Source organism: Grimontia celer (genome assembly GCF_900055185.1).
Classification (GTDB): Bacteria; Pseudomonadota; Gammaproteobacteria; order Enterobacterales; family Vibrionaceae; genus Enterovibrio; species Enterovibrio celer.
In genome coordinates, this window is record NZ_FIZX01000001.1 from 1 (window position 1) to 230,686 (window position 230,686).

The following is a 230,686-nucleotide window of genomic DNA, read 5'->3' on the forward strand; positions in this document are numbered from 1 at the left end:
GACCGGTATCTTCCAGGATCGTGTTGTTGACACTGCCGTCAACCGTCACGGCTTCATACGTGTTCACGACGGTCCCGGCAATGTCACCCAAAGACACGGTGACGCTTTCCGTGCCTTCGGCGTAATAGTCATCGACCGCGGAGACCTCGAAGGCCTGACCCAGCGCGACCGTTTGGTGGGTGATACCCTGGGTGGTGACGTCGGTGTTGTTGCTGCCGGTACTGTCGTCACTCTCGGTGACCGAGACAGTGACCTGGCCTTTATCCTGATCTTTGAGGGTGACGGTGCCGTCGTCGTGGAAGGTGGCAAGGACTGTGCCCTGGGCATCGACAGGCAGCGCCATGTACTGGATGGTGTCGCTGTCAGGATCCCCTTCGGTCAGGGTCCCGTCAGTGGCCGGCATGACCTGACCGTCGCTGTTTATCATAAACAGCTTGATGGTCACGACATCCGCCTCGGCCTCATCATAAATCAGGGCATGGTCAGCAGCGTCGCCGGCCAGTGGCTTACCGTCGACCATCTGGGCTTCGGTGACGCTCTCAAAGCCGGTCTGCTGGATACCGGTGACCCCGACCACGACACTTTCATGGCGCTCACTGAGGTTGTCGTCTTTCACCGGGACGGTGATCACGTCGGACTGGCTGTTGCCGGCGTCAATGGTGAGGGTGTCAGGGAACGCAAACCCGTCATCAAAGTCAGCAGCAGTGGCATTACCGAGCAGCTTGAGGTCAACCGTGACACTGCCGTTGTCAGGCACGGTCACCGGGTCGCCGTGCTGGTCGACCAGCTTGATGGTGAAATGGATGCTGGCCCCGTCAGACTCTTCCACATCGTCAGACGCTTCCACGATGACATAGACGGTGTCGTCAGCGCCCGCAGGACCGGTATCTTCCAGGATCGTGTTGTTGACACTGCCGTCAACCGTCACGGCTTCATACGTGTTCACGACGGTCCCGGCAATGTCACCCAAAGACACGGTGACGCTTTCCGTGCCTTCGGCGTAATAATCATCGACCGCGGAGACCTCGAAGGCCTGACCCAGTGCGACCGTTTGGTGGGTGATACCCTGGGTGGTGACGTCGGTGTTGTTGCTGCCGGTACTGTCGTCACTCTCGGTGACCGAGACAGTGACCTGGCCTTTATCCTGATCTTTGAGGGTGACGGTGCCGTCGTCGTGGAAGGTGGCAAGGACTGTGCCCTGGGCATCGACAGGCAGCGCCATGTACTGGATGGTGTCGCTGTCAGGATCCCCTTCGGTCAGGGTCCCGTCAGTGGCCGGCATGACCTGACCGTCGCTGTTTATCATAAACAGCTTGATGGTCACGACATCCGCCTCGGCCTCATCATAAATCAGGGCATGGTCAGCAGCGTCGCCGGCCAGTGGCTTACCGTCGACCATCTGGGCTTCGGTGACGCTCTCAAAGCCGGTCTGCTGGATACCGGTGACCCCGACCACGACACTTTCATGGCGCTCACTGAGGTTGTCGTCTTTCACCGGGACGGTGATCACGTCGGACTGGCTGTTGCCGGCGTCAATGGTGAGGGTGTCAGGGAACGCAAACCCGTCATCAAAGTCAGCAGCAGTGGCATTACCGAGCAGCTTGAGGTCAACCGTGACACTGCCGTTGTCAGGCACGGTCACCGGGTCGCCGTGCTGGTCGACCAGCTTGATGGTGAAATGGATGCTGGCCCCGTCAGACTCTTCCACATCGTCAGACGCTTCCACGATGACATAGACGGTATTTATATCTCCGTCAGTCACGGTGTTGTTCACTGTACCTTGAGCCGTCACGGCCTCAAAGTTACCACCGGTATTGCTCGTAATGGTGACTTCCTCCAAGGCCTGAGTGCCTTGAGCGTATTCATCGTCCGGGCGAACATCAACGGTCACAGAGCCGGTGGTACTGCCGACTGCAATGGTCACGGTGTGCCCGTTAGACAGGGTGACGGAGAGCGGCTGGTCTTTGATCTCAGCATCTGCGGTTACGGTATAGGTAATGGAACTGCCTTCCGCAATGGCCTGCTCATCAGTGTTCGATGTCAGAGTCAGGGTGCTGACATCGCTGTCATCGGTGACAGTGACGCTCGTAGTTGCCTGGGTGTTCAGGCTTTCATAGTTCCCGCCTTCCGTTTTTGTGACAGAGAGGGTTTCGGTTGTGCTTCCCTGAGCGTAGACGTCATCACCACGTTGTGGGGTGTAATCGACGGTGGCCGAGGTTTCACCAGCTGGAATGATGACCACCTGCCCGTTGCTGAGGGTCGCGGTCAGATCCGTGCCTTGCGGGGCATTGTCGACACTGACGGTCAATTGCAGGGTGTCGCCTTCGTTTACAGTGTCGTTGCTTAGTGTCAGGGACAGGGTGCTGACATCGCTGTCATCGGTGACAGCGACGCTCGCAGTAGCCTGGGTGTTCAGGCTTTCATAGTTCCCGCCTTCGGTTTTTGTGACAGAGAGGGTTTCGGTAATGCTGCCCTGAACATAAAGATCATCACCACGTTGTGGGGTGTAATCGACGGTGACCGAGGTTTCACCAGCTGGAATGGTGACCACCTGCCCATTGCTCAGGGTCACGGTCAGCTCCGTGCCTTGCGGGGCATTGTCGACACTGACGGTCAAGTCAAGGGTACCGCCTTCGTTTACAGTATCGTTGCTTAGCGTCAGGGACAGGGTGCTGACATCGCTGTCGTCGTTTATTGTGACAGTCAAGTCTGCGGTGGCTTGGGTATCCAGGCTTTCATAGCTTCCACCTTCGGTCTTGGTGACCGCGAGGGTTTCGGTGGTGCTGCCCTGAACATAAAGGTCATCACTACGTTGCGGAGTGTAATCGACTGTGATTGAGGTCTGGTCTTTCGGGATGGTGACTAATTGGCCGTTGCTGAGGGTCACGGTCAGATCAGTGCCTAGCGGAGCATTGTCGACGGTTAGGGTCAGCTGAAGGGTGCCACCTTCATTGACGGTGTCGCTGCTTAGCGTCAGGGATAGGGTGCTGGCATCACTATTATCAACAACCGTATTCGTTACTGTGCCCTCAGGCGTCGAGCTATCAAAGCTGTTGTCTGAAATTTCCTCGATAGTAACGGTCAGCTCATCATTATCTTGTTTGTAGAGGTCATCTTCACGAACATTAACAACAACTGAGCCAGATGTTTCTCCAGTAGAGACGAGGATGGACGCCCCGTTGCTGAGAGTGACAGTAATATCTTCCTGGGTAGCTTGATCGACAGTAACGGTATAGGTGATCTGGCCGCCCTCGATGACATTTTCACCATCAGTAGAAGATGAAAGAGTAAAAGTCGCATCTATAGCTGGTGTAACTGGTGTTGTTGGTTCTGTGGTGTCTGGGCTGCCATCACCCTCAAATGCGGTTGAGTCATCGCTATCTTCTCGAACTTCACTAGCAGTAAGGACGCTTCTTTCTGCTGCTGCCGTGTCAAAACCTGCTTGAGCAATGGTTTCGTCACCTGCACGGCCAATAGATTGGAAACTCCATGAGCCTGCACCGGAAGCTGCGTTACCACCTGCAGCCGTTGCTTCCAGAACTTCAGTCGGGTCAACACCCTCTTCAATCAATGCCTGAATAGCAGCGATTTCATCGTCCAAAGGAGAGTCTAAAAAATCTTGTGCAGGTGAGTCTTGTTCACCAACTGGGAGCATTGAGCCGTCTTCGAGCGATAGAAGGGCATTTGCACCCTCAGGTAAAAAGATTTCAGTGCCAGCGTTTAGGTCTAAAACTTCTGCAATAGGGACGTCTTTCCCATTCACTTTGACGAATGCGTTGCCGTTTACTGAAATTACTTTTGCAGCCTGCTTGGTGATAATCGAATCCATGAATCTCTTCCTGCGAAAGGCTAATTTTGATTTGCAGTGTCAATAAAGACACATAAGTAACATTTATATTACTACGCAAAAAAATTAGTTATAAGACTTGACGTTAAAGTAGTTCGCCAAAAAAGTGACGCAAATTGTAAAAATCTTATATTTATCGACGCTAAGTATCTGAATGAAGATCAAAGCTTTATTGCAAATGGATGCGACTGAATTCAAAAAGTGACGTTGTGTTCTGATTTAAGCGTCATTAATTAGACACTTCAGGAACAGTAAATAGCGATTTATTTTTCGAAGCGAATTTTCTTTCTATCATTCCTAGCAAAGGATTTTTCGGGCTAGCGTTGAGTCTCAACCCGAGATCGTACAAAATACCCGCCGATTTGAATTCATCTACACTGCGTGCGGCTCAGTTTTTGCCAGCGCGCTGTTTAACGCGGAAAAGCTTAAGCATGTCAAACTCTCCACTTCAGCAAGAAGTCGGCAAGCGTCGTACGTTTGCGATTATCTCGCACCCGGATGCCGGTAAAACCACCATCACCGAAAAGGTGCTGTTATTCGGACGTGCGATCCAGACTGCCGGTACGGTAAAAGGCCGCGGCTCTAACCAGCACGCGAAGTCTGACTGGATGGAGATGGAAAAAGAACGTGGTATCTCGGTCACCACTTCCGTCATGCAGTTCCCGTTCAATGATTGTCTGGTTAACCTGCTTGATACCCCGGGACACGAAGACTTCTCAGAAGATACTTACCGCACCCTGACAGCGGTTGATTCATGCCTGATGGTTATTGATGCGGCGAAAGGTGTTGAGGATCGTACCCGTAAGTTGATGGAAGTTACCCGTCTGCGCGACACACCAATCGTCACTTTCATGAACAAACTTGACCGCGACATCCGTGACCCAATGGAGTTGATGGATGAAGTAGAAAGTGAGCTGAACATCGCGTGTGCGCCAGTATCCTGGCCAATTGGTTGTGGTAAAGAGTTCAAAGGCGTTTACCACATTCACCGTGATGAAACGATTCTGTACCAAACAGGTCAAGGGCATACCATCCAGGACTCACGCATTATTAAAGGTCTGGATAATCCAGAGCTGGATGAAGCTGTGGGTGAAAGCTTGGCAGAGCAACTGCGTGAAGAGCTTGAGCTGGTATTGGGCGCTTCGCATGAGTTCGATCAAGAACTGTTCCTGAGCGGCGAACTGACACCTGTGTTCTTCGGTACCGCACTGGGTAACTTTGGTGTTGACCACATGCTGGATGGTTTGACTGAGTGGGCACCTGCACCATTGCCACGTCAAACCCATGAACGTGCGGTTGAAGCGGGTGAAGAAAAGTTCTCTGGCTTCGTGTTCAAAATCCAGGCGAATATGGACCCTAAACACCGAGACCGTATCGCATTCATGCGTATCGTCTCTGGCAAGTACAGCCAGGGCATGAAGATGAAGCATGTGCGTACCGGTAAAATGGTTTCAATCTCTGATGCGGTAACCTTTATGGCGGGTGATCGTGCCCGCGCAGCAGAAGCCTTTGCCGGTGACATCATTGGTCTTCATAACCACGGTACTATCCAGATTGGTGATACTTTCACGCAAGGTGAAGATCTCAAGTTCTCGGGTATTCCAAACTTTGCACCTGAGCTGTTCCGTCGTATCCGTCTGCGTGATCCACTGAAGCAAAAGCAATTGCTGAAAGGTCTGGTACAGCTGTCTGAAGAGGGTGCGGTACAGGTGTTCCGCCCAATGACATCCAATGACCTGATTGTTGGTGCGGTGGGTGTACTTCAGTTCGATGTGGTTGTTGCACGCTTGAAGTCTGAATACAACGTGGAAGCGATTTACGAGCCTGTTAACGTTGCGACAGCGCGCTGGGTGGAATGTGGCGATGCGAAGAAACTGGATGATTTCCAGCGCAAGAACCAAACCAACCTGGCATTGGATGGCGGTGACAACCTCACTTACATTGCGCCAACCATGGTCAATTTGAGCCTGACGCAAGAACGTCATCCTGATGTGAGCTTCCGTGCAACACGTGAGCACTAATCACAAGACGTAAAAGAAAGCCGCCCCGCAAGGCGGCTTTTTTGTATCCTCTATATATAGAAGTAGCCCACTGAGCCTTTGCTGCAATGATTGATACCCACTGCCATTTTGATTTCCCTCCGTTTGCTGACCACCCTGAAGATTGGGTGAGGCGCTCAGTAGCCGCTGGAGTAAACAGTCTTGTGGTACCCGCTGTAGCGACAGAAAACTGGGGTCAGGTAGCAGTATTGGCTGAAACATTTCCCGAAATCTCGTATGCAGTGGGATTACATCCTGTTTGGATGACATCGCATCAAGATGATGACATTCAGAAGCTGGATGCGTTTTTGGCTGACGCGCCGAAAGGATTGGTTGCCGTTGGTGAGTGTGGGCTGGATTTTGCGATAGAAAATGCCGACCCAGAGCGACAAAAATGGCTGTTGACGGAACAACTCCAGTTAGCTGAGAAATATCAGCTTCCTGTGATCCTTCACAGTCGTAAAGCGCACAACGAATTACTGCAAATTCTGAACGGTTTTCCGGCAGTGAAAGGGGTTTTGCATGCTTTTAGTGGCAGCGAGCAGGTTGGGCGTGAGTACATAAAGCGCGGTTTTCTTCTCGGGATTGGCGGCACCATCACTTACGAACGTGCTAACAAGACGCGAAATGCGCTGAAAAAGTTGCCACTTTCTTCTTTGGTTTTGGAGACAGATGCGCCCGATATGCCTGTTTTTGGCTTTCAAGGTGAGCCCAATTTGCCGGAGAGATTACCACTGATTGCCCACGCTTTAGCCACCCTAAAAGAGGTCGATGTCGGGGAAATTATTCACGCTACCACACAAAACTCGACAGCATGCTTTGCGTTGAACGTCTAAAAGGCATCGTTTGCCCAAACGTTTGCGTCGTGCATAGCTCACAAAAATAGACCTCCATCACCTTTTTGAGTGAATTGCACCGAATTTTTCACTTCAAGTGTGACTTATGCATTCCTTTGGTCCCCAACCAATGCGTATAATCGCCGCCGGAATAACACTCCCAATTTGTCGAGACGCCAAGACTTTTTTAGGAACCCTTTTATGAGCCTGATTATGAGCATTGTAGGGATGGTTGTACTGCTGGGTATTGCAGTACTGCTATCTGACAACCGCAAAGCCATCAACCTACGTACTGTAGGTGGTGCATTTGCGATCCAGTTTATTCTGGGTGGTTTCATCCTGTTTGTCCCAGCGGGCCAAGCAATCCTGAACGGCATGTCTAATGCTGTACAGAACGTGATCAACTACGGTAAAGACGGTATCGGCTTCCTGTTCGGTAGCCTGGTTAACTTCTCTGTAGATGGTATCGGCTTTATCTTTGCGTTCCAGGTTCTGCCGACTGTTGTATTCTTCTCTGCGCTTATCAGCGTGCTTTACTACCTGGGTATCATGCAGTTTGTTATCCGCATTCTGGGTGGTGCGCTGCGCAAAGTACTGGGTACTTCTCACGCGGAATCAATGTCTGCGACTGCGAACATCTTCGTAGGTCAAACTGAAGCACCTCTGGTTGTACGTCCATACGTGCCAAAAATGACCCAGTCTGAACTGTTCGCAGTTATGTGTGGTGGTCTGGCATCTGTAGCGGGTGGTGTACTGGCTGGTTATGCAGCAATGGGTGTACCTCTGGAATACCTGATCGCAGCATCGTTCATGGCGGCACCTGGTGGTCTGTTGTTCGCGAAAATCATCAAGCCAGAAACTGAAGAGCCAATTGAGCAACTGGGTCAAGACGGCGACGAAGAAGAAGACAAGCCTGCAAACGTTATCGACGCAGCAGCGGGCGGTGCTTCGTCTGGTATGCAACTGGCGCTGAACATCGGTGCGATGCTGCTGGCATTCATCGGTCTGATTGCGCTGATCAACGGTATGCTGACTGGTATCGGCGGCTGGTTCGGTATTGAAGGTCTGACGCTGGAGTGGATTCTGGGTAAAGTCTTCGCACCACTGGCATTCCTGATTGGTGTTCCGTGGGCAGAAGCTGATATCGCTGGTTCATTCATCGGTCAGAAGATTGTTGTTAACGAATTCGTTGCATACCTGAACTTCACCCCAATCATTGGTGACCTGTCTGAGAAGACTGCAGCAATCATCTCGTTTGCTCTGTGTGGCTTCGCTAACTTGTCATCTATCGCAATCCTGCTGGGTGGTCTGGGTAGCATCGCGCCAACCCGTCGTCACGATATTGCACGCTTCGGTGTGAAAGCAGTATGTGCGGGTACTCTGTCTAACCTGATGAGTGCAACAATCGCTGGTTTCTTCCTGACTCTGGCTGCGCTGTAATCAGCAAGTAAAAGAGATTCGAAAACCGCCTCCCTGTGAGGCGGTTTTTTTATGCCTGTAGTTTGGCAAGCCCATTCGTCAGGAATAAGACACAGTGATGTGTTTTCGCCACTTATAGTGATGCCAGTGCCCTGAAAACTTCATCCGGTTTTGCACGCTTGGCAACAAAGTGTTTTTCAACAGAAACGGGTAACATCTAGTGCAACCAAGGGAAGATTGGTAAAATTGGTGAACGCTGTCAAAGTTTCAGAAGTGGTCTTTCACTAATTTCACTACTGTTTCACAGACAGCGGAAGGTGAAACATCAAACCTGCCCCAAAGTGTAAAAATTTGTAGCGCAATGGGACGGTTGGACACCCGGCAGAATGCCAAAGGGTGTGCGGCAACAAGGAATGTTGATTGGCGTTGAACATGCAGCGCGCCAAACTTCAAGGAGCCAAGTCCGCTCATCAGATTATGTCGAGCAGAACCTCGCATAGTTTGTTACTTGGTTTTGAATATTTACGACTGGAGAAAGTCATGAGCGATCTAAAAGCAGCAGCTCTTCGTGCCCTAAAACTGATGGATTTGACCACCCTGAACGACGACGACACAGATGCGAAAGTTATCGAACTGTGTAAGAGCGCGAAAACCTCAGTAGGTAACACTGCTGCTATCTGCATCTACCCACGTTTTATCCCTGTGGCGAAAAAACAACTTCGCGAGCAAGGCACACCTGAAATCAAAATCGCAACCGTGACTAACTTCCCACACGGTAACGACGACATCGAAATCGCAGTGGCTGAAACTAAAGCAGCTGTGGCTTACGGTGCTGATGAAGTTGACGTTGTTTTCCCATACCGCACACTAATCGCAGGTGATGAGAAAACCGGTTTTGAGCTGGTTAAACAATGTAAAGCTGCATGTGGTGACGTCACACTGAAAGTGATCATCGAAACGGGTGAGCTGAAAGAAGCAGCACTCATCAAGCGTGCATCTGAAATCTCTATCGAAGCGGGCGCAGACTTTATCAAGACTTCTACCGGTAAAGTGCCAGTAAACGCGACACCAGAATCAGCAGAAATCATGCTGACTGTGATCAAAGAGATGGGCGTCGCAGAAAAGGTTGGTTTCAAGCCTGCTGGCGGTGTACGCACTGCTGAAGATGCAGCGGAATACCTGGCGATGGCTGACCGTATACTGGGCGGCGAGTGGGCTGACAACACGCACTACCGTTTTGGTGCATCAAGCCTGCTGGCTAACCTGCTTCACACGCTGGGTGAAGGCGAAAAAGCGGCAGAAGGCGGCTACTAAGCACTTCTGTTGGGGGGCTGGCAATTTCGGCTCCCCCTGTTTTTGACACCCAGTACGTGAGGTCGATTATGTACCTTCCCCAAGAAATCATTCGGAAGAAGCGTGACAACATTGCGCTGACTTCTGAAGAAATTAATTTCTTTATCCAGGGCATTGCAAAAGAGACTGTTTCTGAAGGACAGATCGCAGCATTTGCCATGGCAGTGTACTTCAATGACATGACCATGGACGAGCGTGTCGCACTGACTTGCGCCATGCGTGACTCGGGCATGGTGATTGACTGGTCACACATGAATTTTGATGGCCCTATCGTCGATAAACACAGTACCGGCGGTGTGGGCGATGTGACCTCCCTGATGCTTGGCCCGATGGTGGCGGCATGTGGTGGTTACGTACCTATGATTTCAGGCCGTGGTCTGGGTCATACCGGTGGTACGCTGGACAAACTGGAAGCGATTCCGGGTTATAACATCACGCCGAACAACGATGTTTTCGGTAAGGTGACCAAAGAAGCAGGTGTGGCGATTATCGGCCAAACCGGTGATTTGGCACCGGCGGATAAGCGTGTATACGCAACCCGCGATGTGACAGCGACCGTCGACAATATTTCTCTGATCACTGCGTCTATCCTGTCGAAGAAACTGGCGGCAGGCCTAGAGTCTCTGGTGATGGATGTAAAAGTAGGCTCTGGCGCCTTTATGCCGACCTATGAGAAATCAGAAGAACTGGCGAAATCGATTGTGGCAGTTGCCAATGGTGCGGGTACCCGCACCAGCTCACTGCTCACCGACATGAATCAGGTATTGGCTTCAAGTGCAGGTAACGCACTGGAAGTGAAAGAAGCGGTTCAGTTTTTGACGGGCGAATACCGTAACCCTCGCCTGTATGCCGTTACTATGGCACTTTGTGCAGAAATGCTGACCATCAGTGGTCTGGCGAAAGACAAAGACGATGCCATGAACAAACTGCAAACCGTGCTGGATAACGGCAAGGCTGCAGAATGCTTCGGCAAAATGGTGGCGGGTTTGGGTGGTCCGCTCGATTTCGTTGAGAACTATAGTAAGTATCTGGCAGCGGCAAACGTAGTGAAACCTGTGTTTGCAAGCCGCGCTGGTTTTGTATCAGCGATGGACACCCGTGCGATTGGCATGGCAGTCGTCGGCCTCGGCGGTGGACGCTGTGTTGCCAGTGATACGATTGATTATTCAGTGGGCTTTAGCGATGTTATCCGTCTGGGTATGCAAGCTGACAGCGCCACGCCACTGGCGGTAGTAAATGCCAAGGATGAAGCTGCATGGCAACAAGCAGCTGCAGCACTTCAGGCGGCTATGCGCGTCGAAGACGAAGCGCCAGAAGCGACCCCTGAAGTTTACCGCCAGATTGGCCCACAAGACGTCTAAGGAGGCGATCATGAAACGCGCGATTATTTTGGTACTGGATTCCTTCGGGATCGGTGCAACCGAAGATGCTCACAAGTTTGGTGATGTGGGCGCGAATACACTGGGCTCTATCGCGAAAGCGTGTGCGGCAGGTAACGCGAACAATGATGACCGCCAAGGTCCACTGACGCTGCCAAATCTTAATGCATTGGGTTTGGGTAAAGCGTGTGAAGAGTCATCAGGCTATTTCCCTGAAGGTCTGGATGAAAACGTGGAAATCATCGGTGCTTATGGCCATGCGGCTGAGCTGTCTTCCGGTAAAGACACTCCTTCGGGCCACTGGGAAATTGCCGGTGTACCTGTACTGTTTGACTGGGGCTACTTCACTGATAAAGAAAACAGCTTCCCGAAAGAGCTGACTGACCGCATCCTTGAACGCGCAGGCTTGCCGGATTATCTGGGCAACTGTCATGCATCAGGCACGCAGATCCTTGACGATTTGGGTGAAGAGCACATGAAGACTGGCCTGCCAATCTTCTATACCTCTGCGGACTCGGTATTCCAAATCGCGTGTCATGAAGAAACCTTCGGTCTTGATCGTCTGTTGGAGCTTTGTCAGATCGCCCGCGAAGAGTTGGAAGACTACAACATTGGCCGGGTTATCGCGCGTCCGTTCATCGGCCCGGGTAAAGGCCAGTTTGAGCGTACCGGTAACCGCCGTGACTTGTCTGTTGAGCCGCCTTCAGCGACCGTGCTGCAAAAGCTGGTTGATGAGAAAGGTGGTGATGTTATGTCTATCGGTAAGATTGCAGATATCTACGCGCACGTTGGCATCACCAAGAAAGTGAAAGCGACCGGTTTGGAAGCCCTGTTCAACGCAACCAAAGACGCGATGAACCAAGAAGGTGACAACAGCATCATCTTCACCAACTTCGTGGATTTTGACTCTCACTATGGGCATCGTCGTAACGTGGCGGGCTATGCTGCTGCACTGGAGTATTTCGACAAGCGTTTGCCTGAGATCATCGAGATGCTCAAAGAAGACGATATCCTGATCCTGACCGCAGACCACGGCTGTGACCCAACTTGGGAAGGCACGGATCATACCCGCGAGCACATTCCTGTTCTGGTTTACGGTAAACATGTACCAGCAGGTTCGCTCGGTCGTCGTGAGACCTTCGCAGACATCGGCCAGACTCTGGCGAAGTACTTCGGTACTTCAGACATGGAATACGGAAAGTCTTTCCTGTAATTCCACACTAAATTCCGGTCGCAGCGCAGGCTATCAGCGAGTGCTGCGACCCGATTAGCATCGGTTGACGCCGAAATTTGATCAAAAGGAAATAGAAAATGGCAACTCCACATATCAATGCCGAAATGGGTGATTTTGCAGATGTAGTTCTGATGCCGGGCGACCCGCTGCGTGCTAAATACATTGCAGAAACCTTCCTGGAAGACGTTAAGCAAGTTTGTGATGTTCGCAACATGTTCGGTTTCACCGGTACTTACAAAGGCCGCAAGATCTCTGTTATGGGCCACGGTATGGGTATCCCATCATGCTCAATCTACGCGACTGAGCTGATCAAAGACTTCGGCGTGAAGAAAATCATTCGCGTAGGTAGCTGTGGTGCAGTTCGTGAAGACGTAAAACTGCGTGAAGTTATCATCGGTGTTGGCGCGTCTACTGATGCGAAAATCAACCGTACCCGTTTCAACGGCCACGATTTCGCAGCGATTGCAGACTTCGAGATGACCCGTAACGCGGTTGATGCAGCGAAAGCAAAAGGCATCAACGTACGTGTAGGTAACATCTTCTCTGCTGACTTGTTCTACTCTCCAGAACCAGATTTCTTCGACACCATGGCGAAGTACGGCATCCTGGGTGTGGAAATGGAAGCAGCGGGTATCTACGGTGTAGCAGCAGAATTCGGCGCGAAAGCACTGACTATCTGTACTGTGTCTGACCACATCAAGACCGGCGAGCAAACCACTTCTGACGAGCGTCAAACCACGTTCAACGAAATGATTGAAATCGCACTGGAATCTGTATTGCTGGGCGACGCGGAAGAAGCGTAAGTTCTGCTGACAGATGACGATGAAAAAGGATGGCTTAGGCCATCCTTTTTGTGTTCTGGGGAAAATTGCCGCTAGGACCTAAGCTGCTCTTCGCTCTGCTAGTCGTTGCTTTTCAAAAGGAACGTTGAACGCCACAAATCCTTACGGTTGGCAAAGGTGAAAATCAGTAGGGCACCAGTAGCAATGGCTACCAAAATCATGGCGCGTACCAGATTGATACTTTGTTCCAGACGGTTTGAAGCGGCTTTAATCACTTGCCCATGTTCGAGCGTAATACGCACAAAGCCTGATATATGGCCATCTTCGGCGATTGGCTCTACAAGTTGTTGCCTGCCAATACTGGCGACAGAAAGTGGCGTATTGAGGCCAGTCAGCTGTTCTAACGGCATTGCTCCTAGTGAGCTTGCTACCAAATTCCCTTTTACATCATAAACAGCTGCATCAAGGATCAGCGGTTCATTCTGTAGGTTAGTGACTAACTGCTGAACGGCTTCCATATCATCATTCGCGAGCGCTTTATTCACTGAAGCCGCAGCCTGCCGGAGAATAACGCGGGACAGAGACTCTGTTTGGTCGTAGAGCATTTTGTAATTGCGATTGTTCAGTTGGTTACTGTACATAAACAGCATCATTACTGTTGAAAAACAAGCAACTACAACAATAAACTGCCAAAGCCTTTTTAGGCGTTTTTTATTGATTTGAAGCATAAGCTGTCCAAGCTAAGGCGGTGTCCAACGTGTTACCGCAACAAATGGAGTGGTGAGAGCACTCACTGATTCAGTTTGCTGTTCTGACTGGAAAAAAGCAAGTTAGTGACAAGTACGCCCCCTGCTGTGATCTGCCGCACTCTTTGATATAGTAGGGACAACTGACTAAAAGGAATTTATGCAATGGATGCATTTTCAGCCTATCCGATCAAGAAACACGTTAAGCTGCTCAACCGTTTTCCTTCTATCCGAGAGTTTCGTCCTTCCGACAGCCGTCAGGCAGGATGGATTCTGTATGGCTTACATATAAGCCCAGGCTCTCTGGATGACCTTTCTTTTCTGCTTGGTGAGCCAGTATTTCCCCTGACAGGCTGGACTGTTGGACCATATGAAGTGCTGCTGATGCGCGGCGAGCTGACTCCAGAAGTGGTGCAGCTTTGCGATGCATTGGCATTGGATTGTGCTTCGCTTGAGAACATTCCTAATCTTTACGAACCGGGACTGGCGCTGTTCGACATGGACTCAACAGCGATTCAAATCGAGTGTATTGATGAAATCGCCAAATTGGCAGGTGTCGGCGAGCAAGTGGCAGAAGTGACGGAGCGTGCCATGCGCGGCGAACTCGATTTTGAAGAGAGTTTGCGCCAACGTGTCGCCACGCTGAAAGGCACGGACGTTTCTGTGCTTGAGCAAGTACGTGACAACATTCCTTACATGGCGGGTATGAAGCCACTGACGGCTTCTTTACAAGCACGTGGCTGGAAAGTCGCGATTGCATCCGGTGGTTTTACCTGGTTTTCGGACAAGCTTAAAGAAGACCTGTCGCTGGCCTATGCTGAGTCAAACCAACTGGTGATTGAGAACGGAAAACTGACGGGTGAAGTGGCAGGCTCAGTGGTGGATGCGCAGCGTAAAGCTGACATTCTCCGAGATCTGGCTGATCGCTATGAGCTTATGCCAGGCAATACAGTGGCAGTCGGAGATGGTGCCAATGATTTGGTCATGATGTCTGCCGCAGGTCTTGGTATTGCTTACCATGCTAAGCCAAAAGTGCAGCAGGCCGCTCAGGTGGCGATTCGTCATGCCGATTTGGGAGGCGTACTCTGTGTGTTGTCAGCCTCTTTGCTGCCTCAGCGCCTGAGCTGGTAAATTAAGCAAACCAAACCAAACAAGAAAAGGATGTCGAATGACATCCTTTTGCTTTTTGGTTGTTTCTTCAGGCTCAGCCGCCGATTTCCAGACGCCTTAGTACCTCATCTGTAATATCACTCATCTCACCGTAAGCACAAAGGTCGGTGAATTCCGTTTCCAACTGTCTGGCGCGTTGGGTCGATAGAGATAACAGAGATTCGAGCGTTTCTGGAGGCAGCCATTGAATGCCATCATCAAGCGGTTGCAGCCAGTTTCTGACAGCAAAGAACTTACCGCGTTTTCTAGCCTGCGAGATAAACATCTTGCGTTCTTCCGGTGAGTTGAAGCTTTCCAGTGGGCGAGATGTAATGTCGATAATGGCTCCGTCAGTGACTGTCGCTGAAATATAAAACTCATGGCGAACTTGGGCTTCGCGGTTGCGAATACGTGTGACAGGACTGGCGTATTTTGACAGATGTTCACCAATCACAGAGCGCAGCGACATCATGCCGGAACCCGCATTTTTCTGAAGCAGACGGCTAAGCTCATTACCCGGGAAATTTGCGCCAATCGCGGTTACCTGAAGCGTTTCACCACGGCGAACAATGAAGTAGGGGGTTGCGGACAGACGGGTTAACAACATCTGATGCATGGCGTGTAAAAGCGGCGCATCAGGAAGCTTTTCGCTGTCGAGCAAAAGCTTGTGTTGATTGTGTTCTATCAGGCGTTGCAGGTAGTGGCTGCGATGCTTGCTATATCTGTCTTTTAACAGAGCCAGCTTAATGTTAGTCCTGTCTTCACTGATTTGAACCACCTTATAAGGCACGTTGCCGAGTGGCGCTTTGGGGTCGACGCGCTTGAGATCAGTGAAAGTTACCGAGACTTCCTGCTGCTTACTGCCGCTAAACGGTTTATCCAGCACCACATTCAGCCCCTGCGTAGAGAAATCGATAGTCTGTCCCTGTAGCTCGCCGCTTAGGTGATGCACCAGTGTTGTTTTCGTTCGGTGTTGATAACGCGGCTCTTTGCGCTGCGGTGCCAATACAGATGGCACAGCTTCCACAGGAAAAATAGGGTCTCGTGGATGGGCAAACTGGTTGAGATTTTTGACCGGATGTTTTGGCTTAATTGGAATACGGAAATCTCCACTTACGTGCGAAAGTGTGAGGTCCTGAATCGTCGCAATATGGGTCAGCTCGTCAATCTGCTGGATGTAAGCTGGGGAGACTTCTTGCAACCGTCGCGCATCTTCCTCGCTGATCTTCGCCATAGTGACACGAAGTACGCGCCAGGAAGGACGCGAGCTGCCCACATGCCAAAACAAGTGGCGAAGCTCTGCATCAAGCTCAGTTGGGCACGCGGAGAAGAAGTAGGTTTTCTCGCCATGCTGATGACTGAAGCAATAAACCAGAGTTTCGCTATTGGTTAAGCCTTCCAGTGCCAGATATTGCAAACGCTTGGCTGAAAACAGCTTGTCGATCACCGGCTGGTTTCGCTCATCATGCCAGTAATCCCAGAGTTCGCGGTTTTGCGCTGTGAGCAGGCTGTATCTGAGTTTGTTGCCACAAAAAAACAGGGGCAACGAGGGTGTTTGCTCAAGAAAGACCTGCTCATAAGCGCGGGAGCGGGTAGAGAGGAATTTGTCTTCGTTTTCGGTTTTCGCAGCCAAGCTATCCGTTTGGGATTTTATCTCGATAGCTTCCTTGATGGCGTCGGTACTGCTCATCAAACGAAGGCGCAAACGCTGGAAATTGTCGCCATTGAGGTTAAGCTCAACGCCCACCACACGATAGTTCAGACCAGTGAAAAGCTCGGCAAGCTGGCATTCGTCGCCAAGCTGCGGAAAGTAAATCACCAGCGTCGAACCTGTTTCATAGCGAAACGAAGAGGGCAGTTTGACCTGCATACCGGAATTGGAAATGTCGATGGTCGACCCATTAACTTCTGTGCCATCAGGCAGGAAAGCTTGGATGCGGGTTGAAAGCTGGATACGGTTTTCGCTTCTCGACAGATAATGACCAAAACGAATGGGCACAGCGTCGACAGTATCCAATGATTCCATCGAACGCACATCGCCCTGGCGCTGCAAAACACGGTAACTGTTCGGTGTGTTGTGGAGCTCTTCCCAAAGCCCAACGGTCATCCTTCCCTGATAGATCTCGACTCGGCGGTGGTACAGATTAATGGCGACATCGTCCATCCAGTGATTTACATCATGCAGGAAATAGCGGCGGCATTCGCCCACCACTTTTCCGCGAAGGTCGACCGGTTTGCTGCAGGGAGACATGAGGCGTCGCACCTCCATCTTGGCGATAAGCCGTTCGGAAGCGTTGTCATTCGGAGTGAGTTCTGCAAGAACTGCGTCGAAAGCGTCCTGCTCGTAGAGGGGGAGTAGCTGATCGAACAGCGCCTTGTCGTAGTCCTTCATCTCGATAAAGTCTGATAGAATCCTGAAATTATTAATACACAAGGTATATCGGCAAATCGTGCCGTTATTTTACCTTTTTTCCCTTCTTGGGCGTGAACTTATGCGCAGACTTGCATGCAATACATGTAAGAATTGGTAACAGGAGCAATCATGGCAAAAACAAAACGTGCTTACGTGTGTAATGACTGCGGAGCGGACTATCCGCGTTGGCAGGGACAATGCACCGCTTGTGGGGCTTGGAACACGATCACTGAAGTACGTTTGGCCGCATCACCGACTGTGGCGCGCACAGAAAAGTATGCCGGTTATGCGGGCGCAACCGAAGCCAAAGTTCAGACCCTCTCTGCTATCGATCTTCAGGAAGTGCCACGTTTTACCAGTGGCTTTAAAGAACTCGACCGAGTGTTGGGTGGCGGTATCGTACCTGGGGCAGCGATTTTGATTGGTGGTAACCCAGGCGCCGGTAAAAGTACGCTTTTGCTGCAAACTATGTGTTGGCTGGCAAGCCAGATGCCAACGCTATATGTCACTGGTGAGGAATCGCTCCAGCAGGTGGCTATGCGCGCTGAGCGCTTGGGCCTGCCGAAAGACAATCTCAAGATGCTGTCTGAAACTAACGTAGAAACCATTTGCTCTATTGCCCGCACTGAGCAGCCGAAGATCATGGTTATCGACTCGATTCAGGTCATGCATTGCGCCGATATCGCTTCTGCGCCGGGCAGTGTGGCGCAGGTGCGTGAATCCGCCGCAGCCCTGACCCGTTATGCTAAACAGCACAATGTAGCTATCTTCATGGTCGGTCACGTGACTAAAGACGGCACGCTCGCTGGCCCGAAAGTACTGGAGCACTGTATTGACTGTTCTGTCTTGCTTGATGGCTCGAGTGACAGCCGTTTCCGTACCCTTCGCAGTCATAAAAACCGGTTTGGTGCGGTGAATGAATTGGGCGTTTTCGCTATGACAGGGCAAGGGCTTCGCGAGGTCAGTAACCCATCTGCAATTTTCCTTTCGCGCGGTGAAGAAGCCACCTCTGGCAGCTCAGTGATGGTGCTGTGGGAAGGTACGCGTCCACTGCTTGTAGAGCTTCAGGCGCTGGTGGATTATAGCCAGCTGGCTAATCCGCGTCGTGTGGCTGTGGGTCTTGAGCAAAATCGATTGGCATTGTTGCTGGCTGTTTTGCACAAACACGGTGGCCTGCAAATGTCGGATCAGGATGTATTCGTCAACGTAGTCGGAGGCGTGAAAGTCACTGAAACCAGTGCTGACCTAGCCTTGCTGCTGGCACTGATATCCAGTTTCCGTGACCGTCCATTACCACGTGATTTGGTGGTCTTTGGTGAAGTGGGCCTTGCCGGGGAAATTCGCCCTGTTCCCAGTGGTCAGGAGCGTTTGTCAGAAGCATTTAAGCACGGCTTTAAGCGTGCTGTTGTGCCTATGGCCAATGCACCTAAAAAGGATATTCCGGGTATGAAGGTGTATGGGGTGAACAAGCTATCTGAAGTGCTGACTGTGTTGGATGAGATGGATTAACCGCTCTACTTTTGACGCTCCAACTGAAAAAGGCGCCGATTTGAATTGGCGCCTTTTTTGTATCTTCTTATCTACTCGGTAGCAGCGAGAGTGACGACAGAATCATCCAAGCTTTTCGCAGTGACGGTGCCAGATTGTGCCACCGCATCTGAAGCTAACTGAACTTGTGTAGAAACCATGCTTTCGACAATCTTCACCAAGCTTGCCCAATTCACTTTATCCTCTTGCTCGAAAAGGGATTCGAAGTTGTCCGGTGTCCAGGCGATAAAGCGTTTTGGGTTCAGGGCTCGGCCGAGGAATCGTACTTCATAGTGAAGATGCGGACCTGTCGATAATCCTGTGTTGCCAGACCAGCCAATCAAGTCCCCTTTTTTTACAAATTGACGGGTTTCAACGTTGAATTTATCCAGGTGCGCATACAAGGTCATAAAGCCAAAGGCATGGTCAATCTTCAGCATGTTGCCATAGCCTTTTTTACGGCTTGGGCGTTTGTATTCCACGACACCATCAGCAGGCGCGTAAACCGGTGTGCCGATATCAGCAGTTAAATCCAAGCCAAGGTGAAACTTCTTATTTCCGGTTACTGGATGGGTACGTGAGCCATAGCCAGATGAGCGACGATAACTTTCAATAGGTTTACCGCTCGGGATCAATTGCAGCATAGTAGCGCGGACAGCAGAGTTAATGGCAGCAACGTCCAAACGTTCTGCCAAAGGCAAAGATTCATCGCCCTCTTTTTCCAGACCTAACACTTCCTCTACTGTTGAAACACGCTGTGTCAGATAGCTAAGTTGACTGTCTTTCTCTTCGATGATCTGTGCGTATTCTTCTTCTTTGTTATTTATCAACTGCTCGAGTTGTTGGCGCTTTTGTTTCAGGTCTTCAAGCTGACCGACAAGTTCAGAGCTTTGCTCTGTCATGTTTTTGAGCGTCACTTCTGCCGTCGTAGAGCGATGGTTTAGATAATAAATCGTCGCGATGCTGGCAAAGATGCCAATAATCAAGGTTGCTAGCAGTGAGAGCAGCACTTTCTTGAGCGAAGGGGAGAGCACAAAGTGTCGGGAGCCATTCGCATGGGAGACGGCGATTCGGATGTTGTGAGGCATGTTACTACTACTTCATGTATATGCGCTTAATGTGACCACCGCGATTATACGGTATCTTTCAGATCTGTCAGTTGTGCAATTTCACGGTGAAGCAGATCGTCATTGCCCACATTGAGTTCAACCAAGCGTTTCAGGTGACTCGCACTGTCAATATCAATATGATCGATTTGAAAACGCAGGTATTCATCGCTTTCCTGAATAAGCTTCAGATCCATGTCCAGCTCGATGTCTGAATCGTGCAGACGAAAACTCAAATCGTAGTCGTCAGCGTTGCCGGATTCCCAGCCGGCAGGCGTGGCAAGCAGTGCACCTTTCAATGAAAGGTCCAATACTTTGGTTTCCCAGCTCTTATCGTTTTGCCTGATAGTGGCGGGCGTACGATACACCACGCGGGAAAATTTACGACGTTCTGCCATTTAAAAGCCCTCAATTCCTTTTACACCAAGTGTAGGAGAGTCGACGTTATATCTCTACTTCGACGTTTCGTCTCCGTGATGTTCTGCGCGTCTTAATAATGAATCAGTTGATAGTCGAAGCTAACTGGCAGGCAATCAAAATAAAAAAGGGCCACATGATGTGACCCTTTATTCGACATGCGGTGATTATTTAGTCACGCGCTTGTACTTGATGCGGTGTGGTTGCGCAGCTGCTGCGCCCAGCGTTTGCTTCAGCCACTCGCTGTATTCAGCGTAGTTACCTTCGAAGAAGTTCACCTGACCTTCGTCACGGTAGTCCAGAATGTGGGTCGCGATACGGTCAAGGAACCAACGGTCGTGCGAGATAACCATGGCACAGCCAGGGAACTCAAGCAGCGCTTCTTCCAGTGCACGCAGGGTTTCTACGTCCAAGTCGTTGGTTGGTTCATCGAGAAGCAGTACGTTACCGCCAGCCTTCAGCAGTTTTGCCAAGTGAACACGGTTACGCTCACCACCAGACAGGTCGCCGATACGTTTTTGCTGATCGCTGCCTTTGAAGTTAAAGCGCGAACAGTAAGCACGTGCAGGGATCTCAAAGTTATTGATGCGGATGATTTCTGCACCTTCAGAGATTTCCTGATAAACCGTGTTGTTGTCGTCCATGCTGTCACGGAACTGATCAACAGAGGCCAGCTGCACGGTTTCACCCATTTCGACAGAACCGCTGTCTGGCTGCTCGGTGCCGCTCAGCATCTTGAACAGGGTAGATTTACCCGCACCATTGGCACCGATGATGCCCACAATCGCACCTTTAGGCACGCTGAAAGACAGATCGTCGATAAGAACACGGTCACCGAATGACTTGGTCAGGTTATTCACCTCGATAACCTTATCACCCAGGCGTGGACCCGGTGGGATGAACAGTTCGTTCGTTTCGTTACGACGCTGGTAGTCAGTGGTGTTCAGCTCTTCAAAGCGCGCCATACGTGCTTTAGATTTTGCCTGACGACCTTTAGGATTCTGGCGAACCCACTCAAGTTCTTTCTCGATGGTTTTCTGGCGAGCTTTTTCAGATGACGCTTCTTGTTGCAGACGCGCGTCTTTTTGCTCCAGCCATGAGGTGTAGTTACCTTCCCATGGAATACCTTCACCACGGTCAAGTTCCAGAATCCAACCCGCTGCGTTATCTAAGAAGTAACGGTCGTGCGTGATCGCCACAACGGTGCCGTTGTAATCAACCAGGAAGCGTTCCAGCCAGCCCACAGATTCTGCATCCAGGTGGTTCGTTGGTTCGTCGAGCAGCAGCATATCCGGGCGCTCAAGCAACAGACGACAGATAGCAACACGGCGGCGCTCACCACCAGAAAGGTGCTTAATTTTCGCATCCCATTCTGGCAGACGCAGTGCATCCGCAGCACGCTCAAGGGCGTTATCAAGATTGTGACCGTCTTTTGCCTGGATCAATGCTTCCAGTTCGCCTTGCTCTTTTGCCAGCGCATCGAAGTCTGCATCTGGTTCCGCATAAGCGGCGTAAACAGCATCAAGACGAGACAGAGCATCAACCACGTCAGAAACCGCTTCTTCCACAGTTTCACGAACCGTTTTGTCTTCATCCAGTTTTGGTTCCTGAGGCAGGTAACCCACTTTGATGCCAGGTTGTGCACGTGCTTCACCTTCGATATCGGTATCGATACCCGCCATGATGCGTAGAAGGGTGGATTTACCTGCGCCGTTTAGACCCAATACGCCGATTTTGGCACCCGGGAAAAAGCACAGAGAGATATCTTTCAGGATCTGACGCTTCGGTGGCACGATTTTGCCAACGCGCGACATGGTATAAACGTACTCAGCCATTCTGCTCGCGTTCTCTTGTCACTAAATGGAAATGATTAGCCAGATATTCTACCTGCTTCGTTGAAGTATTGTAACAGGCCCTAAGTCTCAAACCGCTTCAAGGTCTGACTTTGAACTGGTCAGAGTATAGTTTTTGGGAACCATTTGCTGTTGTGAAAAACAAAAGAAAGAGAGGCATGCTTCCGTCTCACGTGCCCGATGTCTCGTTTGTCGCTTTCAGTAACAGTTTCTTTGCAGCGGGAGATGGGGGAGTTTGATATATAGAAGATGGTGCAACGGACCTGATTTTCCATCTAATTCGAAGGATTAGGTATAAGCTTAAATCTAAGCGCGCCAGGGAGAAGCATCTGAATGCTACTAAGTGAAAAATCAATAATTACAAAAGCGTATAACAAGTCAGTGGATAGATCTTACCTCGTAGCACCAATTGGTATGGTGCTGCTTATTGGCAGCATTGCGCCTGCTCAAGCGCTTTCGGTTGATGAACAGCGCACTCGCTACGAAAAAGCCATCGCCGCCATTGAGCGCAACGACATGGCGACGTTTTCTCGTCTGAAATCCAATGTGAAGGATTACCCACTTTATCCGTATCTGGACTATCGCGATTTTATGCGTGATATCAATGGTGCCAGTACCAAAGAAGTGAATACATTTTTGAAAAAGCATGCTGATTTGCCGTTTACCGGCACCGTGCGGGCGCGCCACCTCAATGTATTGGCTTCTCAGGGGAAATGGTCTCAATTACTGGCGTTTCAGGACACTGTCCCCCGTGGTGAGAGTTACCAATGTAATTATTACTATGCGCACAGCAAAGCCGGTGACAAAGCGCTGGCTCTGTCAGGGGCGAAATCCTTATATCTGTCAGGTTCGTCTGTCGACAGGGCGTGTGACAAGCTGTTCGATTTCCTCAAAGACAACGGCAAGCTGACGGACAATCTGGTGCTCGAGCGCATGTTGCTGGCATTTGATAACCGCAACAAATCTTTGATGACTTACCTTGAGAAGCAATTAACGTCCTCTTACGGCAAGCGTGAAGCCAAGGAGGTTCTGGCGCTTTATAACAAGCCTCAAGGCGTGGCGGATTTCTCAAAGAAAAGCAAAGTCACCGCCTTCAACCGACACCTGACCCGTATAGCCTTTGAACGCCTTGCGCGCAGCAATTCTAAAGAGGCAGTTAAACAATTCAAACGCACGGTTGAAGGTCAGCATTACGACAAGCATGAACGCCAGGAGATAGCGGATTACCTTGCCGGACGCCTGATGTCTACAGAAGATACATCCCTTGCAGCATGGCGCGACAAGCAGCTTAAGCAAACAGTGAATCAATCGTTACTGGAACGTCGCGTGCGTATGAGTCTGGTGGAAGCGGATTGGAAAGACGTTGGCCGTTGGATTGATGTGATGTCTGAAAAAGAGCGCGACTCGCTGAAGTGGAAATACTGGCGGGCACGCGTGCTGAAAGAAGCAGGTAAGACAGCGGAAGCCAACGCGATTTTTGAATCCATGATTGGTGAGCGTAACTTCTACAGTGTTGCGGCGGCAGACGAATTGGGTAAGCAGATTGATATTCCTTACCAAACCACGCCGCTTAATCCCGGAGCATTAGCACCTTTCAACAAAGCCTTGAAGCGTGTCGATGAGCTGCTGGCGCTGGATAAAATCACCGCCGCGAAACGCGAATGGCAATACATCCTCCGCAATGCAGACAGGGAGCAGAAAGCCAACCTGGCTGCGTTTGCGTCCGACCAAAAATGGTATCACCTGTCTGTGCAGGCAACGATCGCCGGAAAGCTGTGGGGACATCTGGAATACCGTTTCCCAGTGGCGCATCGCTGGTGGTTTGAGTTCTTCAGTAAAGAGCGTGAACTCCCACTGACGACTTTGCTCGCTTTGTCGCGTCAGGAGAGTGCCTTCTACACCCGCGCAGTATCTCCGGTTGGCGCACGTGGTTTGATGCAGCTAATGCCTGCCACCGCCAAAGAAACCTCAAAGAAACTGGGTTTTCGTTATCTGGGTAAAAGCACGTTGAACGATCCGGGAATCAATATCCGGTTGGGCAGTGGCTATCTTCGTATGTTGCTGGATCAGTTTGATGAAAACCGCATTCTTGCGTTTGCCGGATACAACGCAGGTCCCCACCGCGCCACCCGCTGGCTGGCGAAGTCTGATGGGAACCTAGATGCGATAGCGTTTATTGAAGCTATTCCGTTCCGTGAGACCCGTGGTTACGTGCAGAACGTACTGATGTATGACATTTACTATCGTAAGTTACTTGGTCAGCCGCTACAGTTCCTGACAGAAAGTGAGTCTAATCGTCGCTATTGAGTCAACAGACCCTAAGAAACAGAGAGACTTGGAGTATAATGACGGCGTTATTAGTACCGATTTCTACGAGGTGACCATGAAAGCGACGCCGGAATATTCTGACTGGCAAGATGTGCTGGATTTGATCCACAGAGCAAGTGACAACGGGGACGAAGCTAAACTATTGAAGATGTTGCTGACGCCCGATGAGCGCAGCGCGCTGATTGCCCGTGTCAATATTCTCAACGAGTTGTTGAAAGGTGAGGTGAGCCAGCGACAACTCAGTCAGATGCTTGGCGTCGGTATCGCGACTATCACCCGTGGCTCCAATGAGTTAAAGCAGCTGGATGAAGCACAAAAGCAGTGGTTGCTGGAGCTTTTGGACAAGTAAAGATCAGGAAAATAAGGTCCTAGGATCTAGGACCTAGTCTCTCTTCAGAGCTCTTCCGTCGGAAACAAACCCGGATTCATAAACGGGATCAGCGCTAAGATCAGCGCCTGATGGTAGACCGAGCTTCTTGTCAGCAGATGCCCCGTGAGCATGCCGATCGCCCCACCTTTCTGCTTCACGTTCTGTTCATTGAACATTTCATCCATCACATCTCCCAGCTCTTTGCCTTCTTCCAGCATGTTGAGTGCAGTTGGTGGCAAAGGGACAGAAGCCGAACGTGATTCACCAACGCGGTCGGCAGATTCCACCACCATCCAGGCAAAGGTATAAGGGGCGTCCAGTCCCGCTTCGACGCCCACGTAGAAATTGCCATCAACCACCTTTTTGGCGTTGTGGACACGGTTTCTGGCACCTGCCAGCGTTTCTTTACTGGTCATTGGCTGATCTGCGACACCACTGGAGACAGACACTCCTTCAAACGTCATGTCATTGTTAGGAAATACTTCTTTGAAGGCCGCTTCCACAGCAGCAATTTTGGCAGGGTTAAGCGAAGTGACAATCACTTTGGTCATGGGCATCCAGTCCTGAATCAGAGAGAGTTATTTTGTTGTTTTTTCTCAGGGGCACGTTTGAACAAGCGAAATGGCAAGGCAAGAAGGCCTGTTAGCCACACGACGTGTCTTTCTTCCCGCTGGCTTTTTATGCCAATAGTCATGCCGTAATGGCCTTCCTCGGGTTGCGCGCGGTAAGTGTTGAACAGCCTGTCCCAGATAGCAAGATTAAAACCGAAGTTCGAATCGCTTTCGTAGCGGTGAACAGAGTGGTGCACACGGTGCATGTCCGGTGTCACTACGAATTTGCGCAGCCAGCGGTCAATCGGCAATGGAATGGCAACGTTACTGTGATTAAACAGCGCCATGCCGCTGAGGATGACTTCAAACAAAATGACGGCCACCACAGGCACGCCCAGAAGCGCGATAGCCGCGAATTTGATTAGCATGGAAAGAAGAATTTCAACCGGATGGAAACGGGCACCAGAGGTAACGTCTAAATCTCTATCTGCGTGGTGAACCGCATGCAAACGCCAGAGAATAGGAACAGTGTGAAAGAGTTTGTGCTGAAACCAGATGATGCCATCAAGCATCACAATGGTGAGGAGCACTGAAAGCCAAAGTGGTGAATCAAACACATTGAACAAACCGATCCCTTGACGGGAGCACCAAGCTGCGAAACCGGCAGCAGCGAGAGGAAAAATAGCGCGGAGCACCGCGGTATTGAGCATCATCAGGGCGATATTGTTCAGCCAGCGTTTCGCTTTGCTGACCGTCAGGATTCTTTTAGGGAATAGCCATTCTGCAGCTGCCATCACCCCAAAAATAGAGAAGAAAGTCAGCAGACGGAAAACACCTTCCTGTGATTCAATAAAGCTCAGCACTGCATCTCCTGAATGAGTCGTCCTTTCGATCAGCTTAACACATCCCCAAACAGCACCGGGTCTTAGACTTACTTAGACTTAGATACGTGACCAGAAAGAAAAACGGGCACTTTCAACAGTGCCCGTTTGTGCGTTTGTGGTGATGCGCTACCAAACGCGTTTGATGGTGACTTTCGCACCTGGGTTGAGGAAGCGGTGGCGATAATTCAATGCCGAGTCTTCCAATCCGTCATCAGCGGATAGTACGCCAGGGTGAATGCGAAGGCGGTCTACATCATCACGCGCAGCATTAAAGCCTTCCCCTCCGGCTGCTGGGCCGGGAATCGTGCCTTGGGTTTCAGAGTTAGCTTCTGTGCCAGCATCCCATACTGGTAATGTGATGGTGATGCTTTGACCTGGGCGCAGTTTACGAAGATCGATATCTGACTCGGCGACGATCGCATCGTTGGTATTGACCAGCATAGATGCCACAGAAAGGTAACGTGTCTTCTTGCGGTTCAGCTGCACAGTGAAGCTTTCTGATGCGCCCGGAGGAAGCGGCGATACACCAGAGAGGGCATCTTCCACATGACGAAGTTCTTCATAAGCAAGAACATCGCTGTTGTCACCACCTTCCGCCAGTTTTTCCAGCGCGACAGAAACCGGTTGGCCAACTTCAAACAGCGTGTTGGTTTTGCTGTGGGTTAGCAGCGCGACCGGAGACATAGGTTGCGCATCCGTCAGGTTTTCTACGGTGACCGTGTATTCCTTTTGCAGGGGACACCCAGCCAGTGCCAGCGCTGCTGCGCCAATGAGAGCAAAGCGATACATACTACGCCCTCCTTAATAAACGGTGACGGTGATGATGGCAACTGGGTTGAGCCAACGGTGTTTGGTGCTGTCGAAGTCGCTTAGACCGCCAGTGGCATCAGTGTCACCGAGGTTACCCGGGTGAATGTGAACGGTTTCGTTGGCGACTTCAATATCGACACCTGTGCCACCTTCACCAAAGGTGATAAACGGTGGGGTTGGAACGCTGCCTGCCAGCTCATCATTCGCTTCTGTGCCCGCGTCATAACCATTGGCTCTGATGACATAGGTGCCTTTTTTCTTTGGAATTTTCCAGCTGTCTACACCGATAAACGCATCGTTAGAAGGTAGCAACATCGCAGCGATAGAAAGGACATCGCCATGATTTGCATAAAGCGTGGTGGAAGTTGATGCGCCTGGGTCCAGAATGCCTTCTGCCGGGTTGGCCTGTACATCAGCGCCCACGCCTTCAGCCAGTGCAACCAGACCAGAAATATCGCCACCTTCTGCCATGGCTTCGACATCAGCAGATGCTGCTTCGCCAGTGCGGAACAGATACGCATCCGGGCTGTGAGCAGCAACGATCAGTGGGGTGAAATAAATACCATCGGTGGCATTGGTGATTTTGACATCGACGTTGGCGGCCTGCGCGGTGAATGCTGCGCCCATTGCCATGCTGAGAAGTAAGGTTTTCATTTTTCGCTCCCTGTGCGTTGAATTCTTCCAAGCATGGCGCGAAAAAGTGGCGAAGCCTTCGCGGATTTCTCTCAAAACTCTCACAAAGGCCTAATGAAATACTATCCGAGTGTTACGCGGTGTTTTTCTCCTGAGGGTCATCACTGTTCCCCAGTTCAACATGGGTTACCACACGGTTTCTTCCCCGCTCTTTTGCCAGATAGAGTGCAGAGTCGGCCACTTCGATAAGACCCTCAATAGAATCAAACTCAGGAAATGTCGCGATGCCCGCACTCAAGGTGGCAGTGAATGTTTCGGGGCCGTTTGAAAACGGCGTTTTGGCGAACGTACTGCGGAATTCATCAATCAACCTGAGCGCGATATCTGCAGGCGTGTCAGGCAGGATCAGTGCGAATTCTTCACCGCCATAGCGGGCGCTGGTATCGGTCTTGCGGAAACGGTAATTCAGCAAGCGCGCAACACCTTTGATGACTTTGTCACCGACAGGGTGACCGTACTTGTCATTAATGGATTTGAAATGGTCGATATCGATCATCACAAAACTGACGGGAGACTTATGACGTCTGGCGCGCGAAAGTTCACGTTCCAGTGCCATTTTCAGGTTGGAGTGATTGAGTAATCCGGTCAGGCTGTCTCTGTCCATCATAGCGCTTAGCGCGCGAAAACGGCGGGCACGAATGGATACAGCCTGTGTCAGGTGCAAGTCGTTAATCGGTTTAGTCAGAAAATCATCCGCGCCGACCTGAAGCGCTTTCATTTGAAGCTTAAGATCGGTTTCACCGGAAAGGTACACGATAGGCACATTGGTGTGCGCTGCATGTTGGCGTATCACGCTGGCTGCTTCAACACCTGAGCAATTGGGCATGTAGAGATCCATTAACACCAGATCGGGATGAAATTCGCCCAACTCATCGAGCAGATGATCCGGACTGTCTACTATGCAAGTTTTCATACCTGCGCCTTGCAGCACTATGGAGTAGTGCTCGGCAAGGGTTCGGTCATCTTCGACGATCAATACCCGGTATTGAGCGTTATTGGTCTCCCAGAGGGAGTCGAGTAAACCGAGGATATCGTCATACTCAACAGGTTTGTGGAAGAAGGTAAACGCACCAGCTTTAGCGGCACGTAGGCGACTTTCCCAGCATTCTGTTGCACTCAGCACGACCAAAGGAATCCCGCTGTTTTTACGCCAGACTTTGGTGATGTCATCGAGGAGTTTAAAGTCATCAAGGTCAACAATCAGTACCGAAGGTGCCTCTTGATCGAGAGCGACTTTAAGTTCGGTAGCCGTTTCGAACATTGCTACTTCGTAATCGATATACTGAAGTTGTTCGACCATTTCGGTGGCATCTTCTGGCTTTTCTGCAACCACGTAAACCAGTTGCTTCGTTCGGTCTTGCTCGTGAAGCAAGGTCACTTCACCGTATGTTAAATCATCAGGGCGTTTGGGTTCGATTTTGGCGATATCGTCAATGCCTGAAATCAGGCGTTCTATATCTTCATCGCCGATGGGCAGCGTTTTGTTCTCAATGTGCGGTTTCAGTAATACTTCAATGTCACGGCCGCATTCTCCAAGATCGACAAAGCCCAGCGTAGTGGCGGTGCCGGCAAGTTTATGCGCTTCCATTACCAATTCTTCCAGCTCGCAAAAATCAGAGGTTTTCTGCGTTTGGATTTTATTCCACAGCGTTTTAATACGCTTCGTGCGTTTAGAGACGCTGCTGGCGAACTTGGTTTGTTGCTCCTGAAACTTTTTGACTTGAGAAGGTCTCATACACTGCGCCTTTCCATTATTTTTTTGATTTCGTCTGCCAGTAGCATTGGGTCAAACGGTTTACTGATAACGCCTATAGCACCACACTCGTGATAGGACTTTATTTCCGAAGGTTGTACCTTGGCAGTCATAAAAATGGCTGGCGTCCTTTCCAAATGTGGCATTTCCCTGAGATGTCTGAGCGTCGTAGGGCCATCCATATCGGGCATCATGACATCTAACAACAGAAGATCTGGGCTTGATAACGCGGCTTTTTCCAACGCGACATCGCCGCATTCGCATGTCAGAAGGACAAAGTCGTCACCTTCCAATGCGAGTTCCGCAACATCGCGAATATCCTCATCATCTTCAACGTAAAGCACAGTAATTGGCTTATCCATTACATCGCCTCTCTGGGAAATGTTTTCTTAAGTATAAGACGCAGTTCAGATTTAAGACTGCCGATATTCAAGGTGTGAATGTCATGGCTGGCAATCACCACTTCAGATTGAGGAATATCCTGAGATCCTCGAGTGAGAAATACTGTTGGAATATTTCGGCGGCTAAGCTGATCCATCAGCTTGTCGAGCGGCTCAGAAAGGGGATATTCAACCATGACCAGCTCAAAGGGTTGCTGGCCTAAAGCTAGGTTTGCTCTCGATACCGTATCTGCTCCGGAAATCTCGCAAGAGGGGTAAAACTGGTTTCGAAGGTCTCTCAGTAAGCTGTTTTTTGCTCCGACATATAAAATTTGGAATGCAGCCAGTGGTAAAGCGTTTTGTTGGTCTTTTGACTGCAATGAAGTTGTATCAAAGGGTAAGGTGAAGAAAAATGTTGAGCCTTCATTTGGCGTCGAGAAGAAGTTTATTTCGCCCTGGTGTGCATCAATGATGGATTTGGAAATGGCCAGCCCAAGGCCTGTGCCGCCAACGCGTCGGGTATCAGAGCTATCTGCTTGAGAAAACCGCTGGAATATCTTTTCATGGAACTCGCTGGGAATGCCAGATCCCGTATCTGTGATTTCAACTTTGTACGTGTCTTTTTGAACGCTCAAAAATACTTCAACGGTATCGCCGACGTTGGAATACTTAATGGCATTGGAAAGTAAATTTGCCATGACTTGCTGCAATCGTGTCGAGTCTGCATTGATATAGGCGCTTTCTGTGTCGGTTTGGAATGATATCCCTACCTTGTGCTGGCGAGCATAATCCAAATTGTCTTCAACTGATCGTGTGATGATGCTGTAAAGGTTGTTGCGATGAAAGCTGTACATCATTTGATCGGATTCGAGCTTTTCAATGTCTAAAATGTCATTGATTAGCAGGGTGAGTCGCTCACAATTCCTGAGCGCCAGTGACAACATCTTCTGTGTTTTGGCGGGTAATTCATCTGAGAACTTACCCAGAATTAAACCAAGCGCACCCCGTATAGAGGTAAGAGGGGTACGAAGCTCATGGCTAACGGTAGCAACGAATTCACTTTTCATGGCATCGGCTTTTTTCCGGGAAGTAATGTCACGAATAATCCCTGTAAACATTCGCCTTCCAGACACTCGCATTTCACTGACTGATAGCTCTGCGGAAAAAGTGGTGCCGTTCTTGCGCTTAGCGACCACTTCGCGACCAACACCGATGATTTTTGCCTGCTTTCCTGATAAGTAATTGCTCAAGTAGGTATCGTGCTCTCTCGAAAAGTTTTCCGGCATTAACATGTTGATTTTCTTTCCGATGACATCATTCGCTCTGTAGCCAAACAGCCCTTCTGCGGCCGGGTTAAAGGTGGCGACATAGCCCTTCGAATCAATGGTAATAATGGCGTCCATCACAGTGTCGACTATTGCCAATAACTGACTTTGTCCCGACTGACGCTCTTCCTGTAGATTGAGCTCGTTAATTCGATTGATTTCCAGGGTAGCCTGATTGAATGATTCCGCGAGCGTGGTGAGTTCTTCGTCAGATGCTGACGTTTTTACAGGGTATTTACCGGCTTTCACTTCGTTGGCAAGTTCAACAATGGGTGTGGCCATTTTTTGTCCAAGATGGCGGGTAATGAGCACAAGAGGAAGCATGGCGACCAAGGCGAGAATAATGAAGTTGGTTAGCCAGGGAGTGATCACGCCAAGCATGGAAATATAGGGTTCATTGAGTGTAATGGATATGTCGAAGTTGCTGATGAGCATGTTTGGAGAGGGCTTTCTGGACACTTTGATACCTGGTGCATCGATGTTGCCTTCGGTAAATCCCCATTTTTGGTGCACATTGAGATGGTAACTGTGACCTAAGTTCTCCAGAGCCGCTTTGGTGAGGTTATCCAGATTAATCTTGGCGATGATGCCACCCTGAACTGCATAGTAATAACTAATAGGTTCAATGATGTAAAAACTGCCATTGATAAATGTCACATAGCCACGGCCAGAGGCTAAGGTGTCTGTCACCAAGTTTGGGCTGTACCATCTGACGTCTTCTTCTCTTTCATCGAGTGCGTTTCCTGCATAATCAAACAACAGCGCATCTTCAATGGCGGTATAGAGTGTCAAATCCTCCAATGCGTGGTGGAAATAGTATTGCCCGCTACCGATATTTATCAGACTGTTAATGGAGAGTTGACTTTGCGCGGTTCGTGAAACTGCCCGCTGTTGTGTTTTGAGTTCAAGGTCGAGCAGGCTTAACGTATTAAAGGCTTCTGCATGAAGTTTGTTTTGTAACTGGCGTTCCACACGGAGCATCTCCATGACGAGTGTGGCGCCGACAAGCACGAACAAGAAGGAAACCAGCAGAAGCAGTAGTCGCCTGGAAAAACGATTGGCAATACTGGTTTTCGTGGCCATCAGTGGTCATGCTCCAGAGGGTAAAGGTTCCCATCCTTATAAAATGCGAAAAGGTAATCTTTTGCAGTCAGTGCATCTTGTTTTCCATGACTGAAAGGAGAGCGGTATGGTTTCATCAGTCCATCGTAACGCTCCAGCTTGGTCAGCTCTTTTTGAATTGCTGACATGTCGGCAGTGCCCGCTTTCTCTGCTGCAATTGCCAACATATGCATTAGGTCGTAGGCATGCGCCGTGCCGGATGGAGCTTGAATATCAGACTCATGTTTGGTGCCATAGCGTTGATGATAGCGTTGAGCCAAGGTTCTGGCAGCAGGTGTACTGTTTTCTATGAAGGTGAAAGTTTGAAGTACACGTAGGTCAACAGCTTTCAGTGCTTCTTCAGAGCGCTTGGCGAACTCCGAACCGGTAATGCCCCAATGAGAAAAAACAACAGGTGACGTAGGGTGTGTGGCTAAGTGAGTGACGAATTTTTCACCCTCTACTGCGTTACCCACAAAAATGACCGCTTCAGCGCCCTTCTCTATGAGGTTACTGACTTTGTTATCCATGTTTTTCTCGCCCCAATCAAACCATTCAATGTGAGTGGGGACGAGTGACCGTTGCTCCATCTGTTTCGTTAAGCCTTCGAAGTTACTTCTTCCCCAGCCGTTATTTACGAGCAGTAACCCAATGTTGTCAGAAACATCCAGAGCGCCTTCAAGCAGAAACTGGGCGGCATATTCATCTCTGACTGATACCCGAAAGACAAAATTTGGGTCTTTACCGTTATTGACTATGGGAGTGGCTGCAGCCCAAGGAGCGAGCATCAAGATCTTGCGTTCATGCAGTAAATCAAGCTCTGCCAATACCACTGGACTGCTAATACCGCTAAATACGGCAAGCAGGTTTGGCAGCGTTGAAAAAACTTCAATGTTATCCAACCCTCTGGAAGGCACCATGGAGTTGTTTCGGACGATCAATTTGACCTCTTTGCCTAAGATGCCACCTTTTTGATTGATTTCATCCAGAGCCAGTTCGATACCGCGGCGAATGGATAGCCCCGAAATAGCAGCGCTTCCGATCATGTCAGCGTCCAATCCTACAATGAGTTTATCTGGGTGGGGCTGCTTCCAGTTTTCTTTTCCTTGAAGCACTTGCTCGATATAGGACGTGCCGATATGCATTCTATTTTTCTCTAGAACACCTGAAGAGGTTTGCTTCATCCAAGCGAGCAAAGGACCAGAGGGTCTATGTGTTATGCCTTCTTCATTCAAATTCGCCAGTGCAATGTTGTCTTTCCGCAGCGCAATTTCATATTGGAAGGAAGTGGCTACGTTGGCGGCGCTTTCAATCAGGTCAAGATGGGTAGGTGATAGCTTCTTTTTGGTGTGTTCAGACATGATCAATAATTGGGTTTGGTGACCATGCCGGGTGAGATAAAGGCTTTGCCCAGTGATTCGCCTTGCAGAAAGTTGGCTGAGTGTGATCTCCTCACCATCTAAATCTCCATTTGAGAAAGCCAATGTGACCATCTCATCCGATACGGGAATGGCGAGGCTATCCCAAGCTGAGAATTGCTCACGAATCGTGGTGCTTTCTGTGACGCGAAAACGGCGCTTTTTAAATTGTGAGGCATTCTCTAATGGGAATGTAGTGACAAGGTGCTTGAATCCGCCATCCCAAAACGCCAATCCGACAATATCATTCTTGTAAAGGTTATTGAGTAACTGTCGACCTGCGGGGCTTTTGTAAACCTGTCTAATTTGGTCATGTTCGGTGAAGAAAAAAGGCAAATCAAACAACTCAAGAGCAGGGGAGAGATACGACATTTTTGAGCTGGTGATCACCGCAAAATCTACTTCACCTTTTTGAACAGAGGCAACAAGCTCCCTTTCACTGATATGTGGGGCTTTATTAGATGTTGAAACTGTTATCTGACCTTTCGTTCTCTCCTTAATCAGGGAGGCAAAGTAAAGCGCCGCTTCAGAGCTAGCACTGCCTTCATGGCCAGAGACAGCGAGGTTTAAGGCCAGAGTTGGAGTTTCCCCCAATTTTTCACTTTCAGAGACCTCACGGTTGTCACAGCCTGTTATCAACATCAACAACGTTGCCAGTGTGAAGATGTATCTCATTGTTTTCCCCGCCTGAATAAGACTTTTATGCTTCTTCAAAGATTAGGAATGAGACAGGTGATTTTCCAGTGGGAATATGATGAACGTAGTGCGGTAAACCAGCCCTCAGGAAGGGCTGGTGGGGAAGTAAGTGCCAGGGCCTGTTGACCTTTGGTGGTTAAACTTTGTTCTAGCTATAAGCGTTTTAGGCGCGGCGAGGTGTGTGCCGCCTAGTCATTCTAAGCAAATACACCTCAACAAAGCATAAAACGCTTAGAGTACGGGACGCGCAGTCGAACCCTTCGGGCAGCGTTTGTGGGGAATTTCTGCTGCGTTATCGGCTTCTCATGTAGGCGAGCTACACATCGAAGCCTCTGCCTTGCATAAAACCCCCACAAACTGCTGCAAAAATCACCACCAAAGGTCAACAGGCCCTAACGTTGGGTAACTTGATGAATATTAAACAAATCACTGTTAATTGTGGCGATGGTGTACTCGAATGGCGTGCCATCATCAAAAGAGACCACTTCGCGAAGCTCGATCATGGCCTGTCCTTCATCGACATTGAGAAGCTCTGCCAGCTCTGAGTCCCGCAGATTAAAGGCGGAAATATCCTGCTCACGGGTTTGTACTTTCTTGCCTGTCATCTGCTCCATGTAACCGTATTTCGAGTGTTCAATCTGGTTGAACTCAAAGCCATCGCAAACCGCGACCGGGATATGGGTTTGCTCAAAAGACACTGGCATGCTGCCAAAGCTCATCAAACGCTCGATGTAGTAAACCTTTTCGTTGGGTTTGATACGAAGGGCGTGGGCGATTTGTACATTCGGCACTTCGATAATCGCGCTGGAAATAACGCGTCTTACCGCGCTTTGGCCTGCTTTCTGCGCCTGCTCATCAAAAGGGGAAAGCGCATGGAAATTGCCACTTGGTGTGGCTTGTCCTGAGCCTACATAAAGACCGGAACCTTTAACACGGTAAACCATGCCTTGCTCGACCAGATAGCGGGTGGCTTCTCGCACGGTCACACGCGTAATACCCAGATGTTTGGCGATACCCGCTTCGGTATCCAGTTTGTCGCCGGGAGAGAGATTGGCGCTTTCGATTTTGCGCTCAATGAAGTCGATGACTTCCTGTTGCTTCCCTGTCACTTTAAACGTCATAGCGTCTCTTTTTTCGTTATTTATTAGCCGACTGACTGCAATGTTATTGAGTGTTTCTAGGGTCAACAGACCCTAGTTTGCAGATCTAAAAACGGCGGATCCCTGATCCGCCGTTTAGTTTATGTTATCGCTAGGTGAATACAAACTGTCACCTGCATTTCGCTATATCCGAGCGATCACGCACTCAGCAAAGTAGTGCAGAAATCCGCAATGCGTTCGGCGCTGATGCCATATGCATCTTTCAGAAAATCGAGTGAGCCCACCTGACCGTATTGCTCCTGCACGCCAAGCTTGTGGAAACTTTGCAGTGCAACGCCGCCAGAGAGCAGTTCAGAAGCCACTGCATCACCCAGACCACCAATCACATTGTGATTTTCAACCGTCACCACACGGCCAGTCTTACGTGCCTCTGCAATCAAAAGCTCGGTATCCAGCGGTTTGATCGTGTGCATGTCGATAACCGCAACGGTTTTACCTGTGTTAGCTTCGATTTGCTCCGCCGCTTCCAATGCATCATGCACACAGATACCCGCCGCAATGATGGTGAGATCTGCGCCTTCTTTAAGAAGATTACCCTTACCGATTTCAATATCGTCTTCCGAGCCATAAATCGCCGGTAAGTCTTTGCGGGTGGAGCGTATGTAGTTCACACCTTTGTGCTCATAGGCATAACGCATCGCTGCGCGAAGCACCGATTCATCTGACACATCAATCACAGTCGCATTCGGCACCAAGCGCATCAAGCCTGTGTCTTCAAACGGCATGTGGGTACCACCGTTGGTGACAGCGGTTACGCCTGCATCACTGCCGAAGATATTGATATGTTGGCCTGCGTAGCCGCCTGCAAGGAAAATCTGATCGTAGCAACGACGGGTAGCGAAGCAGCCAAACGAGTGAACAAAAGGCACTTTGCCTACTGCCGACAAACCTGACGCCACACCAATCATATTGGCTTCGGCAATACCGCAGTTCAGGAAGTTGTTTGGAAATGTTTGCGCGAATTTCTTGGTGCTGACACTGCCCATCAGGTCCGCTTCCAGCACCATCACATTGTCATGTTGCTCAGCCAGTTCCATCAGCATTTCTGCATGGATAACGCGAAGTTCTTTGCTCATTTCAGCTCCTCGATTTTTTGTTCCAGCATGGCAATGTCAGCTTCAATGGCTGCGCGCAGGTTATCGTCTAAACGCAAATGGTGGTTGGCTTCAATCGCTTCCACGGTTGGCATGCCTTGGCCTTTTTCGGTATCGAGAATGATGGCGGTTGGGCGCCCAGTTTCAGCCTGTGCGGTTTCAATCGCGGCGCAGATGGCTTCGACACTCTTGCCGTCAACATTAATGGCGTTGAAACCGAAGGAAGCGAACTTCTCGCGAAGATCGAAAGACGCCTGAATCTCGTCGATGTAGCCATCGAGCTGGCGTTTGTTGTTATCGACAAACACCACCAGATTCGACAGCTTGTGGTGTGCGGCAAATTGCGCCGCTTCCCAGCACTGACCCTCCTGAAGCTCGCCGTCTCCAACAATGGTATAAACCATTGAAGTGGTGCCCGCTGCCATGCCTGCAGCACACGAGATGCCCTGACCCAGAGATCCGGTTGTCATATCCACGCCCGGCGTTTTGTTCATGTCCGCATGGCTTGGCAGGTTAGTACCGTTACCGTTGATGGTTTTCAGCCACTCGATATCGAAGAAACCGCGAAGGGCCAGGGTAGCGTAAAGCGCTGGACCCGCGTGGCCCTTAGACAGCACAAACAAATCACGGTCTTGCATTTTCGGGTTGGCCGGGTCGTGCTTCAGGTAGCGACCGTACAGGCAAGCCAGTGTTTCAGTGACAGACAGGCAACCGCCAAAGTGTCCGTAACCCATGTTCAGTAGAGCCTTTGCCATTTCTTTTTTGATGGACAGATTGAAGGCCTCAATCTGACGCAGATCGAGTAAAGATTGCATAGTTACCTCGGGAGAAAGAGAAGGGCAGGCTGGTGGTCAGCCCGCGCCAAAATTAGATGTTTTCTGCTGTCTCGGCGGTTTTCTTGCCGATGAAGTTGGTGCTCAGAACCAATGCAGCAACGGCTGCGACACCCAGAATGACCGCATCTTTGCCCAGCATCGCCAGATAGCCCAGGAAGATACCTGTGATAGCGAAGTCAGAGTCAGAGAAGGTGGTGTTGGCAAAGCCCAGGTCGCCCAGTACAGGAAGCAGCCACAGGGTTAGGAAGGTAATGACCACACCGTTGATGAATGCGCCCACAGCCGCGCCGCGACGGCCACCGGTTGCGTTACCGAACACACCCGCCGTTGCGCCGGTGAAGAAGTGAGGGACCACGCCCGGAAGGATAAGCGTCAGCTCCATCACACCCAGCACGCCCATGCTCACCAGACCGCCAAGGAAACTACACAGGAAGCCAATCAGTACTGCATTTTGTGCGTAAGGGAACACGATTGGGCAATCCAGCGCCGGTTTCGCGTTTGGTACCAGTTTTTGGGAGATACCGGTAAATGCCGGCACGATCTCAGCGAGCACAAGACGTACACCCTGAAGGATAACGAACACACCCGCTGCGAAGCCGATAGCCGTCAGAATCGCGTAAACAATTGGGTTTTGACCGTTACTCAGGTTTTCGGTGACGAACTCACTGCCTGCTGCCATCACGAGGATCAGATAGATGATACCCATGGTCAGCGAGATAGAGATGGATGAGTCGCGAAGGAACACAAGGTTCTTCGGCAGATTCATCTCTTCGGTGCTCTTTGAGCCTTTGCCGACAAGCTTACCGACAAGGCCAGAAGCCACGTAACCCACGGTGGAGAAGTGACCGAATGCCACATCATCACTGCCTGTGATCTTACGCATGAACGGCTGCGCCATAGCTGGGAAGAGCACCATGATAAGGCCCAGAGACACCGAGCCCAGGAACACCAAAGACGCGCCGCTGAAGCCTGCCACGCTCAGGATGATCGCAATCATACATGCCATGTACAGGGTGTGGTGGCCCGTCAGGAAGATGTATTTGAACTTACTGAAACGGGCAAAGAAGATGTTCGCCACCATACCGAACGCCATGATCATGGACGTTGCTGCGCCGAAGTCCGCCATCGCTGTGGCGTAAATCGCTTCGTTGTTCGGGATGACGCCGCGAAGGTTGAAGCCTTCTTCCATCAGCACACCCATTGGGGTAACAGCACTCACCAGAATGCCGGCACCGCCGCCGATCACGATGAAACCAAGGACTGTTTTGATCGAGCCTTTGATCACGTCAGAGCTCGATTTTTTCTGGATAGCAAGACCAATCAGGGCCACGATACCGATAAGGATCGCGGGTGTACTTAGAATGTCAGTGATGAAGTCGAGCATAGCGAAACCCTCAATTAACGGTTCATGTAAGCGACGAGCTGTTCTTTCATTGCGTTCTTGTCGGTGATGTTAGGGATAGAAATCACGTCACCGGCATGAATGCTGTCTGCCAAATCGCGGGTGCAGATGAACACATCTGCCATGTCTGGCGTCACTGAACCCAAATCGGTGTGGTTCACTTCTGCCTCAACGCCCAACTCACGCATAACTTCCTTCACTTTCATTTCGATCATGAAAGAAGAACCCAGACCTGTGCTACAAACGGCCATGATACGCATAGTGTTACCCTCAATATTTTTGAATAATTTCAATGATGTCTTGTACATTCTTCGCTTCGGTGACGGCTAAAACGTCTTCATCGGAGCAGAAGAACTCAGAGATTTTTGTGATGAGCTCGATGTGCTGATCGCTGTCTTTTGCAGCCAACAGAAGCAGCAGTTTCACCGGGTCGTTTTCTTCACTGTGGAACTCGACGCCATTGCGGACGACGAGCAGGGAAAGTGCGTTATTGTTCACGCCCTGTTCCGGGCGGGCATGTGGCATGGCAATCATAGGAGCCAGCACATAATAAGGGCCAAGCGACTCAGTGGTGTCGATAATGGCGGACTGGTAATCAGGCTCAATATCGCCGGATTTCACCAAAGGCGCACACACCTGATGAATGGCTTCTTTCCAGTCAGAAACGGAATCTACCACCGCAATTCGGTGCTCGGAGAGTAAGGTTGAAAGCATACATACCACCATGCTTATACAGCTAATAAGTTGTCTATACAGGTGGCAATGTAGCGGTTTAAAAACGGCTTTTTCGTGATGGAAGTCTAACCTGCTAGCGGATGCTTTCGCGAAGTTCCCACATTGTTTTCATGGTCACAATGGCGACTTATTTCGTATCACATTCGGATTAAAGTGAGATCTTCTGACGAGTATTGGGAATGACTTGGTGATATGTGCGCGAGTGCTTATGTGAGGAGTGGGTTATTTTTACACCAACATCTGTATAGAAGTTTGCCAAAGCGTTAACGCCGCGATCTGGGCTAGTATGTTAATTGTGTGGTTAATCAATAAGCGGCAACCTATCGCTAATAAAAATGAAACCACCTTTGTAGTCAGCCAGAATTAAGGGGCGGTTTATGCTTTACCAATTCAACGCAACCTATATGGATGCCATCAAGCCTTTGAATAGTTGGGTCAAATTTATCAGGGACGTGAATGCCGCGCCCTGGAACCCAATGAAAACTTCTCCGGTGACCCGAACGCTTGATGCCTCCATGGAGCTGGTGGAGCGTCTGACAGATTGCTATGACGAACCCGCATGGGGGCTTGATACCACCGTTATCAAAGGCGAGAAGCTCGCGATTCAATACAATGTGATTGCCAATAAGCCCTTCTGTAATCTGCTGCATTTCCGTCGCAGCAAAGCGCAACCTAATCAGCCAAAAGTGCTGTTTGTCGCACCGCTTTCCGGCCACTTTGCAACGCTATTGCGCGGCACCATTGATGCCTTCCTGCCTGATCATGATGTGTATGTAACAGACTGGCGCAACGCCCGCGATGTGCCGCTCACAGAAGGGGAATTTCACTTCGATGATTATGTCGATTATCTGGTCGAGTTCTTAGAGCTTCTGGGGCCGGACACCCATGCCATTGCGGTATGCCAGCCAAGTGTACCCTTGATGGTAGCGACAGCGCTGATGTCTGCGGAGAAGAACCCAGCCGCGCCTGCAACCGTGACTTTGATGGGTGGCCCTATCGATACCCGCATCAATCCCACCGAAGTGAATGATTACGCCAGCGGAAAGGATTTGGAGTGGTTTGAGTCTAACGTGATTTGTACTGTGCCCGAGCAATACGAAGGTGCGGGACAAGTGGTGTATCCGGGGTTCGTTCAGCTTTCGGGTTTTATGTCGATGAACCTCGATACCCACGTGCAAAAGCACTTTAAGTTTTTCGGCGATCTGGTCAAAGGTGACGGTGATAACGCGGAAGCGCACCGCAAGTTCTACAACGAATACTTGGCCGTGATGGACTTACCCGCCCACTACTACCTCGACACCATCCGCAAGGTGTTTTTGGAACATGATCTGCCAAACGGCACCATGACTTATCGCGGCAAACCCATCAATCTTGCTGCCATTAAAAAGACAGCACTCCTGACTATTGAAGGGGAACTGGATGACATTACCGGCCGCGGCCAGACTGCTGCTGCGCTCGACATCTGCCCCAATATCCCTAAATCCAAGAAAATGCATTACGAACAAAAAGGCGTGGGCCATTACGGTATTTTCAATGGCCGCCGTTACCGCGAGGCGATTGCGCCGAAGATCAAAGGGTTTATCAAGAAATACAATCCGAAGATGGTAAAGGCGGCATAGCCTATTCTTACGCGCCAGTGGAGAAAACACTTTTGCCACTGGTGTGATTCTGTTCCTTCCTGATCGTCGTTATAAAGAAACGAAACGATTTGAGAAGGAACAGCGGATGTTACGAAATCTACTTCCCGTCATTGTGATGCTGGCAGGGATTGTCGGCGTTTCCACGGCTAATGCCCATGGCCCATCAAGGCTCAAAGTCTCTGAGTCTGTCACCATCAATGCCCCGGCTGACAAAGTGTGGAAAACCGTGGGGGCATTCGACAGCCTTTCCTGGTTGCCACCTGTCACCAAAGTAGAAATGGAATCAGGAAACCCGACCGAGAAAGGGGCGGTGCGCGTGGTGTATGTGGGCGATCAAAGCGTGACGGAAGAGATCAAACGCTACAACCCTGACGCTATGATGCTCAAGTACAAGATCATCAAAGAAAACACAGCACTGCTGCCTGTCACCAATTACCAGTCCACCATCAAAGTGAAAGCAGAAGGTGACAAAAGTATCGTGACGTGGAAGGCGGGATTCTACCGCGGTTATCCTAACAACGATCCGCCTGAAAACCTCAACGACGCAACAGCGACTTCAGCCATCACTGGCCTCTATAAAGCGGGGTTAGACAACCTGAAAGCTGAGATGGAAAAGTAAGGTTTACCCCATTTAACCCCGTCCTTGGTTCTTCCATTTAAAGGGAACGATACAATCGGTCTTGGCTCACCCTTTTCAGGGGAGAGGTGAGGAGGGGTTAACTTTCGTTAAAGATGATCTTCAGCTCAATTCCTGCGAACCACCGCCGCTGACCGTGAGCACCTGACCACTCACCCAAGCTGCCGCGGGTGAGCACAGAAACAGTGCGGCGAGCGCGATATCATCGGTTTTCCCAAGCCTTCCGAGGGGCGTGTGTTTCAGCATAGCTTTTTCAATATCTGGGGTGAGCACTTTTTCCAGCGCCGCAGTGCGGATTGCCCCCGGTGCGATAGCATTCACGCGAATGCCCTTGGTACCCAAATCAAAAGCGGTGTTGCGGGTGAGGTGATTGATGGCGGCTTTCGACGAGCCATAAGACGCCATCATCCAGTTTTTGTTTTCGCCTGCCATCGAACTGATATTAAGCACCGCGCCTCCGCCGGCTTTTTCCATTTCCGGTGCGCAAAGCTGCATCAGCCTGAAAGGGGCAAACACATTGAGTTGATACGCCCACTCAAAGTCTGCCATGGGCATGTCGAAGGGTTTGGGGCCGCCACCACCTGCATTGTTAGCAAGGATAGTCACCTTGCCAAACGTCGTGACAGCACGTTCAACTAAAGCAACTCTGTCTTCTTCTTTGGTGACGTTGCAGGCTGCAGCAATAGCATGTCTGCCCGTCGCATTGATATTGCAGGCGACTTCGTTAGCGGCATCCAAATCGAGATCGCTGACGACCACCTCTGCGCCTGCATCAGCAAACACTTCGGCTATCCGGCGACCAATCCCGGCGGCTGCGCCAGTGACAATGGCAACCTGACCATCAAGGCTGAACTGTTGAATGACTGACATAACAAACCCTCACCGCAAGAAGATGCATTGAGCCTAGATGCGAGAAACACAAGAGAACGCGTTATTCTTGATACAAAGCGGGAAGGAGAATTTTTTGGGGAGAAGAAAGCAAAGAAGGAGCCTTGTGGCTCCCTCAGTTAGTCAGGTGTGTTATCCCGCGTAGCGGAAGTAATCCAGACCCTCGACATTGCAGCTGATCTCTTTGGAGATGATTTGCGCCAGAAGATGACCAGAGCCGCATGCCATGGTCCAGCCCAGCGTGCCGTGACCGGTATTGGTGAACAGGTTGTCGAACGGTGTCTTGCCAATCAGCGGCGTGCCGTCTGGCGTCATCGGGCGGAAACCTGTCCAGAACTCGGCTTTGTCGAAATCGCCACTGTGAGGGAACAGATCTTTTACCACCATGGAAATCGTCGCTTTGCGCTTTTCCGGAATCGAAGGATCAAAGCCTGCCAACTCAGCGGTACCTGCGACACGGATACGATCGTCAAAGCGGGTAAGGGCGACTTTGTAGGTTTCGTCCATCACGGTTGATGTCGGTGCCTGTGTTTCGTCAGTGATTGGCACGGTGAGCGAGTAACCTTTCACCGGGTACACAGGAATGCTCAGACCCAGGCCTGCCATAAACTTGGTCGAATAGCTGCCCATCGCGACTACATAAGCGTCTGCTTCCAGCTCGCCTTTGTCCGTCACCACGCTGACAATGCGGGTGCCTTCGCGTTTTACACTGTTCACTTCGGTGTCGAACATAAACTCCACGCCGTGTGTTTTGGCAAGCTCAGTCATTTGTTGGCAGAACAGGTAGCAATCACCCGTTTCGTCATCCGGCAGGTAGAGACCGCCTGTCAGCTTGTGGCTCACAGACGCTAATCCCGGCTCTTGCTTGATGCAATCTTCGACTGTCATGCGCTGATAACGGGTGCCGCTTTGCTCCAGAAGGGCGATATCTTTTTCTACCGCATCAAGCTGCTTCTGATTACGGAAGATTTGCAGTGTGCCTTTCTGACGGCCCTGATATTCGATGTTGTGCTTGTCACGAAGCGCGAGCAGACACTCACGGCTGTGGTTAGCAATGCCCAGCATGCGGGATTTGTTCACCTGATAACGGTCTAGCTGGCAGTTCGACAGCATTTGCGTCGCCCACTTGACCAACTGAGGGTCCAGCGTCGGCTTAACCTTCAGCGGTGCGTGTTCTTCCATCAGCCAGCGAATGGCTTTTTGCGGAATACCGGGTGCCGCCCAAGGGGAAGAGTAGCCATAGGAAATTTGCCCAGCATTGGCGAAACTGGTTTCTTCGCCCGCTTTAGATTGGCGATCAACAACAGTGACTTTGTAGCCTGCCTGCTGTAAATACCAGGCGCTCATCAAACCAACAACGCCACTTCCCAATACCAATGCTTTCATGATTATTCTCCCCAATCAGATAGGGCGAGTTTGCGTTGTTTACATACCCCTAACAATCGATTTAAATTAATCACTGTGTGTAGAATTTCTAAAAGCAAAGATGCAGACACTCAAAAGCCAACATCTCGGTGCCCTTTATACTTTTTCGGAAGTTGGTAGGCACAGCACATTAACCAGTGCCGCTAAAGCCATGCACCTGACTACTGGGGCCGTGAGCCAACAGTTGCTGCAACTGGAGCAGCAACTAGGCTTTACTCTGCTTGAACGTCACTCCCGTGGTATTCGTCTGACCGAAAAGGGTAAACAGCTTCACCAAAATGTGAGTTTCCATTTAGCAGAAATTGATGCAGAAATCGCCAGCTTGCAGCGTAACACAGGAAAGAAGCAGGAAATCCGCCTCAAGCTCACGCCCTCTTTTGCGTTCAAATGGCTGGTGCCAAAACTCGAAAGCTTTCACGACGTTGACCCGGACATCCAGGTGCAAATTTTCGCTGAAGGCGCACTGGTGAACGCGGACACGCGGGACTTTGACCTTGCCATCGACTATCGCCCACACACCTTCAAACATCCGAATGCCGAACTTCTGCTGGACGAATACCTGCTGCCGGTGATGAACCCAAGGTATCTGGAGCGTCATCAATGGCTGCAAAACGACGCAGGTAAAGCCGAACATTGGCTGGGAGTTACCTTGCTGCACGATGCCATGCCATGGGAAAAAGCTGAGAAAGATTTGGAGTGGAGAAACTGGGCCAAAGCAATGCAGCTTTCTGTACCCACTGACCGTGGCCATTTCTTCAACCGGACTGATATGGCCATGTCCGCTGCCGAAGCAGGCGTAGGCATCGCCATGGCACGGATGGCGCTTATTGACAATGAGCTAGAAACCGGAAGGTTGGTATCACCGTTTTCGCCTATCAAAGCTAACGCCGGGTATTACCTGATCAGCAATGTGCAGGACGAAAGTACAGAGAGCTTTGTGAAATGGTTGAAGGGGATGATTGGGTAGCCCGTTGTTATTCAAGATGACAGCACCAATAGCCCCTTTATTTGAAACTCAATTCACGAAATGCCTAAGTGGTATGCTGGGTAATACAGTGCTTACTGAGTTCTGTATATTGAACTTGTAGCTCTGACAGAAAGGTTTCCGAACAGTTTATTTGATCCACGGGTTCGCCGATAACAACATCGCAGTTGAAAGGCACGAACATTGCGGTGCCTTTGGGCAAAGACATCCCAAGACCTTTCATGACAACGGGAATGACAGGGCAGTCGTCATGATCTTTTGCCAAGTGGTAGATCCCTTTCTTTAACTCACTCATCACTTCGGGCTCACCTCTGCTCCCCTCCGGAAATATCAATAAAATATCTCCATTATCTAGCGCGCGGTGGCATTCATTAAAAAGGGCGTTCCGCTCAGCAGCATTTCCTGTTCTATTGATAGGGATGATGCCGATAACATTTAATGAGAGCCAGGCAGAAAAGCGGTTTGATAGAAAATAGTCAGCGGCAGCAACAGGGCGAACCTTGTAGACCAAACTGATGGGAAACAAAGCGAGCAGTACGAGCGTATCAAGATGACTGTTATGGTTGGCGGCGATAAGGACAGGTCCTTTCTCCGGTAAGTTGTTGCGATTGATGACATTCAAGCCAAGCGCCACAAAAACCAGCGGTTTTACCACCAGCAACACAAACAGTACTTTCAGTGCTTTCGAGAGCATAATCAGTAATACAGATAATATAAGTAATGGAAAAACAGTGGGGCGGTGAACATAAGGCTATCCACCCTATCGAGAATACCGCCATGACCCGGAATCAGTTGGCTGGTGTCTTTGATCTGTAAATCACGCTTAACCGAAGAAATAACCAAATCACCGATAAAGCCGCTGAGTGAAATAATCAATCCAGCCACAACCCCCTGCAATGGTGTGAGTGGTGTCAGATAAGGGGCAATGAAATACGATAGGGTGACGATAGTGACCCCCCCACCAATAAATCCTTCCCACGTTTTGTTTGGGCTGACTTTTGGAACGATTTTACGCTTTCCAAAGCACTTTCCGCTGACGTATTGGCAAACATCATTGAGCTGGGTGAAGATCAGAAGGAATAGCAACATTCCAAGTGAACCTGCGTCAGGGTTTTTGGAAGGGAGCACTAAGAGGTATGCCATGTGGCTCAGACAGAAAACGGTGAGCATCAAAGACCAATGAATTACACCTGCAGAGCGGATAAAACCCTTCGTATCTCCAATCAGAACTGCAACCATGGGTAGGTAAAGAAACATGTATACAGGGATGAAAATGATGTACATGCCATACCACTCGCTTCCCAGCCAGTAGTAATTTAACGGGATAGAAAGGTACGCCCAAAACACAATTCGTCGGTCGGCAAGCCGAATGGGCACTATAGAGAGAAACTCTTTCAACGCCATAAAGCTCAGAAAAGCAAAGAACACCAATGTGTAGTGGAGTGGAAGAAACAGAGCAACAAAGACCAGTCCCACCATCCACCACCACGAGCGGATCCTCAGTTTCAATTCCAGAAAGTCAGCATTCGGGTTAGCGCGTGACTTCCACAGGTAAACGAGTGTGCCTAAGACCAACGCCAGCAATACCGCAAACATTGCATGGAGAGAATGCGGGAGTATTTCAGTCATGGTTTTCTCCCTTACTTCCCGCATTTTCCTTTGTCTTGTAAATGGTTAACAGTCTTCTCCAAAAGGTGATGACACTGCCTAACAAAATGATGATAAGCGTGATATCGATGGCATTCACCGGCGCGTCGAGAAAACTATCAGTGAGGTTCTGAAGGAAAAGGACAATTAAGCCCGCTGTTAACAGTGCCATTCTGTGTTGTTTTGCCATGGGGCCACCAAAATCAGGCTTACATCCCATGCTAGTGCCCAACACGCGCACATAAGCGGTTAAGACGGCGACGAGTGCACATGCCCATGCTAGATACATTCCCCACTCAAGATAGGTAGCAAAGCCTGCGGCAATGAGAAAAAGAGGGTCAGTTATCCTGTCGGGTACATCGTTGAAAAGTTCGCCAGCGGGTGTTTTCTTGCCTCCTTCAATGGCAACCATGCCATCAAAAAGATTACAAAGCAGCCTGCACTGAATACAAAGCGCGGTGACTAAAATCAGTGCATCTCCTCCCCAGTATTCGTTGGCGAACATGGCGGAAAACCCCAGTAAGCCGAAGACAACGCTCATGACAGAAATTTGGTTTGGAGTGATGTTTTTATGATTGAGCCAAGCTGCGATTTTTTGCATCACCCGGACGTGACGCACAGCCAACTCTCGCCGATTGGCTTCTTCTGTTTTGAAATCCATTTCAAACCTCTAAGAGTGAAGATCTTGGGAGTATGTATTTTTGTTTCGTTTACCCCTCAGAATTATGCCTGATTTAGATCTTACTCACTGGGGACTTGGTCGCCTTTTCCTTCAAACAATACAACAGCATAACGGCCGAGTTCGTCAAAGTAGCGCCAGCGATTTTGTGGGTCTTCGGCGACTTTGCAGCGCTCTCCGGGGGTATCAGTTAGGCAAGCCGCACTATAAGTGATATAGAGATTTTCATTTTCAGCAAAGATATCAAATGTGCTGGTTTTGACATAACCGTTCATGGCGTTGCGATAGGCTTGAATACTTTCTTCCATAGTATCCAGTGCAGAAAGGTTGCCAGTGAGTTTGTAGTTATCGAATTGCCATTGGGAATATTCAGCGTCTGGATTCAGCTTCTTCCGCCAAATTACGGAGTATGTAGCAGGTAATACAATCTGGTCGTTGACTTCGTGGTTTGCTAAATCGATATCCTGAAGAGTGGCTTCGCTGACAACTGTTTCGCCTACGTTGACGGCTCTTATTATGCGGCTGTCATAAGGGGATTTTGGGAAAGGTTTAAGTGAAGTCTCTCCATTACCAGAGAAGAGCACAACGACATCAGTAATATCTTTCGGGCTTCTCACTATCCATCCGTTTGGATCGCTCCCCTCTTTTTTGGAGCAGTCATCAGAAGAGTTGAAGCAGTTGAAAGTATACAAAATTTTTAGATGAGCATTGTCTACTACAACTTGTACAGATGCCCCTGAATGCTCAAAGTTTTTATAAGCGTTCTTGAGCGTTTTTATTTTACTAAGAGCCAGCTTGCTGTCTATTACACTATCAATTCGATAATAGATTGGGGAGTCTGTTGTTGATTCAGGGTCCTTGCTCCAGTAACCCTTGACGTGAGTTGGTATGCCTAGACCTGAAATGGTTGCGTAAGCGCCAGGATAGCTACTTACAGAACCATAAGAAAAATCTGAAAACCCACCAGATGTATCAGAAACAACCATTTGTTTAATGCCGTAGGGGCCGTCTGTGCTTCCTGCATTTCCAAACTTAGCTCTAGGGACGCTGTCGTCCGTGCAACCTGCAAAAGGGATTAATGCCAAAAGCATTGTCAGACTGATTAAGATTCTACTCATTATCAAAAATCTCCCTGTACATATTCCCTTTCGAATCTCGGTTAACGTCGTTTGCAAGCGCAGCTCTGATATTTGAGAAACCGGGGTTTATTAGAGGGTCATGAGGCCTGTGTATCCAAAGAAGCTTATTTGGCGCTATTTCACTTTCCCAGTGGCTTGCATTGACTTGCCCTGGCTCTATTGCCAATAGTTTTGCGTTAAGTGAGGAGAATTCGGGATGTTTATTGAAGTCTTGAGGCATTTCATAGTTGCTCATTTGCCATTGGATGCCAGCAATTGCACCTTGTTGCCTCATTCTTTCCTGTGCCAAGCCTTGAAGTCCATTATTGATTGGTTGAAGCCTGTAGTAATACAGGGTATTTCCAACATTTTTAACACGGCCATATTGCGTTGGATTTTTGAAGTTTTTTTGCACTTCTTTATCCCAAAATTTTTCTTCACGCCTGGCTAGCATATACATATCTCTAGGTTGCAACCCGATATGCTTGGTTGTTTTTAACAATTCTCTGTTGTAAGTATCATTAATAGGGAAATCTAGGTGCTCTGGTAGCCCTTTTTTCCCATATTGGGACATAGAAGGGTAACCACCACCAACATCTGCATGAGCTCCCGGATATACCTCTTCGAAGAAGTTTTCGGCCAATCCACCATCAATCTTCAATGAGGTTAATGGGAAGTTCTCTCTGTATTCATGGTGAGCTGTTATGTGATAAACAGTTTCAGCACTAGAAGGTGAAAGGACTAAATTAAAACCATCTTCATCATTGTCTCCAGGGATACCGAAGGAACCAACTGTATCGAATAGGCCAACAAAACGAACGCTGACACTTCTCGATTTGTCGATATAGTAGTGGCACCGTCTACCTGCTCTTGTGTGCTCGCTACTCAAAAGGTGAGGGACAACATCGACACTAAATTGATCCTGCTTTTGACGACGATGAGGATGATGACGTGGTCCGTGACTGGGCTTTGGGGGAGGTACAGGAGAGTTGTAATCAGGGAATCCGACATTTGCTGCATTGACGAAATGACGAGCCAACGCAGCTCCACGACTAAACCCGAAAACATCAAATTCTATGTGATTGATATTTTCATAGTGCCCAGTTTCTTCGAGAGACTTTGTGATACTCCTTAATGCTCCAATGAGAGATGTCCACTTATCAAAAGCATCTGAGTCACCAAAGAAATCCCAAGAGCCGGTGGCCATGCCTGTAAGCTCCATATCTTCGTCATTGTCTATCGCTTTGATCGCTTCTTCAAGGGAATCAAAGTCTAGGGTACCTACCCCTGAAACATAGATTTTGACGATTTCACCTTCCTTTTCAGGATAAGCTTCAAACAGTCTTGCTACATTGGTGCGGGAAGCATTGCCTCTTCCTTCCTTGTACTTATCGTTCTCTAGATTATTCCCCGTCCCATCAAAGAACACCCCGATGGTGAGTTTATTATTCGGCAACTTTTTGATGTTAACCACCGGCAACCCACTCTCTAACAATCGTTCATTGTTGATGGCTTTGAGTGTTGAACCGTTTAACAGACGTTCTTTGTGGTCGTAGACAACGTCAACAGGCGCATTGTAGGTTTTCGGTTTGTAAGGCTTTTTGGAGGCCGTCGTGGCTTTCTTGGCATCAAGCAGGCTCGGGACGTCTATCATCACGCCATGCTCGCTCAGCCATTGGTCATTCACATTACCCAATTGCTCAATCGTGATTGGGCTGTCGAGATAGATAAGATGCTGGTCAATAACGACTTTGCTGTCGATTTTCCAGTAAAGCAAAATCGCGCCCTGGTATTTATTCAGCCCTTGCTCATTGTTCAGGCTAAATGACGTTGAACGTGTAGCCTGAAATGCCCAGCGTCCTTCACCGAGAATTTTGTATTCCTGAACCAGTTTCTTTTCGTGGAAATGATAGAAGTAACCTTCAGTCGGAAAGCCTAAACGGTCGCCAAGTTGAAGGGCAGGAATCACCGGAATAAACGCTTCCCGAACGGCGTCAGTGCCTTTGGGTTTGAGCTTTACAGGAGGCTGGTTACTCACGCCTTTTTCTGCGCTAGCAACTTTAGCGATAAGCTTGCGCGGCGTGTCATCTGTGGCTTTGGCAGAGAAAATAGTGCCCGTATCCGAGAGTTTGGTTTCCCAGCTGACAACGCTTGCTTCCTTCGGTGTTTTACCAAGTGCAAATTGACACCCCACCTCGCTGGCAAGTACCTCTTCGGAACAGGCTACTTCAAACAGATACTCGTAATCCTGAGCAGGCTTTTCCTGTTTTTCTTCCACTTTAGGTTCAGGGGTGTAAGGCGCTTCGGCAGGGGCTTGAGATTCTGAGCCGGAGCGAGAGGTAAAGCCTTTGGCTTTGGTCCGGGAAGTCAGCGCAGATTTGGCTTCAGGGGAAAAGCTGGATTCGGCATCAGGGTTGACCTGCCAAACCTTATCACCCATCGAGTTGGTTGTAGATTTTAGAGCTGGCGTGACAGGCGCATCACTCAGTAACACGTACTCGCCGGATGCGAGCTGGGATTGGAACTTTTGTATGGTGACACCTTGGGGCAACACGGTTTCCAATGCCCGTTCACCCAGTGTCGAAAATCCACCTTCGACTTTGCCGAACTCGTACGATGCAAGTTCGGTCATTTTTACAACCCTGTACGCCACTGACTCTTCCCTGATTTGCTTTTGTTTTTGGTTAAATACCGAACAAACGAGAGCAGCACAACGAAGCAAAAGCAAAACCGAAAGGCAGATCAAACAGGGGCAATTTCTTGCTCAATTTCTTGGCAGGAAGCAGCTTTGAGAGGGACTAATTCAACCCATACTCAGACACGAATTGGCTCTTAAGATACATATCCGTCGATTGCTTCAGCCAGTTTGGATTTTGCTTGAACCAGCTATCGAAAAGTGGCATCACCTGCTGCTCTGTCATGCCTGCATTAACGCCTGACGAATAGAGTAATCGAAGCAAGGTAATATCCAGCGTTGTCATCACATTGTTTTTAGAGCCATCGTTAAAGATGGAAGGGAAGACCTTGTCAGAGTCATTCGGCAATCCCATCGCCTGCGTCAGTTCCTCGACCACACAAGCGAACAGCTTGCCGCGTTCGCGGGCGAGGTCGACTGGGATAACAATCAGTGCTTCTTTGATTTCTGCCTGAGATGAAGAAGAGAAATGCGCCATGCAGATAGCACCGCGGAACGGAAAGTCTTCCTGTGTTGGCCACAGTTCGCGGGTCTCGTTCTGCCAGCGGCTCTCACGGGTAAACACCATGCGGAGATTGGCTTTTTCCGGCGAATTCACCACTTTGATGTCATGCCCCGTTGCCCGCACCAAATCTTCAATCTGGGTGTTTGCCAGCGCGCTATGAAGCTCTTTGTCACCGACGCGATGGTCAATATAGATACGTATCGGTTTTTGCCACTTGCGAACAGGATGCTGGTGATTGTCATACTCATTGCTGAGAGCGATGATTTTAAATGCCCTTTTGACATACTCAGGGTCATTCCATTTCGCCAGAGCAGGGGCAGACAGCAGTGACAGCATCAGCCCCCAGATAAGAATTCGCATTTGGCTCTCCGTTGCCCAGTCAGAAACGTCGGCGCAATCACGACGACTCAAGATTAATAATGACAATCAGTGGGTAAGGTTTCCAGTTGGAAGGAGAGATGTCCAGATTCCATCGTCCAAAACATTTTTGTGTGGGGGGATAGGCGAAGTGTTTTTTTATCCCCAAGTGGGTATAAAAGAAGGTTTATCCCCGATAAGGGATAACGAAGATAAACCTTTGTATTTCCAATTTAAGAAGGCGTAAAACCGGGCCCTTTGAAGACTCTCACGGGATTGCCTCTTTCCAGCTCCCAGTGCTGTTGCCTTCGGGATTTGGATTGCGCAGAGAGCGATGCCTGTTTCTCTTCTTCGAGCTTTTTGTAGAGCAGAGCAACCGCCAGACGCTTATTGGCGTGTTGGCTGCGCTCAGACTCCACCCTGACCGAAAGACCGGATTCGACATGCGTCGCTCTGATGGCAGAGCTTGTGGTGTTCACATGCTGCCCTCCGGCGCCGGAAGCTCGGCATGCCTGAAAGCGAAAATGATGCTGAACATCGCTTTCATCCACATCGTAGATCTCGCCACCAAAGAACCAGTTTTTCCGCTTATGCCTTGGCCGGAAAGGGCTAGGGCACACCCAGAGCATCGGCCCTTGCCAGTCTGTCGCCAGCTGTTTTGCTGCTTTGGGTTCATTGGCATCCAGACGCACCAATACTGACTTAAAACAGCCAGGTTTACCCGCAGAGACCGCCTCGACCACTTCCAGCGAAACCGCCTTACCAGCGCACTGTTTTTCCAGTGCGCTGAGTGCGAGCCCGACTGCTTGGCAGCATTCCAACGGCCCTTGTCCGGCAGAGAGTTGCAACAAGATCATGATGCGCATCCTCCCTGCGTTTTAAAGGTCAAGACCGGACGCGTTTTGGCGATCACATCGATCAAATCGGCATTCACCAAATCGTTGATCACCGACTCGCCCTTCTTGTAGGCCTGTGGCGCTTCATCATAAAGCAGCTCTTTGTTCCCACAGATCACCCGGCTGCCCAACGCCGTTTTCAACAGATCTTTCGGCTTAAAGGTGCTGTCTAAGCGGCCTTTACAGGTGCCGCGTTGCCATTTTCTTCCCGCACCATGGGCGAGGGAGTAAAGGCTTTGAGCTGCCATCCCGTTGTGTCGCGGTTTCACCAGATAGCTAAAATCACTTCTGGAACCCGGGATCATCACCAAGCCTTTATCGCTGGGCGTTGCCCCTTTACGGTGAAGCCACCCCAGGCAGCTGTTAATCTCAACCTGTGTCACCAGGTTGTGGTTCACATCTAACAGACACTGCCCGTCAGATCTGACCGCAGCCAAAAAGCGCTGCGCAATCAAATACCGATTGAGTTCGGCCCAACGGACGGCGTCATTGTGCTCAGAGATATATTGCGCCAGCGCATTACTGACTTCTGTGAGACCAGCATGCCCATGTTCTGACACATGCTTGGTTAGAATGGCTTGTCCAAGCCCGCGTGAGCCAGAATGCACCAGCAATTGAAGCTGCTGGGTATTCAAGCCGGAAGCGTTGAATACTTCGGCATCATAAACCTCGTCGATGCGTTGAAACTCAGCAAAATGATTGCCGCCGCCAATGGTGCCAAGCGCCATGTCGAAACCCTCGGACTCGACACCCCGCGCCTTTTTAAGCTGCAAAATGTCATCTGCCCAGTCTTCACCAAGCGGCCCTTCGACCTTATCCAGCCTTTTGGCGAGTTTATCCAGGTTCAGCTTCGCCACACGAAGAGAGGTTTGCCACAGCGACATACCACAGCCGATATCGTTACCCACCAACGCCGGATAAACACGGCCGACAGAGAAAAATGACGCCCCGACAGGGTAGCCCCGGCCGGGATGCAAATCAGGCATGCCGACGACCTGCTTCATGCCTTCAAGTTGTGATGTTTTTAAAAGTTGTTGTGTTGCCAGCCCCTCAATCCAGCTCTCGTTCGAGGCGATCAGGCTGACAGAATCAGAAAGTGTTTGGACGAAATTGCCCATAGAGCCAATTCCTTATTCAGAATTGAAAAAGATAAATCGAATTGGCAGGTCGCTTCGCGTCAACGCGAGCGAAGGGGATAAAGCGGAGGGCTTTAAAGCAACGTCGGGTTGATTAGCAAACAGCGCGTGCAAAGGATGGGGATGTATAAGTCATGATGATTCTCCTTTGCTGATGTTGTTGAGTGGTCGCATAATAATCAAATGCCTTATTGATAGCAAGTGAGTGCGCTCGCGGGTTTTGCTTTGGTGTTAAAGTGGGTTGCCACAACTCCTGAGTTGTTCGCAATATGACATACAACATTAAAGTTGTTAATTGGTCTGTGTACAACTAATATGTTGTTTATTGCAGCTGGTACAACGATAGCGTTGTTTGAGGTGTGTAGTGAAGAGTGTTGATGAAATTGCAGCGGTGCTCATTGAGCAACGTAAAAAGCTGGGTATCGAGCAAAAAGATATGTACATGCGAATCGGCATGAAGCAGCAACAGTACCAACGTATTGAAGCAGGTAATGACGTAAAACTTTCGACCTTACTCAGAGTGTTGGAAGGGTTGGATTTGGAACTCTCGATAGTGCCTAAAGGAAGGAAAGCGGCACCGTCCTCAGTCGAAGCGGTAGCAGATAGCCAAAGCGCACTTGGCAAAGGCAAAAATGAGCTAGCTGATGACTCAGATGACCTGGATTTTTGGTTTAGTTCAGGGGATGGAGCATGAGCAGGCAAATCGAAAAAGTTGAAGGTTTAAACATCCAACTACACGGTATCGATGTCGCTGTGATTGCGCATTATGCCGGTGGGAAAAATATACTGACCTTCGATCCCGAATTTGTCTCGATGCCAGCGGATAAACGGCCTGTTTTTACCTTGAGGCAACTGCGCGATCCTGATTATTTAAGTAAGCCCCAGATTCGGACCGACAAAATCCCCCCTGTATTGTCCAACCTGTTGCCAGAAGGAGCATTGAGAGAACTGACAGCTAAAGCGCTCCAATGCCACGTAAACAACGAATTCTCAATCCTTGCTTATTTAGGTGCTAACTTGCCAGGCGCAATCATCGCTAAGCCGATAAAAGCAGGTGATTTACCTGCCTGGGCGCTAGAGCAGCGATTATCGACAGAGCCGCAGCAAATCAATGTGAAACATGCAGATACCAAGTTTTCATTGGCAGGCGTTCAGATGAAGTTTTCCTCATCACACCTGGATGGCCGATACCATATCGACCAAGAGATTTCTGACGATATGTGGATCATAAAAACCCCTTCTACTGTCCACAAAGGTGTGCCTGTCAATGAATATACCTGCATGAGGTTAGCTGAAGCAGCGGGGGCAGATATTCCGGAAATTCGGCTAATCAAGCTGAATGAGCTTGAAGGGCTGCCCAGTATTAAACTACCGGATGAGCAATATGCCTATGGCATTAAGCGGTTCGACCGCAATGAGAAGGGGCGAATACATACGGAAGATTTTGCTCAAGTGTTTGGCCTTTATCCTTCGGATAAATATCAACGGGTTAACTATGAGCAACTAGGCCGCGTGCTCTATCAATCCAGCTCTGAACGATTGAAAGACATTCAGCAGATGGCAAGAAGGCTGCTGATTAACATCTTGCTGGGAAACGGTGATGCACACCTTAAAAACTGGACGTTGATTTATAGCGATGCTTACTCCCCGCGCTTATCGCCCCTTTATGACGTGGTATTCACCTCTCCGTATATTGAAAATGACAGCCTTGCGCTGAACATGGTAGGGACCAAGCAATGGTCTGAAATCACCATGAAGCATTTTGAACTGTGGGCTGAGAAAGCTGGAGTGCCATGGGTTGCGATTAAGCCACACCTGATTGATGTGATGAACTTAGCCCGGAAAAACTGGCCTGAAATGCTTCAAGAACTCCCCATGGACACTGAGCATAAAGACGCTTTGAAGAAGCATTGGAAACGATTGGATATCGACTTTAAGCTCGAATAAGCAAAGCTACCGAATCATCCATCAGGTATTTTCTCTGCCCAACGTTCACACTAAAGAAAGAAACTTCGAGGTGGTGTTTTAAGCCATGCAACTGCAGGTGGCAGGTGTTAAGAGCCGGTTGTTGGTGGGGGAGTGGTGAGGAACAGCGCAAAACTATTCCTCGATGATTGAATACTATTTGAGTGATGCCGTATAGCTTGTTGGCTTGAGATCGAACAACTCATCAATAGCGCCTTTGCGCTTATAATAATCTGCTGTATTCTCGGTGCGGTTAAGATTGTACAAACGGTAAAGCCAATATTTTTCAGGTGCATCCCGAGAGATACTCACTTCATTATCCGAAATGAAAAACTGAGTGTTCTGCCTTCCCTCTGTGGTTTTCACTTCGATGAATTTCTCTGTACCGTCAGGTTCGAAAGACAGAATGTCATATCCTGCATTGGGATTGATTAAAGCCATATGCTGAATGCGCTCGGCAAGTTCGGGCTTTCCGCTTGATACCAAGTGTTTTCGTTCCATCTCTAAAACGATTCGTTCACCAATATCTCCAAGCTCACGGTTTCTTTTATCTCTTTCAGCCCAGTCAACTTGGGCAGCTTTTCGCTTCCTGCCACTTTCTGAGTAAGGCGTGGAGAGGTTGCCATCAATCGGCACTTCCTTAATGACGGTTTTATCGGGGTTTAATGAAGCAAACGTTGGCGTATTGGAGTGAGTTTCGAACGCTATCCGTCTTTGAATCCTGCTTGGGATAGGCCAGCTCTCAAACTGCCAGTTTATATTGACTGGCTCGCTCGTCGTTGCGTCCCAATTATCGAAAAGAAGATGACCTAGGTATGTGTAGTCATCCTCTTTGTTTGCTCTCAGGAACAAGTGGATAGTGTTTGTTTTATCATCGTGAGCGATTAACTGTTTGATGACAGAGGATTCGGATGTGTGCTGGTTCTGCGACCACCAAATTAGCTTGCCATCATCTGTAATAAAATCTTCGTAAGTGTTTGACTGACTTGGCTCTAAGGTGACAAAGAAAACAAAATCGCCTTCTTTAGATGCATTGGAGACGATACCCGAAAGCCCCCATGAGCCCGCACCTTTTGTAAATTTCGCTTCAGGTGCAAATACTTTACAAACCTCCTCGCGATTATATTGCCCATAAAGTTCTAAAGTGACATTTTCAGTGTCTCTTTCTTTGGCAATCACTTCATAACCAAGCTTTCTGAGCACTTTGAAACAAGGGCTTTTCTCACCACCCGTGAAGTGCTTTGAGGAAACTTCGATATTAAGCAACTCAGACATGGCAAGGCCAAAAATCGCCTTTGGTGGGTAGGGTCTGCTGTGGACTATTAGGTCGTAATCCTTTGATGGAGCATAACTTTCGATGTCGCCTTGTTTATCGTTAAAGAGACGACAGGCACTTTCTATGTGATTGGTGTTGAGAGGTTTGGCAAGTGTGTTGAGCTTCTTGATTCTTCCGGCTTTATCAAATTCAATGCTGTTCATTCACTCGTCACTTCTGAGCTATTGATAGGTCGCTCAGAATAACGGTGGTTTAGGCAACGATTATTGGCTTTAGTTAATTTTCTGGACAAGGTTAACGAAAGGTATACGGTAACTAGAAATCGTTGTTGTTCTTGGTTGAGAGGGTTGTGAGCTTATGCGGTTAGGCTACCTCTACTATTTGCTTTTCTTAAATTAGTTTTGATGTGATGTTAAGGCAGTAAAGAATAGCTGAGGTAAATCGATAAGTATTGTTGGTTAAATCTCAGTAACTTACTTACAGCTTAAGTTAAATGTCTATTTTATTTAGTATTGTAAGTGCTTATTTATGTCATTCCTTTCAGTCAGTGCTGTTACACAGTGCATTGCCCAAATATTTAGCTTTTAAGTCGATATCAATGTGGTAGAATAACACCTAATAAAATGTGTTAGGTTGGTTGGTAATTAGTGTGATGTTGGCGTGTGGGTTATTGAAAGTGGCTTCTGCTTGACGAACCGTAAGGTGGACATTCAGTAAAGTATGAATAAAACCGATTTAGGTAAATATTACGCATGATAAACGATGCTTTAAAACGAAGTGCGTTGGTTAAAAGTGCTCAATTAGATGAGCTGCCTCAGGCAACCAGGGATCGCATTGCTCATATTGACTTCACCTTGTTGTTCAAAGGAGAAGCGGTGCGAGCTGACTTGGTAGATCGTTTTAGTATCGCCGCGGCACAGGCTACTAAAGACTTTACGCTTTATCGAGAACTTGCGCCTAGCAATATTGAGTATGATCAGAAGCTAAAACTGCATAAGCGTGGTGAACAGTTTAAACCCTTATTCGATTACGATGTGGTAAGAACACTGGCCACCATCAGCCAAGGATATGGTGATGGTTTTAACGGAAAAGTAAAACCACCTTTGGCTTGTGAAGCGCCGTATCACTTAAACAAGCCTAGTTTATCGCTAGTCTCTAAAGTCACTGAAGCTATACACAAAGACAAAGCACTGCGTATTACCTATGTGTCGCTTTCCAGTGGCAAAACTACGCGTGAAATTGTGCCGCACACGCTGGTGGACAACGGTTTGCGTTGGCATATTCGCGGTTATGATCGCAAGCGTGGTGAATTCAGAGATTTCGTACTGACGCGTATCGTGTCAGCAAATGTTATCGAGAGCGCTGTCTTGAATGAGGTTGAGCTCGAAACCCAAGATCGACAATGGAATCGGTTTGTTGAGCTGGAATTAGTACCACATCCACGCATTCAGCACAGTGAAGCGATTGAGTTAGATTATGGCATGGTTAACGGAGTCATGAAGGTTGAGGTGAGAGCTGCTGTTGCTGGCTACTTGCTTAGACGCTGGAATGTGGATTGTTCATTAGATCATTCTCAAGTAGGCCGTGAGTATCAACTTTACCTGCGGAATGCACAGGCCTTGTATGGTGTCGCTAATTTAAGTATTGCGCCAGGCTATGAGAGACACGAAGTTAAGAGTGATATGGGGCGCTGATGCTTAAACTCGAGGACGTTAAAAAAGATGCACAAGTTCGCGGCATTCTTGCTGAGGAAATTGTTCGCATTGTGCAGGTAGAGCCTGTCGGTGATGCTGCGATTACGGTTTACTATAAAGACAGCCAAGGCAAACTGGGTGAGCAAATGCTGTTTCGCTCGGATGAACCACGTCTTGAGCTTGCTACAGTAGGTCGACCTTGGGCATTTGATGCGCCAGGTGCCGAATTTAAACTCGGCCTAGAAGCCTACCGCATTAGCCAAGCTGCGCTGTTCGATCCTATGATGGCTGTGCACACCTCAAACGTTGAGCCGCTACCCCACCAAATTTCAGCTGTTTACGAATCAATGCTACCAAAACAGCCTCTTCGATTCGTACTGGCAGACGATCCTGGTGCCGGTAAAACAATTATGGCTGGGCTGTTGATCCGTGAACTCATTATGCGCGGAGATGCTAAGCGCATATTGATCGTTTCTCCTGGTTCCCTCACAGAGCAGTGGCAAGATGAACTACTCGAAAAGTTTGGTGTTACGTTCGATATTTTCAGCCGAGAAAAGCAAGAACAATGTGCCTCCGGTAACTACTTTGATGAATCAGATCAACTCATTTGCCGTCTGGATCAGCTATCGCGAAACGAAGATTTCCAAGAAAAACTAAAGAACACAGAGTGGGATCTCATTATCGTGGATGAGGCTCACAAATTATCTGCCAGCTACTTCGGCACAAAAATCAATAAAACCAAGCGTTTTCAACTGGGTGAGCTGCTGGGGTCGATCACTCGACACTTCTTGTTGATGACAGCGACGCCACATAACGGTAAAGAAGAAGACTTTCAGATCTGGCTGTCATTGTTAGATGGCGACCGCTTCTATGGCAAGTTTCGTGAAGGTGCACATAAAGTCGACGTCTCTGACATGATGCGACGTATGGTGAAAGAAGAGCTACTCAAGTTCGATGGTACACCACTGTTCCCTGAGCGACGCGCCTATACAGCTAACTATGAGCTTTCCCCGATGGAAGCATCGCTTTACGAACAAGTTACCACTTATGTTCGCGAAGAGATGAACCGTGCTGACAAGCTTGATAGCAAAAAGAAGAACAATGTTGGCTTCGCGTTGACCATGCTACAGCGCAGACTCGCGTCTAGTCCTGAAGCTATCTATCAATCTCTGAAGCGCCGCCGTAAGCGCCTAGAAGCTCGTCTCGAAGAAACCAAACTGATGGCGCGTGGCCAAACTGTTAGGAAAGATGGCGTTGCAGAAACGTTTGGTGAATACAGCGTCAAAAAAAGAATCGATATTCCTGATAACTTTGATGAACTTGATGAGGATCTGAGTGCAGAAGAGTACGAGATTCTAGCGGAACAAGTTGTTGATCAAGCCACCGCTGCAGAGACAATTCCTGAACTTGAGGCAGAAATTCTGATTTTGAAAGACCTCGAATACCAGGCTCTCTCTGTGGTTCAGTCAGGCAATGATAAAAAGTGGGAAGAGCTTTCCTACCTGTTGCAAGATAAGCCAGAGATGTTCACGGCTAGTGGCACCCGTAGAAAACTGCTTATTTTTACCGAACATAAAGACACCCTTAATTACTTGGTGAAACGCATCGGCGATATGTTGGGCAACGAAAATGCAGTTCGCACTATTTACGGTGGTACCAACCGTGACGAACGACGCAAAGTACAGGAAGAGTTCCGCAATGACCCTGAAGTGATCGTGCTCATTGCAACCGATGCGGCTGGTGAAGGTGTAAACCTTCAGAATGCCAATCTCATGGTCAACTATGACTTACCATGGAATCCAAATCGATTAGAACAGCGTTTTGGTCGCATACACCGCATTGGTCAAACAGAAGTCTGCCACCTTTGGAACATCGTTGCGGCAGAGACGCGTGAAGGCGAAGTATTTAAAAAGCTTTTCGACAAGATTGAAATCGAGAAAGAAGCATTGGGAGGCAAAGTCTTCGATGTGCTCGGCGAGGCCTTTGATAATGTTTCTCTGAAGGACCTATTGGTAGATGCTATTCGCTATGGCGAATCTCCCGAGGTCAAAGCTAAAATGAATGAAGTGATCGATGGAGCATTAGATGCAGAACACTTGAAAGAGATTCTTCGTCGCAATGCTTTGGTCGAGCAGCATATGGGGCTAGAAGAGCTTTATGCCGTAAAAGAAGAGATGGAAAAGGCAGAGGCTAGAAAGCTTCAGCCATACTTTATCCGCGCCTTTTTTACAGAAGCATTTCAAACGCTCGGTGGCGAATTACGTAGTCGTGAGGCTGGGCGCTATGAAGTGCGCCATGTTCCCGCGGCTATTAGAGAACGTGACCGAGTGATAGGTGAAACACGAACGCCTGTTTTACGAAAATACGAGCGTATTTGCTTTGAAAAACAGAATGTTCGTCAACAAGGTAAGCCAATGGCGGATCTTATTCACCCATCGCATCCATTAATGCACGCATCAACAGACTTAGTGCTTGAAGCGCACCGTGCAAAGCTTAAGCAAGGTGCAGTATTGGTTGATCCGAATGACGATAGCATTGAGCCCAAAGTACTTTTCATGGTTGACCACACTGTTCGAGAGGGGGGAAGTTCCTCTGATGTTGCGTCACGCCGATTACAATTCGTTGAAATAGATGAGAAAAGTAATGCGATCAATGCGGGCTGGGCACCTCATTTGGATCTACAACCGATAGATGCTTATGACTTAAAGTTGGTCAGCGATGTCCTAAATTCCCCGTGGCTGAACAACAACCTGGAAGCTCTCGCGTTAAACCATGCATCACAGGCGCTGGTGCCAGAGCATTATGCCGAAGTGAAAGATCGTCGCGAACGCCAAGCGAATAAAACGCTTGCTGCGGTTAACGATAGATTGGTCAAAGAAATTAACTATTGGTCTGACCGCTATATCAAACTTCAAGATGATGTGAATGCAGGTAAACAACCGAGAATGCAGCCGGAAATGGCGCGTCGGCGAGTTGATGAGCTTACAGCTAGGTTACAACAGCGCAAAACTGAGTTGGAAGCGCTCAAAAACGTCGTTTCTAGCACGCCAGTTGTGATGGGAGGAGCATTAGTCATTCCTCAAGGGTTGCTCGCATACCGTAAAGGTGAAACCCAATTCAGTGTTGATGCTGAAGCCCGCTCTCGAGTGGAACGCATCGCCATGAATGCTGTTATGGATGTGGAACGAAGCTTTGGGTTTGAAGTAAAAGATGTTGGCGCGGAGAAATGTGGTTGGGATGTGACCTCTCGTCCTCCTATTAATGCAGACGGATCTATATGCACTGATCGCCACATTGAAGTGAAAGGCCGAGCAAAAGGCCAAAGTACCATTACTGTTAGCCGGAATGAAATCATCTATGGCTTAAACCAAGCTGACAAATTTATTCTCGCCATAGTCATTGTCGATGGAGATGATTTCGAAGGGCCGTTTTACATCAAGACGCCGTTTACCGTCGAACCAGACTTTGGTGTTGCAAGTATTAATTATGATCTCAGTGACCTGCTGTCGAAGGCAGTATCACCGGAGCAGACACTATGAAAATAGATAAAATAACGCTTGAGAACTTCCGTTGTTATACAAGCTTGGAAATAAGCTTTCACCCAGAAATGACAGTACTGGTTGCCAACAACGGGCAAGGTAAAACGTCCATTCTCGATGCAGTGCGTGTCGCTCTTTGGCCTTTTGTCAGTCAATTTGACTTGGCGAATACCCCATTTAAAGATCCTGCTAACACCATCACTATTGATGATGTAAGGATCATCAAAGCAGACAATGCTAAAAGAGCAGCTGGCTTTGGTGTTTTAGATGAAATGGTGCGCAAGTTCCCGGCATCTGTCACTGCTACTGGAGATTACGGTTCAGGTCCGACTCAATGGCAAAGGTACCGTGACAGTGAAGCTGCAAAATCACAGACAAAAGATGATAAAAATTGTCGTGATCTAAAAGCATTTGCAAAAGACCTGCAGAAACAAGTGCGAGATCTGACATTAACGCCAGTTACATTGCCTGTGTTTGGTTATTACGGAACAGGTCGACTTTGGAAAGAGAAGCGATTAACTGAATCCAAGCGTGGTAATAATGCAAATGATGAGAACATTCGAACGTTCGCACTACGTGATTGCCTAGACCCAGCTTCCAGTTACCGCCAGTTTGAAGATTGGTTTACTGATGCTTATAAAAAAGTGTTGGAGCACCAAATTGCGCAGTTACAACAAGGGGCAACATTTATTGATGTTGATCCAAAACTAAAAACTCCAGTGAAAGTTGTACAAGACGCAGTGAATGAGGTGTTGAAGCCAGTAGGCTGGAAGAACTTACAGTTTAGTCAGCGTGATGATGAATCATTAGTTTTACGGCACGACGATTACGGCGTAATGAAAGCCGATAGGTTAAGTGATGGCATTAAAAACATGCTTGCCATGATTGCTGATATTGCCTATCGCGCTGTCTTACTGAACGGGCATTTAGGGGAAGAAGCAGCGAGAAAATCACCAGGAATTGTAATGATTGATGAGGTGGACATGCATCTTCACCCACAATGGCAACAAACAGTGATTGGTTCGTTACGCACCGCTTTTCCTAAAATTCAGTTTATTGTCACTACCCATAGTCCGCAGGTATTGTCCACCGTTTCGGCAGAATCAATCCGCGTTTTAAAACATGAAACTGATTCTAATTCAGGGGAGCTAGTGTCAGCTGCTGAACAAAAAGGTATGCAGACTATTGGTATCCCGAGCAGTGACATCCTCATTGATTACCAAGAAGTGAACCCAATTCCACCTGTACAGGAGGCACAATGGGTTGCTGAATACACTGCACTCATTGAGCAAGGCCAACACGAAACTAATACCGGCAAAACACTGCGACAAAAACTCATAGAGATATATGGAGACTCTCATCGTGTTTTATTGGATGCAGATAAGCTCATTCGCTTCCAATCCTTCAAGCAAAAAAGCAAGAAGGATTAATTGATGCATAAATTGAATCGAGGAAATACAGAAGCGCCTCAGTGTCTAAGTGACTATGATCACAATACTCAGACTTGGGATGATTTCGGTGGTGAATGCAAAAAGCGACTGCGAGCTGCACTTGCACAAATGCAAGGTATACCCGGCGTAACCACGGAAGATGCATCTGAATATGGGGTGCGTTGTGCCTATTGTGAGGATGCTATTCACCACGCTGGACACATTGAACATTTTCGCCGCAAAAATAGAAATCATTTTCCAGAGCTAACCTTTGAATGGAATAACTTGTTTTTGGCTTGTGGCTCTAATGACCACTGCGGTCATTATAAAGACCGCAGAGGAGCTGATGCCTATAACCCAGATAACCTAATTAAGCCCGATGTAGAAGACCCTGAAGATTATCTTTATTTTCATTCCTCTGGTGAGGTCAGGCCGCGTGTGGGTATAGATGCAAACAAGGAACTTAAAGCCAACGAAACCATTCGAGTGTTTGGTCTAAAGGATCAAACGCTTACAAGTAGTCGAGCCCGTGCATTAAAAACTTATAAAGAAAAGATGCTTGATGAATTAGATGAAATAGCCAATTGGGAACCTGAGTTAATAGCTGAGTATATCCAACAAGAAATTGAAAACACCCAATGGCAAGCGTTTTCTACAACGATTAAACACTTCTTAGCAGGTGCCTGCTAATGAAAATTTCATCATTTCTCTTAAACTTGGCCAACAAATTAGGCTCGCCATAGTCATTGACGATGGAGATGAATTCGAAGGGCCGTTTTACATCAAGACGCCGTTTACCTTCGAACCAGACTTTGGTGTTGCAAGTATTAATTATGATCTCAATGACCTGCTGACTAAAGCAGTGGCACCTGAGAAAACAGTATAAGAAGTCACTATGACAAAAGTTATCAGTCCTAAAAAACTAATCGAAGTGGCTTTGCCACTCGATGATATCAACGCGGCTGCAGCGCGCGAGAAATCTATCCGTCACGGCCATCCAAGCACCTTGCACTTGTGGTGGGCGCGTCGTCCTTTGGCTGCTGCGCGAGCCGTCATTTTTGCACAAATGGTCAATGATCCATCAGAAACGGTTCAAGGCGACAAGCGCCTGCGTGAAACAAAGCTGAAAATTCAGAAAGAGCGCGAAAACCTTTTTGACATTATTCGTGAACTGGTTAAGTGGGAAAATACCAATAACGAAGAGGTGTTAAATCGAGCTCGCGAAGCTATCAAAGAGAGCTGGCGTTTTACCTGTGAGTTAAACAAGAAACATCCTCAAGCTGATGAGCTATTTAACCCTGAAAAACTGCCGGGATTTCATGATCCATTTGCTGGTGGTGGAGCTATTCCACTTGAAGCGCAACGCCTTGGTTTAGAGAGTTATGCAAGTGATTTAAACCCTGTTGCAGTCATGATCAACAAAGCCATGATTGAAATTCCACCAAAGTTTATTGGCCAAATTCCTGTTGGGCCAATTCCATCAGACGAAAAGCAGGCGAAGCTTTTAAATGATTGGTCTAGAGCTAAAGGCCTCGCTGAGGACGTGCGACGTTATGGTATTTGGATCCGTAACAAAGCTGTTAATGCTGTTGGTCATCTCTATCCGCCAATAAAAATTACCGATGAAATGGCGAAAGACAGATCAGATCTACAAAGTTATATCGGGAAGGAGCTTAATGTTATTGCTTCACTTTGGGTTCGCACTGTAGCTAGCCCTAACCCAGCATTTAGTAATGTAGCCATTCCTTTAGTTCGCTCATTTGTTTTGTCTAAGAAGAGAGATAAAGAGGTATGGGTAAAGCCAATTATTGAAGAGGGCACATATCAGTTTCAGGTGAATATGGGTAAAATACCCAAAACTGAAATCCAGGGGACTGTTGAGCGAAGCGGCGCGAAATGTATCATGTCCAACTCTACTGTCCCTCTTTCTTATATTAGAAGTGAGGGAAAGTCAGGAAAACTTGGACAAAAATTAATGTGCATTGTCGTAGAAGGGAAAAATGAGCGACTTTATCTTCCTCCAAATGATCAATTTGAAGCATTAGCACTAAACTGTGAGCCCGAAGTAATACCAGATACGCCCCTACCAGATAAAGCTTTAGGATTTCGTGTTCAAGAGTACGGAATGAAGAAGCATCGTGACTTGTTCACGAAAAGGCAATTGACCGTAATATCGTGTATTTCTGACTTAATTAAATCAGCTAGAGAGAATGTGCTGCAAGATATAAAGTCCTCAGGTGAGTTTTGCTCTGACCCAGAGATGTACGCAGATGCTATTACAATGTATCTAACATTTGCTTTGGATAAGGTGATCGATAGAAGCTCAACCATAGCAAGATGGGACCCAACTCCAACTCAAAGCGGAGTAATCAATACATTCAGCCGACATGCGTTGCCTATGACGTGGGATTTTGCGGAGTCAAACCCTATAGGAGATGCGTCAGGAAACTTTGTAAGCGGTTGTCAATTAGTCGCAAAAGTAATTGAAAGGCTTCCCGCAAGTTTAGAGAGCTTTTCAATTCAAGCTGATGCTGCAACACAAGATATTTCTTCTGGTAAAGTAATTTCGACGGATCCGCCTTACTATGACAACATTGGTTATGCTGACCTATCAGATTTTTTCTATGTTTGGATGCGAAGAACATTAAGAGATTATTTTCCAGATTTGTTTTCAACAATGGCTGTGCCTAAAGGAGAAGAGTTAATTGCGACTCCATTTAGACATGACTCAAAGAAAGCTGCGGATTTATTCTTCCTCGAGGGGATGACTCATGCTATCCGCAACATGGCTGACAAAGGAAATGCTGCTTTTCCTGTCACAATATATTATGCGTTTAAGCAATCAGAAACGAAGGAAGGCAGTACAGCTAGTACAGGGTGGGAAACATTTTTAGAGGCTGTTATAAGAGCTGGTTTTTCTATCGATGGAACTTGGCCAATGCGTACTGAGCTTGCTAACCGAATGATTGGTTCAGGAGCGAATGCATTAGCCTCCTCCGTCGTGTTAGTTTGCAAGAAACGAGAAATTGGAGCAGAGTCGGTTTCGCGCCGCCAGTTCCAAAGAGAACTGAGAGAAGAGATGCCAGACGCTCTCGAGGCAATGATTGGCGGGACTACCGGTTCATCACCAATAGCACCTGTGGATTTGGCTCAGGCAGCCATCGGGCCAGGTATGGCGATTTTCTCGAAATATGAAGCGGTACTTAACCAAGACGGTAGCAAAATGAGTGTGCATGATGCGCTGATTTTGATAAACCGCGCCATTACTGATTACCTGAATCCGGACAGCGGCAACTTTGATAACGATACTTTGTTCTGTGACAGTTGGTTTAGTCAATATGGCTGGGGACAAGGACAGTTTGGTGAGGCAGACACGTTAGCTCGAGCTAAAGGCACATCGGTAGACGGTGTTCGCGATGCGGGGGTTGTTGAATCAGGCGGTGGTAAAGTTCGCTTGTTGAAATGGAGCGAATATCCAACCGATTGGGACCCTAAGGGCGATAGTCGTATCCCGGTGTGGGAAGCCTGTCACCAGATGATTCGTGTGCTTAACCAGAAAGGTGAAGCGGAAGCAGGTGCCTTGCTGGCGAGAATGCCTGATCTTGGCGAACAGGTTCGACAGTTGGCTTACCACTTATACACATTATGTGAACGTAAAAAATGGGCAGAAGAAGCTCGTGCATACAACGAATTAATTGGTTCATGGCACGCGATTGTGACGGCTTCAAATGAAGTTGGGCATCGTGGTGAGCAGCATGGCCTAGATTTTGACTTTTGAGTGGATGATAAAAGATGAGCTTAAAACCGTGGCGTGAAATTGCGCGCCCTCACAAAGATGTGCTTGAAGGGACCTTCAAGCAATCTGAGTTTGCAGCGGATATTTCGCAAGTGGCATCAGGTAATGCAACGGCTGAGTACCAAGACGCAGAAAAATTCTTCTCCCGGACATTTATTACCGAGGGTATGCGTCTATTGTTGATTTCTGTTGCACAGCGCTTAGCAGGTCAAGGTGGCGACCCAGTTATTCAGCTTCAAACCGCGTTTGGTGGGGGTAAAACCCACACTATGCTGTCAGTTTTCCATTTAGCCTCGAGAAAAGTGAGCACTGATAAACTGACAGGTGTTCCTCCGCTTCTGGATGAAGCGGGCATTCACGATTTGCCGAGTGCAAAAGTTGCGGTTATTGATGGTATCAAACTTTCTCCAAGCCAACCTCAGCAGCACGGAAGTGTGTCAGCGAATACGTTGTGGGGCGAGCTTGCTTGGCAACTTCTAGGCGAAGAAGGCTACGCGATGGTTGCTCAGAGCGATGCTGACGGTACATCGCCAGGCAAAGAAGTAGTGCGCCAGTTGGTGGAAAAAGCAGCGCCTTGTGTCATTTTGATTGACGAGTTGGTTGCTTTTGTTCGTCAGCTGGAGATAGGGAAGCAATTTAACGCAGGTACATTTGATAGCAACATTTCATTTATCCAGGCATTAACTGAAGCGATGAAATCCGTGCCAAATGCAATACTGTTGGCCTCACTGCCTGAATCGGAACTTGAAGTAGGCGGCACAATGGGTCAACGCGCATTGGAGTCGTTGGAAAAATACTTTGCCCGAGTTGAATCTGTTTGGAAGCCAGTGGCGAGTAATGAAGCTTTCGAGATTGTTCGTCGTCGTTTGTTTGAGTTTGCAGGTGAACGAGCAGAAGTTGAAGGCATTAGTCGTCAGTTTTCCGATTTTTATCGCGCCAACAGCGATAAGTTCCCGCTAGAGACACAGTCAAATGTCTACTTTGACAGGCTCTGTCAGTCTTATCCGGTTCATCCAGAAGTGTTTGATCGCCTGTATGAAGATTGGTCAACCCTGGATAAGTTCCAGCGTACTCGTGGTGTTCTGCAATACATGGCGATTGTGATTCACCGCCTGTGGAACTCAGATAACAAAGACGCGTTGATTATGCCTGGCTCAATTGCATTGGACGACAGTAATGTACGTAATAAGAGTATTCACTACTTACCGCAAGGCTGGGAACCCGTTCTTGAAAAAGAAGTGGATGGTCCTCGCTCAGAACCTGTCAGTATTGATGGTCATGATACACGTTTCGGCAGTGTGCAAGCTGCACGCAGAGCTATGCGAACAATCTTTTTGGGCAGTGCACCATCAAATGCCGAGCAAGGCGTAAAAGGTGTTAACCAAGAGCACATACTACTGGGCTGTGTGCAACCGGGACAAACGATTGGTGTGTTTGAAGATGTACTCAAACGCCTAAGAGATCGCCTGCATTATTTGTATTCAGAGCAAGATCGCTACTACCTCGATACGCGACCAAATCTACGCCGCGAAATGGAGAGCCGTAAACATCATATTCAAGATAGAGACGAGCTGCTGCCACTGTTGAAAGACAGGGTCAACCGTGTGTTTGGGCGGAATCACTGTTTTGGCGGGATTCACGTATTTACACCGTCAGGAGATGTGCCTGATGACTACGCTTCGGGGCCGCGCCTAGTTGTACTTCCGCCGAGTGCTGCTCATAGCCGAGGAGAGTCTAACCAGGCATATGAAGCAGCGGAAGAAATTCTCCGCAATCGAGGTGAGCAGCCTCGTCAGAAGCAAAACCGCCTGATTTTCTTTGCTGCTGATTACGATGTGGTAAGCCGATTGAAAGAAGCTGGACGAATCTATCTTGCTTGGAGAAGTATTGTTACAGATGTCAACGATGGCAAGCTGGACCTGACTGTTTCACTGTCTAAGCAAGCTAAGCGAAATATGGATGCGGCTGAGCAAAGCTTAAACCAGGTTATCCGTGAAGCGTATAAGTGGATACTTTGCCCAGTTGAAGAGTTTGTCAAAGGCAAACCTCAATTGGAGTGGGAATCAGTTGCGGTGTCGCCTGCCTCACAGAACCTAGTTGCCGAGATTGAGAACAAGCTAAAAGAAGAAGAATGGCTAATTTCTGAATGGAGCCCAATTCATCTGCGCAATACGCTTCAGAGATGGTACCTAAAAGAGGGTGTAACTGAGGTTGGTGCGTTAAAGGTTTTGCAAGACAGTTGCCGCTATCTTTACTTGCCGCGCCTTGTTAATGACCAAGTGTTCAAGAACGCGATTATTGCCGGTTTAACGAGTGAAGATTACTTTGGTTTTGCTTCAGGTAAAGATGGAGACCGTTACTTAGGATTTACGTTTGGTAACGGCTCAATGCTGATGCTTGATGATTCGTCACTCTTAATCGAACGTGAAGCTGCGATTGATTACCGTGAGCGAACCAAACCCGCTCCCCAGCCGGAGGTACTTGATCCAACGGGCGACGGAGTAACGGATACTGGTAATGGCGGAACAGGTCCAACCGGTGGTGGAACTACGAATCCGGCTCCTGAAATTCCAACGTCTTCAATCGGTCAAAACGTTCAATCTGTAGCTAAAAAACAGTTTTATGGGGCCATCGAGCTTGATCCATTAAGAGCAAAAATGGACTTCGCCACCATTGTTGATGAGGTGATACAACAGTTCACTGCCAAAGTAGGCGTGGAAGTGACGATTTCTATCGATATTCAAGCTCACGCGCAGGATGGATTCGATGAGGCGCTTCAACGTACTATCAAAGAAAACTGTAGCGTATTGCGTTTCAACAGCTCAGAGTTTGAAGAATAGAATTTCCAAAATGAGCTCCCTCACTTCCAATGTGAGGGAATTTCTATTTCAAAACTCTTTGCAACATACTGAAGCATCGTGATGATCTCACGGTGCTTTTTTTCATCATACGGCTGCTCACTTTGCTTTTGCTCTACGATGGTTTTGAGCGTATCCAAATCGAACATACCTAACTTGTAGAAATTTCCCCAGCTTGGAGTACCGAAAAGGTTATAGATAACCTCGGTGCTGTCGCGTTCACTGGCTAGTCGCTTTGGCTCATCGATTCTTGCGAGTGCCGATTCGCCTTCATCTTTGGTGTCGTAGGTGTTGAGAAGTTTCATTTGATGGCCTGGGGATTTTTGTTGTCTTTGAAGGCCTTAGTCTAAGCTGTCGAAACGGACAATAAAAGTAAACTCAGACATATCACCGCACTCGAAGTGTTAATCTGTACAGTTGCCTATTTTAATTGGCTTTTTAGGGAGGCGGTGCGCAAGGTAGCTTGGATATATCGGGTTATGCGTTTGGAATTACCAGTAACTAGCATTGAATATGCCATACCCAAAAGCACAAAAAAGCGCCAACCCTTTCGAGTTGGCGCTTTCCCAAACGTTTGGTGGAGCTGGCGGGAGTTGAACTTGACTTCAAGTAATTGAAATTAAAAGACTAAAATTTAGTGTTGTGTTTGGTTGTTACATTTGGTGTTACGTTTGTGAGTGATGATATTGCGATGACGAGGGGTGATGCTTAATTTTCGATGGAAATCACGCCACCACTAAGTGCGATGATATTAATACCCCGTGTGCTTTGTGGTTGTGAGTTTGGCCAGTAGCTAGCTTTTCTTGCGGTATAGAGATCTCGAAACTGAAACGATTTCACTAGCCATATCAGAAATCGATTGGCAAAGCACACTGAGCTCGGAGTCTTCAGCACTCAGAAAGCTTTCAGTGCTTTGTTTATCTCTCTGTTTAGCTAGAGTGACTGTCTTGTTTTCGAATGCGATCAAGCTTTCTTGGACATTTTTAATGTACTCATAGAGCTCGTCTTCGAAGTACATTCGCACAAGTGAAATGAGCTTGAACCTAGTTTTACTCCCGATTGCTACTTGCTTGAAGTTGGCCACGTCGTCAATACACCTGCCGTGAACAAACTCCTGAAACTCAAGCAGCATATCGAGAATTTCCAACAACCTAGCTCTACGCTCTTCCTCATGCTCTTTCAGCTCTGAAAAGCGATATTTTATAGTCTCTTCGAGAGAAACGATCCTAGTTTTCAGAGCCAACGAGTCCCTTTCTCTTGTTAGGGCTACGTCTAATTTTGCATCCTCCTCAACAGTGACTTTGTCTTTGCTAAGAGCTAAAACTTTCTCTTGGCTGGCGATTTGAGCATCAAATTTTCCTTCCTCTACGCTCTTTGACTTAAGCTTATCTGCTGCTGCTGATTTTTCTCTGTCTTTGTACACTTGGTCTGTAATGGCACGAGTCTTTACTCTCTGGTGGATGTAAATTAGAAAAGCGCCTGAGAAAAAAGCAAAGACTGTGTCCCAATGTTCGAACGATGTACTAATGTCCAATTTTTAACCTATATGCCTAGATGGGAGAGGGGGGCATATTTTGTGGATTAATATTCTTTACTGCAACGTTATACCTTTTACTTCTGTTATAAATTCACGCTAATGTGCCAAAATTCATGCTAAAAAACTTTTTTTGGGTTGAGGTTTGGCTTTGTTTTTTGAATATTGTCCGCTTGTACTATCAATTGGGGGCAGTCAGAGCGGTTAATTTAGATGTGTCTGACTTCTTCTGCGTAGCATCATATTAAGAGCGCTTTTCGGAAGTAAACTGTCCTAGCTGCCGAATAGTTGAGCTGTCAGCATTCCTAGATCTTGCTTATAAGACACAAAGCGATAGAATAAGTGCTGTATATATGAACAGTATTTATTTTCATGAACGTTATTCCCATTTTTGCCAGCGCAGGTATTACAGGGTTTGAGTCCCCAGCCAGCGACTACCGTCAACTCCCTTTAAGTTTGGATGAGCTTTTAGTCGAGCACCCCAGCGCGACGTTTATCGGGCGGGCGTCAGGGGACTCCATGCAAGGCGTTGGAATTTTCGATGGTGATATCCTTATCGTGGACCGTCATGTGAATGCGTTCAACGGGGACGTCATTGTTGCCAACTTCAATGGCGAGTTTGTATGCAAGCTGCTCGATGTGACGCGTCGGCTTCTTTTATCTGCGAACGACAATTACTCCTCAGCAAGAATCGATCAACACGACACCTTCTCTATCGAGGGGGTTGTTGTCCGCTCTATCCGTTGTCATCGTCAGAGCCCGTTGCTGTGTTCGCGCTAGTTGATGCCAACTCCTTTTATTGCAGTGCTGAGCAGGTATTCAGACCAGATTGGCGAGGTAAGCCTGTTATTGTTCTTTCGAACAATGATGGCTGTGTGGTTGCTGCAAACAGGCAGGCAAAGGAGGCTGGGGTAGAGAAGTTCAAACCCTATTTTCAGGTTCGTCAGCAATGCGAAAGAAGTGGTGTAATTGTCTGCTCATCAAACTACGAGCTTTATGGCGATCTTTCCGACAAGATGATGCAAGTGATTGGGCGCTTTGCTCCTGAGCAACACATCTATTCTATCGACGAGTCCTTCCTGTCTTTTCACCACTGCTCTTCTATTCCGGACTTACGTGCACACGCTCAAATGCTTCGTCGTGCTGTTTGGAAGGAATGCAGGCTACCAGTTTGCGTGGGTATGGGGTCAACGTTGACGCTTGCTAAAGCGGCTAATCACGCAGCCAAAAAATTATCGGGCTATAACGGCGTCTGTGTGCTGGACAATGAGCAAGAGCGTTTGGATGTGTTATCGCACATGGATGTGAGCGACATATGGGGAATAGGGCGACGCATAACCGAGCGGTTAAAACGTCTGGGCATTGAAACCGCATTGCAGTTGTCTCGGCAAAAGCCCGCACTGATGCGGAAAGAGTTCAGTGTGGAGATGGAACGTACAATTCGAGAGTTGAATGGCGAGGTGTGCAAAGGGTGGGATGCAGCAAGGGCTGATAAGCAACAAATCTATTCAACGCGTTCTATGGGAGAACGCATTCTAGATGAGAAGTCGCTGAGTCAGGCGCTGTGCAAGCATGCTGGTATTGCTGCCGCCAAGCTCAGAAAGCAGGGTTCTGTCTGCTCAACGCTGATGGTGTTCGCTGGCAATTCCCCCTACGACGACAACCCAAGAAGTTTCAAACAAATCCATCGATTTGCCTTTCCGAGTGACGATACATCGGTCATCACTAGTGCCGTTTCAGCATTGGTGCCGCTACTGTTCCAAGAGGGCGTACGATATTACAAAGTCGGGGTGGGTCTGATTGAACTGACAAATAGCAAATACATCCAACCAGACTTGTTCAGCAGCGAACCAGGAAACCCGAACTTGATGAAAGCGTTCGACTGCCTAAACAAGCGCTATGGTGAGGGGGCTTTGTTCATGGCTGCTCAAGGTGTTTCGCCAAAGTGGGGGATGCGGCGGGATTTTCTCTCACCGCAGTACACCACTAGATGGGAGGACTTGCCGAAAATCAGCTGCTGAACTGTACACCAAAGTGAGCCTGCCTATGGCAATTTGGGCATAAGGCAATCGCATTGTCGACGGTATCTTCGCCACCGTCGGCTAATCTTACTTGATGGTGGACTTCGAGGTATGGAGCTCCGTTTGACTTTTTGATAAATGGAGCGGGTTTTAAGCACTTCTCACAGGTGCCTTTTGCACGAGATAAAACCTCCACTACAACATCCGGATTTCTTTCATAAACAACGGTTTTAACCACCCTGGACCTAGGAGTTCTTGCTGCCTTCGCTAATCGCTTTCGCCTTGTTTCGGCGCTATCTGCACTTGAGCTTTGAACATCACGCTCCAAGGTTGAGGTGATATCATCAAGGAACTCTAACTCTGATTTAGTAGAGGTAACTTTCTGGAGGCGGAACCACTTTGCAGAACCTTCATGGTAGTGCGTGATGTACTCAAACACGCCGTGATAGGTGAAGTGACCCGTCTTGGATGTTCGAACGAATGCATGTATGGGAATACCTGCTGCACCTGATTTAATTATTGCAGCATTATCAGAGTACGTTTCCTTGTAAACGCCTCCGATACTCTTCATGTAGTACTTGAGCAGATCATTCTCTATTAGCCATTCGTTTTTGTATTCGTCGCCCTCGAGAGTTGCTCTTATCGCTATCGACTTGAGTAGTTCACCTTCTTTCTGACGAAGTATCCCGCCGGTACGAGCGTCATATACCCCTACAACCGAGAGAATATCGAATGCCGAATATGTCTCTCCTTCGATAAACTCTTCAAACTCTGTTCTATCAGAAAGCTGGTCGTGAAAAAGCCTTTCAAACTCTGGAAGAGCTTGCTCATAAGAAGTAAAGCCAGCGTGCTCGGCTGCCTTTACGGTTTTGTCTGCATTTTTCGTGACGCTAATAAGATACTTGTATAGGTCGCCCACCTTTTTGAAATTCTTAACCCAAGGGAGTTGGCTGGCAGCCTTTCTTTTGAACTCCTGGGGGATGGTGCGTGGGTCAGCTTTTGGCTCTAAGACTGTGTCGATGATAAATTGTCGCGCTTTTTCTATACTCATGATTTCCAATTTTGTGCAATTAATAGTTAGGAATAGCCTTCTCACCATCAGGGGAGGCACACCAATCAAGCTTTATTTTACCGTTGTATGCTCGTGCCAGGTTGTGCTCCAAAAGAATATCCGCAAGAGACCTTCCATCCATGTGAACGTCGGCTATTAATCTAAAATATTTGCCACGCTCTATGTTGTGAAGCCGAATGACTTTGGCTGAGTAAAGTCTATTCTCGGTCATTTCTTTGGCTAACTTTGCGTGTGATTTCTCTTCGCTACACTTTCCGCGAATCTCTGGGGTGTCGATCCCGCGTACCCTGACTGGAATGTTCTTTCCCACACTATTGTGCCAACCTTCTATATCAATTCGGAAGGTGTCACCATCGTAAACCGAAACAACCCTGTCAACGACAACAGAGTCGGGATCACTCGCTTGGACTGTTGAAGACAAGCCAACTGGGAATAAGCAGAGAGCCAGCAAGGCATGTTTGGTCACTGATTTTTACCCACTTTTATCCGAACTTCAGTCGTTAGCGAATCGAGCCGCATTTTAAGGAAATACGAGCAATCTGGTGGCGGGTGGATTTTGCTGGTTAACTTTGTTGTTTTTTTGCGCCTTAGATAAGTAAAGCAGAAGGTGGTCATGGCTGTTAATAATGACTCTAAGGTTGGTGGCATTTCACATACTCCGATTTTTTGATTTTATTGGTACGCAACTGTTTTAATTGAGTGTGGAAGAGGTGACCACCAGTCTCGGGGTGAGATTATATCTCAATCTAAAAGTGATTTATTTTTTCGCATTAAGAACAGTCAGTAACTATGCTTGTATTCTAAGCTAGTCGCAAATTTACTCGATGTTTGTAATTTCATTTCAACTTTTCTAACGTCTTATCGAGTTTCTGTAAAATATGGTTGACTACTCAAGGGTTTTTGTAACTTATTCTTGATTGCGCATTTTCATAGACGATGACCTCGGAAAAATGATTACATTTTTGTCTTGATATATGTGATATCGGAAATGGTGGAATTTAACATGAGTCCAATGGGTGAGATATGAGGATTAAAAATATTAAAAGTGAAGACTTACCTTTAGTCTCATACTTTAATGTGTTTGTATTGCTGCTTTCTTTGCTTGTTACATTTCTGTCTCCATTCATAGATGTAAAGGATGAGGGAATAAAAGCATACCTGCCATTTGTGATTCCCTTTCTGCTAATAGCAATTGTTTTTACATTATATTTGATTGTTAAGTTTTTCTTGAATTCAAATAAATCATTTTATGATCTAAAGAAAAACATTGAAGGACTTATAGGGACCTCTGCGCGCATGGAAACTTTACAATTTGCATATAAGGAAATGGCGCAGCGAGTGAGAGAAGGAAAAGATATACGAGTAGTGATTAGTGTGCCTTATGACAAGGGAAGTGGGAGCTCAATTACAACATCTGCTTTAGAATGTCCAGACCGAGGTGAGTACTTTAAGGCTCTGGTGGAAGCCGGGAAAGATGCAGATAAAAGTTTTACGCGTATTATTCAGCTGCATGAGAAATCCTATGATAACTGGGTGGATGTAATTGCATCCAATGATCAGTTGTATGAGGAGTTTAATGAGATTTTCTGTAAAGGTGCTTTATTGGATGAGAATGGCGTGCCGCCTGATTATCCCCCAAGGAATAGGTTAAGAACATTAACATACTGCATTACAAAGAATAGACTTAATGTCAATTTCCTTTTTGTGGATAATCGATATTTCTTTATGAATATAGCCACAAATTATGAACCAAATGGGGTTTCTGATATTGTTGCTCCATATATGATATGCATGGAAATAACTGATCCAGAGCAGTCATCAGTGATATCGAGTTTGGAAAGGGAAATATTAATGTCCCCAAGAGAAAAGTTTAAAATGGAAAGCAATGCCGATGGAGCCTCACTATACTCAAATGGGTTTAAAGATTGTTCGGTTCGGCATACGCTGCTTCTGGGGTCATACAAGCCAATTATAGATGAAGCTAGAGAAAAACGATTGAAATCCATAAATAAAAAAACGAAATGAAGTTTGCTATCGAAGCTGATTGATTGAAATCTAAGATTGATTTTGAAAATCGCTTAGTTTTAGGCGGCATTATTAGAAGCAGATTGGCTCATGGAATACTTCAGGTTTTTCTTGAGTAGTTGAAATTGAAAAAATGGATAAATTTCCGGTAGACATATATTGACCCTGGGGAGGGGGGGTGAGCGCGGTCCCGCCCCCCCCTATACACCCTTTTAATGTTTAGGTGGCATCTGTTTTAGTTCTCCATCTAAGCAGCGAGTAAATTTACTGGGTTTGAGCAAGGTGTCCATCTGCGCCTTGTTGAGTTGTTCGAAGGCATCCTGAATCGCAAGCATACGAACTTGATGAGACTGCTCTGAGCGTTCAAGGTAGGTAAAGGTCTTTGTTAGGGACGTCCGTTCTGTGTCAGCAATCTCTAACCGATATTTGGGATTTGTGCCTCTTTGGTGTGAATTGCTGATATCTTGGGAGGAAACGGAACTGGTAGTTAAAACGGCTAGTACAAAAATAATCGAATGTACAGGGGCAGAGCGACGCTCCTGAGTTAAAAGAGCCGAACGTTGCATTGCGTATCTCCATAAACGGAAAAAACCTCGCAGTCGCGAGGTCAGGAATTATGGGTTATGACTCTAGGGTTGTTGGTGCGCCAATAGCCACATTAGCTATTGTACCGCACCATATTGCGGCACTTGTTTTTAGGATGGTCGTTTATGTCCCTTATCACGCAAAAAGTCTGTGTTTTGAAGGTTTCAGGACGATTTTGAGGTTGCCTGATTTATGCATTGTTTATGCACTCTATATGCAGCTAGAAATGGTAGTAATCTTATGATTTTAATGGTTTCACTGATTTTTAGTAACGAGTGCCTTTCGCGTAGTGCGGCTTACATTCATTATGTTAAATAAGGCGTTTTTTTAACAAATTTACTTCTTTGACGGCAGAGCAGGGCTTTCCGTGCCATTATTGCCAACTTCGTTCAACAAGAATGCCAGCGGGTGTTGTGAGTCGCCAGCAATTTGAATCTGCTGCTTCGGGTTCCAGTCGTGACGGTTGCGACACTTGAGCCAGAATTCCATCGCTCGAACATCTCCAGGTAACTCCTCCTCAACATTGAGGACTTCTCCCTTCGAAGTGACACGTTGCTTCCTGAGTGTTATTCCGGTGGCTCGTTGAAACAGGCAATAGGCAACCTCTGCATCAGCCTTCATCTTGCCGCTGCGTTTCGCCTGCTCGAAGTCAGGGTATAGCTTTCCCCAGTGATGGATGGTGTCGCGGTGCACCTCGAAAAAGTCAGCGAGGTCTTGGTCTCGTGCGCCCATTAGGCAGAGCTTGTGTGCCTGGGTTGCGTACTCGGGTTTGTACTTGTTGTTGTTCAGGTTTCCGTGAGGGGCGGGCATGTAGGGCTCCTTATATTTGAATGTTCTAATGTGTTGTATCGATATTAGTTGAAGAGATGCAGGTTAAGTGTCGGAGTTAACTTGAATCTATGCATAAAGCCTAGTTCAACTGCACCGTCTATTGTCCCAAATATGAAAACAAAAAAATCCCAACTATAGCTACTATTGACGATAGTGTTGCGGGAGGGTTCATGTGCAGAAAAAGCTATTTTACATTTGTTTTTTTGTTGGTGATTTTTCCATGTCATTCTTATTCTGAGAATTTCTCCGTCCAGTTTGTTGACAAAGATAATAACTCTTTGTATGAGGCTTATCTGGATATAGATGAGTCTAAGGGTGAGATTTACCTGCAAGCTTATAAAAGGGATAATTACTTAAATGAAGATTCCTCCTGGGATACTGTTGGAGTAGTTTATGATAAATATAGTCAGGATATTAATGAGTATTCATTTCTAATTAATGATGGCTTTGAGGTCAATGTGGTTCTGAGTAAACGATATATATTGCTTTCTGAATTTACCTATGCAAACTTTGAGATGAATGTTTCTGGCGAGCATTTTAGTGGTGAAGGTGAAAGCAATGTTATAAGAAATAGCCTGAATAGGAATTGTTATTCTTATTCTACTCCAGCCGGTTATGAGTCTGGCATCTTTGTTTCATTTCCGAAAGAAAAAGCCTTGGCCGTTTGGGGTTTGGCAAGGAAATATGGATGGTATGCTTATGATTACTATGGGCGAAGTGATTCGGTAACTAATGAATTTATATTGTCTGATGGGATATGCGTAGATGAAAAATGCATTGTTGGTCTTAGTGTTGGCTCGGGTTTAGAAATATTCGCCATGGCGAAGTTAAATGGCTTTGATAAGAGAGTATGCGCCAAAATGTGGGGGGCGGTGGCTGGCGGTTCACCATTTTTAATAGCGGGGGTTCCTCTGGGTACCTTTGTTGTTTATGATGATATTGATAAGGAAAAAACAAAACAAAACCTTAGAACTAAGTTAATAACTAAGCTTTTTGATCATAGGGTGACATTATCCGAATTAATTTCCCTAGGAAGAGGTTACTCTTTCATACTTACCGCCATAGGGCCCGCTAGTAGTTTGGGGTTTGAGCTTCGAGCCGGTTATTGGTATTCGGTAAATCTTCACTTAGAGTTGGATTTAAATGATTATGCTGAAGCAGGGGGAGGGTTTCTTGAAACCATCCAGATATCAGCACTCGATGTGATTGAAATTAGGGCGCCGGAGAACCTTGAAAAACTCCCGGATAGCTTGATTAGAAACGGTAAAAATCTTCAATATATGGATGCGGAATTCGGAAGGGTGTCGCAGGATGGCAAGTTGATGGATAGGTGGACATACCGCTTAGCAGAAAAAGTATCAGAGATTACCAAGGGTACTTTAATTGGCGATTATCCTTTTTACTAAAGGTGAAAGTGAAGTGTATGAAAAAATCCATCGTTAGAGATCTAGCTGCTACAATCCTCATTTTTGGTCATATTCTGGCTATTTCACTTGTCTTCTTTGTTCTTCATGATTATTTTTCCGAGGCGTCTGAAAAAATGGAGATAGCATTAATTCTTGCGCCTTTGACTGGGTTCTTTGCGACTGCAGCGCTAAAGAGTATTTTTAATAATCAAAATGGCGAATATGAGAAAAAAACTGTTAGCTTAACGTTCTCTTTGGTAGTAATTTTCATTCCTCTGGTTTTCATAGCTATGATAGTAGCTTGTATTCTCTTATATCCGTTTCAGATCGCCAGCGACCCACAAAGCCTTAAAATAACAATATCAGCTATCGAGGTCGCACTTGGTGGGTTGCTAGGACTCATATCCGAAGAGCTTTTTGAGGTTCCACCAAGGTCAGAAATTTCTGGCTAGTGGCCAATTGGAATCTATCAGGACGCAAAGCAAAAGCTCTTCGCTTACGCGGTGCTGTTGCTTCACGTTGTCGGTGGTGGATTTGGTGGAGAAAGTGGTGTTTTTATGGGTAAGGTTCCACATATAGAACACAGTGTCCGGCTGAACCAGTATCTTCCAATGAAGAAATTTAGTCAGAATTACTCCACTTTTCCCACCAAGCTTTGTTAGGCCGCTTTCATTTCCAAAACTACAGCCATAGTAGCTGCGAGCCTGCTAAATACACGATACCCGTTATAGAGTGAGCCTGTGTGGCCCAGGGCCTCCATGTGCTGAATGAACGTCGCTTTTTTGTAAGCTCTCACTCCACACCGGATGCACCAGTCTCGATACAGTGCGTATCCTTCGGAAACTCGCAGAGGCTTCTTCATGCTGCCGTTACTGCGAAGCTCAATATAGTTTTCACAATGATCATTCAGCCAACCCTGAACACTATTACCTTCTCCTTTCCACTGAGTAAGGCAGTTGAAATGAGCAGGTGACATATAGAGCCCGTTTGCCAGATAGTCCTCTACTCCATCAATCGACCAGCGAAGGATGGCAGGCAGTTCTTCCGCCACAATGCGCTCTAGCAGCCCAGGGTCACGCTCGCTATCGGGTTTAGTGTTGTTGAAGTGAACAACATACCAGCGGCGATAGAAGCCTTCTGTGTGGTCGGTGGTTTTTGGATAGTGGTTTCCGTTAAACCAGTTAGTGGCGCATGGAGTGTATGTAAATACTTTTCCATGTGGCTCTCGCGCCCCGACCTTATCCCCACCAACAATGGATTTAAATTGGGCACTCGGCACTGGGTTGTCCTTTTCCATCTCAGGGACAAAGTTAAAACGTTTTCCCGCCAGTGCTGCACGCTGATATTCGTTGTCGAAGACATAAGGTGACACAGACGCTATTGCATCATCGGGCAGCATACTGGACAGCACTTTTAAGGCCACTGACTTACCCGAGCCAGCAGCACCGTATAAGAATACTGCACGTTGTTGCTCTGACATCATCCCGAACATGGATAGGCCAAACGCCATGCGCAGCTGACGGATTTGTTCCTCCGGATAGCATCCTGCAAAAGCCTCCCGAAGCATGGTTAGAAATAGCTTTGGTTCTGCTCCGTTATCAGCAGGAGTGAACTCCAGGCGATGTCGTGCACGATGGAGTGGGTTTGCCTCTTCAAGCACTACGCTGCCATCTTGGATGCTTAGGAAACCTTCAGGAGTGTTCACGCCGAAGGGCGCGTTTTCAAAGAAGTCTTGTTCTTTCTGAAGCTCATAGGCAAACCCCGCAATAGAGTGGTAATCCGTCGCACGCTTGCAGAGTTTCTGGCCATTGAACTTGCGGAAGATGTCTGCACTCAGCTTTGATAGCGTCTTTTCTTCCCAGACACCAGAGTTCGCCTGATAAGTCCACAATGAACCGTAGGCACCAACCATCTCGGTCTTTCCTGCATCTTTCACTAGATCATTTGCCATGTCGCCGTGGCTTTTGTCGATGGGCTTTTCAAGGGCCGCCAACTCTCCCATACGGTCTTTCATGTCTTTCAAAGGCACACTAGTCAGCTCTTTAAGCTGGTTCATCATGCCTGACTTGAAGAGGGCATTTGCTTGGCTGATATTAGTCAGTGCCTTATCGAATGCTTGAGTGTTTTTGGGATCTGTTTTTAGGCACTCAATCGCTTCCTCAAAGGTTTCAATGGGCTTGCTTGGTTCAACAAGGTTGGCTAAAAGTGCTGTTGCTACTGCTTCGTTCCCATGAATGCAGGCGTAGTCGTTCCAGTCGGTGCCTTCATCCACAGACTTAAAGCTTGGCATCGAGTAGGGAAGTGCCTCGGCCTCAAACAGCTTTTGCGCTACATCTTTCCCTTTGTTGCCCTTGCCTTGCGCTTCTTTAGTCGCATCGTTGTCAGCGGCAACAATTACGTTTGACGCTTCGTATTTGCTTTTAACGATAGGTGCGACAACCAAAAGGTTATTGGCGTTAAAGGCGCAGACTACTGTTGCGCCTGTTGTATCGTGGATGGAGGCAGCTGTGGCAAAACCTTCGGCCACGTAAACCGTTTCAGGCGTTCCCCAAAAAGTGAACATACCACCCTTAGTGTTCCCCTTGCCCATAAAAAACTTGCTGCCGTCCTCAGTGATCGCCTGAAGGGAGGTAGGCTTGCCGTCCTTGTCGTATACAGGAACCAGCAGAACGTTTTCTAGATTTCCTTGCAGCAATGGGTTGTCGAAATACTCAGAGCGAGGAATTAAACGCTTCCAATATGCTCCTTTGACTGAAATACCGCCCTTCTTCTTGGCGTAGGGATGACAGCTCTTGGCTGGTTCAGCGGACTCGACAATCAGTGACACGTAATTGACTCGGGATTGCTCTACGGCAGCGGTGGCTTTCTTGGCTTTCCCAAGTAGTAGCTTCACTACGAGCTTAGATTCGAGTGATGCTGTAGAACGTTCAACCGACGACCATGTCTGCTTAATGTCACTACGCCAACAACCAAAGACGCCAGCCATGATGCCATTGATGTGAGAGTGGAGGACATAAAAGCCTGCTTTGTCTGCAGGCTTACCATTGCTGCTGAATCGGTGGAACTTTCCGTCAGCCAGAAGTTCCTGTGGTGCGACCAAGCCAGCTTGCTCCATTGCTTGCGCGAATTTTTGGGTAGTCATATTAGTCCTTAGCCAGCCCCTAGGACTGGCCAGTAAATATTGATTTCAGATAAGGAATTAGAGCTTGTGACGCAACTTTTTGAGGATCGCCTTTTGTTCAGAAGGCGACATTTCCTCTAGGTTGCTCCAAGTGCGGTTGAATCGTCGTTCGATACGCTTAAATTCCTTCTCCAAAAAGAGCAGGGATTTGGCTGCCGATTTCGACCAGTTGTAGCTGTGGATGTGGATTGGATCTGAATACCACACAGAACCGCCGTTCCTGTTCTCTGTTCCTTTGCGGCAGGTAACACCTAGTCCTTCGCTTTCAACCCAACGAATAAGAGGGTCAACCTCAATAACCTGACCATGCAGCTGGCAAGCTGACTTGAGTTGGTCGATTTTCAAAGTGATGTCTTGTTTACTGACTGCATCACCAGCTCGCAAGGAGGAAAGAAGCCATGATCTTAGGTGTGAAATAACATGTGCCAGCTGTTCTTCTACCGTATGCTCAACCTTCTTAGTAGGGGTCATTATTTGGCCTCCTTGAAGGAAAGTTTGCGTTGAGCAGTGATCTGTGAAACCAGCTCCTTTATATCGCTTTCTGAGTACCCAGCGATGCGAGCAGAAATTACGGCATCCAGCTCTGATTCTAGCCAAGCTACAGAGCCAGGCCCCATCTTGATACTGGCTGGCAAAATGCCCATCTGGATATGCTTGTAAAGCGTAGCCTTAGATACGCCGAGCACTGATGCTGCTTGGGCCGAGCGGAGAAGAGAAGATTGTGGTGATGATAGAAACATCTTAATTTTCCTTTTTCTAAAAGATGTTTCTATTTCAATCTTTTATTGTAAATTACGCTCCGGCATTAACTGAGTGAGTTTTTGTCGTTGACTCTTGTGGATATGTGTGAGCCTGGATATGTTCGCTGAGCAGAGAGACAAACCTGTCGACTACGGTGCCTTCATCCGAAATTGCTGCCTGCAGTAGCTCTATTTCGCTAGGTGTTAGCTTGCGTTTTCGCTGCCAGGATGCACTGTTAAGAAGCTGGAGTTGAACGCGTAATTCACCGATCTTACCTTTTACTAGCCAATGTGTTTCGTTGGATATTTCTGACGAACTTCTTAAAAGCTCTGACACTCCTTTTGGGTAAAGCCTAGCATTTCGATAGAGATAGTCTTCGGCATCGCGTTTATCTAGGTGAGAAAAACCGAGAATCGAAATGCTTAACTCAATAGGCAAGCAGAGCACATGATGAGTTAAAAATGCTAGCTGCTGTTTTGCAACATCGGTTTTTCGCCCTGTTTTTTTGGGGGGGGAAGCTATCAAAGCGTCAAGGCATATAGATGGGTTACGTGTCGTGATATACGCTATGGCCCGGCCAATATCCTCCGCTAGAGCGCAGGCTTCACCGCTTACTGACATGCCTAGAGAAATTATCTCTACGTGTTGCAAAGGTATATCATCTACGCAAATCGTATACTTCGGACCTTGTGAATTTTGTTGCTTTATTAACGTCACTCGTTGGGAAGTGCTGTTAAAAGGAGATACTGCGTTGGATATGGTCACTCCAAAACTCCATCATTTGCTTTCGTTGGTTGATATAGTCTGTTCTGTTGTAAGCCCTTCGAACTTCATTCTTATCAAGGTGTGCTAAAGCAGCTTCGATAAGGTCAGGGCTGAATTCAGCTTCGTTGAGCGTTGTGCTTGCAAGAGACCTTAAGCCATGAGCAACTAACTGCCCCTGAAAGCCCATGCGTTTCAGCGCCATGTTTGCTGACTGAGGATTTGCATGTTCTGATTTACCGCGGTCCGCAGGAAAAATGTGATGCAAATGGGCGCTAATTTGTTTCATGTCACTAAGAATGCTCATCGCTTGGTGTGTAAGCGGCACCTTGTGTTCTACCCCTTTTTTCATTCGACTCCCAGGAATGACCCAAAGCCTATTTTCCCAGTCGATTTCATCCCAGCGAGCCCCGGCAGCTTCAGATGGTCGAACCATGGTATGCAATTGCCACATTATGAGCTGTCTTGTGACATGGCGTATGTTGGCCCTAAAAATGCGTTTTAGTAGCTCGGGAAGCATTTGAGGAGGAATGCTGGGTTGATGTTTCCTCTTGGGAGATGCAAAAGCTGCCTTGACTCCGCTCAACGTGTTGAACTCAATAAGTCCAATGTTGACAGCGTAGGTCATAACCTCATTTAATCTTTGGCAAAGTCGTCGAACTGTTTCAAGGCTACCCTTTGCTGCGAGAGGAGCGAGCGTTTCGATAACCATTTTGGGTTTGATTTCCACTAATTCGGTTGCCCCGAGTGCAGGAAAAATATGCAGCTCGAGTGAGCGGGTGATATCAGTAAAGTACCCTTCAGTTATCGATGCCTTTTTAACTTCTAGCCACTGAAGAGAGACAGATTTTAGCGTATGAATATGCTCTTCACTTTGAGTGTTTTGGCTTAGCCTAAATTGCTTTGGGTCCTTCCCTTGGGCAATGAGTGTTAAGCTTTCATTCCGTCTCTGTCTGGCAAAGGATAGAGATACCGTTGGATATTGACCAAGCCCAATATTGGTGCGTTTTCCGGTGATGGGGGATTTGTAATTCAATAACCAAATTTTTGAGCCATTTGGTCTGACCCTAAGCTGCAGCCCTCGCCCATCAGCGAGGTTATATTCACGCACCTTTATTTTGGCGCTCCTAATTTCAGTATCGCTCAAAGGCTTTGTTTTGTTTCCCATAATTACTCCTAAAACAAAGAGCTGTGTTTGTAACACTGGCGGTAACCGGTGGGGGAGTGGTGTTACTTTGAGTGTTACAATTATGCATGGAACAACTGAGGCTAGATAAGACTAATTAATATCAGTCTATAATGCTTGCTAGAGAGAAGAGTATGAAAATCAATTGCTTATGGTTTTTATGGGTGTAAAAAAAGACGCCTTGAGACGTCTTTTTTCTGATATTTGGTGGAGCTGGCGGGAGTTGAACCCGCGTCCAAAATCAGTCTAACTAATGGCGCTACATGCTTAGTCTATCTTTAATCTCGTCAGTGTGCTGCGAATAGACACGCTACAAAAAGACATACCGAAATTCTATTTCGCGGTTCAGCTCTTCGGTCAAAGCTTCCCTCGCTATCCTGATTGGGTTTGACTGCCCTGATTCCCCGTCCTACAGGCGGAGGCTAGGGAGGGCAGGCTCTGAGCAGGTTATTAAGCTGCTAGTGCGTAGTTTTCGTCGTTTGCGACTATTTTTTTGCGGCTTTTTACGAGGCCAACCGCCCCTCGGCATGCTCCACGAGCCTTCTTGATCCTGTCGAATCCTGAATCAGCCCCGGAATGTGGACGCAGATACTAGCATAACATGCTGCTGCGTCAACGATTATCTGGTTGAGTGCTTCATGATTCGCGCTTTGTCGCGCTGCCAATCGCGATCTTTGGAAGCATCACGTTTGTCATGAAGTTTTTTACCTTTCGCCAGACCAATCTTAAGTTTAGCCCACGACTGTTTCCAGTACATGGAAAGCGCGATAACTGTGTAACCTTCGCGGTTCACTTTGCCAATCAGGTTGTCGAGTTCACGACGTTTGAGCAGCAGTTTTCGCACACGTGTTGGGTCTGCCACTACGTGTGTAGAAGCAACGTTCAGCGGAGTGATGGTCGCGCCAGACATGAAAGCTTCACCATTGCGGAAGAACACGTAGCTCTCGCTGATGTTGGCTTTGCCTGCACGGAGTGATTTCACTTCCCAGCCTTGTAGCTCTAGCCCTACCTCAATATCGTCTTCGATGAAGTATTCGTGGCGAGCCTGGCGGTTCTGAGCAATCGTGTTGCTGCCCGCCTTATTCTTTGCGTTTTTCTTTACCATAATGGCGGCATTATACGTAGTGGTTATGGTGGGCGAAACAAGTTTTTATCGGATTTTCAGGCGCCCGGCCCCATAAACCGTCGATGGCGGTGTTTCCGGGTGTCCCTGTTCGTTGCCGTTTAGGCGGTTTGGAGGCACGTTGAAGGAATTTGGGGAAAAATACGGTCTGGTGATATGATGCCGGAATCGACCTGAGAGGAGACGCTATGCCGCGTATTACCCGTTCTGCGTTGGTGCCGTATAGTGCAGAGCAGATGTTTGAACTTGTTAATGATGTTGAAGCTTACCCTTCGTTTTTGCCGGGGTGTGCCGGTTCGCGCGTGCTGGAAGCCAATGACAGTGCGATGACTGCGTCGGTGGATGTGTCGAAAGCCGGTATCCGCAAAACCTTTACCACGCGCAATCTGCTGGTAAACGGTCAGCAAATCAAAATGGAACTGGTTGATGGCCCATTCCGAAAATTGGTGGGTGGCTGGCATTTTACGTCTTTGGATGCGGATGCGTGCAAAATCGAGCTGAATCTGGATTTTGAGTTCACCAACGGTTTGGTGGAAATGGCGTTCGGAAAAGTCTTTAACGAGTTGGCGATGAACATGGTGAAGGCTTTCACCGACAGGGCGAGAGACATTTATGAGTGACGGTAAGTTGCTGCATATTGAAGTGATGTATGCGCTGCCGGATGAGCAGCGTGTGTTTAAGGCGATTGTGACGCCAGATACGCCGGTGGAAGAAATCATCAGCCACTCGGGTATTTTGGATGCCTACCCTGAAATCGACCTGAAGAAGAACAAAGTCGGTGTGTTCAGTCGTCTGGTGAAACTGGATGCGACGGTGCATGACGGTGACCGCATTGAAATTTATCGCCCGTTGGTGGCTGACCCGAAAGAAATCCGCCGTCGCCGCGCAGAGCGCATGAAAGCGGAAGGGAAATCTGACCCGGTGACAGGCGGGAAGGTGAACCCGCTGCGTAAGGGCGAATGACTGGGCGGTCAGGCGTTCTCGTCAGCCGATAACGCATAAAGTAAAAGAAAAGCGGTGACCAGTGTCACCGCTTTTTTTATCGCTGTTTAATTCAGGCGGTCCCACGCATCTTGCCAGAAAGGCGACTTGCCGGGTGCGTAACTTGGGTTGGCGCACCAGCCCGAATTTGGCCATGGCTTGCATTGGTAAAGCTTGCCGTCCTGACCTTTTACAATGTCACCTTCCTGATAGGCCGCGCCCGGTTTGTAGCTTGGGTATTCCCCCGGTGGTGGCGGTGTCACTTCTGGATCCGGATCTGGCGTTGGCTCTGGCTCTGGGTTGGTGCTGCCACAGCTCTCGTCATCGGTTTGTTTCCAAACGCCCCATTCGCCAGTGTTGCCCGGCTCTTCGCCTTTCGTCCACCAGGCGGCGAGCCATACAATGCCGTGGTGCGAGACTTTATCGCCGCCCACATACACGCGGTTTTTCTCCCAGCTGGCAATACATGTGGCGCTGGCTTCAACCGTGATGGTGCGGGTGGCTGTCGCTGTCTGGCCTTCGCTGTCGGTGATGGTGTAAGTCAGCAGGTAATCGCCCGGTGTTTGGGTATCAACATCACCGGAAACGCGGATGTTAGCGGTGATGTCGCCATCTTCTTTATCAAACGCGCTCACGCCGAGCAGTACATCAAAGCTATCGCCCTGTTGCAGGGTCACGTTTGTCACACCTGACAGGGTCGGCGCTTCACCAAGCTCTGTGGTGACGATGCCTGCTTTGAGTTCCACCGTTGGCGCGGCAATCGCGATATCAGCAAGCAGTTTATCGTTGCAGTAAAGCTCTGCGCGGTATGGGTTGAGCGCGGTTTCCACATTCACATGGAAACGGTTCATCAAGCCTTCTTTAAAGCGTCGGTTGTGCAGGTTGAAGCGTTGGGTGCCGCCTTGCTGGGTGAGCACGTCCAACTGGCACGACGATGCGGTGAAGTTGTCGGCATACACAGCGCCATACGCACCATGCAGGGCAGGGTAAATATAGCTTGGCAGCGTGTTGCTTGGGTCGTAGTAACCCACCAGTGTGGTCACGGCTACGCCCTGTTTTTCAGGAATGCGCGGCACAGTTTTGTCTATGATGTCTTTTTCGACTTCCACCCACTGACCCGCTTCAAAGCGGTAGGCATATTTAGTGCCGTTAATCAGAAGCTGGGAGCCACCGTTAAAGTGTATGTGGGAGTTGTAGCCTGCTGATGAGCGGAACACCACCACTTTGCCTTCAAAGCTTTCGTCTGTCGGCAGGTAGAAATCACGCGCCCAGTAGCCGTTACCAGTGTTGATGCGAACGGCGTCCGCGTTCTCGAACAGTTCGTGGAACTTGCGGCTTTCTGCGCCAAACTCGTTCAGGGTGTTGTTGTCGCTGATGGTGACAATGTTAAAGGCGAGATCGTCCTTCACGCTGTTGTCCCATGGCTGCATGCTCTGGCTTTCTGCATTCCATTTGCTGAATCCGGTTGGAGAGGCTGGGTCAAAACTCGCTTTGCCTTCCATGAAATGCTGGAACACGTTCAGCTCGTAAGGGGTGTGCAGTGTGTATTCATTCCCATAGGGATGCATTGGCCAGCCACCGGCCATGGTGCCCCAGCCGAAGCTGTGTCCGTTGAAAGGTTCTGCGCATTCACCTTCGTAGCAGGATGAGCCATTGGTTCGCGCTTTGCTGAGGTTCGGCAGGAAGCGGTTTTCAAACAGATCCCAGCCCCAGGTGGAGTTGGTCTTGGTGGAGCTGTTATGCACCGAGCCTTTGAATCCGCCCAGATAGTGAGCTTCAGCATGGGTGCCTGCGCCGAACTCATGGCCGACTTCGTGGCTGAATTCATTACCTGTTGAGCTGACCACTGACGCCACACCGGCATAAGAGCCGAGCAAGCCGTGATTGATAATGCCATCGCTGTAGTTGCCCCGTGAGTTGTTCACCGTCACTTGGGCTGCGTGGTAAGGCGCGCTGATGTTCCATTGGGAACCGTTCATTACGTCATAGCTGTTCACGCCATAGTTGGCGCTGTTGATGCCAGCGGAAATCAGTTCGCGGGCAATGCGGTAGTGGGAATCACTGCCGTAAGCGTCTGCTTTGCTTGGGTCAACATCGACCAGAAGACGGCCATCCGGCAGCATGATCTCTTCTAGATGGATGGGCGCATAGGGGTTGACGATAAGCTTGCTGATCTGCACAGACTGGAAGTAGTCGCGGTGCAGCTTTTCATCGGTCATAAAACGGAATTCACCGCGTGGTGGCGTTAGAAGACCCACATCAACAGTATTAAGAATCAGCGTGGTGTTAGCACCGACTTTAATGCCTTCGACAGTGCCTTCCTGAAGGCCATTGCTGAGTGTCAGGCTGAAGCCCGGCTCAATCACTTCTGCGGGCAAAACCGCTGTGTAGGCGTTGTCGCTGTAGGCGAGCTTGCCGTAATCGGCATCAGACTGGGCAAACCACTTACCGCCAACATTGTTGTAGGTAAAGCGGTTACCGGAAGAAAGCGTGTCTGAGCCGTGGGTGTAGTGAATGCGTGAGTTGTATCCGGCCTGTGAGGAGAAGGTGACGATCTTGCCGTCGAGCTCCGCACCTTCCGGCAGCATAAAGTCGTAGGCAAAGTTGCCGTTGCTGGTGGCGATTTCAAGGGTGTCATGCTCGGTCAGCAGCGCTTTGAAAGCGTCTTTGCCGGACTCATAAGCGATGACATCAATAGCCTGTTGCGACGAGATGCGGTGCGCGTAGGTTTCCGGCACCACAATATCGAGGTCGATATCAATCTGGCCCGCAGGCTTTGGCTGCGCGGAAGGTGGCAGCAGGGTGGTGCGGTGCACTTCATCGCCCTGGCTGTTTTTTACCACCACAGCGATCTCGTTGTTCTGAAGCGCATCAGTGGCGTGAGGCTCTACGATCACCAGTGCTTTACGCAATGCGACCAGATGTGGCTGGCGATCACCTTCAATGCCGTGGGTGGTGGGCATGATCACGCTCTGAGCCATGCTGACGCTGGCAGCCAGCGAACCTTGGGTATCTGAAGGCAAGGATTTCTGGTTGAAATAAACGGTTTGAGAGCTTGGTGTGCTGGCGAAGGCTGTTGAGCAGCTTGCCCCTGCGAGCAATGCCGGGATCAGGCAGGCTAACTGTTTCTTGTTCATCGTATTTGTTCTTTTTGATGGTTGTGATTTGGGGCGGAATATATAGAGGGAAATACCGGGTGAGTGAGCGAGAAAATCTGATATTTGAAGCAGTCCCTCAATTCAGAATCGTGAACTGGCAGTAAATGCACAGTGGTGACGTTTTTATGACGTAATTACAGTGGTTTACGAAGTTTTGACGCTGTCTGGAAAGGTCGTCTTTGAGGTGTATTTTCAAGACAAAAAAGCGCAGCTTTTATCGGCTGCGCTTTTGGGGTGTGGTGATCGGCTTATCGCTCTTCGGTGACATCCGGTACGAAGCTTTGGCTTTCGAGCGGCACACGCACATAGCCTTCTTTGTTGATCTCCGGCAGATCGATGGTGTCATAGCTGATCGCCTCATACGGAATGCTGGAAAGCAGATGGGAAATGCAGTTCAGGCGTGCACGCTTTTTGTTGTCGGCTTCCACTACCCACCACGGGGATTCTTTGGTGTCTGTGTAGGCGAACATCTTGTCTTTCGCTTCACTGTATTCTTTCCAGCGGCTTCGGGATTCCAAATCCATCGGGCTGAACTTCCAGCGCTTCATCGGGGTGTTGATGCGTTCACTGAAGCGCTTTTCCTGCACTTCATCGGAAACCGAGAACCAGTATTTCAGCAGGATAATGCCGGAACGTTGCAGCATACGCTCGAACTCGGGGCAGGTACGCATGAACTCGTCGTATTGCTCGTCGCTACAAAAGCCCATCACGCGTTCAACGCCTGCGCGGTTATACCAGCTTCGGTCAAACAGGACGATTTCGCCTGCAGCGGGAAGATGAGAGACGTAGCGTTGGAAATACCATTGGGTGCGCTCACGCTCGGTGGGTTTATCCAGCGCGACAATACGGCAGACGCGGGGGTTGAGCTTTTCGGTAATGCGCTTTATCACGCCGCCTTTACCTGCGGCATCGCGCCCTTCGAAGACGACGACCACTTTCAGGCCTTTGAGTTTGACCCATTCCTGAAGTTTGACGAGTTCCGTCTGTAGCTCAGCGAGTTTGTTCTCGTAGGCTTCGTTGCTGAGTTTCGCTTTCTTCTTTTTCGTTGGCTTGTCTTGTTCTTCGCTCGCCATGTGCCACGTCCTTTTCCTCGGGTTGTGCTGCCACCCTAAAAAAGAAAGGAGGATGATTTCAATCCCCCTTTCGGAAAAGTGCGAGCTTAGCGAGTTAGCGCTGCGAGTGTGTCTTTGATTGTCTCAGGGTTGGTGACTGTGATGGCAAAATCGTCACCGTTGCCCATGGTGGCGTTTTCGTTTTTAAAGGCCATGTGAGACTGACGGGTGGTTTTGCCGGAAAGGTGAATTTCGGTAACGCCTGTGGCATCGATGATGCGCTTGGCATTGTCAGGTGAAACGCCTGCGCCCGGCATGATTGATAGGCGGCCTTGGGTAAAGGCAGCCATGTCTTTCAGCATCTCAATGCCGTCTTCGGCGCGCTTGGCAAGGCCAGAGGTGAGGATGCGCTCTACCTTGTGCGCCATCAGAAATTCCAATGCATCAAACGGGGCAGAGCAGTGGTCAATCGCACGGTGGAAAGTAATGCCTATACCCGAAGCAGCTTTGATCATGTCACCGACGATGGTTTCATCGATTTTTCCGTCAGCCTGCAGCGCGCCAATCACCACGCCGTTAAGACCTGCCTGTTTCGCGGTGTGAATGTCTTCGAGCATGATTTCCACATCATCACCTGAATAAAGGAAGTCGCCTTCACGGGGACGGATAATGCCGTAAACCGGAATACCTGCGACACGCGCCGCGGCTTTCATGTAACCCGCGCTGGCAGTCAGGCCACCTGTCGCGAGTGAACTGCAAAGTTCAATACGCTTTGCACCTGCGCGCTCGGCAATAGGAAGGGATTCAATACTATCAATGCACACTTCAACCAAAACAGACATACAACACTCCTTGGAATTTGAGCTCTCATCATCAAGGAGTTGCATTCGGAATAGAAGATGGGGGCGTGTAAAAGTTTGGTAAAAGTTGGGGAAGAGCAGGAAGAGCAGGAAGAGCAGGAAGAGCAGGTCCTAGGTCCTAGGAAGAGCAAGAGCGAGAAAGAGCAGAGATGAGATTTTAGATAAGAGAAAAAGCAGGAAAGCGAAGATATAGATTAGAGCAATGCGAGAAAATGCGCTGAAAGTTGGGCGTGTCTGGAAATCAATTTAATGACCGAGAGTCTGCTTTTCCTAGGACCTCGTTCCTAGGATCTAGGACCTAAATAGTCCCTTTGGAGCTCAAAAGTGTGGGCTTTTACAAGAGGGGATAAATCCCAGATTTTCCGGGGATCAGATACAAAAAGGGCCCGGTGGTCCGGGCCTCATTCTATTTTTATAGCTGACTTTGGCTTTACGCTTACGCGTTAGGGGGAAACTGCGCGAGCAGTTAGCCAAATATTACAGGTCGTCAGAGTGCTCAGACAGGAACGCTGCAACACCTTTAGGAGATGCGTCCATACCTGCTTTGCCTTCTTCCCACTGTGCTGGACAAACTTCACCGTTCTTCTGGTGGAAGTTCAGTGCGTCAACCATGCGCAGCATCTCGTCGATGTTACGGCCCAGTGGCAGGTCGTTAACAACTTGGTGACGTACCAGACCGTCTTCGTCGATCAGGAAAGAACCACGGAAAGCAACGCCTGCTTCTGGGTGCTCTACGTCGTATGCTTTACAGATTTCGTGCTTAACGTCTGCAACCAGTGGGTATTTAACCTGGCCGATACCGCCGTCTTCAACAGCAGTGTTACGCCATGCGTTGTGAGAGAACTGAGAGTCGATAGAAACGCCGATTACTTCAACGCCTTTCTCTTGGAAGTCAGCGTGACGCTTGTCGAAAGCGATCAGCTCAGAAGGACATACGAAAGTGAAGTCCAGTGGGTAGAAGAACAGAACCGCTTTCTTACCTTTGGTGAATTCTTTCAGGTTGAAGTTTTCTACGATTTCACCATTGCCCAGTACTGCTGCTGCAGTGAAGTCTGGGGCTTGACGGCCTACTAGTACCATTTCTCAGCTCCTAAAATGTCTAATTTTCAGGCATGAATGCCTTGATTCATCTATGAACGGGACAAACTATAATGGAACTGCTAGATTGAAAAAAGTGAATTAAATAGATTAACGTAATCGGAAAAATCGATGACTAAATTCCCTTCTCTCAAACAACTCCATTACTTGGTCACACTGTATGAGACGCGCCATTTCGGTGAGGCGGCCAAACAGTGTTTCGTCAGTCAGTCTACACTAAGTTCCGGCATTCAAAACCTTGAAGACCTGATTGGATCTCAGCTTATTGAGCGCGATAACAAAACACTGGTATTTTCGGCTATCGGTGAAGATGTTGTGTCTCGAAGTCGGGAAATCTTGGCACGTAGTCAAGATTTAATGGAGCTGACCCAAGTCAGTGAAAGCCCGATGCAGGGCAAGCTACGTGTAGGCTGCATTCCCACTATCGCTCCTTTCCTTCTCTGTGACTTGGTGCAGGCAGTGAACCAGCGCTTTCCCGAGCTTGATTTACTGCTGCGCGAAGACACCACTGCAAATCTGCTCATGGCGCTGAAAAGCGGTGAGATGGATGTGCTGATTCTGGCGCTACCTGTCGAAATCGGTGGCATGCAAAGCCGTATCGTGGGGAAAGACTCGTTTAAGATGGTGCTAAACAGTGCTCAGGCGCAAGGGATCCCTGTTCCTATCCACTATTCTGATCTGCCGGATGAGTCGGTATTTCTGCTGGAGCGTGAACATTGCCTGACAGACCACGCAGTCTCAGCCTGTCAGCTCACAAGCACAGAGAAAATTAACCCTTTTACCGCGACCAGTCTTCACACCTTGGTGCAAATGGTCGCGAATGGGTTGGGCACGACTTTCATTCCCCAAATGGCCATCAATCATGGGCTCATCGAAAATCTCGATTTGGTGGTGATGGAACCACCGGGGCGGGAGGCTTACCGCGAAATTGGGCTGGTGTGGCGCCCTACTTCGAGCCGCAAACCCACCTTTGAAGCGCTTGCTGATCTGGTTGAAACTCTCCTTTAAGTACCGTTCTGGTACTCAAATCCGGGGAAGTGACATCGTTAACATAAGTGCCATAGTGCATAAAACGATGAAATTTCCTCTGGTTTTTCAAGATTCTTTAGCTCTCATTAGGTTTTGAAATAACTTTGGTGAATTGTGCTGATATTTTGACTCCATGCGGAACTATGCTCCATTTACACTTTAGTAACTCCCCTGCATTTCTGAAATTAAATTCTGTCGGTATCCCTACATATTTCTCGTCAATTATTAAGCACTTAAGTTGAATGTCTGTTAGTGATTGTAAAAAGAACTTATTGTTAACCTTTTGTTATAAAAAGATTTTCTGCAAAAAATAATATTGGCTGCTACGTTTAAAACAGGTGAATTCAATATTCAACAGGTTGACTCTAAAAGTAATTTAATTTCGTAAGTGCTTACAAAAATGGCACTAAGGGATGAGAAAGTCACAAACGGAAGAACAATCTGAGAATCGTTTTAATTCAGTGTTTTGAGTTAAAACTCTATATTTTATAAGTTATTGATTTATATATATTTATATGATTTAAGACTTAAGTCTAACCCCTTTGGCAGTGTTGACGGGCAAAAATAAATACGCCAGTTTAGAAGGGTGTTTCGGCGATAAGAAAGCAATCGAAGCAGTAAGGGATTAATTGATATTGTTGTGATTTAGTTACAAATGGAAATGGAGGGCGTTTTATGGAATCACAAGCACAACAAGCTTTAAAGGAATTGTCGTTTGTTCCGCCGATCACTGAGATGGAATCTGATGTACTAACTGATGAAGCGCTCTCTTTCATCCTAAAACTTGCCACCCGCTTTGCGCACCGTGTACCAGAACTACTGGAAGCCCGAGAAGCACGTCAGGCGCAATTTGATGCGGGTGCCACTCCTGACTTTCTGCCTGACACGGCGGAAATCCGAAATGGTGATTGGCGCATTCGCGGTATTCCTGAAGATCTGCAAGACCGCCGCTTGGAAATCACCGGCCCGCCAGAGCGAAAAATGGTGATTAATGCCCTGAATGCCAACGTAAAAGTGTTCATGGCGGACTTTGAAGATTCATTCTCGCCAGTTTGGGGGCCTGTGCTGCAAGGTCAGCGTAACTTGACTGACGCGATTAACCGCACCATTTCTTACAACAACCCGGCGACAGGCAAACACTATGCCCTCGGCGATGACCCATCAGTGCTGATTTGCCGTGTTCGTGGCCTTCATCTGAAAGAAAAGCACGTGCTACTCAACGGCACGCCAATTCCAGGTGCGCTGCTGGATTTCGGTTTGTATTTCTTCCGTAATCACAAAACCTTGCTGGAAAATGGCTCTGGCCCATATTTCTACCTGCCAAAACTGCAGGCGCATCAAGAAGCTGCATGGTGGAACGACGTGTTCTGCTTTGCGGAAGATGAGTTCAATCTGACCCGCGGCACCATCAAAGCAACCGTGCTTATCGAAACGCTGCCAGCTGTGTTCGAGATGGATGAAATTCTGCACGCGCTGAAAGACCACATTGTGGCACTGAATTGTGGCCGTTGGGACTACATCTTCAGCTATATCAAAACATTCCGTCACCACCCAGACCGCGTATTGCCGGATCGCCAGGTGGTGACGATGGAAAAACCTTTCCTGAACGCGTATTCGCGTCTTCTGGTGAAAACCTGTCACCACCGCGGTGCGATGGCAATGGGTGGCATGGCGGCGTTCATCCCGTCAAAAGACCCAGAGAAGAACGCCTGGGTTCTGGACAAAATCAATGCGGACAAATCGCTGGAAGCCAATAACGGTCATGACGGTACCTGGGTTGCTCACCCTGGTCTGGCAGACACGGCGAAAGCGGTATTCGATGCAGCGCTCGGCGAGCGTAAAAACCAACTCGATGTCATGCGTGAGCAAGACGCACCTATCACAGCCAAAGAGCTCACAGAGCCGTGTGAAGGTGACCGCACCGAGGAAGGCATGCGACACAACATTCGCGTGGCGGTGCAATACATCGAAGCTTGGATTTCGGGGAATGGATGTGTGCCTATCTATGGCCTGATGGAAGATGCGGCGACGGCGGAAATCTCCCGCGCTTCAATCTGGCAATGGATTAAACATGAAAAATCGCTCAGTAACGGTAAGACCGTAACCGCCGATTTCTTCCGCGCCTGTTTGGCCGAAGAGATGGAGGTGCTGAAGCAGGAACTAGGGGAAACCGTATTCAACGGCGGGAAATACCAGCAGGCGGCCAGTTTGATGGAGCAGCTGACCACCAGTGATGAGCTGGCAGATTTCCTGACGTTATCCGGATACGAATTGCTGGACTAACCACTGATTTTACAAACTTGAACATTGAGAGAGGGAAGCACAATGACTCTGACAAGACAGCAGCAAATTGAAGCATTGGAAAAAGACTGGGCTGAAAATCCGCGTTGGAAGAACGTGAAACGTACTTACACAGCGGAAGAAGTGGTTGCCCTGCGTGGTTCATTCGTACCGGAGCAGACCATTGCCCAGCGCGGTGCTGACAAGCTTTGGGAACTGGTTAACGGTAGCGCGAAGAAAGGCTACGTGAACTGTCTTGGCGCGCTGACCGGTGGTCAGGCTGTCCAGCAAGCAAAAGCAGGTATCGAAGCGATTTATCTGTCAGGTTGGCAGGTAGCTGCGGATAACAACACTGCATCTTCTATGTACCCTGACCAGTCACTTTACCCGGTAGATTCTGTACCTGCAGTGGTTAAGCGCATTAACAACTCTTTCCGTCGTGCAGACCAAATCCAGTGGTCTAAAGGTGGCACGCCGGAAGAAGGTACCGATTACTTCCTGCCAATCGTTGCTGATGCAGAAGCAGGCTTCGGTGGTGTTCTGAATGCTTACGAGCTGATGCGTTCGATGATTGAAGCGGGTGCCGCGGGTGTTCACTTTGAAGACCAGCTGGCATCGGTGAAGAAATGTGGTCACATGGGTGGTAAGGTGCTGGTTCCTACCCAAGAAGCCGTTCAAAAACTGGTTGCAGCACGTCTTGCTGCCGACGTTGCAGGCACCACCACCCTTGTGATTGCGCGTACTGATGCGAACGCAGCAGACCTGCTGACATCTGATTGTGACCCTTACGATAAAGACTTCATCGAAGGCGAGCGTACTTCTGAAGGTTTCTACAAGGTTCGTGCGGGTATCGATCAGGCGATTTCACGTGGTCTGGCTTACGCACCATATGCTGACCTTATCTGGTGTGAAACCGCTACACCGGATCTGGAAGAAGCACGTCAGTTCGCTGAAGCTATTCACGCACAGTACCCAGATCAACTGCTGGCTTACAACTGTTCTCCATCGTTCAACTGGGAGAAAAATCTGGACGCGCCAACCATCGCGAAGTTCCAACAGGCACTGTCAGACATGGGCTACAAGTACCAGTTCATCACTCTCGCGGGTATCCACAACATGTGGTACAACATGTTCGATCTGGCGCACGCTTATGCGCAAGGTGAAGGCATGCGTCACTACGTGGAGAAAGTACAGCGTCCTGAGTTTGAAGCAGCTGAGCGTGGTTACACCTTCGTTGCTCACCAACAGGAAGTGGGGACCGGTTACTTCGATAAGATGACAAACACTATTCAGGGCGGTAACTCTTCTGTGACAGCTCTGACAGGTTCTACCGAAGAAGATCAGTTCTAAAGCGTTACCCTAATCGGGCTGATAATCCAGCCATACCTATCGGCCCGATTACTTTTTATAACATGCAAAGTCCTTAGCTGTTCATGGGCCGGAGAGCCCAGGGGTTAACTACCCCAAATCCACGCTTTGAGCGACCTTCGGGTCGCTTTTTTTGTGCCTGTGATTTGAGGCTATTGAGAGTTAAGGCTGGTGATTAAAATCGCGAGCAGCGCTGAGCACATCTCTATATATAGAGGGAAAGGCATCCAGTAATATTTGTCGGTGAGCGACTAAGGTTTCTGCTGTCTCAGCCAGTGGTCCCATCCGCGGACTTCGGGATGACATGCGTCTAAGCGCAAAGGGCAGGGTGTTGATATCTGCATAAGAGGGGATCCAACCTTCCCGCCACATTTTATCTGAGAGGAACAAGTACCTTTCCGGAAGAGGGTTAGGCTCTTGCTGCGTGCTTGCCCGACACATTTCTTCAGCATTCCCGAGAAACTCGTTGAAACCGACATCATTGAAACGATCCCAATGATGGATGAGTGCATGATCCCAGAACATATCCAGGGCGATGGCACTGAAGCGGTAGAGACGCTTGGGAAATAGCGAACGGCAGGGCTTGATAGCCTCATGACTGTCGATGAAGCGATCCACATAACGGTGAAGATAGATGGCTTTAGTGGTTTCTGGCAGAAACTTTCCGTCGGGCTTTCCGCGAACAAAATCTGCCATCAGGTTTCCCATCAACTGGCTGTTGCTATGTTTGGCAATGTGTAAATGCGCCAGATAATTCACGCGCCCTCTGGATCTTTCCTTGAATCGGAGCACTTAGCCTATCTCAAGTGGCACGTGTTTGTCGCTATCAGACCACTTCTTCCTCTTCTTCCATTGGCTCCGTTTCTTCTTGGATCTCCAAAAGGTTAATGGCAATGGCAACGAAATCACTGTCGGTGATAATACCGACCAGCTTATCGTCTTCAACGACAGGCAAGCAGCCAATCTTACGCTTCTGCAAATATAGTGCAGCCTCCTTGAGCCCGGCACACGGTGACACCGTATATAAAGAACGCTTGAGGAAGCGCGACAAAGGCGCTTGCATTGGGTCGTTATCGCCAACTGCTTTTTCCAGACTGGATGTTTGAGCAGCGAGTACGTCACGCTGCGTGACCAGACCTTCTAGTTTTCCTAAAGCACTGACGATAGGAATGTGGCGAATACAACGGGAATCCATCAGGCACTTTGCGTCAGATATCTTATCCTTAGAAGAGAGTGTGATGGGGTCGGAACTCATCATGTCATTTACGGTAAACATTCTGCCTCCAGAAACACATAATAAAAGTAAGGCTATATCCCGAATGTAGCTAAAAAGGCAGAGACTTTAGGTGACGACATTCAAACTTCCATTCGGAAGATTTGAATGACACCAAGGTTGTTTCTAGCAGTAGCAACGCACCGGGGCGCAGTGGCGCCGAACAACACCTTTTTGTTTATAGGGGCGATGATAATGCGCATGAAACTCCTAATACTGTCCTTACTTTTTTCGTCATTTTTGGGGCAGGCCGCAGAGCCGTCTCCCAATGTTGTTGGTGGGACAGATGCTTCCATTAGCGACGCACCTTGGCAGGCTTTCCTCAGAATTGGTAACGCCTTTTGTGGTGGGGTAGTGATATCCAGCCGATGGATTTTGACCGCGGCACATTGCCTTGATACTGCCGATGACGATGACCCTTTTTCTCTGGCTTCAGCCAACACCGTCTCGGTTTATACGGGAACAGCGGAAATTAACGGGGCAAACTTTTCCAGCTTTCAATCTTCTGTCGAGGCAATTTATGCCAACAGCAGTTACAACAAAGACACGCTGCAAAACGATATTGCCTTGGTACAACTTTCCTCGGATGTTCATCCTAATGCTTCAACCGTGGTGTTGCCCAATGACACAGTACAGGCTGCCGTCGATGCGACAGGAAACCTCAACAACAATGATATGCGGCTAACTGGCTGGGGTTACACCGATACGGGGCGAAGCCAATCGACGACAACATTGCAAAAAGCCACGCTCTCAGCGGTAAGTGATGCAAGTTGTGCATCTGCTTGGGGTTCAACGCTGACAAACGTTTCTGACTATCAGTCCAAATATTTCTGCGCCCAGGCGAGTGGTGTTGGTGCTTGTAACGGAGACTCGGGCGGCCCATTGATTTGGTATGATCCTTCGCGCGCTGGTGATGCTGATGGCGGTGCGACTTTGATTGGTGTGGTGAGTTTTGGTGTGGCTTCGCAGTGCGCGTCGCCAACTATTCCTGATGTTTATACTCAGGTGGCCAGTTACACAGGCTGGATTTCCAACTGCCAGAGTGGGAGTTGTGCGAGCCGGTCTTCCGTAGTTGTAGAAAGCAGTGGGGGAGGTGGCAGTGGTAGCTTCGGTTTTTACGCAGTAGCAATTATTTTGCTTTCTGGATGGCGCATGACTCTCAGAGGTGCATAGAGTATGTGTTTGGTTGCACTTTTTGAGGTTTGGTATTGAGACTGTGATGTAAAATTGAGATTTGGCAGGTGTGACAAGCCACACAAGCTTGTGTTTCGGTGTCTATCCGATACCTTCGTTGAATGATAAGGAAGTTATTCGCGAGGAAAGTAATGAGAAGTTGGCAACTTACCGCTCTGGCTATAACAATGGGCTTTAGTAGTTTAGCCAGTGCTAGCACTGCTGTTACTCCTGAGCCGAGGATTATCGGCGGTGGCTATGAACCCATAGGTAATGTGCCTTGGCAAGTTTTCATTCAATCGAATTCTGGCTTGGGAGATTACGTCTGCGGTGGTGTGGTCATTTCAGAACAGTATGTTCTCACTGCTGCGCATTGTATGGACAAGGATCTTGTTGATGGTGATGGAAATGTTGTTCCTTATTTACCTAGCGAAGTGACTGTTTATTCCGGTGTTGAGGATTTGAGCAATCTCGCCGGAAATGAGATCTCAGTAAGCGAAATAACGATTCATCCAAACTATAACGACTTTTCTTTAGTGTTCGATATTGCAGTAATACGCTTGGCCGGCAATTTGCCGAGTAGCGCTCAACCTGTTGTTATCCTCCCACCTTCAGACGAAACTCAGCTAGAGAGCGAATTCTCGTTAGCTACACCAAATAATCTATTCGTTGGTGGATGGGGCCGATTTTCTAATAGTTCTAACAGTATTAGTCGATACTACAAAAGTACGGTGCTCACAGGAGAGCCAGACAGTCAATGCTCCATCATCAATCTAACAGACAGCTCAGATTATCTTTGTGCTACTTCTAACGAGGTAACAGGCTCTTGTAATGGAGATTCTGGAGGTGGCTTGATTTGGCGTGATCCCTCACATGCTTCTGATAGTGATATGGGATATCGTGTTGTTGGTGTGGTGAGTTGGGGAAGTAACACATGTGGTATTCCTGGCGATGAAGATGTGTTTGCCCAAGTCACATCTTATTATTCTTGGATTGATACACAGGTGGGTGGATATACGCCACCAAACTCCACTTTTACTGTCGATATATTTGATACGAGTGATAGCTATGATCCGACACCGACATCCCCTGCTCCCTCTGGAGGTGGCGGCTCTTTCGCTTGGCTATCACTGCTCTCATTAGGGCTTCTGACTTTCCGTCGCCGACTGTCATAACTCTTCACAATTTGCCTGCTGGAATTGCAGCGTGCAAGCCCCATCCTGCTTGATATTGCAGCACAGCGGCCTATACTAGCGGGCTGCTGTAGAATGGGGCTTTTTCGATGCAAGTATCCGATTTTCATTTTGACCTTCCAGACTCGCTGATCGCGCGTTATCCGCAGGCTGATCGTACTGCAAGCCGTTTGCTGCAACTGAACGGCAATACCGGTGAGCTGAGTCATAAGCAATTCACTGACATCCTTGATCTTGTCGAGCCAGGTGACTTGATGGTGTTCAATAACACCCGGGTAATCCCTGCGCGTGTCTATGGCCGCAAAGCGTCCGGTGGCAAGATTGAAGTGCTTGTGGAGCGTATGCTGGATGAGAAGTCGATCCTTGCACATGTTCGTGCTTCTAAACCGCCTAAGCCGGGTACACAATTGTTCCTGGGTGAAAATGACGAGTTTGAAGCGGAAATGGTTGCCCGTCATGATGCGCTTTTTGAAATCCACTTCAGCGGCGAGCAAGCTGTTCTTGATATCTTAAATCAGGTTGGCCACATGCCGTTGCCACCTTACATCGATCGCCCTGATGAAGAGTCGGATAAAGAGCGTTACCAAACGGTTTACAACGAAAAACCGGGTGCAGTCGCTGCACCAACAGCAGGTCTGCACTTTGATGAAAACATCCTTGCAGCGCTGAAAGAGAAAGGCGTAGAAACGGCATTTGTGACTCTTCACGTTGGCGCGGGTACTTTCCAACCCGTGCGTGTCGATGACATCAATGATCACGTGATGCATTCCGAATATGCTGAAGTGCCGCAAGAAGTGGTAGATGCAGTTCTGGCAACCAAAGCGCGCGGAAACCGCGTGATTGCAGTAGGCACAACGTCAGTCCGTTCACTGGAAAGTGCGGCTCAGCATTCAAAGAATGAAAGCACTGAGCTGAAACCTTTCTTCAACGATACCCAGATTTTCATCTATCCGGGTTACGAATGGCAGCTGGTGGACGCATTGGTGACTAACTTCCACCTGCCGGAATCGACGCTGATCATGCTGGTGTCTTCTTTTGCAGGTTATGAGCATGTGATGAATGCCTATCAAGAAGCCGTGAACAATGAATATCGTTTCTTCAGTTACGGAGATGCGATGTTTGTCACCCGCCAGACTGAGGTATAATCAGACGCTGGCTTTTACACCGCATCGCCTTTGGGGATGAGGTGACTCCAAATTCAACTGGCTGTCAGCAGATTTGCGACAGCCAGTTTTGTCTCTGTGCGACAGGCACATTAGCGCCAGACTGTTTCTCTGGCATTTCGGAGGTATCGTGAAATACGAACTGATTAAGAAAGAAGGCCGTGCGCGTCGTGGTCGTCTGGTTTTTGAACGTGGCACTGTTGAAACCCCGGCATTTATGCCAGTGGGTACTTACGGCACCGTAAAAGGGATGACACCGGAAGAAGTGGCTGACACCGGCGCACAAATCCTTCTGGGTAACACTTTCCACCTATGGCTGCGTCCTGGTCAGGAAATTATGCGTGCCCACGGTGACCTGCATGATTTTATGAATTGGCAGGGTCCTATCCTGACCGATTCAGGCGGTTTCCAGGTATTCAGCCTGGGTGCAATGCGCAAAATCACCGAAGAAGGCGTGCATTTCCGCAACCCTGTCAACGGTGACAAGATTTTCATGGACGCAGAAAAGTCGATGGAAATCCAATACGACCTGGGTTCTGACATCGTGATGATCTTCGACGAATGTACGCCATACCCGGCGACACACGAAGAAGCGAAGAAATCGATGGAAATGAGCCTGCGTTGGGCACAGCGTAGCCGCAACCACTTCGACAAAATGGGCAACAAAAATGCACTGTTTGGCATCGTTCAAGGGTCTGTCTATGAAGACCTGCGTGATGTGTCAGTCGAAGGCCTGACCAATATTGGTTTTGATGGTTACGCGGTCGGTGGCCTGGCTGTGGGTGAACCAAAAGAAGACATGCATCGCGTTCTGGAACATACCTGTCCAAAACTGCCTGAAGATAAGCCACGTTACCTGATGGGCGTAGGTAAACCGGAAGATTTGGTGGAAGGTGTTCGCCGTGGTATTGACATGTTCGACTGTGTAATGCCAACGCGTAACGCGCGTAATGGCCACCTATTTGTGACTGGTGGTGTGATCAAGATCCGTAATGCGAAGCATAAAAGTGACACAACTGCACTGGATCCAGAGTGCGACTGTTACACTTGCCGCAACTACAGCAAGGCATATCTGCATCATCTTGATCGCTGTAACGAAATTCTGGGCGCACGTCTCAACACCATCCACAACCTGCGTTACTACCAGCGCCTGATGGAGAGTTTGCGTAACGCTATTGACGAAGGTAGATTAGAGACCTTTGTTAAGGAATTCTACGAACGCCGTGGCCGTGAAGTGCCACCGCTGAAAGAAGACTAAGAATTCTCGCCTCGCCAAAAGAGTGCTTTTGGGGAGGCGAAAATCTAGAAAATGTTCATATTGATACGAGGACGTTACTGAATGTTTATTTCTCAAGCTCATGCAGCAGCAGAAGGCGCACCACAAGGCGGCGGTATGCAGCTATTTATCATGCTTGGCCTGTTTGCCGTTATTTTCTATTTCATGATTTACCGTCCACAGGCGAAACGTGTGAAAGAGCACAAGAACCTGATGGCATCAATGGGCAAGGGCGATGAAGTTCTGACCGGTGGCGGCCTGGTGGGTAAAATCACCAAAATTTCAGATGACAACGACTTCATCGTTATCGCACTGAGCGACAACAACGAAGTGACCATCAAAAAGGATTTTGTGACTGCAGTTCTGCCAAAAGGCACTATTCAGTCGCTGTAAACCCATAGCCATAAAGGATCCTAGCAGTGCTAAACCGTTATCCTTTGTGGAAGTACATTATGGTGGTGTTGGTCATTTTTGTCGGCGCCCTTTATGCACTTCCCAATATCTACGGTGAAGATCCAGCGGTTCAAATCACCGGGGCGCGTGGCGCCTCGGTTGATCTCTCCACACTGGACACCGTCAAATCTTCCCTCGAAAAAGATAAAATCTCTTATAAATCCATTGCGCTAGAAAACGGCACTGTACTGGTTCGTTTCTCCGACACTGATAATCAGATTGAAGCTCGTGACGTCTTAAACGGCGAACTCAAAGATGATGGTCTGATTGTTGCGCTTAACCTTGCTCCTGCAACGCCTGATTGGCTGGAAGCAATTGGTGCTAACCCAATGAAACTGGGTCTGGACCTCCGTGGTGGTGTGCATTTCCTGATGGAAGTGGACATGGATGCGGCAATGGAAAAACTCCTCACCCAGCAGGAAGACACCTTCCGTACTGAACTTCGTGAAGCCAAAATCCGCTATCGTGGTATCCGCGTCGGCGGTGATGAAAATATTGAAGTCATGCTGCGTAACGAAGCGGACATGGATGCTGCAGAAAGTGAACTCGCAAGACTGCACCCAGATATGGTGTTCAGCACCGATAGTGCCCGTTTTGCCGTTTCTGCGAAATTCACTGAGGAACGTCTTCAGGAAATTCGTAACTACGCCGTTGAGCAGAACATTACAATCCTGCGTAACCGTGTGAATGAACTGGGTGTTGCAGAACCATTGGTACAACGCCAGGGCGCAAGCCGTATCGTAGTTGAGTTACCGGGTGTTCAAGACACTGCACGTGCAAAAGAAATCCTGGGTGCAACAGCAACCCTGGAATTCCGTGAAGTTGATGACAGCGCCGATCCGGTTGCTGCGGCTGCTGGCCGTGTTCCACCGGGCAGTGAAATCAAATACACCCGCGACGGTCGTCCGGTTGTGCTGAAAAAACGTGTGATTCTGGGCGGCTCAAGCATCACTGATGCGAGCTCGAGCTTCGACGAATACAGTCGTCCGCAGGTGAACATCTCACTGGATAGCGACGGCGGCAGCAAAATGGCAGCGTTCAGTAAGAACAATGTCGGCAAGCTGATGGCGACGGTATTTGCGGAATATAAAGACAGCGGTAAGCGTGATGAAAACGGCAAGATTATCCTTTCCAAACATGAGGAAGTGATCAACCAGGCAACGATTCAGACTGCGCTGGGCCGTAACTTCCGTATCACGGGTATCGACTCTCAAGCTGAAGCACATAACCTCGCACTGCTGCTGCGCGCAGGTGCTCTGATTGCACCAATCTCTATCGTTGAAGAGCGCACCATTGGTCCATCAATGGGTCAACAGAACATTGATATGGGTATCAAAGCTTGTATCTGGGGTCTGCTGGCGGTCATGTTGTTTACGCTTGTTTACTACCGTCGTTTCGGTCTTTTTGCGAACTGCGCGCTGGCGGCGAACATCATCCTGATTATCGGTGTGATGTCGATGATTCCAGGGGCAACCATGACCCTGCCGGGTATCGCAGGTATCGTTCTGACAGTAGGTATGGCGGTTGATGCCAACGTCCTTATCTTTGAGCGTATCCGTGAGGAACTCAATGAAGGGCGTAATCCTCAGCAAGCGATCCATCAGGGTTATGCGAACGCATTCAGCACCATTGCCGATGCGAACATCACCACACTGATCACTGCAATCATTCTGTTTGCTGTGGGCACAGGCGCGGTGAAAGGCTTCGCTGTGACACTGTCGATCGGTATTCTGACGTCTATGTTTACTGCAATTATCGGTACCCGTTGCCTGGTTAACCTGGTGTACGGCGGTAAGCGCATTAACAAGCTGTCGATTTAAGGAGGCATTAAGATGTTTCAACTATTAAGGCCTGACTTTAGCATCGACTTTATGCGTTGGTCGAAGCCGGCATTTTTCTTGTCGGTTGTCATGATTGCCGCTTCTATTTTCAGCCTGTCTACCAAATGGCTGAACTGGGGCTTGGACTTCACCGGTGGTACGCTGATTGAAGTGGGTTTTGAGCAACCAGCAAACCTGCCACTGATTCGTGAATCACTGGAAGCAAAAGGCTTTGGTGATGCGATCGTTCAGAACTTTGGTACTGCACGTGACGTGATGGTTCGTCTTCGTCCACGCGAAGATGCGCAGGGTGAATTACTGGGTAACCAGATTCTGGATGCCATTAAAGAAGGTACGGGTCAGGCAGTAGAAATGCGCCGTATCGAGTTCGTTGGCCCGAACGTGGGTGACGAACTGACAGAAGCAGGTGGTCTGGCGATACTGGTATCGCTGATCTGTATTCTGCTTTATGTCTCTTTGCGATTCGAGTGGCGCCTGGCGGCGGGTGCAGTTGTTTCTCTCGCACACGACGTGATTATCACGCTGGGTATCTTCTCGTTCCTTCAGATCGAAGTTGACCTGACCATCGTCGCAGCATTGTTGACCGTTGTCGGTTACTCACTCAACGATACCATCGTTGTTTATGACCGTATCCGTGAAAACTTCCGCAAGATGCGTAAGGGCGATGCCGATGAAATAGTGAACGCGTCTGTGTCGCAGACACTAAGCCGTACTTTGATTACGTCTGGTACAACGTTGTTCGTAGTGATTGCGCTCTTCCTTCAAGGCGGTGCCATGATCCACGGCTTTGCGACTGCATTGCTGATTGGTATTACTATCGGTACCTACTCGTCTATCTACGTGGCTTCTGCACTGGCGCTCAAGTTGGGTATTACCCGCGAGCATCTGCTTCCACCGCCACCGGTGGAAAAAGAAGGCGAAGAATTCGACAGTATGCCTTAACAAAAAACGGAGCCGATTGGCTCCGTTTTTGTTTGAGGCCCTAGGGCCTAGGAAAAGCAGGTCCTAGGAAAAGCAGGTCCTAGGAAGAGCAATAGCACTAGGTATATGGATCTAACGGCTTAAACGACCTAGCCAGTCCCCAGCGCTCCTAGCCCATAAACAAAAACGGCGTCCCGAGGGACGCCGTTTTATTGATTCCAAAGAACCTTATTTTTTCATCGCTTCATTCGCGTTGTCGCGAATTTTCGCCAAAATACCTTTCAGTACTTTAGGATTCGCAGTCACGATGTTGCCAGACTGAACGTAGTCAGTACCGCCAGCGAAGTCAGTACAAATGGCACCTGCTTCACGGGCAATCAGTTCACCTGCAGCGATATCCCAAGGTTTCAGGCCCAGCTCGAAGAAACCATCTACGCGACCAGCAGCTACATAACACAGGTCAAGAGCAGCAGAACCAGTGCGGCGGAAGTCAGCACAGTCTACAAACAGTGCGCTAACAACTTTGATGAAGCCTTCTGAGTGTTGCTTGGCTTTGAACGGGAAGCCAGTTGCCAGAACGGTGCCGTTCAAATCTTTCGCAACGCCTACACGGATGCGCTTGCTGTTCAGCTGCGCACCTGCGCCACGCTGAGCAGAGAAAAGTTCGTTACGGATTGGATCGTAAACACACGCAACTTCGGTACGGCCTTTAATGCGCAGGGCAATAGACACAGAGAAGTGCGGAAAGTTTTTAACGAAGTTTGTGGTGCCATCCAGTGGGTCGATGATCCATTGGTAATCAGTGTCTTTACCTGCAACCACACCGGCTTCTTCAGTCACGATGTTGTGTTCAGGGTAAGACTTCTTGATTACGTCGATAATGATTTGCTCAGCTGCTTTGTCGATATTAGTAACAAAGTCGTTAGAACCTTTCTGAGTGGTTTCAACGTTATCAGAGTTCTCAGCAGATTTAGCGATAAAGTCGCCAGCCTTTCGCGCTGCGCGAATGGCAATATTTAGCATAGGATGCATACGAATTTCCCAACGGATGTTAAAGAACAGAAAGCGGCGGCGAGTATATCAGAGCTGAACCAAAAGGGAAGCGGTTATTTTTTGGTCATTCGTCTTTTCTGGCAGGTTGTAAAAAGGGTAAAACAAAAGCTGTTGTGTTAGAATCCGGCGGCTTTTCTTCCTCAAAGTAATTCAGTGATAGCTAAATGTTAGAAAATATTCGAATTGTGCTGGTGGGTACCACGCATTCAGGCAACATCGGTTCCGCGGCTCGTGCAATGAAAGTGATGGGCCTGAAAAATATGGTGCTTGTCGCTCCTGAATGTAAAGTCGATGGGCAGGCGATAGCGCTTGCTGCTGGCGCCAGTGATATTGCTAACAATGCGCGTATCGTTGATACCGTAGAAGAGGCGGTTGCCGATTGTGGTCTGGTGATTGGCACCAGCGCCCGCAACCGTTCACTCGAATGGCCAATGCTGGACTCTAGAGAGTGTGGCGTGAAAGCCATTGAAGAAGCAGCGCAACATCCAGTGGCATTTGTTTTCGGTCGTGAACGCACTGGCCTGACAAATGACGAGCTTCAAGCCTGTCATTTCCATGTGGCTATTCCGGCAAACCCGGAATACAGCTCGCTGAACCTTGCTATGGCAGTACAAACCCTTTGCTATGAAGCGCGTATGGCTTGGCTTGATAGTCAAGCGTATAAAGGGGAAGTGAAAGAACAACCTTACCCTTTGGCTGAGGATCTGGAGCGTTTTTACGATCACCTTGAACAAGTTCTCGATACCACTGGATTTATCAATAAATCTCATCCGGGCATGGTCATGACAAAGCTGCGTCGATTGTTTAACCGTGCAAGGCCGGAAAGCCAAGAACTGAATATCCTTCGTGGTGTGCTTTCTTCGGTTGAAAAACACCACAAAGAGAAGCAAAAATAACCTCTATTAAAGAGGGGTTAAAAGCCTGACTAATTTACTAGGTTAAATACTTGACCACTTTAGTCGGGTATGTCAGACTCAGTGCAATACTCGCTCACAGGTAGGATGTTATGAGACTGACTTCGAAAGGCAGATATGCCGTAACTGCGATGCTCGATGTCGCGCTGCACTCCGAGATGGGGCCTGTGCCTCTAGCTGATATTTCAGAGCGTCAAGGGATCTCTCTGTCATATCTGGAGCAACTTTTCTCTCGCCTTCGTAAAGCAGGTCTGGTGTCCAGTGTACGTGGCCCAGGTGGCGGTTACCGACTAGGCGTGAGCGCAAATGAAATTGCAGTCGGTATGGTGATTGCCGCTGTTGATGAATCGGTAGATGCGACCAAGTGTCAGGGTAAAGGCGATTGCCAAGGTGGAACACGCTGCCTGACTCACACGCTTTGGCGTGATCTTAGCTCCCGTATCAGCAGCTTTTTGAATGACATTACGCTCGGCGAGCTCATGCAAGACAACGAAGTCAAGCAGATCGCGGATCGTCAGGATTCTTCACTTGAGTCCTCAACAATTGTTAGACATGGTTTAAACTCCAGTGGCAGTGAAAAGCCAGCCACCACTTTGGGTGTGAATTTTCGCTCGTAATTAGTAGTGCCGGAGTACTTGGAGACACAAATGAAATTGCCAATCTATTTTGATTATTCAGCGACATGCCCAGTGGATCCGCGTGTTGCTGAGAAAATGATGCAGTACCTGACCCTTGATGGTTGTTTCGGTAACCCTGCATCCCGTTCTCACCGTTTCGGCTGGCAAGCGGAAGAAGCAGTAGATACTGCCCGTGAAAACATCGCTAACTACCTGAACGCGGACCCACGCGAGATCGTGTTCACTTCTGGTGCGACTGAATCTGACAACCTGGCAATTAAAGGTGTGGCGCATTTCTACGGTAAGAAAGGCAAGCACATTATTACCTGCAAAACTGAGCACAAAGCTGTACTGGATCCATGCCGTCAGCTAGAGCGTGAAGGTTTTGAGGTAACTTACCTTGAGCCAGAATCAAACGGCATTATTGACCTGAACAAGCTGGCTGACGCCATCCGCGAAGACACCATCCTTGTTTCTATCATGCACGTGAACAATGAAATTGGCGTGGTTCAGGATATTGCAGCAATCGGCGAACTATGTCGCGAACGCAAAGTGGTATTCCACGTTGATGCGGCGCAATCTGTCGGCAAACTGCCGCTGGACACGCAGGAAATCAAAGTTGACCTGATTTCAATGAGCGCGCACAAAGCGTACGGCCCAAAAGGTATCGGTGCTTTGTACGTTCGTCGTAAGCCACGTATTCGCCTCGAAGCTCAAATGCACGGTGGCGGTCATGAGCGCGGTTTCCGCTCTGGCACATTGCCAACTCACCAGATCGTGGGTATGGGTGAAGCTTTCCGCATCGCGAAAGAAGAACTTGAGAAGGACACAGCGCATTCTCTGGCATTGCGTAACCGATTCTATGAAGGCGTTAAAGATCTGGAAGCGGTTTATGTTAACGGTGACCTCGAGCAGCGTGTTGCAGCAAACCTGAACGTTAGCTTTGCTTTCGTTGAAGGTGAATCGCTACTGATGGCGCTGAAAGATCTGGCGGTTTCTTCTGGCTCTGCATGTACATCTGCAAGCCTGGAACCTTCGTATGTACTTCGTGCACTCGGTCTTGATGACGAACTGGCACACAGCTCTATTCGCTTCTCGTTCGGCCGCTTCACTACTGAAGAAGAAGTAGACTACGCGGTTGAGCAAGTGCGCAAAGCGGTCACCAAGCTGCGCGAAATGTCACCACTGTGGGACATGTACAAAGAAGGTATTGATTTAAGCACTGTTGAGTGGGCACACCACTAAGCGGTCTCAGGGTTTTGAGGATAAGATCATGGCTTACAGCGAAAAAGTAATCGATCATTATGAGAATCCACGTAACGTGGGCGCTTTTGACAAAAACGATCCAAACGTAGGTAGCGGCATGGTTGGCGCACCAGCGTGTGGTGACGTGATGAAACTGCAAATCAAGGTAAATGAGCAAGGCATCATTGAAGATGCGAAGTTCAAAACCTACGGCTGTGGTTCAGCGATTGCATCAAGCTCACTGGTTACTGAGTGGGTAAAAGGCAAATCTCTGGACGAAGCTGCTGCAATCAAAAATGCTGAAATTGCAGAAGAGCTTGAGCTTCCTCCTGTGAAGGTTCACTGCTCAATTCTCGCGGAAGATGCTATCAAAGCAGCAGTAAGCGACTATAAGAAAAAACACGAAGCTTAATACGATTTAAAGGGTTGTTGTACATATGGCCATTACTATGACTGACGCGGCGGCTTTACGCGTTCGCACCTTCTTGGAAAACCGCGGAAAAGGCATCGGCCTTCGCTTGGGTGTTCGCACGTCAGGCTGTTCTGGAATGGCTTATGTACTCGAATTCGTTGACGAACTTAATGAAGAAGATCAAGTATTCGACTTTGAGCAATATGGCGTCAAAGTGATCGTTGACAGTAAAAGTCTCTTGTATTTAGATGGCACCGAGCTTGATTTCACTAAGGAAGGCCTCAACGAGGGCTTCCAGTTTAATAACCCTAACGTAAGCAGCGAGTGTGGTTGCGGCGAAAGCTTTAACGTTTAACTCGTGAGATGATATGAATCATTTCGAACTATTTGGGCTATCATCGCAGTTCGATCTGGATGGTGGCTCTCTTTCTTCGCAGTTTCGCGAACTCCAACGACGTTTCCATCCGGATAAATTTGCCACTGCATCCGAGCAGGATCGTCTGCTTGCCGTGCAGAAAGCTGCGCAAATCAACGATGCTTATCAAACGCTAATCGACCCGGTGCGCCGTGCGGAATACCTTCTCTCTCTCAATGGCGTAGAACTGCGCGATGAGCAGCAGACCATGCAAGATCCTGAGTTCTTGATGCAGCAAATGGAACTGCGCGAAGAGCTGGAAGAGATTGCAGACAGCGATGAGCCGGATGTATTGTTGTTTGACTTTGAACAAGGCGTTGAGAAACTCCACAAAGCTTTGCTGGCCGAATTGAAAGAACAACTAAATGGCGGGCAATGGCAGGATGCAGCAACAAGCGTCCGTAAGCTGAAGTTCTTGGTCAAACTCAAGCAAGAAATCGAACGAATCGAAGATCGGCTGCTGGGTTAATACAGCGCGCTGATCAGGCTACAGGAACCAACATGGCACTGTTACAAATTGCAGAACCTGGTCAGAGTGCTGCACCGCATGAACACAAACTTGCGGTGGGTATTGACCTGGGGACTACCAACACCCTCGTGGCTTCTGTTCGCAGTGGCACCGCGAGCACACTCAATGATTTAGACGGCCGAGCGCTGATCCCTTCAGTGGTTCACTACGGTGATGATGTGACGGTGGGATACGCAGCGAAAGCGATGTCAGAAACCGACAGCGCAAACACGGTATCTTCCGTCAAACGTATGATGGGCCGCTCATTGGCGGACGTTCAAGCCCGTTACCCAAACCTTCCTTATGAACTGTCAGCATCTGACAATGGCCTTCCATTGATCAACACCCGTGCTGGCAAGAAAAACCCCATTGAAGTCTCTGCGGATATCCTCCGTGCCGTGAATGCGCGTGCAGAAGCAGCGCTGGGTGGAGAGCTGGAAGGTGTTGTTATCACAGTTCCTGCTTACTTTGACGATGCGCAGCGCGCAGGAACTAAAGATGCCGCTAAATTTGCCGGCCTGAAGGTACTTCGTCTTCTGAACGAACCAACCGCAGCAGCGATTGCTTACGGCTTGGACTCTGGTCAGGAAGGTGTTATCGCTGTTTACGATCTTGGCGGCGGTACGTTTGATATCTCTATTCTCCGCCTTTCAAAAGGCGTGTTTGAAGTGCTGGCTACAGGCGGTGATTCAGCGCTGGGCGGTGATGACTTTGATCACCTTGTCGCAGACTGGATCTCCGAGCAGGCAGGGTTTGGTGCGCTTTCCGGTGATGACCGCGCTCGTTTGATGAATGCCGCAAACGGCGCAAAAGTTGCTTTGAGCACAAGTGATGTCGCAGATATCGATGTGCTGGGCTGGAAAGGCACATTGAGCCGCGAACAGTTCGACGATCTTATTGGCGCTCTAGTAAAGAAAACCCTGTTGTCTTGTCGCCGCGCGCTGAAAGATGCTGGCGTTTCTGCTGAAGAAGTGTTGGAAGCGGTGATGGTGGGTGGTTCTACCCGCGTACCTCTGGTTCGCGAAAAAGTTGGGGAATTCTTCGGCCGTACGCCACTGACCGATATTGACCCAGATAAAGTGGTTGCCATTGGTGCAGCCACTCAGGCAGACATTCTGGTGGGTAATAAGCCTGACGGTGAAATGCTGCTGCTGGACGTGATCCCACTGTCTCTGGGTATTGAAACCATGGGCGGTCTGGTAGAGAAAATCATTCCTCGCAATACCACTATCCCTGTGGCGCGTGCGCAAGAATTCACCACATTCAAAGATGGCCAGACGGGCATGAAAGTGCACGTGGTTCAGGGCGAGCGCGAAATGGTGGATGACTGTCGTTCGCTGGCGGATTTCACCCTGAAAGGCATTCCCCCAATGGCTGCAGGTGCGGCGCACATTCGCGTGACCTATCAGGTTGACGCCGATGGCCTGCTATCCGTGACAGCGATGGAAAAGAGCACAGAGGTGCAGGCGTCAATTCAGGTGAAGCCGTCTTACGGCCTGAGCGATACCGAAATTGCCGATATGATCAAATCATCTTTCACCCATGCGCAGGACGACAAAGATGCCCGTTACCTGGCGGAGCAACGCGTTGAAGCAGACCGCGTGATCGAAGGCCTGCTGGTTGCGATGCAAGCAGACGGCGAAGCGTTGCTGTCTGAAGAAGAGCAGCAAGCGCTCGTGAAAGCGATTGAAGCGCTGATTGCACTGCGTAACGGTGATGATGCCGCTGCCATTGAGCAAGGCATCAAAGATACAGATAAAGCGAGCCAGGAGTTTGCGTCACGTCGTATGGACAAATCCATCCGTGAAGCACTGGCTGGCCATTCCATTGACGAGGTTTAAACATGCCAAAGATTGTTGTTCTGCCACACCAGGATCTCTGCCCAGAAGGCGCGGTGTTGGAAGCAAAGACCGGTGACACCGTGCTGGACGTTGCACTGCGTAACGGTATTGCGATTGAACATGCCTGTGAAAAGTCGTGCGCTTGTACGACCTGCCACGTTGTGATCCGTGAAGGATTTGACTCTCTGGATGAAAGCGATGAGCTGGAAGACGACATGCTGGATAAAGCGTGGGGTCTGGAGCCTGAATCACGCTTGGGCTGTCAGGCAAAAGTGGCTGATGAAGATCTGGTGGTAGAAATTCCACGTTATACCCTGAACCACGCGGCAGAAAATCACTAATCTGATAAGGGAGCAAAGACTATGAGCCTGACATGGACTGATTCGCGTGATATCGCGATTGAGCTGGTAGAACAATTCCCTGATACCGATCCAAAAACGGTGCGTTTTACAGATCTGCATCGTTGGGTGACGGAGCTTGAAGACTTCTCGGACGACCCAAATCGCTCCAATGAGAAGATCCTAGAGGCAATCATCCTGTGCTGGATGGAAGAAATGGATTAAAGACCTTGTTTTACGCCAGTAAAGCAGGCAGATTGAGACTAATCGAGCGGGCATGAGGCCCGCTTTGTTTTATCTGATAAAACGTCATAAATATGGCGTATTCTAAAAGAAAAAATCAGCCCGAATTTTACGCTCCGCAACGATGCGCGGGGTGAAAGGAAAAAGGAGTTCAGCATGACTGACAAAATGCGTATCACGCTATCACACGAAGCCGCCACCGAGGCATGGGGTGCGAACGCACTGGTTTCTTTCAATCAGGAGGGTGCAGTTGTTCACGCCTCAGGTGAAGACAAACTCACGCCCGTTCAGCAAGCCGCTCGTAAGCTGGATATGCAGGGTATCCGCAAAGTATCTCTGGCTGGTGACAGCTGGGATTTGGAAACTGCATGGGCATTCTACCAAGGCCTGCGTGGACCTAAGCCAGGTTTTGCTTTTGATGCAGAGTTGGAAGATGCTGATCAGAAAGTGCTGAATGACCGCATGGTGGCCACAGATTGGGTTCGCCAGATCATTAATGAAACTGCCGAAGAGGTGGGCCCTCAACAACTGGCCGTACGAGCCGGTGAGTTCATAAAATCCCAAGCGCCAAACCCAGAGCATGTGAGCTACAAAATTGTTTCTGGTGCAGACTTACTTGAACAAGGCTGGGTGGGGACTCACACCGTAGGCCGTGGTTCAGCGCGAAAACCTGCAATGCTGCAGCTCGATTACAATCCCACCGGTGACAAAGACGCAGAAGTGTTCGCCTGTATTATCGGTAAAGGTATTACCTTCGACTCAGGTGGTTACAGCATCAAACAGTCGGCATTCATGGATTCAATGAAGGCAGACATGGGCGGTGCAGCAATGGCCACTGGAGGCTTGGGTCTGGCGGTTGCGCAGGGATTGAATAAGCGTGTGAAGCTGATTCTTTGCTGTGCAGAGAACATGATTTCCAGCAACGCCTACAAACTGGGCGACATTATCACGTACAAAAACGGTGTGACCGTTGAAGTGCTGAACTCAGACGCAGAAGGCCGATTGGTGATGGCAGATGGCCTGCTTTATGCGAATAAGTTCAGTCCCGCTTTGACCATTGATTGCGCGACTTTGACCGGTGCTGCCAAAGCTGCGTTAGGTAATGACTACCATGCGCTGTTTAGTTTTGACCAGGCGCTTTCTCAACGCTGTTTGTCAGCAGCAGAAGCGGAAAACGAAGGCATGTGGCAATTGCCACTGGCTGAATTCCACCGCCAGATGCTGCCTTCCAACTTTGCAGATTTAGCAAACGTGGGTGGCGGTCAATACTCACCGGGTGCAAGCACGGCAGCGGCATTCCTGTCTTACTTCGTCGACAATTACAAGGAAGGTTGGGTCCACCTGGATTGCTCTGGCACTTACCGTAAAACACCAAGTGACAAGTGGTCTGTAGGCGCGACAGGTATGGGCGTAAAAACCCTTGCGCGCATTCTGATGAACGAATCTGCCGAATAAAGACTACAAAATATAAGTGTTTTAACAACACAGTTAACGCTTCCGCAATGTCAGGGTAGGGTCTGGCATTGCGCTCTGGTAGGCTACTTTTGTAAATACAAACAGATAACAGAGCTTAAACCTGATATCTGAAGAAATATAAAAGGAAGATAGAATGACTATTGAGCGCACTTTTTCAATCGTTAAGCCCGACGCAGTAAAACGCAATCTGATTGGCGCGATCTATCAGCGTATTGAAGCGGCTGGTCTGCAAATTGTCGCAGCAAAAATGCTTCACCTGACTAAGGAGCAGGCACAAGGATTTTATGCCGAGCATGAAGGCAAGCCATTTTACGATGGCTTGGTCGAGTTCATGACTTCTGGCCCAGTGACTGTTCAGGTTCTGGAAGGCGAAAATGCAATCACGCGATATCGTGAACTGATGGGTAAAACAAACCCGGAAGAAGCGGCGTGTGGCACGTTGCGTGCGGACTTTGCTGAGAGCATGCGTTTTAACTCAGTACATGGTTCTGACAGCCCGGCTTCAGCAGAGCGAGAAATTGCTTACTTTTTCGCCGGTGATGAGATTTGCCCCCGTACTCTGTAATCGGTTCATAGATAAGACAAAAGGAGAGCTAAGGCTCTCCTTTTTCGTTTCTGGCACGTTTTCACACTAGAATAAGCTTATAAGTAACAGGTGGAATCCCGATCACAAAGGCTGTACAATTTCGCGCCTTGATTTAAGGCTATACCTGTTTTTATTTGTTCACGAGGCAATCTGATGACAACAGAAAAAATCAATCTGCTGGATTTCGATCGACAGGCGCTACGTGCGTTTTTCGCCGAAGAATTAGGCGAAAAGGCATTCCGTGCCGATCAGATCATGAAGTGGATGTACCATTTCGGTGTTGATGATTTTGATCAGATGAACAACATCAACAAAAAGCTTCGTGAAAAACTCAACGCGCGTTGTGAAATCCGTGCGCCAGAAGTCAGCACGGCTCAATATTCTTCTGATGGCACCATCAAGTGGGCCATGCGTGTTGGCAATCAGGACGTTGAAACTGTTTATATCCCGGAAGACGATCGCGCGACCTTGTGTGTGTCTTCTCAGGTTGGCTGTGCGCTCGACTGTAAATTCTGCTCTACCGCCCAGCAAGGCTTCAACCGTAACCTGAAAGTGTCTGAGATTATCGGACAGGTTTGGCGTGCGGCAAAAGAAATTGGCGTGGAAAAAGAAACTGGCCGCCGCCCAATTACCAATGTGGTGATGATGGGGATGGGTGAACCACTTCTGAACATGAAGAACCTTATCCCTGCGCTTAATCTGATGCTGGATGACTTGGCTTACGGTCTGTCAAAACGCCGTGTAACCGTATCTACCTCAGGTGTGGTTTCTGGTCTGGATCAGATGGCGGGTAAGATTGATGTTGCCCTGGCAATCTCTCTTCATGCGCCGACAGATGAGCTTCGTAGCCAGATCATGCCGATCAACGATCGTTATGATATTGAAACGTTTTTGGCTTCTGTACGTCGCTATATCGCTACTTCAAATGCGAACCGTGGACGTGTCACCGTAGAATATATTCTTCTTGATCACGTTAACGATGATATGGAGCATGCGCGTCAACTCGCAGAGCTGTTAAAAGATACGCCTGCGAAGATAAACCTGATTCCTTTTAACCCTTATCCTGGGTCACCATATAAGAAACCGAGTAACTCTCGCATCGACCGTTTCCAGAAAACGCTGATGCAATACGACTACACGGTTATCGTTCGTAAAACCCGTGGTGATGATATTGATGCGGCTTGTGGTCAGCTCGTCGGCGATGTTATCGACCGTACCAAACGCACGCAAAGCAGACTGAACGTTGAGGAGCAAATCCCAGTTAAATCAGTCTGATTTGTCAGACTGATTAGGATGGGATAATGGCAAGGACGCTTAGCGCTCTGTTATTGATGGGATTATTAGCTGGTTGTGTCACAGTAACGGAGAAGCAAAATTCTGCGAAGTTTGATAGCATTGACGCAGCTGAGTCCAGAATTTCGCTTGGTCTTGCCTATTTGAAGGCCGGACAATGGGAGCGAGCGAGACAAAACCTTGAAACTGCGGTGCAATTTGCGCCCACTTACTATCGCTCTCTTATTACTTTCGCCTACTATCTTCAGGAAGTTGGCGAATATGACCAAGCGGAACAGCAATACAAAACAGCGTTACGTCATTCACCAGAAAATGGTGACGTTCAGAACAATTATGGCGTCTTTTTATGTCGACAGGAACGTTACGACGAAGCGCAGCGGGCGTTTGCGAAGGCGATTGATCAGCCATATTATTACAAGTTATCCGGCAGTTATGAAAATGCCGCACTCTGCGCAATGAAAGAAGGCGAGAGGGATAACGCGAAAGTATGGTTCGCCAAAGCCATTGACCATGAGCCGAACAGGCCTTTATCTTCTGTAAAACTCGCCCGTATGGAAGTGGAAGACGACGAGCTGAATGAAGCGAGGATACGTCTTTTCCATTTTCACAAACGCTATGGCTATAAGCCGGCAACGCTGTTAATAATGACTGACCTGGAAAACAAAGCTGGAAGGGCAAAGGAAGCGGAACGTTACGCAAACCTGTTGGCCAACAAGTTTCCCGAATCAAAAGAATATAGACAGTACATAACGAATGAATACTGAACAAAACGAAGAACAGCTGTTTGAGGTTGAGTCGACACATCCGGGAACGGTATTGCGACAGGCCCGAGAGGCGATGGGGCTGTCCGATCAGGATGTGGCTGACCGCCTGAGACTTCGTGTTTCCGTCATTCAAGATTTAGAAGAAAATTGCTGTAATGAAGAACAGATAACCACGTTTACACGTGGTTATATTCGTTCTTACGCCAAGCTGGTCGGCGTAAATGCTGACGAACTCCTGCACACGTTTAAACCCGCACCTGAAGCGGAAGACAATGTGCAGAAGATGCAAAGCTTCTCTCGGAAAACCCGCCGTGACAAACATGACAGCCGTGTAATGGGTCTGACCTGGGTAATTCTGGCCGTTGCGGTCGGATTGACCGCGTTTTGGTGGTGGCAAAACCAACAAAACGATCCATTACTCTCGTTACCCGAAGGTAGCAGCCTGCTCGCTTCGATTACAGAAGAAACGCCAGCAGCCAATAACCTCGGCGAAGGTAGCGAAAGTCTGCAAGTTCAGGACGTGACAGAAAGTATCGCGCCAGTACTGGCTGATTTAGAAGAAACAAATAGCCCGGCAGAAGAAGCTGCTGTGACCGAGACTTCACCAGAAGTCACTGAAAATCAAGATGTCGAGCAACAGACGGCATCACAGGAATCACAGGAAGTGGCTGAGACTGCTCCGGCGGTTGAAGTGCCTGAGCAGGTTGAGGAAACAGTATCGACGCCTGTTGTTACCACACCTACGTTATCCATGTCATTCAGTGGCGACTGCTGGGTAGATATTCGCGATGCCAGTGGCAAACGCCTGCTGACGGGGATAAAATCTGCGGGTGAAACCGTTGAACTATCCGGTGAAGCACCGTTCAAGTTGGTGCTAGGTGCGCCAGCTGCTGTGAGTCTTGCCTACAATGGCGAGAATGTTGATCTGAGTGGCTACCCATCAGGACGGGTAGCGCGTTTGAGCCTTCCGAAGTAATCCAGAGTACACCTAATGCATACCGAATCTCCTATTAAACGTCGTCCGTCTACGCGTATTTATGTGGGCGATGTGCCAATTGGCGATGGCGCTCCGATCGCAGTTCAATCAATGACGAACACCCGCACAACCGACGTCGAAGCGACGGTTGCGCAGATCAAAGCACTGGAAAAAGTTGGTGCAGACATTGTGCGTGTTTCTGTGCCGACCATGGACGCCGCTGAAGCGTTCAAACTTATCAAGCAACAGAGCTCTATCCCATTGGTTGCTGATATTCACTTTGACTACCGCATTGCCCTCAAGGTGGCTGAATACGGCGTTGATTGCCTTCGTATCAACCCAGGCAACATTGGTAACGAACAACGTATCCGCTCGGTGGTTGACGCCGCGCGTGACAAGAACATTCCGATCCGCATTGGCGTAAACGGAGGTTCGCTGGAGCGTGATCTTCAGGAAAAATATGGCGAGCCAACCCCGGAAGCGCTAGTGGAATCGGCGATGCGCCATGTTGATATTCTGGATCGCCTGAACTTCGACCAGTTCAAAGTAAGCGTAAAAGCGTCAGACGTTTTTCTGGCCGTTGAATCTTACCGCCAACTGGCAAAACGCATTGATCAACCTCTGCACCTTGGCATCACCGAGGCAGGTGGAGCACGTGCTGGTTCTGTGAAATCGGCAGTCGGACTTGGCATGCTGCTAAGCGAAGGCATTGGTGATACCCTGCGTATCTCACTGGCGGCAGATCCCGTAGAAGAGATCAAAGTCGGTTTCGATATTTTGAAATCGCTGCGTATCCGTTCGCGTGGCGTGAATTTTATTGCCTGTCCTACCTGTTCCCGTCAGGAGTTTGATGTGATTGGCACCGTAAACGCGTTGGAACAACGGCTGGAAGATGTTGTTGTGCCGATGGATGTTTCAGTCATTGGCTGCGTGGTGAACGGGCCAGGTGAAGCTGAAGTCTCACACATTGGTGTGGCCGGCGGTAACAAGCGCAGCGCGTATTACGATGATGGCAAACGCCAGAAAGAACGTTTTGAGAACGACAACCTGATCGATCAGCTGGAAGCGAAGATCCGGGCGAAAGCGGCAATGTTGGATGAGAACAACCGCATTGACGTGAACACACAAGAGTAAGCGCATCGCGCTCACTTAGCGAGAACAAACAGATCGGTTACGAGAGTTAACGTGGCAAAAACTATTCAAGCAATCAGAGGCATGAACGACTGCCTCCCAACACAGTCTCCACTTTGGCAAAAAGTAGAAGGCACTGTTAAAGACGTTATCAGCGCATACGGTTACAGCGAAGTGCGCATGCCGATCGTGGAAATGACTCATCTTTTCAGCCGCGCTATCGGTGAAGTGACCGATGTGGTTGAGAAAGAAATGTACACTTTTGAGGATCGCAACGGCGACAGCCTGACCCTGCGTCCTGAAGGCACGGCAGGCTGTGTCCGTGCTGGTATCGAAAACGGTCTGCTGTACAACCAGGAACAACGCCTGTGGTACGTTGGCCCGATGTTCCGTCACGAGCGCCCACAGAAAGGCCGTTACCGTCAGTTCCACCAGTTTGGTGTGGAAGTGTTTGGCCTGAATGGTCCTGACGTTGACGCTGAGCTGATCATGATGACTGCGCGCCTGTGGCGCAAGCTGGGTATTCACGAGCATGTTCGTCTGGAACTGAACTCTATCGGATCGCTGGAAGCACGTGCTAACTATCGTGAAGCACTGGTTGCGTTCTTGATGCAGCATGAAGCAATTCTGGATGAAGATTGCAAACGCCGCATGCATACCAATCCTCTGCGTGTTCTGGATACAAAAAATGCAGATATCCAAGCGGTACTGACTGATGCTCCGAAGCTTTCGGAGTATCTGGATGAAGAATCAAAACAACATTTTGCAGGTCTTTGTGAACTGTTGGACGCGGCAGGTATCCAATACACCGTAAACGAAAAACTGGTTCGCGGTCTGGATTATTACAACCGCACCGTATTTGAGTGGATTACCGAAAGCCTGGGCTCTCAAGGTACTGTTTGTGGCGGTGGCCGCTACGATGGTCTGGTCGAGCAACTGGGCGGTAAAGCAACCCCGGCAGTGGGCTTTGCGATGGGTGTTGAGCGTTTGGTGCTTCTGATGGAGACACTGGAGCTTGATGACACCCGTCCTGCGGTTGACGTGTACATGGTCACCGCGGGTGAAGGCACGCTGGTAGCGGGCATGCAACTGGCTGAGAAACTGCGTGAACAGGTTCCAGGCCTACGTGTGATGACCCACTTCGGCGGCGGTAACTTTAAGAAGCAATTCAAACGTGCAGACAAAGTCGGCGCGTCTGTTGCTCTGGTACTTGGCGAAGATGAAGTCGCTAATAACCAAGTGACTTTCAAAGATCTTAAAGGCGGCGAGCAGCTGACCATTTCTCAGGATGAAGTAGCCGACAAACTGGCTCAAAGAGTTTAAGAGAGGACAAAACGTGGACGTCTACACCACAGAAGAACAACAAGTCGAAGCGATTAAAAAGTGGTGGCGGGATAACGGCAAAGCCGTTGTCCTCGGCGCAGTAATCGGTTTGGGCGGCCTATACGGATGGCGTTATTACCAAGCGGAAATGGAAACCAGCCGTGAGCAGTCATCAGAAGCGTATACACAAGTTGTGAGCGCGCTGGTTGCAGGTGATGCGCAGGCGGAAGAGAAAGCAACGGCTTTCATCGGCGATAACGAAGGTTCTTATGCGACCTTGCTTGAGCTGCAACTGGCGAAATCTTTTGTTGATGCAGGAGACTTGAACAAAGCAGCAGAGCAATTGCGTAAAGTGCAGTCCTCGAAAGACGAAACACTGAAAACACTGGCGACAGTTCGCTTGGCACGTGTTGAAGCAGAGCTTGGTAACGTTGACGCAGCGCTGTCACAACTTAACAGCGTGACTGCAGAAAGCTGGAAAGCACAGGTTGAAGAGCTTCGCGGCGATATCGAGCTGCGTAAAGGTGATACTGCCGCAGCGCGTTCTGCTTATGCTGCTTCTATTGCAGCTGCGACCAACCCAGTTGTTCAGATGAAACTGGACAACCTGTCTCAATAAGGTCTGAGTATGATGCGTATGGGATGGAAACGTGTTGGTGCAGTAGCCTTACTGGGAACATTGCTGATTGGCTGTGCGGGTGAGGAAGATTCCATCCAGATGGCACCTGTGCCAGTGGTTGAGAGCGAATTCACTCCCACTCAGGTTTGGAAATCGAGTGTTGGAGACGGTGTTGGAAACTATTTCAGCAATCTGACTCCTGTGCAGGCCTACGGCAAAGTGTTTGCGGCTGACCGCGAAGGCGTGGTCAAAGCGATGGACACTGAAACCGGCACCACGATTTGGAGTGTTGATCTTGGTGAAGATGCACCGGCACTGATTTCAGGTGGTTTGACGGCATCTTACAGCAAGGTGTATCTGGGTACAGAAACCGGTGTGTTGATTGCGCTGGATGAAGAAACCGGCGAAACCGTTTGGCAGGCTAACGCAGGCGGCGAGATCCTTTCCAAGCCACTGGCTGACGAAAGTCTGGTGATCGTGAATACCAGTCGTGGTGAACTGGCTGCATTTGATGCCGAATCCGGTGAAGAGCGCTGGCGTACTTCCAGTGATGTACCAAACCTGACGTTACGTGGTGATAGCTCGCCGGTATCAACATCTGGCGGTGTGTTCTGGGGGATGGCAAACGGCCGTCTGGGCGCTGCATTCGTTGAGAACGGCAATATTATCTGGCAACAGCCGATTGCGAGCCCGAAAGGGGCGACAGAAATCGACCGTTTGGTGGATGTCGATGCGACGCCTGTGATTGACGGCGCACTGCTTTACGCCGTGGGTTATAATGGCCAACTGGTTGCGATTGACCTGCGTTCAGGTCGCCCAGCGTGGAAACGCACGTACAGTTCATCGACTGACTTTTTGGTAGTGGGCAGTTACCTGTTCCTTATCACCGACCAAGATCACGTTGTGGCAGTTGATGCGCGCAGTGGTACAGAGCTTTGGCAGAATCGCGATTTGGAATACCGTCAGTTGACGGCACCGGTTGCTATCTCCGGCTATGTTGTCGTTGGCGATGCAGAGGGCTATCTGCATTGGATGGATCCGAACTCAGGTGAGTTCGTGGCGCAACAACAGCTAGACGACAGCGGATTTGCGGTGAGCCCATTGAATGTTGATGAAGGCTATATCGTCATTACCCGTGACGGCACAATAAGTAAAAAGCAAATACTGTAAATACAGTTGCTTATCAATTATTCGGCTCCTGATCTTGACCGGTCAGGAGCCGCTGTTATTAATGAATTTGAGATTTTAAGAGGTCAGTATGATTCCTGTAGTAGCCCTGGTGGGGCGTCCTAATGTGGGGAAGTCGACACTCTTTAACCGGCTAACAAGGACGCGCGATGCGCTCGTTGCCGATTTTCCGGGTTTGACCAGGGATCGTAAGTACGGAAAAGCTATGCTGGGTGAGCATGAGTTCATCGTGGTGGACACCGGTGGTATCGACGGTACCGAAGAAGGTGTAGAAACCAAGATGGCTGAGCAATCACTGGCAGCGATTGAAGAAGCCGATGTTGTGCTGTTTATGGTTGATGGCCGTGCGGGTCTGACCGTTGCTGATGAAGCGATTGCACATCACCTGCGTAGCCGTGAAAAGAAAACCTTCCTTGTCGTCAACAAAGTTGATGGCATTGATGCAGACGCAGCAAGTGCGGAGTTTTGGCAGTTGGGCATGCCAGACATGTACCAGATTGCAGCCGCACATGGTCGTGGCGTACTCGGTTTGATCGACCGCGCACTGAAGCCGTTCGCAGAAGAGCTGGCGAGCGAAGAAGGTGAAGACCAAGAAGGTTTGGTCGATCTGACTGGAGAACAAGATGTCGAAGACGAAGATAAAGATCTGACCGAAGAAGATGCAGAATCTGCTTTGGAGCGTCTGCGTAACCTACCAATCAAATTCGGTATCATCGGTCGTCCAAATGTCGGTAAATCGACCCTGACTAACCGTATCCTTGGCGAAGACCGCGTCGTGGTTTACGACATGCCGGGTACAACGCGTGACTCCATCTATATTCCAATGGAACGTGATGGCCGTGAGTACGTGATTATTGATACCGCAGGTGTTCGTCGCCGTAAGCGTGTTAACGAGAAAGTTGAGAAGTTCTCTGTTATCCAGACACTGAAGGCGATAGAAGACTCGAATGTTGTGCTGCTGGTGATTGATGCGCGTGAGAACATTTCGGATCAGGATTTGAGCCTGTTGGGTTTCGCATTGAACGCAGGTCGTTCGATCGTCATTGCTGTAAACAAGTGGGACGGTCTGGACAGCGACGTGAAAGAGCGCGTGAAGTCAGAGCTTGACCGTCGTCTTGGCTTTGTTGATTTCGCTCGTATTCACTTTATCTCTGCATTGCATGGTACAGGTGTGGGTCACCTGTTTGAGTCGATTCAGGAAGCGTATGAGTCTGCGACCAAGCGAGTCAGCACCGCGATGCTGACCCGCATTATGGGCATGGCTCAGGATGATCACCAGCCACCGATGATCCGTGGCCGTCGCGTGAAGCTGAAATATGCACACGCAGGTGGTTACAATCCACCGATTTTCGTGATTCACGGAAACCTGGTGAAAGAGCTGCCTGATTCCTACAAGCGTTACCTGATGAACTACTACCGTAAGTCTCTGGAAATCATGGGTACACCTATCCGTATTCAGTTCCAGAACAGCGAGAACCCGTTCGAAGGTAAGAAAGAGAAGCTAACCATTTCTCAGGCGCGTCAACGTAAGCGTCTGATGGACATGGTGAAAACTCGCGGCAAGAAGTAACTTTCTGCCACTGAATACCAAGAGCCGACCTGCAGGTCGGCTTTTTTACGCCCGTAATAAACGGATTTTACCCGGATACATGAAGGTTGAATGACAGCCCATGTAATTTAGACAAAAGTGTCATCTTTCCGTGTTTCCTGCCTGTAATTTGAACTCTAGGCCTTAATAAGGGCTATCAACTGGGGCTGATTGAGCGCCAAATCAGTCTGATCTGACCGTCGAAGGGCAGAATTTTGATGATCTTTGTCACAAAAATTAAGCAATCAGGCGTGAAATATCGTTCTAGGAAGGAAGGCGAATTATTACGCGGCTACTATGGCAGCTATAATTTATAAAATATCGAAAAAAATGGTTTATAAATCATGTTTCGATATTTTATCCTTTCATAAATCCATATGCAGAACATGTAACTTATGCTTTCGGGGGTTGTATTGATAAATATTTTTTTAAGGGGTGATCGCTGATCGGATCCCATAATCGCTGCGATCTGACGATCTTTATAGGATCCAGCACTAGGCTGCTCGTTTTGCCAGCATCTAAGGGTTAGAATAACGGCAAAAGGATCATTGTGCATCCTTTGACCAAAAAACTGCGAAGTGAAAAGCGAAGGAAACCTTAATGGGAAATCATTGCCCTGATTGCGAACGTGATTTGGTGTGGGACAACGGCACTTACCGTTGTGAAACCTGTGAGAAAAGTTTTGTAAAACAGGCTTTTTGTGCCACTTGCGACGCGCTATTGGAAAAGCTTCAGGCTTGTGGGGCGACAAGCTATTTCTGCAATAGCTGCAACGAGCTGAAATCGAAGTCGAGCGCGAGAATCTATTTTGAAGAACAAAAAACGGTGTCCTGAGACACCGTTTCACCTTTCTAGTTAAAGATCCTTTCTAGTTCACCGTAGATTGGATCTCTCCATCTCCAAACGTTGACCTGATCTGATCGCCAGACTTAAGCGACGATGCTGAACGAATCACTTCGCCTTTATCGTTTCGGGTGATCGAATAACCGCGTGCGAGTGTTGCCAGCGGGCTCACTGCATCCAGTGTTTCCATCTGCAGTGCCAGTGCATGCTGTTGTTGTCGAAGTTGACGGCGCATGGCCTCAATAAGACGCTGCTCCACATAACCCAGTCGTGCTTTTTGTCCAGGAACCTGGTTCGCGGGTGAGTAACGCTCTAGCTTTTGTGCAGCTCTATCAAGGCGCTGAGCTTCCGTTTGAAGTGTATAGCGCATGGATTGGTGAAGACGCCTTTCAAGCTCATCAAACTGCTGAGATTGTTGCTGAAGCTGTGCTTTAGGATGTTGCATCGCCAATCGGTGTTGCAAGCGTGTGAGCCACTCTTGAGAGCGGCTTAAATGACGGCTGAAAGCGTGTGTGAGGCGATCAGTACGCTGCAAGAGTTGCTGATCACGTACTGAGGTATCACGGCTGATAAGCTCGGCGGCCGCTGATGGGGTAGGGGCGCGGACATCAGCGACGAAATCCGCGATGGTGACATCAACTTCATGACCAACTGCGCTGACGATCGGGATGGTGCTGGCGGCAATGGTACGGGCAACAATTTCTTCGTTGAAGCACCACAAGTCTTCCAACGAACCACCGCCACGACCGACGATCAAGACATCACATTCATTGCGGCTGTTGGCACGTCCAATGGCCTGTGCGATTTGTATGGCAGCATCTTTGCCCTGCACTTGGGTGGGATAAATCACCACAGGCAAGCTAGGATCGCGGCGTTTCAATACATGCAAAATATCATGCAGCGCCGCGCCGGTACTGGAAGTGATCACGCCAACCCGCTTGGGTTGTTCTGGGAGTGGCTTTTTAAGGCTGGCAGCAAACAGACCTTCTGCGGAAAGCTGCATTTTCAGTTTTTCAAATTGCTGTTGAAGCAGGCCGTCACCTTCGGGCTGCATGCTTTCGACAATGATTTGGTAATCACCGCGGGGCTCGTACAAAGAAAGCCTTGCACGCACTAGCACCTGATTTCCGTTGGCAGGCTTAAAAGTCACCCGTCGGTTATTGCCTTTGAACATGGCGCATTTCACCTGAGCTTGACGATCTTTCAGGGTGAAATACCAGTGACCAGACGTCGCCATAGTGAGGTTTGAAATCTCGCCAACCAGCCAAACAATGCCCATTTCGTTTTCGAGCAACAAACGTACTTCAGCGTTTAATCTGGAGACGGTATAGATATTGTTGTTGGTGAGATTCATAGCGGAATGCGTCTTTGTTTTCAGCAAGATGAAGCCATGTTAAAGAGGCGAAATCTGAAAGCCAAACGTTTTCGTAAAAATCTGTAGCCAAACGTTTGCGCCGTCAGTATAATGCGGCGGCAATATTTTGAACTCCCTCATATTATTTTGGCGTGAGATATTGCAATGTTACGAATAGCTAAAGAAGCCCTTACTTTTGACGATGTACTGCTGGTTCCAGCACACTCCACAGTTCTTCCGAACACTGCCGACTTGCGCACTCAACTGACGAAAAAAATCTCTCTGAACATCCCACTGATCTCAGCGGCGATGGACACAGTGACCGAAGCGCGCCTCGCAATTGCGCTTGCTCAGGAAGGTGGCATCGGTTTTATCCACAAAAACATGTCTATTGAGCAACAAGCGGAACAAGTTCGCTTGGTGAAGATCTTTGAAGCCGGTGTGGTTTCAAATCCTGTCACTGTGACGCCTGAGCAAACCATTGCTGATGTGAAAGCACTGACCGACACACATGGCTTTGCCGGTTTCCCAGTTGTCACTGAAGCCAATGAGCTGGTGGGTATCATCACTGGTCGCGATGTTCGTTTCGTGACTGACCTGAGCCTGAAAGTGTCAGAAGCAATGACACCGAAAGAGCGTCTGGCAACAGTGAAAGAGGGTGCAAGCCCTGAAGAAGTTCAAAAGCTGATGCAAAAGCACCGCGTAGAAAAAATTCTGGTGGTTAATGACGATCACCACATCGCGGGCATGATCACTGCAAAAGATTTCCAAAAAGCTGAGCGCAAGCCAAACGCATGTAAAGACGAGCAAGGCCGTCTGCGTGTTGGTGCTGCGGTTGGCGCAGGTGCAGGTAACGAAGAACGTGTTGCTGCACTGGTTGAGGCAGGCGTTGACGTTCTGCTTATCGATTCTTCTCATGGTCACTCTGAAGGCGTACTTCAACGCATCCGTGAAACTCGTGAAAAATTCCCTGAATTGCAAATCATTGGCGGTAACGTTGCGACTGGCGCAGGTGCAAAAGCCCTGATTGAAGCGGGTGTTGATGCAGTGAAAGTGGGCATCGGCCCAGGCTCAATCTGTACAACCCGTATTGTTACCGGTGTGGGTGTTCCGCAAATCACTGCGATTTCAGATGCAGTAGAAGTGGCAGAGCAATACGGCGTGCCATGTATCGCTGATGGCGGTATCCGTTTCTCTGGTGACCTGTGTAAAGCATTGGTTGCAGGCGCATCTTGTGTGATGGTTGGCTCCATGCTGGCAGGTACGGAAGAATCTCCAGGTGAAGTTGAACTGTACCAAGGCCGCGCTTACAAATCTTACCGTGGTATGGGCTCGCTGGGTGCGATGTCTAAAGGTTCTTCTGACCGTTACTTCCAGAGCGATAATGCAGCGGACAAGCTGGTACCTGAAGGTATCGAAGGTCGCGTGGCATACAAAGGCCGCCTGAAAGAAATCATCCACCAGCAAATGGGTGGCCTTCGTTCGTGCATGGGTCTGACTGGTTCTGCGACGGTTGAAGCTCTGCGTACAAAAGCAGAATTTGTTCGCATCACTGGCGCTGGTATGACGGAATCGCATGCACACGATGTGACCATCACTAAAGAAGCACCAAACTACCGTACTGGCCAGTAATACACGCCCGTAAGTTAAAGCCGAAATTTATAGCATGGGGACAGAAGTCCCCTGTATCGATGACTTTTTGAGACAAGCTGAAATGACCCAAAATATTCATGACCAACGTATTCTGATCCTCGACTTTGGTTCTCAGTACACCCAGTTGATCGCGCGTCGTATCCGTGAAATCGGTGTTTACTGTGAGCTGTGGGGCTGGGATGTTGAAGAGCAGGATATCCGTGACTTCAACCCGAACGGCATCATTCTTTCCGGTGGCCCGGAGAGCGTGACAGAAGACGGTTCACCACGTGCGCCTGAATATGTGTTTAACGCGGGCGTTCCAGTACTGGGCGTGTGCTACGGCATGCAAACCATGTCTGAGCAGCTTGGCGGTAAAGTTGCAGGATCTAACGAGCGTGAGTTCGGTTATGCGAAAGTCACTCTGGACAACCCAGGTAGCCTATTTGAAGGTATCGAAGATGCCATCAACGAAGCGGGCAAAGGCGTTCTGGATGTATGGATGAGCCACGGCGACAAAGTGGTAGAAATTCCATCTGACTTTGTGAAAGTCGCATCGACTGACACTTGTCCGTTCGCAGCAATGGCAAACGAAGAGAAGCGTTTCTACGGCGTTCAGTTCCACCCTGAAGTGACACACACCCGTCAGGGTCACCGCATGCTTGAGCGCTTCGTGATGGATATCTGTGGCTGTGAAAAGCTATGGACACCAGCCTCGATCATCGAAGATGCGATTGCACGTATCAAAGAACAAGTGGGTGATGACGAAGTGATCCTTGGCCTGTCAGGTGGTGTGGACTCTTCTGTTGTTGCTATGCTTATCCACCGCGCGATCGGTGACAAGCTGACCTGTGTATTCGTAGATAACGGTCTGCTGCGCCTGAACGAAGCTGAGCAGGTTATGGAAATGTTCGGTGACCACTTCGGCCTGAACATCGTTCACGTTGATGCGGAAGACCGCTTCCTATCAGCGCTGGAAGGTATTGCTGATCCAGAAGCAAAACGTAAGAAGATTGGTCACGTGTTCGTAGACGTATTCGATGAAGAATCGAAGAAACTGAAGAATGCGAAATGGCTGGCGCAAGGCACTATCTACCCAGATGTGATCGAGTCTGCTGCTTCTAAGACCGGTAAAGCGCACGTTATCAAATCTCACCACAACGTAGGTGGTCTGCCGGATGACATGGAAATGGGTCTGGTTGAGCCGCTAAAAGAGCTGTTCAAAGACGAAGTGCGCAAGATTGGTCTGGAGCTGGGTCTGCCATACAACATGCTTTACCGCCACCCGTTCCCAGGTCCAGGTCTGGGTGTACGCGTATTGGGCGAAGTGAAAAAAGAATACTGTGACCTGCTGCGCCGTGCGGATGCTATCTTCATCGAAGAGCTGCACAAAGCAGATCTTTACAACAAGGTTTCTCAAGCATTTACTGTGTTCCTGCCAGTACGCTCTGTCGGCGTAATGGGTGACGGCCGTAAATACGATTGGGTTGTTTCTCTGCGTGCAGTAGAAACCATCGACTTTATGACCGCACACTGGGCACACCTGCCATACGATTTCTTGGGTCGCGTTTCAAACCGCATCATCAACGAAGTCGACGGCATCAGCCGCGTAGTTTACGACGTATCTGGTAAGCCACCTGCAACCATTGAGTGGGAATAATCCCCCTTCAAATCCAGTCATTCAAAAGGCACGCATTGCGTGCCTTTTTCTTTCTCTCTCACCAGCGATACGTCATTCATCTTCTGGGTGGCTGATACTCACCATTTCACGCCAAAAGTAGCCATTTTATTGTGGTTGTTGTTCATTTGGATTGTCTTTGTTTGCTTTGTGTTTACCGCTTGTGTGTAAATTGAATTTATGTGCTTAAACCGTAATTTTAATTGAGATTAGTCACTACCAATTTGGTTTGTTACGTGTATTTTGTGCTGTTGAATAATTATGACGTCGTTGCGAATTCATCAAAGAATCCGCTCCTTACGATGCAAACACACACTGCAAAAACTCGGAGCTTTAAATGAGTAATCATGCCATGAGCAATACTCCAGACGCGCCAAGCGGCGGTATGGAAAAGTTCCTGAACTGGATTGAAAGGGCAGGTAACAAAATTCCTGATCCTGCGCTTCTGTTCTTTTATGGACTTTTGATTGTATGGGGTCTGTCCGCCGTTCTTTCTCAGGTTGATTTCGGCCTGATCCACCCTGTTACCGGCCAGGCTGTAGAAATTAATAACCTTCTGACTGGCGAAGCGCTTGCAAGCTTCCTGGCGAACATGGTGACTACTTTCACCAGCTTTGCACCTATGGGTATTGTGCTGGTGGCAATGCTGGGTGTGGGCGTCGCGGATGCATCTGGCTTTATCACTACTGGCCTGAAAAAAATGCTGAACGTGACACCTAAGAAGCTGCTGACGCCAGCGCTGATTCTGGTAGCGATTGTGTCGCACACCGCAGCTGATGCGGGCTACGTTCTGGTTATTCCTTTGGGCGGTATTATCTTCCATGCTGCGGGCCGTCACCCTCTAGTGGGTATAGCTGCGGCGTTTGCCGGTGTGTCGGGCGGTTTTTCAGCCAACTTCATTCCAGCGGGTATTGACCCACTGTTGGCGGGCTTTACCCAATCTGCTGCTCAGGTTCTGGATAAAGACTACGTGGTGAACCCACTGGCGAACCTCTATTTCACTGGCCTCTCTTCATTCCTGATTGTGGCTATCGGCTGGTATGTGACTGAGAAAATCATCGAGCCGCGCCTGAACAAATTGCCAATTGATGAAGACGCAGAAAAAGCACCGGATCTGGGCAGTTTCACTGCTATTGAGAGCAAAGCGTTCAACCGTGCAGGTTTTGCAATGCTGGCGGGTATCGTTCTGCTGGTGGTTGCGCTTATCCCTGAAACGTCAGCACTGCGTTCACCTGAAGGTGAACTGACTGCGTTCTCTGCGCCGCTGATGAAGTCTATTGTACCGCTTATCTTTATCCTGTTTGTGATTCCAGGTGTGGTTTATGGACGCGTGGCAGGTACCTTCAAAACGCAAGGCGATATCATTAAAGCAATGAGCGATACCATGGCGACCATGGGCGCATATTTGGTGATGTCATTCTTCTGTGCGCAGTTCCTGGCGGCATTCAGCCAGTCGAACATCGGTACCTTGCTGGCATTGGAAGGCGCGGCATTCCTGAAAGCGCTGAACATGCCGGGCCAGTTGACCATCATAGGTATGATTCTGTTGACCGCGTGTGTGAACCTGCTGATCGGTTCAGCTTCGGCGAAATGGGCGCTGATTGGTCCAATCCTTGTCCCAATGCTGATGGCGCTGGGTATTTCTCCTGAGCTATCTCAAGCGGCTTACCGCGTGGGTGACTCCGTATCTAACATCATTTCTCCACTGATGGTGTTCTTCCCACTGGTGGTGGTTTACTGCCAACGTTATGTGAAGAGCACAGGTATCGGCACATTGGCATCAATGATGATGCCTTACTCCATTGCGATGCTGATCGGTTGGTCTATCTTCCTTCTGGCTTACTGGGCACTGGGCATCCCACTGGGTATCCAAGCGCCTTACACCTACCAGATGTAACAGCGATCTGTTGTTATCCAAGCCCTGCCATCGTGCAGGGCTTTTTCTTGTGTTTGAATTCTTCTCCAATAATGCGTGCTACATTAATGCAACATTGTCAAAACATACATCTATACATTAATGGGTTTTTGAGATTTTGTATAAAAGATGTATCTTCTGAGATGTTTGCGTTATCTCACACTATTACCTGCAGTGCTGTTTTCAGTTTGTCATAAGTCCTGATTCTTCATGTTGATTTGGCATTATCACCTTTTTTATCTCATTTGTTGGAGTTTTACTCCAAAAGTGGCATCTGCTAAGTTCTTGCGGCAAAAGTAACGGATATACCTGATTTCATCGCATGCTCGTTTCGGCGAATGGTCAATCAAGGTTAGAACTCATCGAAAAGGTGGTATGACATGAGTCAAGCTTCACAAGGAGCGCCGCAACAGAATGGCGCGATTGCGTTTATTGAACGCGTAGGTAAAAAAATCCCCGATCCTGTGATCATTTTTATGTTCCTTTTCGTGGCTGCATTGGCCATTACAGGCTTAATCGGCGGAATGGAATTCCAAACCACAGGGGCAGATGGTAATCCTGTCAGTCACACTGTGAAGAGCATGCTGGCAACAGAAAACGTTCGCTGGATGTTTGACAATGCGATCCTTGAAAACTGGCTGTCGTTCGGCCATGGCGTACTCGGTGTCATTCTTGTGGTGATGCTGGGTGTAGGCATTGCTGAAAACTCGGGCCTTCTGGGTGCAGTGATTAAGCGTGTTGGCCTTCGCCTGAATGAGAAGTGGCTGCCGATGCTGCTGGTATTCCTGGGTATCATGAGCTCCATCGCGACGGATGCGGGTTACCTGGTGCTGATCCCTCTGGCGGGCATGTTGTATGCAGGTGTGGGTAAAAACCCACTCATCGGTATGGCTGCTGCGTTTGCAGGTGTCTCCGCGGGCTTCAGTGCAAACCTGATTCCTGCAACCCCGGTTGACGTCATTATTGGTCTGAATGCACGTGTGTTTGCAGAATCTCAAGGCGTGCCTTTTGAGACCGCAGCAGGTGAAGTACTAAACCCTGCGACCATGCACTATTTCTTCATCTTTGTTTCCACCTTCATGCTGGCAATTCTGGGTGCTTGGGTCACCAAACGCTTTGTCGCACCTCATTTGGAAAAGATGGAGTACACGCTACCGGAAGACTTGGATCAGAGCGATTTCTCTGTCAGCGAAAGTGAGCAAAAGGGTATACGTGCTGCAGGTCTCGGCCTGATAGCTTCTCTGGCTGCGATTGTCGCGCTGGCAATGGGTCCACTCGCGCCATACACCAATGAGGCTGGCCGCACAGTCACTCCTTACATGAACAACGTGATCCTGCTGATTGCGATGGTGTTTGCGGTAACGGGTATCTGTTTTGGCTACAGCACGGGTAAATTCAAGTCCCTGCAAGACGTAGTGAATGCCATGGTGAAGCAGATGAACACCTTTGGTTATGTTCTGGTTCTGACTTTCTTCAGCCATAACTTCCTGGCGGTACTGAGCTACTCAGGCTTGGGTGTTTACATCACTTACCTAGGTGCGACCACCCTGTCTTCACTGGGTCTGGAAAACTTCCCAATCCTGCTTATCATCGGCTTCATTCTTACTACTGCACTGATCAACCTGTTCGTCGGTGGTTTGACGTCGAAGTGGATGCTGCTGGGGCCAATTTTTGTTCCTATGCTGTATCAGGTTAACCCGAATATGACGCCTGATCTGGTGGCGGCTGCATACCGCGTAGCAGACTCGTCGACTAACATCATCACGCCAATGATGACCTATGCAGGTGTTATTCTGGCCTTCATGCGTAAGTACAAATCTGATCTGACGTTTGGTGATGTGATTGCGATGATGGTGCCATACTCAGCAGCGTTCCTGAGCGTATGGACGACTTTGCTAATTGTGTTCTTCAGCTTCAACATTCCACTGGGCTTCTAATCAGGCGCAGCAAGAGTAGAAAAACCCGGCTTCGGCCGGGTTTTTTGTTGTTTGAAGCGTTACTTCAAATGTTCTCCATGGAAGCGGAGGTGATCTTCAATGAAGCTCGAAATGAAGTAGTAGCTATGGTCATAGCCTTCCTGCATACGAAGCTCCAGCGGATAACCAACTTCTTCTGCAGCTTGAAGCAGGTTACCGGGTTTCAGTTGCTCATGCAGGAACTGGTCGCCATCACCTTGATCAATCAGCATCGGTAAGTGCTTCTCGGCTTTTTTGATTAACGCGCAGCTGTCGTATTCCAGCCAAGTTTGGCGGTCTTCACCTAAATAGTTGGTAAAAGCCTTTTCGCCCCAAGGCACAGCAGCGGGATTCACAATTGGGCTGAATGCAGAAACAGAACGGTAATCATCACTGTTTTTCAGTGCGATTGTCAGGGCACCATGTCCCCCCATGCTGTGACCGGAAATTGCCTTCACATCACTGACCGGGAAATGCGCTTCGATAACAGCAGGAAGCTCTTTTACCACGTAATCGTACATGTGATAGAAACGGTTCCAAGGTGCCTCAGTCGCATTCAGGTAAAAGCCAGCACCGATACCAAAATCGTACGCACCTTCAGGATCATCAGGAATGTTGTCGCCACGTGGGCTGGTGTCAGGGGCAACGATAGCAATACCCAGCTCAGCAGCGACACGGTGTGCGCCGGCTTTCTGCATAAAGTTTTCATCACTACAGGTCAGTCCTGACAACCAGTAGAGCACTGGCACTCGATTGGATTCTGATGCTTGAGGAGGCAGGAAAATAGCGAAACGCATGTTGCAGTGAACAGTACGTGAGGTATGAGTGTACTGCTTATGCCAACCGCCAAAACTGCGGTTACTGCTGATGTTTTCAAGACTCATGTTGGACTCCAAAGCAGGCGGTTTTTTCGCCGCCTGCGTGGGGTTTGTTATTGTGTCGTTTACTTGTCGTAATGGATAACAGAGCGGATGCTCTTGCCTTCGTGCATCAGATCAAATGCTTCATTGATACCATCAAGGCCCATGGTGTGGGTGATGAAGTCGTCCAAGGCAAATTCACCCGCCATGTAACGCTCGACGATTTCAGGCAGTTCTGAACGGCCTTTTACACCACCGAATGCTGAACCACGCCATACGCGACCGGTAACCAGTTGGAATGGGCGGGTAGAGATTTCCTGGCCAGCACCGGCAACACCGATGATCACAGACTCGCCCCAGCCTTTGTGGCAACACTCAAGTGCTGAACGCATGACATTGACGTTACCGATACACTCGAACGAGTAATCCACACCACCGTCGGTCAGTTCAACAATGACATCCTGAATCGGTTTGTCGTACTTGCTTGGGTTGATGCAGTCAGTCGCACCTAGCTTTTTAGCCAGTTCGAACTTGCTCTCATTGATGTCGATACCAATGATGCGGCTCGCCCCCGCCATTGCAGCGCCGATGATGGCAGAAAGACCGATACCACCCAGACCAAACACAGCGACAGTGTCGCCTTTTTGGACCTTAGCGGTGTTGAGCACTGCGCCCATTCCGGTCGTCACACCACAGCCAAGAAGGCAGACTTCTTCGAGAGGTGCGTCTTTATTCACTTTGGCCAGAGAAATCTCAGGCAATACTGTGTACTCAGAGAAAGTTGAGCAGCCCATGTAGTGATAGATTGGCTGACCATCTTTGTAAAAGCGGGTGGTGCCGTCTGGCATCAGGCCCTTGCCTTGGGTTTCACGAATTTTCTGACACAGGTTGGTTTTGCCTGACTTACAGAACTTACATTCACCACATTCTGGGGTGTAAAGGGGAATAACATGATCACCCACTTGAACGCTGGTGACACCTTCACCCACTTGTTCAACAATGCCGCCGCCTTCGTGGCCCAGAATTGCAGGGAAGATACCTTCTGGATCATCACCTGACAGGGTAAATGCATCTGTGTGGCAAACGCCGGTTGCGATAATACGCACCAGTACTTCGCCCGCTTTTGGCAGCATGACATCCACTTCTTCTATGCTGAGTGGTTTGCCTGCTTCCCAGGCAATCGCTGCGCGTGATTTGATAAATTGTTCTGCCATTGCAAGCATCCTCATTGGTAAAGGGCTAGTCCCTTATCGTCTAACCCTAGGCGATATAAGTTGAAGGAGCGAGTTCACTTTTGTGACACGCTGAATTTGAGTAATAGTCTATTTGTTTCTAAACGTGTGATAATCCACTTGGATTGCAATTAACTTTTACTGGTGAGAAATAATGTCGGACTGGCAAGGGGTTTCAGAATTTCTGGCAGTGGTTGAAACAGCCAGCTTTACCAAAGCATCAAAGCGGTTGGGGGCATCAACGGCGCATGTGAGCCGTCAGGTGGCATTGCTTGAGGAACGACTCAATACCCGCCTTCTGTTCCGCACCACGCGAAAGGTTTCTACGACAGAAGAGGGTGATATTTACTATCTGCATTGCCGGTTACTGGCAGACGGCCTGAAAGAGGCAGAGAGTGCTGTGACTCAGTTGCACGAGACGCCGAATGGACACATCAAACTGACAGCGCCAGTGACCTATGGGGAAAAAGTGGTGATGCCGTTGATCCTCGATTTCATGCAAGCCTACCCCGAAATTCAAATAGAGGTAGACCTGACCAATGCGACGCTAGACCTTGTCGATTCATCTTGTGATGTGGCGTTAAGGTTAGGGCGCTTGGTGGACTCCTCCATGGTGTGTAAGCGCTTGGCTACACGTCGTCTTATTGTTTGTGGTTCACCGGATTATCTTTCCAAATTTGGCACCCCTCATACACTCTCTGAATTGGCCCAACACAATTGTCTTCGTGGTCAGCATGACTACTGGCGTTTCCGTGAGGAAGGTAAAGAGCGCTCTGTCCGTGTTCGTGGCAACCTTCGCTGCAACAGTGGTATTGCCTTGCTGGATGCTGCGATCCGCGGCAATGGGTTAATTCAGCTTCCGGATTATTACTTGCAGGAGGCGTTGGAAAGCGGTGAGGTCGTCAAGGTGCTGAATGCTTACGAGGATTTGGAAGAGGGAATTTGGGCACTTTTCCCGCACCGTCGTTTGCAGCCCCTTCGCGTTAAATTGTTGGTGGATTTTCTGGCGGCAAAGCTGGCAAATCAGGCTAAGGATTAGGTGGCTTGGAGTGATATACTCCGCCGCAAAGCAAGATTGAAGTAAAGGCACACAGTGGCAGAGAGTGAATTAGATCAGCAGTTTATGCGCCGGGCGATGGAGCTGGCAGGCAAAGCAGAATCCGAAGGTGAAGTTCCCGTCGGTGCAGTTGTCGTGCATGATGGTGTCGTCATTGGAGAAGGCTGGAACCGCTTGATCGGCCAGCATGATGCGACGGCACATGCGGAGATGATGGCACTGCGCCAGGCAGGTAAAGTATTGCAAAACTACCGCCTGTTAGATGCGGTGCTTTATGTCACTTTGGAGCCTTGTCCAATGTGTGCGTCCGCCATGGTGCACAGTAGGATTTGTAGGGTAGTATTTGGCGCGCCGGATTATAAGACCGGTGCTGCAGGAAGTGTCATGAATTTGCTGAGTTATGAAGGTGTTAACCATCATGTCCAGTATCAGGGAGGCGTGTTGGAAGAGGAATGTCGTGAGCAGCTGCAGGCATTTTTCCGCCGTCGTCGCTCAGAAAAGAAAGCGGAAAAAGAAGCGCGTAAAGCAGCGCAAAACCCTTCTGAAGAGAATTAGAAGCTCTCGTCCATCATAGCGAATTCGCGGATAGCGAAAGTGCGTTGGCGCCATAGCACCTTTTTCAGTGCCACATTACGTTGACGCTTGCGACGGTTCGACGCCGCACTGGAGTTACGGGCAAAGTTAGCCTGTACCTTTCGTTTTTTTGCAAACATCGTTAATCCTTTTGAAAAAATAAGCGCAGCCCGGCTGCGCTTATTAGTATTTATAGTCGCCCTTTATGAACGCAGGATGACAGATTCAAACTAGTTTTTCTCGCTGTCTTCTTCCTGAGTTTCTGGTGCTTTGTCTTTGTTCTCAGCGTCATCGGCCACAGGTGTTGCTTCTACTGTATCAATCACTTCACTGACACCTTCACCAGGCACGTCTTCCACTTTGATGGTTTGCAAGCCTTCAAGATTATCAGCAGCATCGCTGGCAATCGCCTGTTCCTGATCCTGCTCATAGCCGACGATACTCTGATAGTAACGACGGATGTTTTCTACGTAGCTTAGTGCTTCATAACCACGGGCATAACCATAACGGGTTTGCTTGTAGTACTGACGCTTAGCAAGCAGTGGCAAACGCTGTTTCACATCAGCCCAAGAGTCAGGGTTTCCACCTTGCGCCTTGGTTAGGCGGCGTGCGTCCATCATGTGACCGAAGCCAATGTTGTAGGAGGCCAGCGCGAACCAGATTTTCTCATGCTCGTTAACACTGTCTGGCACGCGGTGTAGCATTTTACGCAAGTATTCAGCACCACCACGGATGCTTTGCTCAGGATCCAGTCGGTTCTTCACGCCAACTGATTTTGCTGTTGGTAGTGTCAGCATCATCATGCCGCGCACACCAGTCGGTGAAACGGCGCGCGGATTCCAATGAGACTCTTGATAAGAAAGGGCAGCCAGTAAACGCCAGTCAAACTCATCGGCGTATTTTTTAAACAATGGCTCCCATTCAGGCAGTTTGGATTCTATTGCACGCAGGAAGGCGCGGGTATCGACAAAGTCGAAGCTGCCGACATGACCAAAGTATTTCTCTTCGAGTGCTGCTAATTCACCACTTTGGGTCTTCTTGCCGAAGAACTCAATCATCAGGGCGTAAACGCTGTCATCCTGTGTTTTCTTCATAAACCAGGCAACAGGCTCGTCTTAGGTCAGCTCCAATGCAACTGTGATGGTTGGATGAGTGCGCTGCACCAGTGCAATATCCACCGAGTCTGCGATAGTGAAATCCAGCTTGCCGTCAGCCACTTGCTTGAGAAGCTCATCGTCGTCAGTGTCTTTGACGCTCTCCCAGATAAGTTCCGGGTATTCGCGTTGAATTGCCTGAAGGGTAAGGGCATGACTGGAGCCTTCAACCACGGCAACGCGCGCGCCATCTTTATTAAGTTCTGTCAGATTACGTGGACGCCAGTGACCGTTCTTGTATACCAACTGCTGACTGACATAGTAATAAGCAGGTCCAGGACGAAAATGCTCTAGACGGTCTTTGGTGATGGTTAAGCCCGCCGCAATGATGTCGACATCGCCGCGCTCAACAGCAGGAAATAGACCAGACAGCGTATACGCTGGCTGCATCTCAAGTTTAACGCCTAAGCTTTGTGCAAATTGAGCAGCGAGTTCATAGTCGAGACCGGTTGGGCCGTCGGGACCGATGTAATAAGAAAGCTGGTTATTCAGGGTACCAACGCGCAATACGCCGCGATCGCGAATTTTTTCCAGCTCTGTTCTGTCATCATACTTCCACTCGCAGCCTGCGAGGAACAGCATCAGAAAAAAGCCAGTGAGTAGTTGATAGGTTCGTTTTACAGCGTTCGAGTTCAAAAAGTTATGCCTACCTCTAAAGTTTGACGACTGTTATATCAAAGCTGGCCGTATGCTGAAAGTTAAGCCGCAACCGTTACTTGGGCAATCCTCAGAATAGTGACAATAAACGTCAGTCAAAAAAAGTTGCGCAAACGGTTGCGTCAAGTGTTACGTCGCTCACTTTTTTCCCCTATAATACCGCCCCGAAGCCTTTAGAAGTGGTATCGACATGGCTTTCCCATCTCATTTGCGCAATGTAAATCATGGGGTTAGGTCAATATTACTTTAATTCACCGCTAACCGAGAGACGTACGCACATGGAAATTTTGCGTGGTTCCCCCGCTCTGTCCGAATTTCGAGTCCAAAAACTGCTGGAAAGCTGCAAAGCAAACGACTTGCCTGTGACCAGCCTCTATGCTGAGTATATTCACTTTGCTGATCTCAGCGCGCCTTTAAGCGAGGACGAGAAGCAAAAACTGGATCGCCTGCTCACTTATGGTCCAACGATCGCAGAGCATGCACCTACTGGAACCCTCTTCCTTGTTACACCACGCCCCGGCACCATTTCCCCTTGGTCTTCTAAAGCTACCGACATTGCCCGCAACTGTGGCTTAGCCCAAATCAAACGCCTTGAGCGTGGCACTGCCTACTATGTTGAACTGTCCGGCGAGCTATCTGAAGCACAGCAAAAAGTACTGGCTGATCTGCTCCACGATCGCATGATGGAAGTGGTATTTGGCCAATTCGATGAAGCTTCTGCATTGTTCCAAGCGGCAACGCCTGCACCAATGACGGCAGTCGATGTTTTGGGTGGCGGACGCGAAGCACTGGAAAAAGCCAACGTTGAGTTGGGTCTGGCGCTGGCGGAAGACGAAATTGATTACTTGGTGGAAAGCTTCACCAAACTGGGTCGTAACCCGAACGACATTGAGCTTATGATGTTTGCACAGGCAAACTCTGAGCATTGTCGTCACAAGATTTTCAATGCGGACTGGACCATTGATGGTGTTGAACAGCCAAAGAGCCTGTTCAAGATGATCAAGAATACGTTTGAACATAACAGTGAATACGTGTTGTCAGCGTACAAAGACAACGCAGCTGTGATGACAGGTTCTAATGTGGGTCGATTCTTCCCGAATCCAGAGTCACGCCAATATGATTACCATCAGGAAGAAGCACATATCCTGATGAAAGTGGAAACCCACAACCACCCAACGGCAATTTCTCCATGGCCTGGCGCATCAACCGGCTCTGGCGGCGAAATCCGTGATGAAGGCGCAACCGGTATCGGCGGTAAGCCAAAAGCGGGTTTGGTTGGTTTTACAGTATCTAACCTGCGTATCCCGGGCTTTGAGCAGCCTTGGGAAACGGATTTCGGCAAACCAAACCGCATCGTGAACGCGCTGGATATTATGTTGGAAGGTCCTCTGGGTGGCGCCGCATTTAACAACGAATTTGGCCGTCCGAACCTGCTGGGCTACTTCCGTACTTACGAGGAAAAGGTGACCTCGCACAACGGTGAAGAAGTGCGTGGTTACCATAAGCCAATCATGATTGCGGGCGGTATGGGCAACATCCGTGACCAGCACGTACAGAAAAAAGAAATCCCAGTTGGCGCGAAGCTGATTGTTCTTGGCGGCCCGGCGATGAACATCGGTCTGGGTGGCGGTGCTGCGTCTTCAATGGCATCTGGCCAGTCGACCGAAGATCTGGATTTCGCTTCTGTTCAACGTGAGAACCCAGAAATGGAACGCCGCTGTCAGGAAGTGATTGACCGCTGTTGGCAGCTTGGCGAGCAAAACCCAATTGCGTTTATTCACGATGTGGGCGCGGGCGGTATTTCGAATGCCCTACCTGAGCTGGTGGATGACGGCGAGCGCGGTGGTAAGTTCCAGTTGCGTGACGTACCGAATGACGAACCAGGCATGAGCCCATTGGCAATCTGGTGTAACGAATCTCAAGAGCGCTATGTAATGGCGGTTGCGCCAGAAAACATGGACGTGTTTGATGCGATTTGTAAACGCGAACGTGCGCCTTACGCGGTGGTAGGTGAAGCGACTGAAGAGCGTCACCTGACGCTGGAAGACAGCCACTTCGATAACACACCTATCGATATGCCAATGGATATTCTGCTTGGCAAGCCACCGAAAATGCACCGTGACGTGACCTCTCTGAAAGTGGAAGGTCAGACAATTGCCCGTGACGGCATCAATATTGAAGAAGCCACCCAGCGTGTGCTGCGTCTGCCTTCAGTTGCTGAGAAAACCTTCCTTATCACCATTGGTGACCGCACAGTAACTGGCCTGGTTGCACGTGACCAAATGGTCGGCCCTTGGCAGGTGCCGGTTGCGAACTGTGCAGTGACTGCAGCAAGTTATGACACTTACCATGGCGAAGCTATGTCGATGGGTGAGCGTACGCCAGTTGCACTGCTGGACTTTGCTGCGTCTGCACGTCTGGCAGTCGCTGAATCTCTGACCAATATTGCCTGTTCTGACATCGGCGACCTGAAGCGCATTAAGCTGTCTGCAAACTGGATGGCTGCCGCAGGTCACCCAGGTGAAGATGCTGGCCTTTATGAAGCAGTAAAAGCGGTGGGTGAAGAGTTGTGTCCAGCGCTGGATCTGACCATTCCTGTGGGTAAAGACTCAATGTCTATGAAGACCCGCTGGGACGAGAATGGCGAGCAGAAAGAAAACACCTCGCCACTGTCTCTTATCATTACCGCATTCGGCCGTGTCGAAGACGTACGCAAGACAGTCACGCCTCAGCTTCGCACTGACAAAGGCGACAGCGCACTGGTTCTGGTCGACCTTGGCCAAGGTCAAAACCGCATGGGTGCAACCGCGCTTGCGCAGGTTTACAAGCAGTTGGGTGACAAGCCTGCTGATGTTGACAGCCCAGAGCTGCTGAAAGGCTTCTTCAATGCAATGCAAACACTGGTACGCGACGAAAAACTGCTGGCTTACCATGACCGTGGTGACGGCGGCCTTTATGTGACACTGGCGGAAATGGCTTTTGCTGGTCACGTGGGTGTGGAAGTGGATATCAACACCCTATCTGCTGAAGGCGAGTGCAGCGACGAGCTGGCAGCGCTGTTCAACGAAGAACTGGGCGCTGTGGTTCAGGTTCGCACCGAAGATCTGGATTCTGTGCTTTCGACGCTTTCTGCACACGGTCTGGAAACATGTAGCCATGTGATTGGTACCCTGACAGAAGACGATGCTGTCCGTATCTGGAATGGTGACGCACTGGTGCTGGATCAGAACCGCACAGAGCTTCGTACCATTTGGGCGGAAACCACTTATCAAATGCAGGCAATGCGTGATAATCCACGCGGTGCCCAGCAAGAGTTTGATGCGAAGAAAGACGTTAACGACCCTGGTTTGTCAGCGAACCTGACCTTCAATGTTCAGGAAGATGTGGCGGCACCGTTTATCGCAACGGGCGCACGTCCTCAAATGGCAATTTTGCGTGAGCAGGGCGTGAACTCCCATGTTGAAATGGCTGCAGCATTTGACCGCGCTGGCTTTGATGCCAAAGACGTTCACATGAGTGACGTGCTGGCAGGCAACATTTCACTGGAAGAGTTCAACGGCCTGGTAGCTTGTGGCGGCTTCTCTTACGGTGACGTTTTGGGCGCGGGTGAAGGTTGGGCGAAATCTATTCTGTTCAATGATCAGGCGCGTGACCAGTTCGAGCGTTTCTTCCACCGAGGCGATTCGTTCGCGCTGGGCGTGTGTAACGGCTGTCAGATGCTGTCTAACCTGCACGATTTGATCCCAGGTGCAGACTTGTGGCCGCGTTTCGTTCGCAACGAATCTGAGCGTTTTGAAGCGCGCTTCAGTCTAGTTCAGGTTCAGGAGAACCCATCTCTGTTCCTGAGTGGTATGGCGGGCTCTCACATGCCTATCGCGGTTTCTCATGGTGAAGGCCGGGTGGAAGTGCGAGATGCAGAGCATCTGGCTGCGATTGAGCAATCAGGCACAGTCGCACTGCGTTACCTGGATAACTTTGGCAAGGTGACTCAGGATTACCCAGCGAACCCGAATGGTTCACCTAACGGTATTACCGGCCTGACTACACGTGACGGTCGTGTAACCATCATGATGCCGCACCCAGAGCGCGTATTCCGCACAGTTGCTAACTCTTGGCACCCAGACAACTGGGGTGAGGATAGCCCTTGGATGCGCATGTTCCGCAACGCGCGCGTTAAACTGGGTTAATCAAACATCGTGTTTGAAACAGCAAACTTGTGACACGAGCCGCTACCTTCGGGTAGCGGCTTTTTTATCCGATTGCATCCGGTATTGGCTAGAGGGTAAAGTGTTTCGGCAATTTTATGGAGAGAAATGCAATGGACAGTGCGATCAGCTTTACGCTCATTCCTTCCGGACAGGTTCCAGAATCCCTGCAGCGCCGTTTTCCCTCATTGGCAAAACTGAATGATCCTGAATCCACTCAAGAGATCCCTATGCTGGTGGCAGAAAAGGATGGTGACCCTGTTGCTGTCGCCGTGCTTCAACACGAAAAGCGCCATAACGGCATCATGGTAGAAGACGCCACGCTGACTCTGCTTGAAGTGGACCAGGCTAGCCGCCTTCAGGGCATTGGCAAAAATCTATTGAATGCGTTGGAAGCTTATGCCGCCACCGTCACTTGCGAGCTGAAAGTGGACTGCGGCGCGGTGATCGGACGTAAACCTATGCAGGCGCTGCTGACCAATTCCGGCTACGAGCCACCGTTTGCCTGTGGCGAAACTAAAACCACGACATGGAAAAAGTCTCTGGTTTAATCCGGGATTTTGTTAAGGAAAGCTGCGCCAACAGGATGGTGTAAGGTTACAATTAAGGTATTGAGCTGTTTGCTTAATCCAGAATTTAAGGGAATGCGAGATGAAAAAAATTGAAGCGATTATCAAGCCGTTCAAGCTTGACGACGTGCGTGAAGCACTGGCAGAAGTAGGCATCACGGGCATGACTGTATCTGAAGTCAAAGGCTTTGGACGCCAGAAAGGCCACACAGAACTTTACCGCGGCGCGGAGTACATGGTGGACTTTCTGCCAAAAGTAAAACTGGAAATTGTGGTTGCGGATGATGCCGCAGACCAGTGCGTTGAAACCATTGTGCAAACCGCGCAAACCGGCAAGATCGGTGATGGCAAAATATTCGTCACTGACGTTCAGCGTGTTGTACGTATCCGTACCGGTGAAGAAGACGAAGAAGCGATCTAATCGCCACTCATACAAGTTCAAAAGCCTCCCAATTGGGAGGCTTTTTCGCTTTCATTACGCGGTTAGCGGTAACTTAATAGCAAACCACATAGCGGTCTGGCCTGTGGTTCATGGTCAGCACCAAGTTCAAAACAAATGCACCGACGACCGAGCAGGCAAGTAGCCATGGCGAAACGAAGAAGAACGAGGCCAGCAGGATGGCAAAATCAATCGCCATCTGTACGTTGCCTGCGCGGATACCGAACTTGTCCTGACAGTAAAGTGCCAGCACATTGAAGCCACCGAGGCTCGCGTTATGGCGGAAGATCATCAGCATGCCCACACCCATCAACAAGCCACCGATTAATCCGCAGTAAAGCGGCTGTAGCCAGCCAATGGTAAACACGTGAGAAATGTGGTCGACGATGAAAGAAACCATTCCACCGGCAAAGACGCTTCGAAGAGCAAACTGAGTACCAAAACGTCGCCATCCCATCAGGTAGAAAGGTACGTTCATCAGAAAATAAAGGGTGCCGAAAGAGAGGTCTGTAAACTGGGTGATCAAAAGTGCCAGACCTGTCGTACCGCCAGTAAGCAAACCTGCCTGCTGAAGGAAATACACTCCCTGCGCCACAATGAACGCACCGGACAGGACCGCAATCATATCTTCAAACTGTGAATGTTTGGGCTGATAACTCAACGCAATAACTCCTAAAAATGTGTCGTTTTTAAAGGGATTCACGACGCAAGAATGTACTCACACAAAGCTGGGATGTTTGATTCTCTTTGGAAACTTTCCCAGTGTCGCCTTTCACAGTAAATGGATGAAAAGCAGGGCATCTTAATGAGATTGCATAAGGGAGGAAAGAGGCAGGGTAAACACGCGCAAGCTCTTGTGTCAGCAATGGCTTACGGGGTGTAAAGATCTGTGGTTTACAGACTGTGACATTGGTCAATGTGAATTCAATTCATGATTGGAATGAGAAAAGACCATGTTCACTCAGGCAAAAAAAATGTGATTCCTACTACCTGTTGCGCAACAAATTTTGTAGAATCGCAGCCAATAGGAAAGCAATGACGAAAACGTTTGCGTCCGCATGGATACTGGCGTTTTTAATTTGGTGTAAATCAACCCAAACCAAGTTGACCCGATGATTTGCCCAAGCGAGTTATCCGGTCAACTTGGTACCCAGGGAACTATCTGAGTCAGGAGATACAGATGCTAAAGCGTGACATGAACATCGCTGATTACGATGCGGAGCTGTTTGCCGCGATCCAGGAAGAAACTGCACGTCAGGAAGAGCACATCGAGCTCATCGCGTCAGAAAACTACACCAGCCCTCGCGTTATGGAAGCGCAAGGTTCCCAACTGACTAACAAATATGCTGAAGGCTACCCAGGCAAGCGTTACTACGGTGGTTGTGAGTACGTAGACAAAGCAGAAGCGCTGGCAATCGACCGTGCATGTGAGCTGTTCGGTGCAGAGTACGCGAATGTTCAGCCACACTCAGGTTCTCAAGCAAACAGCGCAGTTTACATGGCGCTGCTGAACCCAGGCGATACGGTTCTGGGCATGAGCCTGGCTCATGGTGGTCACCTGACTCACGGTTCTCCAGTTAACTTCTCTGGTAAGCACTACAACGTTATCCCTTACGGTATCGACGAAGCTGGCCAAATCAACTACGACGAGATGGAAGCACTGGCGCTTGAGCACAAGCCTAAGATGATCATCGGTGGTTTCTCTGCTTACTCTCAAATCGTTGATTGGGCGCGCATGCGTGAAATCGCGGACAAAGCAGGTGCTTACCTGTTCGTTGATATGGCGCACGTAGCGGGCCTGATTGCAGCGGGTGTATACCCAACGCCAATCCCACACGCACACATCGTTACCACTACCACTCACAAAACGCTGGCGGGTCCTCGTGGCGGTCTGATTCTGTCTAACGCAGGCGAAGACATGTACAAGAAGCTGAACTCAGCAGTATTCCCTGGTGGTCAGGGTGGCCCTCTGATGCACGTTATCGCTGCAAAAGCTGTTGCATTCAAAGAAGCGATGGAACCAGAGTTCAAAGCATACCAGCAGCGCGTAGTAGATAACGCAAAAGCGATGGTTGCACAGTTCCAAGAGCGTGGCTACAAAGTGGTATCTAACGGTACTGAAAACCACCTGTTCCTGGTTGACCTGATCGACAAGAACATCACAGGTAAAGAAGCTGACGCAGCACTGGGTGCAGCGAACATCACTGTGAACAAGAACAGTGTTCCTAACGATCCACGCAGCCCATTCGTGACTTCTGGTATCCGTGTTGGTTCTCCAGCAATCACCCGTCGTGGTTTCACGCAAGATGACGCGAAAGAATTGGCTAACTGGATGTGTGATGTTCTGGATAACATCGAAAGCCAGGAAGTGATTGAAGCGACGAAAGCGAAAGTACTGGAAATCTGTAAACGTCTGCCAGTTTACGCATAAGACGTTATCTGATTGAAAAAAGCACCTTCGGGTGCTTTTTTTGTGCCTGTTTTCACCACTTTCACGCTTTCTCAGGTCTGCAAATCGGTTACACTGTTCACCAATTGTTTAAGGAGGCGAGATGCACTGTCCATTTTGTGGTGCGAATGACACCAAGGTCATTGATTCACGACTGGTCGCAGACGGCCATCAGGTGCGTCGTCGTCGCCAGTGTTTGGCGTGTAACGAACGTTATACCACGTTTGAAACTGCAGAGCTGGTGATGCCGCGTATCATCAAAACCAATGGCAACAGAGAGCCATTTAACGAAGATAAATTGCGTGGCGGTATTCAGCGAGCTCTCGAAAAGCGCCCTGTGAGCACAGACGATATCGAAAAATCCATTAACACCATAAAATCAACGATTCGTGCAACGGGTGAACGAGAAGTGTCTTCGACGTTGGTGGGTAATTTGGTGATGGATGCACTGAAAGAACTCGATAAAGTCGCGTACATTCGCTTTGCGTCTGTGTATCACAGCTTTGAAGATATCCGAGACTTCGGTGAAGAAATCGCCCGCCTGGAAAAATAAGCGGATACATGTTTTCAATTTTTGACTCTCAAATGATGCTGCGCGCCATCGAGCTTGCGAAACTTGGCATCTACACCACCGCTCCTAACCCTAACGTTGGCTGTGTGATCACTCAGGGTGATGACATTACTGGCGAGGGTTTTCACTTTCGTGCCGGTGAACCGCACGCAGAAGTGCACGCGTTGCACGCAGCGGGTGACAAAGCTGAAGGTGCCACCGCTTACGTCACCCTTGAGCCATGCTCCCACTACGGACGTACTCCTCCTTGTGCTGATGCATTGATTGCTGCGGGTGTTAGCCGTGTCGTTTGTGCCATGGTGGACCCAAACCCCAAAGTGGCAGGGCGTGGTATACAGCGTATGCGTGATGCAGGTATTCAGGTTGATGTCGGTTTAATGCAGGCACAAGCTGAAGCGCTGAACCCAGGTTTTATCAAAGTGATGAAAACCGGTTTGCCGTTTGTACAGCTAAAGCTTGCCTCCAGTCTTGACGGTCGCACGGCACTGGCAAATGGTCAGAGTAAATGGATCACCGGAGATGAAGCCCGCGCCGATGTGCAGGTTTTCCGGGCTCAAGCAGGTGCGATTCTCTCAACCAGCCAGACGGTATTGGACGACAATCCATCTCTTAACGTTCGCTGGGAACAATTGCCTGCTGCTGTAAAAGCAGAGTATTCCCAAGACAATCTGCGCCAGCCAATCCGAGTGATTCTCGATACCCATAGAAAGGTGGCGAAAGAGGCGCATCTTTTCTCTTTGGATGGTGAAGTCATCGTTGTCACGGCTTCTCAAACCGACTCAGAAAGTGAAACTGCAAAAGTGCTCACCGTTGCCAAAGAGGCAGGACAGCTTGATCTTAACAATACCATGCGTGCTCTGGCAGCAAATGGTATCAATCATATCTGGGTGGAAGCGGGTGCCACGCTGGCCGGCAGTTTGTTGAAAGCTGGTTTGGTGGATGAGCTGATTATTTATCAGGCGCCTAAACTGATGGGGAACGACAGCCGTGGTTTGGTCAACCTGCAGGGAATGACCTGTATGAGTCAGGCACCTGCCTTTGAGCTGACTGACGTGACCCGCATCGGCAATGACGTGCGTCTTCGTATGCAAAAGCCACAGCCAGAATAAAATTTAAAGCGAAAGAATATGTTTACAGGAATTATCGAAGCGGTTGGTTACATCCAGAAAATTACCCCGAAAGGCGGTGACATTTCGCTGACTGTCGAAAGTGGTAAGCTGGATCTGGCTGACGTGAAACTGGGCGACAGCATCGCTACCAATGGTGTTTGTCTGACCGTGGTCGAATTGACTGGAAAGGGTTATGTGGCGGACCTATCGGGTGAGACACTGAACCGTACTGCTTTTGCAACCTATAAAGCGGGCCAGAAAGTGAATCTGGAAAAAGCCATGCTGCCTACAACGCGTTTTGGCGGTCATATGGTTTCCGGCCATGTCGACAGCGTGGCGACTGTTGTTTCACGCACTCAAACAGGGCGTGCGATTGAACTTTGGCTCGAAGCACCCGCAGAGCTTGCCAAATACTTGGCAGAGAAAGGCTCGGTGACGATTGATGGCATCAGTCTGACAATCAACGCGGTGGATGGAAATCGATTCAAACTCACCATCGTTCCGCATACCGCTCTGGAAACGACGATCGAAGATTTCACTGTCGGATACCAAGTCAATATCGAAGTGGATGTGATTGCCCGCTACCTTGAACGATTAATGATGGGCGACCGTGCTGCGCAACAAAGTGGTGCAGGCGGTTTGACCATGGCAAAGCTCGCTGAGTCGGGCTTTTTAAGATAACAGAACCGGATTGCCGGTAAGAACAGGGATAGAACCATGCCAATCAGCAGCGCAGCAGAGATTATCGAAGACATCCGTCAGGGCAGAATGGTTATCCTGATGGACGATGAAGATCGCGAGAATGAAGGCGACCTCATCATCGCAGCAGAAAAAATTACGCCGGAAGCTATCAACTTTATGGCGACATATGGCCGTGGCCTGATTTGTCTTACCATGACTAAAGAACGTTGCCAACGCCTTGGTTTGCCATTGATGGTCAGCGACAACAATGCTCAGTTTTCGACTGCCTTTACCGTTTCTATTGAAGCAGCAGAAGGCGTGACAACGGGTATTTCTGCTGCTGATCGTGCACGCACGGTAGAAGCCGCGGTTGCACCGAATGCAGTTGCTGCAGATTTGGTTCAGCCGGGACATATCTTTCCGTTGATGGCTCAGGATGGTGGTGTACTGACCCGAGCAGGTCACACTGAAGCAGGTTGTGATTTGGCGCGCCTTGCGGGTTACTCTCCTGCAGGTGTGATTGTTGAGATCCTTAACGAAGACGGCACCATGGCGCGTCGTCCGGATCTGGAAAAGTTCGGCGAGAAGCATGGCATCAAGCTAGGTACTATCGCTGATCTGATTGAATACCGTAACAACAACGAAACCACCATTGAGCGGGTAGCAGAGTGTAAGCTGCCGACGGAATATGGTGAGTTTGATCTGATCACTTACCGTGACACCATCGACAGTCAGGTGCATTATGCCCTGCGTAAAGGAGAAGTGAGCAACCAGCCAACGCTGGTACGCGTGCACCTCCAAGACACCTTTACAGACTTGCTGCATTCCGATCGTTCAGCCGAGCGCAGCTGGTCATTGAGTGATGCGATGAAACGTATCAATGCTGATGGTGGTGTGCTGGTCATTCTGGGTAAAGAAGAGTCTTCTTCATCCATTATCAACAAAGTACGTACTTTTGAAGCGCAGGACAAAGGCGAGAAACCGGCTGCCGCTAAGTGGCAGGGCACCAGCCGTCGTGTTGGTGTAGGTTCGCAAATCTTGGCAGACTTGGGCGTGACAGATATGCGTTTGTTGTCTTCAACCAATAAACGCTACCATGCACTTTCAGGCTTTGGTCTGAAAGTTGTCGAGTACGTCGTTGACTAAACTGAAACGACGCTGATAAAGAAAACGCAGCTCAAGCTGCGTTTTTTTATTCCGAAACAGGCTGGATTCGATGCAAATTCCCAAGCGGCATAAGCGCTGGCGGCTTTGCAGAAAAGTGTGATAGAATCCCGCGGTTTCTCAATCCGGATAAATAAGTCATAGGAAGGCCCATGAAGGTAATCGAAGGTGCATTCGCAGCACCAAATGCTCAAGTTGCTATCGTTATCTCCCGTTTCAACAGCTTTATTAACGAAAGCCTGCTGGATGGTGCTATTGATGCGCTGAAGCGTCAGGGCCAAGTAAGTGAAGACAATATTACTGTAGTACGTTGCCCAGGCGCTTACGAGCTGCCGCTGGTGGCACAACGTGTTGCAAAAAGCGGCCGTTACGACGCTATTATCGCGCTGGGATCAGTGATCCGAGGCGGTACGCCACACTTTGACTATGTGGCCGGAGAATGTAACAAAGGTCTGGCACAGGTTGCGCTTGAGTTTGATACTCCTGTTGCATTCGGCGTGCTGACCGTAGACACCATTGAACAAGCCATCGAACGCGCGGGTACCAAGGCTGGTAATAAAGGGGCAGAGGCTGCACTAAGCGCGCTTGAAATGGTAAACGTACTGTCCCAAATCGAATCCTAATCGGGGGTTACTGTGAAACCAGCCGCACGGCGCAACGCGCGCCATTTTGCACTACAAGCAATCTACTCATGGCAACTGACGCAAGGCAACGTAGCTGATATCGAAGCTCAATTCCTTGCGGCAGACAACTATGAAGAAGAAGAGCATCAGGCGGAAGAACCACGCCTGCGCCAACCAGAAACTGACGTAGATTACTTCCGTGATCTATTGGCAGGTGTTGTTCTAAATTACCAGGAAATGGACAGCAAAATGCGTCCTTACCTGTCTCGTCCAATCCAGGATCTGGACGAAATGGAACACGCACTTCTTCGTCTGGCTATGTATGAGCTGTGCAAACGCGAAGACGTTCCTTACAAAGTAGTTATTAACGAAGCGATTGAGCTGGCGAAGCGTTTTGGCGCAGAAGACAGCCACAAATTCGTGAACGGTGTGCTGGATAAAGCGGTACCGACGCTGCGTAAAAAGTAATATCGAGTTAAGACTTCAAAGGCCAGCCACGCTGGCCTTTTTCTTAGGGAAGGAATAATGGCCGGTAACGAATTCGACCTGATAAACCGTTACTTTAAATCGCAGCCAGTCACGCGCCGCGATGTGGATTTGGGCATTGGGGATGATGCAGCCGTCATCACTGTGCCAGAAAACTGCCAACTGGTTGTTACAACGGACAGCCTTGTGGCAGGCAACCACTTTCTCCCAGATGCAGACCCTGTCAAAATCGCACACAAGGCGTTGGCTTCCAACTTAAGTGACCTCGCGGCCATGGGGGCTATGCCTGCCTGGTGTTCTCTTGCACTGACACTTCCTGAACCTAATGAGCCTTGGCTTGCTGCATTCTGTGAAGGTTTCTACAAACTCGCTGAGTATTATCAAGTTCAGCTTGTTGGTGGTGACACGACCAAAGGCCCACTGAGTATTACTATTACACTTCAAGGCGTTGTTCCAGCGGGTAAAGCTATTCGTCGTGATAGTGCGAAGGTCGGGGACTGGTTGTATGTGACGGGGAACCTTGGCGACAGCGCTGCAGGTTTGGACGTTATCTTGAAGGGTAATGCCCCTAAGAATGAGACAGAAAATACCCTGTTGAATCGTCACTATTATTCTGAGCCAAGAGTACTGGCTGGACAGGCCCTTCGTGAAATCGCCTCTTCCGCGCTGGACATCTCTGATGGTCTGGTTGCTGACCTTAAGCATATCTTGAAAGCGAGCAATGTCTCCGCGGTTATCAACGCGGACACCTTGCCAGTATCTGATGAGTTGATGGCGTTTGCCGGCGGCGAAGAAGCAGCAGCGAAAATCGCGCTAACCAGTGGCGAAGAGTACGAGCTTTGTTTTACTGTACCTGAGAGTCACCGTGGCGCGGTGGATGCAGCTTTTGCGCATACTAATACTGCCGTGACCTGTATTGGCCAAATTCGCCATGGTGAGGGCGTGACAGTGCAATGGCAGGGCAAGCCTGTCGATTGGTCCCTGAGTGGTTGGGATCATTTCTCCGAGTGATGTATGGATAATCCAATTAGTAAAATTCGTCTTTCCAATCCTGTTCATTTGCTGGCGACAGGTTTTGGCTCCGGTCTATCACCCATTGTGCCCGGCACTATGGGAACGCTGGCAGCCGTACCTTTTTATTATCTATTAGTCAGCTTTTCTCCGATCGTGCTGGCTGTCGCCATTGTGTTGGGTTCATTCATCGGTGTTTACCTTTGTGGCCGAACGTCAGGTGATATGGGCGTGCATGATCATGGCAGCATTGTCTGGGACGAATTTGTCGGTTTTTGGATCACTATGCTCCTTGTTCCCGTGACTGACTGGCAGGTTGTCCTGGCCGGGTTTATCATTTTCCGGTTCTTTGACATGGTAAAACCTTGGCCTATCAGTTGGCTGGATAGGAAAGTTCATGGCGGCTTTGGCATTATGCTTGATGATATTGTGGCGGGCTTGATGTCGATGGTGACACTTTGGGCTGGTTACACGTATTGGCTCAGTTAATCTGTGGCCTTACGAAATAGAAAACGGCGCTGAATGCGCCGTTTTTAGTATATCTTTTAGAAGTTATTCACCCAGATAACGTCGGATTTGCGCTTCAATGCCTTTACCGTCGATCTCGAGTTCCTCATGCAGCTCTTGTTGGGTGCCTTGGTGGATAAATTTATCCGGCAGGCCAATTTGCAGCACGGGCTTGATTTGGCGGGACTTCATCAAGTATTCAATCACACCAGAACCAGCACCGCCGGAAATGGCATTCTCTTCGACAGTAACCAGCACATCATGTGATGCAACAAGCTCGTCGATAAGGGCTTCATCCAATGGCTTCACGAAACGCATGTCTGCAACGGTAGCATTCAGGTTTTCTGCTGCTTGCAGGGCGTAAGGCATCATGGTGCCGAAGTTTAGAATAGCGATCTTTTCACCTTGACGGCGAACCACACCTTTGCCGATTGGCAATGCGCTCATGGTTTTTTCAACGGTCGCGCCACAACCTGTGCCACGAGGATAACGAACAGCACTTGGACCGTGATGGGTATGGCCCGTGTAAAGCATTTGGCGACACTCGTTCTCGTCACTCGGCGTCATGATCACCATGTTTGGAATACAACGCATGAAGCTAAGATCAAACGCACCTTGGTGAGTTTGGCCGTCTGCGCCAACCAGGCCGCCACGGTCGATAGCGAACATGACAGGCAAATCCATGATTGCCACGTCGTGAATTAATTGGTCATAACCGCGTTGTAGGAAGGTAGAGTAAATGGCAACTACAGGGTTGTAGCCACCAATCGCCATGCCTGTACCAAGGGTCACCGCATGCTGCTCTGCGATCGCTACATCGAAGTAACGGTCTGGGAATTCTTTGGAGAATCGTACCATGCCTGAGCCTTCGCGCATGGCAGGGGTGATCGCCAGAAGCTTTTCGTCCTCTGTCGCCATGTCACACAGCCAGTCGCCAAAGATCTTGGAGAACGTTGGGCCGGATGATTTGGCTTTCGGCAGGGTATTTTCAGCCGGGTTGAACTTAGGCACAGCGTGATAGCCAATCGGATCTTTCTCCGCAGGCTCGTAACCTTTGCCTTTTTTAGTCATCACATGCAGGAACTGCGGGCCTTTCAGGTTACGCATATTCTTGATGGTTTTGACCAGCTCTTCGACATCGTGGCCATCAACAGGACCAATATAGTTAAACCCCAGCTCTTCAAACAGGGTGCCCGGCACAACCATGCCTTTCAGGTGCTCTTCGGCACGGCGAACCAGCTCTTTAATTGGTGGTGCGCCGGACAGCACTTTCTTGCCGCCTTCACGGATGGAGGTGTAGAAATTGCCCGATAGCAGTTGCGCCAGGTGATTATTGAGCGCACCAACGTTTTCTGAAATCGACATTTCGTTATCGTTCAGAATCACCAGCATGTCTGCGTGAACGTCACCTGCATGGTTCATGGCTTCAAACGCCATACCTGCGGTGATTGCGCCGTCACCAATCACGGAGACTACTTTACGATCACGACCTTCTTTGGCGGCGGCAATGGCCAGCCCTAAAGCGGCACTGATGGAGGTGGAGCTATGGCCGACAGAAAGTACGTCATACTCGCTTTCTTCACGCCACGGGAATGGGTGTAAACCGTCTTTTTGGCGGATAGTCGTCAGGCGCTCACGGCGACCTGTCAGAATCTTGTGTGGGTATGCCTGATGACCAACATCCCAGATCAGATGATCAAATGGGGTGTTGTAAACGCAGTGAAGCGCCACAGTCAGCTCAATGGCACCAAGGCCTGAAGCAAAGTGGCCGCTTGAGTGGCTCACGGAGTTGAGCAGATATGTTCTGAGCTCATCGCACAGCTTCGGCAGAACGTCGCGTGGTAGCGTTCTGAGTTCGTCAGGCATGTCTGCCAGTGCGAGCGTTGGGTATTTAGAAATATCGAGAGTCATATATTCGTTTTATGGCGCTATTTGTTTTAATTCTTGCGCTCGATGATATACCGGGCGAACAGTTCCAATTGCTCTGTATTGTAGGGGATCGCTTGCAGGGCTTGTAGTGCTTCTTTATAAAGAAGCTCAGCTTTCTGCTGTGCGCCTTCCAGTCCCAGCAAGGCTGGGTAAGTGCTTTTTTCCGCTTCGAGATCGGAACCTTGTGGTTTTCCAAGGGTTTCGGTGTCGCTGGTGATGTCTAGAATGTCATCCTGCACCTGAAACGCAAGGCCAATGGCGTTGGAAAATGTATCCAGTTGTGAAAGGTATGTTACACCTTTTTCGCCTGCCGCCAACGCTCCCAGGCGGACCGCGCAACGGATAAGAGCACCTGTTTTATTGCGGTGAATCGTTTCGAGTGCTTCGAGATCGACTTTCTTTCTTTCCGCAGCAAGATCCAGCGCCTGACCAAGACACATGCCCGCTGCACCGGACGCAGCTGCCAGTTCTTTGACCATCTCAATACGGTACGCGTCACCCTCTGACGAAAGATCACCTTCTGCGAGAATGGTAAAAGCCAATGTTTGCAGTGCGTCGCCCGCAAGAATGGCGCTGGCCTCATCAAAGGCGACGTGGCAGGTTGGTTGACCCCGACGTAGAGCGTCATCATCCATTGCCGGTAAATCGTCGTGGATAAGGGAATAAGCGTGAATACACTCTATGGCGGCAGCGGGAGTATCCAGTGCTTCTTCAGAAACGCCAAACAGCTTGCCTGTCACGTATGTCAGGTAAGGACGAACGCGTTTACCACCCAGCAAAGCGCCATGTTTCATCGCCTGAATCAAAGGCTGTTCGTCATGCCCCAGATTATCAAGCCAATGTGTAAGCTGCGCGTTGCTGCGATTTTGGTAATGAATGAGGGTGGACGTTAAAGCGGTATCACTCATCGCGCGTGTCTTCAAATTTTTCCAAAGGGTCGTTGTCGTCTTGCGCGAGCAGGATCTCGACACGTTGCTCTGCATCAGAGAGTGTTTTTTGTCCCTGACGGGCCAGAGAGATCCCGCGTTCAAATTGCTTCAATGCTGCATCCAGCGGCAAATCACCACTTTCAAGGCCATTAACAATCGTGTCCAACTCTTTGAGGGTTTCTTCAAAGGTCATGTTTTCAGGTTTCTTAGCAGCCATGATAAATCCAGATGTATCAGAATGGCGGAGAAGTTAACCCAGCGTCTGTTAGGGGTCAAACGCTTGAGTGAAAATCTGCGCTGCCGGGGAGATTTTATGGGGTTTAGCGCGAATACGGCCTGAATTTTGCGTGTGTTTTCATCAGCGGCAAAAATTTGTCTCTCAATTGTATGTCCGGCTTCCTATATTCAGAAGTAGACATTGAGCTTAATCTTGAGAGGAAAATCTGCATCTTGAGATGAGATGGGTATAAAATTTAAAGTACGCGCTAAATCTATCGCTTCTTCTGCCGTTAACGGAAAGGCAGATAGCGAATTCAGTCATACTCAAGCGGTTTAATAACCTGCTGATTCAGGTTGCTTGGGAAAACGTCACCACTCTTTCTGGCTAGTAAAAAAATTAAGGGGATCGTTCCGTGGATCTGGCGACACTTCTAGGTATTTTGGGCGCCTTTGCCTTCATCGTCATGGCGATGTTGCTGGGTGGCACCATCAGTATGTTCGTAGACGTTCCTTCAACGTTAATCGTATTCGGTGGCAGTCTGTTTGTTGTATTGATGAACTACACCATGGGGCAGTTCTTCGGTGCATTCAAGATCGCGGGTAAGGCTTTCATGTTTAAAGCCGATGACCCGGAAGACCTCATTGCCAAAATTGTAGAGATGGCAGACGCAGCACGTAAAGGTGGCTTCCTGGCACTTGAAGAAATGGAAGTGACGAACTCCTTCATGAAGAAAGGCGTCGACATGCTGGTGGATGGTCACGATGCTGAAGTCGTGAAAATGACGCTTCAAAAAGACATTGTAATGACCGACGAACGCCATGACAGTGGTGCGCAGTTCTACAGCGCACTTGCAGACGTTGCCCCGGCAATGGGGATGATCGGTACGCTGATCGGTCTGGTAGCCATGCTTTCAAACATGGATGATCCGAAGGCAATCGGCCCCGCGATGGCGGTAGCACTTTTGACAACACTCTACGGCGCCATGCTCGCCAACATGATCGCGATTCCTATTGCTGCAAAGCTTCGCCTGCGTAAAGACCAGGAGAAGATGAACCGCCGTCTTATCATGGACGGTTTATTGGCAATACAGGATGGTCAGAACCCGCGTGTTATTGACGGCTACCTGAAAAACTACCTCAACGAGAAGAAACGTACTGTTGACGTAGACGGATAAGGAGTCGGGTATGGATGATGAATGCAAATGTCCCCCCCCCGGGCTACCCGCTTGGATGGGGACCTTCGCTGACTTGATGTCACTGCTGATGTGTTTCTTCGTACTTCTGCTTTCCTTCTCGGAAATGGATGTATTGAAGTTCAAACAGATCGCAGGCTCGATGAAATTCGCTTTTGGTGTTCAGAACCTTCTGGAAGTGAAAGACATTCCGAAAGGTACCAGTGTGATTGCACAGGAGTTCCGTCCGGGTCGTCCTGAGCCGACGCCGATTGAAGTCATCATGCAGCAAACTATCGATATGACGCAGCGTACCCTCGATTTCCAGGATGGAGAATCCGATCGTGCCGGAGGCTCCCAGCGAGATTCTGCAAAACTGGATGGGGGCTCGACGGCAAGTGAAGCCTCAATGCAAGAGCAGGAACAAGACACCGAACAGATGTCGAGTACTGCCCAAATGGTGGTTCAGGCCCTTGAGCGCGAAGTGGAGGAAGGTGCGGTTGAAGTGGAAAACCTTGGCCAGCAACTGATTATCCGCATTCGTGAAAACGGTGCGTTTCCCGCTGGTTCTGCTTTCCTGCAGCCGAAGTTTCGTCCTTTGGTTCGCCAGATAGCCGATTTGGTGAAAGACGTCCCTGGTGTGATTCGTGTTTCCGGCCATACTGACAATTCGCCTCTGGATTCTGAGCTTTACCGTTCTAACTGGGACTTGTCTGCACAGCGTGCGGTATCAGTTGCACAGGAAATGGAAAAAGTCGATGGTTTCGACCCAATGAGAATGCGGGTTGAAGGTTTGGCTGGTTCCTCACCTCGCGTGCCAAACGATACGCCAGAAGGGCGTGCTCAAAACCGCCGTGTCGAGATTGCCATCATGCAAGGTAAACCGCGTGAATCGGACGAACTGTCGACCAGCGCACCGGTGGAGCCTATTCAGGAAAACTGATCGTTTGAAGCCCTTACAGAAGGCAGCGTATTGACGCTGCCTTTTTTGTTTTTGTACTCACTTCAGTGTGGTTATTTCGAATACGTTATGCTTGAGGTATAATCCGCGCCTTTGTTAAAGCCGTAGCGAAACCTGTTATGAAATTTATCGTAAAAATTCACCCTGAGGTGATGGTCAAAAGTGAATCTGTACGGAAACGCTTCACGAAAATTCTGGAAACTAACATCCGAAATATTCTTAAGCGAAAGTCAGACGCTATGTCGGTATTCAACCGTCGCGACCATATCGAGGTTTCGCTAAAAAACGATGCTGAACGTGATATTGCGCTGAGTGTGTTGACCAACACGCCAGGTATTCACCATGTGCTGGAAGTTGAGCAAACGCCGTTTACTGATCTGCACAACATCTATGAAATCGTATCGGCAACGGTGGCACATCAGTTGGAAGGCAAGTCTTTCTGTGTTCGTGCCAAGCGTCGTGGCAATCATGACTTCACGTCTATTGACGTAGAGCGCTACGTGGGTGGTGGTTTGAACCAAGATGTTGAATCAGCCCGTGTTCAGTTGAAAAAGCCTGACATGGTTGTACACCTGGAAGTAGACAAAGAAAACGTCAATGTGGTTCGCGAGCGCTTTAAAGGACAGGGCGGCTTCCCGTTGGGTACACAGGAAGATGTGTTGAGCCTGATATCTGGCGGTTTCGACTCCGGTGTTTCTAGCTATCTGCACATCAAGCGTGGTAGCAAAGTACATTATTGTTTCTTCAATCTTGGCGGCGCAGCACACGAGATTGGCGTTCAACAAACCGCCCACTACTTGTGGGAGAAGTTTGGTTCTTCTGCCAAAGTGAAGTTCATTTCCATTGATTTTGAACCTGTCGTCGCGGAGATCCTTGAGAAAGTCGATGACGGCCAGATGGGTGTCGTTCTTAAGCGCATGTTTGTGCGAGCAGCTTCCATGGTGGCGGAAAAATTTGGCATCCAGGCATTGGTGACCGGTGAAGCTTTAGGGCAGGTATCGAGCCAGACGCTGACCAACTTGCGTATGATTGACAATGTGTCTGACACTCTGATCCTGCGTCCTTTGATCAACTGGGACAAAGAAGACATCATCAATCTGGCTCGTGATATTGGTACTGAAGATTTCGCCAAGACCATGCCGGAATACTGTGGTGTGATTTCACGTAAGCCAACCATCAAGGCTGAGAAAGCGAAGTTAGAAGCGGAAGAAGCGAACTTTGATTTCAGCATTCTGGATAAAGTGGTTTACGACGCCCGAATCATGGATATCCGTGACATCGGCAAGCAGAGTAAAGAAAAAGCACCAGACGTTGAACTGGTGGACGAAATTGCTAACGGCGCGGTAGTGCTGGATATCCGTAGCCCTGAAGAAGAAGACGAAAAACCATTGGAAATTGATGGTGCGGAAGTGGTGCACATTCCATTCTTCAGACTGGCAACCAAGTTCGGCGATCTGGACCAGAGCAAAACTTATTTGCTCTACTGTGACCGCGGCGTGATGAGTCGACTTCAGGCGCTTTACTTGCAAGAAAATGGCTACACCAACGTTAAAGTGTATCGCCCATAACGCCCACTCTTAATTAATATAGGAAAGCCCTGGATGAGAATCCGGGGCTTTTTTTATCTTCTACCGATATTAATACCGAACTAACGTGCGGCTTTCGATGCTTTTTCTCGGTTTTGTTGACGTCTTACCTGAATCCATGTCGAGTGCGCTATGACCGACATGGGGCAATCCCTCATTGTCGTAAATATTGAAAATAGCGACTTCCTCTGGCGTCATTTCAGAAAGATAGAACCAGCGGTGTTCAGGATTGGCGGCCACCCCCAGAATTTGTCCATGCCTGTTCGGATACACCAGCTCAATATTCATCCAGTCTGTTTCTCTCATTGAGTCAGGGTGGATAAAACCAAGGGGAGCCGTTCTGATGACATGCTCGACAGGACGCCAGACATTAATAAAGGCGTAATGTCCCTCAGAAAAAATTCGGGCCTTTTCTTCACCCACAATATCAATCAGCCTTTGCTCAGCGCCGTCTTGACTGTAATCGTTGTGCACATTGCGAGCGGGCCTACGTGTGGCGTTGGAATCGTCAATGCGAACAGTGTGGTCGAAGACGATGACCTCTTGGGCGCCCAAGCTGGTTTTAAGGAGCGATTCTAGCTCTTGGTCATAAGTGCTTTGCCATGAACGCGTAGATTCAAAATCGTCGATTTGGCTTGGGCTGCGTTTGAAAGTAACACCATCTTTGGCGACGTTAAGGTGAATGTTACCTTCGCGCATGTCTTGCACAGTCACTTCGGTTGGAATCAACTCCGGCTCTATCAAGGTACCAATTTTGCCATCGACATCGAACTGAAATGCCTGAACTTCATGGCTTTTGATGTGGTAATTCACGATAGCGGTATTTTGCATGACAACCTCCGATCCCTTAACTGCGAAGCAACTTTCCCAACAAGTTAATACTCTCGTTATTCTAATAAAACCCTTGGTTTATAAGTTCAGTATTTGGTTTTTCTATATAATTAGGTTTGTCTGAGACTAATATACCCCAACAACCTGAAGATACTCGCATTGAGGGCCTCCCTTCGGGCGAGTTGACTGACGTGGTGCTCTTTGTTGTTCCTTTTTGATGGAGGTGACTACACCTACAAAGGAACGCCGCGATCACAACGCCAGTCAAACTCGCTGAACCCTGCATCTTCAGGTTGTTTGGGTATAAACATGGAAAGGGGAGAGACAATATGGATACCGAAGGTCTTCGGCTGTTTGTTATGGCGGCGGATATGCTCAATATCAGTGCTGCGGGTCGTCAGCTCGGACTTGCGCCAGCAGTGGCAGGGGCGCGTTTATCCAAGCTGGAAAATCAAGTGGGCGCGGATTTGTTGCATCGCTCAACGCGAAAGGTCTCTTTGTCGCTTGAAGGGGCGGAGTTCTTACCTTTTGCTAGGGAAATTCTGGCTCAGGAAGATGCAGCGTTGGCTGCCCTGGGGCATGGAAGTGGAGAGGTGAAAGGAACGCTGAGGTTTGCGGCATCCAGTACTTTTGCCCAGATGTACATTATGCCTATTCTTCCCGCCTTTCTAGAACGTTATCCAGAGGTCAATCTGGAGTTGAAACTATCTGATACGCAAATGAACCTGATCGAAGGCGGGTTCGATCTGGCATTGAGAAATTATGCTATTGAGGACAGCAGCCTTAGGGCAAGAAAGTTAGCCGATGATAAGCGCATCCTCTGCGCATCACCTTCTTATATCGACAAACATGGCATGCCTAAAACACCGGAAGATTTGGCTTCCCATCAACTGCTGACGTTCCTCGGTGGCGGTGTCAGGAAACTGTCCTCTCCAGACATCAATAAGCTCGATAGCCAGTTTCCTCCGCAGGGGGCGAGTAAGCGTATTGCCTGTGACGACGGTGCAAGCATGCGTGTCGCGACCAAGGCTGGCGTCGGGATCTCAATGAACTCTTGCTGGAGCGTTTTTCAAGACATCAGTAGTGGCGAACTGGTTAGGGTGCTGCCTGACTATGAGATTGATGACCAGTCCGCTATTTGGCTGGTTTATCCAAAATCCAATGTACTTACTGCCAAAGTCCGGGCTTTCATCGATTTCCTGCTTGAAGAGATAGGTGATCTCCCAATATGGATGCGCTGATTGTATTTATATAGATAAACAAAAAACTGATTAACTTTATTGGGCATTTATCTATTTTTTCATTGCGATAAAGTTATCGCATATTAACGAATAACGGAGTTAGCCCTCAATGAAAGCAATGATCCTTAACCAGTATAGCGAGAATGCAACGTTCCAAATGGTGGATATCGAACAACCGGCGGTTAAACCCGGGCATGTTTTGGTGCGTGTGTCTGCCAGCAGCGTGAACACAGTGGACACCATGATTAAAAACATGGGCGAACAATTGCCATTGTCTCCTGCATTACCTGCAGTACTGGGCATGGACTTTGCGGGCACTGTTGAAGCAGTAGGTGAAGGTGTAACGGCATTTGTTCCAGGCGATGAAGTCTACGGCTGTGCGGGTGGATTGGCGGATCTACAAGGCTCATTGGCAGATTTTATGCTGGCAGATGAAAACTTGGTGTCGAAAAAACCTTCAACGCTTTCAATGCGCGAAGCAGCGGCGTTACCACTGGTGGGGATTACAGCTTATGAGGGGCTGGTTCGCGCCAACGTTAAAGCTGGACAGAAAGTGCTGGTTCATGGTGGGACAGGTGGTGTTGGACATGTCGCTGTTCAGGTGGCAAAACAAATGGGCGCAGAAGTTTACGCGACCATCTCAAGCGATGCTCAAGCTGAGATTGTGAAAAGCTATGGCGCGACGCCTATCAACTATCGCGAAGAAAGCGTGGCAGATTATGTGGCGAAGTACACGAATGGTGCTGGCTTTGACGTGGTATACGACTCTGTTGGCGCGGCAAACATGCTGAATTCTTTTGAAGCGGCAGCACTGAATGGTCAGGTGGTTACAACGGTCTCTATGCTAGAACTTGATTTAACTCTGGCCCACTTCAAAGGTCTTTCGATTCACGTTGTCTTTATGCTCATTCCTATGTTGCACAACATGAAACGCGAAGAGCATCAGCAAATTCTTTCTGCATTGGCGGAAATTGCAGATGCTGGAGACTTAAAACCGCTTTTGGATGAAAATCGCTATTCACTTGAGCAAGTGGGTGAAGCTTACGGGCGTTTAACCAGCGGGCAAGCAATAGGTAAAGTGGTTGTAGAAGGGTGATAGAAAGAGCAGCCAAAAGGCTGCTCTTTCATTAGGTAAATTTCTTCTCGTAGTGAAGATTGGGAATAATCACCATAGGCTCTACGACTTCGCGGGCTTTGTCTTTGCCTGCCAGCAAGTAGACAATCTCAACAGCGAATTCGAGAGCGGTGCCTGGTCCTTGACTGGTGATAAGCTTGTGGTCGTGGTCGGTAAACACACGTCGACTGTTTTGCTTATCAGCTGGAATGTGGTCTATAAACGCAGGATGACAGGTTTTGTAGGCGTCTGGGAAGAGTTGATTCTTTTCAATCACCAGTGCAGGAGCCGCGCAGATTGCCGCCACCCATTTCTGATCGCACTGCTGCTGTTTAATCATTTCAACAACCAGTGCGCTTTCTCCCAGTGCTTTTGCGCCATCGACGCCACCTGGCACAACAATACAGTCAAATTCTTCATCGGCGACCTTGACCAAGGGAACATCTGCAGTCAACTTAACGCCGCGAGAGCACGTCAGGGTCAACTCGCCGTTTTCTGCAGCACTCGCTGTTGTCACTTTAAATCCAGCTCGTACCATGACATCAATAACTGTCACAGCTTCCATTTCTTCTGTGCCTTGGGCAAGGCACACCAATACGCTAGGCGTCGTCATAGGATTGCTCCAAATTCTTGATAGCTTGATACAGCGCCCGGTTTTCCGGTACCGCTATATCGTGTGATTCTGCTCGGCTGATCAGGTAGCCGGTAATAAATTCTATTTCCGAGTGACGTTTGAAGTGCACGTCGCGGTTCATTGAGGAATGGTTTTTTGCTGTGGCCTTCGCTACCTGCAATGCCCGTTTTAATACTTCACTTGGCGCCGTGATTAATCCTTCGGCCTGCATCACTCGGGCTATTTCTTCACTTAACGTGTTGAGTTGACCTTGCAGGCCGTCAGAGAGTAGCTCGCCATTCTGACACTGACGAAGCGCAGTGATGGGGTTGATCATACAATTGACAGCCAGTTTCTGCCAAAGTGCTGTCTGAATTTCCTGCTCCCAATAGGCGTTGGGTAGAGCATGGTTGAAAACCTCAGCAAGAAAGTCGCATTGTTCACCGGTGGCATTTGCACCACCTAGGCGTGTCTCTCCAATGCCAGTGTGTCGTAGTACTGATGGGGAAAGTTTCAGAGCGCCATGGGAGGTTGTCGCAAGTACTAAAGGATTATTGGTCAATGCTTGAAGAACTTCATTGGCCGTTCCCATACCGTTATGCATTAAAACCACGGGTGTATCCGGGTGAAGATGAGACTTAACAGCACTGATAGCGTCTATGACTTGGAAGGCTTTGACGCAAACGACAAGGCAATCGCTATCTTCAACCAAAGAGGGTCGGTTAGCAGAGAAGGTTTGCGGTTTTTGGTGCTCAAATCCCAGTGTTATCTGAGACTCCTCTTTGCGTGTAACAAAGTGAACCTGATGGCCAGCTTCAAGCAGTTTTAGTCCCCACAATGCGCCGACCGCACCGGCACCGACAAGCGTAAAACGCATGCTTCATCCTTCTTTATTAATCGATTGGAAGCATACCATTGTTGTGACAGGAGCCGAATGCTGAAAAACTAAAAGGCAGCCATTTGGCTGCCTTTCCACAACTAGCATCTATATTACAGGTGCATACCAATGCGGAAGATAACTGCGTCACCGTATCCGTCAACACTCAGTTTGTTGTAGAAGTAGCGGTACGTTAGACCAGTGTAAACTGATTCAGTGATGTCGTACCACAGGCTTACACCACCATTGTGACCGATTTTACCGTACTGAAGTGCCGCGTAATCGTCGTTACGGTCGAACTCGATTTCATGCCAATTTGTAACCATCATTGGCTGACCAGCGATCTCGAAGTTGTACATTGCAGTCCAACCTGCCATGTAACCGTTGAAACCAGAAGCATTTGTGTAGCTTTCTAGCTTGCCTTCTGCATTGTACTTTTCACCAGTGTTGTCGATAGACAGGTCGTGAACACCAATAAATGGATTGAATGACCAGCCTTCACCATTCAGGCCAAGGTAACCAAAGCCTAGAACACGGTTTTGCTCGTTAGTGAATTTGTTGTCCTTAAGATCGTAAACCTGACCGTAAAGGGTCACTTCATCAACAATTTTGTAGTGAGCTGTGAATTTTGCTGCTTGGCTGCGGCTGTCTGAAGCTTGATCTAGTTTCTCGTACTCATAGAAGCCGTAAACTTGACCCCAATCGAAACCTGCACCAGCTTCAGCACCAATAGTTACATGCTCGTCACGAGTATTTTCAACGCCACCGAACTTGTCGTCACCGTTAGTCCATTTCAGGTAGTCTGCATATACGTTTGCAAAACCGTAATGATATTCCGCTTGAGCTGGAACAGCTGCAGCTGCTGCCAGAACGCTAAGTGCTACTACTGATTTACGCATCTTTTGTTCTCTTTACACCGTCAGAAAAGAAATGGCAAAGACACCTGTTGGTTGGACCTCCGCCGTAACGAGCGCCATTCTATGGGAAAGTTCAAAAAAGAAAATGCAATGAAATAGCAATCGTTTGCCAATTGTGATTCAGATCTCGTTGAAAAGGATTACATTCGAGATATGTGTTTCAAAAGATGATCACGTAAGCGCTTTAAACAGGAATGACGAGAATAATCCGCGACATTTGTCGCGGATTAAACGCAGATTAGGCGGTTTTCTGCATGTCTTGCAGCTTCTTAAAGTGTTTTCTGAGCCCTACTATCATTGCAAGGCTTGGGATGACCATGATGGTGGTGAGAATGAAGAAGAAGGACCAAGGGTCAAGCCAGCTGACCTTGTGAATCCAATCAAACTGCTCAATCCAATCGACAAGGGAACCACTGAATGAGGAGAGGGTTGTCCTGCCAAGGTTGCCGAGAGAGGCCAGCAAGGCATATTGCGTCGCTGAGAAAGCCCGCCCTGTGAGGAAGGTTAGGAAAGACACAAACGCAATCGTTGCGAACGCACTGGTAAAGTTATCTACGATGATTGTCGCGAGAAAGAGGTTTTCATTCGGCCCAACATGCGCCATCAGGGCAAACATCAGGTTACTGGCGGCCATAGCAATACCACCAATCAGCAGTCCTTTTACAACCCCGAAACGCACATTAATAGCACTACCAATCAAGGTAAATACGACAGTGGCTCCCCAACCAATCAGTTTAGAGTAGTGACCAATTTGTTCATTGTTGAAACCGACTTCCTTATAAAACACAATCGACATGCGACCTAGAAAGGCTTCACCGATCTTGAACAAGAAGACAAAGAGGAGGAGGGTGAGTGCGACTTTCACACCATTGCGTCGGAAGAATTCAGCAAATGGCTCAACGATGGTGACGGAAAACCATATCAGAACGCTGCTCTCGCCTTGGTTCAGACGTTTGGCGTAACGGGATTCAGCTTCGGCCTGCAATTTGTCGCGTTGAGAGTCTGGCTCACCAACGAACAGGGTGAAAAAGATGAGAAGCCCAATGAAGGCTGCCATGCCATAGTAAACGCCATTCCAGCCAATCGAGTCGGCATTGATGAAAGCGAAATAGCCCGGGAGGCTGTAGCCTGTCCACCAACCAATGACTGCCATTGCCGCCGCCTGAGGCATTTTGGACTTTTCCTCCTCCCCAAAACTGTCGATACGGAATGCATCTACCGCAATATCCTGAGTGGCAGAAGCCAGCGCAATGGTGAAGGCGAGGACTGAGGTCAGCCAAAGGTTGAATGATGGGTCAGTATTGGCGATAAAAAGTGTACAGATCAGCATGATGACCTGCATCAGAAGAATCCAGCTTCGGCGTTGACCTAACGTGCGGTGAAGTAAGGGAAGTTTCACACGGTCAATCAGTGGCGCCCACATCCAGTTGATTGCATAAACTGCGAAAATTGAACCGAATAAGCCAATGGCCGTTCTGGTAAGGCCCGCATCCTTGAGCCAACCAGACATGTTTGAGCCAATAAGAAGCCATGGAAAGCCACTTGCGCAGCCCAACATGAAAACCCAAAGAAGCCGGCGGTCAAGGTAGCTGTTTAGTGTCTCTCGCCAGGTTGGGTGAGAAGATGGGGACATGGATTTACGTCCTTGTTATGTGCATAGGGTAGGATCATGCTACCGTGCTTCAAGGACGAATGCCACGCGCAAAGCGGGGCAATTTTCCCTTATTGATCAGATAACAAGCACATTCTTTGAGACGTTGGTTCACAAATCTATTGCCACGTAATTCATCTTCGCGGCGGGATTCGATCAGATAGAGTAAATACCAGTAAACGGACTCGTAATCGTCTTCCGGTGGACCACCGGATATGGATAGCTGCCACCATTCCAAAAATTGGTCACGGCACGAGGCTTTTAGATTTTCATAAGGAGCTTGCTGCAGAATGTAACGAATGACGTCTGCAGCAAACGCCGGAGCATGTTGTCGTACATGTTCTCCGGCAAGCTCATCATTTTTTTGTTCGGGATTGTCTGCAACGAGTTTTAGCATTCCCTTTCAACCTGTTACTTATTGGTAATGAGAATCTTCTCGATAAGTATAGGTTGTTGAGGAACATCACGCATGCGAGTTTCAGGGATTGTGACGGTTTTAACCTTTGCCATCTTTTCAACAGTATTAAAGCCTTCAATGACTTTACCAAAAACGGTGTAGCCATATTTATAGCTGCTGCCGTCTAAATTGCTGTTGTTTTGAAGGTTAATGTAGAACTGACGGGTCGCTGAATCCGGAGCCTGGCGTCTTGCCATCGCAATCGTTCCACGTTCGTTACCCAGTCCATTTTTAGATTCGTTCACCACTTCGCCATAGGTGTTTGGACGTGGTTTGAACGAAGCATCATAACCACCGCCCTGAGCAACAAACCCAGGAATGACACGGTGGAACTGGGTGCCTACGTAGCTTCCATCCTCAACGTACTTGAGGAAGTTCTCAACGCTTTTAGGGGCTTTTTCCGGGTAAAGCTCAAGTTTGAAGTCACCCACGCTGGTTTCAACGCTGACAACTGGATTCGCTGCCATCGCGTTGGCTGCAAACAGTGTGGCAGCGACTAGTGCTGTTTTAAATACGGCTTTCATTAGAAGTTCTCATTCATGAATGTCATCAGCTGCTGGTCACGAGCAATGTCCTGAAGCACGGCTTCGAGCAGGCTATTCAGGGCCATTTCCATATCTTCAACCGACGCGCTGGTGGAACCTTCTGTGGTCGACTTACCCGTATAGCGTTTTACGAACTTGCTCTGGCCATTATCCGCAACCAATTGAATTTGAACATTGGTGTTCATCGTGTGAGAGAAAACGCTATGTTCTACTTTCACCAACGCATCAAGCAGGTCCATGCGCAGCTTGCCTTTGCTGTCTGCAACGACTTTGTAGCCCTGAGAATTCAACTGACGGATAAGGGCATCTTCCAATACGACGCGAACGTTGGAAGTCGCTTGGATTGGTTGAACGTTCTTACGGCCATTATCAACAACAGCAACAAATTGTGCGGTGCGCAGGTCGCGGCTTTCCACCGTAACAGGTTTACTTTGCGCAACTGGCACAGATGAGATGGCTGGTTGAGGAGCAATCGTCATCTGAGGTTCGCGGGGTGACGAGCAAGCACTCAGGCCCAGTACCAGTCCGGAAACAAGCAGAAGTTTTTTCATGAGTTAACGCATCCCTTTAGAGTCAGGCTGTTTATAAGCTTCGACAATAACAAACTTACGGTTAGAAGCAATGACTTGCGCATTGCCAAAAAGACGTTTCAATTTAGCATGATAGCCGAGGTGACGGTTACCAATCACTACAATACGTCCCTTGGGTTCAAGAACCTGTCTGGCGTCACAAAACATTTGCCAGGCAATGTGGTCTGTCACGGTATTCAGTTGATGGAATGGCGGGTTGCAAAGCACCATATCGGCACTGTTTGAAGGGAAACCGTCCAGACAGTTATTTACCCGGCATTCTACGCGTTCTGCTGTAATACCATGATTAAGCAGGTTTGCGGATGCTGAAGCCACCGCCATGTGACTTTCGTCCACAGCTGTCACTTTTGCTTGAGGGTTACGACGCGCAGCCTCAACAGAAAGGACTCCATTTCCACAACCCAAATCGATGATGTGCCCAATGCTCTCATCACTTGGTATGTGCTCGAGCATCAAATAGGCGGCAATATCCAGACTTTCTGAAGAAAACACATTGGCATGGTTTTGCAGCGTCATTTTGTAATCGGCAACGTCAAAAGACGTCGTTTCAGCAGGCGCCGACTCGAGCTGCTTTTCTTTCTGACAGAAAATCAATCGTGCTTTTTTCTTTGCCAGTGAGGTATGGGTACTACCAAGGTGTTTTTCAAACAGCTTAAGTGTTGATGTGTGGATGTCTTTGGCTTTTGCACCCGCTAATACTTGAACGTTCATCCGCGCAGAATGTGAAATCTGCTGGAGTTGCCAAACCAGAAAACGGGTATATTTTGGCAGCTTCATCACGATGATATCGGCATCTACCGGCAGGGGCGCTAAAGATGAAATGATATCGACGCCTTCAAGGTTATTATCTTTGAGGTTCTGATCGGTGCTTAACTGGGCTAAATGGGAGTCGCTCACCATGGTGACACGATATCCTTTCTGAATTGCCCAGCAGCTCAATGCCCCAAAACCATCATTGAAAATCAGGATGTGCGCGTTATCTGGTAACACACTGTTCTCAAGTTCCTCGATCAGGTATTCATCTGCTGCATCCCATGCCTGCAGGGTTTCATTCTTCTGAATAGGATGACGGTGGAGTGTGAACGTCTGTCCAGCAATGTCTAACGTGGTTTTCATGGCGTGTATCAGCTAGAGATAATCGAGTATATTGTCGCAGATAATATAACGAAACGGCTTGGGATGGAGAGAGAATTAGGTATATGCCCAAGCAATTTTGGGTATACATACCCGTCAATTTTTAACTTTTGAAGACAAAAAGTTCGTAGACACGACCTATTTTGAAATTTGCGTCTAAAGTCAGAGGGAAGAATGAAAGTTCAGCAGAAAATTGAGCATAAGCTCAACACCGCATTTTCACCGGTGCATTTGGATGTAAAAAACGAAAGTTACATGCATAACGTCCCTGAAGGCTCAGAAAGTCACTTTAAAGTGACTGTGGTCAGTGAACAGTTTGAAGGGCAACGCCTTATCGCTAGGCACCGTGCGGTAAACCAGACCCTGAGTGAAGAATTGCAAAATGATATCCATGCACTTGCAATTCATACTTATACTGAAGAAGAGTGGCGCGAATTAAATGGTCAAGCACCTGTCTCCCCGCCATGTCACGGTGGTTCGGTTTTAGACGCCGAATAGACCAATAAGTAAGGGCTGTTTCAAACAGCCCTTTTAGCGCAGCAAGGAAAACCACTGGATTCCAAGCGTTAAAGTCAGGACTGAAATCGTCCCAAAATGTGAGCAAATGTTAAAAAACATGGGTGTATTAACCTGTTCAGTTTGACGACAGGTCTATGTGCGAGATGTTGGTTTTGTAACAATTAATCCACATCACGTTTGCACCACAAATTGTGCACCGGCTCATACTTATCGCTTACAATTGAGCATAGTTTGTTCAGTTGCCGAAAATTCAGGGTGTATCACGGTGATTGCCGTGGAATAGCGACTTTGGTTGATGATAGAATCCACCGCTTGAAAACTGACCCCATGCCTTGAGTTGTTGCGGGTTGGTGATGAGGAAGTTGCGGAAGGTGAGCGTATGAATCGCTCAGCTAGACAGTGGAAAGTCGTGTATTAAACTGCGCAATAACAGAATTTTTTTCCCGTTAATGTAGTGCAAGTGCGTATGATTACAATAAAAAAGGGTCTGGATATCCCAATTGCCGGGACTCCAGCTCAGGTGATAAATGATGGCCCGGCCATCAAAAAAGTCGCCTTGCTTGGCGAAGAGTACGTTGGCATGCGTCCAACGATGCATGTTCGTGTTGGGGATGTAGTGAAAAAAGGTCAGGTTCTTTTTGAAGACAAAAAGAATTTAGGCGTTAAATTTACTGCTCCTGCAGCTGGTACTGTGGTTGAAGTTAACCGCGGTGCAAAACGTGTTCTTCAGTCTGTTGTCATCGAAGTAGAAGGCAACGAGCAAGTCACTTTCAATAAATACGAAGCGTCTGATATCGCAGGCCTGGATCGTCAAGTGGTCGTAGACCAACTTGTTGAGTCTGGCATGTGGACTGCGCTGCGTACCCGCCCATTCAGCAAAACACCAGCGGTTGACGCAAGTCCAGCAGCTGTATTTGTAACAGCAATGGACTCAAACCCTCTGGCTGCAAACCCAGAGCTGGTCATTAATGAGCAGCAAGACGCGTTTGTAGCAGGTCTGGACGTGGTTTCACGCCTGACTGACGGCAAGGTGTTTGTGTGTAAAGGCGAATCCAGCCTGCCGCGCAGTAACCAATCCAATGTAGAAGAGCAAGTGTTTAACGGTCCTCACCCAGCAGGTCTGGTTGGTACCCACATTCACTACCTTCGCCCTGTTGGTATGGACGTGCAGGTATGGCACCTGAACTATCAAGACGTTATCGCTTTCGGTAAGCTTTTCCTAACGGGTGAAGTTTATACAGATCGCGTCGTTTCACTGGCAGGTCCGGTTGTTAACAACCCTCGTCTCATCCGCACTCAAGTCGGTGCTTCCATTTCAGACATCACTGACAATGAGTTGATGCCTGGTGAAATCCGTCTCATTTCTGGCTCCGTACTAAGTGGTACGAACGCTGGTGGTGTTCACGGTTACCTCGGTCGCTATCACCTTCAGGTGAGTGCGCTTCGTGAAGGTCGTGAAAAAGAACTGTTTGGCTGGATTACTCCAGGTAAAAACAAGTTCTCCGTTACCCGCGCATATTTAAGCCAGTTCTTTAAAGGCCAGCTGTTCAACATGACCACTACCACAAACGGTAGTGAGCGCTCGATGGTGCCAATCGGCAACTATGAGCGTGTGATGCCTCTGGACATCGAGCCGACTCTGCTGCTGCGTGATATCTGTGCAGGTGACCTGGACAGCATGTCTCAGCTGGGCGCACTAGAACTGGATCCTGAAGATCTTGCTCTGTGTACTTTTGTTTGCCCTGGCAAGTACGATTTTGGCCCTATGCTCCGCGAGTGCCTGGATCAAATTGAGAAGGAAGGGTAAGCAATGAGCCTGAAGAATTATCTTGAAGATATCGAGCATCACTTCGAGCCGGGTGGCAAACATGAGAAATGGTTCGCACTGTACGAAGCAGTAGCAACTGTTCTTTACACCCCGGGCCTTGTGACCAAACGTGGTGCACACGTTCGTGACAGCATCGACCTGAAACGTATCATGATCATGGTGTGGATGGCTGTATTCCCTGCCATGTTCTTCGGTATGTACAACGCTGGTAACCAAGCCATCATGGCGCTGAACTCAATGTACAGCGGCGAGCAACTGGCAGCAGTTATCGACGGCAACTGGCACTACTGGCTAACTGAAATGCTGGGCGGCACGCTTTCTGCTGAAGCGGGCTGGGGCAGCATGATGCTACTGGGTGCGACATACTTCCTGCCAATCTACGCAACGGTATTTATCGTTGGTGGTTTCTGGGAAGTACTGTTCTGTATGGTCCGTAAACATGAAGTGAACGAAGGCTTCTTCGTAACATCTATTCTGTTTGCTTTGATTGTTCCACCTACACTTCCTCTTTGGCAAGCAGCACTGGGTATTACCTTCGGCGTTGTTGTAGCAAAAGAAATCTTCGGTGGTACTGGTCGTAACTTCCTGAACCCTGCGCTGGCTGGCCGTGCGTTCCTGTTCTTTGCATACCCTGCACAGATTTCAGGTGACCTGGTTTGGACTGCAGCCGACGGTTACTCAGGTGCGACAGCGCTGAGCCAGTGGGCTCAAGGCGGTCAAGGTGCGCTGGTAAACAACATCACTGGCCAAGCAACCTCTTGGATGGATGCATTCATTGGTAACATCCCTGGCTCTATCGGTGAAGTGTCAACGCTGGCAATCTTCATTGGTGGTGCGATGATCGTAGCGATGCGAATTGCATCTTGGCGTATCATTCTGGGTACCATGATTGGTCTGGTAGCAACAGCAACTCTGTTCAACATCATCGGTTCTGACACTAACCCAATGTTCAGCATGCCATGGCATTGGCACCTGGTTCTGGGTGGTTTCGCGTTCGGTATGATGTTCATGGCAACTGACCCGGTTTCCGCGTCGTTCACCAACAAAGCAAAATGGTGGTACGGCATCCTGATCGGTGCGATGGCAGTAATGATTCGTGTGGTTAACCCAGCGTACCCAGAGGGTATGATGCTGGCTATCCTGTTCGCGAACCTGTTTGCGCCGCTGTTCGACAACCTGGTAATCCAGGGCAACATCAAACGGAGACTGGCTCGTGTCAAGCAATAACGATAGCATTAAAAAAACGCTGACCGTAGTTATCGCGCTGAGCCTGGTGTGTTCAGTTGTGGTTTCTTTCGCGGCTGTTTCTCTGCGCCCTCTGCAAGAGAAAAATGCCGTGCTGGACGTACAGCGCAACATCCTTTCTGTTGCTGGTATCGATGCGAACGGCAACATCACTGGAACCTTTGATAAGTTCATCGAACCACGTCTGGTTGACCTGAAGACAGGTGACCTTGTTGGTACCGTTGAAGAAGCGAAGGCTTTTGACCAACGCATTGCAGCGTCTGACCCATCTCAGTCAGTTAAACTGACCGCAGACAAAGATATCGCCAAGATTGGCCGCCTGTCTGACATCGCCAAGGTTTACCTGGTGAAAGACGATGCAGGTCAAACTGAGCGTCTGATCGTGCCAGTACATGGCAGTGGTCTGTGGGGCATGATGTATGCTTTCGTTGCACTGGACACTGACGGCAAAACCGTTTCTGACATCGCCTACTACCAGCATGGTGAAACTCCGGGTCTGGGTGGCGAAGTTGAAAACCCACGCTGGCGTGCACAGTTCGAAGGCAAACTGCTGTTTGATGACAAAGGCACACCTGCGCTGAAAGTTGTTAAAGGCGGTGCTCAACCTGGAGATGTTTACGGTGTAGACGGTCTGTCAGGTGCAACTCTGACTTCAAACGGTGTACAGCACACCTTTGACTTCTGGTTTGGTGACAACGGCTTTGGCCCATTCCTGAAGAAAGTTCAACAGGGAGAGCTGATCAATGGCTGATTCTAAAGAACTGAAAAAGAATCTTTGGTCTCCGGTACTAGACAACAACCCAATTGCCCTTCAGGTACTGGGTGTGTGTTCTGCACTGGCAGTTACCACCAAGCTGGAAACGGCGTTTGTAATGACTATTGCGGTAGTATTCGTAACGGCATTCTCGAACCTGTTCGTCTCGCTTATTCGCAACCACATTCCAAACTCTGTACGTATCATCGTTCAGATGGCGATCATCGCATCGCTGGTAATCGTGGTAGACCAGATCCTGAAAGCATATGTTTACGACATCTCTAAGCAGCTGTCTGTATTCGTTGGCCTGATCATCACCAACTGTATCGTTATGGGTCGTGCAGAAGCGTACGCGATGAAGTCGCCGCCACTGCCATCATTCATCGACGGTATCGGTAACGGTCTGGGTTATGGTTTCGTACTGATCTCTGTTGGTTTCTTCCGCGAACTGCTGGGCTCAGGCAAGCTGTTCGGCGTATCAATCCTGCCTCTGACCTCAGAAGGCGGTTGGTACCAGCCAAACGGTCTGATGCTTCTGGCCCCATCAGCGTTCTTCCTGATCGGCTTCCTGATCTGGGTTGTGCGTTACTTCAAACCTGAACAAGTAGAAGCGAAGGAGTAAGGACGTAATGGAACATTACATTAGTCTGCTGGTTCGTTCGATTTTCATCGAAAACCTAGCACTGTCTTTCTTCCTGGGTATGTGTACTTTCCTGGCAGTGTCCAAGAAAGTTAAAACCTCTTTCGGTCTGGGTGTTGCGGTAATCGTAGTACTGTCTGTGGCCGTTCCGGTTAACAACCTGATTTACAACCTGGTACTGAAAAACGGTGCGATTGTTGAAGGCGTGGACCTTAGCTTCCTGAACTTCATCACTTTCATCGGCGTTATCGCGGCACTGGTACAGATCCTGGAAATGGTTCTGGACCGCTTCTTCCCGCCGCTATACAACGCACTGGGTATCTTCCTACCGCTGATCACAGTGAACTGTGCAATCTTCGGTGGCGTATCTTTCATGGTTCAACGTGACTACAACTTTGTGGAGTCTGTAGTTTACGGTTTCGGCTCTGGTGTGGGCTGGATGCTGGCAATTGTTGCGCTGGCGGGTATCCGTGAAAAGATGAAGTACTCTGACGTACCACCTGCACTTCGTGGTCTGGGTATTACCTTTATCACTGTAGGTCTGATGGCGTTAGGCTTTATGTCTTTCTCCGGTGTTCAACTGTAAGTCGGGTAAACCGCGAATTAAGGAATAGTCAATGGACATTATTCTTGGTGTAGTGATGTTTACTCTAATCGTACTGGCACTGGTACTGGTGATTCTTTTCGCCAAGTCCAAGCTGGTACCATCAGGTGACATCACGATCGCTGTAAACGGCGATCCAAGCCTTGCAATCACCACGCAGCCGGGCGGTAAGCTTCTGAGCGCGCTGGCGGGTGCAGGTGTATTCGTATCATCAGCTTGTGGTGGTGGTGGTTCATGTGGTCAGTGCCGCGTGAAAGTGAAATCAGGTGGTGGTGATATCCTGCCAACTGAACTTGACCACATCAGCAAAGGTGAAGCACGTGAAGGTGAGCGTCTGGCCTGTCAGGTAGCAATGAAAACTGACATGGACATCGAGCTCCCTGAAGAAATCTTCGGCGTGAAGAAGTGGGAATGTTCTGTTATCTCTAACGATAACAAAGCAACCTTTATCAAAGAGCTGAAGCTGCAAATTCCAGACGGCGAGTCAGTACCGTTCCGTGCGGGTGGTTACATCCAGATCGAAGCGCCTGCTCACCACGTTAAGTACGCAGATTACGATGTTCCAGAAGAATATCGTGAAGACTGGGAGAAGTTTAACCTGTTCCGTTACGAGTCCAAGGTTAACGAAGAAACCATCCGTGCGTACTCAATGGCTAACTACCCAGAAGAGTTTGGCATCATCATGCTGAACGTGCGTATTGCGACGCCGCCACCTAACAACCCAGACGTACCACCAGGCATCATGTCTTCGTACATCTGGTCCTTGAAAGAAGGCGACAAGTGTACGATCTCTGGTCCGTTCGGTGAGTTCTTCGCGAAAGACACTGATGCAGAAATGGTATTTGTGGGTGGTGGTGCAGGTATGGCACCAATGCGTTCACACATCTTCGATCAGCTCAAGCGTTTGAAGTCTAGCCGTAAGATGTCTTTCTGGTACGGTGCGCGTTCTAAGCGTGAAATGTTCTACGTAGAAGATTTCGATGGATTGGCAGCAGAAAACGAAAACTTCGTTTGGCACTGTGCTCTGTCTGATCCTATGCCAGAAGATAACTGGGATGGCTACACTGGCTTCATCCACAACGTGCTGTTCGAGAACTATCTGAAAGATCATGAAGCGCCAGAAGATTGTGAGTACTACATGTGTGGTCCTCCAATGATGAACGCTGCTGTGATCGGCATGCTGAAAGACCTGGGTGTTGAAGATGAAAACATCCTGCTGGATGACTTCGGTGGTTAATCGCCACGCAGTCTGAAAGAGATAATGGCTGGCCTTTGGGTCAGCCATTTTGCATCTAATCAGACAGAATCATTGTTTTCTGAAAGACTTTTAAAGCTCTCCAAAGTCGAAAGTGATTCTTTCTGATCCTTCTTTTAAACAACTGGATGATGTAATGAAAAAATTCCTGTTGTCAGTCGGTCTTATAATCAGTGCGTTACTGTTTTTATCCGGCTGCGAGCAAGCGCCTCAGCAAACACACATTACTGGCTCAACCATGGGCACCTACTACTCGGTGAAATACCTTGCTGATGGTAATGCTCCTGCATCCAATGATATTGAGGCAGAGATCGATGCTCGCCTTGAGTTGGTCAACGACCAGATGTCTACGTACCGCAAGGATTCTGAACTGAGTCTGTTTAACCAGCAAACAGGTAGCGAACCATTTACTGTGTCGAAAGATACGGCAAAAGTTGTCGTAGAGGCGATTCGTCTGAACACCCTGTCTGATGGCGCTCTTGATGTTACGGTTGGTCCATTGGTTAATCTTTGGGGTTTTGGTCCTGAAGGTCGTCCTGACCGCGTTCCAACTGACGAGCAGATTGCAGAACGCCGCGCAATGACAGGGATTGAGTTCCTCTCTGTAGATGGTAACAACCTGATCAAAACCAACCCGGGTCTGTATGTCGATTTGTCATCGATTGCTAAAGGTTTTGGTGTTGATGTAGTCGCAAACTATCTGGCGTCACTGGGCATTGATAACTACTTGGTTGAGATCGGTGGTGAGCTTCAACTGAAAGGTAAGAACGCTGAAGGGCAACCATGGCGTATCGCGATTGAAAAGCCTACATCAGAGCAGCAAACCGTACAGGAAATCATTGCACCGGGCGATATGGCAATTGCCACATCAGGTGACTATCGAAACTATTTTGAAGAAAATGGTGTTCGCTATTCGCACACGATCAACCCGGCAACTGCCAAGCCAATCAACCACCGTCTGGTGTCGGTAACTGTGCTTGATAAGTCTTGTATGACAGCGGATGGCCTATCCACGGCCTTTATGGTGATGGGCCCAGATGCGGCGCTTGCATTGGCTAACCAGGAAAATATTCCTGCATTTTTCATCGTAAAGACGGATAATGGATTTAACGAAGTCGCATCGGATGCGTTCAAACCATATCTAACACGTTAAAGGTAATAAGATGTCTGTGTATCTGATAACCTTCGCGGTATTCATTCTGGTTATTACTGGTATGTCTATTGGCTTCATTATTCAGCGCAAAACGATCAGCGGAAGCTGTGGTGGTTTGGGCGCAGTGGGTATCGAGAAAGAATGTGATTGCCCTGAACCATGTGATGCGCGCAAGAAGCGTGAAGCTCGGGCAGCGAAGACTGAAGAGTGGAAAAAGAACCAAATCATCTAAATTAAAAAAACCGCCGAGAGGCGGTTTTTTTATGACTTTTGAAAACTAAGGATTCTCTTTTCCTTGCTAGGTATTGTGAATTGTTAGATTGACAGAACAAGCAATTACTGTGTATATAAACAGTGTTTGGTTTGGACTAATGAGTTTATGAGAAAGATAATCCACGTCGACATGGATTGTTTTTACGCTGCAGTGGAAATGCGTGATAACCCCGCGCTGCGCGACATACCGCTTGCTATTGGTGGCTCTGAAAAGCGCCGCGGAGTGATATCGACCTGTAACTATATCGCCCGGAGGTTTGGCGTTCGCTCCGCGATGGCTACAGGTCATGCCTTGAAATTATGTCCAAACCTGACGGTAATTCGTGGTGACATGAATAAATACAAAAGTGTTTCCCGCCAAATTCGCGCTATCTTCGAACGCTACACCGACAAAATAGAACCCCTCTCTCTAGATGAAGCCTACCTGGATGTCAGTGAATGCTCACTTTTCCGCGGCTCCGCGACTATGATTGCTGATGATATCCGCCGTGCAATCCGCGAGGAGCTTGGCTTGACTGCCTCTGCGGGGATAGCACCTGTGAAGTTTGTTGCCAAGGTGGCGTCCGATCTTAACAAGCCTGACGGAATGTATGTGGTGACACCTGATGAAGTAGACTTGTTTGTTAAGTCTCTGGCGCTTGAGAAAATTCCGGGAGTTGGCAAAGTCACGCTGGCGAAGCTTCACGAGATGGGTTTGTATAAAGGCGAAGACGTTCAACAGTTTGATAAGAACGCTTTGCTCAAGCGTTTTGGTAAATTCGGACTATCTCTCTGGAAGCGTTGCCATGGCATTGATGAACGAAGTGTTGAGACCGAGCGAGTTAGAAAGTCTGTCGGCGTTGAGCGAACCTTGCCAGAGGACATTCAAACCGAAGCAGAATGCCTCGATGTTATGACTTCTCTTTTTGAAGAGATGGAAACCCGACTTAAACGCGTCTCGCCCAATATGGAAATTGTCCGACAGGGCATCAAGCTCAAGTTCTCTGACTTTCAACAGACTACTGTAGAACATCGCCAATGGCGTTATGACAATGCGATGTTTCCTGAGTTGCTGCGCGAGGCGCTGTCGCGACAGCAGGGAAGGGGAGTGCGACTGATTGGCTTATCTGTTGGTTTGAAATCTGAAGAGAAGAACCAACCTTCGCAACTCAGTTTTGAGTGGTAATGGTTTAGAAAGAGCCATGAATTGAAAAGAGCGCCAATTGGCGCTCTTTCTCTTTGGGTTATGCTTTTTCAGGAATGGCTTTTAGCATTGCCAACATTTGTTCCCAGAAAAGCCCTACTGTTGCAATTTCCACCTTCTCATCTGGTGAGTGCGGGAACTTGATTGTTGGGCCGAAGGAGATCATATCCATGTTTGGATACGGTTCCTTAAACAAGCCACACTCAAGACCCGCGTGGATCACCATGATGTCAGGAGCACGACCATAGATATCTTCATAGGTTTTTCTGAAAACATGCATGATTTCTGATTCTGGGTCTGGTTTCCAACCCGGGTACGCGCCAGAGAAAGCCACTTTGGCTCCAGCCAACTCACCAGTAGACTTCAACATGCTTTCTACATAGCTTCGGCCACTGTCTGCCAATGAGCGGATCAGGCAGAGTAGGGTCATCTTATCGTCTTCAGTCGTAATCACGCCAAGGTTAAGCGAGGTTTCAACCACACCCGGAATGTCATCGCTCATGCGAATCACACCGTTTGGACAGGCATTGATGGTGGCGATAATACGGCTTTGTACTGAAGGCTTCAGAGCTTGCTCGGAGAGCTCGGTATCAAGAACAGACAGTGCGATAGAGGTCTCTACAGCTCCCAGCTCTTCCTTCAGCAGAGATTCAAAATGACTGAACAGGTTCGCCAGCTTTTCTTCGTTGGCAGCTGGGACTGCAACATCTGCAAAAGCTTCGCGTGGGATGGCATTGCGAAGTGTACCGCCCCGAACTGAAAGCAAGCGAAGGCCCAATTCGTTCGCGTGACCTGCGAGAAAGCGGCCCAACAGCTTGTTAGCATTTGCACGGCCGGTGTGAATATCAACACCGGAGTGACCACCTTTCAGACCTTTAATCTGAAGCTTTTTACCGACGTAACCGCCGCCCAGGGTTTCGCGCTCCAAAGAGAATGCCAAAGAAGCATCCACGCCACCTGCACAACCCATGTAGATTTCGCCTTCTTGCTCAGAGTCGGTATTCAGGAGGATCTCACCTTCTAACCAACCTGCCTTCAGACCAAACGCGCCAGTCATACCCGCTTCTTCATCAATGGTCAGCAGAACTTCCAGTGGGCCATGTTCAATGTCTTTAGACGCAAGGACGGCAAGACATGTCGCCATACCCATACCGTTGTCTGCACCTAAAGTGGTGCCATCGGCGGTAACCCATTCCCCGTCAATGTAAGGACGGATAGGATCTGTCGTGAAGTCATGGTTCGTGTTTTCGTTTTTCTGCGGCACCATGTCGATATGTGCTTGTAGCACCACACCTTTACGATTTTCCATACCCGCCGTGGCTGGCTTTCTGATGATCACGTTGCCGATATCATCACGGGTGACAGAAAGGCCTTCACTGGTCGCCCAGTCAACAATGTACTGTGCCAGTTGCTCTTCATGCTTGGATGGGTGAGGGATAGAACAGATCTTATCGAAAAATTGCCACACAGGTTGTGGCGATAGTTGGCTGATTTCTGACACAGGCTTTCTCCAGAAAACTCGAATTAAAAAGGCATTTTACAAAGCCAAAACGGCTTCCGTAACCAAATAACATGCCATTCTCATATGCAAAAACGGCATGCCACTGGGGCATGCCGTCAAATTAACAGAATTTGTAACGTAAAAGTATGCTTTGTTAAAAGCATATCTCTGAATGGCGAGTGATAGCTTACATCTTGAACTGACCGATGGCACTTTTCAGCTGAACGCCGACTGCTGACAGAGCAAGACTCTGTTCCGTTAGGTCACGGCTTTGCTCAACGGTTTCCCGTCCTTTGCTAACGAGGTTGTGCAAATTAACGTTTATCTCCTCTGTTGCAGCAGCTGTTTGGCTACATGCAGAGGCAATCGACTGTGTTACGCCGGTGATGTCTCCCACCTTATCGTCAATGGCTGTTAGCGCTTGTAAGGTAAGTTGATTGTGCTCAGCTGTAGCCTCAGACAGGTTCTGGGTCTTACCAAGCTCGGTATTAAGGGATGAAGCTCGGTTTTGTAAAGAGGTGATGATATTTTCGATTTCATCCGTACTTTGTTGAGTGCGAATAGCCAGCGTTCTCACCTCATCGGCGACCACTGCAAATCCCCGTCCTTGATCGCCAGCTCGTGCTGCTTCAATAGCCGCATTCAATGCGAGTAGATTGGTTTGCTCAGCGATGGAACGAATCACGTCCAATACCTGACCGACATTTTTGGAGTCATCTGCCAGCATGTTTGCTTCGTTGGCTGCGCTTTGCAGGCTATCAACCATTCCCTGCATCTGATGATGCATATTGTTCACAACCTTCTGTCCTTGGTGACATTCATTCGCCGCCAACTGAGCTTCTTCTGCTGCGTGGGAAGCAGAAGATGCAATCTCTTGGTTGCTGGCAAGCAGTTCATTGACTGCCGCTGAAATGCTGTCGATTTCTGCGCTTTGCTGGTTTGCTAATTTTTCAGAATTCTCTGAAAGGCGCGCCATTTCGTCGGCGGATTTTGCCAGTGTGTCAGACACTGGGTTGATCTCTCCAACTATGCCGCGAATTTGATCGATGAAGCGGTTAAAGAAACGAGCTATCTGACTCAACTCATCGCGACCAGAAGATGAGAGTCTATGCGACAGATCTCCATCCCCGCTGGAGATGTCTTTCAGAGCCTTGGCAGTTTGGGCACTCGGTGCCACGATGGATTGACCAATAGCAGCGCTGATAAGCAGAACGACTCCGAGAATGACTACAACACATGTGACTAAGAACTTAAGCTCGGCAACAAACGTTGTCTTTACATCGTCGACATAAATGCCTGTTCCCAGAATCCAGCCCCAAGGTTCGAAAAGTTTTACGTAAGACGTTTTTTGAACTGGTATCTCTGAGCCGGGTTTACTCCAAAAATAATCGACGAAACCCGCACCGGAGCGTTTTGCTGTCGCTGCCATTTCCACAAACAGACGGTTGCCTGCCTTGTCTTCAAATTGGCTGAGATCCTGTCCATTCAACTTTGGTTTGATAGGGTGGAGGACCATGGCGGGTTTACTGTCATTGATCCAGAAATAGTTGTTCTGGTCATATCTAAGTGCAGCAATGGCATCCAACGCCGATTGCTTAGCTTCTTGCTCAGTCATCTCGCCATTCTTGTAGCGATTGTAATGGTGTTGAATCAACGAGTGCCCACTGTCTACAAGAACCTTGGTTTCGTCCTTTTTATATTCCATTAAAGTTTGGTAGTTGTGGCTGGCGAAAAGGTAGATGGGTATAACCATGGCGCTAAGTGTTATTGCGACGAGGATGAAAACGCGGTGGCGAATTTTGATATTACGGATAGCGTCAACAAGCATAAACGGACATTCCTATGTATATGAGACAACCGACATCCAGCGCATCTAACCCGTCGATGTGACTCGATGGTTGCACTGCACAATGATTCCATTCGGTGTCTTGTTTATTATTTGAATGTCCACTTTTTCAGCAAAGTGTTCGCTATTCAAGCGACAGAGGCTAAATAGCTGGATGTCATAACATTTTTCTCAATAACGCTTGAAATGCGATGTAATAAAATTACGTAATTAGGGCTAATTTAAAAAAATGTGTGATCATGATCGCTTTTAAGGTTGTAATAAAATAACGAAACGTCTATTATCTCACCGTCCCTTGGATTGGGCTCTTCGCCCGGGACATGGCCATGCGCTTTCATTTGTTTATGGATAAGCCCGAAATTTATTCGTCTCCACGGAACCGAGCTTTTAACGAAGCTGCATTCTTTTCGAATTTTTTTGAGGTAATAAGCTGATGAAAGGTAGTTCAGCGTGTCACTACTGGAACCGCGGTTCTGTATACACCACGAATTTTCGGTATCCGGCGACATTCGGATACAACCGCAAGTAAGCTTGCTTGTTCCCCCGAGGGCTGAGGCCCTCTACTGTAATACCCCGCTCTAACAGATACTTTGTTTCCGCAGTTTGGAAACGCCATTTTTATCTGGCGCCACTTTTAAAGTGGCGTTTTTTTTATCTATTTACTGGTGAAATATCGAGCACCTCTCATTCTGTTGAGTCACCTCTTTATATATCTCTCAGATTTCAAATCAGTACATTTATTAAGCAGCTTTTCCCTCTAACATGATGAGCGCAGAGTGGCGAGTCGTCACTAACGCGAAATGTCGTTTAATTCGTCAGCAATCAAGATTTTTAAACAGTTATTCACGCTGGAAATTTTGTGATGTGGCGGGTAATATTCGCGTCAAATTTTCACGCAAACGTTTGTGGAAAACGTTTGCGTCAACTTTTGCCAAATTCTTACTTTCCAAGGAACCGAAAGCCATGCTTGAGCGTCTTTTTAAACTGAAAGAGCAAGGTACAGATATCAAAACCGAGGTTATTGCGGGACTGACCACATTCCTGACAATGGCTTACATCATTTTCGTTAACCCGGCGATTCTGTCTGAAACAGGCATGGATCGTGGCGCAGTCTTTGTTGCAACCTGTTTGGCGGCGGCGATTGGCTGTTTCATTATGGGTCTGGTTGCGAACTATCCTGTTGCTCAGGCACCAGGGATGGGTCTGAACGCCTTCTTCACTTATACCGTTGTTTTCCAAATGGGCTACTCATGGCAGGTCGCACTGGCTGCGGTATTCCTGTCGGGTGTGTGTTTTATCGCGTTGAGCCTGTTTAAGGTGCGTGAATGGATTATTCACTCTATTCCGCTGTCGCTGCGTACCGGTATCTCAGCGGGTATCGGTATGTTCCTCGCGCTGATTGCACTGCAAAACTCAGGCATTGTCGTTGACCATCCAGCCACACTGGTTTCAATGGGCGACCTTTCTTCATTTGGTCCTGCGATGGCTGCATTGGGTTTCTTCTTGACCATTGGCCTGGTTAACCGCGGTATTAAAGGCGCGGTAATGATCGCGATTCTTATCGTGACGGCACTGGGTGTATTGTTTGGTGAAATTCAATACGGCGGCATCATGTCTGCGCCACCGAGCATTGCGCCAACCTTTATGCAGCTCGATTTTGCCGGCGCGATGGAAGTGGGTCTGATTTCTATCGTGTTCGCTTTCCTGTTTGTTGATCTGTTTGATACGGCGGGCACTTTGGTAGGTGTAGCGCAAAAAGCTGAGCTTTTAGATAAAGATGGCAAACTGCCGCGTCTAAACCGTGCGCTGTTGGCTGACAGTACGGCAACCACTGTAGGTGCGGTACTGGGTACATCGAATACTACGTCTTACATTGAAAGTGTGTCAGGTGTTGCTGCGGGTGGCCGTACCGGTCTAACAGCTGTGACGGTAGGCATTATGTTCCTGCTGGCGCTGTTCTTCTCACCACTGGCTGGAATGGTTCCGGCATATGCGACAGCTGGTGCGCTGTTTTACGTTGCTATTCTTATGATGTCAGGTTTGGTAAGCATCAATTGGCGTGACCTGACTGAAGCGGCACCTGTTGTGGTTGTGTGTCTTCTGATGCCTCTGACCTATTCAATTGCTCACGGTATCGGTCTGGGCTTTATCTCTTACTGTGCTATCAAAGCGTTCAGCGGTAAAGGACGTGATGTGCCTATCAGTATTTGGGTTCTTGCTGCCCTGTTCTTGCTGAAATTCGTTATGTAAGACACAATACGCCGCAATCGTTTGACTGAGTTAAATTGGCGTCTAACGCCTGAGGTTTTCTAAATGAGCAACAAGTTTGTTATCACCTGGGACAACATGCAAATGTACACCCGTCAACTGGCTGAAAAACTGCTACCAGCAGATCAATGGAAAGGCATTATCGCGGTAAGCCGCGGTGGTCTGGTTCCTTCAGCGATTTTGGCGCGTGAGCTGGGTATTCGCCATGTGGATACAGTTTGCATTTCTAGCTACGACCACGATCACCAGCGTGATATGCGTGTTCTGAAGAAAGCAGACGGCGACGGCGAAGGCTTCCTGGTAGTGGACGATCTGGTTGATACTGGCGGTACTGCAGAAGTCATTCGTGAAATGTACCCGAAAGCGAAATTCGTGACTGTTTGTGCGAAGCCAGCGGGTAAGCACCTGGTAGATGACTACGTGGTAGACATCCCTCAGGACTGTTGGATTGAGCAACCTTGGGACATGGGCGTAACTTTTGTTGAGCCAATCTCAAAGCGTTAATTGCTAAAGAACTTGAAAAAGCCCCTCTATGGGGCTTTTTTTATGACCAAATTTAGGCGCCTATCATTCAGGTGAGGTCATGGTTTTGAGCATTTTTGGGTATACAATGGTGTCAGTTCAGTTATTTAATCAAGGAGAGGTTCCGTGAGCGAAACCGAATCCGAAAACCTTTCAGTAAAACTCTTCAAACAACATAAGCACGCCAGAGAAACATCGACCATTGTTGGGTCGGTCAATCAATCACCAAATGATGTACACAATGCATTAGATGGAGACAGCGATAATAGCTGGTACCGCACACTCCGTCGTCCTCAGTGGATTTGGCAAGGTGTTGACCCTATTGATATGGAAGCCACTCTGGCGCGTATTGCGGGTTCTGATAACAATCGAAGCAATGAAACCCTTCTGGATACGGTTGTTGGCTACCGTTCTGGCAACTGGTCTTATGAATGGACACAGGGTGGAATGAAGCACCAAAAGCTGGCGCAGGATTGTGAAGAGCAAGGAAACAAAGAGGAAGCGGCTGAGCATTGGCTACGTGCTTGCACCTACTTTAGTATTGCAGCCTACCCGCACTTGAAAGGCGATCCTCTGTCTTTGCAGGCTGAAGTGCTCGCGAACAAAGCATTTCATTCAGCCATTGAAAAGTCCCCATATAAAATCAAAAACGTTGTTACCAAAGTCGATGGCAAGCCTCTGGAAGGCTTTTTGTACCTTCCTCACACTGATGAACCTCTTCCGACAGTCATTATCAGTGGTGGTTTAGATGCGCTACAAACAGACCTTTGGCGTTTATTCGAAACCTACTTTGCTCCGGCGAATATCGCCATGTTGACGTTGGACATGCCGTCAGTGGGTCGTAGCGGCCATTGGTCCTTGAGCGAAGATACCAGCAAACTGCATCAGGCGATGCTGAGTGAGCTCGCTTCAGTACCTTGGGTTGACCATCATCGTGTTGGCTGTATGGGTGTGCGTTTTGGTGGTAATGCTGCGGTTCGTATGGCATTTGTTGAGCAAAACCGGATTAAGTCGTGTGTCTCCATCGGTGGTGTTCTGCATTCAATGCTAAGTGATATGCAGCGTCTCAAGGCTATCCCTCCTATGTATTTGGATACTATTGCTTCGCGTATGGGAAAATCGCAGGCGTCAGCTTCTTTTCTCACCCAGCTCCAGGCGTTGTCTCTTAAAAATCAGGGGCTACTGACAGGCAGGAAAACCAAGGTGCCGGTACTGGCAATGAGTCTTGAGGGAGACCCTGTCTGCCCAGATACAGACAATCAACTGGCCGCGCTTTACAGCTACGGTGGTAAAGCCAAGACGCTTCCCAATAAGCCACTCCATGACGGATATCACAGAATTATGACTGAGGCTGTGAAATGGTTTAAGGATACCTTGTGATCTAGATCTTCTTAACGGCGTGGGGCGTTCATTAAATGCTCAAAGCATTGCTCGATGGGACGATATATTGATCGTAGCGTGTTATACAGACATGAGCTGCTGGTGAAAATACACATAATAAAAACAGGGGCTTTGCGCTAATCAGCCCCTCTTTTTGCCTATATGCAGTCGTGTTGAAACGGACTTTTTCTCGTATTATGGGAGCTTGCTATGACCGATGAAACCAAAACGCTTTCTCATGGGCGTCTGCTGACGCGTTTCGCTCAGATAGGGCCTTACCTGCGTCAAAATAAATGCTCAGAGGAAACCTACTTCTTTGACTGTTTGTCCGCCTGCGTCAATGCTAAAAAATCGCCAGAATGCAGAGAATTCTGGGGCTGGTGGATGGAAATTTCACCTAAAGACGGCGGGTTTGAATACGCTTATACCTTCGGTAAGTTCGACAGTGAAGGCGAATGGAAAGAGGAGAATGTACCAAACAAGTCCTCTTCCGAAGTGAAAGCATCGCTAGATGCGTTTTATTCAAAAATAACTGGATTTATCGAAGGTGAACTGGGATTGGAAATCACTGCCAAGCCTTCGCTCAAGCAGCCTAAGCTAGGTTCTGCAGCCTAAACCTCTCCTTTTGATGAATTATGTGATTGAGTTGCTTTAATCACTTGTTATCTTGGTCTGGGATTGATAAAAGAAGGGCTTAATCGCTTTTATGTTGTCAATGTCATGTCAGGCCAAGAAAACGTTTCATCTGTCTATTCTGGTGCTGGCGATACTTCTGATCGCCAGACCATTGTCGTCAAACTCGGTACCAGCGTACTGACCGGCGGCTCCAAGAAAATCGACCGCGCGCACCTTGTTGAATTGGTGCGTCAATGCGCCATGCTTATCCGTCAGGGACACAGAGTCATTGTTGTCACCTCTGGTGCGATTGCAGCGGGTCGTGAACACCTCAACTATCCCGAACTTGCGACGACCATTGCTAACAAGCAAATGCTGGCAGCGGTAGGTCAAAGCCGCCTTATCCAGGAATGGGAAAGCATGTTTGCCATTTATGGCATTAACATTGGTCAAATGCTGCTGACCCGCGCTGACTTGGATGACCGCGAGCGTTACCTCAATGCACGCGACATGCTGCAAGCGCTGCTGGCAAACAACATTGTGCCTGTGGTGAATGAAAACGATGCGGTTGCAACGGCAGAAATCAAAGTCGGTGACAATGATAACCTGTCAGCGCTGGTCGCGATTTTGGCTGAAGCAGACAAGCTTTTATTGCTGACTGACCAACCGGGTTTATTCACTGCTGATCCACGCAGCAATCCTGATGCAGAGCTTATCCGAGAAGTGCATACCATTGATGAGACCCTGCACAAGCTGGCGGGTGGCAGTGTCAGTGGGTTAGGTACAGGTGGCATGGCAACCAAACTGCAGGCAGCAGACGTTGCTCGCCGTGCAGGTATTGAAGTGACGATCGCAGCAGGTAGTCGTCCTGAAGTGATTCAACATTTGGTGGATGGCAAAGAGGCCGGTACGCGTTTCCTTCCATTGGAATCACCTTTGGAAAGCCGCAAACGCTGGATTCTGGCTGGGCCTCCTCCAGCGGGGAACATCATTATTGACGACGGCGCCGCGAAAGCAGTGGTTGAGCGTCACAGTAGCCTGTTATCAAAAGGCATTACTGGCGTAGAGGGTCATTTTGACCGAGGTTCAGTAGCACGCATCTGTAACCAGAAAGGTAAGCAGTTGGCGCGCGGTATTTGTCGCTATTCAAGCAAAGATCTTAGCGCGATCGCGGGTCGACATAGCCAGGACATTCAAGATATTCTGGGATACGCTCACGGCGCGGTCGCAGTGCACTGCGACGACTTGGTCGTTATCGATTAATCAGACTGTGGCAGAAGCCGCGGTTATTCAGGAAGAGCAATAGAGGCTGAAATGAGTCTTCAACAAATGGGACGTGCAGCGAAAGACGCTGCTTACGCACTGGCAACGGCACCGACAGCGCAAAAAAACAAAGCGCTGGCAGTCATTGCTGACGAATTGGAAGCGAATGCAGCAACTATCCTTGCTGCCAATGCAAAAGACATCGATGCGGGACGCGAAGCGGGTTTGCCCGACGCGATGCTGGATCGTCTTTTGCTGAACGAAGCGCGTTTAGCAGGCATTGCTGCTGACGTTCGCAACGTGATTTCGCTGTCCGATCCCGTCGGCAGCGAGATTGACTGCAAAGTGCTGGAAAACGGCATGACATTGAGCCGCCGCCGCGAACCCATTGGCGTTATTGGTGTGATCTATGAAGCGCGCCCGAACGTGACCATTGATATCGCTTCTTTGTGTCTGAAAACCGGCAATGCAAGCATTCTGCGTGGTGGTCGTGAAACCTTCCACTCAAACGTTGAGCTGGTGAAAGTGATTCAGACCGCGCTGGAAAAAGCCGATTTGCCAGCCGCATCTGTGCAATATATTGAAAAGCCAGATCGCGAGCTTGTGGGTGAGCTGCTTCGCCTGGACGAGTATGTTGACATGATCATCCCTCGCGGCGGCGCGGGTCTCCACAAGATGTGCAAGGAAAACAGCACGATTCCTGTGATCATTGGCGGCTTCGGCATCAGTCACTTGTTCGTAGATAAAACTGCTGATCTCGAGCGCTCGCTGGATGTGATCATTAATTCCAAGGTTCAACGTCCTTCTGCGTGTAATGCGCTGGATACCTTGCTGGTTCACGAAGCGGTTGCCGCTGAGGTGCTGCAAAAACTGACACCACTGTTCAATGACAACAAGCTGAAAATCGTTGCTGATAAAGCGTCGCTGCCATTGCTGGGCGGCGTTGCATATCTGCAAGAAGTGGCAGAAGGTGATTTCGACACCGAATGGCTGAGCTACACGCTGGGCGTGGCTGTGGTCGCCGATGTGCACGCAGCGCTCAAACACATGCGTGACCACAATGCGAGCCACTCAGATGCGATCCTGACTAACGATCTGGCCGCAGCAGAAGCCTTTATCAATGGCGCAGGTTCTGCGGCGGTATACGTGAATGCGTCTACTCGCTTCACAGACGGCGCGCAGTTCGGTTTGGGTGCAGAGGTTGCGGTATCTACTCAGAAACTGCACGCACGTGGTCCTATGGGCTTGGAAGAACTCACCACCTACAAGTGGGTCGGTAAAGCAGACTACCTGCCACGCGCTTAACCTGCGCACCGAATGAATATTGAAAGGCACGCGAAAGCGTGCCTTTTTCTTTTCTGCCAATCTTTTTGAAGGTAATCTCTCGCCAACCTTTACGATTGAAAAAGACCGCCATGGATTACACCACGCTTTCCCGCATCAGCCTGAAAAATCTCACTGTAATGCATGTGCTCTTGATGACGCATAGCGTGACACAAACGGCAGAGATTCTTTGCGTGACGCCATCAAGTGTCAGTAAGGCTTTGGGGCAGCTTAAATCCGATCTGAATGACGAACTCTTTTTCCGTCGCGGCAACCAACTGATGCCGACGCAATACGCGCTCAGCATTGGTCCTGCTATCCATAACGTGCTTTCCAACATCAGCGGTATCTTTGAGCAGGGTGAATTCGCACCGGAGAGGTTTGGCGGCAGTCTGTCACTCGCCATGCGGGAAAGTACGTTTGAACTTTTCGCGCCCACGCTATGTGATATTTCCCAAAAACTGGGTGCCAGTGCGCAGCTCAGTATTTCCACTAAGGAGCAATTCAGTTTCGAAGCGCTGCTCAGTGGTAAGCTGGACTTTCTCGTACTTCCTCACGATGTCAGCCAGCCACCGACGCTCAGCAAGAGCCTAGTCTGGCAGACGATTCTGGAAGACGAAATGGTGTGTTTGATGAACCCAAACCATCCGTTGGCTGATGTGGAGTTAGACATTGATGGCTACCTGAGTTGTCGCCATATCAACGTGATAGATAAAGATTTATCAGAGCCGTATTTCGAACAAACCCTGACCCAGCACCATGGTGCGCGTCAGATAGCCATGCGTGTGGCGGATTTTGGGTCGGCAGCATCTACCTGTCATCACTCAAACTATCTGTTTACCTGCTCTAAACGTTGGGCGGAAACCGCCTTGCAGGCAAAAGGACTGGTGGCGAAACCTCTGCCGTTTGATTATGGGCAGGTGGCATACAGTCTGGTATGGAATACGGTGAGCCTGAATAACCCAGCCTGTCGTTGGCTTCATAGCCAGCTTATTGCCGAGAGCTAATCGCCAATCAAAGTAAGGTGGAGAGTTAGGTATAAATGGTCGGCTTCAGTATCGGCCGATGAATGCGGGCGAACAGCAAATCGTGGAAGCGATCCATTTCCGCTTCGCTGCATTTTTCCCACTCTAATGCCTGACCCATCACGCCATGGTGTTGAAAGGCATTGAGGCGAATTTGAACTGACTCTGGCAATGTATTGAGATACGCGCCGACGGCATCCACTTCCGTATCCAAGTCGCTTTTCCCCGGAATATGAAGCAAACGCACTTCGTGCAGTTTTCCCATCTCAGCCAGCAAGTCGATAGTGTCTATGACGCGGTGTTTATCGCGGCCAATCAGCCAGCGATGCGTCTCGGATTGCCAGGATTTTAAATCAATCATTGCGCCATCGAGGTAAGGGGCAACGCGCTCCCAACCTGAACGCGACAATGAACCGTTGCTGTCGATAAAACATGTCAGGTGCGACAACGCAGGGTCGGCTTTTACCGCTTTGAAAAGCTCGATGATGAACGGCAGTTGCAGCGTGGCTTCACCGCCTGACACGGTAATGCCGTTCAGGAAAAAGTGGTGCTGGCGAACCAAGGCCAGCATGTCGTCCAAGCTGTAGCTGACAATTTTTGGGTTGGATTTGTGAGGGCACACGTCGATGCAAAGATCGCAGTGAGTACATTTTTTGGCATCCCAAACCACTTTGCCTTCAGCACTGAATGACAGCGCATCAGCAGGGCAGGGCGCCACACAATCGCCGCAATCGGTGCAGTGATTAATGGTATGCGGATTGTGGCAGGTAATGCAGTCGAAATTGCAGCCCTGCAAAAAGATGACCAGGCGGTTGCCCGGTCCATCTACACAAGAGAATGTCAGGATACGGCTGACTAAGGCGTTTGTCTTACTCGGTTTCACTGACATTCTCCGATTGTGCTTTCTACTGACGTTTACTTACTTGTAAACAGGCGTGGTCTCGAAGCTCACCACACGTGGTGCGCGGTCAAGAATACCCGTGTTGCAAGCCGCTTCTGCGCCCAGCCACGTGGTGTTCTTACGAGAACCTTCGTCGTCGTATTTCGCGATGTCAGACAGTTTGATCATGTAACCCGTTACGCGTACCAGATCGTTTGACGCAACGTTCGCGGTGAACTCACGGTAGCCCATGTTGATCGCACCTTTACACAGGTTGAACATGGCTTCTGGGTTTGATTTTACTGTCTCGTCGATGGTCAGAATGTCACTGATACCTGAGGTGTAGTATTTGTGGTGACCTGCGGTTGCGTGAACGTAAGTCACTGGGTCTGGTTCAGTACCATAAGGGATACGAACACCTGGGGTCACGTCTTTATCGATGCTGATGCCACCTTGTGAGTGCAGTACTGCTTTACCGTTCAGGCCATACTTCACAGGGCTTGATTCAACCAGCTCCGCCAGTTTTGCAGAGATAGCGTGACCCAGTTCGTTTGCGGCGATGTCGTGACCGTACTTCAGTGACTGACCGTCTTTCTCCATCAGGATGTTGACTGCTTCCGCCATGCCGTAAATACCGAACATAGGCGCGAAACGACCTTCTTCAATCAGACCTTCTGTTGCCAGGAAGTGTTTGAAGTAGTTTGAAGACTCGTGCAGGAAGCTGCTGCGAACGTCCATCAGTTCAACCATCAGCTTGCTGTAAGTTGGCAGCACTGCGTTCAGGAAGTCTTCTGCACTTTCCGCTTTCTCAGCAGCATGCTTCAGGTTCATACGTACCAGGGTGTTAGAACCGCCAGCCAGTGGCAGCGAGTTGTAGCAGCTTACGATACCGAAACGCTTGTCGCCGTATGCGGCAGCGTGCATTGGGTAGTTCGCGATGTGTGGCTTGCTGCACTCAACGATGTTTGCGGTTGCTTGACGCAATAGGTCGTCAGACGTAACCGCTGGGTCGTACATGAACGTCAGGTTCGGTGCGATTTGCTTCAGCTCAGCATCCACGCGCAGGATAGTGCGACAGATGATGTTGTCTGCTGGGCCGATGTTTGCGTGCATGAATGCATCTGGCAGGGTGCGGTCCAGCATGATCCAGAAACGCTTAATTTTTTGGTAGATCTCTTCGTCTGACAGCTTGCCCACGTAAGGCATCAGCACGTCATCCAACTGACCCACGTAAACAGGAATGTTGGTCACAGACGGTACGTGGTGGTAGATGATGTTCAGCATGTTCAGCGCATCATCTAGGTTCTCTGCGGGAGACAGCTCTAGGTACTCAGAACCTTGAGACAGGAACTTTGCGTAGTCTGGCAGTACGTAGCGTGGTTTGAACGGTGCGTGACCTTCAAACATGTCACAGATAACGCCGTCTTTCATCGCCTGCTCGATATCGTCAGAGATATCCATGTAAGGCAGGCTTGCTTCTGCTTCCAACGCCAGCCATTGGTTTTTCTGCTTTGGCGACAGGGTTGGGTTGTTGATGATTTGGTAGAAACGTTCTTGAAGTTCTGTCAGATGCTTGCTCATGGAAAAGACCCTACTTAAATTTGGGTTTATTCTAAGCGCGGATCCGGTTTGCCACTATTGAACAATCAAGAAGTGTGTTTTACCAAAATGGAAATCCGAGTATTGGGTGGAATTGGTGTGAAAAAGGACTGAAGGAGAGGGAACTGAGCCTCCCCCCAGCGTAACTCAAAAATGCCCCATTTCGCGTTAGCTGAATTAAATTCCATCAATCTAAATTAAAGAGTTTTCGATAGGTTTTCTAAAGTTAAATGAGAGGTACGAAACAATACCCCAGCTTGTCGTATTTTCTCTTTCGTAATTTGGGGAATACCAAAGTATTCCTTTAAAAGCAGAAGCTTATACATAACTCAAGAGCCTTTGAGATGAAGGGTATCCCGTGTCGGGAGTTGGGCTAGTAAATGCAATTCATTCAGGGGATGGGTTTTAAGTGATTGTATTGTATAGTGTAGTGACGTAAAATGCGTCATCCTTAGAAGTAAAGCACTACAATGAAAAAAACACTTACTTTGAACACGTTTGAGGCTGAAGTTACAAATGGTCAGCCGCATCATAATGCAGAAGTTGTTGCCATTCGTAATACTTGCATGCAGCAAGATGTTAAAGAAATTGAGATTACGTGCACCAATAACCAAGGGGGCGTGATCGAGAGCTTTTTGTTAGTCGTTGCTAGTATCAATCACGCGATTGCACATAATAAATCTGTACGCATTGTTTTTACAGGTCATGCATTTTCTTGTGCTTCTCTTTTGTATGTTTTTTCTGTTTTGAGAGCTGAGATTGATGTACAGCATCATAATGTACGCTTAGGGTTTCACACAGCACAAATTGGAGTGCAGTTTCAAACGACACCTAAAATGTACACTGAGCAGACTTTTCTGGATGAATTTAACAAAGGTTTAGCACAAGCTAAATACGATGAAAGTACAGTTAAATCACTTTACGAAAGCTTCCTAAATCAAATTTTGTATGTTAGTCCAGAAGAACAAAAAGATTTGTTAGATAAGTATGATGATAATGCTAATATGATGTACGACGTATCTCAGGGTGCGCAAGGGGAGTTGGCGTATGCAGCAAGTTAAAAACTTAAACGAACTATCACTAAATCTTGATAATATTGATACACTTATTGCCAGTCTTAATGAGTGCACTTTTAAAGTCGCTGATGAAACTCATGAAGGCGGCAGCTATAAAATCACTAAAAATGCTCATGAAGCAGCCATAGTGGAAAAGGTCGAAGCTGAACATTAAGTCCTTTGTAAGAATCAATAAAAAGCTCGGTTTACCGAGCTTTTTTTGTGTGCATAGAATAGAAGCCTAATACAATGAACGCTTTCCGGTCTATAGGCACTTGAGAGCGTAACCGCCGACTCGGAATTGTCCAAAGCCCATTTTATGCTGCAAGACACTTAACCTATTCATTCACCACAGGCACAAGCTTCAACGACCAGAAACAAAAAACGCCGAGCAATGCTCGGCGTTTCCTTATTTAGAACTGCGTTAGCGCTTACTTAATTTCCACGCCCTGCGCTTGCAGGTCTGCGTGGTAAGAAGAACGCACGAACGGACCACAGGCTGCGTGGGTAAAGCCCAGCTCCAACGCAATCTCTTTCAGCTCATCAAACTCTTCTGGCGGCACGTAACGCTCTACCGGCAGGTGGTGACGGCTTGGTGCCAAGTATTGGCCCAGTGTCAGCATGGTCACACCGTGTGCACGCAGATCTTTCAGAACTTCGATGATCTCTTCTTTGGTTTCACCCAGACCCATCATGACGCCTGACTTGGTTGGGACGTTTGGATGCATTTCGCCGAACTTCTTCAGCAGCTCCAGAGACCATTTGTAGTTCGCACCCGGACGCGCTTTGCGGTAAAGGCGTGGGGCGGTTTCCAAGTTGTGGTTGAACACATCTGGCGGGTTGTCTTTCAAAAGATCAAGCGCAGTGTCCATACGGCCACGGAAGTCAGGAACCAGCGTCTCGATGCGTATTTCTGGGTTCAGCGCGCGGATTTCACGGGTACAGTCGGCGAAGTGTTTAGCACCACCGTCACGCAGGTCATCACGGTCTACCGAGGTAACCACCACGTATTTTAGCTTCATGTCGCTGATGGTTTTCGCCAGTTTTGCTGGCTCATTTTCATCTGGCTGGTTTGGACGGCCATGTGCAACATCACAGAAAGGGCAGCGGCGAGTACAAATTGCACCCAGAATCATGAAGGTCGCGGTGCCGTGGTTGAAACATTCTGCCAAGTTAGGGCAAGACGCCTCTTCGCACACCGAGTGCAGATTGTTTTTGCGAAGCGCAGACTTGATGTCTTGGATACGCTTGCTGTCCGCAGGCAGCTTGATCTTCATCCACTCAGGTTTGCGCAGCATCTCTTTTTGTTCGGTCGGCATGTTCTTGACCGGGATGAGCGCCATTTTGTCTGCGTCGCGGTACTTAACACCGCGTTCCATCTGGATCGGTTTGCTCATAGTTGATTGCTTTCTGTTAGGGACTCGACCTGATCATAGCCCAGATGCGAAGTCAGTTTCTCTACTAACACAGGGTATAGCTCGGTCAGTGAAGCCGGGCCCCCTAAATCGACGGTTTGTGTCATTGCCATGCCTTCATAACCGCAAGGGTTGATACGAAGGAAGGGTGACAAGTCCATATTGACGTTAAGCGCCAGCCCATGGAAAGAGCAGCCTCGGCGGATACGAAGACCCAGCGAGCAAATTTTGTCGTTACCTACATACACGCCCGGCGCATCAGGACGCGCCCGGGATTCAATACCGTAATGGGCGAGCGTATCGATCACAATGTTCTCAATCGAAGTGACCAGTTCTCGCACACCCAGCTTTTTGCGTTTCAGATCGATCAGGAAGTAAGCCACCTGTTGGCCTGGACCATGGTATGTCACCTGACCACCACGATCACTCTGTACTACCGGGATATCCCCCGTTGCTAACAAGTGTTCAGCTTTTCCCGCCTGTCCTTGGGTAAACACAGGTTCGTGCTCTACCAGCCAGATTTCGTCAGTTGTATCGGCGTTACGTTCGTCAGTGAAAGCATGCATGTCTTTCCACGTTGGTTCGTAAGGACGCAATCCGAGTTGTCTGATAATGAGGCGGTTCTGCTGCAATGTACACCTGCCGGAATTGAATATGATAGGGATAGCTGTCTCAGTCACGACATTATAATGACAGACGGCTGAAATAACAGCCGCCTAATCGTATGGGTATTGTGGTTCTTTGGTCTAATAGGGGATTACAGAACCATACGTACGATGTCGATGTCACCCAGTTCTTTGTACAGCGCTTCAACTTGTTCGATAGAGGTGGCTGTAATGGTGATGGATACTGCATTGTAAGTGCCTTTGCCGCTTGGCTTAACGCTTGGGCTGTAATCGCCCGGTGCGTGGCGCTGGATCACTTCCAAAACCAGATCTGTCAGCTCTGGCTTCGCGTATCCCATGACCTTGTAAGTGAACTTACATGGGAATTCCAGCAGGTCTTTTAGTTTTGGTTGCTCTTGCATTGGTTACTCCAGAATTGGTCACAGAACTTTCTCTGTTGACCCTAAATATATGTGCAGATGATCACGCAATTTGTTGGGAACGAATAGTAATCGTCCTGTTATCAGAAAACAAGATGATGTGATTTCTGTTCCTTAGGCATCAATATGGGGGCAATAGCAGCAAATAAAAAGGGCAGCCATTGGCTGCCCTTGAAAGTCTGTGCTTCAGTCTTAGAACAAATTCTTGAAGAACATGATGATGTAGTCCATCAGACGGCTGAACAAGCCACCTTCCTGCACATCGTTCAGTGCTACCAATGGGTATTCCGCGATGTCTTCACCGTCAACCTGGTAGTAAAGCTTACCAACAACATCGCCTTTCGCGATTGGTGCTTCCAGTGTTTTCTCAAGCACAAAGCTTGCTTCCAAGTCTTTTGCCTTACCGCGTGGCAGGGTGACGTAGGTGTCTTCAGAAACGCCCAGTGCTACTTGGTCGGTATCACCCATCCACACTTTCTCAGTCACGAAGGTTTCGTTCGCTTTGTGTGGTGCTACGGTTTCGAAGAAACGGAAGCCGTAGTTCAGCAGTTTCTTACTTTCAGCCTTGCGGGCGTTTGCACTGTTGGTGCCCATGACAACTGCGATCAGACGCATGTCGCCTTCAGTTGCTGAGCTTACCAGGCTGTAACCCGCTTTATTGGTGTGGCCGGTTTTAATACCGTCCACGTTCATGCTCTTGTCCCACAACAGGCCATTACGGTTGTACTGGGTAATGCCATTGTAGGTGAACGATTTCTCTTTGTAGATACGGTACTCTTCCGGTACATCACGGATCATTGCCTGACCCAGCAACGCCATGTCGTATGGTGTGGTGTACAGGTCGTCGTGATCCAGACCGTGTGAGTTGGCGAAGTGGGTATCTTTCATGCCCAGTGTTTTCGCCCAGCCGTTCATCAGGTCAACAAACGAGTCTTCAGAACCAGCGATGTGCTCAGCCATTGCCACACAAGCATCGTTACCTGACTGAATGATGATGCCGCGGTTTAGGTCTTCCACTTTAACGGTGGTACCTACTTCAATGAACATCTTCGAGCTGCCTGGGAAGTTTTTCGCCCAAGCGTTTTTGCTGATCACCACGTCATCATCAAGGCTGATGTTGCCGCGTTCAACTTCCTGGCCAATAACATAGCTGGTCATCATTTTGGTCAGGCTGGCCGGGTTAAGACGTTCGTAGGCGTTGTTTTCCGCCAGGATCTTACCCGAGTTGTAATCCATCAGTACGTACCCTTTTGCCGCGATTTGAGGCGCATCCGGGACGACGGTTGGAGCTGCAACAGCGGCAGCGGATGAGAAGACAGCAGTCGATAAGACTAAAGAGCGCAACAATGAGGGTGATTTTTTCATATATATAGGTACTTACTTGGTATTTCTTCAGTCAAAAAACTGTCGACACTATAACAGATAGCCCGTGTAGTGTCAGACAGGGTTACAACAACTTACTAAATTGAAACTATTAGGCCAACAGCCCTAATTACTGACACCTGATTTGTTGCCCGGTTCATCGGTAATTGGCTCAACAACGACGAATGCCTCATTTATTTGCTGCTCTCTGGCAAGCAATGCGGCTTTTTGTGTCTGGTCGTAGTCGTAAAATGGCCCTAAACGCACACGATAAACGCTGCCTGATTGGTGGATATCCGTTGGCAATTCGAACTGCTTCTGGAAAGTGTCAGCGGCCTTTCTTGCTTTGTCCTGACTGGATATCGCTACCAGTTGTACAAAATAGCGGTTTAGGCGTGCACCTTGCCACTCATTATTGTCTTGAGGTTTATCAACCTTGAGTAGCGTCACTTTTACAGGTGCCGTCCCGGTTTTAAGGATGTCGAGCTTGGATGCCGCTGCATAGCTCAGGTCAATAATGCGCCCTTCATGGAAAGGACCACGGTCATTGACGCGGACAATGGCTTTTTTGCCATTAGCGGTGTTTTCTACTTCTACATAGCTAGGCAGTGGCAGCGTTTTGTGGGCAGCAGACATGGAGAACATGTCGTAAATCTCGCCATTTGACGTTTTATGGCCGTGGAATTTCTTGCCATACCAAGATGCAATGCCCTCCCCGGTGTAATCCTCAGGGTCTTTCATTACCTGATAACTCTCACCACGGACGGTGTAGTCTTTGTTACCGGCTCGGCTGTAAGGTTCGTATCGTGGTTGCGCATCCTCGACATGATCCAGCGTTGGAATCGCTTCCGGTGCTTTATCATGCTCCAGACTGTAGCGGTCATCGCTTTGCGTGGCACAGCCGGAAAGTACGAGAGCAGTAATCACCAATATTTTTTTCATTACAGAGCCTTAGAAAGCATTTTTCTATGAGTATGGATAGACATTAAGATGCCGAAACCTGCCATCAAAGTCACCATGGAGGTGCCTCCATAGCTGACAAGGGGCAGGGGAACACCAACAACGGGTAAGATTCCACTTACCATGCCGATGTTAACGAAGACATAAACGAAGAAGCTAAGCACAATACTGCCTGCCATCATACGCCCAAATGCTGTTTGCGCGCGGCTGGCAATTAACAGGCCACGGCCGATGATGAAAAGGTAAAGCGCCAGCAAGCATGCGACACCAATCATTCCCCACTCTTCAGCAATCACGGCGAAGATAAAGTCGGTATGGCGCTCTGGCAGGAACTCCAATTGAGATTGTGTGCCTTGAAGCCACCCTTTACCGCCAATTCCCCCGGAACCAATGGCAATTTTTGATTGGATGATGTGGTAACCCGCGCCCAATGGGTCGGATTCTGGATCAAACAGGGTGCGAACGCGGACACGTTGGTATTCGCGCATCAGGAAGAACCAAAGCACTGGGATGAACGCGGCCACCAAAGTACCTGCCCCTAAGATGATTCGCCAACTGATACCGGACAGAAACAACACAAAAATACCTGATGCAGCAATCAAGATTGAGGTTCCTAAATCCGGCTGTTTGGCGATGAGAATGGTGGGAACAAAGACCATCACCAAACCAATAATCAGGGTTTGAAAACGCGGTGGTAGAGGTTCTTTACCGATAAAGCGGGCCACCATCAAGGGTACCGCAAGCTTAATCAATTCTGATGGCTGGAAGGTGACAACGCCTAAATCCAGCCAGCGCTGTGCGCCCTTGGCGGTTTCACCAAACAAAAGCACAGCGATCAGCATCAGAATTCCCGTCACATATAGATAGGGAGCCCAGAATTCGTAATGCCGGGGAGAAATTTGGGCGAGCACAAACATCACGCCCAGCGAAAGAAAGATCCGGAAAACCTGACGTTCCATCATGGCAACGCTTTGGCCACTGGCACTCCACATCACCATCAGGCCAAATCCCATCAGTGCAAGGATGCCGAGCAAAAGAGGCAAGTCTATGTGCAACCGCTCAAACACAGTCTTCTTCTGACCAGTTGATGCAAACAAGCTCATTGGACTTGCTCCTCCTTCTTATCTGCGTTCTTTTTGTCTTTGTAGCCATCAACCAGCATATGGTCGAAGATACGACGGGCGATAGGTGCACCGTTACTTGAACCGCCACCGGCGTTTTCCAACACCATAGAGACAATCACTTCTGGATCATCAAAGGGTGCGAAGCCGGTGTAGAGCGCGTGGTCACGAAGGTGTTCAGCAATTTCATCGGCGTTATATTCTTCGTCTTCACCCAGACCAAAGACCTGCGCTGTTCCTGATTTACCGCCAGTCACATATTCAGCGTTAGCAAAGGCGCGGCGAGCCGTCCCTTTCTTGCCGTGGTTAACGAGACGCATGCCTTCAAGAGCTGCATCCCAGTATTTCTCATCGACGTTTTCAATCGGTGGATACGGAGAAAATGGTGCGACTTCCATGACACCTTCGTTCTCCATGCGCTGAAGAAGGTGAGGTGGATTGACTTCACCACGGTTGACCAACACTGAGGTCGCTTTCGCGATTTGCATCGGGGTCGCTGTCCAATAGCCTTGGCCGATTCCGACTGGAATGGTGTCACCCTTGTACCAAGGCTGGCGATGACGTGCCATTTTCCATTCGCGGGTTGGCATGTTGGCTTTGCTTTCTTCATGGATGTCGATACCGGTGTAATCACCAAAACCAAAGCGGCTCATCCAAGTAGATAGCTTATCAATGCCCAAATCATAGGCAATTTGATAGAAGAAAGTATCCACCGACTCTTCAATCGATTGAACGATATTTACCCGACCATGACCCCATGCGAGCCAGTCGCGGAAAGGACGTGAGGTTGAGTTCGGCAAGCGCCAGTAACCCGGGTCGTTTCGCGTGGTGTTCAGCGTGATGGCTTTTTCTTCCAGTGCTGCAACAGCAATGAAAGGCTTAACCGTCGATGCGGGTGGATAGATACCCAAGGTGGCGCGATTCACCAGCGGACGGTTTTTGTCATTGAGCAATTTGCGGTAATTTTTGCCGGAGATACCGTGAACGAACAGATTCGGGTCATAACTTGGCGTGGAAACCATCGCTAGCACTGAAGAGTCTTTCGGATCGAGCACTACAACTGCGCCACGGCGATCGCCGAGGATAGAGCGGATGTAAAGCTGGAGATCGACATCGAGGTTCAGCACCAGATCTTTACCCGGCTCTGGTGGGACGTACTTCAGCGTACGGATAATACGTCCACGGCTGTTGACTTCGACTTCCTGATAACCAGCGGTGCCGTGCAATTCAGACTCGTAGAACCTTTCAATGCCGAGTTTGCCGATATCACGGGTCGCTTTGTAGTTGTTGAGTACACCTTCACGATCAAGACGGTTTATGTCTTTATCGTTGATTTTTGCCACGTAGCCCAAGACATGGGTTAACGCGTCACCATAGGGGTAGTAACGCTTGAGGTAACCTTTGATCTCTACGCCGGGGAACTTGTGCTGATTGGCAGAGAAAATGGCCACTTCCTCTTCCGTCATCTGGTTTTTCAGGGTGACGGCGTTGAAACGGCGGGTGCGTTTCTTGTCACGCTCAAACGCCCGGATTTCGTTTTCAGAAATCGGCAGAAGCTCCTGCAAGCTGGCGATGGTGCCGGGAATATCTTTCACCTGCTCGGGTGTAATTTCCAATGCATAAACAGGGCGGTTTTCCGCGAGCAATTTGCCATTGCGGTCGTAAACCAACCCTCGGTTTGGCGCAACAGGAACGACTTTGATGCGGTTATCATTGGAGCGGGTGATGTAATCATCATGATCTTCCACCTGAATGTTATACAGGTTAAGAAGCAGGACGCCGACGAGAACAAGAATGCCGCCGAAAGCCACAACGGCCCGGCGGAAAAAGAGGGAAGACTCGGCCTGATGATCGCGTATAGGACTACGCTTGTGCTTCATGAATTATTCCCGGTGATAAGGGTGATTTGCTGTGATGCTCCAGGCGCGGTAGAGACTTTCAGCCATCACCACACGTACCAGCGGGTGAGGAAGTGTCAACGGAGACAATGACCAGCTTTGGTCAGCAGCCGCTTTACAAGCCGGCGACAGGCCTTCAGGGCCTCCAATCAGAATAGACACGTCACGAGCATCCAGCTTCCAGCTCTCAAGCTGCCCTGCCAGTTGCTCTGTGTCCCAGCGCTTACCCGGAATATCCAGCGTCACGATGCGGTTACCTTTTGGAACGGCGGCCAACATGGCTTCCCCTTCTTTTTGCAGAATACGCGCAATGTCGGCATTTTTGCCGCGCTTACCTGCAGGGATTTCTACCAGTTCCAGTGGCATGTCTTTTGGGAAGCGGCGACTGTATTCTTTGTAGCCTTCCTCAACCCATTTCGGCATCTTTGTGCCGACCGCAATCAGTTGTAACTTCATTGCATCAGTTCCACAGCTTTTCTAGCTGGTACAACTGACGTTGTTCATCTTGCATGATATGAAGCATCACATCACCGAGATCCAGCACTACCCACTCGCCTTCGTTTTCACCTTCCATACCCAGGGTATCAACGTTAGCTGCACGCGCTTCATCAGCGACATGCTCTGCAATGGAAGAGACATGGCGTTTTGAGTTACCGGTGCATAGCACCATGAAATCGGTAATGCTGCTCTTTTCACGGACATCGAGTGTCACGATGTCAGCAGCTTTCATATCATCTGCTTTATCGACAACAAAGTGTTGAAGTTGTTCCGGAAGCAATGTTTTCCCCTTATCGGTGTTCGGTGCATTGTTCTGCAGAAAGTGCAGGTCAGTCCTAGGACGAATCTAAAAATTATACCACTGGCTGAGATGAATAAAATACAGCGGTGTCGCGGTTTGACAGTCAGTTGACAGGTGACAGTGGAAGCGGATGACCACACATCTCGAGACAAAACGCGGAAAGTGCCGGCCAAGGTTGGCTGTCGAAATCGGTTTTCACCATCACCTCGATGGCTGCAAGGCTTTGCAGAAGGTGCATCAGCGTTGGCAACGTCAAACGGTGAAGCGCCGCAGTCATCGCTGGGCGGCGAGTTTGCCAGACCCGGAAATGGTCAAAGATTTTGCTGAGACCCATGCCAGACGCGCCGTACTCCTGCATTTTACATAGCTGGATTAACTCTTTTTGGATAACCCGCAGCAAAATGGTGATTTCCACGCCTTCAGCTTCAAGCTGACGAACGATACGAACAGCGCGCTTGGCTTTGCCTTCAATCAGTGCGTCGGTGAGCTGGAATGGTGTGTAGTGGTTGTGACGTGATAAGGCATCCTGAAGCCTTGGCAGTGTCAGTTCACCATCTGGATAGAGCAGTTGAAGTTTCATCAGGCTTTGCGACAGTGCCAGAAGGTTACCTTCATGCCATTGCGCCAGCAGCATCACAGACTCGTGGTCAGGATGCAGTCCCAGACTGTGACAGCGATTCTCTATGAATCGTGGCAGCTGTCTGCCATCAGGTGTGTTGCATGGCACATACAAACCGTTTGCCTGGAAACTGGTGAACCACTTGGCTGATTCCTGCTTTTTGTTCAGGCGAGGGCCATCGAGGATCAAAACCAAATCCTGATGCAGCATAGGCTGAAGCTCTTTCAGCGCATTAGCTTGAGCCGTGGTCAGCGGGTTTTCAGGTAGTGCCAGAATGATGATTTGTCGGCTGGCGAACAGGCTCAGTGCCTGGCAAACGTCATAAACATCTTGCCAGTTGAGCTGGTTATCGATGACAAAGCGGTGCTTCTCATCGAAGCCCTGCTTCTGTGCAACATCAATGATGCTTTGCTTGGATTCCTCTTTCAGCAGCGGTTCGTTGCCGAAGATAAGGTAAGTCTGACACAGCCCCTGATTAAGACGCTGTGTCAGTTGTTCTGGGTAGATCCTCATTCTGTGCTTTCTTCACCGCTGGTGGTGAAGCTCGACAGAGGCTTACCGCGTGATTCGTCATCTTTGCCATCGAATCGAGTTTCGATCGTAATGGCTGGCTTATCTTCGTCCACGCCCTGATAAAGCTCACGCAGTGCTTTTTCTTCCGCTTCTTTGCGCTCAAAGGCTTCGATGTGCGCATTTAGACGGGCAAGCTGTCGCATGATTTGTTTGGTTGCTTCAACGCGCATTTCCTGGGCCAGCATTTCCTCTTCCACCGACTTCGCCAAGGCGGTCAATGGGTTATCAAGGTAGGTGCGGCTAAGAGATGTCGAGAAGTTGTAGTTGCCTTTTTCCGGCACTGTCACTGAGTAGCTGACGGTATAAGCAAATTGCTTTTCCGCTACGCGGCTGTTCTGGTAAAGCGACAAGGTGCTTTCACCATAGCTTTCGCCTTTCAGGTACAGGTTGGAAATGGTTTGGGCCGGCGGGATGACGTCAATGTCATGAAGACGCAGTTGAGTCTTCATTTCACGGGTGAGTTTGCCGTATTTATCGAAACTGGTGACTGACAGTTTCTGGATTTCGTCTGGCAGATTGTAGCTGCCGCGAAGATGGAATCCGCAAGAAGCGGTGGCCAAAGCGGCCACCACGACTAGCAGGGTTCGGAGAGAGCGAAAGATCGATTTCACCGAATACTCCCTGTGTTAGTTAGCAACGATATTAACCAGTTTGCCCGGTACGTAAATCACTTTGCGTACGGTTTTACCCTCGGTGTGCTTCACAACGTGTTCGTCGTTTAGCGCCATCGATTCTACTGATTCTTTAGCTGCGTCTGCTGCAACGGTGATTTTCGCGCGAAGCTTGCCATTCACCTGAACGATGATCAGCTTCTCGTCTTCCACCATGGCGTCTTGGTCTGCGACTGGCCATACCGTGTTGTCGATGTCAGTTTGACCCAGTGCAGCCCACAGCTCAGTGCTGATGTGCGGAGTGATTGGGTACAGCATCGCAACAATCGCTTTCACTGCTTCATCCAGGATTGCGCGGTCAGCATCAGTGTCTTGAGGTGCTTTGGTCAGACGGTTCATCAGTTCCATGATCGCAGCGATCGCGGTGTTGAAGGTCTGACGGCGGCCGATATCATCGCCCACTTTCGCGATAGTCTTGTGAACTTCACGACGCAGTGCTTTCTGATCAGCGTTCAGTGCTGATGCATCCAGCACAGCCACTTCACCTTTCGAAGTGTGTTCGAATACCAGTTTCCAAACACGCTTGAGGAAGCGGTTAGCACCTTCAACGCCAGACTCTTGCCACTCAAGGGTCATGTCTGCTGGTGATGCAAACATCATGAACAGACGCACGGTGTCAGCACCGTACTTATCAACCATCTCTTGTGGATCGATACCGTTGTTCTTCGACTTAGACATTTTGGTCATGCCTGAGTGAACAAGGTCGTGACCCTCGTTATCGACAGCCTTAGTGATGCGGCCCTTTTCGTCACGGCTAACGGTTACTTCAGTTGGAGAAACCCACTCAATGCCGCCTTTCTCGTTTTCGTAAGAGAAAGCATCAGCCAGTACCATGCCTTGACACAGCAGGCGCTTAAATGGCTCGTCAGATGTAACGTAGCCCGCATCGCGCAGCAGTTTATGGAAGAAGCGAGAGTAAAGCAGGTGCATTACCGCGTGCTCGATACCACCAATGTACTGGTCAACAGGCAGCCAGTAGTTTGCTGCTTCTGAGTCGAGAATTTCGTCTGCTTTAGGTGAACAGTAACGCGCGTAGTACCAGCTTGACTCCATAAAGGTATCGAAGGTGTCCGTTTCGCGCAGTGCTGGTTGACCATTGTAGGTGGTTTCTGCCCACGTCTTGTCTGCTTTGATTGGGCTGGTTACGCCGTCCATTACCACGTCTTCTGGCAGGATGACTGGCAGTTGGTCAGCTGGCACTGGATGCACTTCACCGTCTTCAGTGGTTACCATTGGGATTGGTGCACCCCAGTAACGTTGACGAGATACACCCCAGTCACGCAGACGGAAGTTCACTGTCTTGTGACCTTTACCTTCTGATTCCAGCTTCGCTGCAATCGCATCGAACGCTTGCTCGAAGCTCAGACCGTCGAACTCACCTGAGTTGAACAAAGCACCTTTCTCGGTGTGTGCAGCTTCAGAGATGTCTGGTGCATTGCCATCTTCTGCCAGGATCACTGGCTCAATGTTCAAGCCGTACTTGGTTGCAAACTCGAAGTCGCGCTGGTCGTGTGCAGGTACTGCCATAACAGCGCCTGTACCGTAGTCCATCAATACGAAGTTTGCTACGTAAACAGGTACTTCGCGGCCGTACAATGGGTGAATAGCTGTAAGGCCAGTAGCCATACCTTTCTTCTCCATTGTCGCCAGTTCAGCTTCTGCTACTTTGGTGTTCTTACACTCTTCGATGAATGCTGCAAGCTCTGGGTTGGTCTCAGCGGCGATTGTCGCAAGAGGGTGGCCTGCTGCGATACCTACATAAGTCACACCCATTAGCGTGTCTGGACGTGTTGTGTAAACTTCAAGGTCAGCTTGACCTTTTACTTCAAACTTAAGTTCAACACCTTCAGAGCGACCAATCCAGTTACGCTGCATGGTTTTGACCATTTCAGGCCAGCCATCCAGGTTATCCAGATCGTCGATTAGCTCTTGAGCATATTCAGTGATTTTGATGAACCACTGAGGGATTTCTTTCTGCTCAACGATTGCACCTGAACGCCAACCGCGTCCATCTACAACTTGTTCGTTTGCCAGAACCGTTTGGTCTACTGGGTCCCAGTTAACCGTTGACATCTTCTTGTACACCAAGCCTTTCTCGTAAAGCTTGGTGAAGAACTCTTGCTCCCAACGGTAGTATTCAGGGGTACAGGTCGCGAATTCACGTTCCCAGTCGTAGCCGAAGCCCAGCATTTTAAGCTGGTTCTTCATGTATTCAATATTTTCGTAAGTCCAAGGTGCTGGTGCAGTCTTGTTCTTCACGGCTGCGTTTTCTGCAGGCAGACCGAACGCGTCCCAACCGATAGGTTGCATCACATTCTTGCCTTGCAAACGCTGGTAGCGAGAGATGACGTCACCGATGGTGTAGTTACGCACGTGACCCATGTGTAGTCGACCGCTTGGGTACGGGAACATGGAAAGGCAATAAAACTTTTCTTTGCTTGGGTCTTCTTGAACTACGAAGGTTTTGTTCTTGTCCCAATCGGCCTGAACTTTAGGCTCGATGTCCTGTGGACGGTATTGTTCTTGCATCGATGACATCCGGGAATTTGTGAGATAGGTATAAAATGAACCAAAATAATCGACATAGAATAACTAAAGGTAGAAGGCGCAACAACAGTTGAATGCAGAGGTGGCCTATGTCAGAGCAAAAAGCGGAGTACAAGGTGCTGGTCGAACGGATCAGCGAAGCACTAAAGCACAGCCCTGAAGAGTTACAACGTTGGCTGGATTTGTCTGAAAAGTATGTGAAAGCGGCGTCAGACATGACCAAAGATGAGCTTGCCCTTATCGAAGCTTATTTCAAACGTGATGTGCAGGAATTTGGTGCGCGTTACAACGAGCCGGAAGAGAACAAAGATGATGGTCAGCTGTTTCGTGACCTGATTGCCAACACATTGTGGGAACAGCTTGCGGAAATCACAGATAAAACTCAACTTGAGTGGCGCGAGGTGCTTCAGGACATTCAGCATCATGGTGTTTACAACGCCGGTGAAGTGGTAGGGCTTGGCATTTTGATTTGTGAGAAATGTGGCAACCAGACTGAGCACACCCATGTGGATGTGCTGACGCCGTGTATTAAATGTGGTAGTAAAGAATTCAGTCGTAAGCCGTTTCCTGCATAGTCGGCTCTGACGCTGAGAGCTGATGGGCAAAGAGGCTTGAACACTGGCTTGTTTACCCTTCAAATTTTTAGGACCTAGGACCTAGGACCTAGGACCTAGGACCCAGGATCGTTTTGTCTTAATTCCCCAGCGGCTCGATATTGAATTTTTGTCCGGCTAATGCAGCTTCAATCATTAAGCCGCCCTTAGCTTGGGTGAAAATTGCAATGCCATTGATGTAATAGGCTTTGGATTGCGCACTTCCGGCACTCGCTGAAGTGCCTGTCGTGCCGACATGTGCTGCTGCGCCTTCAGTTAAAGCGGTGGCAGAAGCCTGCGCTCCGAGCTCAAAGCTGCCCGACATAAAACTGTCGAAGGTTTCTTTGTCTTCAAAGAAAAGTATCTCGCTGAATGCCTGCCCACCGAAGGTCAGGCCAACCGACACCTGAATCAACTCGGCTTCGGCGACAGTTTGATTACCTTGGTAAACCAGCCCATTGCCGTAGGCACCGCCAATCCAGAAGCCACCTTTGCCTACCGATGGAAATACTGCGTATCCATAAGCTTTTTCAAAGAAAGGTTTTACCTGTTCGAAGCGATGAAAGTTCGCCAATGCAGCGCGGGTGTCAGCAAAGAGTTCGGCATCTGGCTCTGCATGGGAAAGTGGAACAAAGACTGATGCTAAAAGGATAACAACGGAAGACGCAATTCTGGCCAAGGCGCGCATAAGACTCTCCATATCAAACTAAATCAATCATTAAAAAAGCCAGAGAGATAATTCCCTCTGGCTGATTAAGACATGATTTTATAGCGCTTGTTCGCTCTTATTGTTGCGACTGGGTACTAACTGCGGATTTTTGACCTCGATTTAACAGAACCAGTGCCAACCCTGACAGAACAATCCAAGCATAGAGGGGCCAGTCTCCGAAACGGGTGTAAGGTGTTTGGCCTATCGTCGTTGGTACATCAGTTCTGAGGACTACCGTTTCGAACTGTGGGATTTGGTCGATAATCTCCCCTTTGTAGTCAATAGCAGCGGTCAGACCGGTATTGGTCGCTCGCAGAACCGGCTTGCCGTTTTCCAGCGCGCGCATGCGGGCGATTTCTAAATGCTGATGGGGGCCAATCGAGGTACCAAACCAGGTGTCATTGGAAAGGGTCAGAATGAAATCCGACTCCTCCGTGAGGCTATGCCTAACCTGATCGCTGAAGGCGATTTCATAGCAAATCGCGGGTGCAAGCTGGTAGCCTTTGGCGTCTATGTTCGATTGAGTGTAATCACCTCGACTGAACGATGACATGGGTAGATTAAACAGCGGAGCTAGAGGGCGCAGGATGTCCTCAAACGGCACAAACTCACCAAACACCAACAGATGGTGTTTGCTGTAACGTTGTGAAGAGGGGTAGCTGTAACCGCCTTCCCCGTTGTCACCAAGCGTAATGACATTGTTGTAGGCCTTTCCGTCTGAGTTGATATCCAGAACGCCTGTGACTAGTGCGGTATCATTATTGATGGCAGCGGCATCCAAACGCGCGAGGAAGTCCGGTAAATCGCGCTCCAGAGCGGGGATGGCTGCTTCCGGCCAAATGACGATATCTGCATCCCAATTCTGGCGTGTCATGTCCTGATACGCCAGCAGGGTAGGCCAACGCTGGCTTGGTAGCCACTTTAGCTCCTGGGGCACATTACCCTGAACCATTGCCACATCTACACTCTCTCCCGTTTCCTGAACCCAGGGTACAAAAGAGGCACCGGTTGCAACGGCACCGACAACCAATGCCGGAAGAAGCGCAGACGCTTTTCGGTTTATCAACGTGATGGCGATTGAGCCAGAAATGATAAGCAGTGCGAGCGTAATGCCTTGTACACCAAACATGGGCGCAAAGGAGGCTAATGGCCCTTCAATCTGACTGTAACCCGGCCAGAGCCATGGGAAACCCGTCAGGAACCAGCCTCGGAACCAGTCAACCAACAGCCAGAGAGATGGTGCCAGTAGCAAATAGGAAAGTGCCAGCGGCAGTTGAACACGGCGCAGGATATAGGAAAAAAGCGCAGGGAACAGTGCGAGGTAAGCAACCAACAGACCAATCAAGGCCAGTCCAATTGCGGTAGGCAGCCCACCGAATTTCTCGATAACGACGTAAACCCAGCCGACGCCGGTGCCGAATTGACCCAGACCCCAGAAAAATCCGATGTAGCTGGCACGCTTCGGAGATTGTCCATGAATAAGAAGGAGAAGTGCCACCAGAGAGACCAGCATGGCTGGCCAGAAGGAGTAAGGCGCGAAGGCGAGGGTGGCGAGTGCACCTGAAAAAGCGGCCCCGAAGATCCGCATGAATACTTGGGGCCGCTTAAATGTTTCGATGTTTAGCATTTGACGTTTATGCCGTTTCCTCTGCAGTAGTATCTGGAATAGTAACCTGCAATTGGATGATGCGTCGACTGTCAGCTGCCGTCACCTTAAAGTGGAAGTTCTCAATGTCCACTTCTTCACCACGTCCTGGCAGGTGACCAAAGCTGGTCATCACAAGGCCACCGATGGTGTCGATGTCGTCATCGCTAAACTGAGAACCGAACTTCTCATTGAAATCTTCCAGCGTAGTCAGCGCCTTCACCGCGAAGGTGTGCTTGCTGAGCTGGCGGATTTCCTGCTCTTCTTCGTCGTCGTATTCGTCTTCGATATCGCCAACGATTTCCTCAAGAATATCTTCGATGGTCACCACGCCGGATACACCGCCAAACTCGTCGACAACAATCGACATGTGGTAGCGTTCTTCCTGGAATTCTTTCAGCAGTCGGTCAACACGTTTGCTTTCCGGCACAACCACGGCTGGACGGATCACTTTGTCGATGTCGAACGGTTCGCTGTCCGGCATCAGGTAACGCAGCAAGTCTTTTGCCAGTAAGATGCCTTCAACGTGGTCTTTATCATCACTGATCACCGGGTAGCGTGAATGCTGGGCGTCGTTGATGATGGTGATGATTTCTTCGAGAGGTTGTGAGCGCTCGATGGTCACCATCTGCGAACGCGGAATCATGATGTCTCGGATGCGCATTTCAGAAATCTGCATAACGCCTTCGAGCATATCCCGTGTATCGTGGTCGATCAGATCGTTCTGTTCCGAATCACGGAATACATCTACCAGTTCCTGACGATCTTTAGGCTCACCCTGAAAGATCTGTCCTAAACGTTCGAAGAAGGTCTTTCTACTCGGACCTTCAGAGCTTTGTGAGTTGTCTTCGTTCATTGTCTCTATTTTTACAACGTTGATATTAGATGAAGTCTGCCGCATAAGGGTTGTCGAAACCCAGTGCGTTCATGATAGAAATCTCGAGAGATTCCATCTCTTCGGCTTCTTCATCGTCTATATGGTCATAACCTAGCAGATGGAGACTGCCGTGTACAACCATGTGCGCCCAGTGGGCTAGTAGGTCTTTATTCTGTTCTTCAGCTTCTTTTTCGACGACTTGACGACAGATAATCAGGTCGCCCAGCAGATCCAACTCCACGCCCGGAGGCGCTTCGAACGGGAAAGACAGCACATTGGTCGGCTTGTCTTTTCCGCGATAGTCGCGGTTAAGAGACTGGCTCTCAAACTCGTCCACGAGACGGATAGTCACTTCCGCCTGCTCTTGGAAAGATTTGACCGCCTGCTCAAACCACTGTTGAAACTGCTGTTCAGTGGGCAGATTATCGGTGTTTTGTGTCGCAACTTGAAGGTCGACAATATATTGCATTTACGGTTGCTTCTCTTCTGAAGGCGGTGCGGCATTTAATGCTGCTTCGCGTTCCTGGCGACGTCGCTCTTCCGCTTGTTTACGGGCACGGGCGTCTTCCGCTTCCCATGCATCATAGGCCTGCACGATACGTGCAACGACAGGGTGACGAACCACATCATCCGCTTGGAAGAAGTTAAAGCTGATTTCGTTCACATCTGCTAACACTTCTATCGCATGACGAAGGCCAGATTTTGCATTACGTGGCAGGTCAATCTGCGTCACGTCACCGGTGATCACCGCACGGCTGTTAAAGCCGATACGTGTCAGGAACATCTTCATCTGCTCCACGGTGGTGTTCTGGCTCTCATCAAGAATGATGAAGGCGTCATTGAGCGTACGGCCACGCATGTATGCCAACGGCGCGACTTCAATGACGTTGCGTTCAATTAGCTTCTCTACGCGCTCAAAACCCAGCATTTCGAACAGGGCATCGTATAGTGGGCGCAGGTAAGGATCGACTTTCTGGCTCAGATCGCCTGGCAGGAAGCCCAGTTTCTCACCGGCTTCAACCGCAGGACGGGTAAGCAAAATACGGCGGATTTCTTGACGCTCAAGCGCATCAACTGCTGCAGCAACCGCTAAGTAAGTTTTACCTGTACCGGCAGGACCAATACCGAAGGTGATGTCATGCGTCACCATGTTGGCAATATATTGCGCCTGATTAGGTGTACGCGGTTTGATCACGCCTTTCTTGGTTTTGATGTTGATCTCTTTGCCGTAAGGGATCGACGACTCGATGTTTTGTTCCAGCACACCACTTTCTTTGATCGCCAGATGTACCTGCTCTGGCTCGAGGTCAACGAAATTGCCTTTTACCGGTGCGGTTTCAACGTAAAGTCGTTTGAGAATATCGATAGCGGCAGTGGCGGTGTGAGGTTGGCCGACCACGGAGAATTGATGATTTCGGTGATTGATTTCCACACCTAAACGGCGTTCGAGCTGTTTGATGTTGTCATCGTAAGGGCCGCAGAGGCTGGCCAGGCGCGAATTATCAGCTGGTTCCAGTGATACTTCTAAAGTAATGACTTTGTTCAATGCTTCCTCGCAATGGTTATCGGCGTCTGTATAGGACGCCGATAACAGGTGATTACCCTCGCTTCTGCGAGGCTTGGGATGGCTTTATTGGCCTCCGTATATTTACGGAGTATACACGCCTACGCCAAGATCATCTTCTTTGCGTGTTTTTGCCATCATCTCTGCAGGCGAAACCGCCACACGCAGATTCATGTCCTTTTCAGTACGAACCAGCTCACCGCGTAGTGAGTTTGGCAGTACTTCGGTGATTTTTACATCAACGAACTGACCGATCAAATCGACAGAACCTTCGAAGTTAACCACGCGGTTGTTTTCAGTACGGCCACGCAGCTCCATCAGATTCTTCTTCGATGGACCTTCAACCAGAATACGCTGCTCAGAGTCCAGCATCTGGCGAGAGTAGATCATCGCCTGTGCGTTGATCTGCTGTTGCAGTTCATACAGACGCTCTTTCTTGGTTTGCTCTGGCGTGTCGTCAGGCATGTCTGCTGCAGGCGTGCCTGGACGAGGTGAGTAAACAAAGCTAAAGCTCATGTCGAAGTTCACGTCACGGATAAGCTTCATGGTTGCTTCGAAATCAGCGTCAGTTTCACCTGGGAAACCTACGATGAAGTCAGAACTGATTGCGATGCCTGGACGCGCTTCACGCAGTTTACGGATCTTCGATTTGTACTCGATCGCTGTATGCGGACGTTTCATCATGGTCAGAATACGGTCTGAACCGCTCTGAACTGGCAGGTGCAGGAAGCTCACTACTTCTGGGGTGTCTTCGTACACTTCGATGATGTCGTCAGTAAATTCAATTGGGTGGCTGGTGGTGTAGCGAATACGGTCGATACCGTCGATCGCCGCCACATAACGCAGTAGTTCTGCAAATGAGCAGATTTCGCCATCGTGCATTTCACCACGGTAAGCGTTAACGTTCTGACCCAGCAAGTTCACTTCACGAACACCTTGCTCAGCAAGCTGTGCGATTTCGTAAAGCACGTCGTCCAGTGGACGGCTGACTTCTTCACCACGGGTGTAAGGCACCACGCAGAAGGTACAGTACTTAGAGCAGCCTTCCATGATTGAAACGAATGCCGTTGGGCCTTCTGCACGTGGCTCTGGCAAGCGGTCGAACTTCTCAATCTCAGGGAAAGAGATATCCATGACCGGTGCTTCGTCCTGCTGGGATTTTTTGATCATCTCAGGCAGACGGTGCAGGGTTTGCGGGCCAAAAATAACGTCAACATAAGGTGCGCGTTCACGAATGTGGTCACCTTCCTGAGTAGCTACACAGCCGCCTACGCCGATCACCAGACCTGGCTTCTGATCTTTCAGGTTTTTCCAGCGACCCAGCTGGTGGAACACTTTTTCCTGAGCCTTTTCACGGATAGAACAGGTATTCAGAAGCAGTACATCTGCCTCTTCCGGCTCCTCGGTCAGCTCGTAGCCACCGGCCGCATTGAGCAGATCCGCCATTTTTGATGAATCGTATTCGTTCATCTGGCAGCCCCAGGTTTTGATCAGCAGTTTCTTAGCCATGTAACTCTTTGCTCATGTTGATGTTTTACGTGTTCCGGTCGGAGGCACTTAATCATCGCTGGCTGTTCGCCGCGGAAATCCCAACCGGAAATCATGATTCTTTGTTCGGCTTGAGGCAACGAAAAATAGCCCCAACCGTTGATAAGCCGCGTATTGTACTGCTTTAGTCAATCTGTGACCAGATCACGTTCTCCCCAAATTTTTTAGTGGATTTAAGGATGAGTGACGCCTGCAGGAGTCGCATTTCAGTGAGGTGGCGCTAGAATGGGCGCAGGAAATTTTGAGATTGTGTTATGAAACAATTCGATATTATCGTCGTTGGCGGTGGCATGGTCGGTGCTGCCACGGCATTGGGTCTTGCTAAGCAGGGTAAACGTGTGGCCATGGTTGAGCGAAGCGAGCCAAAAGCCTTTTCTCCTGAGCAGCCGATGGATCTTCGCGTGTCTGCGATTTCTCCTGCCTCAGTCTCTTTGCTCAAATCCCTGAAAGTTTGGGATGACGTGCTGGACATGCGTCTTTGCCCATATCGACGTCTGGAGACCTGGGAGCACCCTGAGTGCCGTATTCGTTTTAGTGCAGAAAGTATGGATTTAGCAGAGCTCGGTTTCATTGTCGAAAACCGCATCCTGCAACTCGCGCTTTGGAATGCTTGCTTGGCGCAAGAGAATCTGGAAGTACTTTGCCCGGGAAATATTGTCGCTATGCTTGCCGACTCCGAAGGGCACGTTGTTGAATTGGAAGATGGCACTTTGCTTCATGGCCGTTGGCTGGTCGGTGCGGATGGGGCGAATTCCCGTGTACGTGATTACGCCAAAATTGGTGTGACTGCGTGGGATTACCGTCAGCATTGTATGTTGGTGAATGTTAAAACTGACCTGGCACAGCAAGATATTACCTGGCAGTGGTTCACACCCGATGGCCCAAGGTCTTTCCTGCCGCTACCTGGGCATCAAGGTTCATTGGTGTGGTATGACAGCCCATCACGCATAAAAGCTTTGTGTGCCATGTCGCCAGGGGCGCTAAGGGAAGAGATCCTTGCGCACTTCCCGCAAGAGCTGGGTGATATTGAAGTCATCCAACAAGGCGCGTTTCCATTAACCCGTCGGCATGCCCAGCGCTACTTCAACAAGAATGTGGTGATATTGGGAGATGCTGCCCACACTATCAATCCGCTGGCAGGGCAGGGTGTAAACCTCGGCTTTAAAGATGTGGATGCTTTACTGGATGTGGTCGCCGATGCAGGTGTAGAGTGGCTGAATGAAGACGTATTGGCAGCTTACGAGCGCAAACGTAAACCGGATAACCTCATCATGCAAACCGGTATGGATGTGTTCTATGGCGGGTTTAGCAACGAAATTGCGCCGCTTAAACTACTTCGCAATGTGGGTTTGAAGCTGGCAGAAAACAGTGGGCCGGTTAAGCAACAGGTTCTCAAGTACGCTATGGGCCTTTGAATTACCTGAATGGCGATAAACTGTCTTGTCTATCGCCATTTATCCAGCGTCAGCCATGTCGCTGAATCTTAAGGTTATGTGCCGCAGAATGTTCTTAGTACTCGTTCTTCCGGTGCTGGTGGCGTTTGTAAATCACGGTTTTCTTCGCTAACGGTATAAGGCGTTTTCAGTGCTTCTGCCAGTCGTTGGAATAGCGCAAAGTCGTTCCTTTCCATTGCATCTTCAATCGCTTTTTCCACCTGATGGTTTCGGGCAATTAATGCAGGGTTGGCTTCTCGCATTGCCTTTAGTGCTGATTCACTATCATCTTTAAGTGAATTCCATTCACTTATCCAAACCTGACCTTTTTCCTGATTATCGAACAGGGAAAGCAGTTCAGTTTCTTCCTCTCCATTGGCAACACGTGTCAGCGCATCAAAGAACAGTGTGAAGTCGATACGCTCAGATTCCAGCGTTGGCAGAGCCTGATTAACAAACGCATCAGCCTCTTTTGAATTGGCGGTGATCGCGAGCTTTGTCATCAGCCCCTTTTGGAACAGCTCCTGGAAGGTGACGATATAGGTTTGGAGTTTGTCTTCCGCAATCTTCACCGCCTCATCCGAGTCGTCAGCAAACAGCGGCAGCAAAGTTTCTGCAAAGCGTGACAGGTTCCAGTAGCCGATATTGGCTTGCTGATCCCAAGCGTATCGGCCATCGCGATCTATTGAACTGAATACTTTCTTGGCTTTGAATTCATCCATAAAGGCACAAGGGCCAAAGTCGATGGTTTCACCAACCAGTGACATATTGTCAGTGTTCATGACGCCATGGATAAAACCAACCAGCATCCATTTTGAAATCAGCTGTGCTTGCCGAACGGCAACGGCTTCAAGTAAAGCTGGGTATTTATCTTCATGACTGGCCACTTCCGCAAAGTGATGTTCGATAAGGTGATCGGCAAGCGCTTGGACGCCATCTTTACCCATCGTGGCATAAGCATATTGAAAAGAGCCTACGCGAATGTGACTGGTACCTGTGCGAACCTGAATACCGCCCGGCACCATTTGGTAATCGCGCATCACGGACTCGCCAGTACCCAGAATGGCAAGAGTTCGGGTGGTTGGTATACCAAGCCCCGCCATGGCTTCGCTGATGAGGTACTCGCGTACTACAGCCCCAACCGTTGCTCTTCCATCGCCACCTCGTGAATAAGGGGTTCTGCCGGAGCCTTTCAGTTGAACATCAATGAATGCACCATCCGCGTTTTGAAGTTGACCCAGCATATGTGCGCGGCCGTCCCCAAGCAGTGGCGAGTAGTGCCCAAATTGGTGACCCGCATAAGCCATCGCAACAGGACTTTCACCGTCATAGTCGCCATTGCCGGCAAGAAAGTGAATGCCTTTGGCATCTTCAAACCAGTTGCTCGACAAGCCATATTCATCAAGTAATGCTTTGTTAAGGGCTAAAAGAGAAGGCGACTCCACGCGGCGCGGCGCGAGGGGGGAATACATGTCTTCCGGTAATGAAAGATAGACTTGATGCTTGATAGGATTTTCGAACGACGCCATGACTGCTAATTCCTTGTTCCGAATACTTCAAGCGTACAGGGATTGCAGCGGCTTTCAACCACGTAAGGTTTGGGGGGAATTTCTGAGGGGCTGTTGATCTTTGGTTTAAAAACGAGAAAAGCCCGCTAGAAGCGAGCTTTTAAATATGGCTGGGGTACCTGGATTCGAACCAGGGAATGGCGGCATCAAAAGCCGCTGCCTTACCGCTTGGCGATACCCCAATTGTTTTTATGCTTTTCAGCAAAGGTTTGGTGCGAAGGGAGAGACTTGAACTCTCACGTCCGTAAGGACACTAACACCTGAAGCTAGCGCGTCTACCAATTCCGCCACCATCGCAAACCTAATTGTCTGTCAGTTTTTAACCTTGTCTGACTCTCTTTTAGAGCAAGGGGATTGGTGCGAAGGGAGAGACTTGAACTCTCACGTCCGTAAGGACACTAACACCTGAAGCTAGCGCGTCTACCAATTCCGCCACCATCGCAATCCGAATTGTTGTCAGTTTTTAGCCTTGTCTGACTCTCTTTCGAGCAAGGTATTTGGTGCGAAGGGAGAGACTTGAACTCTCACGTCCGTAAGGACACTAACACCTGAAGCTAGCGCGTCTACCAATTCCGCCACCATCGCAAATTTTGTTTTCCCAGACTGAAAGCCTTCGCTTTCTGAGAATCGGTAGTTTCTCTTATCTGGCTGAAAGTCTCAAGACCTTCAATATTAGTGGTGGCTACGACGGGATTCGAACCTGTGACCCCATCATTATGAGTGATGTGCTCTAACCAACTGAGCTACGTAGCCAACCTGAAATATGGCTGGGGTACCTGGATTCGAACCAGGGAATGGCGGCATCAAAAGCCGCTGCCTTACCGCTTGGCGATACCCCAACAGTTACTTTGCCTTAGCAAAGATTTGGTGCGAAGGGAGAGACTTGAACTCTCACGTCCGTAAGGACACTAACACCTGAAGCTAGCGCGTCTACCAATTCCGCCACCATCGCATATTTGCACAGGAAAGAAGATGGTGGCTACGACGGGATTCGAACCTGTGACCCCATCATTATGAGTGATGTGCTCTAACCAACTGAGCTACGTAGCCATCTTTACTTTCTGGGGTCTCCCCCTGAGTGCGGGGCGCATTATGCGAAGAAGGGCTGACAACGTCAACCTTTTTTCTTGGCTTTTTTTACCCATTTGGTGAGTTCGGTGTGAAAGTGAGCAGGAAGGTTGAAATTCTAACAACTCAAGCTTGAAAGCGTTGCAAGTCCTTAACTTCGGGAAATAAAAAAGCTGGCAGAAGCCAGCTTTTTCAATAGGAGATTGTGTTTGTAATTACACATTAAAGCGGAAGTGGATAACGTCGCCGTCTTTAACGATGTAATCTTTACCTTCCAAACGCCATTTACCCGCTACTTTCGCGCCTGCTTCACCGTTGTTTTCGATGTAATCGTCGTAACCGATGATTTCTGCACGGATAAAGCCTTTTTCGAAGTCAGTGTGGATCTTACCCGCAGCTTGTGGCGCGGTTGCACCGACAGGGATAGTCCAAGCGCGAACTTCTTTCACGCCAGCGGTGAAGTAAGTTTGTAGCGTCAGCAGATCGTAACCTGCGCGGATCACGCGGTTCAGACCTGGTTCTTCAAGACCCATTTCTTCCAGGAACACAGCCGCTTCGTCAGCGTCCAGCTCAGACAGTTCGCCTTCGATTTCCGCACAAACAGCAACAACGGTTGCACCTTCTGCTTCAGCGATCTCACGAACGATGTCCAGGTATGGGTTGTTTTCGAAACCATCATCATTCACGTTTGCGATGTACATGGTTGGCTTCATGGTCAGGAAGTTCAGGTAGTCAACCGCTGCTTGTTCTTCTTTGGTCAGTTCAACAGAACGCAGCATTTTGCCTTCTTCCAACACTGGAAGTAGCTTTTCCAGTACCGCGATTTCGAATTTCGCATCGCGGTCGCCGCCTTTGGCTTTCTTTGCTTGGCGCTGGATAGCGCGTTCACAAGCTTCCATGTCAGACAGTGCCAGTTCGGTGTTGATAACATCGATATCGTCAGCTGGGTTCACTTTACCCGCAACGTGGATGATGTTGTCATTTTCAAAACAACGAACAACGTGTCCAATCGCGTCGGTTTCACGGATGTTAGCCAGGAATTTGTTACCCAGACCTTCACCTTTAGATGCACCTGCAACCAGACCAGCGATGTCTACGAATTCCATCGTAGTTGGCAGGATACGCTGTGGGTTTACGATTTTAGCCAGTGCGTCCAAGCGCAGATCTGGCACTGGTACCACGCCAGTGTTTGGTTCGATGGTACAGAACGGGAAGTTAGCCGCTTCAATACCTGCTTTGGTCAGAGCGTTGAACAGAGTTGATTTACCGACATTTGGCAGACCAACGATACCGCATTTAAAACCCATGAGATGGTAACCTTTCGTTGTATAAACAGTGAAAGCTCAGTCAGCTGACGCTTACTGAGCCTTAAATGTATGCAGGCGATTTTGCGCCTTGGCCAGATCTTCTTTCAGCAAAATGTCGATGCAGCGAACGGCTTCGTCAACGGCTTGCTCGATTTGGCTTTGTTCGTTGGCAGGTGCTTTTGTCAGCACAAAACCCGCCACTTTGTCTTTGTGCCCTGGATGCCCGATCCCGACACGAAGACGATAGAATTCTTTGTTGTTGCCCATTTTGCTGATGATGTCGCGAAGACCATTATGGCCACCGTGACCGCCACCTTTCTTAAATTTGGCAACACCTGGTGGCAAATCCAGCTCGTCATGAGCCACCATGATTTCTTCCGGCTTGATTTGGAAGAATTTCGCCAGTGCAGCGACCGACTTGCCTGACAGATTCATAAATGTGGTTGGGACGAGCAGACGCAGGTCTTCGCCACCCACACTGATTCTGGCAGTCAAACCGAAGTATTTTTTGTCTTCTTTCAGCGACACGTTATGAATGCGCGCTAATTCTTCAACTACCCAGGCACCCGCATTATGACGGGTTTTTGCATATTCCGGCCCTGGATTTGCCAGACCCACTAAAAGACGAATTTTATCGCTCACGGTGAGATTCTCATTATTCTGTGTAGACAGTTTTATGCACAACGGTAAACCGCCCTGTGCCAAAAGCGGCTTATCCTACCATTATCTGTGCAAAACAAAAACGCCCCGCGAAAGCGAGGCGTTTCATCTGCAAAAGGGAGCGATTAAGAATCGAACATTGCAGAGATAGATTCTTCATTGCTGATGCGGCGGATTGCTTCAGCCAACATGCCTGACAGAGTCAGCTGTGAAACTTTACCGGTCGCTTGCATTTCTGCGCTCAGCGGGATTGAGTCAGTGACGATCACTTCGTCAATCACAGATTCTTTGATGTTTTGAGGCGCGTTGCCAGAGAACACTGCGTGAGTTGCGTAAGCGAATACACGCTTTGCGCCACGGTTTTTCAGTGCTTCTGCTGCTTTACACAGAGTGCCACCGGTGTCGATCATGTCGTCAACGATGATGCAGTCACGGCCTTCAACGTCACCGATCAGGTGCATAACCTGAGAAACGTTCGCACGTGGGCGACGTTTGTCGATGATCGCAATGTCAGTGTCATCCAGCAGTTTTGCAGTTGCACGTGCACGTACAACGCCACCGATGTCTGGAGAAACAACGACTGGATCTTCCAGTTTCTTCGCCAGCATGTCTTCCAGAAGTACCGGCGTACCGAAGATGTTGTCTACTGGTACGTCGAAGAAGCCTTGGATTTGCTCTGCGTGCAGGTCAACAGTCAGAACGCGGTCAACACCTACGTTAGACAGGAAGTCTGCGATAACTTTTGCAGTGATTGGCACACGCGCAGAACGCACACGGCGGTCTTGGCGAGCGTAGCCGAAGTAAGGGATAACTGCAGTGATTCGGCCAGCTGATGCGCGACGCAGTGCGTCGATCATCACAACCAATTCCATCAGGTTGTCATTGGTAGGCGCACAAGTCGACTGGATAACGAATACGTCGCTACCCCGTACGTTTTCATTGATTTGTACACACACTTCACCGTCAGAAAAACGACTAACAGTAGCGTCACCTAGTGACATATATAGGCGATTCGCAATGCGTTGGGCGAGTACAGGCGTTGCATTACCAGCAAACAGCTTCATATCAGGCACGGTGGAAAACCTCGGGGTTGCATCCATTGAGTGTTGTCTGTCTCATTGTACTTTCAGTGTCGATAGCAGTGGTGAGGTGTTCACACCACGTGCGACAAAGCCAGTGAGCCAGTCGGGCAATTTGTTTAAGGTGGCTCGCGCGTCCTCTTCGTTTTCGAATTCTGCGAAAACGCAGGCGCCGGTCCCGGTCAGTCTCGACGGCGCGTATTCTAGCAGCCACGAAATAGCCTTATCAACCTCTGGAAACAACTCTCTGACTATCTTTTCGCAATCGTTTTCGTAATTTGCCGCCAACAGCGCATTTAGTGTGCGCTTTGGTGTATTGCGAGTCAGTGAGGGGTGACCAAAAATTTTTGCGGTGGCAATGCTCACCTCAGGCTTGGCTACCAGGTACCACTTCTCTTCTGCTTCGGCAGGTTGGAGCAATTCTCCAACCCCTTCTGCAAACGCTGTGGTACCGCGCACAAATACAGGGACATCCGCACCCAGTGCCAGCCCCATATCGGCTAATTCATCAACAGAAAGCCGAGTTTCCCAGAGGTGATTGAGGGCGACTAATGTGGTGGCAGCATTGGAGGAACCACCACCTAAACCGCCGCCCATTGGCAACACTTTTTCGACGTGAATGTGCGCGCCCAGGGTACATCCGGTTTTTTCTTTGATTGCCATCGCTGCGCGATAGATCAGATTTTCTTCAACCGGGACGCCTTCAATTTCCGGTGACAGGGTGACTTCGCCACTGTCATTGGGGGTAATGGAAAGCGTGTCGCCGTAATCTAGAAACTGAAAAAGGGTTTGCAGATCGTGATAGCCATTATCGCGCTGACCGGTGATGTACAGGAAAAGGTTAAGTTTGGCCGGTGCTGGCCAAACAGAAGTGGTTTGTGTCATTGAGGTAAAACCCATTCAGAAATCACCAGATTCACTTTTTGCTGGTGCTGATTCATTTTGATTTTTGATGGCAGTAAGTTGTTCGTATCAGCATCGTAGCCAGTGTATTCCAACTGCCAGCCAGCCTGATTGGTATCAGCTTTGTTTTCACTCAGGAATGCCAAGCGGTTATCTGCGCCAAGCGTATATTCGTTTTGTTCTGCAGGCAGCCCTTTGACCCACTGCATCATCTCGTCAACGGGCAGGGCAATGCCTGTCAGTTGCTTTAAAAGACTTGCGGCGTTTCTACCGACATAACGTTCACCGTCGCCATCGACCAAAACTGCAATGTCGGGGGTGGCATCCAGTTTAAACAAGGTAGTACCGAGGAAGTTGGTCAGGCGGAGTGAAAGCTCGTCATCTTTCTGCTCCCAGACAAAATTGGCCGAAACGCGCTGTTCAGGACTAATCAGCGCTACTTTGCCTTTAGCCGTGAAGTCAGTAATTTCTGCCAATGCTTTTTGATGAGTTTGCCACTCGGTTTGTGGAATAGGTTGGGTAGAACATCCGGTCAATCCCAATAGGGCGAGGAAAAATACAACCAAGACGCGATGACGTCTGAACATAGGCAAACTCCGTTTTCGGTTTTCTCTGTTGAGAAAGAAGTGGTCTGATTATATCTATGGCAGAGGTAAAAATCTCTCCAATACGATGTAGATATCACACCACTTGGACAAAGCCACATAATGCAATTTGTTACTTGTTGAAAAAATGGACGAATATGTTGTTACGAAAGCGGAAAAGTCACACTTCTGCTTGTTAGCGAGAAGAGGGAACTAATGTTATCTTTTATTCGACGGGCCCATAAAGTAAAATCCACGGCTCGGATTTCATCTGGTGCTGTCGGTAAACCTGCTTAATGAGCTTGTTAGTTCTCGGAATCAATCACAAGACCGCTGCGGTCGACCTGCGTGAGAAAGTCGCTTTTTCTCCGCAACAACTTCGCGATGCATTGCACCAGCTGAAAGAAAAGCAGGTAGTGCAGAGTGGGGTGATTGTGTCTACCTGCAACCGCACTGAAATCTACTGTGAAGTTGACCAGCCAAGCCCTGGCGTCGTCGTGGACTGGCTTCAGGACTTCCATCAACTCGACAGCGAAGCTTTGCTTCCTTGCCTTTATACCCACCATGACCAAGCAGCGGCGCAGCATTTAATGCGAGTGGCGAGTGGCCTTGATTCGCTGGTATTGGGTGAACCTCAGATCTTGGGGCAGGTTAAACAGGCTTACGCGGAATCTGTTGAGCAAAACTCAGTTAATGGTTCGCTGGAGCGTTTGTTCCACAAAACCTTTACCGTGGCTAAACGCGTTCGCACCGAAACAGATATCGGTGGCAATGCGGTATCAGTGGCTTTTGCTGCCTGTTCGCTAGCGCGTCAGATTTTCGAGTCGCTCGAAACCTCTACTGCATTGCTGGTAGGGGCAGGTGAAACCATCGAGCTGGTTGCCAAGCATCTTTTCGAGCACGATTGTAAAAACATTATTGTTGCTAACCGCACCCGCGAGCGTGCTAAACCGTTCGCTGAGGCGTTTGGTGCGGAAATTATCTCTCTGGAAGAGATTCCAGAGCACATGCACAAAGCGGATATCGTGATCAGCTCAACTGCTGCGCCATTGCCAATCATCGGTAAAGGCATGGTGGAAAAAGCTATCAAAGCGCGTCGTCATCAGCCAATGCTGTTGATTGATATTGCCGTGCCACGTGATATTGAAGAAGAAGTGGGTGAGCTGAACGATGCTTACCTTTACACCGTCGACGATTTACATTCGATTGTTGAGCGTAACCGTGAGCAGCGAAAAGCGGCCGCGATTCAGGCTGAAGCGATTGTTGATGAAGAAAGCGAAGGCTTTATGACATGGATGCGTTCCCGCGGAGCGGTGGACAGCATCAAACAATACCGTGCTCATTCGGAAGCACTGAAAGATGAATTGCTTAGCAAGAGCTTACAAGCCCTCGCCAGTGGCGCCGACCCACAGAAAGTGGTCGCCGAGCTGAGCAATAAATTAACCAATAAACTGATCCATGCCCCTACTCAGGCCATGCAGGAAGCTGCCAGAAATGGCGACGAGCGTACACTGGAAACGCTACGTCAGAGCTTAGGTCTGGATCCCCTGAAATAGTTTAAAGACCCACTATGAAATCATCGATTATCGCGAAACTGGAAGCACTCAGTGAGCGCTATGAAGAAGTGCAACATCTGCTTGGCGATCCGGGTGTTATCTCCGATCAGGACCGTTTCCGTTCACTGTCGAAAGAATATAGCCAGCTTGAGGAAGTGACCAAGTGCTTCACTTCCTACAAACAAGCGGAAGAAGATCTGGAAGCGGCGCAGGAAATGGCGAACGAAGACGATCCTGAAATGCGCGAAATGGCGCAGGAAGAAGTGAAAGCAGCAAAGGCGGAAATTGAACGCCTGAGCGATGAGCTTCAGGTACTGTTGTTGCCAAAAGATCCTAACGATGAGCGTAACTGCTTCCTTGAAATCCGCGCGGGTGCGGGCGGTGATGAAGCAGCAATTTTTGCCGGTGACTTGTTCCGCAGCTACAGCCGCTTTGCTGAGAAGAAAGGCTGGCGTGTTGAAGTGGTTAACGCCAACCATGGTGAGCATGGCGGTTACAAAGAAATGATTGCCAAAGTAAGCGGTGAAGGTGCTTACGGTGTGATGAAATTTGAGTCAGGCGGTCACCGCGTTCAGCGTGTTCCTGCTACCGAATCTCAAGGCCGTGTTCACACCTCAGCGTGCACTGTTGCGATATTGCCGGAAATTCCAGAAGCAGAAATCCCGGAAATTAATCCGGCTGATCTGAAAATCGATACCTTCCGTTCATCAGGAGCGGGTGGTCAGCACGTTAACACCACTGACTCGGCAATCCGTATTACTCACTTGCCAACGGGCACCGTGGTGGAATGTCAGGACGAGCGTTCACAACACAAGAACAAAGCCAAAGCGATGGCTGTTCTGGCGGCACGCTTGATCAAAGCAGAAGAAGAAAAACGTGCAGCTGAACAGGCAAGCACCCGCCGTAACTTGCTGGGTTCCGGTGACCGTTCAGACCGTATCCGTACCTACAACTACCCGCAAGGCCGAGTGTCTGACCACCGTATCAACCTGACGGTTTACCGTTTGGACGAAGTGATGGAAGGCGATCTGGATTCACTGATCCAGCCAATCATCCAAGAGTTCCAGGCAGACCAACTGGCGGCGTTGGCTGAGCAACACTAATGCCAATCAGCATTGAAAATGCGCTGCGTGATGCAGCGCTTTTGTTAGCAGAGCATCAAAGCCCCTCACCACGCATTGATGCCTCTGTGCTGCTTTGTCATGTCCTCGATAAGCCAAGCAGTTACCTCTACACCTGGTCAGATAAATCGCTGAGCGACGAAGAGAAAGCCGCGTTTAACGCGCTGCTCGAGCGTCGCAAAGTCGGCGAGCCAGTTGCTTACATCATTGGCTACCGAGATTTCTGGTCGCTACGCCTGAACGTCGAGCCCAGCACCCTGATCCCAAGACCGGATACAGAAAGGTTGGTAGAGCTGGCATTGGAGCGTTTGCCACAAGGTGAGGGCTCTGTGTTGGATCTGGGCACAGGTACGGGGGCGATTGCGTTGGCGATTGCCAGTGAGCGCAAAGACATGGCCGTGACCGGTGTTGATCTTCGTGATGAGGCGGCTGCACTGGCTGAGCGCAACAAGGTTGAAAACGGCATCAACAATGCCCAATTTATGCAAAGCAGCTGGTTTGGCAATGTGCCAGAGCACCGCTTTACCATGATCGTCAGCAACCCGCCTTATATCGACCCGGAAGACCCGCACCTTTCGCAAGGTGACGTTCGGTTTGAGCCGAAGTCTGCATTGATTGCGGATGACCACGGTTTAGCGGATATCCGTGTCATCTGTCAGCAGAGCCCTGAGTATCTCGCTGATAGTGGCTGGTTGCTGATTGAGCATGGCTACGACCAGGGCGAGGTGGTACGCACGATTTTTTCTGATGCAGGATTCAGCGATGTTGAGACGCAGCACGATTATGCTGGGCTGGATCGTGTTACCTTAGGGCGTTTTATTCGCTAAAACCCAAAACAATAAATCAAAAAGAGAGACCTACGGAATTATGTACGTTGCATTGAAGCATACTCACCTGATGTTTATCGCCCTGAGCGTGATCTTGTTTATCATCCGTTTTGCATGGCGCATGATGGACAGCAAAATGCTTGAGAAGAAATGGGTGAAGGTCGTCCCTCACGTGATTGATACCATTTTGCTGGGAACCGGTGTGGCACTGATTTTTGTCACCGGTTTCTATCCATTCACACCTCAAGGGATGTGGATGACTGAAAAGTTGACGTGTGTTCTGGCATACATCGCTCTTGGTTTTGTTGCCATGAAATACAGTCAGGGAACCATGTTCCGACTCTTTGCTTTCTTTGGTGCTTTAGGTTGGGTATTTGCCGCCGCTAATTTGGCTATCACCAAAACACCACAGCTGTTGGGGTAAAAATGATCGGTTTTACTGACCAGGAATTAGATGAGCTGACCTTGGTAGAAGGTGCGCTTGCACTGAATGCTGCTATTGATCCGGCGACATCCATGCATTGGGTTCGGGCAGAGCTCGAACGGCTGGCAAAGGACGCTGAACATTTGTTGGCTGGAGAAGCTAACGACGAATTGAGACTGGAAGGTCTGCTGCGTCTGTTCTACAAAGAATGGGGCTTCAAAGGCGATTTCGAGCAGTACTTTTCGTCTGAAAATGCTTTTGTAGATAAAGTGCTGGAGCGTCGCAAAGGCATTCCAGTGAGTCTGGGCGCAATCTTCCTGTTTTTCGCAGATCGCCTCGACTTGCCGGTTGAGCCAGTCGGCTTTCCGACCCAACTTGTTCTGAAAGTAGATTGGTTCCACCGCGAGCCGCAATACATCAACCCGTTTGATGGCGAGTTTCTGTCTGAACGTGTATTACGCGGTTGGCTAGTGGGCAAAGAAGGCCCAACGGCCCGGCTTGAAGAAGAACACCTTGAGGTGTCGGACAACCCGACACTGATTGGCCGCTGGCTGGCGGTGATCAAAAGTGCACTGCTTCGTGAAGAAAACTACGCGATGGCACTTCGCTGCAGCGAACTTGCGCTGACATTCAGTCCGGATGATCCTTATGAAATCCGCGACCGCGGCTATATTTTCCAGCAATTGAAATGTGACTGGGTCGCCGCGGAAGACTATGAATACTTTATCGCTCAGTGCCCGGATGATCCGGCGGCTGAGCTCCTGAAACTGCAGGTCAAAGTGTTGACTGCAGAAGCTCCTATTTTCCACTAATCAGGAAGTCACCATGACAACACAAAAAACGGTTCAGATTGGCGATATTCAAGTTGCTAACGACAAGCCATTTGTTCTTTTTGCCGGGATGAATGTGTTGGAATCTCGCGATCTGGCGATGCAGATCTGTGAGCACTATGTAGAAGTGACCCAGAAGCTGGGCATTCCATACGTGTTTAAGGCGTCTTTTGACAAAGCAAACCGCTCTTCTGTGCATTCTTACCGTGGCCCAGGTCTGGAAGAAGGCATGAAGATTTTC

At 49.0% G+C, this 230,686-nt stretch carries 205 protein-coding genes, 8 tRNA genes, 1 other RNA gene and 1 pseudogene (1 of these 215 cut by a window edge); 110 read left to right on the forward strand and 105 right to left on the reverse strand.

What is annotated here, in order from left to right; translation table 11 throughout:
* Positions 1-3,829, reverse strand: a 3,829-nt coding sequence (locus GCE9029_RS00005; protein ID WP_157487754.1) for a retention module-containing protein, incomplete at its 3' end; no start/stop codon positions are given.
* A 449-nt stretch (positions 3,830-4,278) separates the two neighbouring features.
* Here GCE9029_RS00005 and prfC point away from each other — a divergent pair.
* The 7 genes from prfC (at position 4,279) to deoD (ending at position 12,910) form a co-directional block, all read left to right on the forward strand.
* On the forward strand, positions 4,279-5,868 hold the full coding sequence (gene prfC / locus GCE9029_RS00010; protein WP_062660501.1) for a peptide chain release factor 3: 1,590 nt from the start codon (positions 4,279-4,281) through the stop codon (positions 5,866-5,868).
* Positions 5,869-5,954: 86 nt separating this feature from the next.
* Positions 5,955-6,722 (forward strand): TatD family hydrolase, encoded by a 768-nt coding sequence (locus GCE9029_RS00015; protein WP_062660502.1) that lies wholly within the window; start codon positions 5,955-5,957, stop codon positions 6,720-6,722.
* 201 nt (positions 6,723-6,923) lie between these two features.
* Positions 6,924-8,162: a NupC/NupG family nucleoside CNT transporter gene (locus tag GCE9029_RS00020; protein ID WP_062660503.1), complete on the forward strand. Its 1,239-nt coding sequence runs from the start codon at positions 6,924-6,926 to the stop codon at positions 8,160-8,162.
* 519 nt (positions 8,163-8,681) lie between these two features.
* Positions 8,682-9,455, forward strand: coding sequence for a deoxyribose-phosphate aldolase (gene deoC, locus GCE9029_RS00025; RefSeq protein WP_062663073.1), 774 nt, complete (start codon positions 8,682-8,684; stop codon positions 9,453-9,455).
* Between the two features lie 68 nt (positions 9,456-9,523).
* On the forward strand, positions 9,524-10,855 hold the full coding sequence (gene deoA / locus GCE9029_RS00030) for a thymidine phosphorylase (RefSeq protein WP_062660504.1): 1,332 nt from the start codon (positions 9,524-9,526) through the stop codon (positions 10,853-10,855).
* A gap of 10 nt (positions 10,856-10,865) precedes the next feature.
* On the forward strand, positions 10,866-12,086 hold the full coding sequence (locus GCE9029_RS00035; RefSeq protein ID WP_062660505.1) for a phosphopentomutase: 1,221 nt from the start codon (positions 10,866-10,868) through the stop codon (positions 12,084-12,086).
* A gap of 98 nt (positions 12,087-12,184) precedes the next feature.
* On the forward strand, positions 12,185-12,910 hold the full coding sequence (gene deoD / locus GCE9029_RS00040) for a purine-nucleoside phosphorylase (RefSeq protein ID WP_002538934.1): 726 nt from the start codon (positions 12,185-12,187) through the stop codon (positions 12,908-12,910).
* Between the two features lie 98 nt (positions 12,911-13,008).
* Here deoD and GCE9029_RS00045 read toward each other — a convergent pair whose 3' ends face one another.
* Positions 13,009-13,617, reverse strand: coding sequence for a YtjB family periplasmic protein (locus tag GCE9029_RS00045; protein ID WP_062660506.1), 609 nt, complete (start codon positions 13,615-13,617; stop codon positions 13,009-13,011).
* Positions 13,618-13,800: 183 nt separating this feature from the next.
* Here GCE9029_RS00045 and serB point away from each other — a divergent pair, with 183 nt between their 5' ends.
* A complete protein-coding gene (serB, locus tag GCE9029_RS00050) occupies positions 13,801-14,766 on the forward strand; it encodes a phosphoserine phosphatase (protein ID WP_062660507.1) in 966 nt (321 codons plus the stop codon).
* A 73-nt stretch (positions 14,767-14,839) separates the two neighbouring features.
* On the opposite strand, the gene GCE9029_RS00055 is transcribed toward serB, so the two are convergent.
* Complete coding sequence (locus tag GCE9029_RS00055; RefSeq protein ID WP_062660508.1) at positions 14,840-17,176, reverse strand: PilZ domain-containing protein; 2,337 nt, start codon at positions 17,174-17,176, stop codon at positions 14,840-14,842.
* 150 nt (positions 17,177-17,326) lie between these two features.
* Between GCE9029_RS00055 and radA the strand changes: the two genes are divergently transcribed.
* The gene (radA, locus tag GCE9029_RS00060) at positions 17,327-18,706 is read left to right on the forward strand and encodes a DNA repair protein RadA (RefSeq protein ID WP_062660509.1); all 1,380 of its coding nucleotides are present in this window, start codon (positions 17,327-17,329) and stop codon (positions 18,704-18,706) included.
* 71 nt (positions 18,707-18,777) lie between these two features.
* Here radA and GCE9029_RS00065 read toward each other — a convergent pair whose 3' ends face one another.
* The 3 genes from GCE9029_RS00065 to ettA all read right to left on the reverse strand — a co-directional run bounded on the left by GCE9029_RS00065 (position 18,778) and on the right by ettA (position 22,082).
* Positions 18,778-19,812, reverse strand: coding sequence for a M23 family metallopeptidase (locus GCE9029_RS00065; protein WP_062660510.1), 1,035 nt, complete (start codon positions 19,810-19,812; stop codon positions 18,778-18,780).
* Positions 19,813-19,856: 44 nt separating this feature from the next.
* Positions 19,857-20,228, reverse strand: a complete 372-nt coding sequence (locus GCE9029_RS00070; protein WP_062660511.1) for a PilZ domain-containing protein — start codon at positions 20,226-20,228, stop codon at positions 19,857-19,859.
* A gap of 186 nt (positions 20,229-20,414) precedes the next feature.
* Positions 20,415-22,082 (reverse strand): energy-dependent translational throttle protein EttA, encoded by a 1,668-nt coding sequence (gene ettA / locus GCE9029_RS00075; protein WP_002538926.1) that lies wholly within the window; start codon positions 22,080-22,082, stop codon positions 20,415-20,417.
* Positions 22,083-22,433: 351 nt separating this feature from the next.
* On the opposite strand from ettA, the gene sltY reads away from it, so the two are divergent.
* Positions 22,434-24,407, forward strand: a complete 1,974-nt coding sequence (sltY, locus tag GCE9029_RS00080) for a murein transglycosylase (RefSeq protein WP_062660512.1) — start codon at positions 22,434-22,436, stop codon at positions 24,405-24,407.
* 76 nt (positions 24,408-24,483) lie between these two features.
* A complete protein-coding gene (gene trpR / locus GCE9029_RS00085) occupies positions 24,484-24,777 on the forward strand; it encodes a trp operon repressor (protein ID WP_062660513.1) in 294 nt (97 codons plus the stop codon).
* A gap of 44 nt (positions 24,778-24,821) precedes the next feature.
* Here trpR and yjjX read toward each other — a convergent pair whose 3' ends face one another.
* The 14 genes from yjjX to GCE9029_RS00155 all read right to left on the reverse strand — a co-directional run bounded on the left by yjjX (position 24,822) and on the right by GCE9029_RS00155 (position 39,615).
* Positions 24,822-25,349 (reverse strand): inosine/xanthosine triphosphatase, encoded by a 528-nt coding sequence (gene yjjX / locus GCE9029_RS00090; protein WP_062660514.1) that lies wholly within the window; start codon positions 25,347-25,349, stop codon positions 24,822-24,824.
* A gap of 17 nt (positions 25,350-25,366) precedes the next feature.
* Positions 25,367-26,212, reverse strand: a complete 846-nt coding sequence (locus GCE9029_RS00095; RefSeq protein WP_062660515.1) for a sterol desaturase family protein — start codon at positions 26,210-26,212, stop codon at positions 25,367-25,369.
* A 147-nt stretch (positions 26,213-26,359) separates the two neighbouring features.
* The gene (locus GCE9029_RS00100) at positions 26,360-27,022 is read right to left on the reverse strand and encodes a spondin domain-containing protein (RefSeq protein ID WP_062660516.1); all 663 of its coding nucleotides are present in this window, start codon (positions 27,020-27,022) and stop codon (positions 26,360-26,362) included.
* A 12-nt stretch (positions 27,023-27,034) separates the two neighbouring features.
* The gene (locus GCE9029_RS00105; protein ID WP_062660517.1) at positions 27,035-27,697 is read right to left on the reverse strand and encodes a spondin domain-containing protein; all 663 of its coding nucleotides are present in this window, start codon (positions 27,695-27,697) and stop codon (positions 27,035-27,037) included.
* A 112-nt stretch (positions 27,698-27,809) separates the two neighbouring features.
* Positions 27,810-29,471, reverse strand: coding sequence for a GGDEF domain-containing response regulator (locus GCE9029_RS00110; RefSeq protein ID WP_062660518.1), 1,662 nt, complete (start codon positions 29,469-29,471; stop codon positions 27,810-27,812).
* Positions 29,468-29,851: a response regulator gene (locus tag GCE9029_RS00115; protein WP_062660519.1), complete on the reverse strand. Its 384-nt coding sequence runs from the start codon at positions 29,849-29,851 to the stop codon at positions 29,468-29,470. Before GCE9029_RS00115 ends, GCE9029_RS00110 begins: the two co-directional genes overlap by 4 nt.
* Complete coding sequence (locus tag GCE9029_RS00120) at positions 29,851-32,277, reverse strand: sensor histidine kinase (protein ID WP_062660520.1); 2,427 nt, start codon at positions 32,275-32,277, stop codon at positions 29,851-29,853. The genes GCE9029_RS00115 and GCE9029_RS00120 overlap by 1 nt, the downstream gene beginning before the upstream one ends.
* Positions 32,277-34,388, reverse strand: coding sequence for a TRAP transporter substrate-binding protein DctP (gene dctP / locus GCE9029_RS00125; protein ID WP_062660521.1), 2,112 nt, complete (start codon positions 34,386-34,388; stop codon positions 32,277-32,279). Before dctP ends, GCE9029_RS00120 begins: the two co-directional genes overlap by 1 nt.
* A 413-nt stretch (positions 34,389-34,801) precedes the next feature.
* Positions 34,802-35,530, reverse strand: a complete 729-nt coding sequence (locus tag GCE9029_RS00130; RefSeq protein WP_062660522.1) for a GntR family transcriptional regulator — start codon at positions 35,528-35,530, stop codon at positions 34,802-34,804.
* Positions 35,531-35,706: 176 nt separating this feature from the next.
* Complete coding sequence (locus GCE9029_RS00135; RefSeq protein ID WP_062660523.1) at positions 35,707-36,645, reverse strand: transketolase family protein; 939 nt, start codon at positions 36,643-36,645, stop codon at positions 35,707-35,709.
* Positions 36,642-37,478, reverse strand: coding sequence for a transketolase (locus tag GCE9029_RS00140; RefSeq protein WP_062660524.1), 837 nt, complete (start codon positions 37,476-37,478; stop codon positions 36,642-36,644). The genes GCE9029_RS00135 and GCE9029_RS00140 overlap by 4 nt, the downstream gene beginning before the upstream one ends.
* A gap of 52 nt (positions 37,479-37,530) precedes the next feature.
* Entirely contained in the window at positions 37,531-38,883 is a 1,353-nt protein-coding gene (ulaA, locus tag GCE9029_RS00145) for a PTS ascorbate transporter subunit IIC (protein ID WP_062660525.1), read from the reverse strand.
* 14 nt (positions 38,884-38,897) lie between these two features.
* Positions 38,898-39,161, reverse strand: a complete 264-nt coding sequence (locus tag GCE9029_RS00150) for a PTS sugar transporter subunit IIB (RefSeq protein WP_002536881.1) — start codon at positions 39,159-39,161, stop codon at positions 38,898-38,900.
* A gap of 10 nt (positions 39,162-39,171) precedes the next feature.
* Entirely contained in the window at positions 39,172-39,615 is a 444-nt protein-coding gene (locus GCE9029_RS00155) for a PTS sugar transporter subunit IIA (RefSeq protein WP_062660526.1), read from the reverse strand.
* Positions 39,616-40,013: 398 nt separating this feature from the next.
* Between GCE9029_RS00155 and GCE9029_RS00160 the strand changes: the two genes are divergently transcribed.
* Together GCE9029_RS00160 and GCE9029_RS00165 are read left to right on the forward strand one after the other, a co-directional pair.
* Positions 40,014-41,255, forward strand: coding sequence for a polyhydroxyalkanoate depolymerase (locus GCE9029_RS00160; RefSeq protein WP_002536885.1), 1,242 nt, complete (start codon positions 40,014-40,016; stop codon positions 41,253-41,255).
* 106 nt (positions 41,256-41,361) lie between these two features.
* The gene (locus tag GCE9029_RS00165) at positions 41,362-41,895 is read left to right on the forward strand and encodes an SRPBCC family protein (protein ID WP_062660527.1); all 534 of its coding nucleotides are present in this window, start codon (positions 41,362-41,364) and stop codon (positions 41,893-41,895) included.
* A 120-nt stretch (positions 41,896-42,015) separates the two neighbouring features.
* Here the strand turns inward: GCE9029_RS00165 and hdhA are convergent, their stop codons facing one another.
* Positions 42,016-42,783: a 7-alpha-hydroxysteroid dehydrogenase gene (hdhA, locus tag GCE9029_RS00170; RefSeq protein WP_062660528.1), complete on the reverse strand. Its 768-nt coding sequence runs from the start codon at positions 42,781-42,783 to the stop codon at positions 42,016-42,018.
* Positions 42,784-42,933: 150 nt separating this feature from the next.
* Positions 42,934-44,187: a D-amino acid dehydrogenase gene (locus GCE9029_RS00175; RefSeq protein WP_062660529.1), complete on the reverse strand. Its 1,254-nt coding sequence runs from the start codon at positions 44,185-44,187 to the stop codon at positions 42,934-42,936.
* A gap of 100 nt (positions 44,188-44,287) precedes the next feature.
* Here GCE9029_RS00175 and GCE9029_RS00180 point away from each other — a divergent pair, with 100 nt between their 5' ends.
* Positions 44,288-45,193: a LysR substrate-binding domain-containing protein gene (locus GCE9029_RS00180; RefSeq protein WP_062660530.1), complete on the forward strand. Its 906-nt coding sequence runs from the start codon at positions 44,288-44,290 to the stop codon at positions 45,191-45,193.
* Positions 45,194-45,257: 64 nt separating this feature from the next.
* On the opposite strand, the gene GCE9029_RS00185 is transcribed toward GCE9029_RS00180, so the two are convergent.
* From GCE9029_RS00185 to GCE9029_RS00220, 8 genes are all read right to left on the reverse strand, one after another.
* The gene (locus GCE9029_RS00185) at positions 45,258-45,905 is read right to left on the reverse strand and encodes a lysophospholipid acyltransferase family protein (RefSeq protein ID WP_062660531.1); all 648 of its coding nucleotides are present in this window, start codon (positions 45,903-45,905) and stop codon (positions 45,258-45,260) included.
* A 2-nt stretch (positions 45,906-45,907) separates the two neighbouring features.
* The gene (locus GCE9029_RS00190; protein WP_062660532.1) at positions 45,908-46,840 is read right to left on the reverse strand and encodes a phosphatidate cytidylyltransferase; all 933 of its coding nucleotides are present in this window, start codon (positions 46,838-46,840) and stop codon (positions 45,908-45,910) included.
* A complete protein-coding gene (locus GCE9029_RS00195; RefSeq protein ID WP_062660533.1) occupies positions 46,833-47,519 on the reverse strand; it encodes a CDP-alcohol phosphatidyltransferase family protein in 687 nt (228 codons plus the stop codon). Before GCE9029_RS00195 ends, GCE9029_RS00190 begins: the two co-directional genes overlap by 8 nt.
* A gap of 80 nt (positions 47,520-47,599) precedes the next feature.
* Positions 47,600-48,655: a hypothetical protein gene (locus GCE9029_RS26245; protein ID WP_062660534.1), complete on the reverse strand. Its 1,056-nt coding sequence runs from the start codon at positions 48,653-48,655 to the stop codon at positions 47,600-47,602.
* Positions 48,648-51,209: a DUF2235 domain-containing protein gene (locus tag GCE9029_RS26690; RefSeq protein ID WP_231870067.1), complete on the reverse strand. Its 2,562-nt coding sequence runs from the start codon at positions 51,207-51,209 to the stop codon at positions 48,648-48,650. Before GCE9029_RS26690 ends, GCE9029_RS26245 begins: the two co-directional genes overlap by 8 nt.
* A gap of 244 nt (positions 51,210-51,453) precedes the next feature.
* Entirely contained in the window at positions 51,454-52,215 is a 762-nt protein-coding gene (locus GCE9029_RS00210; RefSeq protein ID WP_062660535.1) for a DUF2927 domain-containing protein, read from the reverse strand.
* Positions 52,216-52,445: 230 nt separating this feature from the next.
* Positions 52,446-53,069, reverse strand: a complete 624-nt coding sequence (gene prfH / locus GCE9029_RS00215) for a peptide chain release factor H (protein ID WP_062660536.1) — start codon at positions 53,067-53,069, stop codon at positions 52,446-52,448.
* Entirely contained in the window at positions 53,066-54,226 is a 1,161-nt protein-coding gene (locus tag GCE9029_RS00220) for an RNA ligase RtcB family protein (RefSeq protein ID WP_062660537.1), read from the reverse strand. Before GCE9029_RS00220 ends, prfH begins: the two co-directional genes overlap by 4 nt.
* Before the next feature lie 382 nt (positions 54,227-54,608).
* On the opposite strand from GCE9029_RS00220, the gene GCE9029_RS00225 reads away from it, so the two are divergent.
* The gene (locus GCE9029_RS00225) at positions 54,609-54,938 is read left to right on the forward strand and encodes a helix-turn-helix domain-containing protein (RefSeq protein WP_062660538.1); all 330 of its coding nucleotides are present in this window, start codon (positions 54,609-54,611) and stop codon (positions 54,936-54,938) included.
* Positions 54,935-56,191, forward strand: a complete 1,257-nt coding sequence (locus GCE9029_RS00230) for a type II toxin-antitoxin system HipA family toxin (RefSeq protein ID WP_062660539.1) — start codon at positions 54,935-54,937, stop codon at positions 56,189-56,191. Before GCE9029_RS00225 ends, GCE9029_RS00230 begins: the two co-directional genes overlap by 4 nt.
* Before the next feature lie 174 nt (positions 56,192-56,365).
* On the opposite strand, the gene GCE9029_RS00235 is transcribed toward GCE9029_RS00230, so the two are convergent.
* Positions 56,366-57,688, reverse strand: a complete 1,323-nt coding sequence (locus tag GCE9029_RS00235) for a DUF3427 domain-containing protein (protein WP_062660540.1) — start codon at positions 57,686-57,688, stop codon at positions 56,366-56,368.
* Between the two features lie 549 nt (positions 57,689-58,237).
* On the opposite strand from GCE9029_RS00235, the gene GCE9029_RS00240 reads away from it, so the two are divergent.
* From GCE9029_RS00240 to GCE9029_RS00270, 7 genes are read left to right on the forward strand one after another with little or no spacing between them, the layout of a single operon-like run.
* On the forward strand, positions 58,238-59,179 hold the full coding sequence (locus GCE9029_RS00240) for a WYL domain-containing protein (RefSeq protein ID WP_062660541.1): 942 nt from the start codon (positions 58,238-58,240) through the stop codon (positions 59,177-59,179).
* Positions 59,179-62,718 carry a helicase-related protein gene (locus tag GCE9029_RS00245; RefSeq protein ID WP_062660542.1) on the forward strand — a complete coding sequence of 1,180 codons (3,540 nt, stop codon included), beginning with the start codon at positions 59,179-59,181 and terminating at the stop codon, positions 62,716-62,718. Before GCE9029_RS00240 ends, GCE9029_RS00245 begins: the two co-directional genes overlap by 1 nt.
* Positions 62,715-64,148: an AAA family ATPase gene (locus GCE9029_RS00250; protein ID WP_062660543.1), complete on the forward strand. Its 1,434-nt coding sequence runs from the start codon at positions 62,715-62,717 to the stop codon at positions 64,146-64,148. Before GCE9029_RS00245 ends, GCE9029_RS00250 begins: the two co-directional genes overlap by 4 nt.
* Before the next feature lie 3 nt (positions 64,149-64,151).
* Complete coding sequence (locus GCE9029_RS00255; protein ID WP_062660544.1) at positions 64,152-64,838, forward strand: retron system putative HNH endonuclease; 687 nt, start codon at positions 64,152-64,154, stop codon at positions 64,836-64,838.
* A complete protein-coding gene (locus GCE9029_RS26465) occupies positions 64,828-65,034 on the forward strand; it encodes a hypothetical protein (protein ID WP_062660545.1) in 207 nt (68 codons plus the stop codon). Before GCE9029_RS00255 ends, GCE9029_RS26465 begins: the two co-directional genes overlap by 11 nt.
* A gap of 9 nt (positions 65,035-65,043) precedes the next feature.
* On the forward strand, positions 65,044-67,926 hold the full coding sequence (locus GCE9029_RS00265; protein WP_062660546.1) for a DUF1156 domain-containing protein: 2,883 nt from the start codon (positions 65,044-65,046) through the stop codon (positions 67,924-67,926).
* 14 nt (positions 67,927-67,940) lie between these two features.
* Positions 67,941-70,784, forward strand: coding sequence for an ATP-binding protein (locus GCE9029_RS00270; RefSeq protein WP_062660547.1), 2,844 nt, complete (start codon positions 67,941-67,943; stop codon positions 70,782-70,784).
* A 20-nt stretch (positions 70,785-70,804) separates the two neighbouring features.
* On the opposite strand, the gene GCE9029_RS00275 is transcribed toward GCE9029_RS00270, so the two are convergent.
* Both GCE9029_RS00275 and GCE9029_RS00280 read right to left on the reverse strand, forming a co-directional pair.
* Complete coding sequence (locus tag GCE9029_RS00275) at positions 70,805-71,107, reverse strand: hypothetical protein (protein ID WP_062660548.1); 303 nt, start codon at positions 71,105-71,107, stop codon at positions 70,805-70,807.
* Between the two features lie 488 nt (positions 71,108-71,595).
* The gene (locus tag GCE9029_RS00280) at positions 71,596-72,225 is read right to left on the reverse strand and encodes a hypothetical protein (RefSeq protein ID WP_197475306.1); all 630 of its coding nucleotides are present in this window, start codon (positions 72,223-72,225) and stop codon (positions 71,596-71,598) included.
* Between the two features lie 483 nt (positions 72,226-72,708).
* On the opposite strand from GCE9029_RS00280, the gene GCE9029_RS00285 reads away from it, so the two are divergent.
* Positions 72,709-73,116, forward strand: a complete 408-nt coding sequence (locus tag GCE9029_RS00285; protein ID WP_062660550.1) for a LexA family protein — start codon at positions 72,709-72,711, stop codon at positions 73,114-73,116.
* Positions 73,104-74,357, forward strand: coding sequence for a Y-family DNA polymerase (locus GCE9029_RS00290; RefSeq protein ID WP_062660551.1), 1,254 nt, complete (start codon positions 73,104-73,106; stop codon positions 74,355-74,357). The genes GCE9029_RS00285 and GCE9029_RS00290 overlap by 13 nt, the downstream gene beginning before the upstream one ends.
* On the opposite strand, the gene GCE9029_RS26695 is transcribed toward GCE9029_RS00290, so the two are convergent.
* Both GCE9029_RS26695 and GCE9029_RS00300 read right to left on the reverse strand, forming a co-directional pair.
* Positions 74,347-75,408, reverse strand: coding sequence for an HNH endonuclease (locus GCE9029_RS26695; protein ID WP_062660552.1), 1,062 nt, complete (start codon positions 75,406-75,408; stop codon positions 74,347-74,349). The two genes, GCE9029_RS00290 and GCE9029_RS26695, sit on opposite strands and share 11 nt — an antisense overlap.
* A gap of 19 nt (positions 75,409-75,427) precedes the next feature.
* Positions 75,428-75,895, reverse strand: a complete 468-nt coding sequence (locus GCE9029_RS00300) for a thermonuclease family protein (protein WP_062660553.1) — start codon at positions 75,893-75,895, stop codon at positions 75,428-75,430.
* A gap of 557 nt (positions 75,896-76,452) precedes the next feature.
* Between GCE9029_RS00300 and GCE9029_RS00305 the strand changes: the two genes are divergently transcribed.
* Positions 76,453-77,454, forward strand: a complete 1,002-nt coding sequence (locus GCE9029_RS00305) for a hypothetical protein (RefSeq protein WP_062660554.1) — start codon at positions 76,453-76,455, stop codon at positions 77,452-77,454.
* Between the two features lie 212 nt (positions 77,455-77,666).
* Here the strand turns inward: GCE9029_RS00305 and GCE9029_RS00310 are convergent, their stop codons facing one another.
* Complete coding sequence (locus GCE9029_RS00310; RefSeq protein WP_062660555.1) at positions 77,667-78,020, reverse strand: hypothetical protein; 354 nt, start codon at positions 78,018-78,020, stop codon at positions 77,667-77,669.
* Positions 78,021-78,375: 355 nt separating this feature from the next.
* The gene (locus GCE9029_RS00320; RefSeq protein WP_062660557.1) at positions 78,376-78,849 is read right to left on the reverse strand and encodes a hypothetical protein; all 474 of its coding nucleotides are present in this window, start codon (positions 78,847-78,849) and stop codon (positions 78,376-78,378) included.
* Positions 78,850-79,040: 191 nt separating this feature from the next.
* Here GCE9029_RS00320 and GCE9029_RS00325 point away from each other — a divergent pair, with 191 nt between their 5' ends.
* Together GCE9029_RS00325 and GCE9029_RS00330 are read left to right on the forward strand one after the other, a co-directional pair.
* Complete coding sequence (locus GCE9029_RS00325; protein WP_062660558.1) at positions 79,041-80,276, forward strand: hypothetical protein; 1,236 nt, start codon at positions 79,041-79,043, stop codon at positions 80,274-80,276.
* Between the two features lie 17 nt (positions 80,277-80,293).
* Positions 80,294-80,728 (forward strand): hypothetical protein, encoded by a 435-nt coding sequence (locus GCE9029_RS00330; RefSeq protein ID WP_062660559.1) that lies wholly within the window; start codon positions 80,294-80,296, stop codon positions 80,726-80,728.
* 206 nt (positions 80,729-80,934) lie between these two features.
* On the opposite strand, the gene GCE9029_RS00335 is transcribed toward GCE9029_RS00330, so the two are convergent.
* From GCE9029_RS00335 to smpB, 7 genes are all read right to left on the reverse strand, one after another.
* Positions 80,935-83,418, reverse strand: coding sequence for a phage/plasmid primase, P4 family (locus tag GCE9029_RS00335; protein ID WP_062660560.1), 2,484 nt, complete (start codon positions 83,416-83,418; stop codon positions 80,935-80,937).
* Positions 83,419-83,475: 57 nt separating this feature from the next.
* Positions 83,476-83,928, reverse strand: a complete 453-nt coding sequence (locus GCE9029_RS00340; protein ID WP_062660561.1) for a hypothetical protein — start codon at positions 83,926-83,928, stop codon at positions 83,476-83,478.
* A complete protein-coding gene (locus tag GCE9029_RS00345; protein WP_063856832.1) occupies positions 83,928-84,197 on the reverse strand; it encodes a helix-turn-helix transcriptional regulator in 270 nt (89 codons plus the stop codon). The genes GCE9029_RS00340 and GCE9029_RS00345 overlap by 1 nt, the downstream gene beginning before the upstream one ends.
* Before the next feature lie 52 nt (positions 84,198-84,249).
* On the reverse strand, positions 84,250-84,963 hold the full coding sequence (locus GCE9029_RS00350) for a hypothetical protein (RefSeq protein WP_062660562.1): 714 nt from the start codon (positions 84,961-84,963) through the stop codon (positions 84,250-84,252).
* Positions 84,932-86,128 carry an integrase domain-containing protein gene (locus GCE9029_RS00355; RefSeq protein WP_062660563.1) on the reverse strand — a complete coding sequence of 399 codons (1,197 nt, stop codon included), beginning with the start codon at positions 86,126-86,128 and terminating at the stop codon, positions 84,932-84,934. The genes GCE9029_RS00350 and GCE9029_RS00355 overlap by 32 nt, the downstream gene beginning before the upstream one ends.
* Before the next feature lie 223 nt (positions 86,129-86,351).
* Positions 86,352-86,719, reverse strand: a transfer-messenger RNA (tmRNA) gene (gene ssrA, locus GCE9029_RS00360).
* 46 nt (positions 86,720-86,765) lie between these two features.
* A complete protein-coding gene (gene smpB / locus GCE9029_RS00365) occupies positions 86,766-87,251 on the reverse strand; it encodes an SsrA-binding protein SmpB (protein WP_002536901.1) in 486 nt (161 codons plus the stop codon).
* Between the two features lie 206 nt (positions 87,252-87,457).
* Here smpB and GCE9029_RS00370 point away from each other — a divergent pair, with 206 nt between their 5' ends.
* Entirely contained in the window at positions 87,458-87,889 is a 432-nt protein-coding gene (locus GCE9029_RS00370) for an SRPBCC family protein (protein WP_002536903.1), read from the forward strand.
* Positions 87,882-88,232 carry an RnfH family protein gene (locus tag GCE9029_RS00375; RefSeq protein WP_002536904.1) on the forward strand — a complete coding sequence of 117 codons (351 nt, stop codon included), beginning with the start codon at positions 87,882-87,884 and terminating at the stop codon, positions 88,230-88,232. The genes GCE9029_RS00370 and GCE9029_RS00375 overlap by 8 nt, the downstream gene beginning before the upstream one ends.
* A gap of 86 nt (positions 88,233-88,318) precedes the next feature.
* On the opposite strand, the gene GCE9029_RS00380 is transcribed toward GCE9029_RS00375, so the two are convergent.
* The 4 genes from GCE9029_RS00380 to GCE9029_RS00395 all read right to left on the reverse strand — a co-directional run bounded on the left by GCE9029_RS00380 (position 88,319) and on the right by GCE9029_RS00395 (position 94,400).
* Entirely contained in the window at positions 88,319-91,387 is a 3,069-nt protein-coding gene (locus tag GCE9029_RS00380; RefSeq protein ID WP_062660564.1) for a M66 family metalloprotease, read from the reverse strand.
* Between the two features lie 269 nt (positions 91,388-91,656).
* Positions 91,657-92,481: a polyphosphate kinase 2 gene (gene ppk2 / locus GCE9029_RS00385; protein ID WP_062660565.1), complete on the reverse strand. Its 825-nt coding sequence runs from the start codon at positions 92,479-92,481 to the stop codon at positions 91,657-91,659.
* Positions 92,482-92,567: 86 nt separating this feature from the next.
* On the reverse strand, positions 92,568-93,302 hold the full coding sequence (locus GCE9029_RS00390) for a copper homeostasis protein CutC (protein ID WP_062660566.1): 735 nt from the start codon (positions 93,300-93,302) through the stop codon (positions 92,568-92,570).
* Positions 93,303-93,797: 495 nt separating this feature from the next.
* Positions 93,798-94,400 carry a peroxiredoxin C gene (locus GCE9029_RS00395; RefSeq protein WP_062660567.1) on the reverse strand — a complete coding sequence of 201 codons (603 nt, stop codon included), beginning with the start codon at positions 94,398-94,400 and terminating at the stop codon, positions 93,798-93,800.
* Positions 94,401-94,529: 129 nt separating this feature from the next.
* Here GCE9029_RS00395 and GCE9029_RS00400 point away from each other — a divergent pair, with 129 nt between their 5' ends.
* The 3 genes from GCE9029_RS00400 to aceA all read left to right on the forward strand — a co-directional run bounded on the left by GCE9029_RS00400 (position 94,530) and on the right by aceA (position 99,077).
* Positions 94,530-95,426 carry a hydrogen peroxide-inducible genes activator gene (locus GCE9029_RS00400; protein WP_046304055.1) on the forward strand — a complete coding sequence of 299 codons (897 nt, stop codon included), beginning with the start codon at positions 94,530-94,532 and terminating at the stop codon, positions 95,424-95,426.
* A gap of 696 nt (positions 95,427-96,122) precedes the next feature.
* Positions 96,123-97,730: a malate synthase A gene (aceB, locus tag GCE9029_RS00405; RefSeq protein WP_062660568.1), complete on the forward strand. Its 1,608-nt coding sequence runs from the start codon at positions 96,123-96,125 to the stop codon at positions 97,728-97,730.
* Positions 97,731-97,772: 42 nt separating this feature from the next.
* Positions 97,773-99,077, forward strand: coding sequence for an isocitrate lyase (gene aceA / locus GCE9029_RS00410; protein WP_062660569.1), 1,305 nt, complete (start codon positions 97,773-97,775; stop codon positions 99,075-99,077).
* Positions 99,078-99,257: 180 nt separating this feature from the next.
* On the opposite strand, the gene GCE9029_RS00415 is transcribed toward aceA, so the two are convergent.
* Positions 99,258-99,854: an acyl carrier protein phosphodiesterase gene (locus tag GCE9029_RS00415; protein ID WP_062660570.1), complete on the reverse strand. Its 597-nt coding sequence runs from the start codon at positions 99,852-99,854 to the stop codon at positions 99,258-99,260.
* Between the two features lie 67 nt (positions 99,855-99,921).
* Complete coding sequence (locus tag GCE9029_RS00420; protein WP_062660571.1) at positions 99,922-100,371, reverse strand: CBS domain-containing protein; 450 nt, start codon at positions 100,369-100,371, stop codon at positions 99,922-99,924.
* A 192-nt stretch (positions 100,372-100,563) separates the two neighbouring features.
* On the opposite strand from GCE9029_RS00420, the gene GCE9029_RS00425 reads away from it, so the two are divergent.
* From GCE9029_RS00425 to secF, 7 genes are all read left to right on the forward strand, one after another.
* Complete coding sequence (locus GCE9029_RS00425; RefSeq protein WP_062660572.1) at positions 100,564-101,541, forward strand: serine protease; 978 nt, start codon at positions 100,564-100,566, stop codon at positions 101,539-101,541.
* A 152-nt stretch (positions 101,542-101,693) separates the two neighbouring features.
* The gene (locus tag GCE9029_RS00430; RefSeq protein WP_197475307.1) at positions 101,694-102,716 is read left to right on the forward strand and encodes a S1 family peptidase; all 1,023 of its coding nucleotides are present in this window, start codon (positions 101,694-101,696) and stop codon (positions 102,714-102,716) included.
* A 107-nt stretch (positions 102,717-102,823) separates the two neighbouring features.
* On the forward strand, positions 102,824-103,879 hold the full coding sequence (gene queA / locus GCE9029_RS00435; RefSeq protein ID WP_062660574.1) for a tRNA preQ1(34) S-adenosylmethionine ribosyltransferase-isomerase QueA: 1,056 nt from the start codon (positions 102,824-102,826) through the stop codon (positions 103,877-103,879).
* Between the two features lie 148 nt (positions 103,880-104,027).
* The gene (tgt, locus tag GCE9029_RS00440) at positions 104,028-105,155 is read left to right on the forward strand and encodes a tRNA guanosine(34) transglycosylase Tgt (RefSeq protein ID WP_062660575.1); all 1,128 of its coding nucleotides are present in this window, start codon (positions 104,028-104,030) and stop codon (positions 105,153-105,155) included.
* An 81-nt stretch (positions 105,156-105,236) separates the two neighbouring features.
* On the forward strand, positions 105,237-105,566 hold the full coding sequence (yajC, locus tag GCE9029_RS00445) for a preprotein translocase subunit YajC (RefSeq protein ID WP_002536925.1): 330 nt from the start codon (positions 105,237-105,239) through the stop codon (positions 105,564-105,566).
* Positions 105,567-105,592: 26 nt separating this feature from the next.
* Positions 105,593-107,446 (forward strand): protein translocase subunit SecD, encoded by a 1,854-nt coding sequence (secD, locus tag GCE9029_RS00450; protein WP_062660576.1) that lies wholly within the window; start codon positions 105,593-105,595, stop codon positions 107,444-107,446.
* Between the two features lie 12 nt (positions 107,447-107,458).
* Positions 107,459-108,409, forward strand: a complete 951-nt coding sequence (gene secF / locus GCE9029_RS00455) for a protein translocase subunit SecF (RefSeq protein ID WP_002536928.1) — start codon at positions 107,459-107,461, stop codon at positions 108,407-108,409.
* Between the two features lie 207 nt (positions 108,410-108,616).
* On the opposite strand, the gene suhB is transcribed toward secF, so the two are convergent.
* On the reverse strand, positions 108,617-109,420 hold the full coding sequence (gene suhB, locus GCE9029_RS00460; protein ID WP_002536929.1) for an inositol-1-monophosphatase: 804 nt from the start codon (positions 109,418-109,420) through the stop codon (positions 108,617-108,619).
* A 185-nt stretch (positions 109,421-109,605) separates the two neighbouring features.
* On the opposite strand from suhB, the gene trmJ reads away from it, so the two are divergent.
* From trmJ to GCE9029_RS00560, 20 genes are all read left to right on the forward strand, one after another.
* Positions 109,606-110,337, forward strand: a complete 732-nt coding sequence (trmJ, locus tag GCE9029_RS00465) for a tRNA (cytosine(32)/uridine(32)-2'-O)-methyltransferase TrmJ (protein ID WP_062660577.1) — start codon at positions 109,606-109,608, stop codon at positions 110,335-110,337.
* A gap of 110 nt (positions 110,338-110,447) precedes the next feature.
* Positions 110,448-110,972 carry a Fe-S cluster assembly transcriptional regulator IscR gene (gene iscR, locus GCE9029_RS00470; protein ID WP_062660578.1) on the forward strand — a complete coding sequence of 175 codons (525 nt, stop codon included), beginning with the start codon at positions 110,448-110,450 and terminating at the stop codon, positions 110,970-110,972.
* A 30-nt stretch (positions 110,973-111,002) separates the two neighbouring features.
* The gene (locus GCE9029_RS00475; RefSeq protein WP_062660579.1) at positions 111,003-112,217 is read left to right on the forward strand and encodes an IscS subfamily cysteine desulfurase; all 1,215 of its coding nucleotides are present in this window, start codon (positions 111,003-111,005) and stop codon (positions 112,215-112,217) included.
* A 28-nt stretch (positions 112,218-112,245) separates the two neighbouring features.
* Positions 112,246-112,629 (forward strand): Fe-S cluster assembly scaffold IscU, encoded by a 384-nt coding sequence (gene iscU / locus GCE9029_RS00480; RefSeq protein WP_002536937.1) that lies wholly within the window; start codon positions 112,246-112,248, stop codon positions 112,627-112,629.
* Positions 112,630-112,654: 25 nt separating this feature from the next.
* The gene (iscA, locus tag GCE9029_RS00485) at positions 112,655-112,984 is read left to right on the forward strand and encodes an iron-sulfur cluster assembly protein IscA (protein WP_062660580.1); all 330 of its coding nucleotides are present in this window, start codon (positions 112,655-112,657) and stop codon (positions 112,982-112,984) included.
* Positions 112,985-112,997: 13 nt separating this feature from the next.
* Positions 112,998-113,513 (forward strand): co-chaperone HscB, encoded by a 516-nt coding sequence (hscB, locus tag GCE9029_RS00490; RefSeq protein WP_062660581.1) that lies wholly within the window; start codon positions 112,998-113,000, stop codon positions 113,511-113,513.
* Positions 113,514-113,545: 32 nt separating this feature from the next.
* On the forward strand, positions 113,546-115,393 hold the full coding sequence (gene hscA / locus GCE9029_RS00495; protein WP_062660582.1) for a Fe-S protein assembly chaperone HscA: 1,848 nt from the start codon (positions 113,546-113,548) through the stop codon (positions 115,391-115,393).
* Positions 115,394-115,395: 2 nt separating this feature from the next.
* Positions 115,396-115,734: an ISC system 2Fe-2S type ferredoxin gene (gene fdx / locus GCE9029_RS00500; protein ID WP_002536943.1), complete on the forward strand. Its 339-nt coding sequence runs from the start codon at positions 115,396-115,398 to the stop codon at positions 115,732-115,734.
* A 27-nt stretch (positions 115,735-115,761) separates the two neighbouring features.
* Positions 115,762-115,956 carry a Fe-S cluster assembly protein IscX gene (iscX, locus tag GCE9029_RS00505; RefSeq protein WP_192815495.1) on the forward strand — a complete coding sequence of 65 codons (195 nt, stop codon included), beginning with the start codon at positions 115,762-115,764 and terminating at the stop codon, positions 115,954-115,956.
* Between the two features lie 174 nt (positions 115,957-116,130).
* The gene (gene pepB / locus GCE9029_RS00510) at positions 116,131-117,429 is read left to right on the forward strand and encodes an aminopeptidase PepB (RefSeq protein WP_062660583.1); all 1,299 of its coding nucleotides are present in this window, start codon (positions 116,131-116,133) and stop codon (positions 117,427-117,429) included.
* Positions 117,430-117,583: 154 nt separating this feature from the next.
* Positions 117,584-118,015, forward strand: coding sequence for a nucleoside-diphosphate kinase (gene ndk, locus GCE9029_RS00515; protein WP_062660584.1), 432 nt, complete (start codon positions 117,584-117,586; stop codon positions 118,013-118,015).
* A gap of 174 nt (positions 118,016-118,189) precedes the next feature.
* Entirely contained in the window at positions 118,190-119,311 is a 1,122-nt protein-coding gene (rlmN, locus tag GCE9029_RS00520; RefSeq protein ID WP_062660585.1) for a dual-specificity RNA methyltransferase RlmN, read from the forward strand.
* 26 nt (positions 119,312-119,337) lie between these two features.
* Entirely contained in the window at positions 119,338-120,093 is a 756-nt protein-coding gene (gene pilW, locus GCE9029_RS00525) for a type IV pilus biogenesis/stability protein PilW (protein ID WP_062660586.1), read from the forward strand.
* Positions 120,083-121,069, forward strand: coding sequence for a cytoskeleton protein RodZ (gene rodZ / locus GCE9029_RS00530; RefSeq protein WP_062660587.1), 987 nt, complete (start codon positions 120,083-120,085; stop codon positions 121,067-121,069). The genes pilW and rodZ overlap by 11 nt, the downstream gene beginning before the upstream one ends.
* Before the next feature lie 15 nt (positions 121,070-121,084).
* A complete protein-coding gene (ispG, locus tag GCE9029_RS00535) occupies positions 121,085-122,203 on the forward strand; it encodes a flavodoxin-dependent (E)-4-hydroxy-3-methylbut-2-enyl-diphosphate synthase (RefSeq protein ID WP_062660588.1) in 1,119 nt (372 codons plus the stop codon).
* A 51-nt stretch (positions 122,204-122,254) separates the two neighbouring features.
* Positions 122,255-123,523: a histidine--tRNA ligase gene (gene hisS / locus GCE9029_RS00540; protein ID WP_062660589.1), complete on the forward strand. Its 1,269-nt coding sequence runs from the start codon at positions 122,255-122,257 to the stop codon at positions 123,521-123,523.
* A gap of 13 nt (positions 123,524-123,536) precedes the next feature.
* Positions 123,537-124,142 carry a YfgM family protein gene (locus GCE9029_RS00545; protein ID WP_062660590.1) on the forward strand — a complete coding sequence of 202 codons (606 nt, stop codon included), beginning with the start codon at positions 123,537-123,539 and terminating at the stop codon, positions 124,140-124,142.
* 9 nt (positions 124,143-124,151) lie between these two features.
* On the forward strand, positions 124,152-125,312 hold the full coding sequence (gene bamB / locus GCE9029_RS00550; RefSeq protein WP_062660591.1) for an outer membrane protein assembly factor BamB: 1,161 nt from the start codon (positions 124,152-124,154) through the stop codon (positions 125,310-125,312).
* Positions 125,313-125,400: 88 nt separating this feature from the next.
* The gene (gene der / locus GCE9029_RS00555) at positions 125,401-126,900 is read left to right on the forward strand and encodes a ribosome biogenesis GTPase Der (RefSeq protein ID WP_062660592.1); all 1,500 of its coding nucleotides are present in this window, start codon (positions 125,401-125,403) and stop codon (positions 126,898-126,900) included.
* 618 nt (positions 126,901-127,518) lie between these two features.
* A complete protein-coding gene (locus GCE9029_RS00560) occupies positions 127,519-127,752 on the forward strand; it encodes a zinc ribbon domain-containing protein (RefSeq protein WP_062660593.1) in 234 nt (77 codons plus the stop codon).
* Positions 127,753-127,786: 34 nt separating this feature from the next.
* Here GCE9029_RS00560 and xseA read toward each other — a convergent pair whose 3' ends face one another.
* Entirely contained in the window at positions 127,787-129,115 is a 1,329-nt protein-coding gene (xseA, locus tag GCE9029_RS00565; protein WP_062660594.1) for an exodeoxyribonuclease VII large subunit, read from the reverse strand.
* A 165-nt stretch (positions 129,116-129,280) separates the two neighbouring features.
* Between xseA and guaB the strand changes: the two genes are divergently transcribed.
* The 4 genes from guaB (at position 129,281) to GCE9029_RS00585 (ending at position 136,277) form a co-directional block, all read left to right on the forward strand.
* The gene (gene guaB, locus GCE9029_RS00570; RefSeq protein ID WP_062660595.1) at positions 129,281-130,747 is read left to right on the forward strand and encodes an IMP dehydrogenase; all 1,467 of its coding nucleotides are present in this window, start codon (positions 129,281-129,283) and stop codon (positions 130,745-130,747) included.
* 82 nt (positions 130,748-130,829) lie between these two features.
* Positions 130,830-132,407: a glutamine-hydrolyzing GMP synthase gene (gene guaA, locus GCE9029_RS00575; RefSeq protein WP_062660596.1), complete on the forward strand. Its 1,578-nt coding sequence runs from the start codon at positions 130,830-130,832 to the stop codon at positions 132,405-132,407.
* Positions 132,408-132,762: 355 nt separating this feature from the next.
* Positions 132,763-134,322 carry an AbgT family transporter gene (locus GCE9029_RS00580; protein ID WP_002536972.1) on the forward strand — a complete coding sequence of 520 codons (1,560 nt, stop codon included), beginning with the start codon at positions 132,763-132,765 and terminating at the stop codon, positions 134,320-134,322.
* Positions 134,323-134,720: 398 nt separating this feature from the next.
* A complete protein-coding gene (locus tag GCE9029_RS00585) occupies positions 134,721-136,277 on the forward strand; it encodes an AbgT family transporter (RefSeq protein ID WP_062660597.1) in 1,557 nt (518 codons plus the stop codon).
* A 59-nt stretch (positions 136,278-136,336) separates the two neighbouring features.
* Here the strand turns inward: GCE9029_RS00585 and fghA are convergent, their stop codons facing one another.
* Both fghA and GCE9029_RS00595 read right to left on the reverse strand, forming a co-directional pair.
* On the reverse strand, positions 136,337-137,179 hold the full coding sequence (gene fghA, locus GCE9029_RS00590) for an S-formylglutathione hydrolase (RefSeq protein WP_062660598.1): 843 nt from the start codon (positions 137,177-137,179) through the stop codon (positions 136,337-136,339).
* Positions 137,180-137,238: 59 nt separating this feature from the next.
* Complete coding sequence (locus tag GCE9029_RS00595; RefSeq protein WP_062660599.1) at positions 137,239-138,369, reverse strand: S-(hydroxymethyl)glutathione dehydrogenase/class III alcohol dehydrogenase; 1,131 nt, start codon at positions 138,367-138,369, stop codon at positions 137,239-137,241.
* A 172-nt stretch (positions 138,370-138,541) separates the two neighbouring features.
* Between GCE9029_RS00595 and GCE9029_RS00600 the strand changes: the two genes are divergently transcribed.
* Together GCE9029_RS00600 and tadA are read left to right on the forward strand one after the other, a co-directional pair.
* Positions 138,542-139,426 carry a LysR family transcriptional regulator gene (locus GCE9029_RS00600; RefSeq protein WP_062660600.1) on the forward strand — a complete coding sequence of 295 codons (885 nt, stop codon included), beginning with the start codon at positions 138,542-138,544 and terminating at the stop codon, positions 139,424-139,426.
* 54 nt (positions 139,427-139,480) lie between these two features.
* The gene (gene tadA, locus GCE9029_RS00605; protein ID WP_082804239.1) at positions 139,481-139,999 is read left to right on the forward strand and encodes a tRNA adenosine(34) deaminase TadA; all 519 of its coding nucleotides are present in this window, start codon (positions 139,481-139,483) and stop codon (positions 139,997-139,999) included.
* Here the strand turns inward: tadA and GCE9029_RS26470 are convergent.
* Both GCE9029_RS26470 and mltF read right to left on the reverse strand, forming a co-directional pair.
* Positions 139,996-140,157 (reverse strand): hypothetical protein, encoded by a 162-nt coding sequence (locus GCE9029_RS26470; protein ID WP_197475308.1) that lies wholly within the window; start codon positions 140,155-140,157, stop codon positions 139,996-139,998. The genes tadA and GCE9029_RS26470 overlap by 4 nt on opposite strands.
* 90 nt (positions 140,158-140,247) lie before the next feature.
* A pseudogene (gene mltF / locus GCE9029_RS00610) lies at positions 140,248-141,753 on the reverse strand (membrane-bound lytic murein transglycosylase MltF).
* Between the two features lie 353 nt (positions 141,754-142,106).
* On the opposite strand from mltF, the gene purL reads away from it, so the two are divergent.
* From purL to glnB, 3 genes are all read left to right on the forward strand, one after another.
* On the forward strand, positions 142,107-146,015 hold the full coding sequence (gene purL, locus GCE9029_RS00615; RefSeq protein ID WP_062660601.1) for a phosphoribosylformylglycinamidine synthase: 3,909 nt from the start codon (positions 142,107-142,109) through the stop codon (positions 146,013-146,015).
* A 131-nt stretch (positions 146,016-146,146) separates the two neighbouring features.
* Positions 146,147-146,584 (forward strand): GNAT family N-acetyltransferase, encoded by a 438-nt coding sequence (locus tag GCE9029_RS00620; RefSeq protein ID WP_062660602.1) that lies wholly within the window; start codon positions 146,147-146,149, stop codon positions 146,582-146,584.
* 100 nt (positions 146,585-146,684) lie between these two features.
* Positions 146,685-147,023, forward strand: a complete 339-nt coding sequence (glnB, locus tag GCE9029_RS00625; protein ID WP_062660603.1) for a nitrogen regulatory protein P-II — start codon at positions 146,685-146,687, stop codon at positions 147,021-147,023.
* A gap of 73 nt (positions 147,024-147,096) precedes the next feature.
* On the opposite strand, the gene GCE9029_RS00630 is transcribed toward glnB, so the two are convergent.
* A complete protein-coding gene (locus tag GCE9029_RS00630; protein WP_062663075.1) occupies positions 147,097-147,666 on the reverse strand; it encodes a DUF6198 family protein in 570 nt (189 codons plus the stop codon).
* A 555-nt stretch (positions 147,667-148,221) separates the two neighbouring features.
* Here GCE9029_RS00630 and glyA point away from each other — a divergent pair.
* The 9 genes from glyA (at position 148,222) to pgpA (ending at position 155,624) form a co-directional block, all read left to right on the forward strand.
* Complete coding sequence (gene glyA / locus GCE9029_RS00635; RefSeq protein ID WP_002536991.1) at positions 148,222-149,472, forward strand: serine hydroxymethyltransferase; 1,251 nt, start codon at positions 148,222-148,224, stop codon at positions 149,470-149,472.
* A gap of 121 nt (positions 149,473-149,593) precedes the next feature.
* Complete coding sequence (gene nrdR / locus GCE9029_RS00640) at positions 149,594-150,043, forward strand: transcriptional regulator NrdR (protein ID WP_002536993.1); 450 nt, start codon at positions 149,594-149,596, stop codon at positions 150,041-150,043.
* Between the two features lie 8 nt (positions 150,044-150,051).
* Complete coding sequence (ribD, locus tag GCE9029_RS00645; protein WP_062660604.1) at positions 150,052-151,170, forward strand: bifunctional diaminohydroxyphosphoribosylaminopyrimidine deaminase/5-amino-6-(5-phosphoribosylamino)uracil reductase RibD; 1,119 nt, start codon at positions 150,052-150,054, stop codon at positions 151,168-151,170.
* Positions 151,171-151,188: 18 nt separating this feature from the next.
* Complete coding sequence (locus GCE9029_RS00650) at positions 151,189-151,851, forward strand: riboflavin synthase (protein WP_062660605.1); 663 nt, start codon at positions 151,189-151,191, stop codon at positions 151,849-151,851.
* 36 nt (positions 151,852-151,887) lie between these two features.
* Positions 151,888-152,997, forward strand: a complete 1,110-nt coding sequence (gene ribBA, locus GCE9029_RS00655) for a bifunctional 3,4-dihydroxy-2-butanone-4-phosphate synthase/GTP cyclohydrolase II (RefSeq protein ID WP_062660606.1) — start codon at positions 151,888-151,890, stop codon at positions 152,995-152,997.
* 170 nt (positions 152,998-153,167) lie between these two features.
* Positions 153,168-153,638 carry a 6,7-dimethyl-8-ribityllumazine synthase gene (gene ribH, locus GCE9029_RS00660; RefSeq protein WP_002536998.1) on the forward strand — a complete coding sequence of 157 codons (471 nt, stop codon included), beginning with the start codon at positions 153,168-153,170 and terminating at the stop codon, positions 153,636-153,638.
* A gap of 12 nt (positions 153,639-153,650) precedes the next feature.
* Entirely contained in the window at positions 153,651-154,106 is a 456-nt protein-coding gene (gene nusB / locus GCE9029_RS00665; protein WP_002537000.1) for a transcription antitermination factor NusB, read from the forward strand.
* 57 nt (positions 154,107-154,163) lie between these two features.
* Positions 154,164-155,135 carry a thiamine-phosphate kinase gene (thiL, locus tag GCE9029_RS00670; RefSeq protein ID WP_062660607.1) on the forward strand — a complete coding sequence of 324 codons (972 nt, stop codon included), beginning with the start codon at positions 154,164-154,166 and terminating at the stop codon, positions 155,133-155,135.
* 3 nt (positions 155,136-155,138) lie between these two features.
* Positions 155,139-155,624, forward strand: a complete 486-nt coding sequence (pgpA, locus tag GCE9029_RS00675) for a phosphatidylglycerophosphatase A (protein WP_062660608.1) — start codon at positions 155,139-155,141, stop codon at positions 155,622-155,624.
* A gap of 63 nt (positions 155,625-155,687) precedes the next feature.
* Here pgpA and dxs read toward each other — a convergent pair whose 3' ends face one another.
* Genes dxs through xseB form a run of 3 tightly spaced genes read right to left on the reverse strand, consistent with a single transcriptional unit; the run spans position 155,688 to position 158,717 of the window.
* Positions 155,688-157,553: a 1-deoxy-D-xylulose-5-phosphate synthase gene (gene dxs, locus GCE9029_RS00680; RefSeq protein WP_062660609.1), complete on the reverse strand. Its 1,866-nt coding sequence runs from the start codon at positions 157,551-157,553 to the stop codon at positions 155,688-155,690.
* A gap of 26 nt (positions 157,554-157,579) precedes the next feature.
* Positions 157,580-158,479 (reverse strand): (2E,6E)-farnesyl diphosphate synthase, encoded by a 900-nt coding sequence (ispA, locus tag GCE9029_RS00685; protein ID WP_062660610.1) that lies wholly within the window; start codon positions 158,477-158,479, stop codon positions 157,580-157,582.
* Positions 158,472-158,717, reverse strand: a complete 246-nt coding sequence (xseB, locus tag GCE9029_RS00690; RefSeq protein ID WP_062660611.1) for an exodeoxyribonuclease VII small subunit — start codon at positions 158,715-158,717, stop codon at positions 158,472-158,474. Before xseB ends, ispA begins: the two co-directional genes overlap by 8 nt.
* A gap of 415 nt (positions 158,718-159,132) precedes the next feature.
* Here xseB and pomA point away from each other — a divergent pair, with 415 nt between their 5' ends.
* The 3 genes from pomA (at position 159,133) to thiI (ending at position 162,420) form a co-directional block, all read left to right on the forward strand.
* On the forward strand, positions 159,133-159,894 hold the full coding sequence (gene pomA / locus GCE9029_RS00695) for a flagellar motor protein PomA (RefSeq protein ID WP_002537012.1): 762 nt from the start codon (positions 159,133-159,135) through the stop codon (positions 159,892-159,894).
* Between the two features lie 10 nt (positions 159,895-159,904).
* On the forward strand, positions 159,905-160,834 hold the full coding sequence (locus GCE9029_RS00700) for a flagellar motor protein MotB (protein WP_062660612.1): 930 nt from the start codon (positions 159,905-159,907) through the stop codon (positions 160,832-160,834).
* 137 nt (positions 160,835-160,971) lie between these two features.
* Positions 160,972-162,420, forward strand: a complete 1,449-nt coding sequence (gene thiI, locus GCE9029_RS00705) for a tRNA uracil 4-sulfurtransferase ThiI (RefSeq protein ID WP_062660613.1) — start codon at positions 160,972-160,974, stop codon at positions 162,418-162,420.
* A gap of 69 nt (positions 162,421-162,489) precedes the next feature.
* Here thiI and GCE9029_RS00710 read toward each other — a convergent pair whose 3' ends face one another.
* Complete coding sequence (locus GCE9029_RS00710) at positions 162,490-163,269, reverse strand: CmcJ/NvfI family oxidoreductase (protein WP_062660614.1); 780 nt, start codon at positions 163,267-163,269, stop codon at positions 162,490-162,492.
* 329 nt (positions 163,270-163,598) lie between these two features.
* Here GCE9029_RS00710 and GCE9029_RS00715 point away from each other — a divergent pair, with 329 nt between their 5' ends.
* Together GCE9029_RS00715 and GCE9029_RS00720 are read left to right on the forward strand one after the other, a co-directional pair.
* A complete protein-coding gene (locus GCE9029_RS00715) occupies positions 163,599-164,510 on the forward strand; it encodes a LysR family transcriptional regulator (RefSeq protein WP_062660615.1) in 912 nt (303 codons plus the stop codon).
* 109 nt (positions 164,511-164,619) lie between these two features.
* The gene (locus GCE9029_RS00720; RefSeq protein ID WP_062660616.1) at positions 164,620-165,606 is read left to right on the forward strand and encodes a zinc-dependent alcohol dehydrogenase family protein; all 987 of its coding nucleotides are present in this window, start codon (positions 164,620-164,622) and stop codon (positions 165,604-165,606) included.
* 31 nt (positions 165,607-165,637) lie between these two features.
* Here the strand turns inward: GCE9029_RS00720 and GCE9029_RS00725 are convergent, their stop codons facing one another.
* From GCE9029_RS00725 to GCE9029_RS00760, 8 genes are all read right to left on the reverse strand, one after another.
* Positions 165,638-166,237, reverse strand: coding sequence for a DJ-1 family glyoxalase III (locus tag GCE9029_RS00725; protein WP_062660617.1), 600 nt, complete (start codon positions 166,235-166,237; stop codon positions 165,638-165,640).
* Positions 166,224-167,114, reverse strand: coding sequence for a 2-dehydropantoate 2-reductase (locus tag GCE9029_RS00730; RefSeq protein WP_062660618.1), 891 nt, complete (start codon positions 167,112-167,114; stop codon positions 166,224-166,226). Before GCE9029_RS00730 ends, GCE9029_RS00725 begins: the two co-directional genes overlap by 14 nt.
* A 113-nt stretch (positions 167,115-167,227) precedes the next feature.
* Positions 167,228-168,013, reverse strand: a complete 786-nt coding sequence (locus tag GCE9029_RS00735; protein WP_062660619.1) for an outer membrane protein OmpK — start codon at positions 168,011-168,013, stop codon at positions 167,228-167,230.
* Positions 168,014-168,269: 256 nt separating this feature from the next.
* A complete protein-coding gene (locus tag GCE9029_RS00740) occupies positions 168,270-169,664 on the reverse strand; it encodes an AmpG family muropeptide MFS transporter (RefSeq protein ID WP_062660620.1) in 1,395 nt (464 codons plus the stop codon).
* A gap of 49 nt (positions 169,665-169,713) precedes the next feature.
* On the reverse strand, positions 169,714-170,079 hold the full coding sequence (locus GCE9029_RS00745; protein WP_062660621.1) for a hypothetical protein: 366 nt from the start codon (positions 170,077-170,079) through the stop codon (positions 169,714-169,716).
* Positions 170,080-170,093: 14 nt separating this feature from the next.
* Entirely contained in the window at positions 170,094-170,663 is a 570-nt protein-coding gene (locus tag GCE9029_RS00750) for a peptidylprolyl isomerase (protein WP_062660622.1), read from the reverse strand.
* Entirely contained in the window at positions 170,663-171,235 is a 573-nt protein-coding gene (locus GCE9029_RS00755; RefSeq protein WP_062660623.1) for a YajG family lipoprotein, read from the reverse strand. Before GCE9029_RS00755 ends, GCE9029_RS00750 begins: the two co-directional genes overlap by 1 nt.
* Before the next feature lie 3 nt (positions 171,236-171,238).
* Positions 171,239-172,390, reverse strand: a complete 1,152-nt coding sequence (locus GCE9029_RS00760) for a methyltransferase (RefSeq protein ID WP_062660624.1) — start codon at positions 172,388-172,390, stop codon at positions 171,239-171,241.
* A 192-nt stretch (positions 172,391-172,582) separates the two neighbouring features.
* On the opposite strand from GCE9029_RS00760, the gene bolA reads away from it, so the two are divergent.
* The 10 genes from bolA (at position 172,583) to dinB (ending at position 181,844) form a co-directional block, all read left to right on the forward strand.
* Positions 172,583-172,906 carry a transcriptional regulator BolA gene (gene bolA, locus GCE9029_RS00765; protein ID WP_062660625.1) on the forward strand — a complete coding sequence of 108 codons (324 nt, stop codon included), beginning with the start codon at positions 172,583-172,585 and terminating at the stop codon, positions 172,904-172,906.
* A 487-nt stretch (positions 172,907-173,393) separates the two neighbouring features.
* A complete protein-coding gene (locus GCE9029_RS00770) occupies positions 173,394-174,734 on the forward strand; it encodes a Na(+)-translocating NADH-quinone reductase subunit A (protein WP_062660626.1) in 1,341 nt (446 codons plus the stop codon).
* Between the two features lie 3 nt (positions 174,735-174,737).
* Positions 174,738-175,982, forward strand: coding sequence for an NADH:ubiquinone reductase (Na(+)-transporting) subunit B (locus GCE9029_RS00775; protein WP_062660627.1), 1,245 nt, complete (start codon positions 174,738-174,740; stop codon positions 175,980-175,982).
* Complete coding sequence (locus GCE9029_RS00780) at positions 175,969-176,751, forward strand: Na(+)-translocating NADH-quinone reductase subunit C (protein WP_062660628.1); 783 nt, start codon at positions 175,969-175,971, stop codon at positions 176,749-176,751. Before GCE9029_RS00775 ends, GCE9029_RS00780 begins: the two co-directional genes overlap by 14 nt.
* Positions 176,744-177,376 (forward strand): NADH:ubiquinone reductase (Na(+)-transporting) subunit D, encoded by a 633-nt coding sequence (locus tag GCE9029_RS00785; protein ID WP_062660629.1) that lies wholly within the window; start codon positions 176,744-176,746, stop codon positions 177,374-177,376. Before GCE9029_RS00780 ends, GCE9029_RS00785 begins: the two co-directional genes overlap by 8 nt.
* A gap of 7 nt (positions 177,377-177,383) precedes the next feature.
* Positions 177,384-177,980, forward strand: coding sequence for an NADH:ubiquinone reductase (Na(+)-transporting) subunit E (gene nqrE / locus GCE9029_RS00790; RefSeq protein ID WP_062660630.1), 597 nt, complete (start codon positions 177,384-177,386; stop codon positions 177,978-177,980).
* A gap of 31 nt (positions 177,981-178,011) precedes the next feature.
* Positions 178,012-179,235, forward strand: coding sequence for an NADH:ubiquinone reductase (Na(+)-transporting) subunit F (gene nqrF / locus GCE9029_RS00795; protein ID WP_062660631.1), 1,224 nt, complete (start codon positions 178,012-178,014; stop codon positions 179,233-179,235).
* Positions 179,236-179,389: 154 nt separating this feature from the next.
* Positions 179,390-180,406 carry an FAD:protein FMN transferase gene (locus GCE9029_RS00800; RefSeq protein WP_062660632.1) on the forward strand — a complete coding sequence of 339 codons (1,017 nt, stop codon included), beginning with the start codon at positions 179,390-179,392 and terminating at the stop codon, positions 180,404-180,406.
* A gap of 10 nt (positions 180,407-180,416) precedes the next feature.
* Positions 180,417-180,638, forward strand: a complete 222-nt coding sequence (nqrM, locus tag GCE9029_RS00805) for a (Na+)-NQR maturation NqrM (RefSeq protein ID WP_002537052.1) — start codon at positions 180,417-180,419, stop codon at positions 180,636-180,638.
* A gap of 147 nt (positions 180,639-180,785) precedes the next feature.
* Positions 180,786-181,844, forward strand: a complete 1,059-nt coding sequence (dinB, locus tag GCE9029_RS00810; protein WP_062660633.1) for a DNA polymerase IV — start codon at positions 180,786-180,788, stop codon at positions 181,842-181,844.
* Between the two features lie 58 nt (positions 181,845-181,902).
* Here the strand turns inward: dinB and GCE9029_RS00815 are convergent, their stop codons facing one another.
* A complete protein-coding gene (locus tag GCE9029_RS00815) occupies positions 181,903-183,363 on the reverse strand; it encodes an aminoacyl-histidine dipeptidase (RefSeq protein WP_062660634.1) in 1,461 nt (486 codons plus the stop codon).
* A 187-nt stretch (positions 183,364-183,550) separates the two neighbouring features.
* The gene (locus GCE9029_RS00820; protein ID WP_062660635.1) at positions 183,551-185,191 is read right to left on the reverse strand and encodes a methyl-accepting chemotaxis protein; all 1,641 of its coding nucleotides are present in this window, start codon (positions 185,189-185,191) and stop codon (positions 183,551-183,553) included.
* 981 nt (positions 185,192-186,172) lie between these two features.
* Between GCE9029_RS00820 and GCE9029_RS00825 the strand changes: the two genes are divergently transcribed.
* The 7 genes from GCE9029_RS00825 (at position 186,173) to GCE9029_RS00855 (ending at position 193,587) form a co-directional block, all read left to right on the forward strand.
* Positions 186,173-187,459, forward strand: coding sequence for an NCS2 family permease (locus GCE9029_RS00825; RefSeq protein WP_002542332.1), 1,287 nt, complete (start codon positions 186,173-186,175; stop codon positions 187,457-187,459).
* Between the two features lie 63 nt (positions 187,460-187,522).
* Positions 187,523-187,981, forward strand: a complete 459-nt coding sequence (gene gpt / locus GCE9029_RS00830) for a xanthine phosphoribosyltransferase (protein ID WP_002542331.1) — start codon at positions 187,523-187,525, stop codon at positions 187,979-187,981.
* A gap of 144 nt (positions 187,982-188,125) precedes the next feature.
* Complete coding sequence (gene frsA / locus GCE9029_RS00835) at positions 188,126-189,379, forward strand: esterase FrsA (RefSeq protein ID WP_062660636.1); 1,254 nt, start codon at positions 188,126-188,128, stop codon at positions 189,377-189,379.
* 210 nt (positions 189,380-189,589) lie between these two features.
* On the forward strand, positions 189,590-189,994 hold the full coding sequence (crl, locus tag GCE9029_RS00840) for a sigma factor-binding protein Crl (protein WP_062660637.1): 405 nt from the start codon (positions 189,590-189,592) through the stop codon (positions 189,992-189,994).
* A 105-nt stretch (positions 189,995-190,099) separates the two neighbouring features.
* On the forward strand, positions 190,100-191,257 hold the full coding sequence (gene proB, locus GCE9029_RS00845) for a glutamate 5-kinase (RefSeq protein ID WP_062660638.1): 1,158 nt from the start codon (positions 190,100-190,102) through the stop codon (positions 191,255-191,257).
* 51 nt (positions 191,258-191,308) lie between these two features.
* Positions 191,309-192,562 carry a glutamate-5-semialdehyde dehydrogenase gene (locus GCE9029_RS00850; protein WP_062660639.1) on the forward strand — a complete coding sequence of 418 codons (1,254 nt, stop codon included), beginning with the start codon at positions 191,309-191,311 and terminating at the stop codon, positions 192,560-192,562.
* 110 nt (positions 192,563-192,672) lie between these two features.
* Positions 192,673-193,587, forward strand: coding sequence for a LysR family transcriptional regulator (locus GCE9029_RS00855; protein ID WP_062663076.1), 915 nt, complete (start codon positions 192,673-192,675; stop codon positions 193,585-193,587).
* A gap of 25 nt (positions 193,588-193,612) precedes the next feature.
* Here the strand turns inward: GCE9029_RS00855 and GCE9029_RS00860 are convergent, their stop codons facing one another.
* On the reverse strand, positions 193,613-194,494 hold the full coding sequence (locus GCE9029_RS00860) for a YjjW family glycine radical enzyme activase (RefSeq protein ID WP_062660640.1): 882 nt from the start codon (positions 194,492-194,494) through the stop codon (positions 193,613-193,615).
* Positions 194,495-194,524: 30 nt separating this feature from the next.
* Positions 194,525-196,066, reverse strand: coding sequence for a YjjI family glycine radical enzyme (locus GCE9029_RS00865; protein ID WP_062660641.1), 1,542 nt, complete (start codon positions 196,064-196,066; stop codon positions 194,525-194,527).
* A gap of 488 nt (positions 196,067-196,554) precedes the next feature.
* Here GCE9029_RS00865 and GCE9029_RS00870 point away from each other — a divergent pair, with 488 nt between their 5' ends.
* Both GCE9029_RS00870 and GCE9029_RS00875 read left to right on the forward strand, forming a co-directional pair.
* Entirely contained in the window at positions 196,555-197,145 is a 591-nt protein-coding gene (locus tag GCE9029_RS00870) for a hypothetical protein (protein WP_062660642.1), read from the forward strand.
* Positions 197,132-197,314, forward strand: a complete 183-nt coding sequence (locus GCE9029_RS00875) for a hypothetical protein (RefSeq protein ID WP_062660643.1) — start codon at positions 197,132-197,134, stop codon at positions 197,312-197,314. Before GCE9029_RS00870 ends, GCE9029_RS00875 begins: the two co-directional genes overlap by 14 nt.
* 256 nt (positions 197,315-197,570) lie before the next feature.
* Here the strand turns inward: GCE9029_RS00875 and lipA are convergent, their stop codons facing one another.
* The 12 genes from lipA to leuS form a co-directional block, all read right to left on the reverse strand.
* Positions 197,571-198,536, reverse strand: a complete 966-nt coding sequence (gene lipA, locus GCE9029_RS00880; protein ID WP_062660644.1) for a lipoyl synthase — start codon at positions 198,534-198,536, stop codon at positions 197,571-197,573.
* Entirely contained in the window at positions 198,533-199,186 is a 654-nt protein-coding gene (gene lipB / locus GCE9029_RS00885) for a lipoyl(octanoyl) transferase LipB (protein ID WP_002542317.1), read from the reverse strand. The genes lipA and lipB overlap by 4 nt, the downstream gene beginning before the upstream one ends.
* Before the next feature lie 125 nt (positions 199,187-199,311).
* Positions 199,312-199,581, reverse strand: a complete 270-nt coding sequence (ybeD, locus tag GCE9029_RS00890) for a DUF493 family protein YbeD (RefSeq protein ID WP_062660645.1) — start codon at positions 199,579-199,581, stop codon at positions 199,312-199,314.
* Between the two features lie 210 nt (positions 199,582-199,791).
* Entirely contained in the window at positions 199,792-200,964 is a 1,173-nt protein-coding gene (locus GCE9029_RS00895; protein WP_062660646.1) for a serine hydrolase, read from the reverse strand.
* Positions 200,965-201,087: 123 nt separating this feature from the next.
* Positions 201,088-201,903, reverse strand: a complete 816-nt coding sequence (locus GCE9029_RS00900; protein ID WP_062660647.1) for a septal ring lytic transglycosylase RlpA family protein — start codon at positions 201,901-201,903, stop codon at positions 201,088-201,090.
* Entirely contained in the window at positions 201,903-203,024 is a 1,122-nt protein-coding gene (gene mrdB, locus GCE9029_RS00905; protein ID WP_002542312.1) for a peptidoglycan glycosyltransferase MrdB, read from the reverse strand. The genes GCE9029_RS00900 and mrdB overlap by 1 nt, the downstream gene beginning before the upstream one ends.
* Complete coding sequence (gene mrdA, locus GCE9029_RS00910; RefSeq protein WP_062660648.1) at positions 203,021-204,922, reverse strand: penicillin-binding protein 2; 1,902 nt, start codon at positions 204,920-204,922, stop codon at positions 203,021-203,023. Before mrdA ends, mrdB begins: the two co-directional genes overlap by 4 nt.
* Positions 204,923-204,925: 3 nt before the next feature.
* The gene (rlmH, locus tag GCE9029_RS00915; RefSeq protein WP_062660649.1) at positions 204,926-205,396 is read right to left on the reverse strand and encodes a 23S rRNA (pseudouridine(1915)-N(3))-methyltransferase RlmH; all 471 of its coding nucleotides are present in this window, start codon (positions 205,394-205,396) and stop codon (positions 204,926-204,928) included.
* 4 nt (positions 205,397-205,400) lie between these two features.
* On the reverse strand, positions 205,401-205,718 hold the full coding sequence (gene rsfS / locus GCE9029_RS00920; protein ID WP_002542309.1) for a ribosome silencing factor: 318 nt from the start codon (positions 205,716-205,718) through the stop codon (positions 205,401-205,403).
* Positions 205,719-205,842: 124 nt separating this feature from the next.
* Complete coding sequence (holA, locus tag GCE9029_RS00925; RefSeq protein ID WP_002542308.1) at positions 205,843-206,871, reverse strand: DNA polymerase III subunit delta; 1,029 nt, start codon at positions 206,869-206,871, stop codon at positions 205,843-205,845.
* A complete protein-coding gene (locus tag GCE9029_RS00930) occupies positions 206,868-207,542 on the reverse strand; it encodes an LPS-assembly lipoprotein LptE (protein ID WP_062660650.1) in 675 nt (224 codons plus the stop codon). Before GCE9029_RS00930 ends, holA begins: the two co-directional genes overlap by 4 nt.
* A 15-nt stretch (positions 207,543-207,557) precedes the next feature.
* Positions 207,558-210,131, reverse strand: coding sequence for a leucine--tRNA ligase (gene leuS / locus GCE9029_RS00935; protein WP_062660651.1), 2,574 nt, complete (start codon positions 210,129-210,131; stop codon positions 207,558-207,560).
* A 107-nt stretch (positions 210,132-210,238) separates the two neighbouring features.
* On the opposite strand from leuS, the gene GCE9029_RS00940 reads away from it, so the two are divergent.
* Positions 210,239-210,724, forward strand: coding sequence for a zinc ribbon-containing protein (locus GCE9029_RS00940; RefSeq protein WP_062660652.1), 486 nt, complete (start codon positions 210,239-210,241; stop codon positions 210,722-210,724).
* 118 nt (positions 210,725-210,842) lie between these two features.
* Here the strand turns inward: GCE9029_RS00940 and GCE9029_RS00945 are convergent, their stop codons facing one another.
* The 6 genes from GCE9029_RS00945 to miaB form a co-directional block, all read right to left on the reverse strand.
* Complete coding sequence (locus GCE9029_RS00945; RefSeq protein ID WP_062660653.1) at positions 210,843-211,430, reverse strand: lipid-binding SYLF domain-containing protein; 588 nt, start codon at positions 211,428-211,430, stop codon at positions 210,843-210,845.
* Positions 211,431-211,527: 97 nt separating this feature from the next.
* On the reverse strand, positions 211,528-213,078 hold the full coding sequence (gene lnt / locus GCE9029_RS00950) for an apolipoprotein N-acyltransferase (protein WP_062660654.1): 1,551 nt from the start codon (positions 213,076-213,078) through the stop codon (positions 211,528-211,530).
* Positions 213,079-213,085: 7 nt separating this feature from the next.
* Positions 213,086-213,952, reverse strand: coding sequence for a CNNM family magnesium/cobalt transport protein CorC (gene corC / locus GCE9029_RS00955; RefSeq protein ID WP_046307981.1), 867 nt, complete (start codon positions 213,950-213,952; stop codon positions 213,086-213,088).
* 25 nt (positions 213,953-213,977) lie between these two features.
* Positions 213,978-214,442: an rRNA maturation RNase YbeY gene (gene ybeY / locus GCE9029_RS00960; protein ID WP_062660655.1), complete on the reverse strand. Its 465-nt coding sequence runs from the start codon at positions 214,440-214,442 to the stop codon at positions 213,978-213,980.
* On the reverse strand, positions 214,443-215,519 hold the full coding sequence (locus tag GCE9029_RS00965) for a PhoH family protein (RefSeq protein WP_062660656.1): 1,077 nt from the start codon (positions 215,517-215,519) through the stop codon (positions 214,443-214,445).
* A 102-nt stretch (positions 215,520-215,621) separates the two neighbouring features.
* Entirely contained in the window at positions 215,622-217,046 is a 1,425-nt protein-coding gene (gene miaB / locus GCE9029_RS00970) for a tRNA (N6-isopentenyl adenosine(37)-C2)-methylthiotransferase MiaB (RefSeq protein ID WP_062660657.1), read from the reverse strand.
* 293 nt (positions 217,047-217,339) lie between these two features.
* On the opposite strand from miaB, the gene GCE9029_RS00975 reads away from it, so the two are divergent.
* A complete protein-coding gene (locus GCE9029_RS00975) occupies positions 217,340-218,500 on the forward strand; it encodes a 2-octaprenyl-3-methyl-6-methoxy-1,4-benzoquinol hydroxylase (RefSeq protein ID WP_062660658.1) in 1,161 nt (386 codons plus the stop codon).
* Positions 218,501-218,574: 74 nt separating this feature from the next.
* On the opposite strand, the gene GCE9029_RS00980 is transcribed toward GCE9029_RS00975, so the two are convergent.
* From GCE9029_RS00980 to lolB, 14 genes are all read right to left on the reverse strand, one after another.
* Positions 218,575-220,047 (reverse strand): protein adenylyltransferase SelO, encoded by a 1,473-nt coding sequence (locus GCE9029_RS00980; protein ID WP_062660659.1) that lies wholly within the window; start codon positions 220,045-220,047, stop codon positions 218,575-218,577.
* Positions 220,048-220,193: 146 nt separating this feature from the next.
* Positions 220,194-220,268 (reverse strand) — tRNA-Gln (locus tag GCE9029_RS00985).
* Positions 220,269-220,296: 28 nt separating this feature from the next.
* A tRNA-Leu gene (locus tag GCE9029_RS00990) sits at positions 220,297-220,383 on the reverse strand.
* Between the two features lie 58 nt (positions 220,384-220,441).
* Positions 220,442-220,528: transfer RNA gene (locus GCE9029_RS00995), tRNA-Leu, on the reverse strand.
* Positions 220,529-220,584: 56 nt separating this feature from the next.
* Positions 220,585-220,671: transfer RNA gene (locus tag GCE9029_RS01000), tRNA-Leu, on the reverse strand.
* Positions 220,672-220,762: 91 nt separating this feature from the next.
* Positions 220,763-220,839 (reverse strand) — tRNA-Met (locus tag GCE9029_RS01005).
* A gap of 11 nt (positions 220,840-220,850) precedes the next feature.
* Positions 220,851-220,925 (reverse strand) — tRNA-Gln (locus GCE9029_RS01010).
* 26 nt (positions 220,926-220,951) lie between these two features.
* Positions 220,952-221,038 (reverse strand) — tRNA-Leu (locus GCE9029_RS01015).
* A gap of 21 nt (positions 221,039-221,059) precedes the next feature.
* Positions 221,060-221,136: transfer RNA gene (locus tag GCE9029_RS01020), tRNA-Met, on the reverse strand.
* A gap of 233 nt (positions 221,137-221,369) precedes the next feature.
* On the reverse strand, positions 221,370-222,461 hold the full coding sequence (gene ychF, locus GCE9029_RS01025; protein ID WP_062660660.1) for a redox-regulated ATPase YchF: 1,092 nt from the start codon (positions 222,459-222,461) through the stop codon (positions 221,370-221,372).
* A gap of 51 nt (positions 222,462-222,512) precedes the next feature.
* Positions 222,513-223,103, reverse strand: a complete 591-nt coding sequence (gene pth / locus GCE9029_RS01030) for an aminoacyl-tRNA hydrolase (protein WP_002542408.1) — start codon at positions 223,101-223,103, stop codon at positions 222,513-222,515.
* 143 nt (positions 223,104-223,246) lie between these two features.
* A complete protein-coding gene (locus GCE9029_RS01035; protein ID WP_002542407.1) occupies positions 223,247-224,194 on the reverse strand; it encodes a ribose-phosphate pyrophosphokinase in 948 nt (315 codons plus the stop codon).
* 42 nt (positions 224,195-224,236) lie between these two features.
* A complete protein-coding gene (gene ispE / locus GCE9029_RS01040) occupies positions 224,237-225,100 on the reverse strand; it encodes a 4-(cytidine 5'-diphospho)-2-C-methyl-D-erythritol kinase (protein ID WP_197475310.1) in 864 nt (287 codons plus the stop codon).
* Positions 225,082-225,690: a lipoprotein insertase outer membrane protein LolB gene (gene lolB, locus GCE9029_RS01045; RefSeq protein ID WP_062660661.1), complete on the reverse strand. Its 609-nt coding sequence runs from the start codon at positions 225,688-225,690 to the stop codon at positions 225,082-225,084. Before lolB ends, ispE begins: the two co-directional genes overlap by 19 nt.
* A gap of 293 nt (positions 225,691-225,983) precedes the next feature.
* On the opposite strand from lolB, the gene hemA reads away from it, so the two are divergent.
* The 6 genes in view from hemA to kdsA are tightly spaced (at most 40 nt apart) and all read left to right on the forward strand, a layout consistent with a single transcriptional unit that may run on beyond the window.
* Positions 225,984-227,243 carry a glutamyl-tRNA reductase gene (hemA, locus tag GCE9029_RS01050; protein ID WP_002542404.1) on the forward strand — a complete coding sequence of 420 codons (1,260 nt, stop codon included), beginning with the start codon at positions 225,984-225,986 and terminating at the stop codon, positions 227,241-227,243.
* Positions 227,244-227,257: 14 nt separating this feature from the next.
* Positions 227,258-228,346, forward strand: coding sequence for a peptide chain release factor 1 (gene prfA / locus GCE9029_RS01055; RefSeq protein WP_046307270.1), 1,089 nt, complete (start codon positions 227,258-227,260; stop codon positions 228,344-228,346).
* Positions 228,346-229,191, forward strand: coding sequence for a peptide chain release factor N(5)-glutamine methyltransferase (gene prmC, locus GCE9029_RS01060; protein ID WP_062660662.1), 846 nt, complete (start codon positions 228,346-228,348; stop codon positions 229,189-229,191). Before prfA ends, prmC begins: the two co-directional genes overlap by 1 nt.
* A gap of 40 nt (positions 229,192-229,231) precedes the next feature.
* On the forward strand, positions 229,232-229,615 hold the full coding sequence (locus GCE9029_RS01065) for a SirB2 family protein (RefSeq protein WP_002542401.1): 384 nt from the start codon (positions 229,232-229,234) through the stop codon (positions 229,613-229,615).
* 2 nt (positions 229,616-229,617) lie between these two features.
* Positions 229,618-230,427, forward strand: coding sequence for a SirB1 family protein (locus tag GCE9029_RS01070; protein WP_062660663.1), 810 nt, complete (start codon positions 229,618-229,620; stop codon positions 230,425-230,427).
* A 13-nt stretch (positions 230,428-230,440) separates the two neighbouring features.
* Positions 230,441-230,686: the beginning of a 3-deoxy-8-phosphooctulonate synthase gene (kdsA, locus tag GCE9029_RS01075; protein WP_062660664.1), read on the forward strand. The gene runs 609 nt beyond the window's last position; the window shows 246 of its 855 coding nt (coding positions 1-246); it begins with the start codon at positions 230,441-230,443; the stop codon falls past the right edge of the window.

Excerpts from the sequence above, each read along its gene's own strand:
- prfC (WP_062660501.1), top strand. The coding sequence starts at position 4,279 with ATGTCAAACTCTCCACTTCAGCAAGAAGTCGGCAAGCGTCGTACGTTT.
- GCE9029_RS00015 (WP_062660502.1), top strand. The coding sequence starts at position 5,955 with ATGATTGATACCCACTGCCATTTTGATTTCCCTCCGTTTGCTGACCAC.
- GCE9029_RS00020 (WP_062660503.1), top strand. The coding sequence starts at position 6,924 with ATGAGCCTGATTATGAGCATTGTAGGGATGGTTGTACTGCTGGGTATT.
- deoC (WP_062663073.1), top strand. The coding sequence starts at position 8,682 with ATGAGCGATCTAAAAGCAGCAGCTCTTCGTGCCCTAAAACTGATGGAT.
- deoA (WP_062660504.1), top strand. The coding sequence starts at position 9,524 with ATGTACCTTCCCCAAGAAATCATTCGGAAGAAGCGTGACAACATTGCG.
- GCE9029_RS00035 (WP_062660505.1), top strand. The coding sequence starts at position 10,866 with ATGAAACGCGCGATTATTTTGGTACTGGATTCCTTCGGGATCGGTGCA.
- deoD (WP_002538934.1), top strand. The coding sequence starts at position 12,185 with ATGGCAACTCCACATATCAATGCCGAAATGGGTGATTTTGCAGATGTA.
- GCE9029_RS00045 (WP_062660506.1), bottom strand. The coding sequence starts at position 13,617 with ATGCTTCAAATCAATAAAAAACGCCTAAAAAGGCTTTGGCAGTTTATT.
- serB (WP_062660507.1), top strand. The coding sequence starts at position 13,801 with ATGGATGCATTTTCAGCCTATCCGATCAAGAAACACGTTAAGCTGCTC.
- GCE9029_RS00055 (WP_062660508.1), bottom strand. The coding sequence starts at position 17,176 with ATGAAGGACTACGACAAGGCGCTGTTCGATCAGCTACTCCCCCTCTAC.
- radA (WP_062660509.1), top strand. The coding sequence starts at position 17,327 with ATGGCAAAAACAAAACGTGCTTACGTGTGTAATGACTGCGGAGCGGAC.
- GCE9029_RS00065 (WP_062660510.1), bottom strand. The coding sequence starts at position 19,812 with ATGCCTCACAACATCCGAATCGCCGTCTCCCATGCGAATGGCTCCCGA.
- GCE9029_RS00070 (WP_062660511.1), bottom strand. The coding sequence starts at position 20,228 with ATGGCAGAACGTCGTAAATTTTCCCGCGTGGTGTATCGTACGCCCGCC.
- ettA (WP_002538926.1), bottom strand. The coding sequence starts at position 22,082 with ATGGCTGAGTACGTTTATACCATGTCGCGCGTTGGCAAAATCGTGCCA.
- sltY (WP_062660512.1), top strand. The coding sequence starts at position 22,434 with ATGCTACTAAGTGAAAAATCAATAATTACAAAAGCGTATAACAAGTCA.
- trpR (WP_062660513.1), top strand. The coding sequence starts at position 24,484 with ATGAAAGCGACGCCGGAATATTCTGACTGGCAAGATGTGCTGGATTTG.
- yjjX (WP_062660514.1), bottom strand. The coding sequence starts at position 25,349 with ATGACCAAAGTGATTGTCACTTCGCTTAACCCTGCCAAAATTGCTGCT.
- GCE9029_RS00100 (WP_062660516.1), bottom strand. The coding sequence starts at position 27,022 with ATGTATCGCTTTGCTCTCATTGGCGCAGCAGCGCTGGCACTGGCTGGG.
- GCE9029_RS00105 (WP_062660517.1), bottom strand. The coding sequence starts at position 27,697 with ATGAAAACCTTACTTCTCAGCATGGCAATGGGCGCAGCATTCACCGCG.
- GCE9029_RS00110 (WP_062660518.1), bottom strand. The coding sequence starts at position 29,471 with ATGAGACCTTCTCAAGTCAAAAAGTTTCAGGAGCAACAAACCAAGTTC.
- GCE9029_RS00115 (WP_062660519.1), bottom strand. The coding sequence starts at position 29,851 with ATGGATAAGCCAATTACTGTGCTTTACGTTGAAGATGATGAGGATATT.
- GCE9029_RS00120 (WP_062660520.1), bottom strand. The coding sequence starts at position 32,277 with ATGGCCACGAAAACCAGTATTGCCAATCGTTTTTCCAGGCGACTACTG.
- dctP (WP_062660521.1), bottom strand. The coding sequence starts at position 34,388 with ATGAGATACATCTTCACACTGGCAACGTTGTTGATGTTGATAACAGGC.
- GCE9029_RS00130 (WP_062660522.1), bottom strand. The coding sequence starts at position 35,530 with ATGACGTTTAAAGTGACAGGGAAGCAACAGGAAGTCATCGACTTCATT.
- GCE9029_RS00135 (WP_062660523.1), bottom strand. The coding sequence starts at position 36,645 with ATGAGCAAAGAACTTCGCGTTATCCATGCAGAAATGCTGATGGAACTG.
- GCE9029_RS00140 (WP_062660524.1), bottom strand. The coding sequence starts at position 37,478 with ATGCAATCTTTACTCGATCTGCGTCAGATTGAGGCCTTCAATCTGTCC.
- ulaA (WP_062660525.1), bottom strand. The coding sequence starts at position 38,883 with ATGCTCGACTTCATCACTGACATTCTAAGTACACCCGCGATCCTTATC.
- GCE9029_RS00150 (WP_002536881.1), bottom strand. The coding sequence starts at position 39,161 with ATGCGTATCATGGCCGTTTGTAGCACAGGTCTGGGTTCTTCTTTCATG.
- GCE9029_RS00155 (WP_062660526.1), bottom strand. The coding sequence starts at position 39,615 with ATGCTTTCAACCTTACTCTCCGAGCACCGAATTGCGGTGGTAGATTCC.
- GCE9029_RS00160 (WP_002536885.1), top strand. The coding sequence starts at position 40,014 with ATGCTTTACCAATTCAACGCAACCTATATGGATGCCATCAAGCCTTTG.
- GCE9029_RS00165 (WP_062660527.1), top strand. The coding sequence starts at position 41,362 with ATGTTACGAAATCTACTTCCCGTCATTGTGATGCTGGCAGGGATTGTC.
- hdhA (WP_062660528.1), bottom strand. The coding sequence starts at position 42,783 with ATGTCAGTCATTCAACAGTTCAGCCTTGATGGTCAGGTTGCCATTGTC.
- GCE9029_RS00175 (WP_062660529.1), bottom strand. The coding sequence starts at position 44,187 with ATGAAAGCATTGGTATTGGGAAGTGGCGTTGTTGGTTTGATGAGCGCC.
- GCE9029_RS00180 (WP_062660530.1), top strand. The coding sequence starts at position 44,288 with ATGCAGACACTCAAAAGCCAACATCTCGGTGCCCTTTATACTTTTTCG.
- GCE9029_RS00185 (WP_062660531.1), bottom strand. The coding sequence starts at position 45,905 with ATGCTCTCGAAAGCACTGAAAGTACTGTTTGTGTTGCTGGTGGTAAAA.
- GCE9029_RS00190 (WP_062660532.1), bottom strand. The coding sequence starts at position 46,840 with ATGACTGAAATACTCCCGCATTCTCTCCATGCAATGTTTGCGGTATTG.
- GCE9029_RS00195 (WP_062660533.1), bottom strand. The coding sequence starts at position 47,519 with ATGGATTTCAAAACAGAAGAAGCCAATCGGCGAGAGTTGGCTGTGCGT.
- GCE9029_RS26245 (WP_062660534.1), bottom strand. The coding sequence starts at position 48,655 with ATGAGTAGAATCTTAATCAGTCTGACAATGCTTTTGGCATTAATCCCT.
- GCE9029_RS00210 (WP_062660535.1), bottom strand. The coding sequence starts at position 52,215 with ATGCGAATTCTTATCTGGGGGCTGATGCTGTCACTGCTGTCTGCCCCT.
- prfH (WP_062660536.1), bottom strand. The coding sequence starts at position 53,069 with ATGATCTTGTTGCAACTCTCTGCCGGACAAGGGCCGTTGGAATGCTGC.
- GCE9029_RS00220 (WP_062660537.1), bottom strand. The coding sequence starts at position 54,226 with ATGGGCAATTTCGTCCAAACACTTTCTGATTCTGTCAGCCTGATCGCC.
- GCE9029_RS00230 (WP_062660539.1), top strand. The coding sequence starts at position 54,935 with ATGAGCAGGCAAATCGAAAAAGTTGAAGGTTTAAACATCCAACTACAC.
- GCE9029_RS00235 (WP_062660540.1), bottom strand. The coding sequence starts at position 57,688 with ATGAACAGCATTGAATTTGATAAAGCCGGAAGAATCAAGAAGCTCAAC.
- GCE9029_RS00240 (WP_062660541.1), top strand. The coding sequence starts at position 58,238 with ATGATAAACGATGCTTTAAAACGAAGTGCGTTGGTTAAAAGTGCTCAA.
- GCE9029_RS00245 (WP_062660542.1), top strand. The coding sequence starts at position 59,179 with ATGCTTAAACTCGAGGACGTTAAAAAAGATGCACAAGTTCGCGGCATT.
- GCE9029_RS00250 (WP_062660543.1), top strand. The coding sequence starts at position 62,715 with ATGAAAATAGATAAAATAACGCTTGAGAACTTCCGTTGTTATACAAGC.
- GCE9029_RS00255 (WP_062660544.1), top strand. The coding sequence starts at position 64,152 with ATGCATAAATTGAATCGAGGAAATACAGAAGCGCCTCAGTGTCTAAGT.
- GCE9029_RS00265 (WP_062660546.1), top strand. The coding sequence starts at position 65,044 with ATGACAAAAGTTATCAGTCCTAAAAAACTAATCGAAGTGGCTTTGCCA.
- GCE9029_RS00270 (WP_062660547.1), top strand. The coding sequence starts at position 67,941 with ATGAGCTTAAAACCGTGGCGTGAAATTGCGCGCCCTCACAAAGATGTG.
- GCE9029_RS00275 (WP_062660548.1), bottom strand. The coding sequence starts at position 71,107 with ATGAAACTTCTCAACACCTACGACACCAAAGATGAAGGCGAATCGGCA.
- GCE9029_RS00285 (WP_062660550.1), top strand. The coding sequence starts at position 72,709 with ATGAACGTTATTCCCATTTTTGCCAGCGCAGGTATTACAGGGTTTGAG.
- GCE9029_RS26695 (WP_062660552.1), bottom strand. The coding sequence starts at position 75,408 with ATGAGTATAGAAAAAGCGCGACAATTTATCATCGACACAGTCTTAGAG.
- GCE9029_RS00305 (WP_062660554.1), top strand. The coding sequence starts at position 76,453 with ATGAGGATTAAAAATATTAAAAGTGAAGACTTACCTTTAGTCTCATAC.
- GCE9029_RS00310 (WP_062660555.1), bottom strand. The coding sequence starts at position 78,020 with ATGCAACGTTCGGCTCTTTTAACTCAGGAGCGTCGCTCTGCCCCTGTA.
- GCE9029_RS00320 (WP_062660557.1), bottom strand. The coding sequence starts at position 78,849 with ATGCCCGCCCCTCACGGAAACCTGAACAACAACAAGTACAAACCCGAG.
- GCE9029_RS00325 (WP_062660558.1), top strand. The coding sequence starts at position 79,041 with ATGTGCAGAAAAAGCTATTTTACATTTGTTTTTTTGTTGGTGATTTTT.
- GCE9029_RS00330 (WP_062660559.1), top strand. The coding sequence starts at position 80,294 with ATGAAAAAATCCATCGTTAGAGATCTAGCTGCTACAATCCTCATTTTT.
- GCE9029_RS00335 (WP_062660560.1), bottom strand. The coding sequence starts at position 83,418 with ATGACTACCCAAAAATTCGCGCAAGCAATGGAGCAAGCTGGCTTGGTC.
- GCE9029_RS00340 (WP_062660561.1), bottom strand. The coding sequence starts at position 83,928 with ATGACCCCTACTAAGAAGGTTGAGCATACGGTAGAAGAACAGCTGGCA.
- GCE9029_RS00345 (WP_063856832.1), bottom strand. The coding sequence starts at position 84,197 with ATGTTTCTATCATCACCACAATCTTCTCTTCTCCGCTCGGCCCAAGCA.
- GCE9029_RS00355 (WP_062660563.1), bottom strand. The coding sequence starts at position 86,128 with ATGGGAAACAAAACAAAGCCTTTGAGCGATACTGAAATTAGGAGCGCC.
- smpB (WP_002536901.1), bottom strand. The coding sequence starts at position 87,251 with ATGGTAAAGAAAAACGCAAAGAATAAGGCGGGCAGCAACACGATTGCT.
- GCE9029_RS00370 (WP_002536903.1), top strand. The coding sequence starts at position 87,458 with ATGCCGCGTATTACCCGTTCTGCGTTGGTGCCGTATAGTGCAGAGCAG.
- GCE9029_RS00375 (WP_002536904.1), top strand. The coding sequence starts at position 87,882 with ATGAGTGACGGTAAGTTGCTGCATATTGAAGTGATGTATGCGCTGCCG.
- GCE9029_RS00380 (WP_062660564.1), bottom strand. The coding sequence starts at position 91,387 with ATGAACAAGAAACAGTTAGCCTGCCTGATCCCGGCATTGCTCGCAGGG.
- ppk2 (WP_062660565.1), bottom strand. The coding sequence starts at position 92,481 with ATGGCGAGCGAAGAACAAGACAAGCCAACGAAAAAGAAGAAAGCGAAA.
- GCE9029_RS00390 (WP_062660566.1), bottom strand. The coding sequence starts at position 93,302 with ATGTCTGTTTTGGTTGAAGTGTGCATTGATAGTATTGAATCCCTTCCT.
- GCE9029_RS00395 (WP_062660567.1), bottom strand. The coding sequence starts at position 94,400 with ATGGTACTAGTAGGCCGTCAAGCCCCAGACTTCACTGCAGCAGCAGTA.
- GCE9029_RS00400 (WP_046304055.1), top strand. The coding sequence starts at position 94,530 with ATGACTAAATTCCCTTCTCTCAAACAACTCCATTACTTGGTCACACTG.
- aceB (WP_062660568.1), top strand. The coding sequence starts at position 96,123 with ATGGAATCACAAGCACAACAAGCTTTAAAGGAATTGTCGTTTGTTCCG.
- aceA (WP_062660569.1), top strand. The coding sequence starts at position 97,773 with ATGACTCTGACAAGACAGCAGCAAATTGAAGCATTGGAAAAAGACTGG.
- GCE9029_RS00420 (WP_062660571.1), bottom strand. The coding sequence starts at position 100,371 with ATGTTTACCGTAAATGACATGATGAGTTCCGACCCCATCACACTCTCT.
- GCE9029_RS00425 (WP_062660572.1), top strand. The coding sequence starts at position 100,564 with ATGCGCATGAAACTCCTAATACTGTCCTTACTTTTTTCGTCATTTTTG.
- GCE9029_RS00430 (WP_197475307.1), top strand. The coding sequence starts at position 101,694 with ATGAGAAGTTGGCAACTTACCGCTCTGGCTATAACAATGGGCTTTAGT.
- queA (WP_062660574.1), top strand. The coding sequence starts at position 102,824 with ATGCAAGTATCCGATTTTCATTTTGACCTTCCAGACTCGCTGATCGCG.
- yajC (WP_002536925.1), top strand. The coding sequence starts at position 105,237 with ATGTTTATTTCTCAAGCTCATGCAGCAGCAGAAGGCGCACCACAAGGC.
- secF (WP_002536928.1), top strand. The coding sequence starts at position 107,459 with ATGTTTCAACTATTAAGGCCTGACTTTAGCATCGACTTTATGCGTTGG.
- suhB (WP_002536929.1), bottom strand. The coding sequence starts at position 109,420 with ATGCATCCTATGCTAAATATTGCCATTCGCGCAGCGCGAAAGGCTGGC.
- trmJ (WP_062660577.1), top strand. The coding sequence starts at position 109,606 with ATGTTAGAAAATATTCGAATTGTGCTGGTGGGTACCACGCATTCAGGC.
- iscR (WP_062660578.1), top strand. The coding sequence starts at position 110,448 with ATGAGACTGACTTCGAAAGGCAGATATGCCGTAACTGCGATGCTCGAT.
- GCE9029_RS00475 (WP_062660579.1), top strand. The coding sequence starts at position 111,003 with ATGAAATTGCCAATCTATTTTGATTATTCAGCGACATGCCCAGTGGAT.
- iscU (WP_002536937.1), top strand. The coding sequence starts at position 112,246 with ATGGCTTACAGCGAAAAAGTAATCGATCATTATGAGAATCCACGTAAC.
- iscA (WP_062660580.1), top strand. The coding sequence starts at position 112,655 with ATGGCCATTACTATGACTGACGCGGCGGCTTTACGCGTTCGCACCTTC.
- hscB (WP_062660581.1), top strand. The coding sequence starts at position 112,998 with ATGAATCATTTCGAACTATTTGGGCTATCATCGCAGTTCGATCTGGAT.
- hscA (WP_062660582.1), top strand. The coding sequence starts at position 113,546 with ATGGCACTGTTACAAATTGCAGAACCTGGTCAGAGTGCTGCACCGCAT.
- fdx (WP_002536943.1), top strand. The coding sequence starts at position 115,396 with ATGCCAAAGATTGTTGTTCTGCCACACCAGGATCTCTGCCCAGAAGGC.
- pepB (WP_062660583.1), top strand. The coding sequence starts at position 116,131 with ATGACTGACAAAATGCGTATCACGCTATCACACGAAGCCGCCACCGAG.
- ndk (WP_062660584.1), top strand. The coding sequence starts at position 117,584 with ATGACTATTGAGCGCACTTTTTCAATCGTTAAGCCCGACGCAGTAAAA.
- rlmN (WP_062660585.1), top strand. The coding sequence starts at position 118,190 with ATGACAACAGAAAAAATCAATCTGCTGGATTTCGATCGACAGGCGCTA.
- pilW (WP_062660586.1), top strand. The coding sequence starts at position 119,338 with ATGGCAAGGACGCTTAGCGCTCTGTTATTGATGGGATTATTAGCTGGT.
- rodZ (WP_062660587.1), top strand. The coding sequence starts at position 120,083 with ATGAATACTGAACAAAACGAAGAACAGCTGTTTGAGGTTGAGTCGACA.
- ispG (WP_062660588.1), top strand. The coding sequence starts at position 121,085 with ATGCATACCGAATCTCCTATTAAACGTCGTCCGTCTACGCGTATTTAT.
- bamB (WP_062660591.1), top strand. The coding sequence starts at position 124,152 with ATGATGCGTATGGGATGGAAACGTGTTGGTGCAGTAGCCTTACTGGGA.
- der (WP_062660592.1), top strand. The coding sequence starts at position 125,401 with ATGATTCCTGTAGTAGCCCTGGTGGGGCGTCCTAATGTGGGGAAGTCG.
- GCE9029_RS00560 (WP_062660593.1), top strand. The coding sequence starts at position 127,519 with ATGGGAAATCATTGCCCTGATTGCGAACGTGATTTGGTGTGGGACAAC.
- xseA (WP_062660594.1), bottom strand. The coding sequence starts at position 129,115 with ATGAATCTCACCAACAACAATATCTATACCGTCTCCAGATTAAACGCT.
- guaB (WP_062660595.1), top strand. The coding sequence starts at position 129,281 with ATGTTACGAATAGCTAAAGAAGCCCTTACTTTTGACGATGTACTGCTG.
- guaA (WP_062660596.1), top strand. The coding sequence starts at position 130,830 with ATGACCCAAAATATTCATGACCAACGTATTCTGATCCTCGACTTTGGT.
- GCE9029_RS00580 (WP_002536972.1), top strand. The coding sequence starts at position 132,763 with ATGAGTAATCATGCCATGAGCAATACTCCAGACGCGCCAAGCGGCGGT.
- GCE9029_RS00585 (WP_062660597.1), top strand. The coding sequence starts at position 134,721 with ATGAGTCAAGCTTCACAAGGAGCGCCGCAACAGAATGGCGCGATTGCG.
- fghA (WP_062660598.1), bottom strand. The coding sequence starts at position 137,179 with ATGAGTCTTGAAAACATCAGCAGTAACCGCAGTTTTGGCGGTTGGCAT.
- GCE9029_RS00595 (WP_062660599.1), bottom strand. The coding sequence starts at position 138,369 with ATGGCAGAACAATTTATCAAATCACGCGCAGCGATTGCCTGGGAAGCA.
- GCE9029_RS00600 (WP_062660600.1), top strand. The coding sequence starts at position 138,542 with ATGTCGGACTGGCAAGGGGTTTCAGAATTTCTGGCAGTGGTTGAAACA.
- GCE9029_RS26470 (WP_197475308.1), bottom strand. The coding sequence starts at position 140,157 with ATGTTTGCAAAAAAACGAAAGGTACAGGCTAACTTTGCCCGTAACTCC.
- purL (WP_062660601.1), top strand. The coding sequence starts at position 142,107 with ATGGAAATTTTGCGTGGTTCCCCCGCTCTGTCCGAATTTCGAGTCCAA.
- GCE9029_RS00620 (WP_062660602.1), top strand. The coding sequence starts at position 146,147 with ATGGACAGTGCGATCAGCTTTACGCTCATTCCTTCCGGACAGGTTCCA.
- glnB (WP_062660603.1), top strand. The coding sequence starts at position 146,685 with ATGAAAAAAATTGAAGCGATTATCAAGCCGTTCAAGCTTGACGACGTG.
- GCE9029_RS00630 (WP_062663075.1), bottom strand. The coding sequence starts at position 147,666 with ATGATTGCGGTCCTGTCCGGTGCGTTCATTGTGGCGCAGGGAGTGTAT.
- glyA (WP_002536991.1), top strand. The coding sequence starts at position 148,222 with ATGCTAAAGCGTGACATGAACATCGCTGATTACGATGCGGAGCTGTTT.
- nrdR (WP_002536993.1), top strand. The coding sequence starts at position 149,594 with ATGCACTGTCCATTTTGTGGTGCGAATGACACCAAGGTCATTGATTCA.
- ribD (WP_062660604.1), top strand. The coding sequence starts at position 150,052 with ATGTTTTCAATTTTTGACTCTCAAATGATGCTGCGCGCCATCGAGCTT.
- GCE9029_RS00650 (WP_062660605.1), top strand. The coding sequence starts at position 151,189 with ATGTTTACAGGAATTATCGAAGCGGTTGGTTACATCCAGAAAATTACC.
- ribBA (WP_062660606.1), top strand. The coding sequence starts at position 151,888 with ATGCCAATCAGCAGCGCAGCAGAGATTATCGAAGACATCCGTCAGGGC.
- ribH (WP_002536998.1), top strand. The coding sequence starts at position 153,168 with ATGAAGGTAATCGAAGGTGCATTCGCAGCACCAAATGCTCAAGTTGCT.
- thiL (WP_062660607.1), top strand. The coding sequence starts at position 154,164 with ATGGCCGGTAACGAATTCGACCTGATAAACCGTTACTTTAAATCGCAG.
- pgpA (WP_062660608.1), top strand. The coding sequence starts at position 155,139 with ATGGATAATCCAATTAGTAAAATTCGTCTTTCCAATCCTGTTCATTTG.
- dxs (WP_062660609.1), bottom strand. The coding sequence starts at position 157,553 with ATGACTCTCGATATTTCTAAATACCCAACGCTCGCACTGGCAGACATG.
- ispA (WP_062660610.1), bottom strand. The coding sequence starts at position 158,479 with ATGAGTGATACCGCTTTAACGTCCACCCTCATTCATTACCAAAATCGC.
- xseB (WP_062660611.1), bottom strand. The coding sequence starts at position 158,717 with ATGGCTGCTAAGAAACCTGAAAACATGACCTTTGAAGAAACCCTCAAA.
- GCE9029_RS00700 (WP_062660612.1), top strand. The coding sequence starts at position 159,905 with ATGGATGATGAATGCAAATGTCCCCCCCCCGGGCTACCCGCTTGGATG.
- thiI (WP_062660613.1), top strand. The coding sequence starts at position 160,972 with ATGAAATTTATCGTAAAAATTCACCCTGAGGTGATGGTCAAAAGTGAA.
- GCE9029_RS00710 (WP_062660614.1), bottom strand. The coding sequence starts at position 163,269 with ATGCAAAATACCGCTATCGTGAATTACCACATCAAAAGCCATGAAGTT.
- GCE9029_RS00715 (WP_062660615.1), top strand. The coding sequence starts at position 163,599 with ATGGATACCGAAGGTCTTCGGCTGTTTGTTATGGCGGCGGATATGCTC.
- GCE9029_RS00720 (WP_062660616.1), top strand. The coding sequence starts at position 164,620 with ATGAAAGCAATGATCCTTAACCAGTATAGCGAGAATGCAACGTTCCAA.
- GCE9029_RS00725 (WP_062660617.1), bottom strand. The coding sequence starts at position 166,237 with ATGACGACGCCTAGCGTATTGGTGTGCCTTGCCCAAGGCACAGAAGAA.
- GCE9029_RS00730 (WP_062660618.1), bottom strand. The coding sequence starts at position 167,114 with ATGCGTTTTACGCTTGTCGGTGCCGGTGCGGTCGGCGCATTGTGGGGA.
- GCE9029_RS00735 (WP_062660619.1), bottom strand. The coding sequence starts at position 168,013 with ATGCGTAAATCAGTAGTAGCACTTAGCGTTCTGGCAGCAGCTGCAGCT.
- GCE9029_RS00740 (WP_062660620.1), bottom strand. The coding sequence starts at position 169,664 with ATGTCCCCATCTTCTCACCCAACCTGGCGAGAGACACTAAACAGCTAC.
- GCE9029_RS00745 (WP_062660621.1), bottom strand. The coding sequence starts at position 170,079 with ATGCTAAAACTCGTTGCAGACAATCCCGAACAAAAAAATGATGAGCTT.
- GCE9029_RS00750 (WP_062660622.1), bottom strand. The coding sequence starts at position 170,663 with ATGAAAGCCGTATTTAAAACAGCACTAGTCGCTGCCACACTGTTTGCA.
- GCE9029_RS00755 (WP_062660623.1), bottom strand. The coding sequence starts at position 171,235 with ATGAAAAAACTTCTGCTTGTTTCCGGACTGGTACTGGGCCTGAGTGCT.
- GCE9029_RS00760 (WP_062660624.1), bottom strand. The coding sequence starts at position 172,390 with ATGAAAACCACGTTAGACATTGCTGGACAGACGTTCACACTCCACCGT.
- bolA (WP_062660625.1), top strand. The coding sequence starts at position 172,583 with ATGAAAGTTCAGCAGAAAATTGAGCATAAGCTCAACACCGCATTTTCA.
- GCE9029_RS00770 (WP_062660626.1), top strand. The coding sequence starts at position 173,394 with ATGATTACAATAAAAAAGGGTCTGGATATCCCAATTGCCGGGACTCCA.
- GCE9029_RS00775 (WP_062660627.1), top strand. The coding sequence starts at position 174,738 with ATGAGCCTGAAGAATTATCTTGAAGATATCGAGCATCACTTCGAGCCG.
- GCE9029_RS00785 (WP_062660629.1), top strand. The coding sequence starts at position 176,744 with ATGGCTGATTCTAAAGAACTGAAAAAGAATCTTTGGTCTCCGGTACTA.
- nqrE (WP_062660630.1), top strand. The coding sequence starts at position 177,384 with ATGGAACATTACATTAGTCTGCTGGTTCGTTCGATTTTCATCGAAAAC.
- nqrF (WP_062660631.1), top strand. The coding sequence starts at position 178,012 with ATGGACATTATTCTTGGTGTAGTGATGTTTACTCTAATCGTACTGGCA.
- GCE9029_RS00800 (WP_062660632.1), top strand. The coding sequence starts at position 179,390 with ATGAAAAAATTCCTGTTGTCAGTCGGTCTTATAATCAGTGCGTTACTG.
- nqrM (WP_002537052.1), top strand. The coding sequence starts at position 180,417 with ATGTCTGTGTATCTGATAACCTTCGCGGTATTCATTCTGGTTATTACT.
- dinB (WP_062660633.1), top strand. The coding sequence starts at position 180,786 with ATGAGAAAGATAATCCACGTCGACATGGATTGTTTTTACGCTGCAGTG.
- GCE9029_RS00820 (WP_062660635.1), bottom strand. The coding sequence starts at position 185,191 with ATGCTTGTTGACGCTATCCGTAATATCAAAATTCGCCACCGCGTTTTC.
- GCE9029_RS00825 (WP_002542332.1), top strand. The coding sequence starts at position 186,173 with ATGCTTGAGCGTCTTTTTAAACTGAAAGAGCAAGGTACAGATATCAAA.
- gpt (WP_002542331.1), top strand. The coding sequence starts at position 187,523 with ATGAGCAACAAGTTTGTTATCACCTGGGACAACATGCAAATGTACACC.
- crl (WP_062660637.1), top strand. The coding sequence starts at position 189,590 with ATGACCGATGAAACCAAAACGCTTTCTCATGGGCGTCTGCTGACGCGT.
- proB (WP_062660638.1), top strand. The coding sequence starts at position 190,100 with ATGTCAGGCCAAGAAAACGTTTCATCTGTCTATTCTGGTGCTGGCGAT.
- GCE9029_RS00850 (WP_062660639.1), top strand. The coding sequence starts at position 191,309 with ATGAGTCTTCAACAAATGGGACGTGCAGCGAAAGACGCTGCTTACGCA.
- GCE9029_RS00855 (WP_062663076.1), top strand. The coding sequence starts at position 192,673 with ATGGATTACACCACGCTTTCCCGCATCAGCCTGAAAAATCTCACTGTA.
- GCE9029_RS00860 (WP_062660640.1), bottom strand. The coding sequence starts at position 194,494 with ATGTCAGTGAAACCGAGTAAGACAAACGCCTTAGTCAGCCGTATCCTG.
- GCE9029_RS00865 (WP_062660641.1), bottom strand. The coding sequence starts at position 196,066 with ATGAGCAAGCATCTGACAGAACTTCAAGAACGTTTCTACCAAATCATC.
- GCE9029_RS00870 (WP_062660642.1), top strand. The coding sequence starts at position 196,555 with ATGAAAAAAACACTTACTTTGAACACGTTTGAGGCTGAAGTTACAAAT.
- GCE9029_RS00875 (WP_062660643.1), top strand. The coding sequence starts at position 197,132 with ATGCAGCAAGTTAAAAACTTAAACGAACTATCACTAAATCTTGATAAT.
- lipA (WP_062660644.1), bottom strand. The coding sequence starts at position 198,536 with ATGAGCAAACCGATCCAGATGGAACGCGGTGTTAAGTACCGCGACGCA.
- ybeD (WP_062660645.1), bottom strand. The coding sequence starts at position 199,581 with ATGCAAGAGCAACCAAAACTAAAAGACCTGCTGGAATTCCCATGTAAG.
- GCE9029_RS00895 (WP_062660646.1), bottom strand. The coding sequence starts at position 200,964 with ATGAAAAAATCACCCTCATTGTTGCGCTCTTTAGTCTTATCGACTGCT.
- GCE9029_RS00900 (WP_062660647.1), bottom strand. The coding sequence starts at position 201,903 with ATGAAAAAAATATTGGTGATTACTGCTCTCGTACTTTCCGGCTGTGCC.
- mrdB (WP_002542312.1), bottom strand. The coding sequence starts at position 203,024 with ATGAGCTTGTTTGCATCAACTGGTCAGAAGAAGACTGTGTTTGAGCGG.
- mrdA (WP_062660648.1), bottom strand. The coding sequence starts at position 204,922 with ATGAAGCACAAGCGTAGTCCTATACGCGATCATCAGGCCGAGTCTTCC.
- rlmH (WP_062660649.1), bottom strand. The coding sequence starts at position 205,396 with ATGAAGTTACAACTGATTGCGGTCGGCACAAAGATGCCGAAATGGGTT.
- holA (WP_002542308.1), bottom strand. The coding sequence starts at position 206,871 with ATGAGGATCTACCCAGAACAACTGACACAGCGTCTTAATCAGGGGCTG.
- leuS (WP_062660651.1), bottom strand. The coding sequence starts at position 210,131 with ATGCAAGAACAATACCGTCCACAGGACATCGAGCCTAAAGTTCAGGCC.
- GCE9029_RS00940 (WP_062660652.1), top strand. The coding sequence starts at position 210,239 with ATGTCAGAGCAAAAAGCGGAGTACAAGGTGCTGGTCGAACGGATCAGC.
- GCE9029_RS00945 (WP_062660653.1), bottom strand. The coding sequence starts at position 211,430 with ATGCGCGCCTTGGCCAGAATTGCGTCTTCCGTTGTTATCCTTTTAGCA.
- lnt (WP_062660654.1), bottom strand. The coding sequence starts at position 213,078 with ATGCTAAACATCGAAACATTTAAGCGGCCCCAAGTATTCATGCGGATC.
- corC (WP_046307981.1), bottom strand. The coding sequence starts at position 213,952 with ATGAACGAAGACAACTCACAAAGCTCTGAAGGTCCGAGTAGAAAGACC.
- ybeY (WP_062660655.1), bottom strand. The coding sequence starts at position 214,442 with ATGCAATATATTGTCGACCTTCAAGTTGCGACACAAAACACCGATAAT.
- miaB (WP_062660657.1), bottom strand. The coding sequence starts at position 217,046 with ATGGCTAAGAAACTGCTGATCAAAACCTGGGGCTGCCAGATGAACGAA.
- GCE9029_RS00975 (WP_062660658.1), top strand. The coding sequence starts at position 217,340 with ATGAAACAATTCGATATTATCGTCGTTGGCGGTGGCATGGTCGGTGCT.
- GCE9029_RS00980 (WP_062660659.1), bottom strand. The coding sequence starts at position 220,047 with ATGGCGTCGTTCGAAAATCCTATCAAGCATCAAGTCTATCTTTCATTA.
- ychF (WP_062660660.1), bottom strand. The coding sequence starts at position 222,461 with ATGGGTTTTAAATGCGGTATCGTTGGTCTGCCAAATGTCGGTAAATCA.
- ispE (WP_197475310.1), bottom strand. The coding sequence starts at position 225,100 with ATGGGTTTTACCTCAATGACACAAACCACTTCTGTTTGGCCAGCACCG.
- lolB (WP_062660661.1), bottom strand. The coding sequence starts at position 225,690 with ATGTTCAGACGTCATCGCGTCTTGGTTGTATTTTTCCTCGCCCTATTG.
- hemA (WP_002542404.1), top strand. The coding sequence starts at position 225,984 with ATGAGCTTGTTAGTTCTCGGAATCAATCACAAGACCGCTGCGGTCGAC.
- prfA (WP_046307270.1), top strand. The coding sequence starts at position 227,258 with ATGAAATCATCGATTATCGCGAAACTGGAAGCACTCAGTGAGCGCTAT.
- prmC (WP_062660662.1), top strand. The coding sequence starts at position 228,346 with ATGCCAATCAGCATTGAAAATGCGCTGCGTGATGCAGCGCTTTTGTTA.
- GCE9029_RS01065 (WP_002542401.1), top strand. The coding sequence starts at position 229,232 with ATGTACGTTGCATTGAAGCATACTCACCTGATGTTTATCGCCCTGAGC.
- GCE9029_RS01070 (WP_062660663.1), top strand. The coding sequence starts at position 229,618 with ATGATCGGTTTTACTGACCAGGAATTAGATGAGCTGACCTTGGTAGAA.